This window comes from Streptomyces spororaveus, from assembly GCF_016755875.1.
Lineage (GTDB): Bacteria > Actinomycetota > Actinomycetes > Streptomycetales > Streptomycetaceae > Streptomyces > Streptomyces spororaveus.
In genome coordinates, this window is the sequence record NZ_BNED01000005.1 from 1,586,308 (window position 1) to 1,812,138 (window position 225,831).

A 225,831-nucleotide genomic window follows, 5' to 3' on the forward strand; every position below is an offset into this window, starting at 1 on the left:
CGAGCTGGTGGTGACCGTCGTGTACGCCGTGTACGCCTTCGGGGTGATCGGCGTACTGCTGCTGGCGGGCAACGCCTCGGACACGGTCGGCAGGCGGCCCGTGCTGCTGGCCGGTCTGGCCTTCTCGGCGGCCAGCGCCGTCTGCTTCCTGTGCGCCACCGGACTCGGCTGGCTGTACGCGGGCCGGCTGATGTCGGGGCTGTCCGCCGGCCTGTTCACCGGGGCCGCCACGGCCTACGTGATGGAGCTGGCGCCGGCCGACGGCGCCTCGCGGGCCACGTTCGTGGCGACGGCCGCCAACATGGGCGGGCTGGGCTGCGGCCCGCTGCTCGCCGGAGTGCTCGCGCAGTACGCGCCCTGGCCGCTGTACCTGCCGTTCGCCGTGCACCTCGCGCTGGTGGCCGTGTCGGCCGTCGTCCTCGCGCGGCTCCCCGAGACCGTGCGGGACCGGCGGCCGCTGAGCACCGTACGTCCTCAGCGGCCCGGCCTGCCCCCGCGGGTGCGGTCGGTGTTCGCGCCCGCGGCGACCGCCTCCTTCGTGGGCTTCGCGCTGTTCGGGGTGTTCACCTCGGTCAGCCCCGCCTTCCTCGCCGAGTCCCTGGACGTGCACAACCACGCGGTGAGCGGACTGATCGTCGCGCTGGCCTTCTTCGCCTCGACCGCCGGGCAACTGGCGGTCGGCCGGGTCGGGGTGGCCCGTTCGCTGCCGCTGGGCTGCGCGGGGCTGCTCGGCGGGCTGGCGCTGCTCGCGGGCGCTCTGTGGTGGGACCTGCTGGCGCTGGTGGTGGCGAGCGCCGTCGTCGGCGGAGCCGGGCAGGGGCTGGCGTTCCGGGGGGCACTGGCCACGGTGGCCGCCGCCTCGCCGCCGGACCGGCGCGCGGCGGTGATCTCGATGCTGTTCGTGGTGGCGTACACCGGCATCTCGCTGCCGGTGATCGGGGTGGGGCTGCTGGTGGGCCCGATCGGTCTGGAGGGGGCCGGGCTGGTGTTCATCGTCTGCATGGCCGTCCTGGTCACGGCAGCGGCGGGCTACCTGCTGCGCCGGCCCGCGCGGGCGAGCGCCTGAGCGCGGACGCGCGGACCCGGGGCCCCGTGCGGCGTCCGCCGCGCGTCACCCCGGCCGGCCCCGGCCGCTCAGCTCATCGCCGAGCGGGCTGCGGCGGTAGAGGACCTGCCGTCCGTCGCGCGCCCGGGAGACGAGCCCGGTGGCGTACAGGACACCCAGGTGCTGGGACACGGCGCTCGCGGTGACGCCGAGGCGGCGGGCCAGCTCGGCGGTGGACTGCGGCTCGTCGAGCAGGCCGAGCAGTCTCGCCTTGGGAGCCCCCAACAGGGACACCAGGGCTGCCGTGTCGGCGACGGGCTCGCGCGCCCAGAGCGTCGCCACGCCGCGGCTGGGGTAGGCCAGCGTCGGCGCCTCCTCCGGGCTGACCGGGGGTGCGGGCTTGTGCGCGAACACGGAGGGGACGAGGAGCAGCCCGCGGCCGGACGCCACGACCCGGTGCCGGCTGATCATCTGCCCGATGTGCAGCACCCCGTCGTGCCAGCGCAGGTTCGGGTGCATGTCGGCGAAGAGGAGGCGGGCCCCGCCCATGGCCAGCTGCCGTGCGCGGTAGGTCATGTCGGCCTCCAGCAGGAGGCGCATCCGCGGCCACATGGGCTGGACTGCGGCCTCCCAGTACCGGCGCAGCACCGCGCAGAGGGCGTCGCGCAGGGCGGCGACGGGCCCGTCGCCGGGGGCGAGCGCGTCGAGCAGCGGGGCGGGCAGCGGGTCCGGGGCGTGTGCCGCCAGCAGGTCACGGCGGACCAGGCCGGGGGGTGTCCGGGCGACGGCGGCGAGTTCCTCCTCGAAGGAGGGCGCGAAGCTCGCGGGCCGCGGGGTCAGGAAGTCGGGCAGGGTACGCCGGACCGCGACGACGGACATCAGCAGCCCGGTGTCGAGCCCGTCGAGTGCGTCCGCCGCGCCGAGTACGGACCTGCGCCACGGGAGGTGCAGCACGGAGAGGCCCGGCTCCCGCAGCACGCGCAGGCTGAGCACGGTCTCGTACAGGGGCGAGAGCGCGAACCGGGTGTCGGCGAGGTCCTCCACCCCGAGCTCGAAGCTGATCATTAAGGCATACGCTACATCGGTTGTCGCGGGCGGGGACGTGCCGTGAACTCCCCCCATGACAACTCCCCGTATGACGCAGGCCCTTCGCCAGGGGTCCGGGATGAGCCGCCGGTTGCTCCTGCTCCTCACCCTGACCTGCGCCGTCGGCGTGGGCACGGTCTACTTCCCGCAGGCGGTCAGCCCGCTGGTCGTCACCGCCCTGGACGAGTCGCCCGGCTCCGCCGCCCTCGTGGTGACCGCGATCCAGATCGGCTACACGGCCGGGATCTTTCTGCTGGTGCCGCTCGGCGACCGGCTCCCGCACCGCCCGTTCCTCGTCACCCTGGTGACCCTGACCGGCACCGGCCTGCTGGCGGCGGGCTGCGCGCCGGGGCTGGCCCCGCTCCTCGGCGCCGCGGCCGTCGTCGGTGTGACCACCGTGGCCGCGCAGGTCATCGGCCCGCTGGCGGCCGGGCTGGTGGCCGCCGACCGCCGGGGAGCCGTACTGGGCACCCTGCTGAGCGGTTCGACCGGCGGCATGCTGCTGGCCCGCACCTTCGGCGGGACGCTCGGCGAATGGCTGGGGTGGCGGGCCCCCTACCTGGTCGCCGGGGCCGTGGCCCTGCTGCTGGCGGCCGTCCTGGCCCGCACCCTGCCGGACACCATCCCGGCCTCGCGCCGACCGTACCCGGCGCTGCTGGCCGAGCCGCTGCGCCTGCTGCGCGCCGAACCGGAACTGCGCCGTTCCTGCCTCTACCAGGCGGCGGTCTTCGGTGCCTTCTCGGCGGTCTGGACGTGCCTGGCGCTGCTGCTCACCGGCCCGGCCTACGGGCTGGGCGCGCATGCGGTGGGGATGCTCGCCCTGGTGGGCGCGGTGACCATGCTGTGCACCCCGTACGCCGGGCGCCTGGTGGACCGCAGGGGAGCGGATCTCGTGAACCTCGGCTGCCTGCTCGGGGTCCTCGTCTCGGCCGGGATCCTCGCGGCGGGCGCCCGCGGCGGGGCGGCGGGGCTGGCCGCCCTGGCGGGCGGCACGCTGCTGCTCGACGTCGCGATGCAGTCCGGCACGGTCGCCAACCAGGCCCGGGTGTACGCGCTGCGCCCCGATGCCCGCAGCCGCCTCAACACCGCCTACATGACCTGCGCGTACCTGGGCGGCAGCGGCGGGTCCTGGCTGGGCGTACGGATCTACGGCCGGGCCGGCTGGCAGGGCGTGTGCGCGCTCGTGGCCGTCCTCGCCGCGCTCGCCCTGGCCCGCCACCTCGTGGCGCCGCGCGGCCGCAACGCACGACAGGCGGGGGGCGATGGGCGGGGCGCCCCGGTGCCGGTCGGCATCGGGGGCCCGCCCACCGCCGCCCCGCCTGTCGCAGCCGTCGGCCGAACGGTGTGACGGACGGTACGACGGATCAGACCGCCGGAACCGGGTAGGTCGGGTACTCGACGCCGGACACGTGCTGGACCACACGGATGACCTGGCAGGAGTAGCCGAACTCGTTGTCGTACCAGAGGTAGAGGATGGCGTTGTCGCCGTCCACCTTGGTGGCGCCCGCGTCGACGATCGAGGAGTGGCGCGAACCGACGAAGTCCATGGAGACGGCGTCGGGAGCCGTGGTGAAGTCGATCTGACGCTTGAGCGGCGAGTGCAGCGAGACGTCGCGGAGGTAGTCGAGGACCTCTTCGCGGGTGGTCTCACGGCCCAGGCGCAGGCTCAGGATGGCGATCGAGACGTCCGGGACGGGGACGCGGATCGAGCTGCCGGTGATCGGGGCCTTGAGGTCGGGCAGCGCCTTGGCGACGGCCGAGGCGGCGCCGGTCTCGGTGATGACCATGTTGAGCGGCGCGGAGCGGCCGCGACGGTCGGCCTTGTGGTAGTTGTCCAGCAGGTTCTGGTCGTTCGTGAACGAGTGGACGGTCTCCACGTGACCGCGCAGGACACCGTACTCGTCGTCCATGGCCTTGAGCGGCGGGACGATCGCGTTGGTGGTGCAGGAGGCGCAGGACAGGATCTGCTCGTCCGGCTTGATGGTGTCGTGGTTGACGCCGTGGACGATGTTCGGGACGTCGCCCTTGCCCGGAGCGGTCAGCACGACCTTGTCGATGCCGGGGCGCAGGTGCTTGGACAGACCCTCGCGGTCACGCCACTTGCCCGTGTTGTCGATGAGGATGGCGTCCTTGATGCCGTGCTCGGTGTAGTCCACCTCGGACGGGTCGTTCGCGTAGATCACCTTGATGGCGTTGCCGTTGGCGATGATCGTGCTGGTCGCCTCGTCGACGGTGATCGTGCCCTGGAACTGGCCGTGGATCGAGTCGCGGCGCAGCAGCGAGGCGCGCTTGACGATGTCCTGGTCGCCGCCCTGGCGGACCACGATGGCGCGCAGGCGCAGGCCGTTGCCGGAGCCGGCCTTCTCGATCAGCAGGCGGGCGACGAGGCGGCCGATACGGCCGAAGCCGTACAGGACGACGTCGCGGCCGTCGCCGCGCTCGATCTTGTTCGGGCCGGTGGCGCCGGCGACGGCGTCGGCGGTGAACTCGGCGACCGAGAGGCCGCGGTCGTCGCTCTTGTACTCCGCGGCGAGCATGCCGATGTCGATCTGGGACGGGCCGAGATCGAGCGTCGTCAGAACCTGCAGGAAGGGCAGCGTCTCGGTGACCGAGAGCTCCTCACCGGCGATCTGGCGGGCGAATCGGTGGGTCTTGAGGATGCTGACCACCGACTTGTTCACCAGGGAGCGGCTGTGGAGCAGGATCGTGACGTCCCGCTCCCGGTGCAGCTTCCCGATGATCGGGATCATCGACTCCGCGATCTCCTCGCGGTTCTTCCAGCTGGTGAACGAGTCCTCATTGACAGTCACAGGATTATCTTTCGAGCTAGGCGGTGCTCATATGCTAACCCGCCGCCATTTTGGTCACTTAAGCGGTACCCACCGTGTCGGGAACGGGCACTATGTGACATCAATTTGTACGTTTTAGCAATGGTTTGCCGCTACAAGGTGCCTCAGAACCTTCGGCGGAACCTCATCCCGAGCGGGCGGCCGTCGGGGTCCACCAGCACCCGGTTCAGCGGAATGGCGAGCATCCGCTGCGCCGTCCCGAGCTCCGGCGGGACGTACCGGCGCAGCCGGCCCGGCGGCCGCGGGCCCTGCCGGCCGCCCTCGTGCCAGGCGTCGAGCGCGGCGGCGCTCTCCGCGAAGAGATCGAAAGCGGACACAGGGTCGCACAGTGCGTCCGCCGCCCCGGCATCGGTGTGCTCGGCCATGAGTTCCAGGCGCAGTTCCCGGGCGAAGACCCGCGCCCCGTCGCCGAGACCGCCCGGGTCCACCGGGCTCCGCGGGTCGGTGCGCTCGTCGTACACGGCGCAGCTGAGCTCGGAATCGTGGGTCCAGGAACGGAGGTTGATGTTGTCCGAGCCGACGGAGGCCCATACGTCGTCGATCACGCACGCCTTGGCGTGGACGTAGACGGGGGTTCTGGCCCGGTTCTCCAGGCCGTACACCGCGACCCGGTCGCCGCCGGCCCTGCGCAGCTCGTCCAGAGCCTTGATCCGCCCGATCAGGTTCATCGGCAGTGTGAGCGGACCCGTCTGCTCCGGGACCGTGGGGACGACCCCGATCAGCCGCAGCCGCGGATGCCTGCGCAGGGCCCGGGCGAAGCAGTCCACCACGTGGGGCGACCACAGGTACTGGTCCTCCAGGTAGATCAGGGCCCGGGCCCGCCGCAGCGCCTTGGTGTACCCCCGCGCGATGCTGCGCTCCCCGTCGGGGGCGAAGGGGTAGCCGCGCAGCAGCCGGTTCGGGTAGGTCCGCAGCAGCTGCACCGTGTGCGTGCCGCACCGTGCCGGGTCGGGGGTCTGCCGCGGCAGCGGGTCCGCCCTGATGTCCTCACGGTGCAGATGCTCACGCAGCCGGGTGAGCGGGCTCCGGCTGAGCGGAGCCGGATCCTCCCACCGTTCACGGAAGACGGCCTCGACGTCGCCCACGACCGGGCCGCGCAGGGAGAGCTGGAGGTCGTGCCACGGCGGATGGGGCCCGTAGGCGGGGGCCAGGGGCAGTGACTGCCGGTCGCCGGCGTGCGTGGCGTCGTCGTTGCGGTTGCGACAGAGGTCGATGCCGCCGACGTAGGCGACGTCCAGCTCGGGGCGGCCGAGGTGGCGCAGCACCACGAGTTTCTGGTGGTGGGAGCCGCCCGGTCGCACCCTCATGTCCAGCAGGCACTCGGCTCCGGCCTCGGTGAGCTCCTTGCCGAAGCGGAGGTTCTCCTCTTGGCTGAAGTGAATACCGTCCAGGTGGGAGCGCCACAGCAGCCCCTTGACCACGACCCCGCGCTCGGCCGCCCGGCACAGGACGCTCCCGATCTCGCTACCGGGGCCGTCGAGCCGCTCGTCCGGGTCGCCGCGCCAGTCGGTGAACAGCAGGAGATCGCCCGGTCCCATCGCGCGGACGGCCGCCAGGAGCTCCGCGAAGTACGTGGCGCCGTGGACCAGCGGCCGCGCCCGGTTGCCCCGGGACCAGGCCTCACCGTCGGGGCGGCGCCGGTCCAGGCGCGTCGCGGGGTTGCCCCGTTCGGCGGGAGCCAGCAGCCAGTCGGCGCGTGTCACGGCGACCTCCGATCGCGCGGGGACACCGCGGTTTCAGGCTAGCCGCATCCGCCGACCGCGGCTCCCGGGCGCTCCGGCGCAGGTAGCGGCGGCGGCAGCGGTAGCGGTAGCGGTAGCCGAGGAAGGCGGCCAGTCCGAAGAACACCCGGGCCGGGACGAGGGTCGGCGCATGGCCGATGGCCGCGGCGACGATGTACAGCGTGGGGTGACCGGCGCGGTCCCGGTCCGCAGCGGCGTACGCCGGCGGGCCCGGCAGGTCCGCGCTGGTACGTGCACGGGCGACGAGAGGCCGTACCGGATTCCTCCGGTACGGCCCCCTCCCCCGGCCGGAGTGCCGACGGAGGGTGACCGTGCCACGCTGAATCGGGGGAACTCCGACCCCGGTCCGCCGGGTCGGCTCTGCCAGCGAGGAGATCGACATGGCCAGTGACGCCAGCAGACCCCGGACCGGTCCGTCGCAGCCGAGTGCCTGGCATGCGCCCACGTCGGGTACGACCATCACGGCAGGCGCCCTCATGGTCTTCGCGGGCGCCATGGGGATCTTCGAAGGGATCGCGGCCCTCGCCAGGGACGACCTGTTCGTCGTGACCCGGCACTACGTGTTCGAGTTCAGCCTGACGGGCTGGGGCTGGGTCCACCTGATCGTCGGCATCGCCCTCGTCGTCTCCGGCTGCGCCGTGTTCACCGGAGCCCTGTGGGCGCGCTTCCTCGGTGTGGCCATCGCCGGACTCGGCGCGATCGCCAACTTCCTGTGGCTGCCGTACTACCCGTGGTGGGCCGTGATCCTGATCGCCGTCAACCTGTTCGTGGTGTGGGCGCTGTGCGCGGGCATGCAACGGGAGGCCGACGCGAGCTCGCCCGTCTGACCTGCGGAGGCACACGCGGAACACGGTGCAGCGCCCCCGGGGCCGAAGCCCGGGGGCGCTGCGTATGCAATCCCTACTCGGTGGCGTCACCGCTACCGGTCGCGTCACCGCTGCTGTCCGAGGTCGAGGGCTTGTGACCCCACCCGCCGGGCTTGCTCTCCGTACCACCGTAGCCACTCGGCTCCGGCTTGGTTTCACCCGGCGTCTCCCACCCGCCGGGCTTCTCCGACCCACCGGGCTCCTCCCACCCACCAGGCTGCTCATGGCCGGGCTTCTCCCACCCACCGGGCTTCTCCCACCCACCCGGCTGCTCATGGCCGGGCTTCTCCCACCCACCGGGCTTCTCCCACCCACCCGGCTGCTCATGGCCGGGCTTCTCCCACCCACCGGGCTTCTCCCACCCGCCAGGCTGCTCATGGCCGGGCTTCTCCCACCCACCGGGCTTCTCCCAGTGACCGGGCTTCTGCGGCCACTGGTCGCCCTTGCCCCAGTGATCGCCCTTACCCCAGTGATCGCCCTTACCCCAGTGGTCCTTCTTACCCCAGTGATCCTTCTCGCCCCAGTGGTCGCCCTTGCCCCAGTGGTCGCCCTTACCCCAGTGATCCTTCTTACCCCAGTGATCGCCCTTACCCCAGTGGTCCTTCTTACCCCAGTGATCCTTCTTACCCCAGGGGTTCTTCTTGCCGGAGTAGTCGCCCTTATTGCCCTTACCGGTTCCGTCTCCCTTACCGTGGCCGCCCCCCGTGCCGCGGCCACCTCCCGTGCCGTGTTCCCAGCCCTGATCGCCGCTCCAGTCGGACGTCACCGTCAGGGCATCCGTGTGGACCGTCGGCGTGGCGGCGAATGCGCTGGTCGGGAGAAGTACGCCGCCCGCTCCCAGGGCGGTGGCGGTGGCGAGGACGGCGAGGCGCTTGGTGGTGAATTTACGTCGCATGGGAATCTCCTGCTTTCTGAATTCTGGGTGGAATATGAATCCCGCGGTCCGTGAGGACCTCTTACAGAACAGCAAGATGCGACATGTACGTCACGGCCCGGAGGTTCGGGGCTTGACAGGGCTGCTCGACGTATGCGCCCGGCCGGTGAGGCCACTCGGGCCCGGCAAGGAGGGCGGACGCATCACAGTCCCGAACCACGGAGCCGTCACCCCGTGAACTCAGGGAACACGAGAGACCCGGAAAAAGAGCGAGCGCCTTGCTCCACCGAAGTGGGTCAAGGCCCTCGAAGCGGTCCGCGGCGATCGCGTCGGTGGCGACGCAGCCGTCCTTCATGCCGTTCACCCGCACCTTGCCGGCCGGGCTGAGGTAGGAAGTCGAGCTTCAGCTCCGGGAAGGCGGCGTCCTGGCCGGCGGCGGCCATGAAGATCAGGCCGGAGCTGTAGGAGCCGTTGATGAAGTCGGCCACCTTCAGCAGGTCGGCCGGGACGCCGCCCGTCGCCGTGCCCTTGACCTGCAACTCCGGTGCGCACGAGCCCTGCAGCTCGGCCGACCGTGGTGTTGGCCGACAGCCCGGTCTCGGGAAGGCGGGTCGCGGCGCCGGCCGCGTCGAGCATCGCGTGGCCGGCGAAGGGCCGACGGCATACGCGATCAGGAAGCGCGGGCCGGTGCGGCACGATGCCGCCGGGGCGGGCGTTGGCCTGGCCGGCCTCCTCGCCCGTGCGGGCTGTGGTGGCCGGGACGGCGGCCGAGAAGGCAGCGACCGACCGGCAAGAAGGTCGCTGACCGCACAGCTCACCTTTCCTGGCCGGGGAGCGCCGTCGCCCGTGCGCGGGACGATCCATGCAAAACCGTCCCCCGCGCGGAGCGCAGCCGCTAAACTCCCCCTACTCAAAGCCGTTGACCAGGTGAAATGTTCGAAAGTCCGGCGGAGTGCTTGAACTGACGTCGTGGAAACGACTGGTGAGGGTGGTTCACTTATGCCGGCAGAGCTGATTCGTTACGACCAAGGCCGCGTCTCGATGCATCCCGCGGTGGGGAATATCGCCACCGCGCTGAGCCCGCTGGCCGCTGCCGCGAACATCGTTTCTCAAATCGGCGCATGCATCGTCGAGATCAACCGGTTCAGGCTGGAAGCCAGATACCTCGCCGGGCAGCGGGAGGTCTCCTTGGCGATCGTCAAGGACCGGCAGAGGGCCATCGTCCAGCTCTTCGACGCCGAGAAGCGGGCGTCGATGCAGACACACGTCGATCGCCGGGGCCTCATGGCCGGCTATCACCAAATGATCAGCAATTCCTGCGACATGCGGGTCTCCGAAGCGGAACGCACCCTGGCGATGACGATTATCCCGGTGCTGTCCGGCCAGATCGTCCAGGACCGGGCCACCGCCGGTGACAACCTGATCCGCTTGTGCGACTCCCTGGCGCTCGGCCAGGCGGAGATCGAGGTCGCGGCGTGGCGCGCGCTGGACCGCTGACGCGTTCGGACCGTCGGAAACAGGGGGTGGGCTCGGATGGAAGCGGCAGCTCAGTGGCTGGTCATCGCCGTCATCGTGCTGACGGCGATCGCGTACGCCATCAAAGGGCTCGGCTGGCTCGTCGAGAACGAGCCCGTGTACCTGGTGCTCGGAGTCCTCGCGGTCGGTGCGATCGCCTATTTCTGGTACAGGTCGGGCCGTCCGGCAACGTCGCGCGTTGACACCGGGGCCATGGTGACCCGGGCGCGCCGCTCCGAACAGTTGCTGGTCGAATCGCGGCGCGTGCTCGAACGCGAGGCAGATGCGCTCCAAAACCTGCGGTTCGAAGTGCGCGACGAGGTCAACTTCGAGGTCTACCGTCAAGCGCACCGCGAAAGCCGGCTCATTGCCGACCGCTGGTACGAGCACAAGCGGAGCGCCGTCGAAACCCGAAAGGAGATTTCGGCCGGCCTGAACAGACTGCGCGCGAACAAGCGCAGGCTGGACCGGATGTCCGGGGGTACAACGCGGCGCGGGAGATTCAACCAGGAGGCGCAGGCGGCGCAATCGGTGATCGACAGCCTGGACCAGGCGCTGTCATCCCTCAGCGCCGAGGTGAGCCGGGGTGCGCGGAGCCTGGACGCCCACAATCGGCAGACCGGCAGGCTGCGCGATCACATCCGGGACCACTGCGGCCCCCGGGGCAGGCGCTGGTTCGAGCAGCTGCAAGCGAGAAAGAAAAGAGTCACCGGCACCGGCTGAGGGGTGCGTCAGTTCTGTGCGGCATCGTCGGCCGCCTGCACGGCGCCCTCCGGTGCGCCTGCCGAGGCTGCGGTGCCGGACCGTTGTTCTGCCGTTCGGCGCGGGACAGCTGCTTGCGCTGGCCGCCGCCCTGGCCCACGGGGTTGTTGACGTTCTTGCTGTCGGCCCCGCCCCTCGTCGACGCCTTCGGTGTCATCGCCGTCAGCTCGGCACAGGCTGCCCCGATCTGGTCACCGACAGCGAGCACCGCACCTGGAGCCTCGCCGTCGACGTCCCCGCCCCGGCCCACTGCCGCACAACGGTGCGCCGGGGCGGATTCCCCGGCCAGGATGCGGCCGAGCAGGCCCTGCGGCGGTCCTCGGGGGCGAGGCCGGCGGTCCCCCGTCCTACGGCTACCGCCGGGCGCCGGGCGCCGGAACGACGGATCCGGACGGCGGAGGGGGCCGCCCGCTTTGTGCGACGTGGCTGCGACCACCATGGCTCCGGACACACGAAAGGCCGCCCTCTCACGGATGAGAGAACGGCCTCCGACCTGCGTTTCCGCATGGTCGGGACGACAGGATTTGAACCTGCGACCCCTTGACCCCCAGTCAAGTGCGCTACCAAGCTGCGCCACGTCCCGATGCGCGCTGACCTGGGGTTTCCCCTGGTTGAACGCGCAGGAGAACGATACCGCACTTCGTGGGGTGGTTGCGCGCACCTTCCCGTCTCCGGTTCCGCGCAGCCGTGCCGCCGCCTTCAGCCGGCCTCGCCGGTCAGCTCCGGATGGGCGGCGATCAGGCGCTTCGGGGCCACCTGCAGCCAGGAATCGGTCAGGATGGAGCGCAACTCGGCCTCGTTCCGTACGGCCGCCAGCCGGACCCGGATCCAGGCGTAGTGGTCGTCGTGGCCCGCCCGCAGGAAGAACTTCTCCGGCTCCGCCGCGATCAGCTCGGCCCGGTCCTCCTTGGGGCACTTCACCCCGATCGAGGCGTCGTCGTCGGCGAGCGAGACGAAGATCTTCCCGCCCACCCGGAAGGTCGGCATGCCCCAGGCGGGCTTCTCGCTGCTGTCCGGCAGCGACAGCGCGATCAGGCGGACGTCCTGCGCGGTCGTGGTCATCCCCGAGACTCCTCTCCAGTCACCGGTGAACCCTTCTCGGACGACCGTAGCCCCCGCCACCGGCCGTCCCGCTCACCCCCGCCGGTCCTCCCGCGCGTGCACCAGCGCCACCAGTTCCGCCGCGAGCGCCTTCACGGTGGCGAGTCCCTCCGTCCCCCACCGCCTGGGCACCACGTCCACCGCGCACACCGTGCCCAGGACGATCCCGCGGCGATCGGTCAGCGGCGCGCCCACGTAGGAGCGCACCCCGCTCTCGTCCACCACCGCATTGCCCGCAAAGCGCGCGAAGTCCCGTACGTCCTCCAGTACCAGCGCCCGCCGCCGCACCACCACGTGCGGGCAGTAGCCGTGGTCGCGGGCCAGGACCCGCGCCGGGTAGGCGCTCGCCGGGGCCTCGGCGGTGTGGTGCAGCCCGGCGAAGAACTGCCGTTCCTCTCCGATGAAGTTGACCCCGGCGTACGGTGCGCCGAGCGCGTCGGAGACACGCCTCGCGAAGGCGTCCAGTTCGGCGTCCGTACGCTCCCCCAGACCCAGCTCCCGCAGCCGGACGACGCGTGCGGGTGCCTCCCGGTCCACCGGCGTGAGCAGCAGGTGTCCGGTCGATTCGTAGTACGTCATAACGGTTCCCCCGACTCCGAAGACGAAGAACTGGCTGTGGACATGCACAACAGGTGGCGGACGAGGGCGGCCAGCGCCCCCGTCCCGGAGCTCGCGAGGCGCGCGTCGCACCGTACGACGGGCACCTCGGGCCCGAGCCCCACCGCCTCCCGGACCTCGTCGGGCCCGTAGCGGTGACCGCCGTCGAACTCGTTGACGGCGACGATGAAGGCGATCCCGCGCCGCTCGAAGAAGTCCACGGCAGGGAAGCAGTCGGCCAGTCGGCGGGTGTCGGCGAGCACCACCGCCCCCAGCGCTCCCGCACACAGCTCCTCCCAGAGGAACCAGAAGCGGTGCTGTCCCGGGGTGCCGAAGAGGTAGAGCACGTGTCGCTCGTCCAGGGTGATCCGGCCGAAGTCGAGGGCGACGGTCGTCGTGGTCTTCTCCTCGACGCCGTGCAGCGGGTCGGAACTCGCGCCCACTCCGCTGAGCAGTTCCTCCGTGCTCAGCGGTTCGATCTCGCTCACCGCGCCCACGAAGGTGGTCTTGCCCGCCCCGAACCCGCCCGCGACCAGGATCTTCAAGGTCGCGGGCGGAGCCCCGACAGCCTCCGGGGCGTGGGTGTCACAGTCGTTTACGCAGGCCATCGAGCACCGCCAGGAGCAGGGACCGGTCGTCGGCGGCGAACGAGCCGCCATCCGGGAACCGCGGCGCCTGCGCCATGACGGCCCCGTGTTCGATCAGATCGGACAGCAGCACCTTCACCACCACGGCGGGCAGCCGCAGCTGCCCGGCCACCTCGGCGACCGTGACGGTGGAGGCGCCCGCGCACATCCGCAGGACGAGCGTGTGCTCCGCCCCGAGCGGGACGTGCGGCCGCGCCCCGGTCGCGGTCACCAGCGAGAGCAGGTCGAGCGCGAAGCCCGGCCTGGTCCGCCCCCCGCTGGCGGTGTACGGGCGCATCACGCGGCCCGCCGACTCGTCGAGCCACGGTGTGTCCCTGCCCTTCGCGTACGCCCCCGTCCCGCGGGCCCTCATCGCTCCGCGTCGGCAACGGGCCTCCGCGGCGGGGCCGCGAGGTACGGACGTACGCTCTTGACCAGCATCGCCATCTCGTAGCCGAGCACCCCGGCGTCGGCCTCCCGGTCGGCGAGGACGGCCAGGCAGGTTCCGGATCCGGCCGCGGAGACGAAGACGAGCGCGCTGTCCAGTTCGACCACGACCTGCCGGACATCGGAGCCGTTCGCGAAGCGGGAGCCGGCGCTGCGGCCCAGGGAGTACAGCCCGGACGCGAGGGCGGCCATGTGGTCGGCGCTGTCGGGGTCCATCCCGTGCACGCAGGTCACGAGCCCGTCGGCGGTGAGGAGTACGGCGCTGCGCGTGTACGGCACGCGCTGCACCAGGCCGCTGAGCAGCCAGTCGAGGTCGGAGAGCCGGCCGCCGGTCTTCGTCGCCACTTCGCCGCCCATGGGGGTGCGCTCCTTGCTGATGGGGTGAGGGGTCGGGGTCATACCTGGTTCTCCGACTGGGCGAGGCCGAAGCCCCGTTGGAAGGCGGCCATCAGGCCGGGGTCGTGCACGGGCTGCTCGGGGTCCGCGGCCCGCCGGGGGGCGGGAGCCTCGCGCAGCTGGGGCGCGAGGTGCTCCTGGGCGCGGCGCCGGGGCAGCCGCGGCCGGTCACCCGCGGCGGGAGCGGTATCGGCCGCGGGCTGCGGTTCGGGCGCCGGGGCCGGCGCCGACCAGGCCACCGCCCCGTTCGGCGAACCCGGCGCGGGCCCGACCCGGGGATCGGCCACGGGCGCCGACCAGGCCACCGCCCCGGGCCCGTCCGCGGCCCCGGACCGGGGCGCGGGCAGGGACGCGGGACGGGGCTGCGGCCGGGGCTCCGGGCGGGGCCGGGGAACCGCGTGCGGCACGGGTTCCGGCGGGGTCGCCGCGCCGGGTTCCGGCCGGGGGCCCGCGCCGGCCAGGGGCACGGACGGGGCTGCGGGGACGGGCGCGGACGCGGACGGCGACGGCGCTGCGGGTTCGGGAGCACGAGCGGGTTCGGGGCCACGAGCGGGATCGGGACCACGAGCGGGTGCGGGTGTGGGGTACGGCTCGGGCTCGTGCGGGGCCCCGGTCCCCGGGCCCTCGAACGTCCGCCGGGGCTCCGGCGAGGGCGTCGGCAGGGGCGGCATCCGTACGGGCTCCAGCGGCGGCCCCGCCGACCCGAGCCCGGTCCCCCAGGAGGTGGCCCGCGAGCCCCCCGCCGCGTCCGCCGCGGTCGGCGCCTCGGCGCCCAGCAGCTCCTGCGGCAGCACCAGCACGGCGAGCACACCGCCGTAGATGTTCGACTTGAGCTCGACGGCGATCCCGTGCCGGCGGGCCAGCGCCGACACCACGAACAGGCCGATCCGGCCGTCCGCCAGCAGGTGCCGGACGCTGATCTGGTCGGGGTCGCCGAGCAGGGCGTTCATCCGGTGCTGCTCCTCGGCCGGCATGCCCAGTCCCCGGTCCTCCACCTCGACGGCGATCCCGGCGGTGACCCGCTCGGCACGCAGCACCACGTCGGTGTCGGGGGCGGAGAACACCGTGGCGTTCTCGACGAGTTCGGCCAGCAGGTGCACCACGTCCGCGACGGCGTGCCCGCGGACGCTGGCGCCGGCCGGGGGCACGACCTTGACCCGGGTGTACTGCTCGACCTCCGCGACCGAGGAGCGGAGCACCTCGCTGAGGTCGATGGGCCTGGTCCACTGGCGGCGGGACGACGCGCCGCCCAGCACGGCGAGGTTCTCGGCGTGCCGGCGGATGCGGGTGGCGAGGTGGTCGACGTGGAAGAGCTCCTTGAGCAGGTCCGGGTCCTCGACCGTGTCCTCCAGCTCGTCCAGCAGCGAGATCTCGCGGTGCACGAGGGACTGGAGGCGACGCGCGAGGTTGACGAAGACCTCGACCTTGCGCTCGCTGTCGGTCGGGGCGGCCGGTCCGGCCAGCCGCAGGAGGGTCGTGTGCGCCTGCTCGCGGGCGCCGCGGAGCTCCTGGGAGAGCAGCCAGAACTCGTCCATCCCGGCCGGGTCCGCGCCGGGGGGCGGTGAACTCGGGCCACCGCGTACCGGGCGGGGCGGGGTCTCGCCCCGTTCCAGCCGGTCGGCGGCCGTACGCAGCTCACCCCGGCCGCGCACGCTGGAGCGGCGCAGCGCCTCGCACCGGTCCCGTACGGCCTTGGCGGCGCGCTGGGCCCCGAGCACGGCCGCGGCGAGGGCGCCCACCACCAGGAGGGCGCAGCCGGTGAGCACCGGCCACAGCCGGGCGTCGCGGTCGCCGGCTCCCCCGCCGAGCTGAAGGGTGAAGATCACCGCGGCGGCGCCGCTGAGCCCCGCGGCGAGCGTGGGCAGTACGGCGGCGCGCACCAGCTGAGGACGTATCTGCCGGCCGGGACCGGTGACGGCGTGTCTCGACGGGGCGTGGCGGGCTGCGCGGAGTCCGGACATCTGCGTCCTCGGTACGTGGGGCCCGGCCCCCAGCGTTCCCGGGGCCCGGTGTTGATCACCGAATACCCACGCTAGACCCCACCACAGCACCCCGGACTGCCAGTTGGCGAACTTCGCGGGGGTGCTTCCCGCTCCCGGTGGAGCGCTCGCACAGCAGCCCGAATGCGCCGGTCGGACCCGGTGGACCGCCCCCTCGGTCCCGTTCGCGCCGACACCGGCGCTCGTCCGGTTCCTTGCCGGACGGCGCGCGGCGGGCCGCGGACGCCCCCGGACGGCGGCCGGCCGCCCCGGGACGCCGGGGCGGCCGGTTCCCGTCAGGGGCCGGTCGTCACGATCCGACGGACTCCTGCTTCTCCTGTCCGTCGACGGCCGTGGAGGCCACCCGGGCGGCTGTCGCCGCCGCTCCGCCCGCCGCGAGCGGCGGCACCGAGGCGGGGCCGTCGACACGACCGCCCACCGGCTTTCCGCCGACGAACGGCCGCCACCACGGTTCGGCGGGCGCGTCCGCCGAGCCCGGCTCGAAGGGCTGGCCCGGGATGGGGAGCGCGATGGCGGCGCCCGTGTTCCGCGACGCGGTCAGCGTGCCCTCGCCCGGCTCGTCCCACGGGTGCAGGGCCAGGTTGAAGGTGCCCCAGTGAATCGGCAGCATCGTGCCGCGGGGGGTACCGCCCTGCAGGTCGAGGTGGGCGCGCATGCCCTCCTCCGGCGTCATGTGGATGTCGGGCCAGTACTCCGAGTACGCGCCGATCTGGATCATGGTGGCGTCGAAGGGGCCGTGCGCGGCGCCGATCTCCTCGAAACCGGGGAAGTAGCCGGTGTCCCCGCTGTGGTAGATCCGGTGCTCGTCGCCCGCGACGACCCAGGACGCCCAGAGGGTGTGCTGCTGGTTGCGCAGGCCGCGGCCGCAGAAGTGGCGGGCGGGGGTCGCCGTGAGGGAGAGGCCGGCGATCTCGGTGCTCTCGTTCCAGTCCAGCTCGCGCAGCCGCTCGGCCGGTACGCCCCAGCGCTCCAGGTGCGCGCCGACGCCCAGCGGGACGGCGAAGACCGTGTCCGTACCGGCCAGCGCCTTGATCGTCGGCAGGTCGAGGTGGTCGTAGTGGTCGTGCGAGATGACCACGACGTCGACCGCGCCCAGCGAGGCCAGCGGGACCGGCACCGGGTGCAGCCGCTTGGGGCCGGCGAAGGGGAAGGGGGAGCACCGCTCGCCCCACACCGGGTCGAACAGCACCCGGCGCCCGTCGATCTCCGCGAGCACGCTGGAGTGCCCCATCCAGGTCAGCCGCAGGCCGCTCACGGGCGGCTTCGCCAGGTCCGCGAGGGTCGTCGGGTGGACCGGGATCGGCGCCGCGGGACTGCGCCGTACCCGCTGCTCCCGGTGGAAGTAGATCTTGGCGAACTCCGCCATCGAACCCGAGGGCCTGTTCCGGGCCCCGACCGGGTTCTGGAACACGCCGTCCGCGAAGTTCGGAGAGCGGCGGATCCGCTCCAGCCGGGCACCGGACGGGTCCGCACCGAAGGCTTCGGGCCGCAGGGCACGCAGCCGCGGACGCAAGGGACGGGAGCCGGTCAAAGCGCCTCCAGGGAGGATCGGGTCAGAATGGTCGTCTCTCTACGACCATGCAACGCACACCGGCCCCGAAGGATTCCGCTTCCGGCTCCCGCGCCCGCGCCCGCCGGGCCGGGCACCCCCTAGAGCGGCAGCAGGTCCGGCCGCTTCGCCTCCACGTGGTCCCCGGAGGACTCGCCGCGCAGCCGCCGGCCGATCCACGGCACGAGGTGGTCGCGCGCCCACTGGATGTTGTCCCGGGTCACGTCCACCGAGCCGCGCGGCCGCTGCGGGGGCCACGGCTGGTCGGGGTCGGCCGGCACGTCCAGTCCGAGCACCTGCGCCGCGCGCAGCGCGACCCGCGTGTGCCCCTCGGGTGAGAGGTGCAGCCGGTCCGCGTCCCAGGCCCGCCGGTCCTGTACGGATTTCAGCGACCAGAGGTCGAGCACCGGGCAGTCGTAGCGGTCGGCGATGGCGCGGACGTGCGCGCTGTACGTCGCCACCTTGCCGCGGAGGTGCTTGAGCACCGGCACGCCCCGGGTGTCGAAGCCCGTGGTGATCATGACGTGGCCCACGGCCCCGGTGAGGTCGGCCACGGCCGCCTCGAACCGCTCCGCCACGTCGTCCGGGTCGGTGCCGGGCCGGATGATGTCGTTGCCGCCCGCGCAGAAGGTCACCAGGTCCGGTGCGAGGGCCTTGGCTCTCGGAAGCTGGTCGGCCACGATCTGGTCGAGGAGCTTCCCCCGCACCGCCAGATTCGCGTACCGGAAGTCGTGCTCTTCGCGCTGATCGGCCAGGAGCACGGCGAGCCGGTCCGCCCAGCCGAGATAAGAATCCCCGGGTCCCGGGTCCCCCACGCCTTCGGTGAAGCTGTCCCCGATCGCCGCGTACGAGCCGATGGTCTTGAGTTTCGTCGTCGTCGCTGCCACGAGAACCCATACTTCACTCCCGCAAGCAACCTACGCCAACGTAATGAGGGGTTGACGGACCGTGATCTGTACCACGTGGGAGATAAGGAATAAGTACACGTGAGGCCGGGACCCCCCTCGGGTCCCGGCCTCACGCGGGTCGGCGGTCCGACGGCGGGTGCCGTCAGAGGCTCGCGCCCTTGGAGCGGAGGTAGGCGATCGGGTCCATGTCCGAGCCGTAGGACGGGGTCGTGCGGATCTCGAAGTGGAGGTGCGGGCCGGTCGAGTTGCCGGTGGAGCCGGAGAGGCCGATGGCCTGTCCGGCGGTGACGCTCTGGCCGGAGGAGACGGAGAGCTGCGACATGTGGGCGTACTGGGAGTACTTGCCGTCCGCGTGGCGGATGACGACCTCGTTGCCGTACGAGCCGCTCCATCCGGCGGAGACCACGGTGCCCGCGCCGACCGCCTTGACGGTGGTGCCCATGCTCGCGATGAAGTCGACGCCGGTGTGGTAACCGCTGGACCACATGCTGCCGGCGACCTTGTACTGGGTGGAGATGCCGCCGCTGACCGGGGCCACGAAGCCGCCGCCCGACTGCGGAGCGGCGGCGGGGGCCTCGGCCCGGGCCTCGGCGGGGGCCTGCTGCGCCGGGGCGGGCCGCTCGGCCTGCTTGCGGGCCGGCTTCGGCGCGGGCTGCGCGGCCGGCTCCGCGTCGGCCTCCGGGGCCGGGGCCGCCTCGGCCTCGGACTGCGCCGCCTCGCCCGGACCGCCGAGGTTCAGCTTCAGGCCGGGGTGGATCAGCGAGGGGTTGCTGCCGACGGCCTCGCGGTTGTCGGCGTACAGCTGCTCCCAGCCTCCGGACAGGTGGCGCTGCGCGGCGATCTTGGAGAGGTAGTCGCCCGGCACGACGGTGTAGACGGTCGGCGCGGCCTGCACGGCGGCGGGGGCCGCCTGGAGAGCGGCGGGGGCCTGCGGCGCGACCGCGGGGGTCACCGCGGTCGCGGTGGCCGGGGCGCCGGCCGCGTGCGCGCCCGCGGCACCGATGAGCGGCAGCGCGAGGGCCGCGCCACCGGTTCCGGCGACGGCGAAACCGCGGGAAAGGGAGAGGGACTTGGGACGGCGGTGCTTACCCTTTGCAGGCATGACGAATTCCTCTCCGGCGCCTGCGAGGTGAGCTGTCGGGTTCGGACTGGAGATGTCCGGCCGTACATGTACGAGCCATGAACGACTTCACCCCGAGCCGTCCCGGCGAAAAGATCTCCGGGCCGGCGGCTTACCTGGTTCCCCCGCTCCTGCCGCACGAATAGGTCGGATGCGGTTTCCGGGAGGCGGCAGGATTTGGCGGTCCACCCGGATCGATCGCGAAGGTAATCCCTTGCGGCCACAGGGAACAAGCCATGAATTCCCTGACGGAATACCAGGCATGAGGGACCGACGGAATTACCGTCACCCTCCGTCCATTCGGCAGCGCCAACAGCCGCTCCGACGGGGCCATTCGCCCTTAGCGATCAGGCACTCACGGTCACCGTATGATCTGGCTCACGGGGACGTGCCCGATCTCGCCTCCGGATATGGCAAGTTGGCGCCAAACAGTGTAATTCGGACAGAGGGCCCACGACGTGGCGGAGGAGTTGCTTTGACCCAGCAGATACAGGAGCCGGAGCTGTCCGGAGTGCGCAATTTCCGCGATGTGGGCGGATTGCCGACTTCTGACGGACGAACGGTCAGGGCGGGACGACTGTTCCGAAGCGGACATCTCGCACATGCCACCGAAAGCGACGTGGCTTTCCTGGCCTCGCTCGGCCTCCACACCGTCTTCGACTTCCGCAACGGTGCCGACCACGCGCTGGAGGGGCCGGACGTCGAGCTGCCCGGCGTCCGGAACGTCAACATCCCGCTCTCGGACCCGGCCGACGGGCGGGAGTTCTGGCGGCTGGTCCGCGACGGCGACCTCGTCCAGCTGCGCGAGATCCTGGGCGACGGCAAGGCGGCCGCCCGGATGTCGAACTCGTACCGCGGGATCATCCGGCAGCGCACCGCCGAGCACGGCCGGGTCCTGCACGCCCTCGCCGAGGACAGCGTCCCCGCACTCATGCACTGCGCGGCCGGCAAGGACCGGGCCGGCCTGTCGATCGCCGTCACCCTGCTCGCCCTGAGCGTCGAGCGCGAGGCGATCGTGGCGGACTACCTGGAGTCGAACGCCCCGCACCGCCGCTACCGCGTGCGCCGCACCGACGAGTCGGCGTCCGCCCGCTCCCCCGAGGTGATGGAGCTGCTCGCGCCGCTCTTCGACGCCCGCGCCGAGTACCTGGTGGCGGCCTTCGACACCATCGACGAGATCTGGGGCGGGGTGGACCGCTACCTGGCGGAGGGCCTCGGGCTGACGCCCGAGACCCTCGACAGGCTGCGGGACCGGCTCCTCGCCTGACCGGCCGGGGCCCGGTCCCCCGCGGGGTGGGCGGGCCGTCAGCGCGTGGCGACGGCCTGCTTCACCAGCGTCCTGCCGAAGTCCCAGATCAGCCCGGACCCTCCGTGCGCCTCGTCCATGACCTCGCGGAAGGCCCCGACGAACCGGTCCACGTCCCCCTCGTCCACGATCAGCGGCGGGATCAGTTTGATCACCTCCAGGTGGTCCCCCGAGACCTGGGTGAGGATCCGGTGCTTCTGCAGCAGCGGCACCACGACCATCTGCGCGAAGAGCCCCTTGCGGGCCGCCTGCAGCATGGTCCACCGGCTGCGCAGGCCCAGCGAGGACGGCCGGCCGAACTCGATGCCGATCATCAGCCCGCGCCCCCGCACCTCGTGCAGCAGCTCGTACTCGTCCACGAGCGCGGCGAGACGCCCGCGCAGCAGATCACCCATGGCCCGGGCGTTCGCCACGACCTCCTCGTCCTCCATGACGGACAGGACCGCGAGGCCCGCCGCCATCGCCTGGGCGTTGGAGCCGAAGCTCGCGGAGTGCACGAGCACCCGGTCCATGGACGAGTAGACCTTCTTGAAGATCCAGTCCTTGCCCAGGGTCGCGCCGACCGGGACGTATCCGCCCGACAGCGCCTTCGCCACGCACACCAGGTCCGGCTCCACGCCCGGCTCGTGCTGGTACGCGTAGAAGTCGCCGGTACGCCCGAGGCCGGTCTGCACCTCGTCCGCGATCAGCAGCGCCCCCCGCCGGTGCAGCATCTCCTGAGCGGCGAGCAGGAACCCGGGCGGGGCGGCCAGGACCCCCTTGCCCTGGATCGGCTCGACGACGAAGGCGGCCACGTCCCCGCGCTTCAGCTCCCGCTCCAGCGCCGCGAGGTCCCCGAGCGCGATCCTCGTATCGGGGAGCAGCGGTGCGAAGCCGTCGCGGAAGCCGCCCTCCCCGTTCACCGAGAGGGAGCCCGCGGTCAGCCCGTGGAAGGCGTGGTCGCAGTAGAGGACCCTGGGGCGCCCGGTGGCGTACCGGGCGAACTTCAGGGCCGTCTCCACCGCCTCGGTGCCGCTGTTGCCGAAGAAGACCCGGTCCAGGTGCGGGCTGTACGAGAGCAGCTTCTCGGCCAGCAGCCCGGGCAGCGGCTGGCAGTCGAAGCGGGTGAGGTCGGCGAGCTGGGCGTCCAGGACGTCGTGCAGGGCCCGGCGGACGACCGGGTGGTGCCGGCCCAGGCCCATGACGCCGAACCCGGCCAGCATGTCCAGGTAGTCGTTCCCCTCGGCGTCCCAGAAGTGGGCGCCCTCGGCCCGCTCGTAGACCTTGTCGAAGCCGATGGTGTGCAGCATCCGGGGCAGCTGGTGGTTGAGGTGCCGGGCGTGCAGCTCGTAGCGCTCCGCCCCGCGCTCGGCCAGCAGGGCGCCGAGGTCGAAGCCCGTGCCCCGGCCGCTCCCCTCCTCCCCTGACCGCCCGGTCATGCCGACTTGTCCCGACCGCCGCCGATCGTCTCCCGGGCCGCCCGCAGGGACTCCTTGAGGGAGCCCATGGTGGCCAGGACGGCCGTGGGCTCGTAGCCGCAGTGCGCCATGCAGTTCGCGCAGCGCGGGTCCTTTCCGCGGCCGTACTTGTCCCAGTCGGTGTCGTCGATGAGTTCGCGGTACGTCGGTACGTATCCGTCGCTCATCAGATAGCAGGGGCGCTGCCAGCCGAACAGGGAGTAATTCGGAATGGCCCAGGCCGTGCAGGAGAAATCGACCTTTCCTTCCAGGAAGTCGAGGAAGAGCGGGGAGTGGTTGAGCCGCCAGCGCCGCCGGTTGCCGCCGGCGAAGGCCTTCCTGAAGAGTTCCCGGGTCTGTTCGACGCCCAGGAAGTGCTCCTGGTCGGGGGCCTTTTCGTAGGCGTAGGCGGGCGAGATCATCATTTCGTCGACCTGGAGGTCGTCATTGAGGTAGTTGAGTACCTCGATGATCGTCTGCGGTGTGTCGGTGTTGAAGAAGGTGGAGTTGGTGGTCACCCGGAACCCGCGCTTCTTCGCCTCCTTGATGGCGGCGACCGCCTCGTCGAAGACGCCTTCCTTGGCCACCGACTCGTCGTGGCGCTCGCGCAGGCCGTCGATGTGCACGGCGAAGGCGAAATACGGGGAAGGGGTGAACTTCTCGATCTTCTTGCGCAGGAGCATCGCGTTGGTGCAGAGGAATACGTACTTCCGCCTCGCCACCAACTGCCGGACGATCTCGTCGATCTGCGGGTGCATCAAGGGCTCGCCGCCCGCGATGGACACCATGGGCGCACCGGACTCCAGCACGGCGCCGACCGCCTGGGCGACCGGCATGCGCTGCTTGAGCACCCCGGCCGGGTGCTGGATCTTCCCGCACCCCTCACAGGCCAGGTTGCAGGCGTAGAGCGGTTCCAGTTCGACGATCAGCGGGAACTTCTCGCGCTTGCGGAGCTTCTGTTCGAGAAGATACGTCCCGACCCTGATGGACTGGCGCAGCGGCATGGCCATCTGGCTCACCTCCTGGGGAGCAGCAACGAACGGTGCCATTCATAAAACGCGGGCAGTACGGCACGCAGGACACGGAAGGCCGATATTCCCCCGCGAACCGTGCCGATACGGACGAGCTCGTGCTCCGGAGCGTCCACGATCACCCGGACGGCCGCAACCGGGCGGTCGCCGCCCCGGGTGGCGGTCCACAGGGTGGCCGCGGACTCCATGTCGACCGCGACGGCGCCGGTGGCGCGCAGCTGTGCGCGCTCCTGGCCGCGGACGACGTGGTCGGATCCGGTCAGGGCGCCGCGGTGCACGGTCCGGCCCGGCGCGGCCCTGGTTAGTGCCTCGGCGAGCAGGGCGCTGCCGGTGCAGGTGACGGTCGCCCGCGGGTCCCTGGTCTCCTCGGCCACGACCAGGTCTCCGGGGTTCATGCCGGGGACCAGCCCGGCGCAGAATCCCGTCGCGAGGACGGCGGCCCGGTCCATGTCCGGCCGGTCCAGGGCCCGGCCGACGGCCCGCTCGGCCGCGCGCGGGCCCATCCCGGTGCGCAGCAGGACGTGGTCCCCGGCCGGGCCGCGGCCGGCGCTGCGCAGCGCCGCCTGCTCGATGCGCAGCGCGCAGGCCACCAGCAGCGGGTCGGGGCCGCGGGCCCGGTCCCCGCCCGCGGTGGGCATCACGCCTCCCCGGCCGCTGCCGGGTGTGCTCCGGCGGGGGCGAACGGTTCCCCGTACAGGTAGCGGCCGAGCGCGGTGACGGGAAACACCTGCCGGTACAGGTGGTAGTTGATGGAGAAGTCCCAGGGGAAGCCGGTGCCGGTGAAGTACGGCTCGTCCCAGGTGCCGTCCTCCTTCTGGGTCTCCACCAGGTGCGCGATGCCCCGCTCGACGGCCTTGCCCTCGCGCTCGCCGGCCGACAGCAGGGCCATCAGCGCCCAGGCCGTCTGCGAGGCGGTGGAGGCGCCTTTCCCGGCCCAGGACGGGTCCTTGTAGGAGCGCTGGTCCTCGCCCCAGCCGCCGTCCTCGTTCTGTACGGATTCCAGCCAGCGCACGGCCCGGCGGATCGCGGGATGCCCGGGGGCGATCCCGGCGGCGGTGAGGGCCGGGACCACCGAGCCGGTGCCGTAGACGTAGTTGGTGCCCCAGCGGCCGAACCAGGCGCCGCTCGCCTCCTGTTCGGCCAGCAGCCAGGCGATGCCGCGCCGGGTCCGGGCGTCTCCCGCCCGGCCCTCGAAGGCGAGCATCTCCACCACGTGGGCGGTGACGTCGGCCGAGGGCGGGTCGATGACCTCGCCGAAGTCGCAGAAGGGCAGCTTGTTCGGAAGGGGGCTGGTGTTGTCGGCGTCGAAGGCGCCCCACGCCCCGTTCCTCGACTGCATGCCGAGGGTCCAGGACACCCCGCGGGCGATGGCGGCCTCGACCCGGACCGGGTCCGGGTGGCTGATCCGGCGCAGGGCGAGAACCACCTCGGCCGTGTCGTCGATGTCGGGGTAGGTGTCGTTGTGGAACTCGAACGCCCAGCCGCCGGGGGCGAGCCCGGGCCGGCGCACCGCCCAGTCCCCCGTGCGGACGATCTCCTCGCCGAGCATCCAGTCGGCGGCCTTGACCAGCGCCGGGTGGTCGGGGCGCAGGCCCGCGTCGGCCAGGGCGATCGCGGCGAGGCAGGTGTCCCAGACCGGGGACTGGCAGGCCTCGATCATCCGGGCGCCGTCCGCGCGCCACACCGCGAACCGCTCCAGGGACTCCAGTCCGGCGCGCATCACCGGATGCCCGAGGTCGTAGCCGAGCAGGTGCAGCGCGATGACCGAGTAGACGGCGGGTGGCTGGATCCCGCCCCAGCAGCCGTCGTTCTCCTGGCGTTCGACGATCCAGCGGCCGGCGGAGGCCATCGCGGCCCTGCGCAGTCGGCGCGGGGCGAACCGGCGGTAGACGTGCAGGGCCTTGTCCATCCGCTGGAACGCGCCGTCCCAGCTGGTCAGCGGGGCGAGTCTGCGGACGGGGTCGGGGGTCCGCGCGTCGGCGTGCAGCTCGTCGAGCGCGAAGGGGGCCGGGCGGACCGGGCGCAGTGCCGAGACCACCGTGAGCGGGACGATGGTCTGGCGGGCCCAGCAGCCGAAGTCGTAGATGTTCAGGGGCACCCAGGGCGGCAGGAAGACCAGCTCGGGCGGGAGTTCGGGCAGGTGGTCCCAGTTCCACCAGCCGAAGAGGGCCAGCCAGATCCGGGTGAAGACGCGGGCGGCGGCGATCCCGCCGTGCGCCCGGATCCAGGCCGAGGCGCGGGTCATGTGCGGGCTGTCCGGGGCGTCCCCGGCGAGTCGCAGCGCGACGTAGGCCTCGATGGTGGCGGACAGTTCGGGCGGTCCGCCGTGGAAGGTGGCCCAGGTGCCGTCCTCCCGCTGTTCACCGCGGATGAAGAGGGCGGCGGCCTGGGTGGTGGCCTCGTCCCGGATCCCGAGGAACTGCCGCAGCAGCAGGTCCTCCGCGTCCATGGTGACGTTGGTCTCCAGGTCGCCCTTCCACCAGCCCTCGGGATCCTGGCGTTCCAGCAGGTTCCGGGTGGCGCGCGCGGCGGCCTCGTACACCCCCGGCCGGGTGCCGTCCGGGGGGCGGGGCAGATCCGCGGTGGTGCGCGGGGTGTCCCGGGCGGCTCCCGGGCGCGTGGGGCGGCCGAGCGGGCCGGGCACGCCCGGTGGGCCGTACTCGGCGCGCGCGCCGGGCCGGACGGGCCGGGCGGGCCGGGCCGGTTCTGCGGCCAGGCCCGCGGTGCGGCCCGCGGGTCCGGGCGGCGGAGCGCCCGGGGTGGATTCGCTGCCGGCGCCGGCGCTCTCGGCGCTGCCGTCGGTCGTCGCTGTCATGGCTTCCCCTTAGAACAGTGTCCTCTGCTGTGCTGGGGTCTGCCGTCGGCCGGTGCGCGACACGTTCAGGTGGCGGCGCCGGCCGGCGACTCGCGATTCATATCCGCTGTCGGGTGGCGATCACCTCTTGCGCACGACGACGAAGTCCGCGAGGGCCACGAGCTGGTCGCGCACGCGCTGCGGCATGTCGACGTCGTCCAGGGCCCGGATGGCCACGGCGTGCTGGCGGCGGGCCTCGTCGGCGGTCCACCGGCGGCCCCCGGCCGCCTCGATGAGGGCGGCGCGGTGGGCGAACTCGGCCTCGGAGAAGTTCTCGAAGTCACTGCTCTTGGCATCCTCGGCGAGGAGCCGCGCGAGCTCCTCGGAGGCCTCGCCGCCGGCCGCGAGGGCGGCGACCACCGGCAGGGACTTCTTGCGCTGGCGCAGGTCGCTCCAGGTCTGCTTGCCGGTCGACTCCGGGTCGCCCCAGATGCCGAGCAGGTCGTCGACGGCCTGGAAGGCGAGGCCCAGGTGGTAGCCGTACTCCTCCAGTTTGTCGGCGGTACGGTCGTCCGCGCCGCCGAGCACCGCGCCGATGGAGACGGCGCAGGCGAGCAGGGCGCCGGTCTTGTTGCCCTCCATCTCCAGGCACTCCTCGACGCTGACGCGCTCGCGGTGCTCGTAGGAGATGTCCTGCGCCTGGCCGTCGATGAGCTTGCGGCTGGCGGTGGTCAGCCGGCGGGTGGCGCGGCCCGCCTCCACGGTGCCGAGCTCCAGCAGCACCTCGTTGGCGAGGGCGAACAGGGCGTCGCCGACCAGGATCGCGAGGGCCGGTCCGTGGACCTTCCACACCGTGTCGCGGTGGCGGCGCTGCTCGTCGCCGTCCATCAGGTCGTCGTGCAGCAGCGAGAAGTTGTGCACGAGCTCGACCGCGACGGCGCCGGGGATGCCGACCTCGGCCGCGGCGCCCGCGGCCTCTGCGGAGAGCAGCGCGAGAGCGGGACGAACGGCCTTGCCTCCGTCGCCGTCCGCCACGTTGCCCTGGGCGTCGATCCAGCCGAAGTGGTAGGCGGCGACGGTGTCCATGGGCGCCGCGAGCCGGTCGACGGCGGCGCGGAGCGCGGGGGTCGACAGTGTGCGGCCGCGTTCCAGGAGCGCGATCGTGTCCGCCTTCTCCACGCCCCCTCCGGCTGTGCCCACACTGGCATCCGTGTTCTCGACAGCCGGATTCCCCGGGTTCACTGGCTCTCCTCTTGTTCCTGTACGTGCTGTGCTCGTGGTGCTGGTGGTGCCGGTGCTGCTGATGGTGCTCGTCATGCCGCCTCCTGCAGAGGGTGTTCGCGGTGGCGGCCGAGCGCGGCGAGTGCGGCGTGGGCCGCGCTCAGTCCGCTCCGGACGGCGCTCTCCATGGTCGCGGGCCAGCCCGTGGCAGTCCACGCACCGGCGAGGTAGAGCCCCGGCGTGTCGGTGCGCGCCCCGGGGCGCAGCCGGCCGACGCCGGGGGTGGGGGCGAAGGTGGCCGTCCGCTCCCGGGTGACGAAGAAGTCCCGTACCTTGGCGCCGCGCGCGGCGGGCAGCAGCCGTTCCAGCTCGGGCAGGTACTTGGCGCGCAGAACCGAGACGGGCTCGTCGATGTCGTCCTGGGCGACGGACTGGGACAGGGCCAGGTACTGGCCGCCGTCGGGGAGTCCGGAGGATTCGGTGCGGTCGAAGACCCACTGGACCGGGGAGCCGAGGGCGGCGAAGAACGGCTGCTTGAGCACCTTGCGGTCGTAGACCACGTGGACGTTGAGGATGGGCGCGGTGCCGATGTCCAGGAGCTTGTCGGGGTCGGGGAGGGCGCCGGCGGGCAGCAGTCCGTGGGCCTCGCGCTGCGGGACGGCGAGGACGACGGTGCCCGCCTCCAGGGACTCCTCCTCGGTGTCGATCCGCCACGCGCCCTCGGGCATGCGGGAGATGTCCGTGACGCGGCTGCGCAGTTCGGTCCGTACGCCGGCCGCGTCGAGCGCCTTGCGGGCGAGGGTGTCGTGCAGTTCGCCCAGGGGTACCCGGGCCCAGCCGATGTCGGCGGCGCCGTTCTCGGAGAGCAGGCCGGTCTTGAAGACCATGGCGGCCAGGCCCAGCGAGGACTGCTCGGCGGTGGCGTTCAGGGTGGCGACGCCGACCAGGTCCCACAGGGCCTCGATCGTGCGGGCGGACTGCCCGTAACGGCCGAGCCAGGTCGCGAAGTCGAGGCCGTCCAGCGCCGGGTCCGCGGGGTCCAGCCGGCGCAGCGCGAGGGCGGCGCGGCCGACGCTCAGGCGCTCGGCGAAGGAGAGGTGCCGGTAGCGGGCGAGCGATCCGGCCAGGTGCAGGGGCACGGGCAGGGCGCTGCGGCGCAGCCGGCCCAGGCGCGGGCCCCCGGGGTGGGCGACGTCCAGTACGGGTACGTCGAGCCGGTCCTGCAGGGGCGCGAGCGCGGCGCCGTCGACGCGGTCCAGGAACCACCGGTAGGCGGTGCAGCACCGCAGGTAGACGTGCTGGCCGTTGTCGACTTCGAGGTCGCCGCGCTTGAAGGAGAAGGCGAGCCCGCCGAGCCGGGGGCGGCCCTCCAGCAGGGTCACCCGGAGCCCGGCGTCGGCGAGTTCGAGGGCGGTGGTGACGCCGGCGAGGCCGCCGCCGACGACGACGGCGTGCTGTTCGAAGCCGGTCATGCGCCCTCCCCCGTGGTGCGGTGGCCCTCCGGGCCGGCGGCCCGGTCCGGGGCGGGCGAGGCCGTCCCGTGTGCGGCGGCCCGTCCGGCACGGCCGGATTCCGTCGGAAGAGACGCGCGTCCCGACGCGGCGGTTGCCCGCGTGCCGGGCCGGCCGGGACGGGCCGTCGCGGCCGGATGCGTGCGCGCCGGGGCGGCCGCCGCGCACGCCGGGCGCGCGCCCGTGCACGCGCGGTTCCCGGCCCGGCGCGCCGCGGCGACGGCTGCCGGACCGGCTGCCGCCTCCGGGAGCCGGGTGATCGTGGTCATCAGCCCCGCCTCCGGGTGGCCTGGCGGGAGACGGTCCGCGCGTCGAGGCCGGACAGCCCGCGCACGGCCACGTACGCCTTCTCGTGCGGCGGCAGCGACACGCGGCCCCGCAGCACCGCTTCCGGCTCCCGCTCGATGCGGTCCAGCAGGCGCCGGTAGATCCCGGCCATGGCGGCCACGCAGGCGCCGCTGCGCCGGTCGAGCATCGGCAGCAGCCGGTAGCCCTCGGCGAACAGGGCGCGGGCGCGCCGGACTTCGTGGTGGACGAGCCCGGCGAAGTCGGATCCGGCGGGCGCCCGGTCGCTGTGGAAACCCTCCGAGCAGCCGAACTTGGCGAGGTCCTCGGCGGGCAGGTAGGTGCGCCCGTTGCCGGCGTCCTCGCGCACGTCCCGCAGGATGTTGGTGAGTTGCAGGGCGAGGCCCAGGGTGTCGGCGTACTCCGCGGCGCGCGCGGCGTCGGCCGCGGCGAGGCCCGAGCCGTTCACCGTGCCGAACACGCCGAGCGAGAGCCGCCCGATGGCCCCGGCCACGCACCTGCAGTAGGTCCGGAGGTCGTCCCAGGTCTCGTAGGTCTCGCCGCGGACGTCCATCAGGACCCCGTCGATGAGCTCGTCGAGGCCGCCGAGCGGGATGGGGAAGCGGCGTGCGGCGTGCGCGAGGGCGACGGCGACCGGGTCGGTGTCGTCCTCGTCGACCTCCTCGGCGAGGATCCGCCCGAGCAGGGCGCGGGTCTCCTCCAGCCGGACGAACTTGGCCTCGGGCGCCAGCGTGCCGTCGCCGATGTCGTCGACCCGCCGGGAGAAGGCGTACAGCGCGGACATCGCCTGCCGCTTGTCGGTCGGCAGCAGGCGGATGCCGTAGGCGAAGTTGCGTGCCTGGGAACCGGTGACGGCCTCGCAGTAGCTGTAGGCGGCCTGGACCGGTGCGGACGCGTGTGTGGGGCCCTCCACGGTCGGGCTCACCCCTTTCTCGGCGCTGTGCGCAGGACGGCGGCCACCTCGCGGAGCAGGCCGCCCTTGGTGGGCTTGGGCGGGCCGGGGAGCACGTCGAATCCGGCGGCGGTGACGGCTCGCAGAGCCGCGCGCCCCCCTCCCACGAAGCCGGCGAGCAGCAGCCGGAGTCTGCCGTGCACGCTCCCCACGAGCGGGGTGCCCTCGTTCAGCAGCTCCCGGGCGCGCTCGGTCTCGAACGCGACCAGGGCGCGTACGGAGGCGCCGGCCGACGGGGCCGCGAGCTCCGTCCCGGTCACGTGGAAACGGCGCATGTCCTCGGCGGGCAGGTAGATCCGGTCGCGGCCGAGGTCCTCGGCGACGTCCTGGATGTGTTCGGCGATCTGCAGGGCGGTGCAGACGGCGTCGGAGCGGCGGATCCGTTCGGGGGTGCTGGTTCCGGTGAGGGAGAGCACGAGACGGCCGACCGGGTTCGCGGACAGCTCGCAGTAGCCGACGAGGTCGGCGTACGTCTCGTAGCGCGTGACCCGCTGGTCTTGGCGGTTGGCCTCGATCAGCCCGAGGAACGGCTCGGGGGTCAGGCCGTGGGCGCGGACGACGGGCTGGAGCGCCTGCAGCAGCGGGTGCCGCGGGGAGCCGTCCGTACCGCCGGAGCGGTTGAAGACCCGGTGCAGGTCCGCCTCGAAGGCGTCGAGCATGGCGAGCCGGTCGTCGACCGCGGCGGGGTCGAGACCGAGGAGTACGGCGTCGTGCCCGCCGGGGGCGAGATCGCCGTCGCCGATGTCGTCGACGAGGCGGGCGTACCCGTAGACGGCCATCAGCCCTTCGCGCCAGGCGCGGGGCAGGAAGACGGGGGCGACGGGGAAGTTCTCCGACGTCGCCTTGTCGAGGGTGGCGCTCACGTGGACCGTGTCGGCCGGGGGTCGGATGCCGAGCCCCGGGGTCACCGCCCGCCGCCCGGGGCGGGGACGGCCGTCGTGCCTGGGGGCCGGAGAATTCCCGTAGCCATTGCCGTCACATCTCCCGTTCTACACTGCCGACCCATTACATCCTATTTCGGACACGCCGCCGGGGGATTCCCCGGGCTGCCCCAAGGCCCTTCACCTGCGGGGAATCGTCCCCTCTTGCCGCGATTGAGGACCGCCTCAGCTTACGCTGTAGAACGTCGCGGAGCCCTCCCGGGTATTCGCTCCGCCACCGAATGTCGCCGAGAAATGCAAGAACACGATTGAGGCCCCCGCCGCGCTGAGCGGCGGGGGCCTTCGGGTGAAGCGGAAAAGCGCCGGAAGAGGGCGCCGCGCGACCCGGAGGTCAGCCGTTGGTGGCCTTCTCGTATGCCGAGACGACTTCCTCGGTGGGCCCGTCCATCAGGAGCTCACCCTTCTCCAGCCACAGCACCCGGTCACAGGTGTCACGGATGGACTTGTTGTTGTGGCTCACCAGGAAGACCGTGCCGGCCTTCTGCCGCAGTTCACGGATCCGGTCCTCCGAACGCACCTGGAAGCTGCGGTCACCGGTGGCCAGGGCCTCGTCGATCATCAGGACGTCGTGGTCCTTGGCCGCCGCGATGGAGAAGCGCAGTCGCGCCGCCATGCCGGAGGAATAGGTACGCATCGGCAGGGAGATGAAGTCGCCCTTCTCGTTGATGCCCGAGAAGTCGACGATGCTCTGGTAACGCTGCTTGATCTGCTCGCGGCTCATCCCCATGGCGAGACCGCCGAGAACGACGTTCCGCTCTCCGGTGAGATCGTTCATCAGCGCCGCGTTGACGCCGAGCAGCGAGGGCTGGCCGTCGGTGTAGACCTTGCCCTCCTCGCAGGGCAGCAGGCCCGCGATGGCGCGCAGCAGGGTGGACTTGCCGGAGCCGTTGGAGCCGATGAGGCCGATGGCCTCGCCGCGGTAGGCGGTGAAGGAGACGCCGCGCACGGCGTGGACCCGCCGGACGCCCGGGGCGTCGCCCTTCTTCCGGCGGACTATCTTGCTGAGCGCGGCGGTAGCCGCGCCCTTGCCGCTGCTGCCGGTGTTGACGCGGTAGACGATGTGGACGCCGTCCGCGATCACGGTGGGGACGCGCCCCTGGGTGTTGTCAGCCACGGCCGTAACGCTCCTCAGACTTCCAGAAGTACACGAAGCCACCGATGCCGATCACCGCGGCCCAGCCCACGGCGAAGGCCCACACGTGCGGAGGCAGGTTGCTCGCCGCGTAGTCGTCGATCAGCGCGAACCGGATGAGGTCCATGTAGATCGCGACCGGGTTCCACAGCAGCAGGTCGCTGATCCACTGCGGCTGGTCCTTGAGGTAGATCCCGATCGGGAACATCACGCCGGACGCGTACATCCAGGTACGCATCACGAACGGCATCAGCTGGGCGAGGTCGGGGGTCTTGGAACCCGCCCGCGCGAAGATCATGGCGAGGCCGGTGTTGAAGACGAACTGGAGCGCCAGGGTCGGGACCACCAGCAGCCAGGAGAGCTGCGGGTAGTTGCCGAAGCAGATGGCGATCACGAAGACGACGATCATCGAGTACAGCAGCTGCTGGAGCTGCTGCAGCGAGAAGGACACCGGCAGGGCGGCGCGCGGGAAGTGCAGCGCCCGCACCAGGCCGAGGTTCCCGGAGATCGCCCGGACGCCCGCCATCAGCGAGCTCTGGGTGAAGGTGAAGACGAAGATGCCCATCACCAGGAAGGGGATGTAGACGTCCTTCGGCATCTCGCGGCCGGCCTTGAGGATCAGACCGAAGATCAGCCAGTAGACGACCGCGTTCAGCAGCGGGGTCGCCACCTGCCAGACCTGGCCGAGCTTCGCCTGGCTGTACTGCGCGACCAGCTTGGCCCTGGAGAAGGCCATGATGAAGTGGCGCCGGCCCCAGAGCTGCCGCACGTACTCGCCGAGGCCCGGCCGGGCGCCGCTGACCGAGAGGCCGTACTTCCTGGCGAGCTCCGCGGGGCTCAGACCCGCGTCGTCGGACAGCGGCCTGCTCGTGGCGAGGGCGCCGTCGTGGGTTGTGTCACTCACAAGTTGAAACTTTCGTCTTCAAGATGCGGCCAGGTGGGCATCAGGCTGATGGCGCGAGGCCCGTGATCGCGTCATGGTCCCAGACGCGGGCTGGTCAGATGACAGGAGGTCGGCCCAGCCGGGTCAACCGCCAGACCGTCCGCCATCTCATCGGGCGGCGGGGTCCGCAGGGACTGGTCCATCCCTCCCGGAAACCGCCGAACCAGGCCTTGAGCGCCGGTGCGGACGGCCTGCGTACGAGCGTCAGCAGGAGCCAGACGCCCAGGTAGACCGGAACCAGCGGGGCGGGCAGGTTGCGGCGGGCGAGCCACACCCGGTTACGAGCCACCATACGGTGATAGACCGCGTGCCGGGAGGGGGCGGTGGTCGGGTGCAGCAGCACCATGTCGGACCGGTAGTCGATCAGCCACCCTGCGTCGAGCGCCCGCCAGGCCAGATCGGTCTCCTCGTGCGCGTAGAAGAACTCCCCCGGCAGCGCTCCGACCTGCTCGAACACCGCCGTGCGGACGGCGTTGGCGCCGCCCAGGAAGGTGGTCACCCGGGAGGAGCGCATCGGGTCGGAGGCCCTCAGCCGCGGAACGTGCCGGCGCTGGGTCACACCGGTCTCCGGATCGGCGATCCGGAAGCTGATGATCCCGAGCGCGGGGTCCTCGGCGAAGGCCTGCCGGCACAGCTCGGCGGTGTCGGTGCGCTCCAGCAGACCGTCGTCGTCCAGGAAGAGCAGTGCGTCCACGTCGCCGCCACCGGGGCCGAAGGCCTCGATGCCGACGTTGCGCCCGCCCGGGATGCCCAGGTTCTCGGGCAGGTCGATGCTGCGGACGCCCTCGGGCAGCCCGGTGACCTGCACGCCCTGGCCCACGACGACCACGTCGATCGGGGCTCCGTCCTGGCGGGCCACCGAGTCGAGGAGCGCCTTGAGCTCGTCGGGCCGGTTGCCCATGGTGATGATCACGGCGCCCAGCCGCAGCGGGGCACTCACTTGAGCCTGCTGGACGCGAGGATCGACACGAGGTGCAGGACGGTCTGGAGCATCGCGATGGCGGCCAGGACGGCGACGCCGACGCGGGACCAGTACAGGTCGCCCTGCACCTGGTCCACGACGGCCAGCACCAGGATGAGCAGCGAGGCCTCGATGCCGAGGACCAGGCGGTGGAACTTGAGCGCGGCGGCGGCGCGGCGGGCGAGCGCCACGCCCTTCGCGCGCGGCTCGGCGGCCGCGTCCTGGACCACGGGCTTGCCGGCCTGGTGACGGGCGACCCCGACCAGGTCCGTCTCGGCCTTGATCAGGATGGCGCCGAGCGCGGCCAGGGTGCCCAGGAAGGCCCACAGCCAGTCGGCGCCGCCGGGACCCCACAGGTCGGCGGCGCGCAGGCCGAAGCCGACCAGGACCGCGGCGTCGCACAGGTAGGCGCCGACCCGGTCCAGGTACACGCCGGAGAGCGAGTACTGCTTCTTCCAGCGGGCGACCTCGCCGTCGACGCAGTCGAGCAGCAGGTACATCTGGACGGCGACCACGCCGAGGACGGCGCCGAGGACGCCCGGCACCAGCAGCGCCGGGAGGGCGAGGACACCGGCGAGCGTCATCAGGTAGGTCAGCTGGTTGGGCGTGACCTTGGTGGTGACCAGGACCCGGGTGATGCGCAGGGAGATCTCGCGCATGTAGAGGCGCCCGCCCCAGTGCTCGCCGCTGACCCGGTCCTTCACACCCGCGGGGTGGACGACGGGCCTCAGTTCAGCTACGGATGGTCTTGGCATAGTCGGCGTATGCGTCCCTGATCTCGGCTGCGGACAGGTTGAGGTGCTCCAGGATCGTGAAGCGTCCCGGGCGGGTCTGGGGGGCGTACTCGACGGCCGCGACGAACTCGTCGACGCTGAAGCCGATCTCCTCGGGCCCGACCGGCAGGCCGTGCCGGCGCAGCACCTCGACGAAGAGGCCCGACTGCTCGGCGGCCCCGCGCAGGTGCATCGCGAAGGCGGCACCGATGCCGACCTGCTCGCCGTGGAGCGCGGAGCGTCCCGGGTGCAGCAGGTCGAAGGCGTGGCTGATCTCGTGGCAGGCGCCGGACGACGGGCGGGAGTCCCCGCTGATCGACATGGCGATGCCGGAGAGCACCAGCGCCTCGGAGAGCACGGTGAGGAACTCGTCGTCGCCGCATCCGCCGGGGTGGCGCAGCACGGACTCGCCGGCGGTACGGGCCATGGCGGCGGCCAGGCCGTCGACGGGCTCGCCGGTGATCTTGTGCGAGAGCTCCCAGTCGGCGATCGCCGAGATGTTGGAGATCGCGTCGCCGATGCCGGCGCGGATGAACCGGACCGGGGCTTCCTTGATCACGTCGAGGTCGATCACCATGGCGATCGGCGTCGGCACGCCGTAGGAGCCGCGGCCGTTGTCGTTGTCCAGGATGGACACCGGCGAGCAGATGCCGTCGTGCGAGAGGTTGGTGGCGACGGCCACCATGGGCAGGCCGACGCGCGCCGCGGCGTACTTGGCCACGTCGATGATCTTGCCGCCGCCCAGGCCCACGACGGCGTCGTAGCGGCGGCCCTTTATGTCGTCGGCCAGCTTGACCGCGGAGTCGATGGTGCCGTCGACGACGGCGTACCAGTCGGCGTGCGGCAGCACGGGCTCCAGCCTGGCGCGCAGCGCCACGCCGGAGCCTCCGCTGATCGCGATGGCCAGCTTGCCGGAGGCGGAGATCCGCTGGTCGGCCAGGAGGCCGGCCAGGTCGTCCATCGCCCCGCGACTGATGTCGACGACGACGGGCGAGGGGATGAGCCTCGTCAGTACTGGCATGCGATCGTCCGGCCCTTGGCGAGGTCGTCGTGGTTGTCGATCTCGACCCACTTGACGTCGCCGATGGGGGCCACGTCGATGGTGAAGCCGTCGTTGACGAGCTGCTGGTAGCCGTCCTCGTAGTAGAGGTCGGGGTCGCGCTCGAAGGTGGTCTTCAGGGCCTCGGCCAGCTGCTCGGCGGCCTCGGGCTCGATGAGGGTGACACCGATGTACTCGCCGGTGGCGTCGGCGGGGTCCATCAGCTTGGTGATCTTCTGCACACCCTTTCCGTCGGCGGTGACGACCTTCATCTCCTCGTCGGCCAGGTTCTTGACCGTGTCGAGGGCGAGGATGATCTTCTGGCCGTTGCCGCGGGCGGCGAGCAGGGTGCGCTCGACCGAGACCGGGTGGACGGTGTCGCCGTTGGCGAGGATCACGCCCTGCTTGAGGACGTCACGCGCGCACCACAGGGAGTAGGCGTTGTTCCACTCCTCGGCCTTGTCGTTGTCGATCAACGTGATCTTGACGCCGTACTTGGCCTCCAGGGCCTCCCGGCGGGCGTAGACGGCCTCCTTGCGGTAGCCGACGACGACGGCGACCTCGGTGAGGCCGACCTCGGCGAAGTTGCCCAGGGTCAGGTCGAGAACCGTCAGGCTCTCCTCGTCACCCTCGGGGCCGACCGGCACGAGCGCCTTGGGCAGGGTGTCGGTGTAGGGACGCAGACGGCGTCCGGCACCGGCAGCGAGTACAAGGCCGATCATGCTGGTTCTCCTTCGTCATGTACGGCGGGTGCTCCGGAGGAGACCCAGAATCGGATGCTCTCCACGAGCACCACGAGTGCCACGAACACGGCCGTGACCGTGAGCGCGACGGGGAAGTCCGCTTCGCGCGATACGAGGACGGCCGCCAGGACCGTGATCAGCAGGACCCGGCCTTCGTGGCCGCCGATCGTCCGCACCAGCCAGTGCGGGGGCGCGCCGGTGCCACCGCGGATGCGGTACACCGTGTCGTAGTGATGGTAGGCGACCGCCGCGATCAGGCCGAATGCCGCGGGGAGGGCCCCGGGGACGTCCGCCTTGACGGCGAGCGCGAGAACCGTCACGTATTCGGCCGCCCGGAACAGCGGCGGGATCAGCCAGTCAAGGGCGCCCTTGAGCGGCGCGGCGACGGCGAGGCCGGCCGCCATGACATAGATCACCGCGACGGCGATCAGCCTGGGGTCGCCGAACGGCAGGAAGACGGCGCCCGCGATCATCACCAGGGTGCCGAGGGCCGCCACGTACACGGAGCCGAAGGATCCGGCGCGGCCGCGCAGCAGCCGGGCCTGGAGCTCGGCGAGCGGGCCCGAGTCGGCCAGGTCGGCCAGCGCCTGGGCCGCCCGGTCGGTGCGGGTGGCCTTGCGCGTCAGGGAGCGCAGGACCCGCCCGGCGGTGGTGTAGAGCGCGCCGAAGGCGCAGCCGATCAGCAGGGCGTAGAAGACGATCCGGGGGGTGGTGAAGGCGGTCAGGACCGCGATCATCGCCCAGCGCTCACCGATCGGGAGGATGATCATCCGGCGGACCCACACGGTCCAGCCGACGCTGTCGAGCCGGCCGGACAGGGCGGCCGTGGGGCTGGTGTTGGCGGTGGCGTCGTGGTTGGCCTCGTTGAAGGAGAAGTCCACGACGTGCCGGCAGGTCATGAGGATCATGGAGCCGACGGCCAGGGCCCAGACGTCGTCGCCGTTGCGGGCCGCGCCGAGCGCGAGGCCCGCGTAGAAGGCGTACTCCTTCGCGCGGTCGAAGGTGGCGTCGAGCCAGGCGCCCATCGTCGAGTACTGGAGCGAGTAACGGGCGAGCTGCCCGTCGGTGCAGTCCAGTACGAAGGAGACGAGGAGCAGCACACCGGCCGCCACGTAACCCCAGCGCTCGCCCGTGGCGGCGCAGCCGGCCGCGATCAGCGCGGTGATCAGCGAGGCGGTGGTGACCTGGTTCGGGGTCAGGCCGCGGCGCGCGCACCAGCGGGCGATGTAGCGCGAGTACGGGCTGATGAAGAAGGTGGTGAAGAAGCCGTCGCGGGACTTCACGGCGGTGCGCAGGCGTACGGCCTCGTCGTCGACGGCGGCGACGGCGGCGGTCGCCGCGTCCCGGTCCGCCCCGGTGGTGGGGACGGCGGCGACGAGCGTGCCCAGTTCGGGGCGCTGGACGGTGGTCCCGGCGGCCTCGACCGCGGCCGCGAGCCGGTCCGCGTACGGGGCGGCCCCGTCGGTACCCGCGGAGGCGGCCTCGGCGGCGGCCTTGTCGAGGGCACCGCGGGCCCCGGCCTGGACGGCGAGGGCACCGGTGACGGCGCAGGCGTCGAAGCGCGGGTCGGTCAGCGCGAGGCGCAGCGCGTGCACGTGCCCGACGAAGGCGCTGTCCACGACGGCCACCCGCTGGTCGGCGGGTACGCCCGTGAGCGCGGCGGCGGCGTCCTGGGGTCCGGCGGCCGGGCGGACGTCGAAACCGAGGGAGCGCAGCTCGTCCGCGAGCGGTGATCCGGGGACCGGCAGGCCGGTGAGGATGACGGTCGGCAGACGAACTCACTCCTTGTAACGGATTCCGAACGCGCGCCCTTATGGGGCGGCAGCACGTCGGCAGAGGCTATCGGATGAATGGAAGCAGGGGTTCACCACCCGTTTACGCCCTGATAAGCCGAATATCCGGGCCCAGGGCCGGGTTCCGATCATCATTGACGATCACGGCGCCGTACCACAAACGGCCCGGATGTTACGGTGGACACGCCCCTGAACGTGCCGAGTGGAAAGAGGTGGGTCGATGACCGTCGTAGTGGTCGCTGCCATGCGCGGCGAACTCCGGTACATCTCCCCTTCCTTCCGGGCATCCGGCCGGGCCTGATCACACAGCTGGGCCTCGTCGGCCGGAGCCCCCGTTCCTAGGGTTCACGTTGACCGACAGCAATTCCTCCGGCGACACCGTCGACCTCGACGGCGCCGACGACTTCACGCACGCCTTCTTCGCCCTGCACCACGGCCTGCCCCGGCAGGCCCCGGGCTCCGACGCGAGCACCCGCCACCTGTTGTCCCTGTGCGGACCGCTGCCCGAGCGGCCGCGCGTCCTGGACCTGGGCTGCGGCCCGGGCCGCAGCGCCCTGCTGCTCGCCGCCGAGGCGGGCGCGGCCGGGACGGCCGGCGCCGAGGTGACCGCCGCAGACCTGCACGCCCCGTTCCTGGGCGAACTCCGTGCGGCCGCCGCGGCCCGCGGGCTCACCGACCGGATCCGCACGGTGCAGGCGGACATGGGCGCGCTCCCGCACGAGGGCTTCGAGGACGGCTCCTTCGACCTCGTCTGGGCCGAGGGCTCCGCCTACATCCTCGGCTTCGACACCGCGCTCGCACGGTGGAAGCGCCTGCTCGCCCCGGGCGGCACCCTCGTCCTCACCGAGTGCCAGTGGTCGGTCGCGCAGCCGTCCGCGGGGGCCCGCGCCTTCTGGGACCCGCACTGCGCGCTGCGCACCACGGCCGGCAACCTCGCGGCCGCCCAGGCCGCCGGGTACCAGGTGCTCGGCGTGCACGAGCTGCCCGACTCCGACTGGGCCGAGTACTACGGCCCGCTCGCCGAGCGGGTCCGTACCGTGTCCGGATCGGGCGGGCCGGCGATGGCGCGGGCCCTGGCCGCGACGCGCGAGGAGCTCGGCGTACGGGCCCGCCACGGGCACGAGTACGGATACACGGGCTACGTCCTGCGCCCGGTGAGCGCCGGGGACGGCGACGCCTGGCCCGCCCGCCCGGAGGCCGCGGACGACGTGGCCGCCGTCCGGGCGGTCGATCTGGCGGCGTTCGGGACTCCGCTGGAGGCCGACCTCGTGGACGCGCTCCGCGCCGACGACTCCTGGCTGCCGGGGCTTTCGTACGTGGCCGAGGCCCCGGACGGTTCGGTGGCGGCGCACGCCCTGCTGACCCGGTGCTACGTCGGCGGCGTCCCGGCGCTCGCGCTCGCCCCGGTGGCGGCCGATCCCAAGCTGCAGCGCTCGGGCGCGGGCAGCTCCGTCGTACGGGCGCTGCTGGCGGCGGCCCGGGAGCGGGGGGAGTCACTGGTCCTCGTCCTGGGGCACCCTGAGTACTACCCGCGCTTCGGCTTCGTACCGGCGTCGCGCTTCGGGATCCGGGCGCCCTTCGAGGTCCCGGACGAGGCCATGATGGCGCTGGTGCTCGATGCCTCCCGGCCGGTGCCGGCGGGAACGATCCGGTATCCGGCCCCGTTCGGCGTCTGACACGCCCACGAGGTCATGTGAGGTGACCCGCGAGGTGATCCGCCCCTCGTCGCCTAGCACGCGACGGGGGGCGGACATGCGTGGATCTCCGAAGTGGGGACAAGCCTCTTTTGTACGGCAGACTGAAGGCCGAAGTCCGAAGCGAAGGATGGGTATGCCGACCACACCAGCCACCGCCGCGAACAGCGCGTCCAACGGCACCGGTACTCAAGAACCGATCTTGCTCGAACTGGTCGACGAGGCCGGCAACACCATCGGCACGGCGGAGAAGCTCTCCGCCCATCAGGCACCCGGGCAGCTGCACCGGGCGTTCTCCGTGTTCCTCTTCGACGAGCAGGGCCGCCTGCTGATCCAGCAGCGGGCCCTCGGGAAGTACCACTCCCCCGGCGTCTGGTCGAACACCTGTTGCGGTCACCCCTATCCCGGGGAGTCGCCGTTCGCGGCGGCCGCCCGGCGGACCCATGAGGAACTGGGGCTGTCGCCCTCGCTCCTCGCGCAGGCGGGGACGGTGCGCTACAACCACCCGGACCCCGCATCGGGTCTGGTGGAGCAGGAGTTCAATCACCTGTTCGTGGGACTCGCGCAGACCGTCGTACGGCCGGATCCGGAGGAGGTGGAGGACACCGCCTTCGTCACCGCCGGGGAACTGGCGAAGCGGCACGCCGAAGTACCCTTCTCGGCCTGGTTCATGACCGTGCTGGACGCGGCGCGGCCCGCGATCCGCGAGCTGACCGGCGACGCCGCGGGCTGGTAGCCCGTACGCCGTCCCGCTCCGCCGCCGTACTCCGTCCCGCCGCCGTCCGCCGCTCCGCCCGCCGCCGCCGCTCAGCCTGCGGTCGGCGGGGCGGCGAGCGGCAGGGCCGCCCAGATCACCTTGCCGCCGGTCGAGGTGTGCTCGACGTCGCAGACCCCGCCGGCCTCCAGGGTGATCTCCCGGACCAGGAGCAGGCCGCGCCCGCCGGTCTGGCCGAAGTCGGCCTCCAGCGCCTTGGGGCGGTAGGGGTGGTTGTCCTCCACGGCCACCCGCACCCACTCCCGGCCGATCGCGACCTCGACCGCGACCTCCGGCGAGAGCAGGGCGGCGTGCCGGACCGAGTTCGTCACCAGCTCGGAGACGATCAGGAGCAGGGAGTACACGAGGTCCTGATGGGCCGGCACCCCCTGGCGCCCGAGGAGGTCCCGCACCGCGCGGCGGGCCTGCGGAACGGATTCTTCAACCGCGGGCGCGGTGAACCTCCACACTCCCTCGTACGCGAGGGGGTCGGCCGGAGCCTCCGCCTCACCCGCCTTGGCTGGCGGGACGCTCCCGCTGACATCCATCTTCCGTCCCCCGTCTTCACGCTCGATCGTCTCCACGCGACAAGAGTGGGGAACGGGCTGGTCCGGACCCGACTGCTGACCAGAAGTCAGCGCCTATCGGACACTTTCTGACCGCTGGCGTATGACAGAGTCAGTTGTTCGACTGTTCCTGATCTTCTGTGGGACGCTTCGCGGCCGCCTCGCCCGCCCCGCCCGCCGCCCCGCCCGCCGCCGCGGCCCCCGCCGGCGCCTCGTCGTCCCTGACCAAGCCCAGGATGCGCCGGGATCCCATCCCCATGGCCACCAGGCTCAGCCCGTCGAACAGCAGGGCGAGGGAGAAGAACGTTCCGATCACGTACAGACTGTTGCCCGGCCATCCGGCCAGGATCAGGAAGCCCAGCAGGACCCCGAAGGCGCCCTGCACGATCGCCAGCCCGAAGTGGGAACCACGCACCACCAGGGCCCCGACCAGCCGGAACACCCCGCCCACGAGGAAGAGCAGTGCGGCGAACATGGTCAGCGCCTCGGCACTGGCCTCGGGGCGGCGCAGGATCACGAAACCCGCGGCGAGATTGATCGCGGCAACGACCACGGCGAGCCAGAAGTAGTTGCTCCTGCGCGACTGCACGGCCAGCAGCAGGCCCACCACACCGCCGATCAGCAGCAGCCACCCGAAGAGGAACATCGAGGTGAGCGTGGCCAGGCCGGTGTAGACGAGGCCGACCAGGCCGGCCAGCACCAGGATCACCCCGAGCCCCGTCATCAGCGCGAAGCTGCGGCTGAGCTTCTTCTTCTCCCACTGCTGTTCCGGGCCGCCGATCTTTCCCCCGGTACGGTCCGCACGGTCTGTGCCCATGGACGTGCCACCTCCTCGCACCCCCGAGGGACTCCCTTGATCATAGGTATGACCGCCCGGGATAGCATCCGGCGCATGGACGCAGCCCACGACGCCACCCTCCTGCACACGGTCACCGACGGGGTGGCCACCGTCGTCATCTCCCACCCCGCCCGGCGCAACGCGATGACCGCCGCCATGTGGCGGGCCCTGCCGGAGCTGCTGGGCGGCCTCGCGGACGACCGGACGGTCCGGGTCCTCGTCCTGACCGGAGCCGGAGCGACCTTCTGCGCGGGCGCCGACATCTCCTCGCTGACCGGGGACGCCGCCGACGACGACCCCCGGGCCCTGGCCGTGGCGGCCGAGGAGGCCCTGGCGGCCTTCCCCAAGCCCACCCTCGCGGCGGTCCGCGGCTTCTGCGTGGGCGGCGGCAGCCAGCTGGCGGCAGCCTGCGACCTGCGCTTCGCCGAGGAGGGGGCCTCCTTCGGGGTGACCCCGGCCAAGCTGGGCATCGTCTACCCGGCGTCCTCCACCCGCAGGCTCGCGTCCCTGGTCGGCCCGGGCTGGGCCAAGTACCTCCTCTACTCCGCGGAGCTGGTCGGCGCGGAGACGGCGCTGCGTGCCGGGTTCCTGAACGAACTGCTCCCGGCGGGCCAACTGGACAAGCGGGTGGCCGAGTTCACCCGGATCCTGGCCTCGCGCTCGCAGCTGACGCAGGCGGCGGCCAAGGAGTTCGCGGACGGCCGGACCGACCGGGACGCCTACTGGGAGGAGCAGGCCGCCGGGAGCGAGGACACCGCGGAAGGCGTCACCGCCTTCCTGGAACGCCGCGCTCCGCGCTTCACCTGGACCCCGTGACGGCCGGGCCCGCTCCTCAGCCGGGCATGTTGTTCGCCCGCATCATCGCGACGAGGGCGGCCGGGGCCTTCTCGGGCGAGCCGGCGTCGTAGGGCGGCTGGGGGTCGTACTCGGTCATCAGCTGCACGGCCCGGGCGAAGTCGTCGCCCGCGATCCGGCCGAGCAGGGTCAGCCCCATGTCGATCCCGGAGGAGACCCCCGCGGCGGTGACGTACTTCCCGTCGAAGACCACCCGCTCGCCGGTGGGCTCGGCCCCGAGCTTCGGCAGCTGGTCCAGGTAGAGCCAGTGGCTGGTGGCCCGCCGGCCCTCCAGCAGCCCGGCGGCGCCCAGCAGCAGGGACCCGGTGCACACCGAGGTGGTCCAGGTGGTGGTGGCGTCGACCGTGCGCAGCCAGTCCATGACCACGGGATTGGCCATCTCCCGGTCGGGATGCGGGCCGCCCGGCACGACCACGATGTCGGGCCGGGTGACCTCGTCGAGCCCCTTGTCGGCAACGAGCGCGAGTGCCCCGTTGTCGGTCCGGACGGGCCCGGGCCGCTCGGACACGAAGACGACCTCGGCGCCGGTCAGCCGGCCGAGGGTGTCGAAGGGGCCGATGGCGTCGAGGGCGGTGAAGTGGTCGTAGAGCAGTACGGCGATCTGCATGGCTCCTCCGGAGCGATGGTCGGAACACGACGCCGCTCCCGGGTGGGGCGGCTCTCTCTTCTCCGGGCGCCCGGGCCGGCCCTCAGGAGCGCGACCGGCCGAACCGGCGCCGGTACTCGGCGGGCGGCTGGCCGAGGGTCCGCACGAAGGCCCGGCGCAGTGCCTCCGGGTTCCCGTATCCGCAGGCCCGGGCGATCTGTGCGATCCCTTCCCCGCTCTCCTCCAGCAGCCGCCGGGCGTGCTCCACGCGTACCCGTTCGACGTACCGGCCGGGCGTCACCCCGGTCTCGGCCTGGAAGGACCGTGCGAAGTGCCGCGGCGACATACGGGCACGGGCGGCGAGGTGCTCGACGCCCAGCCTCTCCCCGGGGTGCTCGGTGATCCACTGCTGCACGTCCCGCAGCGGGTCGCGCCGGGCCGTCTGGGCGGCCAGTTGTGCACTGAACTGCGCCTGGTTGCCGGGCCTGCGCAGGAACACCACCAGGTGCCGGGCGATCGTCAGGGCGACGTCCCGCCCGTGGTCCTCCTCCACCAGCGCCAGGGCGAGGTCGATCCCCGCCGTGACCCCGGCCGAGGTGGCCACCGGTCCGTCCCGTACGTAGATCGGGTCCGGCTCGACGGCGACGGCCGGGTAGTCCCGCGCCATCTGCTCGCAGACGTACCAGTGCGTCGTCGCCCGCCGCCCGTCCAGGAGGCCCGCCTCGGCCAGCAGCAGTCCTCCCGTGCACACGGAGACCAGCCGTTCCGCACCGTCCCCGTGGGTACGGAGCCAGTCCGTGAGCCTGGGCTCGAAGTCCCCCGTGAACCGTCCCCCGGGTACCAGCACCGTCGTCCCGGGCCCCGGCCGGGCGGACTCCAGCCGCCCGTCCGGCACCAGGGTCAGCCCGCTGCCGGTCCGCACGGGCGCTCCGCCGGGAGAAACCGTGCGGATCTCGTACCCGGCCCGCGCGGGAAAGCGGTCGAGCGCGGCGAACACCTCCACCGGCCCGGTCACGTCCAGGCTCTGGACCCCGTCGTAGAGGAGGACCAGGACGCTGCGCGGCGATGACGACATGGCTTCATGGTGTTCCGCTCCCGCGATGGCCGCAATGACGTGCTTCCCACCTATCCGGCCATGCCGGGTCCCTGTCCGCGCGCGGATAGGATCGGCACATCATGACTGCAACCCTCGTCGCCAAGAAGCTCACCGCCGCGCACGGTGAGCGCACGCTCTTCGCCGATCTCGACCTCGTCGTCGCCCCCGGTGACGTCATCGGCCTCGTCGGCGTGAACGGCGCCGGGAAGTCCACCCTGCTGCGGCTGCTCGCCGGGCTGGACACCCCCGAGACCGGGGAGCTGCGGCTCTCCCCGCCCGGCGCCGCCGTCGGCCACCTCCCGCAGGAGCCGGAGCGCCGGCCCGAGGAGTCGGTCCGGGAGTTCCTGGCCCGCCGTACGGGCGTGGCTGCCGCTCAGGCCGAGCTCGACGCGGCGACGCAGGGCCTGGTGGACGGAACGCCGGGCGCGGACGACGCGTACGCGACCGCGCTGGACCTGTGGCTGAACCTCGGCGGCGCCGACCTCGACGAGCGGGCGCAGGAGGTCGCCGACGAGCTCGGCCTCGCCGTCGGCCTCGACCTGCCCATGACGGCGCTCTCCGGCGGCCAGGCGGCCCGTGCGGGTCTCGCCTCACTGCTCCTGTCCCGCTACGACGTCTTCCTGCTCGACGAACCCACCAACGACCTGGACCTGGACGGCCTGGAGCGGCTGGAGCGGTTCGTCAAGGGGCTGCGGGCCGGCACGGTCGTGATCAGCCACGACCGCGAGTTCCTGACCCGGACGGTCACCAAGGTCCTCGAACTCGACCTCGCCCAGCAGCAGATCAATCTGTACGGCGGCGGGTACGACTCCTACCTGGAGGAGCGCGAGCGCGCCCGCGACCACGCCCGCGAGGAGTTCGAGGAGTACGCGGGCAAGAAGTCCGCCCTCGAGGGCCGGGCCCAGATGCAGCGCAACTGGATGGACAAGGGCGTGCGCAACGCCCGCCGCAAGGCTTCCGACAACGACAAGATCGGTAAGAACCTGCGCGGCGAGTCGAGCGAGAAGCAGGCCGCCAAGGCCCGCCAGACGGCGCGGGCGATCGAGCGGCTGGAGGTCGTCGAGGAGCCCCGCAAGGAGTGGGAGCTGCGCATGGAGATCGCGGCGGCCCCGCGCTCCGGCGCGGTGGTGGCCACCCTGCGCGAGGCGGCCGTCCGGCGCGGGGACTTCTCCTTCGGCCCGGCCAGTCTGCAGATCGACTGGGCGGACCGGGTGGCGATCACCGGGGCCAACGGCGCCGGGAAGTCCACCCTCCTGGCCGTCCTGCTGGGCCGGCTCACCCCGGACACCGGCTCCGCCACCCTCGGCTCCGGCGTCCTGGTCGGCGAGGTGGACCAGGCGCGCGGCCTGTTCCTCGGCGACGAACCGCTGCTGGAGGCCTTCTGCGCGGCGGTCCCCGACACCGAGCCGGCCGAAGTCCGCACCCTGCTGGCGAAGTTCGGCCTCAAGGCGGCCCACGTCCTGCGCCCGGCGGCCACGCTCTCCCCGGGCGAGCGCACCCGTGCGGCGCTGGCCCTGCTCCAGGGCCGCGGGGTGAACCTGCTGGTCCTGGACGAGCCGACCAACCACCTCGACCTCCCGGCGATCGAGCAGCTGGAGTCCGCCCTCGACGCGTACGAGGGCACCCTCCTGCTGGTCACGCACGACCGCCGGATGCTGGACGCGGTGCACGTGACCCGTCGCCTGGAGGTCGCGGACGGCAAGGTCACCGAGCTCTAGGCCGTGTCCGTGGCCCGGGCGCGGAACCCGTTCAGGCCGCCCGGTCCGCCGGGGCCCGGCGCTTGCGGGCCATCCGGGCGGCGACGAACGTCCGCGGGAGGTGGCGGGCGGCCAGCGCGTAGGCGCGGTAGCGGCGGCCGGTGATGCTGACCGGGCGGCGCAGGGCGAGGTCCTTCAGGGCCTGCGCGACCACGGCCTCCGGCTCCAGCCAGACCGCGTCGCGCAGCGCGCTGACGTCCATCCCCGCGCGCTCCTGGAACTCGGTGCGGGTGAAGCCGGGGACCACGGCCAGTACCCGGACCCCGTAGGGCGCCATGTCCACCCGGAGCGACTCGCTGAACGCGGTGATCCAGGCTTTGGCGGCCCCGTAGGTCCCGGTCGGCAGGAGTCCCGCCACCGAGGAGACGTTGAGGACCGCGCCGCGGCGGCGTGCGCGCAGGCCCGGCAGCAGGGCGTGGGTGAGCCGGAGCGGGACCTTGACCAGCAGGTCGAGCATCCGCTCCTCGTCCTCGACCGGGCTGTACGGGAAGGGCGCGGGCAGTCCGAAGCCCGCGTTGTTGACCAGGATGTCCACGGGGCGGGCCGGGGAGGCGAGCCGTTCGGCGACGGCCGCGCAGTCCGCCGGGTCCAGCAGGTCGGCGGGCAGCACCTCGGACGCGGTGCCGTACTCCCGGGCCAGTCCGGCGGCGACGGCGTCGAGCCGGTCCTTGTCGCGGGCGACGAGGACCAGGTCGCAGCCCTTGGCGGCGAAGCCCCGGGCGAAGGCCGCGCCCAGTCCGGCGCTGGCCCCGGTGATCAGTACGGTGGTCGTTGCGGTCGTCAAGACTGCTTCACTTCCTTGTGGTGGCGGGGGCGGCGTACGCCTGGGCGACGTCGACGAGGAACCGGGCTTCGTCCGCCAGGTCCCCGCCCTCCTGCGAGGTGTGGATCGCGGCGGGCAGTTCCAGCGCGGCCGCCTCGCCCGGCTGCCCGGGCGCTCCGTCGAGCTTGGCCTGCCGGGCCTCCTTCAGTACGCGGGCCAGCGCGGCGGCGGTGGCCCGCTGCTCGGGGACCCCGTGCCCGGTGACCTGGCCGCGGGCGTGCTCCAGCGCGCCGGGGGTGACGTATTCGCCCAGGATCAGGATCGCGTCGCGCGTCTCGATGACCTTGCGGTACACGAGCAGGTTGCGCGGGACCGGCGGCCACACCAGCTCCATCACCCGCCAGGCGCGCGGCTTGTTGAGGGCCACGTGCGGCACCGCTTCGACCAGGTCGCGCCACAGCGGCCACAGCCGCCAGGCGGTGGCGGTGTCGGCGCAGGTGCGGCGGAGGGTGAACAGCGTGGGCACGAGGATCGCGGCGGCGCGCAGCACACCGTGCAGGTTCATCAGCAGCGGAAGTGCGGGCATCGCCCAGGTGCTGCCGAACAGGGCCTTCAGCAGGTATGCCAGCCAGAACAGGCCGGCGAGCGCGGTGCCGAGGCCGAACAGCCGCAGCCCGGCGGCCAGACCACGGCTCTCGGTACGGCGGCTGTAGCGCGAGCACAGGGCCACGCAGACGATGTTGGCGGTCACGTGCGCGGAGATCAGCACGAGCCAGTACGCGAGGGAGGGCACCGGGTCGCCGACCGGCGGCATGGTGTGCGTGCCGTGGGCGGGTGCGGCCACGTCCAGGGCGATGAGGGTGGCGAGCCAGGCCACGGTGGCGACGCAGGCGGTGAGTTGGAGCTTGCGGCCGCGGGTGGTGGCGGCCACGAAGTAGAGGACGGCGCCGGCCGACAGCACCCCGATGAGGTTGCGGACGAGGCCGATCGTGTGGGCATAGCCCGGGCCGCGGGTCATCGCGTACGAGACGACGTCCGGGAGGTTGAGGGTCATCGCGGCGGCGGCGGTGGCGACGGCCAGCCACAGGCCGCGCTGCTGGGGGGAGCGCAGGGCTCCGGGGGCGCGGAGCAGGACGGCGAGCCACAGGCACACCACGCTGGGGACGGCCAGCCCGTTGCCGAAGGCGGTCAGGTCAGCTGCCATCGTTGCCCCGCTCGTACCCCATGGCGGACTCCAGCCGGGCCAGGGTGCCGCGCGCGCCGGTGGCCGGCCGCGGGCCCGCGTTCGCCGTGCGGATGCGGATCATGCTGGCGAGCATCTCCGCCTCCTGCTCCTGCCGGGTGGTGTAGTTGGTGCGCCCGAGGACCACGGGGGCGTTCCCGTCGGTCTCCTCCCCCTCCAGGGAGTGGTGGCCGAAGAGGATGTGGCCGAGCTCGTGGAGGACGATGTGCTCCCGGTGCAGCGGGGTGGTCTGCGCCTCGTAGAAGACGTAGTCGACGCTGGCCGTGCCCACCCACAGTCCGCAGACCCCGGACTCCGCCGCCTCCTTGGGGAGCGGGTGGAGGCTGATGGGGCGGCCGCGCCGCTCGGCTATCCGCCGGCACAGGTCGTCGAGGGAGAAGGGGTGGGTCAGATCCAGATGGCCGAGAATCTGCTCGCACCTTTTGCGAATGCTGAGTTGCCGGTGGGGCATGTGATCCCTCTTCGGACCCTTTCCGGGGCAACGGCGGTAGGCGTGTGGGGGCATGGGCATGTAGTCCTGTGCCTTCGAGGCGGCCTCGGGGAATGCGGTCCTGAGGGGAGAACGCGGAAGCCCGTCCGCCGAGTGACGAACGGGCGTTCCACCATGCCTACAGATCTTGTACGGGAGTTGGCAAGGCAAGTCCCCAGGTGGGGAAGCTATTCGGCCACTCCGTACGAGGAGCGACACGCCTGGGGTGGCTGCAAGACACCCTTGACGGCTCCTACCTCTTGCGGCGCTCCTCGGGGGAGGTGAGGCCCGCACGGCGCAGGGCGTCGGCCATCGCGCTGTTGGCGGGGGCGGGGGCGCCGCCACCCTGCCGGCGGCCCTGGCCGCCCTGGCCCCGCTCGCCCTGTCCCTGGCCCTGTCCCTGGCCCTGGTTCCGGCCGCCCTCGCGGGCACCGGACCCGCCGCGCTGCTGCGGCGGACGGCCACCGCCGCCACCGCCGCCCCGCCGGTCCTCGCGCTGGCGCGGGGCGCCCGCGCCGCGCTCCGCCCCGGCCTCGTCCTCCAGCCGCAGGGTCAGCGAGATCCGCTTGCGCGGGATGTCCACGTCCATGACCTTCACGCGGACGATGTCGCCCGGCTTGACCACGTCCCGGGGGTCCTTGACGAAGTTCTTCGACAGGGCCGAGACGTGGGCGAGGCCGTCCTGGTGGACGCCGATGTCGATGAAGGCGCCGAAGGCGGCCACGTTGGTGACCACGCCCTCCAGGATCATGCCCGGGGCCAGGTCTCCGATCTTCTCGACGCCCTCCTTGAAGGTGGCGGTCTTGAAGGCGGGGCGCGGGTCGCGGCCCGGCTTCTCCAGCTCGCGCAGGATGTCCGTGACGGTGGGCAGACCGAAGGCCTCGGTGACGAACTCCTCGGGCCGCAGCGAGCGCAGCACACCGGAGTTGCCGATCAGGGCCGCCACCTCGCTGCCCGCGGTCTTGGCCATGCCCCGGACCACCGGATAGGCCTCGGGGTGCACGCTGGAGAAGTCCAGCGGGTCGTCCCCGCCGCGGATCCGCAGGAAGCCCGCGCACTGCTCGTACGCCTTCGGGCCGAGCCGGGCCACGTCCTTGAGCCCCTTGCGGCTGCGGAAGGGGCCGTTGGCGTCGCGGTGGGCCACGATGTTCTCGGCGAGGCCGCCGCTGATGCCCGACACCCGTGAAAGCAGCGGCGCGGAGGCGGTGTTGACGTCCACTCCGACGCCGTTCACACAGTCCTCGACGACCGCGTCGAGCGAGCGCGAGAGCTTCACCTCGGACAGGTCGTGCTGGTACTGGCCGACGCCGATGGACTTCGGGTCGATCTTGACGAGCTCGGCGAGCGGGTCCTGCAGGCGGCGGGCGATGGAGACCGCGCCGCGCAGCGACACGTCCATGTCCGGCAGTTCCTGCGAGGCGAAGGCGGAGGCCGAGTACACGGAGGCGCCCGCCTCCGAGACCATCACCTTGGTGAGCTTCAGCTCGGGGTGGCGCGTGATGAGGTCCCCGGCCAGCTTGTCGGTCTCGCGGGAGGCGGTGCCGTTGCCGATGGCGACCAGCTCGACGGCGTGCTCCTTCGCCAGACGCGCGAGCTTGGCGAGGGACTCGTCCCACTTGTTGGCGGGCACGTGCGGGTAGATCACGTCCGTGGCGACGACCTTGCCGGTCGCGTCCACGACGGCGACCTTCACGCCGGTACGGAAGCCCGGGTCCAGGCCGAGCGTCGCCCGGGTGCCGGCGGGCGCGGCGAGCAGCAGGTCGCGCAGGTTCGACGCGAAGACGCGTACGGCCTCGTCCTCGGCGGCCTGGCGCAGCCGCATCCGCAGGTCGATGCCGAGGTGCACCTGGATCTTCGTACGCCAGGCCCAGCGGACGGTGTCGGCGAGCCATTTGTCGCCGGGGCGGCCGCGGTCGTTCACCCCGAAGCGACGGGCGATCATGCCCTCGTACGTGGACGGGCCGGGCACCTCGCCCGGCTCCTCCGGTTCCAGGGTGAGGTCGAGGACGTCCTCCTTCTCACCGCGCAGCATGGCGAGGACGCGGTGCGAGGGCAGCGCGGTGAACGGCTCGGCGAAGTCGAAGTAGTCGGCGAACTTGGCACCCGCCTCCTCCTTGCCCTCGCGGACCTTCGCCGCGAGCCGGCCGCGGCCCCACATGCGCTCGCGCAGCTCACCGATGAGGTCGGCGTCCTCGCCGAACCGCTCGGTGAGGATGGCCCGGGCGCCCTCCAGGGCGGCGGCCGGGTCGGCGACGCCCTTGTCGGCGTCCACGAACGCGGCCGCGGCGGCGGCCGGGTCCACGGACGGGTCGGCCAGCAGGCCCTCGGCGAGCGGCTCCAGGCCTGCCTCGCGGGCGATCTGCGCCTTGGTGCGCCGCTTGGGCTTGAAGGGCAGGTAGATGTCCTCCAGCCGTGCCTTGGTGTCGGCCGCGGCGATCCGCGCCGCCAGCTCGTCGGTGAGCTTGCCCTGCTCCCGTACGGAGTCCAGGACGGCCGCACGGCGGTCCTCCAGCTCCCGCAGATACCGCAGCCGCTCCTCTAGCGTGCGCAGCTGGGCGTCGTCGAGCATCTCGGTCGCTTCCTTGCGGTAGCGCGCGATGAACGGCACGGTGGAGCCGCCGTCGAGCAGCTCGACGGCGGCCTTGACCTGCCGCTCCCGTACGCCGAGCTCCTCGGCGATCCTGCCTTCGATGGACGTCGTCACGATCGGGTCCCGCCTGCCTTCGTTTGCACTGGAAGGCTGCCAATTGTGGCAGGTGGTCGTGACGGACCGCGGGAGCCCTGCCCGTCAGGCCCTGCCCGTGAGGTCCCTCGGGAAGGCTCCCGCGGTCACGGCCTTGACGACGAGGGCGCCGCCGAGCTCGGTGAGGCGGGCCAGTCCGTCCGCGCCGAGGTGCTCGTAGGGGGCTGCGTCGAGGCGGTCGGTGTCGCTCTCCAGCCGCTCGCGCAGGGCCGCGCCGTCCTCGGTCAGTTCACCGGCGGCGTCGAGCACGCCGCGCTCGCGCAGGCGGCCGGCCGCGGCGTCGAGGTCGTCCTGCGTCCAGCCGCGCATGCGCTTGAGCCATTTCGGCGTCATGCCCTTGCCGGTGGCGGTGTGGCTGACCAGGGCCTCGACCGGGTCCAGGCCCGCGAGGAGGAGGGCGGCGAGGTGGCCGTCCCCGCGGTGCTCGCGCAGCAGGGTGGTGGCGTGCCACAGCCGCAGGTGCGGTTCTTCGGGTACGGGGAGGTCGGCGTGGGCCGCGTACAGGGTGCGGGCGTGCCGGGTGCAGCCCTCGGTGGCGCGCATCGCCAGGTCGGCGGCCTCGGCCACCTCGGGGGACTTCACGGTGTCGGCGCCGAGCAGGCGGGTCAGGGCGGCGTCCGCGGCGCGCAGCCGGGCGGCGAGGGCCTGGCCGGGGGTGACGGTGTTCCAGACGGCGGGCAGGTGCCGGGCGACGAGTTCGTGGCGGTAGTTGTAGAAGGTGGCGGTGACCGCGCCGGCCCCGACGGCGCCCAACGCGGCGGAGCGGTGCGCCAGGTTGACCGCGACGGGGTCGGTTATCCCGAGGGCGGCGAACTCCTCGGCGATCTCCGGCGAGAAGTAGACGGTGGCGTGCAGCGGGTTGACGGCGGCGTGCCAGCAGCGTCGCGCGGCGAGCGGGTGAAGGGTCATGCGCGGCACGATACCGACTGTCCGGTACGCCAGGTAGACCGATATCGGCCCCGGCCCCGGGGCCCGTCACGGGCCTGCGGTGTGTCAGCGGCCGGGCAGTCGCCAGGACCGGCTCTGCGCGGCCCGTTCCACCGCCACCAACGGCTCCATCTTCTCCCACACCGCTGACCGGTCCCGCGTGCGTCGTGTCGATCCGGACGATCCGCCGGGCGGGGCCGGGGCGTTCGGCGGTGGCGCCGGATCCGTGCCGCAGGCGGCCGGACCGCAGGCCGGGGCCGGTGCGCCGGGCCGGCGGCGCCCGTGCGGGCGCCGCCGGCACCCCGCCACCCGCGGACGCGTGACGGCCGAATGGCGATCGTGTGACAGCAGGGGCCATGGACATGACCTGAGCGGCCAGGGGTGAATACGGTCGAGCGACAAGGCCTTGGACCACTCTGTGAACCGATCTGTCTCCCCTACCACTTGGAGCCATTCGTGCACCGCAAAGTCATCGCCCCGAGCGTGCTCGCCGCTTCCCTCCTGCTGGTGATCCCGGCGTCGGCGGCGAGCTCGGGTTCGGGTGCCCCGGGTATCGGCGACCCCTACTACCCGGCCAGCGGCAACGGGGGATACGACGTGTCGCACTACGACCTGCGCCTGCAGTACCAGCCGAAGACGGACCTGCTGGAGGGCACGGCCACCCTGCTGGCCACCGCCAAGCAGGACCTGTCGCGCTTCAACCTGGACTTCGGCCTCCAGGTCAGCGAGATCCGGGTCAACGGGGTGAAGGCGAAGTTCGCCACGTCCGGCTCGCACGAGCTGGAGGTCACCCCCGCGAAGCCGCTGGCGCGCGACACCCCGCTGTCCGTCGTCGTCAAGTACGCCGGCAAGCCCTCCGAGCTGAAGGTGGACGGCTGGACGGCCTGGCACCGCACGCCCGACGGCGGGGTCGCGGCGCAGGAGCCCGACTCGGCGGTCTGGTGGTTCCCGAGCAACGACCACCCGCTGGACAAGGCCACCTTCGACGTCTCGGTCAATGTGCCCGACGGCACGCAGGCGATCAGCAACGGCGTGCTCCAGTCCCAGACCTCGCGGCTCGGCTGGACCCGGTACAACTGGCGTTCCGACAAGCCGCAGGCGACCTACCTGGCCACCCTCGCCGTCGGCAAGTTCGACATCACCACCGACCGGACGGCGAGCGGGCTGCCGATCCTCAACGCGTACAGCAAGGACCTCGGCGGCAACGCGGGCGCGGCCCGTGCCAGCGTGGAGCGGACCGGCGAGGTCGCCGAGTGGCTGGAGGGGGTCTTCGGCCCGTACCCCTTCAACGCGCTGGGCGGTTACGTGCCGAACGTGACCGCCGGTTTCGCCCTGGAGACCCAGACGAGGCCGTTCTACGGCCCGGGGACCTTCCGCAGCGGCGCCAACGTCTCGGTGGTCGTGCACGAGCTGGCGCACCAGTGGTACGGCGACAGCGTCTCCGTCGAGGGCTGGAAGGACATCTGGATCAACGAGGGCTTCGCCCGCTACAGCCAGTGGCTGTGGTCGGAGAAGGAGGGCGAGGGCACGGCGCGGGAACTGGCCGACTGGGCTTACGCCCTGCGTCCGGCCGAGGACGCGTTCTGGCAGGTCAAGCCGGGTGACCCGGGTCCGGACAACCAGTTCCACGGGGCCGTCTACGACCGTGGCGCCATCGCCCTGCAGGCGCTGCGCAACGAGATCGGCGACGAGAGGTTCTTCGAGATCCTCAAGGGCTGGCCGACCGAGCGGGCCTACGGCAACGCCAGGGTCGGGGACTTCGTCCGGTACGCCGAGAAGGTCTCGAAGAAGCCTCTCGCGCAGCTCTTCGAGACCTGGCTCTACACCCCGGGCAAGCCGGATGCCTCGGCGCTGAACCCGGCGGCGGCCAAGCCGTCGGCCCGCTCACAGCAGTCCGCTCCGGCGAAGCCCGCCGCGGAGCCCAAGTCCTGGAAGAAGATCGCGGAGACGAACACGATCCACACGCACGACGAGCACTGAGCCGCGCGCCCGTCAGCGGGCGGCGGCGCGCCGACGGGCGCGCGCCGCCCGCGCGATGGGCAGGTACCGCAGCCGCTCCGGCAGCAGCGGTACGAGGAGCCGTACGGCCGTGCTGAACCGCCGGAGCCTGCGCTCCTGGGCCGGGCTCCACTCCAGGCCGATCGCGGCGCGGGCCTCCGGCGGCATGTAGCCGACGGTGACGAAGGCCCGCAGCCGCAGGAAGGCGGCCCGCAGCACCGGCCAGGTGAGCCGCAGCAGCAGGCGCGCGGCGGGCGAGGCGGCCTGCGGCCGAGGCAGCTTCACCTCGGTGGAGATCAGCTCGCGGGCGACCGCCGTGGGCTCGATCTCCTCGGCCAGCATCCGGGTCCAGTAGGGCCAGTACTCCTCGATGCTCTGCGGCATGTCCCGGTCGCGCAGGCCGAGGATCCGTCCCACCTGGAGCCACTCCTGGTAGAGCTGCCGCTCCTGGGCGGGGGTGAAGCGGCGCAGCAGGTAGCGGCCGGCGTAGAGGTAGACCGGGAAGCCGGTGGCGTGGACCCAGGCGTAGCAGGCGGGGTCCAGGGAGTGGTAGCGGCGGCCGCGGGTGTCGGTGCCCTGGATGTCCTTGTGCAGGCGGCGCACCCGGCGGCCCTCCTCGGCGGCCTCCTCCCCGCCGTACACCCACAGCTGGACCGAGCGCAGGGAGCGCTCGCCGCGGCCCCAGGGGTCGGTGCGGAAGACGGAGTACTCGTCGACGCCAGCCGCGATGGCGGGGTGGGCGACCTGCATGGTGAAGGCCGCGGGCAGCATCAGCAGGGCCCTGACGTCTCCGGCGATGGTCCACAGCACCCCGCCGGGCGGGGGCGGCTCGGGGTCGGTGCGGCGCGTGGCCGCAGGTCCGGCGGGGTGGGCGGAGTCCGTCTTCGTCATAGGACAAGTATGCGAGCACCGGACGGCCGTCTCGCGGACAGAAAGTCTCTGCACGGGTGTTACCCAGAGGTAACTGCTGCTGCTTGTATGACGGCGTCGATCTTCCCCCGCAGGAATGATGGAGACCTCCATGCTGCTTTCCTCGCCCCGCTCGCGCCGCGCCGCCGCCACGGCCGTCGCCGCGGTCGCCGCAGGCGCGCTGGCCGCCACCACCGCGCCCGCCGCCTCGGCCGCGGAGACCGCCGCCGCCCCGCGGCTCAGCGTCCTGTCGTACAACGTGTTCCTGATGAGCAAGAACCTGTACCCGAACTGGGGCCAGGACCACCGGGCCGCCGAGATCCCCAGGGCCTCCTTCTACCAGGGCCACGACGTGGTCGTGCTCCAGGAGGCCTTCGACAACAGCTCCTCGGACGCGCTGAAGGCGAACTCGGCCGCGCAGTACCCGTACCAGACCCCGGTCGTGGGCCGCAGCAAGAGCGGCTGGGACGCCACGGGCGGCGCGTACTCCTCCACCACCCCGGAGGACGGCGGCGTCACGATCCTCAGCAAGTGGCCGATCGTCCGCAAGGAGCAGGTCGTCTACAAGGACGCCTGCGGCGCCGACTGGTGGTCCAACAAGGGCTTCGCGTACGTGGTGCTGAACGTGAACGGCACCAAAGTGCACGTGGTCGGCACGCACGCGCAGTCCACCGACCCGGGCTGCGGCGCGGGCGAGGCCGCGGAGATGCGCGCCCGTCAGTTCCGAGCCGTCGACGCCTTCCTCGACGGGAAGAACATCCCGGCGAACGAGCAGGTCATCGTGGCGGGCGACCTCAACGTCGACTCGCGCACACCCGAGTACGCGAGCCTGCTGGCGAACGCCGACCTGGCCGGCTCCGACAGCCGCACCGGGCACCCGTACTCCTTCGACACCGCGCTGAACTCGATAGCGAACTACCGCTACCCGACCGACCCGCGCGAGGACCTGGACTACGTCCTGTACCGCAAGGGCAACGCCCGCCCCGCGGGCTGGGAGAACAACGTGGTCAAGGAGCAGTCGGCACCCTGGACCGTCTCCAGCTGGGGCACCTCCTACACCTACACCAACCTCTCCGACCACTACCCGCTGATCGGACGCTAGGTCCCGCTTCCGGATCAGGCCTCTCAGGCCTGGTCCGGAAGCACGTGCCGCACGAGGGAGCCCGAGGGAGCCGGCACCCCGGAGCACGGCCTCGCCGTCAGCGCGGGCCGTCGGGCGGTGAGGGCGCGGAGGACCGCTGGGCCGCGTCCGCCTCCGGACCGCCGGACGGCCCGATGCGGATCTCGAAAGCACCCCCGTACTCTTCGTCTCCCGCGGCCACGGCCACGGCCACGGCTTCCTCGCCCCGTTCGTCCTGGATGATGAGCGGGTCCCGGCGCAGGTCGCGCATGAGTGCCACGCACATACCGATCATGACCCGAAGAGCTGTCCCTCGGGGGTGCTCTCCCGGGGGAGGTCGCCGCGCTCCTGGAGTTTCATGGCCGTGCCGCCGAAGACGCAGAACCACAGCAGGCTGACCGTGCTCGGGACGAGGATGACACCGCCGATGAACTGCCGGACGGTGCGGCCGCGGCTAATCGGGCGATGAACATGCCGACGAACGGGGTCCAGGAGATCCACCAGGCCCAGTAGAAGACCGTCCAGCTGCCCAGCCATCGGGCGACCTCGCCGGCGCCGGTGGCCTCGGTACGGCCGATGAGCTGGGGGAGGTCGCCGAGGTAGGCGCCCAGGGACGTGGGCAGGAGGTCGAGCACGATGATGGTCGGTCCGGCGACGAACACGAACACGACGAGCACCAGGGCGAGCACCATGTTGATGTTGGACAGCCACTGGATGCCCCGTTCCACGCCGGAGACCGCGGAGGCGACGAAGGCGACGGTCAGGACGGCGATGACGGCTACGAGGAGCGCGGTGCCGACCGACTCCATCCACCCCAGCTGACTGATCCCGCTGCCGATCTGGAGGGCCCCCAGGCCGAGCGAGGCCGCGGAGCCGAAGAGGGTCGCGAGGATCGCCACGATGTCGATGACCCGGCCGGCCCAGCCGTGGGCGTGCCGGGCGCCGATCAGCGGCTCGAACACGGCACTGATCGTCTGGCGGCGGGAGCGGCGGAAGGTGCTGTAGGCGATGGCGAGCCCGACGACCGCGTAGATGGCCCAGGGATGGAGCGTCCAGTGGAACAGGGTGGTGGCCATCGCCGTCTGCATCCGCTCGGCGGAGCCGACCGGATGCGTGCCGGGCGGGGGCGTGCCGTAGTGCGCCAGGGGTTCGCTCACGCCGTAGAACATGAGCCCGATGCCCATGCCGGCGCTGAACATCATGGCGACCCAGGAGACGGTCCGGAATTCGGGGACCTCGTCCTCGTGGCCGAGGCGGATCCGGCCGTAGCGGCTGATCGCCAGCCAGAGGGCGAAGACGACGAAGCCGCTGGCGGCGAGCATGAAGGCCCAGCCGCCGTTGTGGATGAGCCCTCGGAGCAGGCTGCTCGACACGCTCTCCAGCGAATCCGTCGCCACGGCGCCCCACAGGACGAAGGCGAGGGTCAGTCCCGCGGTGACCCCGAAGACCACCCGGTCCGTGCGGGAAGGCTGATCGGCCGCCAACGAAGCCCCCTTCCCCGGAGGACCGGAGCCGCATATGGCGACAGAAAGCCATGGACTTCAGATTTAATCTCATATCGGCCCATGAAGGCCTCAGGGCGCCTGCCGGGCGATTCACCCGCACCCCGGTGCGGTGAGCGGAATCCCGCTCACCGCACCGGTGCTCCGCTAGGCGGACGCGTACGGCTCCTCGTACAGGCCGTCGATCAGCGCGCCGTACTTGTCGCGGACCACCCGGCGGCGGAGTTTGAGCGACGGGGTGAGCTCGCCCGTCTCGGGGCCCCACTCCTCGGTGAGCAGCCGGTACCGCTTGATCTGCTCCGTGCGGTTGAGCCGGGCGTTGGCCGCCTCCACCGCACGGGCGATCTCCTCGCGGACGGCCGGGTGCGCGGCCAGCTCCGGTGCCGAGGCGGCCTCGATGCCCCGGGCGGCGGCCCAGACCGGGGCCAGCTCAGGGTCCAGGACCAGCAGCGCGACGAGGTAGGAGCGGCCGTCGCCGTGCACCAGGGCCTGGCCGATCAGCGGGTGCTCCTTGACCGTGTTCTCCACCAGGGCCGGTGAGACGTTCTTGCCGTTCGAGGTGATGATCAGTTCCTTCTTGCGGTCGGTCAGCCAGAGGAACCCGTCCTCGTCGACCCGGCCGATGTCCCCCGTCGGGAACCAGCCCCCGGCGTCCGCGGCGCTCTCCACCGAGCCGTCCGGCCGCAGATAGCCGCCGAAGACGGTGTCCCCGCGGGTGAGGATCTCCCCGTCGTCGGCCAGTCTCAGCTCCAGCCCCTCGATCGGACGGCCCACCGAGCCGAGCCGGAAGCGGTCCGGGCTGTTGACCGTGCACACGCCCGAGGTCTCGGTGAGCCCCCAGGCGTCCATGATGGTGATGCCCCAGCCGGCCCAGAAGCGGACCACGTCGATCGGCATCGGCGCGGTGGCGCTGGCCGTCCACGCCAGCCGGTCCAGGCCCGCCAGGCGCAGCAGCGGGTCCAGCACCCGTTCCTTGGCAGCGGCGTACGAGGCTTCGAGCGCGGCCGGGACCTCCTCGCCGCGCTCCAGATGGACGGCCCGGGCGCGGGCCAGGTCGTTCGCGGCCTCGATGGCTCCGCGCTGTTCCTCGGGGAGCTGCGCGAGGACGGCGCGGACGGAGGCGGCGAGCTTCTCCCAGACCCGGGGCACGCCGAAGAACTGCACGGGGTGCAGCTCGCGGACCGCCCCCGACACGGCGGCCGGGTCGGCGCACAGCCGGACGTGGGAGGCCCGCAGCAGGGGCAGGTAGATGCCGAGGACCCGCTCGGCGATGTGCGCGAAGGGCAGGTAGCAGATGTGCTCGGCGTGCTCGGGCAGTTCCACGTGCCGGTCGAGGCGGATCGCCTGGAGCATGAGGTTGCGGTGGGTCAGCCGCACCCCCTTCGGGTCCCCGGTGGTCCCGGAGGTGTAGACGACCGTCAGCGGGTCCTCGGGGCGGGTCTCCCGCCAGGCCTTCTCGAAGGCGTCGGCGCGGTGCAGCCGGGCCCCGCCGGCGTACACGGACCCGTAGGCGCTGTGCCCGCCGGCCTCGGCGGCCTCGGCCACGACGAGCCGCTCCAGGGGCACGTCGGAATCGGCCAGCAGCGGTTCCCAGCGCAGGAGTTCGCGGGCCCCCTCGACGACGGCGACCCGGGCCCGGCTGTGGCGGGCTATGTGGGCGATCTGCTCGGGCGCGGAGGTTCCGTACACGGTGACGGGCACGGCGCCGAGGTGGACGAGGGCGAGGTCGCTGAGCCAGTGCTCGGGGCGGTTGCCCATCATCATCAGCACGTGCTCGCCGCGCCCGACGCCGAGGGCGGCGTATCCGGAGGCGAGGACGGCGACCTTGCGGCGCACCTCGCCCCAGCTGAGGGTCGTCCATCCGCCGGCGTCGGGGCCGGCCCGCCAGGAGAGGGCGGGAAGGTCCCCGTACTCGGCGGCGTTGCGGGCCAGCAGGGCCGGCAGGGTGATCTCTTCGGGTCGTCCGGGCAGTCGCAGGTTCGTGGTCATGGGCAGCTCCTGGCCGTTTCACATCGTTGGTGCGACAGCAATACTGTTGAACCCAAGCTGTGGAGCAGAGAGCGAGGCGCAGACGATGGCCGACCAGGCACCCGAGCCGATGCTCACCGTCGACGAGCTGGCGGCCCGGGCGGGCGTCACCGTGCGCACCGTTCGTTTCTACAGCACCCGCGGGCTTTTGCCCCCTCCCGTGATCGGCCCTCGTCGGGTGGGGCACTACGGCCCGGAACACCTCTCCCGGCTGGCGCTGATCGAGGAGCTGCAGCACCAGGGCATGACCCTGTCCGCCATCGAGCGCTATCTGGAAGCGCTGCCCGACGACCTGAGCGCCCACGACCTGGCCATCCACCGTGCGATGGTGGCGAGTTGGGCCCCGGACGCGGCCCGGGAGGTCTCGCGGGAGGAGCTGGAGAAGCGGGCGGGGCGGAGTCTGTCGGACACCGATGTCCGGCGGCTGACGGCGATGAACGTGCTCGCCGCCGCCGGGGACGGGTTCCGGGTGGACGTGGGCCTGCTGAGGCTCGGGGTCGCGCTGCTGGACGTACCGATCGCCCACGAGACGATCCTGGCGGCGCGCAGGGTGCTGATGGAGCACACGAGGTCGGCGGCGCACGAGCTGACCGCGCTGTTCCGGGACGAGGTGTGGGGTCCGTTCACGGAGGGCGAGAGCGATCCGGAGCGGGTGGAGTCGATGAAGGCGCTGTCGGCGCACATGCAGCCGATGGTGGTCCAGGCGCTGGTGACGGCTTTTCAGCGGTCGCTACGGGAGGAACTGCGGGCGGCGTTCGCCTCGGAACCGGAGGCGGACGGCGGGCCGGACGGGCCGGACGGGCCGCCGGCACCCCTGCCGCGGGGGTAGTTTGTCGATCATGGCAGTCATTCACCGCACCACCATGTCGCCCGGCAAGCTCGAACTCCTCGCCGGCTGGCTGCCCCTGCGCCCCTGGTACCGGGGTGGCACGGGTGGCCCGCAGCTCTCCAAGGCCGGTGGCTTCCGGCTCGACGACCCCGAGGGTGAGGTGGGCATCGAGTTCATGGTGGTCACCGACAGCCGCGGGGACGAGCCGGTGACCTACCTGGTCCCGCTGACCTACCGCGGGGAACCGCTGGCGGAGGCCGGGGAGGGCCTGATCGGCACCTCCGAGCACGGGGTGCTGGGCCGCCGCTGGATCTACGACGGCGCGCACGACCCGGTCCTGGTCGAGCAGTTGCTGGCGCTGCTGGCGGGCCGTACGACGGCGCAGGACCAGAACGCGAGCGACGCCCCCGACCCGACGGTCGAGGTCCGCACGGAGGGGGCCGGGGTGCCGGCGGGCCTGACCGGAGCCGGGACCGTGACGGACACCGCCGACGCGAGCCTCGTCGCCGTGGGCCCGGTGACGCGGGAAGGGCCGGCGTCGGCCCTGACCGTCCACCGGGTGCTCCGTCCCGGTCCCGCTGCCGCCGGAGACGGCGTACCGGGGCGGGTCCTGGCCGGCTGGACCGACCCGGACGGCACGCCGCTGCACGGACTGTTCGCGCACCTGACCGGGGCCTGAGACCTCACCCCGGGCCCGCCCGCGCGCGGGCGGGCCCGGGGCTGTCGCGGTCAGTCCGCGTACGTCTCGCCGCGCTCGGCCTTCGCGATCAGCGAGGCCGGCGGGGTGAAGCGCTCGCCGTAGGCGTCGGCGAGCTCGCGGGCACGGGCCACGAAGCCGGGCAGGCCGCCCTCGTAGCCGTTGATGTACTGGATCACGCCGCCCGTCCAGGCCGGGAAGCCGATGCCCATGATGGAGCCGATGTTGGCGTCGGCGATCGAGGTGAGCACGCCCTCGTCGAGGCAGCGGACGGTGTCCAGGGCCTCGGAGAAGAGCATCCGCTCCTTCATGTCCTCGAACGGGATCTCGTAGCCCGGCTTGGCGAAGTGCTCGCGCAGGCCCGGCCAGATACGGGCGCGCTTGCCCGCCTCGTCGTACTCGTAGAAGCCCGCCCCGCCGCTGCGCCCGGGGCGCCCGAACTCGTCCACCATGCGGTCGATGACCGCGTCGGCGGGGTGCTCGGCCCAGGCCTTGCCCTGGGCCTCGAAGGCCTTGCGGGTCTCGTTGCGGATCTTGCGCGGCAGGGTGAGGGTGAGCTCGTCCATCAGGGAGAGCACCTTGGCCGGGTAGCCGGCCTGGGCGGCGGCCTGCTCGATCGAGGCGGGCTCGACGCCCTCGCCGATCATCGCGACGCCCTCGTTGATGAATTGGCCGATGACGCGCGAGGTGAAGAAGCCGCGCGAGTCGTTGACCACGATCGGGGTCTTGTTGATCTGCCGGACCAGGTCGAAGGCGCGCGCGATGGCCTCGTCACCGGTCCGCTCCCCCTTGATGATCTCCACCAGCGGCATCTTGTCGACGGGCGAGAAGAAGTGCAGTCCGATGAAGTCGACCGGCCGCGACACCCCTTCGGCGAGGCCCGTGATGGGCAGCGTGGAGGTGTTGGAGCACAGCAGCGCGTCCGGCTCGATGACGTCCTGGATCTCCTGGAACACCTTGTGCTTGAGGGAGGTGTCCTCGAAGACGGCCTCGATGACGGCGTCGCAGCCCGCGAGGTCGGCCGCGTCGGCGGTCGGGGTGATCCGGGCGAGCAGCTCGGCGCGCTTGGCCTCGGTGGTCCGGCCGCGCGAGAGCGCCTTGTCGAGCAGCTTCTCGGAGTACGCCTTGCCCTTGGCGGCGGCCTCGGCGGTGACGTCCTTCAGCACCACCTCGATGCCCGCGCGGGCACAGGAGTAGGCGATGCCCGCGCCCATCATGCCGGCGCCGAGGACGGCGACCTTGCGGACCTGCCGCGGCTCGATGCCTTGCGGGCGGCTGCGGCCCGCGTTGACGGCCTGGAGGTCGAAGAAGAACGCCTGGATCATGTTCTTGGCGGTCTGGCCGGTGACCAGCTCGGTGAAGTAGCGGGCCTCGATGGTCAGCGCGGTCTCGAAGTCCACCTGGGAGCCCTCGACGGCGCAGGCCAGGATGTTGCGCGGGGCCGGGTACGGGGCCCCGTTCAGCTGCTTCTTCAGGTTGGCCGGGAAGGCCGGGAGGTTGGCGGCGAACCGCGGGTTGGACGGCGTACCGCCCGGGATCTTGTAGCCGGGTACGTCCCAGGGCTGCTTCGACTCGGGGTTCGCGTCGATGAAGGCGCGGGCCTTGGCCAGCATCTCCTCGGGAGTGGCGGCCAGTTCGTGCACCAGGCCGTTGTCCAGGGCGCGCTGCGGGGTGTACTGGGTGCCCTGGAGCAGCACCTTGAGCAGCGCGTCGGCGATGCCCATCAGGCGCACGGTACGGGTGACACCGCCGCCGGCCGGGAGCAGGCCGAGGGTGACCTCGGGCAGGCCGATCTTGGAGCCGGGCGCGTCGAGGGCGATGCGGTGGTGGCAGGCGAGGGCGATCTCGTAACCGCCGCCGAGGGCGGCTCCGTTGACGGCGGCGACGACGGGCTTGCCGAGGGTCTCGATCCGGCGCAGGGAGCGCTTGATCTCGGTGCCGGTGTCGAAGGCGATCTGCGCGTGCTCCGGACGGAGCCGGATCATGTCCTTGAGGTCGCCGCCCGCGAAGAAGGTCTTCTTGGCGGAGGTGAAGACGATGCCCCGGATGGAGTCCTTCTCGGCCTCGGCGCGGTCGGCGATCGCCGCGATGGAGTCCTTGAAGGCCTGGTTCATCGTGTTGGCGGACTGGTTGGGGTCGTCGAGGATCAGGGTGACGACGCCGGTCTCGTCCTGTTCCCAGCGGATCGTGGTGGACTCGCTCATGGTCACTGCTTTCGTTTCGGAAGGTCCGGTGGGCAGGGGGAACAGGACGGATCAGAGGCGTTCGACGATGGTGGCGACGCCCATGCCGCCGCCGACGCAGAGGGTGACGAGCCCGTAGCGCTTGTCCTGGCGCTCCAGCTCGTCGACGATCGTGCCGAGGATCATCGCGCCGGTCGCGCCGAGCGGGTGGCCGAGCGCGATGGCGCCGCCGTTGACGTTGACCTTGTCGAGGGACAGGCCCATGTCCTTGACGAAGCGCAGGACGACGCCCGCGAAGGCCTCGTTGATCTCGACGAGGTCGATGTCGTCGATGGTCAGACCGGCCTTGGCGAGGGCCTTGCGGGTGGCGGGTGCGGGACCGGTGAGCATGATGGTGGGCTCAGAGCCGGAGACGGCCGCCGAGACGATCCGGGCGCGCGGGGTCAGGCCGTTGCGCTCGCCGGCCTCGCGGGAGCCGATGGCGACGAGCGAGGCGCCGTCGACGATGCCGGAGGAGTTGCCCGCGTGGTGGACGTGGTCGATCTTCTCGACCCAGTGGTACTTCTGCAGCGCGACCGCGTCGAAGCCGCCGAGCTCGCCGATGTCCGCGAAGGAGGGCTTCAGCTTGGCGAGGGTGTCGGCGGTGGTGCCGGGGCGGACGAACTCGTCGTGGTCCAGGACGATCAGGCCGTTGCGGTCGGTGACCGGGACCACGGACTTCGCGAAGCGGTCGTCCTTGATGGCCGCGGCGGCCCGCTCCTGCGACAGGGCCGCGTACTCGTCGACGTCGCGCCGGGAGAAGCCCTCGATGGTGGCGATCAGGTCGGCGCCGATGCCCTGCGGGACGAAGCCGGTGTCCCAGTTGGTCATCGGGTCGGCGAACCAGGCACCGCCGTCGGAGGCCATCGGGACGCGCGACATGGACTCCACGCCGCCCGCGAGGACCAGGTCCTCCCAGCCGGAGCGGACCTTCGCGGCGGCCAGGTTGACGGCCTCCAGACCCGAGGCGCAGAAGCGGTTCTCCTGTACACCGGCCACGGTGTCCGGGAGCCCGGCGGCGATGGCCGCGATACGGGCGATGTCCGAGCCCTGGTCGCCGACCGGGCCGACGACGCCGAGCACGATGTCGTCGATGGTGGCGGGGTCCAGACCGGGGTTGCGCTCGCGCAGGGCGTCGATGAGCCCGACGACCAGGTCGATCGGCTTGGTGCCGTGCAGGGCGCCGTTGGCCTTGCCCCGGCCGCGCGGGGTGCGGATCGCGTCGTATACGTAAGCTTCGGTGCTCACTGGTCAAGCCTTTCGGAGGTGTCCAAGGGGAGGTGTCCAGAGGGGGGAGGAAGGGGAGTTCAGCCGAGCAGCGAACGGCCGATGATCTCCTTCATGATCTCGGTCGTACCGCCGTAGATGGTCTGGATGCGGCCGTCGGTGAAGGCCCGGGCGACCCGGTATTCGGTCATGTAGCCGTAGCCTCTGTGGAGTTGCAGGCAGCGGTCGGCGACGCGCTTCTGCAGCTCGGTGGCCCACCACTTGGCCATGGAGGCGTGTACGTGGTCCAGTTCGCCGTTCGAGTGGTCCGTGATGCAGCGGTCGAGGAAGGTCCGGGTGACGGCCACCTCGGTGGCCATCTCCGCGATCTCGAACCGGATGTGCTGCAGCTTGGCCAGCGGCCGGCCGAAGGCCTCGCGCTCCTTCACGTACTGGGTGGTGATCTCCAGCAGGTGCTCGGCGGCGGCTATGCCGGCCATGGCGATGCCCATCCGCTCCTGCGCGAGGTTGGTCATCAGGTGGACGAAGGCGCCGTTCAGCTCGCCGAGCAGGTTCTCCTTCGGGACGCGTACGTCGTTGAAGAACAGCTCGGCGGTGTCCTGGGACTTCTGGCCGATCTTGTCGAGGTTGCGGCCGCGTTCGAAGCCCTCCGTACCGCGCTCGACCACCAGCAGGGACAGGCCGTGCGCCCCGCCCTCGGGGGTGGTCTTCGCGACCACGATCACCAGGTCGGCGAGGATGCCGTTGGAGATGAAGGTCTTGGAGCCGTTCAGCACCCAGTGGTCGCCCCGGTCCTCGGCGGTGGTCCGGATCCCCTGGAGGTCGGAGCCCGCGCCCGGCTCGGTCATCGCGATGGCGGTGATGGTCTCGCCGGAGCAGAAGCCGGGCAGCCAGCGGCGCTTCTGCTCCTCGGTGGCGAGCGAGGTGAGGTAGGGCCCGATGATGTCGTTGTGCAGGCCGATGGCCAGGCCGGGGGCGCCCGCGCGGGTGAACTCCTCGGCGATCACGGCGGCGTAGCGGAAGTCGGTGTTCCCGCCGCCGCCGTACTCCTCCGGGACGGCGAGGCCCAGCAGCCCCTGCCGGCCCGCGGCCCGCCAGGCCTCGCGGCTGACGATGCCGTCCTGCTCCCACTGCTCGTAGTGCGGCAGCACCTCCTTGCTGAGGAAGGTGCGTACGGTCTCTCGGAACGCCTCGTGGTCGGCGTCGAAGATGCGGCGTTGCATCGGGCCCCCTAGAGCCAGCTCTTGACGGTTTCGATCAGCTTGGCCGGGTCGGGGCCGACCGGGGTGACGTTGAGCATGGTGACGCCCGCCTCGCGGAAGGCCTCGACGCGCTCGCGTACGTAGCCCTCGGGCCCGCACAGCGTCATCAGCTCGCAGAACTCGTCCGGGACGGCTGCGGCGGCGTCGCGCTTGCGCCCGGCGAGGTACAGCTCCTGGATCCGTCGGGCCTCTTCCTCATACCCGTAGGCGACGGCCAGGTCGTTGTAGAAGTTCTTGCCGACCGCGCCCATACCGCCGACGTACAGCGCGATCTGCGGGCGCGCGAGGTCCCGTACGGCGGCCGCGTCCGGGCCGATGGCGAGCAGGCCGCCCGCGACGGTCTGCAGCGGCCCGAGTTCCGGCGGCCGCTTGGCGGTCCCCTCGGCGAGCGGGCCGCCCCACACCGCGGCGGCCTTCTCCGGGATGAAGAGCGTGGGCAGCCAGCCGTCCGCGATCTCGGCGGTCATCCGGACGTTGGCGGGGCCGAGCGAGGCGATGTAGACGGGGATCGCGGGGCGGACCGGGCGGGTGAGGATCTTCAGCGGCTTGCCGAGCCCGGTGCCGCGCTCCGGCGGCAGCGGCATGTCGGTGATGCCGTGGTGGTCGATCGTCTCGCGGCGCCAGATGCACCGGCACAGCTCGACCGTCTCGCGGGTCCGGCCGAGCGGTCTGTCGTACGGCATCCCGTGCCAGCCCTCGACGACCTGCGGGCCGGAGGCGCCGAGTCCGAGCAGCGCCCGGCCGCCCGAGAGCGCGTCCAGGCCGGCGGCGGTCTGGGCGATGAGGCCGGGGGTGCGCGAGTAGACGTTCAGGATGGCCGAGCCGATCTTCAGCCGCTCGGTGCGGGCGGCGAGATAGCCCATGATCGTCGGCGAGTCGAATCCCCAGGCCTCGGCCACCCATACGGCGTCGAGCCCGGCCGACTCCAGCGCGGCGGCCTGGTCGGCGGCCCGGCGCGGGTCACCGGCGTAGTCGAGCATCATGGACAGTTCCATCAGTTCTCCTTCTCCGTCCCGAGCAGGGCCGGTACGTCCCAGTCGGCCGCGACCGATCCGGCGTGCGCACCCGGCTGCGCCGGACCGGCGGTGAGGGCGCCCGGCGTCGCCGAGAAGCGCGGTGCGGGCGCGGGCTGGACGATGCCGCCGAAGTCGGTGAAGGTCCCGCGGGCGGCGAGGTGGGGGTGGTCCGGGGCCTCGCGCAGCGAGAGCACCGGCGCGACGCAGGCGTCGCTGCCCTCGAAGACGGCCGTCCACTCCTCCCGCGTACGGGTCCTGAAGCGCGCGGCGACCGCCTCCCGCAGTTCGCCCCAGCGGGCCGGGTCCTTGCGGGCGGGGGCCCGGTCCTCGATGCCGAGGAGCTGCACGAAGGTGTCGTAGAACTGCTGCTCCAGCGCGCCGACCGCCATGTACAGGCCGTCGGAGGTCTCGTAGGTGCCGTAGAAGGGGCAGCCGCCGTCGAGGAGGTTGGCCCCGCGGCGGTCCTGCCAGCCGCCCGCCGCCATCATGCCGTGGATCATGGCGGTGAGGTGGGCGGTGCCGTCGACGATGGCCGCGTCGACGACCTGGCCGGTGCCGGTGGCGCGGGCGTGGTGCAGGGCGGCGAGGACCCCGATGACCAGGTAGAGCGAGCCGCCCGCGTAGTCCCCGACCAGGTTGGCGGGCACGGCCGGCGGCTCTCCCGGCTTCCCGATCATGCCGAGGGCACCGGTGACGGCAATGTACGCGATGTCGTGCCCGGCGGTCTCGGCGAGCGGGCCGTCCTGGCCCCAGCCGGTCATCCGGCCGTAGACGAGCTTCGGATTGCGGGCGTGGCACGCGGCGGGTCCGACGCCGAGGCGCTCGGCGACCCCGGGGCGGAACCCCTCGACGAGTACGTCGGCCCGCTCGACCAGGTCCAGGACGCGGGCGGGCCCGTCGGCGGACTTGAGGTCGAGCAGGACGGAGCGTTTGCCGCGGTTGGTGATGTCGTAGGCCGGATCGACCGCGAGCCCGCCACCGCCGGGCCGGTCCACCCGTACGACGTCGGCTCCCAGGTCGGCGAGGAGCATGGCGGCGAACGGTCCGGGACCGATGCCCGCCAGTTCGACGACGCGCACCCCGGCGAGCGGGCCGGGCCCGCTCGCGTCCCGGTTCCCGTTCCCTGTCACTGCCATCGGGCCCCCAGCGGCTCTGGTGTGCATGGTGTGCGTGGTGTGCGTGCTGTGCGGCTATGTGACACAACTGATGTAACACCAGTGATGCTAGGAACGTGTTCCATCGAGCACAAGCCCCCCGCGCCGGTGCCGGGGCGCTGTTCCGCCGGCCCGGCGCGCCGTACCCGCTCGCACCGACGGCCGGGCATCACGCTAGCCTCGGCCACCGAAACCCCCTGGGAGGAGCCGTTCATGAACGCAACTGTCCCGCACGACCGGCCGGAACGCGCCTATGACGTCGTACTGTTCGGCGCCACCGGGTTCGTGGGCGCGCTCACCGCCGAGTACCTCGCCGCGCACGCACCCGCCGGCTGCCGGTGGGCCCTCGCCGGCCGGGACACGGCGAAGCTGGAGCGGCTGCGCGAACGGCTGGCCGCGATCGATCCGGCGTGTGCGCGGCTGCCGCTGCTGCGGGCCGACGCCCAGGACCCCGCGGCCGTGCGCGAGCTGGCCGCGTCCACCCGGGTGCTGGCGACGACGGTGGGCCCGTACGTCTGGTACGGGGCGGAGCTGGTGGCCGCCTGCGCCGAGGCGGGCACCGACTACGTGGACCTCACCGGCGAGCCGGAATTCGTGGACCGCATGTACGTCGAGCACGACGCCCGGGCCCGGGAGACCGGGGCGCGCATCGTGCACGCCTGCGGCTTCGACTCGATCCCGGCCGACCTCGGGGCGTACTTCACGGTCCGGCAGCTGCCGCACGGGGTCCCGCTGACGGTCGACGGGTTCATGCGGTCCAACGCCTTCTTCTCCGGCGGCACCCTGGCCTCCGCCCTGACCGCGCTGAGCCGCGGCCCCCAGACCCTGGCGGCCGCGCACGCCCGCAGGCTGCACGAACCCCGCCTGCTGGGGAGGCGGGCGCGCGGGCCGGTGGGAGCGCCGCGGTTCAGCCGGGAGACCGGGACCTGGGCGCTGCCGCTGCCCTCGCTGGACCCGCGGATCGTGGCCCGGTCGGCGGCCGCGCTGGAGCGCTACGGCCCGGACTTCCGCTACCGGCACTACGCCTCCGTCAAGCACCTGCCCGTCGCGGTGGGCGGTACGGCGGCGCTCGGCGCGACGGTGGCCCTGGCCCAGGTGCCGCCGGCCCGGCGGTGGCTGATGAACCGCTGGGAGCCGGGCCGGGGGCCGGACGCGGAACGCCGCGCGCGCAGCTGGTTCACCGTGCGGTTCGTGGGCGAGGGAGGCGGCCGGCGGGTGCTCACCGAGGTGGCGGGCGGCGACCCCGGCTACGGGGAGACGGCGAAGATGCTGGCCGAGTCGGCGCTCTGCCTGGCCCACGACGCCCTGCCGGAGGTATCCGGGCAGCTGACGACGGCCGTGGCGATGGGCGACGCCCTGATCGCCCGCCTCCAGAAGGCGGGGATCGGCTTCCGGGTGGCGGACGTCCGCTGACGGGCGGGCCCGCCGACCGGGTGCGGCCCGCCGACCGGGTGCGTCAGGAGGCCTCGCGCAGCGCCCTGCGGCACAGGGAGTCGGCGTGGCGGGTGGTCTCGGGGATCCGGAAGCGGGGGCTCAGGGCCAGGGCGTGCGCGCAGGCGTTGTCCAGCGAGACCCGGTGCCCGACGGAGACGTAGACCGGCTTGATCCCGTCCTGTGTGCGCAGCGCCCGCCCGACCTCGGCCCCGTCGGCAGCGAGCAGCGCGGCGGCGTCGCCCCGCCGGGTGCCCGGTTCCTCGTAGGTGAAGGTGAACGGGTTCTTCGCGACGCCGATGGCCGGGAGCCCGGTGACCACCCCGAGGTGGCAGGCGAGGCCGAAGCCGCGCGGGTGCGCGAGGCCGTAGCCGTCGCAGACGACGAGTCCGGGCCGGGCCTTGAGGGAGTCGAGGGCGGCCAGTACGGTCGGCAGCTCGCGGAAGGCGAGCAGCCCGGGCACGTAGGGGAAGCTGACGTGCCCGACGGCGGTGGCCTCCTCGACGACCTCCAGGGTGGCGGCGTCGAGCACCACGGCCGCGGCGGCGACCAGGTCGCGCGCGTCGTCGTAGGCGACGTCCACTCCCGCGACGAGGCCGCGGCCGGGTGGCGGGCCGGGCTCGGTGAGCACGACCTGATGGCGTAGTTCGTCCTGTATCGCCCGGGCTTCGGCCTCGTCGGCGGGGGTCTTCGCACTCGTCATGATGGAGCGAGAGTAGCCTGACGATCATGTTCGTCATGGAGCTCACCTACACCGCCCCCGTCGAGTCCGTCGAAGAGCAGATGGACGCTCACATCGCCTGGCTGGACGGTTACTACGCCGCCGGTGTCTTCCTCGCGTCGGGGCGCAAGGTCCCGCGCGACGGGGGCGTGATCCTGGCCGGCGGGGTGTCCCGGGCCGAGATCGAGCGGATCGCGTCCGAGGACCCCTTCTCGGTGGCGGGTGTCTGCGACTACACCATCACGGAGTTCATCGCCACGAAGACGTCGGCGGACCTGTCGACGGTGCGGGAGAACCCGGCCGCGTAGCCGCTGCGGGTCCGGCGCCGCGCGTCGGCCGGCCGGCCCTCGGCCCGACCGGGCCGACCTGGTCGGCCTGTTCTGCCCGGTCGTCCGTCCGACCCGCTTGCCTGTTCGTCCGCTCGTCCCGTCGTCCCGTCGTCCGTTCAGCCGTTCAGCCGTTCAGCCGTTCAGCCGTTCAGCCGTTCAGCCGCGCCTGCCCGCCGGAGTGATCATGCAGCCCCGCACCGCCGTTCCCGCCGATGTTCCCGAGCTCATACGTCTGCGCGCCGTGGCGCTCGACGCACTCGGGGTCGACCCCGGGCCCGCCGACGCCGCCTGGCGGCAGGTCGCCCACGCCTGGTTCCTCGAACGCGTCGGCGAACGCCCCGACGTGCGGTGCCTGGTCGTCGGCGGAGCCCCCGGCGAACCGCTGCTCGCCACCGGCATGGCCTGGGTCACCCACCACCTGCCCAGCCCGCGGTGGACGGACGGCCGGCGCGGCTACCTCGACGGGATCGTCACCGACGCGCCCGCCCGCGGCCGGGGCCACGGCCGCCGGATCGTCGACGCGCTGGTCGGCTGGCTCGACGGCATCGGCATCCACTACGTCCAGCTGCACGCCAGCCCCGACGGCGAACCCGTCTACCGTGCCGCGGGCTTCACCGCCGGGCGCTACCCGGGCATGGACCTCTTCACCACCCCCGCACCGCCGACGGCCCCGGTGGCCCCGCCCGCTCCCGCGAGCTGATCAGCGCCGCCGTTCCAGGCGCGCCACCCGGCCCTTCTCCCCCGCCGCCCAGCAGCCCGTGTCGGCCGCGCAGTCGACCGTGTCGAAGGATCCCGTCTCCAGGGACCGCCAGCCGCGGCCGCCGTCCGTGGTCACATCGGTGCCGGTGGGCCCCACCGCGAGGGCCGTCCCCCCGCTGTACGGGAACCAGGCCGCGCCCGAGCGGTAGGCCTGCGGCGGTGTCACGGCCTGGCGCCAGCTGCGTCCCCCGTCGGCGGACACGGCCGCGGCCCGCGGGGAGGCCTCCCCGGTGCGGTAGTCACCGCCGACCGCGAGTCCCCTCGTACAGTCGCGGAAGGCGAGGGCGAAGACCCCGCGCGCCGGATCGCCCGCCGGGACGGTGGATTCGGCGACCCGCCAGGTCAGACCGCGGTCCGCGGAGTGCAGTACCCGGGCCTGCGCCCCGCCGCCGGTGGCCAGCCAGACGTCGCGTGGTCCGGAGCTCACCAGGCACTGGCCGCTCGCGGCGAAGGCCGCCTCGCCCGGCAGCGCCCCGGGCATGCCCTCGCCCGGCAGGACCCGCCAGTTCCGTCCGCCGTCGTCGGTGGCCAGGATGCGGAACTTCCCGTCCACCGGATCGCTCATCGCCAGGCCGTGCCGGGCGTCGAAGAAGGTGAGGCAGTCGTAGAAGGCGCGCGGGTCGGGGTTGCGGAAGGTCTCGGTCCAGGTGGCTCCGCCGTCCTCGGTGCGCAGCACCCTGGAGGCCTCGCCCTCCCCGATGGACAGGGCCACCGCGCGCCGCGCGTCGAAGGCCTCGATGTCACGGAACTCCAGGCCCTCGGCGACCGCGCCGGGCGGCGAAACGTCACGCCAGCTGCGGCCGCCGTCCACGGTGCGCAGCACGGTCCCCTTGGAGCCGGCCACCCAGGCCGTGCTCCGGCCGACCGCCGCGAGCCCCCGGAAGCGCACGTCCTTCCCGGTGTCCTTCAGCGCCCAGCCCGCGCCGCGCACGTCCTGTGCCACCGGGGCCGGGTCGGGGGCCGGGGCCGCCTCGGCCCGGGCGGGGGCGGCCAGTACCCCTACGACCAGGGCTGCCGCGCACAGGCCGGTTCCGAGTTCCAGAAGTCTCATGGCGCCGGAAGCTAACGCACCCCGGATGCGCCGTCCAGAGCGCCTTCCGGCCCCGGCCGCCGGACCGGCCACCGCCCTCGCCCGCCGGTCACAGGCTCGGGTCGCGGTGGGTCACCCCGCCGTCGACGACGGTGAGGAGCACGGGCAGGTCCGGCAGTCCGGTGGCGTCGACGGTGAGCGGATCGTCGGCGAGGACCGTCAGGTCCGCGCGGTGGCCGAGGGCGATCCGGCCCGCCAGGTGCTCCTCGCCCGCCGCACGGGCGGCGTTGACGGTCATGCCCTGGAGGGCCTGCAGAGCGGTGAGTGCCTGCTCGGGGCCGTGCGGGGCCTGGGTGAGATCGCGGCTGGGGCGGCGGTGGCGGGCACCGCCCATGACGCCGAGCGGCGGGTACGGGGCGATCAGCCAGTCCGACCCGAGCACCACGGTGGCTCCGGAGTCCCACAGGTCGCGGCAGCGCCAGGCGCGCGCGGCGCGTTCGCCGCGACCGCCGTCGACATGGGCGACCCCCAGACGGCGCTGCGCGAGATCCTGCCCGGGTGGTTCTACCCCGTCTTCCTGCTCGCCCTGATCCTCGGCACCGTCTCCGTCAACGCCCTGACCGCCTACAGCGCCGGACTCGCCCTGCAGGCCGTCGGGATCCGCATCCGACGCTCCGTCAGCGTCCTGTTCGACGGGGCCGTCGCGGTCGCCCTGACTTACGGCCTGCTGGTCTCCAACCTCCTGGACACCGTCAGCAACTCCCTCCAGCTGATCGTCGTCCTGATCGGCCCCGTCATGGCGGTCTACGCCACCGACATCCTGCTGCGCCGGTTCCGCTACGACGGCCGGGCGCTCTCGGACGAGAGCGACACCAGCCCCTTCTGGTACACCGGCGGCGTCAACCTCGCGGGCGGCCTCGCGCTGGTGGCCGGGGTGGGCGCGGCCGCCCTGTGCGTCGACACGCTCTACACCGGGCCGATCGCCTCGGCCATCGGCGGCGTCGATCTCTCCCTGCCCGTCGGCATGGCCGTCTCCGCCGCCCTCTACGCGGCCTCGATGCGGACCCTTACGCCTGTGGAGTGATCGGTAACCAGCCCTTCTCCGGGGCGCCCCGGACGCACCCCGACGCGGGCCCGCCTTCGCGCGTATCCACCGTCCGGTCACTCTGTGCGATCGCACGGATTGGTTCAAGCCAATCGGTGACACAGCTCACGCAACGGCCCATGCACGGATTTGCCGATTCCGGCGTCTATCGGGTTGCCGGGCCCCACCCCACGGGTCCGGCAGCAGATCCGCCGCAAGGGAGTGAGCCTTGATCACTGTCATCGAGCAGGCCGCACAGGCCCGTCTGGTCGCCACCGCGCCGAAGGTCGAGACCGTGCCCGTCACCCTCTGCTACGACCGCGCGGATCCGTTCGCCGTGCGCATGGCCTTCCCCGCGCCGGCCACGCTGGAGGGCGTCGAGGTCTCGTGGACCTTCTCGCGCGAGCTGCTGGAGTCCGGGCTGGACCGCCCGTCGGGCTGTGGCGACGTACGCGTACGCCCGTACGACGGCGACCGGACCACCATCGAGTTCCACGCGACGGAGGGCGTCGCGATCGTGCTGATGCTGACGGCCGAACTGCACCGTTTCCTGGAACGGGCGGCGACCGTGGTGCCGCCCGGCCTCGAACACCTCTACCTGGACATGGACCACAGCCTGGCCGAGCTGATGCGCGGCACCTGCTGAGGTAATTCGTTTGCGGGCGGCTGCGGCCGCCCGTAGCTTCGAAGACGGCCCATCCCCGTCGAAACGGAGCAGGACATTGCTCGTCTGAGGTTCGAGACACCGACCACCCCGCCCTGCGGCTGAACCGTCGGCTGTCTCCCCGCGTTGCACGCACCACTCACGCAACCTGGAGGCCTCCATGAGTAACGCCCCTGTTTTCATCACCTGCTCCGCCCTGTCCTTCGACTGGCCCGACGGCTCGCCCGTGTTCGACGGGTTCCAGCTCACCGTGGGTCCCGGCCGCACCGGCCTGATCGGTCTCAACGGCAGTGGGAAGTCCACCCTGCTGAAGCTGATCGCCGGCGAACTGACCCCGACCGGGGGCCAGTCCTCCGTCGCCGGCTCGGTCGGCTACCTCCCGCAGAACGTCACCCTCGACACCGCGCTGCGCGTGGACGAGGCGCTCGGCATCCACACCACGCGCGCCGCGCTCCACGCCATCGAGGCGGGCGAGGCCACCGAGGCGAACTTCACCGCCGTCGGCGACGACTGGGACGTGGAGGAGCGGGCCCTGGCCACACTCGACCAGCTCGGTCTCGCCCGGATCGGCCTGGACCGCACCGTCGGCGAGCTCTCGGGCGGCGAGTCCGTACTGCTGCGGCTGGCCGCCCTGCTGCTCGCCCGCCCCGACGTCCTGCTGCTGGACGAACCCACCAACAACCTGGACCTGCGGGCCCGCGCCCGCCTGTACGCGGCGGTCGAGTCCTGGTCCGGGGTGATGCTCCTGGTCAGCCACGACCGGGAACTGCTGGAGCGGGTCGACCAGATCGCCGATCTGCGCGACGGCGAAGTCCGCTGGTACGGAGGCAACTTCACGGACTACGAGGACATGCTCGCCGCCGAGCAGGAGTCGGCCGAGCGGATGGTCCGGGTGGCGGAGGCCGACGTACAGCGACAGAAGCGCGAATTGGCCGACGCCCAGGTCAAACTGGCCCGGCGCAAGCGGTACGGGCAGAAGATGCACGACAACAAGCGCGAGCCGAAGATCGTGATGGGCGCACGCAAGCGCGCGGCCCAGGAATCGGCGGGCAAGCACCGGATCATGCACACCGAGAAGCTGGCGCAGGCGAAGGAACGCCTGGACCAGGCGGTGGAGGCGGTGCGCGACGACGACGAGATCCGGATCCAGCTGCCCGCCACCCAGGTCCCGCCGGGGCGGCAGGTCCTGACCCTGAGCGATCTGCGCCTGGCCCACGGGGCCGCCGTACCGGGCGAGTGGGAACTGCGGGGGCCGGAGCGGATCGCCCTGGTGGGCCGCAACGGCTCGGGCAAGACCACGCTGCTGCGCACGGTCGCGGGGCAGCTCCCGCCGGTGTCCGGGGAGGTGGTGGCGCATGTGATGACCCGGTTCCTGCCGCAGCGGCTCGACGTGCTGGACGAGAGCCGCTCGGTCGTGGAGAACGTGGCGCGGTTCGCCCCGCAGGCCACCAACAACCTGATCCGGGCCCGGCTCGCGCACTTCCTCTTCCGCGGCGCCCGGGCCGACCGCCCGGCCGGCACGCTGTCGGGCGGCGAGCGCTTCCGGGCGGCGCTGGCGGCCCTGCTGCTGGCGGAGCCGGCTCCGCAGCTGCTCATGCTGGACGAGCCGACGAACAACCTGGACCTGTCGAGCGTGCGGCAGCTGACCGACGCGCTGGAGTCGTACGAGGGCGCACTCGTGGTGGCGAGCCACGACGTGCCGTTCCTGGAGTCGATCGGCATCACGCGATGGCTCCTGCTGGACGGCGAGCTGCGGCCGACCACGGCCGAGGAGGTCCGGGAGACCCTGTGGTCGGCTGAGTGACCTCGCGCCTCGCGTCCCGCGCACGCTCGCGCGCGCCGCGTCCGGTGAAAGCGGAACCGATTTTTTTCGTCAAAACGGGGCGCGGCAAACCACCTGTCGGCGTGATTTCGGGCCACTGGAACCCGGTCAGGCCGGTCATAAACTGCATAGATAACCGGACGTAACCAGACATACACCTACCGGGGGCTTGGCTGGCCTTGATGTCACGCTTAACCTACGACTCCGTAGGCTACGGAACCGTAGGTAGTTCGCTTTACACCCAGGAGTACCCGTGACGATCACCTCTCCCCACCTCGGCAGCTCGGAGGCGTGGACGGACGCCAAGCTGCTGTTCGCGCTGGAAGAGGTGGTCGAGAAGGAGCTCAACCGCCACCTGAAGGTCACCAAGGACTGGATGCCCCACGAGTACGTCCCGTGGAGCGAGGGCCGGAACTTCCCGGGCTTCTTCGAGGACGGCGAGGCCTGGGACCCCCAGCAGTCCAAGGTGACCGACATCGGCAAGATCGCGCTGGTCGTGAACCTGCTGACCGAGGACAACCTCCCCAGCTACCACCACGAGATCGCGTCGCTCTTCGGCCGCAACGGCGCCTGGGGCACGTGGGTCCACCGCTGGACCGCCGAGGAGGGCCGCCACGGCATCGTGATGCGCGACTACCTGCTGGCCTCGCGCGCCGTGGACCCGGACAAGCTGGAAGCGTTCCGCATGCAGCACATGTCGGAGGGGTTCGAGTCCGACAACCGCCACTCCATGCTGCACTCGGTGGCGTACGTGGCCTTCCAGGAGCTCGCGACCCGCATCTCGCACCGCAACACCGGCCACCAGTCCGGTGACCCGGTCTGCGACCGGATGCTGGCCCGCATCGCGCAGGACGAGAACCTGCACATGGTCTTCTACCGCAACCTGCTGGGCGCGGCCTTCGAGCTCGCCCCGGACCTCACCATGCAGGCCGTGCGCGACGTCGTCGTCAACTTCCGGATGCCCGGACACGGCATGCCCGGCTTCGAGCGGATGGCCGCCCAGATGGCCATCGGCGGGGTCTACAACCTGCGGATCCACCACGACGACGTGCTCAGCCCCGTGATCCGCTTCCTCAAGATCATGGACATCGACGGCCTCGGCCCCGAGGGCCAGAAGGCCCAGGAGGAGCTCGGACTGTTCATGAACGGCCTGGACTCCGAGGCCCGGAAGTTCGACGAGAAGCTGGCCGCCCGCGCGGCCCGCCTCGCCGCCCGCAAGGGCTGACCGATTTCCGCTCGCTCGGGCGAGTGATACCGATTGCCCTGGCAGAGCCGTGCTCTGCCAGGGTTTCGCGTCATGACCTCGCTCCAGGTGGACATCGACCAGCTGACCCGTCTGACACGCGCCCTGGACTCCTCGCTGGTCTCCCTGCGGGAGGCCCGGCGCGCACTGGACCACGTACGGCCCGACCAGCTGGGCACCGCGGACCTCGACGCGGCGTGTGACGGCTTCCAGGAACGCTGGGCCTACGGCACGCAGGAGCTGACCAAACGCGTCAAGGACGTCCGGGAGGGCGTGGACCGCAGCGCCGCGGAGTACGCGGAGCTGGACCAGGCCGTCCGTGCCGCCTTCCTCCGGGCGGCGGCCGCACGTGACTGACCACGCGATGCTGGGCTTCGACCCGGCCCCGGGAAACCCCGCCACGGTGCTGGCCCTGGCCAAGAAGCTCAGCTCCTCGGCCGCCTCGCTCGGGGAGGCCTCCCGGGTGGTGAAGGACCTGGTCTCCCACAGCTCGGCCTGGCAGGGCGAGGCCGCCACCGCCTTCCGCGCCTCCCTCTCGCAGGACCTCCCCCGCTACCTCGGCGCGGCCCACACCTCCCTCGGCGAGGCCGCCCGCCGGCTCACGGGGTGGCACGACACCCTGGTCTCCCACCGCGCGCTGGCCGCCCGGTACGAGGCCCAGGCCGCGGCGGCGAAGACGGAGCAGGCCCTCTCCGACGCCCGCCGCCTGGCCCACGAGCTCGCCACGGAGCACGGCGCGGCCGCCCGCCGGGTGGCACAGACCCTGAACGCGGCGACGGACCGCCTGGCCCCGAAGGAACCGGGCCTGCTGGCCTCGATCTGGAACAAGATCGTCGACGACCCGGCGGACGCGATGTCGAACGCGTCGGCGATTTTGGGCGCGATCGGGGCGGGCGTGGCCCTGGTCTTCCCGCCGGCAGGCCTGGCGATCATGCTCGTCGGCAGCGGCCTGTCCCTGGCCGCGCTGGCGATGCACACCTCGGACCCGAAATTCCGCAAGTCCCTGACGGACGGCTTCACGAAGGGCCAGTTCGACGCGGACTTCTGGAAGAGCAGCGTGACCCTCCTCGGCGACACCGCCGGCGCGGTCCCGGGCGTGGCCGCGGTAGCCTCCGGCGCCAAGGCCGGCACGGCAGCCGCCCGAGCGGCCATGGCCGCGGCGCCGGAGGGCAGCGCGGTGGTGGGACTCGCGCCCGGGGCCAGCGCATTCCGGCAGACGGCCTGGAGCACCTCGGACGAGCTGCGTCAGCTGGACAGCCCTCTGACCGGATGGGCCATGCGATCGTCTTCTCAGAGCGCGAGGGATCGAGTGGGTGTGGCGGTCGCGGCAACGGGCGCAGTGACCGCTGCAGGAGACTACGCATCGGACAGCGAGACGCTTGATCAGGGCTCGACCGCGGTGGACGGCACCAGGGGTGTCCTGGACGACGCTCCCTCGGCCATCAGGAAATCGGGCCATGTCATGTCGGTGTTGCGGCCATGACGCGACAGAGCAGCCTTCCGCCCGTCTGGTTCCGTCTGCCTCCGGGCTTCTACGACATCGGCCCCGAGGACCGGGCGACGCTGGACGCGTTCACCGAGGCCCTGGGTGGCCCCGGAGCACAGCAGCAGTTGTCCCCGCTCATGGACGGACTCGAAGGGCTGGCACAGCACGAGGTCGTGCACACCGCGTTCGGATTTCACCCCGAGGAGCCGACCGGCGTCGCCACGTCACTGTTCTCCTTGACCGTGCGGCGAATCGAACAGCCCAACCCCCGGCTCGCCGCGGCGCGTGCCGCCCTGGCCATTGCCCGCTCACCGCTGTGGACCAGCACGGACCGCAGGTTCATCGACTTGCCGTCCGCACGTCCCTGCTGTCTGGTCGCCGGGACGATTTCCCTGCCCGACGCGGACCAATGTCCCTTTCAGGCCAGGGTCGTGACCGTGCATCCGGACGGGCTCCATCTACTCGTCCTTGACCTGACCAGTGCGTCCACCCAGCACGCCGATGCCTACACGGACATCCTCGAAGCAGTAGCGCACACCCTCGGCTTCTCCGACCCCTCTGCACATCAGCCGACGGTCTCGGGGACCTCACGCATCCTGGAGGTACTCCTGTGAGCGTCACCCTGACCAAGGTGGCCTGGGACCACCCTCCGACGGTGGTGGGCTACAAGCGGCTGGTCATGCGTCGGCTCATCTGGGTGCTCTGTCTCGGCGTTCCTCCACTGATCGCCCTGTCCTGCTCCGGTGTCAGCCGCCGTGCGGCGTGGGCCTTCATCATCATGATGATTCTTGGGACGCCGTACTTGCCTTGGGTGGTCGTCATGTACTTCCGACGACACCGGGTCGCCGCCGTGCTCCAGGCCTACCCCTGGCAGGAGTGGCCGTGCCACCATCCGCGCAGGCCGCCCGGAAGCCCCGCGACCATCGCCATTCCGTTCCGGGAGGACTTCACGGCCATGTTCCGTGTCATCCCGTTTCCGGTCCCGGTCCCGGTCATGGAAGGTGACCACGTGGACAGGATCTGGTTCGCCGGGGACCCCCGCTTCGGGGGGGTCGTGTCGCCCGTTGGGGGGCATTACCCGGTGCGGGTCGTGCCCCATACGCCGCGGCGGGAGGAGTGTGGGGGCGACGGGTTCGATCTGGCGCGGCGTGTGGGGCTGGTGCGGGCGAGCGGGAAGGCGACGCGCACCTGATCAGCGGCTGCGGGGGCGCAGGGCAAGACGCTCGGACTCCGAGAGGCCGCCCCAGACTCCGAAGCGCTCGTCATTGGCCAGGGCGTACTCCAGGCACGCCGTCCGCCCCTCGCAGGCCCCGCACAGCCGCTTCGCGTCGCGCAGCGAGGAGCCGGGCTCCGGGAAGAAGAAGCCGGGGCCCGTCTGGGCGCACAGGGCAAGCTCGTACCAAGCGGTGTCAGTGGCTGCGGCAGTGGTGTTAATCGACATGCCGGAGATACTGGCCGCCGCGGATGGACGTCCGATCAACGACTGATCAACACCTCGTCATGAGCCGGCCGGCGTCCTCCCTCCGCACCGGGGTGAGACGCACCTTGCCGCCCTTCGCGCTCGGCCTCACCGAGCATCGCACCCGCCACTGACAGCGGCCCTCTTCTTCCACCGAGTGAACGCCGAGCGTTCGGAACGCGTACTCGTGTGGCGCGTGGCTTCCCGTCAGTCCTCGTGCTTCGCGCGGCTGGGCTGGACGCGTTTGGGTTCGCCCGGCATCTTCGGGTAGTCCGGGGGGTAGGGCATGTCCCCGAGCCCGTGGTCGTGTTCGTCGCGGTCCGCGAGTTCCAGTACGGCGTCCAGGGTGAAGGCGTACTCGTCCATGTCCGCGTGCAGGTCGCCGAGTTCGGCGAAGCGCGCCGGCATCGTCACGATGTCGAAGTCGCGGGGCTCCGCGTCGTCCACCTCGTCCCAGCGCAGCGGCGCCGACACCGGGGCGTGCGGGCGGGGGCGGACGGAGTAGGCGGAGGCGATCGTGCGGTCGCGTGCCGTCTGGTTGTAGTCGACGAAGATCCGCTCGCCGCGCTCCTCCTTCCACCAGGCCGTCGTGACCTTGCCCGGCATTCGGCGTTCCAGTTCCCGGCCGAGGGCGATGGCGCACCGGCGGACGTCGGTGAAGGTCCAGCGCGGCTCGATCGGCACGAAGACGTGCAGCCCACGGCCGCCCGAGGTCTTGGGCCAGCCGCGCAGGCCCAACTCCTCCAGCAGTGCGCGCAGTTCATGGGCGGCCGCCACCGCGTGGTGGTAGTCGGTGCCGGGCTGCGGGTCCAGGTCGATCCGGAGCTCGTCCGGGCGGTCGGTGTCCTCCCGGCGCACCGGCCAGGGGTGGAAGGTGAGGCACCCCAGATTGGCCGCCCACAGGACGGCGGCCGGCTCGGTCGGGCAGATCTCGTCTGCCGTGCGGCCGCTCGGGAAGGCGATGTGGGCGGTGGGGATCCAGTCGGGAAGGTTCTTCGGGGCCCGCTTCTGGAAGAAGGACTCCCCCTCCACCCCGTCCGGGAAGCGCTCCAGGGTCGTCGGCCGGTTGCGCAGGGCGCGCGTGATGCCAGGGGCGACCGCCAGGTAGTACTCGGCCACGTTCCGCTTGGTGAGGCCGCGCTCCGGGAAGTACACCTTGTCCGGGCTGGACAGCCGTACCGTCCGCCCGCCCGCGTCCAGCTCGATCGCATTACCGGCAGCACCCATGTGCGCCACGGTAGGCGGGCGCGGTCATGGGCGCATACCGGGCGGGTCCGGACGTACCACCGCAGAATCAAAGGCATGGATCTGCCAGTGATGCCGCCCGTGAAGCCGATGCTCGCCAAGTCCGTGGCGAAGATCCCGCCCGGGATGCAGTACGAGGCCAAATGGGACGGCTTCCGGGCCCTCGTGTATCGCGACGGCGACGAGATCGAGCTCGGCAGTCGCACAGGCAAGTCCCTGACCAGGTATTTCCCCGAGCTGGTGGAGGCCCTGAAGAGCAATCTGCCGAGCCGTTGCGTCATGGACGGCGAGATCGTCATCGTTCATGGCGGGCGCCTCGATTTCGACCGGCTGACCGAGCGGATCCATCCCGCACAGTCCCGCGTCGCCCTGCTGGCCGAGACGACCCCCGCCAGCTTCGTCGCCTTCGACCTGCTCGCCCTCGGCGACGACACCCTGCTCGACACCCCGCTCGCCGACCGCCGTGCCGCCCTCGTCCGCTCACTGTCCACTGCTCGGCCCCCCGTGCATCTCGCGCCCGCGACCACCGATCCCGCGCTCGCGCAGGAGTGGTTCGAGCGGTTCGAGGGCGCCGGGCTCGACGGGGTGATCGCCAAACCCCTCGATCTCCTCTACCGGCCCGACGCCCGCCTCATGTTCAAGGTCAAACACGAACGTACCGCCGATGTCGTCGTCGCCGGATTCCGTTTCCACAAGAGCGGTCCGATTGTCGGATCGCTGCTGCTCGGCCTCTACGACGCCCACGGAGCCCTCCAGCACGTGGGCGTGTGCGCGGCCTTCCCCATGAAGCGCCGCGCCGAGCTGGTGGAGGAACTCGAACCCCTGCGGATGCCCGATCCGACCGGCCACCCGTGGGCCGCCTGGGCCGAGGAGTCCGCCCACGAGAGCGCTCGGCTGCCCGGTGCGCAGAGCCGCTGGACCGGCAAGAAGGACCTGTCCTGGGTGCCGCTGCGACCCGAGCGGGTCGTCGAGGTGAGGTACGACCACATGGAGGGCGACCGCTTCCGCCACACCGCCCAGTTCCACCGCTGGCGGGCCGACCGGACGCCCGAGAGCTGTACGTACGCCCAGTTGGAGGAGGTCGTCGGCTACGACCTCGCCGAGGTGCTCGGTCCCACCACCGGCACCACCGGCACCACCGGCACCGGTGCCGACGGTGGCGCCGGCTGAACGGCCGCCGCCTCGCCTCAGCCCGCCGTCAGTTTCTCCCACTCCTCCCGGTCCGGCCCCGACACGTTCGGCACGTAGTCGGGCCGGTCCGCCAGCCAGCGCGCCACCCGCGCGCGGATCTCCGGATCCGCGTACGCCCGCTCCGGCCGCTCCGCCAGGTGCCGCACCCTCGCCCGCGCCCGCATGACCACGGGATCCTCCAGCGCACAGTCGAACAGCGCGGACACCTCCCGCGCCGTCCCGCCGCGCCCCGCCCGGGTCGCGAAGCGCTCCCCGATGGCCGCGTCCGCGACGACCTGGAAGTCGAACCACGGCTTCAGGGTGCGCTCCGCCCATGCGTGGTGATCGGTGGCGTACCGCCCCGATCCCGGGTCCAGGTGCGCCGTACGGGCCACCCTGCGCGCGGCCCACAGCGCGAGCGAGGTGCCCTGCCCCAGGGTCGGGTTGGTGTGCGTGATCGAGTCCCCGACCGGCACCAGTCCGGTCACCACCGGGCCCTCCTCGTCGACCAGCGCGCTCCACCGGTTGTCCAGGCTCGCCGTGGCCAGGACGCCCGACAGCGGCTCGGCGCCCAGTCCCAGCCAGGCCGCGCCGGGCGGGAAGGCGCGCGCCGCCGCCTCGAAGACGGCGGGGTCGCGCAGCGCCGAGCGCGTGGTGTCTGCGGTGTGCACGAACAGCGTCACGGCGAACGCCCGGTTGTCGGCCGGGAAGACCGCGCACCCGGCGAAGGGCCCGCCGGTCACCGCCCACGGCCGGCGCGGCCCCTCGTCCATGCCCTCGGGCAGCCGGTACCAGCGGCAGAAGTACGCGAGCCCGGTGCGGTGCCGTTCCACGACGGGCGGCCGGCAGCCCGCCTCGGCCAGCCTGCGCTCGGTGCCGCCGCGCCGCCCGCCGGCATCCACCACGAGGTCTCCCGGGTAACTCCCGGTCTCGGTGGTCACTCCCGTCACGTGGATTCCGGCGCCCTCGGACACCCCCGGGGCCGTGATCAGCCCGGTGACCGGCTCCCCGTACCGGACGACGACCCCCGGTTCCGCGCGCAGCGCCGTGGCCAGCGCGCTCTCCAGCACGATGCGCCGGGCCTGCAGCATCACGAGGTCCTCGTCGCCGGGCCAGGCGGGCGGGCGTACGTCGAACCAGTCCAGCTCGTGCCGTTCGCGGGCGCCGAGCCGGAGCATCTCCGCGTGGACGTCGGGCAGATCGGCGCGCAGGACGTTGCGTGCCGCCCCGAGCAGCACGTGGGGCTGGGCCGCCTGCGGTACGGTCGGCCGCCGCCACCCGAAGAAGTCACGGTCGAGCGCCGTGCCCGGGGCCCGCGTATCGCGCTCGAAGACCTCCGCCGTGTGTCCGCGCCGCGCCGCGAGCAGGGCGGTGGCGGGCCCCGCGACGCCTCCGCCGATGACCAGGACATGTGCCATGAAGCGTCCCCCCGAGCCGTTGGTCCGTACGACGATCACACCGCCCGTAGCCTGCGCGAACGGGAGCCGACCGAAACCCGCACAGTTGTCCGAGAATCGCTCCGGCGGCCCGGATCCGGCTCACACGCCGGCGCCGGCGGCCGCGCGGTGGGCCTCCAGGGCCCGCCGGCCCTCCGTCTCGACCAGGTCGGTGTTGATGGCCATCGCCGCGCTCACTCCCTGGGCGGCCGCGCCCGGCACCTTCTCCAGCGGCGAGGTCACGTTGCCCGCGACCCAGACCCCGGGCAGGGCGGTGGCCCCGGTCGCCGGATCCGACGCGACGCAGGTACCGATCGCGCGGCCGTCCCGCTCCACCACCACGGTCGGCAGACCGAGACCGGTCAGCACACCCGACCGTGCGGTGAACCGCGGAGCGACCACCAGAGCCCGGCACTCCACCACGGCTCCGCCCGCCAGGGTCACGCCGGTCAGCCGGCCACCCTGGACCGCGAGGCCGGTCACCTCGCCCTCGACGACCCGGACACCGAGGGCGGCCAGCAGCTCCCGGTCCTCGGCGGTGAGCCGCCAGGTGTGCGCGAGCAGGGTGGTCCGCTCGCTCCAGTTCCGCCAGAGCTGGGCCTGGTGCACGGCGAGGGGCCCGTCGGCCAGCACCGCGATCGGCTGGTCCCGGACCTCCCACCCGTGGCAGTACGGGCAGTGCAGCACGTCCCGCCCCCAGCGCGCCCCGAGACCCGGCACGGCGGGAAGCTCGTCCACCAGGCCGGTGGCGACCAGCAGTCGGCGTGCCCGGACGACGCTGCCGTCCCCGCAGCGGACCAGGAAACTCCCGTCGGGCAGCCGGTCCGCGGCGACGGCCGTGCCCGCCCGGATCCGGCCGCCGTAGCCGGTCACCTCCCCGCGCCCCCTGGCCAGCAGCGCGGCGGGGCTCTCCCCGTCCTGCCCGAGGTACCCGTGCATGTGCGCGGCCGGGGCGTTGCGCGGGCTGCCGGAGTCGATGACCAGGACCGAGCGGCGGGCCCGGACCAGGGTCAGTGCCCCGGCCAGCCCGGCGGCCCCACCGCCGACGACGACGACGTCGAAGGAGTCGTCCCGTGCGTCGGAGCCGTGGCCTGCCTCGGAGCCGTGGCCTGCCTCGGAGCCGTGGCCTGCCTCGGAGCCGTGGCCTGCCTCGGAGCCGTGGCCTGCCTCGGAGCCGTGGCCTGCCTCGGAGCCGTGGCCTGCCTCGGAATCGTGGCTTGCGTCCCTCGTGTCCCCTGCGTTCTCCATACCTGTGAGGGTCCGCCCACGGCGTCCGCTTGACAAATGTTGTTGCCGAAGCGGCAAATGGATCCATGGCCACCGAGGAACAGGACGAGGAGCTCGCCGGCGTACTCACCGCCGTGGGGCCGCGGCTGCGCTCCCTGCGCCGGCAGCGCGGCACCACGCTGGCCCAGCTCAGCGAGACCACCGGCATCTCGCTCTCGACCCTCTCCCGGCTGGAGTCCGGACAGCGCCGGCCGACGCTGGAGCTGCTGCTTCCGCTGGCCAGGGCGCACCGGGTGGCGCTCGACGAGCTGGTCGGCGCCCCGGAGACCGGGGACCCCAGGATCCGCCCGCGCCCCTTCGTCCGGCACGGCAGCACCTACGTACCGCTGACCCGGAAATTCAGCGGGGTGCACGCCTTCAAGCAGATCCTCCCGCCCCTCGAAGGCCCGCCGCCCGAACCGGAACTGCAGGTCCACGAGGGCTACGAGTGGCTGTACGTGCTCGCCGGGCGTATCCGGCTGCTGCTCGGCGGGCACGACCTCGTCCTCGGTCCCGGCGAGGCCGCCGAGTTCGACACGCGCACCCCGCACGCCTTCTTCAACGCGGGTCCGGAGCCGGCGGAGTTCCTCAGTCTCTTCGGCCCCCAGGGCGAGCGGATCCATGTCCGGGCCCGGCCCACCGCCCCGCCATCGGAAGGACGTCCATGACCACCACCCACGAACGCCCCGAACGAGCCGTGCCGCGGCCCCACGCCGTCGTCGGCGTCGGACTGGTCGTCCTCGCCCAGGACGGCCGCGTACTGCTCGGCCAGGCGCACGACGGGCGCTGGGAGCTGCCCGGCGGCAAGGTCGACCCAGGGGAGGGCTTCGAGCAGGCGGCGGCCCGGGAGCTCGCCGAGGAGACGGATCTGCGGGCGGCCCCCGAGGCGATCCGGATCCTGTCGGTGCAGATCGACGCGAAGGCGGGGCTGACCCGGCTGACTGCGGCAGCGGTCACCACCTCGGCGGAGGGCGTCCCGGCCGTCACCGAGCCACACAAGATCACCCGCTGGCAGTGGTTCGCCCCGGCCGAGATCCCCTCGGCCCTCTACGCCCCGTCGGCGGCCGTACTGCGCGCCTGGCGCCCGGACCTCACCGCGCTGCCGCACGTCCCGTCGTACGACTACCCGGTCTCGGGCGGGCAGCCGAGCGCCTGATCGGCGAGACACCCCCTATGTGGTGGCCGTCAGGACCGTCACCGCCGTCACCGTCACCATCGCGGCATGCATGTCGAGGATCGCCGCCCGCACGCTCTCGGCCGCCCACTGGCCGGCGGCTATCTCCGCCGTCCGCTCGGTCAGCTCGTCGGGCTGCCGGCCGGGGAAGGCGAGCCGGTGCAGCCTGGCCGAGTGGATCAGGGCGATGAGGCCTGCCGTGCGTTCGTCGGGCTCGGCGCCGGCGAGGACGACTTCGCGGAGCCGCTCGCGCAGGGCGCGCTCGACCGTGCCGTCGGCCTCCGGGTAGCGGCGCTGCGGGAACACCCCGAACACCTTGTGCACCTGTGCCACCACCAGCCCGCGCTCACCCAGCCTGGCCAGGACGGCGCCGACCGCCTTGGGCTGGTCCTTCGTCAGCCAGTCCGTCACCCGGCGCTTGGTACGCCCTCGCAGCCAGGTCTCCAGCAGCCCGATCCGGCCGTCGAGCAGCTCTTCCCCCGTGGGCTCGGTGCTGCTGAGCTCCAGGTATTTGCCCGACACCGACACCCGCTCCGCCATGACGAGTTCGAGGAGGATCGCACCCGCCACGGCCCAGCCCGCCGACTGGCGCTGGCGCGCCACCCCGGACTCGTCGTCCAGGGACAGCAGCATGATCTCCTCGGCCAGTGTGATCCTCACGAGCATCCCCCATCGTCATCCGCCGTCGTACGTCGTCGTGCCGCCGTCGTGCGTCGTCGTGCCCTCGTCGCGCTTCGCCTTGCGTCGCCTTGCCGTCGTTGTGCGTCGTCCGTCTGCCGGTCCGGCCGTCCTACCGCTTCGAAGGGGAGGACGGCCCGCTCCCCCACGAGGTTCCGTCGGGGACCCCGTTCTACCGCCGCACCACCACCTTTGGCGCGAAGTTGCCCTCCCCCAGGTCCTCCGCGAGCAGCCGCTTGGCGATCGCGTCCGCCGCGACCCGCAGTTCGGCGCTCCGCGGCCGCCCCCGGTCCTTCTCCAGCTGGTCCCCCAGCCACTGGGCCCACGCCTTCGAGATGACGTCGGCCTCCCGCTGCCCGGCCGCCGTGAGGGTGAAGAAGCTGCCCTCTCGGCTGAGGAAGCCCTCGTCCGCCATCCGCTCGTAGACCGGGACCAGCACCTCCGGCGGCAGGGACCGGCGCCCGGCGATCAGCCCGAGGCTGGCGTAGCCGAGGGTCCGGGTCAGCACTTCCACCTGCATCACCGCCCAGGCCCCCGCGATGTCCAGCCGGGTGTCGGAGGCTTCGACGATCCCCCGCGCCGTGTCCGCGCCCATGTTCCGTACGAGTTTGCCGACGGCCAGCTCCAGCAGCTTGGCCGAGTTCCCCGAGGCCGTGGCCGGTGAGCCGAACCCGTCGCCCATGTCCGTGGAGCCGGCCCGGGCGCTGTCGCGCAGCCGCACCTGCTTGAGGAAGAGCGCCACGACGAAACCGAACACGGCGACCGGAACGGTGTACAGGAACACGGTCTGCAGGGCCTGTGCGTACGCGTCGATCACCGGGGCCGCGACCTCCGGGGCGAGCCGGTGCACCCCTTCCGGCGTGGACGCCGCCTTGGCCAGTTCCTGCGGATCCTGCCCGGCGAGCCGCGCCGCCTCCACGTACGCCGCCTCCAGCGCGGGCCCGAGGTGGTTCGCGTAGATCGTGCCGAAGACCGCCGTGCCGAAGGCGCTGCCGAGCGTACGGAAGAAGGTGACGCCCGAGGTCGCGGTGCCGAGGTCGGCGTAGTCGACGGTGTTCTGCACGGCGATGGTCAGCACCTGCATGGACAGGCCGATGCCCGTGCCGAGCACGAACATGTACAGCGATTCCAGCAGGGTGCCGGTCCCCGGCTCCATCTGCGACAGCAGGTACAGGCCCACGCCCATGACGGCGTTCCCGACGATCGGGAAGATCCGGTACTGGCCGGTCTTGCTGGTCACGTTGCCGCTGAACACGGAGGCGATCAGCAGGCCGATGACCATGGGCAGGGTCCGGACGCCCGAGATCGTGGCGGAGTCCCCGTCGACGTACTGGAGGTAGGTCGGCAGGAAGGTCAGCGCGCCGAGCATCGCGAATCCGACGACGAAGCTCAGTACGGAGCACACGGAGAAGACCGGATTGCGGAAGAGCCGCATCGGCAGCATCGGTTCGACGGCGCGCGTCTCGGCCAGGCAGAACAGCACCAGCGCGACCGCGCCACCCGCGAACAGGCCGATGATGACCGGCGAGGTCCAGGCGTACTCGTTGCCGCCCCAACTGGTGGCCAGGATCAGCGCGCTCGAGCCGATGGCGACCAGCGTGATGCCCAGGTAGTCGATGACCGGCCTGCCCGAGGCCCGGACCGCCGGAATCGTTCTGGCGGCTGCGACGACGACGAGGATCGCGATCGGGACGTTGACGTAGAAGCACCACCTCCAGGTCAGCTGGTCGGTGAAGAACCCGCCGAGCAGCGGTCCGATCACGGTGGCGACCCCGAAGACGGCGCCGATCATGCCCTGGTACTTGCCGCGTTCGCGCAGCGGCACCACGTCGGCGATCAGCGCCATGGCGGTGACCATCAGGCCGCCGGCTCCGACGCCCTGGACGCCGCGCCACACGATCAGGAAGGTCATGTTGCTGGACAGGCCGCACAGGAAGGAACCGCTGATGAAGACGACGGCGGAGATCTGGAAGATCAGTTTCCGGCCGAAGAGGTCACCGAACTTTCCGACCAGGACCGTCGCCACCGTCTCGGCGAGCAGGTACGAGGTCACCACCCACGACATGTGGTCGCCGCCGCCCAGGTCCCCCACGATCGTGGGCAGCGCGGTCCCGACGATCGTCTGGTCGAGTGCGGCGAGCAGCACACCGAGCATGATCGTGCCGAAGATGACGTTGCGCCGCCGCCGGTCGATCACGGGGGGCGCGGCGCCTTCGGCGGGGGCAGTGGTCACCCTCGCACTGTCACAGCGCGCCCGCCGGGGCGCATGCGGCGCTGAGCCGTACGGGGTACGCACGCCACGGTGGCCCGACGGGGCACTCGCCGGAATCAGCCCAGGGGTCAGCGCCAGGGGTCAGTGAGGAATCAGCGTAGGTAGGCGAGGCCCGGGTGCTCCGCCGCGTATCCGTCGAGCAGCCGCCGGGCCACCCCCACCGAGTCGACCAGCGGATGGAGCGCGAAGGCCTTGACCGCGTGCGCCCGCGAACCGCTCGCCGCCGCCGCCAGGATCTCCCGTTCGACCGCCTTGACCGCCGTCACCAGCCCCACCGCGTGCAGGGGCAGCTGCTCGACGCCCACCGGGTGGGCGCCGTTCGCGTCGACCAGGCAGGGCACCTCGATGACGGCCTCGGCGTCCAGGACGGACAGCGTGGAGCGGTTCCGGACGTTCAGGATCAGGGTGGCCCGCTCGTCGCGGGCGATGGCCCGCATCAGCGCGAGCGCGACCTTCTCGTAGCCCCCGGATTCGAGGTCGCTCTCCTCGCGCTCCGGTGCACCCGCCGCCTCACGGTTCTCGGCCATGTACGTGGCCTCGCGCTCGGCCCGGGTACGGTCCCAGGCGGCCAGCGCCGCCCCGGCCGGCGCCCCGGCCCGGCCGGCCTCGGCGTAGAAGCCGCGCTGCTGGTCGCGCAGGAAGGCCCCGCGGGTCTGCTTGGCCTCCTGGTACGCCCGTACGGTGTCACGGTTGAAGTAGTAGTAGTGCAGGTACTCGTTGGGGACCGCGCCGAGCGAGCGCAGCCATTCGGCCCCGAAGAGCCGGCCCTCCTCGAAGGACTCCAGGGCCTCGGTGTCGGCCAGCAGCCGGGGCAGCTCGTCACAGCCGCCGATGCGCAGCCCGCGCACCCAGCCCAGGTGGTTGAGGCCGACGTAGTCGATCCAGGCGTCCTGCGGCCGGGCGCCCAGCAACCGGGCGATGCGCCGGCCGAGGCCCACGGGGGAATCGCAGATGCCGATCACCCGCTCGCCGAGCTCCTCGGCCATGGCCTCGGTGACGAGCCCGGCCGGGTTGGTGAAGTTGATGACCCACGCCTCGGGGGCGGTACGGGCGATCCTGCGGGCGATCTCGCGCGCCACGGGCACGGTCCGCAGGCCGTACGCGATCCCGCCCGCGCCCACCGTCTCCTGCCCGAGGACTCCCTCGGCCAGGGCGATCCGCTCGTCCGCGGCGCGCCCTTCCAGGCCGCCGACGCGGATGGCGGAGAAGATGAAATCGGCCCCGCGCAGGGCCTCGTCGAGGTCCCCGGTGACCGTGACGGCCGGGGCGTCCACGCCCGGATCGGCCGCCGAGGCCGCCGAGACCGCCGACGCCTCCGCGGCCTGGTCGCGGAGTACACGGGCCATGGCGGTGAGTCGCGCCGGGTCCTCGTCGTAGAGCGTCACATGGGACACCCTGCCCTCGGCGCGGTCGCCGAGCAGTGCTCCGTAGACGAGCGGTACCCGGAAGCCGCCCCCGCCGAGGATCGTCAGCCGCACGCCCCTACCGCCTTTCGCCAGTGCAGATCCGGTGGCCGACGCCTCCGCCGCGACGGCCGGCGCCACGATCGGTGACACGACCGGTGACACGATCGTCGGCACGCGGGCCACGGCACACGTCCGCCGGCACCAGTCTGCCCCGGTCGGTCACTCCACCGGCGACGGCACGGCGCGCAGCCGGGCCCCGGTCTGCTGCGTGAAGCCGGCGCCGCTGCGGACGGGGCCCCGCGGCGCGCCCGTGGGCGTCGAGAGGATCAGGGTGATCCGAGTCAGACCCATCTCCCCCAGCATCCGGCTGTTCTCGGCCACCATCCGGCACCGCACCAGCCCCCACCGCGGGTCGGGGTGGCGCACGGTGCGCACCGCCCCGTCGAGCTCGGCGGCCTCGGTCCCGTGCGTGCTCAGCCAGTGCGGCACCCCGTACCGGTAGGCCGCCTCCATGAACGGGTCACGGGCGACCTCCTGGCGGATGCTGCGCAGCCCCTCGTCGTCGGGAGCCTCGGCCAGCGCGGTCGCGAACTGGGCCAGCAGCGGTACGCACCAGGCCGGTTCGTGGTCCTCCAGTACGGCGGCCGCGTCCGGGTGGAACAGCACGAAACGCAGGAAGTTGTCGTCGGGCAGGGCCGTCGGGTGCGGTCTCACGGACCGGAAGAGCTGGTCGAAGGCCGAGTTGGTCAGAGCCACGTCCCAGCGGTGGTCCACCAGGAAGCTCGGGTACGGCACGGACTCCATGAGGGCCGCGTAGTCGCACAGGTAGTCGCGCTGGGCCGGGTCCTCGGGCAGCCGGTTCTCTTCTGCGGCGCGCCACGTGGGCGGCGGGTCACGGTCGACCATGACACGGAACAGCCAGAAGCACTGTCGCTCGCTCATCTCCAAGGCCTCGGCCAGGGCGAGGAGTTTGCGGTCCGTCCACTCCTTGACGAGGCCTCTTTCCCAGTTCCCGTACGCGCGCACGCTGATGCGCAGCCGGGCGGCGAGGTCTTCCTGGCTCAGGCCCAGCTCCTCGCGGCGCTGGCGCAAAATCTCCTTGCGTCGCTCCGACCGCACGGCGCCGCGGGCGGGTTCCTCGCCCGCCAGGCGCTCTTCAACGGCACGGGCGAGTCCATCGGACGGGCCCACCGCTGCGAGATGTGGCACTGAGAGCTCCCCCTCCTCCGGTCTGGATCTTCATTTCCGTGTGGCGATCCTGCTACCGACTTCATTCGAGTGTCAACTATTGTGGCAATTCCAGCCTCTTGACAGCTCATTCCCGCCACAGCTGTGGCACGTTCTAGCCCTTCTGGGCGAGAGCGGCTAGATTCCAGAAGCCGACCATGTGCCCATACCGACTTCGCGCGATCTAGGAGAACCACTGGTGACAGACGGCTTCCCGGCTCCCGTCGCGGTGGCCGACGCACCCCTGGCCGCGACCATCACGCGTGTCGCCGAACTCGCGGGCAAAATGGGCCGCGAGCTGAACCAGGTCTTCGACCTGCGGCGGCTCTCCGAGGCCTCCGGCGTACCCACGGACGTGGTCAGGACCCTGCTCGACGGCAGGCCGGCCGGCGAACCCGATCTGCAGCCCGCTTCCTCCAGCGCCTCGACCTGCTCCGGCGGACCCGCGTCAAACCGAACGGCCGCCGCTACACGCAGCAGGAGATCGCGGACGGCGCCGGCATGTCGCGGCAGCAGGCCGGAGCACTGATCAACGGCGACCGGCGCCCCACCATGGAACACTGCGACGCGATCCAGCGGTTCTTCGGAGTGCACGCCGGGTTCCTCACCGCGCACGACTCCGACGCCCTCACCGACGCGCTCCAGCGGACCGAGCAACAGCTGCTCCAGGACTTCGCGGGGCGGGCCCGGGAAACCGTACCGGCGTCGGCCGCATCGGCGGGCGATCCCCTGGCAAGACTCCTCCAGAACCACGGTGTACGGGGCATCGCCTGGCGGGCCGCCCAACTGCCCAGCGACAAGCATCGGGACAAGGTGACCGAATGGCTGGACATGCTCCTCGAAAGCGTCAAACCGAACGAATCCTGACCCAGTCGAAAGTCTGGGTCTGATCCTTGAGTCCTGATCCGGATCCGCGCCGACGGGGAGAACGGTGAGCATAGGCAGAGAGCAGCGGCGGTTGTGCGGGGAGCTGGTGGCCGGCATCCGGCTGACCGCCCCCGTGGAACCCGTGGACCTCTACGCTGCCCTCTGCGAGGGCATGAGCAGACACCGTGGCCGCCGGGTGGACTTCCGGATGGCTTCGTTCCCGCCCCGGACGGCCAGCGGCCTGTGGCTCGACATGGCGGACCGTGATCTCGTGGTCATCGAGGAACGCACCGCCCCGGACCACCAACTGGTGATCCTGGGCCACGAGCTGTGGCACATGAAGGCCGGCCACTGCAGTCACCACGTCGACGGCGCCGCCGTCGCCGCGCGGCTGCTGACCGACGAGGCCGACATCGGCGAGACCGTGCGCCGCGTGGCCGCGCGCACCCGCGCCGACGTCCAGGAGGAGACCGAGGCCGAGACCTTCGGCTTACTGCTGGGTAGTCGGTGTCGGAACTGGCTGGCCGGATCGGCGAGCCACCGCGCTCCGGTCCAGCGCGATCAATTGGCGGGCCGGATCGAGGCTTCGCTGGGCTACCGGGGGCACAGGAACGAGCGTTGAACGGCAAGGACTACTACATACCGGCGGCCGCGATGGCGATCGCACTGGCCTTCAAGCTGCCGGCCCTGAGGCACAACTGGCGCGACCCGCTCCTGCGATCGGTCGTCGCCCTGCTGACCCTCGCGGGAGCGGTGTTCACCTTCGCAGCCCCGCCCACCATCGCGGCGGTCAACCGCTGGACCGGGGTCGTCAACTTCTCGGCCCCCCTGGTCTACTGTCTGATCACCGCTTTCAGCGCCTCCTGCCTGATCCTGATGGTCAACTGGCGGGGCGGACCGCCCGAGCAGACCCAACGCGTCTCGCGCCGCTGGATCCTGGGCTACAGCGTGGTCGTCGTCGCGCTGATCGCGCTCTTCGCCCTCGGTGAGACCCCGGTCGAGCGGCTGCGCGACTTCGACACCTACTACGCGAACACGTCCTACATCGGGCACATGATCGCCCTCTACCTGCTGGCCCACCTCGTGGCCGCGGTGGTGATGGTGGTCCTGTGCTGGCGATGGTCGCTCCAGGTCCGCGGCTGGCTGCGGGTCGGGCTGGTGATCATCGTCATCGGCTACATCTTCAACCTCGCCTACGACGCCACCAAGATGACCGCGGTCGGCGCCCGCTGGTCCGGTCACGACCTGGACGGCCTCAGCACCTTCGCCGCTCCGCCGCTGGCCTCCCTCGGGGCACTGATCAGCGCGATGGGCTTCGTGGTCCCGCTCGTCTGCCAGCGGCTGTCGGACCACTGGCAGATCTGGGCGACGTACCGCCGGCTCGGCCCGCTCTGGCACGAGGTCCAGATCTCCGCGCCCAGCGGCACGCCCTCCGTGCAGATGGCCTGGTGGTCCGCGGCGGAACTACGGGTGATCCAGCGCGAGTCGGACATCCACGACGGCTTCCTGCACCTCGGGCCGTACTTCGACAAGGGCCTGCGCGACGGCGCCTACGAGAGCGCCGTCGCCGGGGGCGCCGACGAGGAGACGGCCCGCGCCGTCGCCGAGGCCGCCATGGTCGCGGCCGCCGTACGGGCCCGCTCCGCCGACCCCGACGGACGGATCATCGGGGAGGACGAGGAGAGCGTCCCCGACACCGCCGACGGTCCGCGCGACCTGCTGCGGATCTCCCACGCGCTGCGGCACTCGCCGGTGGTGCAGGCGGTCCGGCGCGAGGTGACCGCGTAACGGCGACGAGGCCCCGGCTCCGGTACCTCAGCGGGCGGCGACGTCCGCCGTCGCCGAGACCGGGAACAGGTCCTGGAACGGTGCGGCCGAGTCGATCCCCTCCCGCCCGTACGGCGCGTCGAAGCTCCACACCATGAAGAGCAGGAACACGATCAGCGCGCTGAACAGTCCGGCGAGCAGCAACTCCCGTCCGGAGCGGCGGATCTGCAGGGTGAAGATCAGCCCGACCGTGACCAGCCCGCCGACCAGCAGCCCGAACCACACCACGCCCGGCAGTGTGGATTCGGAGCTCTGCGTCCGCGAGTGCCGCGCGTCGTCGGCGGCCGCGATGTGGTCCAGCAGCGGCTGGTAGGCCTGCGCCTGGAGCTCGTTGGCCGGCGTCTGGTGCGTGACGTCGGTGCGCAGCTTGCCGAGCAGCGCGGCGCCCTCGGCCGAGGCGCTGTCGCCGGAGGTCAGCAGCGGCCAGTCCACGGCGACGGTGTGGGAGACGTACGCGTCCACCTCGCCCCGGATCCGGTCGCGGACGGCCGCCGGGTAGACGTCGGCGCGCTGGGTGACCTCGTACAGGGCCTGGGCCTCACGGCGCACGCTGTCCTCGGCGGCGCCGCGCGCCTCCCAGACGCCCGCGATGGCCAGGCCCAGCACGATCGCGTAGACCACGCCCACCATCATCGTCATGTACTCGATGACGTCGGGGGTCTCGCTGGTGTCCTCGTCGTCGGCGGCCCGGCGGTGCCGGATCGCGGTGATGGCGAGGACGAGGGCGCAGACGAGCGCCATGGCGATGGCCAGGACCAGCCATTCGGACACGTGGATTCTCCCGGTGTGGATCGGTGGATCTGCGGATCGGTGGATCGGTGGACGGGGTGCGCAGGGGCGGCGGCGGTCAGCTGCGGCTCTTGGACCGGGGGCGCAGGGCGGCGGCGGCGAGTACGGCCGGGGTGGTGACGACGACCATGAGCGTCACGGTCGACATCCCGCCCGGGCCGCGCCGCTCCAGGGCCACCGAGCGGTACGGACGCACATGGAAGGCGCTCACCCGTGCGAGGGCCGCCTTGGCCGCGGGCGGGGCGGGTGCTTCGGCCGACGCCGCCTCAGCCCGTCCCCCGGGACCCGGCGCGGGTTCCGGCGGCTCCGGCTCCCCGGCCCCGGCCTCCGCCCCCGCGGAAGGCACCGCCACCGCACCCGGCGGACGCTCCGGCGCGGGCTCCGCCGGCCGCACCGGCCGTCCCGCGGGACGGGCGGACGGCGCGGGCCGCCCCGGGTGACGCACCGTCGGCCGGTCGGCGCCGGGCACGGTCACCCGCACCGAGGGCTGCCCGGACGGCGGCCGGAAGACCGGCCGCTCCGGCTGCCCCGCGGGCACGCACAGGTCGACGCGGGCTCCGTAGCCGTCGCCGTCGCCCGCGACCGCCACATGGCCGTGCAGCGGGCAGAGCGCCGCCACCAGGCCCGCCCCGGCGAAGTACTGCCAAGCGGTCACCGCACGCCTCCCGAAATCGCAGCAGAAGTAGGGGCTACCGCTGAAGAAACGATCAAGGGGCGGCTTCGACACGCCGCGAACGGGTGCTGATCCGCGATGCGGCATGATGTCGCCATGGGGACCGAGGGGGCGAACGCCCGTGTGATCGCAGGGCGCTACCGGCTGGACGCCAAGCTCGGACGCGGTGGCATGGGCATCGTGTGGCGCGCCACCGACCAGTTGCTCGGCCGCCGCGTCGCCCTCAAGGAGGTCGCGCTCGACCCCGCGCTGTCCGAGGACGAGGCCCGGCACCAGCGTGAGCGCACGCTCCGCGAGGCACGGGCGGCCGCGCAGCTCAAGCACCCCCACATCATCGTGGTGCACGACATCGTCGAGGACGGCGGACTCCCTTACATCGTCATGGAACTGGTCGAGGGCGGATCCCTCGCCGACCGGATCTCCCGGACCGGCCCGGTGGACGTCGCCGAGGCGGCCAGGATCGGGATCGCGCTGGTCGGCGCCCTGCGCACGGCGCACGCGGCCGGAGTGCTGCACCGGGACATCAAGCCGGCGAACGTGCTGCTGGAGGCTCCGGGCGGGCGTCCCGTGCTCACCGACTTCGGCATCGCGCAGGTGTCGGGCGCCACGACGCTGACCACCACCGGATCCTTCGTCGGATCCCCCGAGTACACCGCGCCCGAGCGGATGTCGGGGCAGACGCCGGCCGGGCCCGAGGCCGATCTGTGGTCGCTGGGCGCCCTGCTGTGCGCGGCCCTCAGCGGCGCCTCGCCCTTCCGGCGGGACTCGCTCGGGGGGATCCTGCACGCGGTGGTCTTCGACGAGATCCGGCCGCCCGACGCGTGCGGCCCGCTGCTGCCCGTGGTGCGGGGGCTGCTGGAGCGCGATCCGGCGGAGCGGCTCGGAGCGGAACGGGCCGGGCAGATGCTGCGGGCCTGCGCGGAGGCTGCGGCGCACTACACCCCGACGCAGTCCGGCCCGACTGCCTCGGGCCCGAGGCAGTCGGGCCCGACCCCGCAGGACCCGGCCCGGCAGACCCCGGCTCCGCAGGACCCCGCCCCGCCCGCGTCCGGCCCCGTCCCGCACGACCCGACGCCGCACGACCCGACGCGGACCGGCGCGGCCCCGGCGGCCCCGGCGTCCGCGCCGACGCCCGTATCGGCCCCCGTGCCCGCACCCGGCCCCGTACGCGCACCCGGGAAGCGGCGGCCCGGGGCGGCGCTGATCGCCGGTCTGCTGGTGGCGGCGATCGCCGGGGCCGGCGTGTCCGCCGCGCTGCTCATGAACAACGGCGACCACGGCGGGCGGACGTCGACGAGCGGGGCGGCCGGACGGCCGGACGCGCCCGCCTCCGCCACCTCCGCCGCCACCGGCGAGCGGGTCGACGCGGTCTCCCCCTCCTCCGACGGCAAGCCCGCGCCCGCCGGCTACCGCGTCGTCACCGATCCGGAGGGCTTCTCGCTCGCCGTGCCGCTCGGCTTCACCCGCAAGGTGGAAGGTCCGCGGATCTTCTACATGTCACCCGGTGAGACCTTCCGCATCGGCATCAAGGTGGCGGAGCCCGAGTCGGGCGGCCCGCTCGCCGTCCATCAGCGCGCCCACGCCAAGGGGCCGGGCACCAACCCCGGTTACCGTGACGCCGAGGTCGTGACCACGTCCCGGAACGGCCTGCAGGCCGCCCTCTGGCTGTTCACCTGGGACGGCTTCTCGGCGGCCGAGGGCCCCCGGCACACCCGTGACCTGTGCTGGGAGGAGGACGGCCGCCTGTACGACGTGTGGGTCTCCTCGCCCGTCCGCCAGGGTGACGAGGCCCGGGGCTACTTCGACACCGCGGTGCGGACCTTCGTACGCACCGGAGGCTGACCCCCTCCGCCGCGCCCCGGTTCACCCGGCAGGCGCAGCCCACCACAGCACCCGCCGCCGCCCCGCTCCATGATCGGGGGAGCGGACCGGCGGACCCCTTCAGGGATGGTGGCGGATGGAACCGGACAGCCGAGGCACCCGTTGAGCACCGCGCCCCCGGCCCCTGCCGGTCCGGCTCCGGCCCCGGCCCCGCCCCCGGAGGAGCCCGCGGGCAAGGGGTTCGGCTTCCCGAGCGCCCTGACCGTGCTGGCCGTGGTCACGGTGGCGGTCTGGCTGCTGGCCTTCCTCGTCCCCGCGGGCCGGTACGACCGCAACGACAGCGGTGCCCCCGTCTCCGGCACCTACCACGAGGTGCCGGACACCCGGAGCTTCACCGACCGGCTGAACGACCTCTTCCTCGCCCCCGTGAACGGCCTCTACGGCATCCGGGACGAGAAGACGGGCGAGGTCGGACCCGCCTTCAGCGGCGAGCTGTACGGCAGCGCGGGCGTCTTCCTCTTCGTCCTCGCCATCGGCGCGTTCATCACCGTCGTCTTCGCCACCGGCGCCCTCGACCGCGGCATCGCCCGCCTCGCCCACCGGCTGCGCGATCGCGGCACCCTGCTGATCGCCGCCGTGATGCTGGTCTTCTCCGTCCTCGGCACCGTGGAGGGTTTCGCGGAGGAGACCCTCGGCTTCTACGGTCTGCTGGTGCCCATGATGCTGGCCCTCGGCTACGACCGGATGGTCGCCGTCGGCTCGGCCATCCTGGGCGCGGGGATCGGTGTCCTGTGCTCCACCGTGAACCCCTTCGCGACCGGCGTGGCCTCGGCGGCCGCGGACATCTCGCTGGGCGACGGCATCGCGCTGCGCTTCGTGATGTGGGTGGTCCTGACGGCCGTGACCATCCTCTACGTCGTCCGGTACGCGAAGCGCGTCGAGAAGGACCCGGCCCGGTCCGTGTGCGGCTTCCTCCCGGGCGACCGGGAGCAGAAGGCCACGGGGGCCGAGGAGACGGCTCCCGAACTCACCCGGCTGCACAAGCTGGTGCTGGTCCTGGTGACGCTGGTGTTCGGCTTCATGATCTTCTCGGTGGTCCCCTGGGCCGGTGCGCTCACCGGGGAGGCGGAGGCGACCCCGTACGCCTGGGAGCTGGGCTGGTCCTTCCCGGAGCTCTCGGCGCTGTTCCTGTGCGCCGCGGTGCTGGTGGGGCTGGTGGCACGGATGGGCGAAGCGAAGATCAGCGCCACGATCATCCAGGGTGCCGCCGACTTCATCTCCCCGGCCCTCGTCATCATGCTGGCGCGCGGGGTCACCGTCATCATGAACAACTCGAGGATCACCGACACCGTCCTGCACTCCATCGAGGACGTGGTGACGGGCACCTCCTCCGCGCTCTTCGCGGTGATCGTCTTCCTGGTCAACCTCCCGCTGGCCTTCCTGATCCCCTCCACCTCCGGCCACGCCACCCTCGTCATGCCCATCCTGGCCCCGCTGGCCGACTTCGCGGGCGTCTCCCGCGCGCTGGCGGTGACGGCCTGGCAGTCGGCCAGCGGCTGGATGAACCTCTGGGTCCCCACCTCGGCCGTGACCATCGGCGGTGTCGCCCTGGCCAAGGTCGGCTACGACAAGTACCTGCGCTTCGTCTGGCCCCTGCTGGCCATCCTCCTCGTGCTGATCTGCGGCTTCCTGGCGCTGGGCGCGGCGATGTGACGGACCGCCACCGCACCCCCTGACCGGCGGAACGCGTGCGGACACCCCTTAGTCTGGGGAGACATGTCCCGATCCGCGCCCCTCCCCGAACCGGCCGACTCCGAACCGGCCGGCCCCGCGCCCGTCACCGTCCTCGCCGCGATACGCCGGCCGCTGCGGTTCCTGGGCTCGTGGTGGCCCTGGCGGTGCTGGGCGTACCTGGGCAGCGGGTTCCTCATCGGCTATCCCGTACTGGTCGTCCTCGCCCTGCTCGTCGGGCTCGGGGTGGTGCTGGCGCTCGTCGGGATCGGACTGCTGCTCCTGCTGGGCGCCGTCGTCGCCGGGGTACCGCTGGGGGCGCTGGAGCGGTGGCGGCTGCGGTGCGTGGAGCCCGAGCCCGTACCGGACCCGCACACCTCGCTGGCCGGAGCGGGGCCCGCGGCCTGGCTGCGAACGCGGCTGCGGGAACGGGCCACCTGGCGGGAGTTCGCGTACGCCGCCCTGCTCGGGCCGGCCTTCGGGGCGGCCGGGTTCGCCGTGATGACGCTGCTGGCCTTCTCCCTGATCCTCGTAGCGACCCCGGGGATCGTCTGGGCCATCGCCCCGGACCACGTGATGCTGATCCCCGGCCGGCCGGTCTCCGGGCCGCTGGAGGCCCTGGGCGGCACGGCCGTCGGACTGGCCGGGACGGTGCTGGCGGCGTACGCGGGCGCCCTGCTCGCCGGGGCCCAGGTGAAGACGGCCCGCCTGTTGCTCGGACCGCGGACGGAGACCGACCGGATCCTGGAGCTCACCCGCTCCCGGGTCCGCCTGGTCGATGCCTTCGAAGCCGAACGGCGGCGCATCGAACGGGACCTGCACGACGGCGCGCAGCAGCAGCTGGTCGCCCTCAGCATGACCCTGGGCCTCGCCGAGCTGGAACTGCGCGGGATCCCGCAGGCGACCGGAGCCGCCGACCTGGTGGCGCGCGGCCGCGGCGAGGCCAGGGTCGCGCTGGAGCAACTGCGTGACCTGGTGCGGGGTATCCACCCGCAGGTCCTCACCGACCACGGGCTCGCGGCGGCCGTGGCCGAGGTGGCCCTGCGCCATCCCGTACCGGTGACGGTGGACCTCGACGTGCCGCGGCTGGCCGAACCGGTCGAGGTCACCGCGTACTTCACGGTCACCGAAGCCCTCGCCAACGCGGCCAAGCACAGCGGTGCCTCGCGTGTCGCCGTCGTCGGTAAGGTCGAGGGTGACCGGCTCACTCTCACCGTCACCGACGACGGCCGCGGCGGCGCCGACCCGGGCGCGGGAGCGGGCCTGGCAGGACTCGCGGACAGGGTGGCGATGTTGAAGGGCAGGCTGGTGGTCTCCAGTCCGGTGGGCGGACCGACCCGGCTCCGGGTGGAGGTCCCGTGCTCCGGCTGATCCTCGCCGAGGACTCGGTACTGCTGCGCGCGGGGCTGACGGAACTCCTCACCCGCGGCGGTCACCAGGTCCTCGCCGCCGTCGGGAGCGCGGAGGAGCTGGTGCGGGCGGTGGAGGCGCAGCGGCCGGACGCCGTCGTGACCGACGTGCGGATGCCGCCGGGCTTCCGCGACGAGGGCCTGCGGGCCGCGCTCGAACTCCGCGCCCAGGACCCCTCGTTGCCCGTGCTCGTGCTCTCGCAGTACGTGGCCACGGCCTACGCGACGCAGCTGCTCACGGGCGCCTCGGCGGGCGGGCTGGGCTATCTCCTGAAGGACCGGGTCGGCGAGGTGGCCGAGTTCCTCGACGCCCTCCGGCAGGTCGCCGAGGGGCGTACGGTCATCGACCCGGAGGTGGTACGGGTCCTGCTCAGCCGGCAGTCCGAGGACCGGCCGCTGGCCCGGCTGACCCCGCGCGAGCGGGAGGTGCTGACCCTGATGGCCTCGGGCCTCAACAACCAGGCCCTGGCGGCACGGCTGTTCATCACCGAGGCCGCCGTCGTCAAGCACGCGTCCAGCATCTTCATGAAGCTCGACCTGGACGCCACCGAGGGCAACCGCCGGGTGCTGGCGGTCCTGGCCCATCTTTCGGGCCAGGAGGCCGAGGCGTAGGCCGGCACACGGTCACGGTCACGGGTTCACGGACTCACGCCTCAGGAGCAGGAGCGCACCGCGTCGTCCCAGGCGCCGGGGCTGCGGTAGTGGTTCGTGTGTCCCGCGGCGAGCACCTGGCGCAGCTCGGCGCGGTGCCGGGTGTCCGCCGGAAGGTCCAACCGGTCGAGGAGGGCCAGTGCGGCGGCCGGTTCCAGATCGCCGTACACATCGTGGAAACCCGCCCGGAGACCGCGGAAGAGGGCCGGGTGCAAGGCGGGCAGCCGTAGGGCGGTGCGGTACGTCGGCTCCTTCACGGACCAGGGCACCGGGCCCGAGCACTCCAGGACGCGACGGGCTCGCCGGAGCAGGGCTTGCGAAGGTTCGGCCACCACGTGCTCGATGTCGTTGCCGAGTACCTCGGCGAAGGCCGTCGCGGAGGTGGTGCGGTCCTCGAACCAGTCCACCCACAGTGAGTAGGTCACGGCCTCGACCTCCTTGTCCGCCTCCAGGCGTCGGCGGTAGCCGTCCCACAGGACGTCGGCGGGGAGGGGGCCCTCGGAGCTGTCGTCCGCGAACCGGATCTCGCAGGTGACCCAGTACTCGCCGAGGAGGTCCAGCAACCCGAAGGCCAGCCGCAGCTGGTCGGCGGTGTCCAGGTCCTCGGCGAACACGTCACCGGCCCAGGTGTGCGCCACGTCGTTGGCCGTGAGCAGCACGTCCGGCTTCTCGTGGCTCACCCACCCGTCGCGCACCTGGCCGACGCCCTGTTCAGCCAGCCAACGCCGCGCCGCCTCCACCGCTCCACCGTCCATCCGGAAAGTATGACAAGCGGCGCGACATCAGAACGGGACGGCCTGGTTCGAGTCCCCCCGCCCGGCCCCGGACCGGATCAGGAGGGCGGCCGGGAGGGCGAGGAGCAGGAGGGCGCCGACCCCGCACCAGAGGGTGGTGGTGTAGGAGCCCATCAGCCGGGCGAACACGTCCGTGTCTTCCGAGACCTGCTCCATGCGGCTCACCAGGACGGTGCCGAGCACCGCCCCGCCGACCGACTGCCCCAGGTGGTGGGCCGCGCCGAGGGCCGCCGAGGCCGCGCCGGCGTGTTGCGGAGCCACCCCGGTGGTCGCGGTGGCGTAGAGCGGGACGAGGGCCAGGCCCAGGCCGACGCCGGTGAGGAGCATGCCGGGCAGCACCCCGGTCGCGTAGGTGGCCGCACCCCCCAGACTCGCCAGCAGGGCCAGCCCGAGAGCCGTGATCACCAGGCCCGGCAGGACGAGGGCACGCGGCGCGAGGCGGGGCAGCAGTCGGGCGGAGACCTGGGTCGCGGCCACGAGGGCCGCGGCGGCCAGCGGCAGGTGGGACGCCCCGGAGGCGGCCGGACCCTCGCCGCGGACCTGCTGGGCGAAGAAGCCCAGGACGGGGAAGAGGGCGACGACGGCGGCGCCGGTGACGAGGAGGGCCAGGAGGGAGGCGAGGCGGCTCCGGTCGGCCAGGACGTACGCCGGGAGCAGCGGGCGGGACGTTCTCGTCTGCCGCCACAGGAAGGCGGCGAGCAGCACGACGCCGCCCACGAGCGGCAGCAGGTTCCACGTGGCGGCCCAGCCTCCCGTCTGGACCTCGGCGAGGCCGTAGGACAGGGCGGCGGATCCCGCTGTGCCGAGGAGCACGCCGGGTCCGTCGAAGCGGGCGCCGGTGCGGCCGGGACGGTCGGGCAGCAGGGTGAGCGCGCCGATCAGGGCGAGTACGGCGAGCGGTACGACGGACCACAGGGCCCAGCGCCACGCCAGGGTCTCGGCGAGCCATCCGCCCGTGAACACGCCCAGCGCGCTGCCGCCCGCGGCGACGGCCGCGTAGATCCCGAAGGCCCGGCCGCGTTCGCGGGGGTCGGTGAACGCGGTGGACACCAGGGACAGTGCGGCCGGGACGAGCAGGGCGGCGAAGGCGCCCTCCAGGGCGCGCGCGGCGATCAGCAGCCCGGAGGCGTCGGCCGCGCCGCCGAACACGGCGGCCGCCGCGAACCCGATCAGACCGGTCACCAGCATGCGCCGGGCCCCGAGCAGGTCGGCGAGGTGCCCGCCGAGCAGCAGCAGTCCGCCGAGGGCGACCGGGTAGGCGCTGAAGACCGGGCCCATGCCGCCGGCGCCGACGGCGAGGTCGGCATGGATCTGCGGCCCCAGCAGGCTGAAGTGCGCCGCTTCGGCCAGCACCAGCAGTTGCGTCAGGGCAAGGACGGCGAGGCCCCACCACCGCCTGGGGTGCGGGGGTGCGGGAACGGACGGGTCGCCGGGGACCGGACCCGGGGGCGGGCCGAAGCCGTGCCCGGGGCCGAAGGGACCGGGGGTCGCGGGGGCGTACGCGGGTGGCGGAGGCGGAGTCCGGTACGGGGAGGCGTCCTGCCGGGACTGCGCCGGTACGAGGCGGGGATCCTGCTGCACGGCGGGTACTCCCCCGGCGGGTGCCCCGCCCCCGGCCGCCGCCCCGCCACCGGCGCCGTCGCCGGCCCCGCCCGCGGCCCCGCCGCCCGCTCCTACGGGCGACGCCGGGGCGTAGTCCAGCAACCGCGCCGCATGGCGGCCGAGTTCGGCCAGTACCGCGCCCGGCAGCCATTCCCCGGCGGCGTCCGCCGCCGTACGCGCTGCCACTTCCTCCGGGGTGGGCCGCTGGGCCGGGTCCTTGTGCAGGCACGCGCCGACGAGGTCGACCAGCGACTCCGGTACCCCGGTCAGGTCCGCCTCCTCCTCGGCGATCCGGAAGAGGTGGGCGTTCAGACCGGTGTCCCGGGCGCCGAAGAGCATGCGTCCCGTGGCCGCGTACACCAGGACCGCGCCGAGGCAGAAGACGTCGCTGGCGGGGCTCAGTTCGAGACCGCGGACCTGCTCCGGGGACATGAACCCCGGCGAACCGATCAGCATGCCGGTGCGGGTGTGCAGGCTGTCCCCGGTCAGGCTGTCCATCGCCCGAGCGATGCCGAAGTCGATGACGCGAGGCCCGTCGACGGTGACGAGCACGTTGGACGGCTTCAGGTCTCGGTGGATCAGGCCCGCCTCGTGCACGGCACGCAGGGCGAGGGCGAGCCGGTTGGCGAGGGTCCGTACCGAGTCCTCGGGCAGCGGACCGAACTGCCGGACGACCACGGTCTGCAGGTCGGGCCCCGGGATGTACTGGGTCGCCACCCAGGGCACGTCGGCCTCGGTGTCGGCGTCGAGCACCGCCGCCGTCCAGCTGCCGCCCACCCGCCGCGCGGCGGCCACCTCGCGGGCGAACCTCCGGCGGAATTCGGGGTTCCCGGCGAACTCCGCCTGGACCACCTTCACGGCTACGGTACGACCGCCCTCGGAACGGCCCAGGTAGACCAGGCCCATGCCGCCCGCGCCCAGCCGGGCGATCAGGCGGTACGGTCCGATACGGTTCGGGTCTTCGGCGAGCAGCTGATCCACGACCGGAACGATAGGGCAACTATCCGAAAGGCGGGGGCCGTCAGGCGAAATGCCCTCCCGACCGCTCGTTCCGCCGCTCGTTCCGCCGCTCGTTCCGCGCCGTCCCCGGCCCGTCCGACGGCTGGATCCGGAACGAGCCGGTCACCACGCGCGAGACACCGGGCACGGTCACCGAGCGGGCCCAGACCGACAGCAGGACCGGCAGCGCCAGGTAGCCGAAGCGGCCCGCCGGGGCCAGGAGGAAGGCCAGCGTGAGGCCGAGGGCGAGGCGGTCGGCCGCGGCCACCACCGTACGCGGCGGCCGCGCGAGCAGGGAGAGGGCCACCACGAGGCCTCCCGCCAGCAGCAGCCCTACGGTCAGGCACCAGCCCCAGGAGCCCAGTTCGGCCAGCAGACGACCGGGCAGCGGGCTGCTCGCCGGGGTCGGCACCTGCGCCCGTCCCGTGGGGAAGGCGAACACCTGCCGCCAGAGCTCGGCCGGCTGGAGCAGCGCCGCCGGCAGCACCAGCAGCGCCGTGCCGCCGGCCGCCACCAGAGCGCAGCGCACCGCGGGCCGGCCGCCCCGGCAGGCCGCGAGCAGGGCGACGGCCACCGCGACCGCGGGCAGCGCCGTCCACTTCAGGGCGCAGGCCCCGGCGAGGGCCGCCCCGGCCAGGACGGGCCGCCCGGTGGCGGCGGCCGCCAGCGCGAGGCAGCAGAGCCCGGACAGCGGCAGGTCCACCCCGCTCACCACCAGGGGCAGGGCCACCACCGGCGAGGCGACCAGGAGGGGCAGCAGGCCGCCCGGCCCACCGTGCCGCCCACCGCTCGGCCCCCCGCCCAGCAGCCTCCGGGCCGACCACAGGCACCCGAACAGTGCGGCGGCGCACCAGATCCGGGCGTCCCCCAGCAGCCGCACCACCCAGCCGTCACCACCGGCGTCACCTCCGAGCAGCGCCCGCGGTACGCCGAGCAGGGCCATGCCCGGCAGGTAGGGGGTGTACTCCCCGACCACCGCGGGCTCGTCGACGTAGAGCCGGCCGGACTCCAGCAGGAGCCGTCCGGACCGTTCCACGACCGTCACCTCGGACTGCCCCTGGCCGGTCAGGACCAGCCACAGCAGCGGTACGGCCACGGCGCCCACCAGGGCGGCGGCGAGCGCCACGCGACGGCGGCCGAGAGCGGTGGCCACCGCGGCCCCGAGGTATCCGGCGGCGGCGCAGCATCCCCACAACCGGTGCGGCGCCAGGGAGGAGAGCATCGGGAAGGACAGCGCCCACGCGGCGGCGCACAGCCAGCCGGTGGTCCACCGGGCGGTACGGGAAAAGGTCATGGCCCCATTCCAGCCGCGCGGCCCGGCCCGGTCTGCACAGCCAGGTGGACGGTTCGCGGTGGGGTTTCCCCTACCGGGGCAGCCCGGCCGGCGGGCATGCGGAAGGGGCACGACCCCACCGGGTCGTGCCCCTCACTCGCTTGTCACTCGGCCCGCGGGGGCCTCGGGGCTCAGGCCTCCGGGCTGCCGCCGAACCGCTCGCGGTAGGACTCCAGGTCCTCCTCGGTGACCCGCGCGAACAGCACCGGCGGCACGGTGAACGGGGTGCCGGCCGCGACGGCGTCCAGGGACCGGGCCTGCTCCGGGGTGATCCACGTGGCGGTGTCGTCGGCGAGCGCGAACGAGGAGCGCATGGCGCGCGCCGAGGCCGGGATGAACGGCTCGGAGACCACCGAGTAGAGGTGGATGAGGTTCATCGCGGTGCGCAGGGTGAGCGCAGCGCCCTCCAGGTCGGTCTTGACCTCCAGCCAGGGGGCCTTCTCGTCCAGGTACGCGTTTCCGGCCGACCACAGGGCACGCAGGGCGGCCGCGGCCTTGCGGTACTGGAGGGCGTCCATGTGTCCCTCGTACTCGGCCAGCAGCGCGGCGATCTGCTCGCCGAGCTTGGCCTCGGCCTCGCCGGCGGGGGAGCCCGCGGGGACCTCGTCGCCGAACTTCTTGCGGGAGAAGGTCAGTACGCGGTTGACGAAGTTGCCGAGGGTGCCGCCGAGGTCCTTGTTGACCGTGGTGGTGAAGTGCTCCCACGTGAAGGACGAGTCGTCGGACTCCGGCGCGTTGGCGATGAGGAAGTAGCGCCAGAAGTCGGCCGGGAGGATCTCCAGCGCGTGGTCGGTGAAGACGCCGCGCTTCTGCGAGGTGGAGAACTTGCCGCCGTAGTACGTCAGCCAGTTGAAGGCCTTGACGTAGTCGACCTTCTTCCACGGCTCGCGGGTGGCCAGCTCGGTGGCGGGGAACATCACCGTGTGGAACGGGACGTTGTCCTTGGCCATGAACTGGGTGTAGCGGACGTCCTCGGCCTCGTACCACCACGACTTGTAGTCGCGGTTCGCCGGGTCCAGGTCGGCCCACTCCTTGGTCGAACCGATGTACTCGATCGGGGCGTCGAACCAGACGTAGAAGACCTTGCCCTCGGCGGCGAGCTCGGGCCAGGTGTCGGCCGGGACCGGGACACCCCAGTCGAGGTCACGGGTGATGGCGCGGTCGTGCAGGCCCTCGGTCAGCCACTTGCGGGCGATGGAGGAGGCGAGCTGCGGCCACTCCTCCTCGTGCTCGGCGACCCAGGCCTCCACCTCGTGCTGGAGCTTGGACTGCAGGAGGAAGAGGTGCTTGGTCTCGCGGACCTCCAGCTCGGTGGAGCCGGAGATGGCCGAGCGGGGCTCGATCAGGTCCGTGGGGTCCAGGACGCGGGTGCAGTTCTCGCACTGGTCGCCGCGGGCCTTGTCGTAGCCGCAGTGCGGGCAGGTGCCCTCGACGTAGCGGTCCGGCAGGAAGCGGCCGTCGACGGGCGAGTACACCTGCCGGATCGCGCGCTCCTCGATGAAGCCGTTCTCCTGGAGCTTGCGCGCGAAGTGCTGGGTGATCTCGCGGTTCTGAGCGGAGGAGCTGCGGCCGAAGTAGTCGAAGGACAGCTCGAAGCCGTCGTAGACCGCCTTCTGGGCGTCGTGGGCCTGCGCGCAGAACTCGGCGACCGAGATACCGGCCTCCTTGGCGGCGAGTTCGGCGGGGGTGCCGTGCTCGTCGGTGGCGCAGATGTAGAGGACGTCGTGGCCGCGCTGGCGGAGGTACCGGGAGTACACATCCGCCGGAAGCATCGACCCGACCATGTTGCCCAGGTGCTTGATCCCGTTGATGTACGGAAGCGCGCTGGTGATCAGGTGTCGAGCCATCCTCGGATGCTCCATTTCCTCTGTGCGGTGCAACGTGACGTGACGGATTGTGAATGCGGTTCATCGTATCGAACCGCCGAAAGACCACGCGCCGCATTTGTTCGTGGGTGGACGTAACGCAAAAGCGAGGGCAGTGACCTCTCCGTCACGGCCCTCGCGATCAGGCCCATGTTACAGCCGGACCGCGGCGCACCCGACCGGCGTCCACTGCGGCACCGGCAGCGGGCATATGCATACGTGCTGGCTGGAGCCGCGGGTGATCGAGATCGATCACGAGCCGATCATCCACGACGTATTGCTTCCAGGTTTCTTCTCTGCGCCCTCCGAGTGCGCCCGCGCTGCTTTCCTGTTCAGCGCACAGGGGAGGAGGTGGAGCGGTGAACGATGGCGGACCGGAGGAGTCCGGTGGGGCCGTGGGGCTGCCGAGCCGGCGTCGGCAGCCGACTCCCATGAGCCAGTGGGATCCGACGGCGCGCCTTTCGTACTGGGCCTTCCACACCAACCGGCGGCCGGCGTACATGCGCTTCGCGTATCTGCAGCTGGGCTCCGACGCGGCGGCGGAGGCGGCGGTGGACGCCGCCTTCGACTCGATCATGGGCGAGTGGCTGCGGATGCTGCACATGGACCGGCTCGACGCCTACGCCTGGACCGTCCTCAAACACTGCCTGGCCGACCGGCAGCGCAGGCGCCATCCGTGGCAGCAGCGGCCCGAGCCGATGGACATCAGCGCCTTCGAGGCCGCCCTCAAGGAGGCCCACGCCGACCAGTACGAGGTCCTGACCGACACCATCCGCTTCTACTCCGCCGTCTCCCGGCTCGCGGAGCGGCAACGCGACGCCGTACTCCTGCGGTACGGGCTCCAGTGCACCCCCGGCGAGGCCGCCGCCGTGATGGGCGTGGACGAGGCCACGGTCCGCTCCTACCTCGGACAGGCCCACCGGCGGCTCGCCCGCCTGCTCGCCGCGTCCGCCGGGTCACCGGAACCGGCGGAGCCACCGGAAGCACAAGAAGCACAAAAAGCACCGGATTCTCCTGAATCAGCCGAATCATGAGGCGCTACGAACGGCAGGAGCGACAGGACGGCGACCCGATCCCCCGCCCCCTGGCCGAGCTCCTCGCCCGGGCGGGCGTCCGCGACCGCTACCGGCACTACGACCTCGGCGCCGCCGAGGCCCGTCTGCTGCGCGCCACACCGCACCCTCCCGCCTCCGGACACCGCGCCCGGCGGCGGTCGGTGCACGGCTGGAGCGACCCCGCCCGGGACTGCCCGCTCGACGCCGAACGGGCCCGGCGCGATCTCAAGGCCGTCTGCCTCGCCTCCGCGTGCGCGCCCAAGGCCGGGGCGCACCTCGACTCCTTCCTCGCCGACGGACACACCGACCTGGCCGGTGCCGTCGTCTTCGGCTGCCTGCTGCACCTGGCCGGGCTGCGCGAAGGAGCCCGCTTCTGGTGGCAGTTCGCCGCCGGGTCCGGGAGCCCGCGGACCTCCGCGGCCGCGTACTGCCTCTTCCTCGACCACTCACGGCGCGGCGAGCACCACGACGCCCGGCACTGGGCGCGCGAGCTGGGCCGGCGCGGCTTCCGGCCGGGCGGCCGACGCGATCTGCGGGAGGTCCGGCTGTGCACGCAGGCGGCCGTGCTGCGCCACGTCGACCAGCTGGAGGATCCCGACCTGGGCCCGGTGCCCCTGCCGAGGCCCGGGCTGTCCGGGGTGCTGGCGGCGTTCCTGCCGCAGCCCGTCACCGTGTCCGTCTCGGCGCCGCGGCAGGTGGCCACGCTCCGCCCGGCCGCCGGACCGCTGCGCCATCCCGCGCTGACGGCGGCGCACCGCGGGACCGCCACCCGGGCCGGAACGAGCCGGGCCCTGACGGAGGCGCACCGCGCGCTGGCGGTCGTACGCGTCCTGGAACGGCACCCGTTGGGAGTCCGGGCGGCCCAGCTCGCCCGGGAGTCCGGCCTCGCCGAGGGGGAACTGCGGCCCCTGCTGGCCATGCTGTGCGAGGAGGAGTACGCGCTGCGCCCGGCCCTCGGGGTGTACGGGCGCGGCCCCGCCCTGGACCGGCTCGCCGCCCCCGGCGGTCACGGCCTGGCCGGGCAGCTCCAGCGCACGCTGGCCCTGGCCCGGGACAGCGCGGGCGCCGCGGTGTACCTCAGCCGGTACGCCGAGGGCGAGGTCCGGATCACGCAGATGGCGGACGGGCCCGCGACCCCGCCCGTGCGGGAGTGGGTGGACTTCCGGGCCGCCGCGCACGCCAGCGCGGTCGGCAAGTGCCTGCTGACCCAGCTCGACCACGACCGCCGCGCCGACCACGTGGCCCGGCACCGGCCCGCGCGGCTCACCCCGCGGACGATCACCGACAGCCGGGTCCTGTTCAGCGCCCTGGACGCGGTGGCTCCGGGGGCGCCCGTGTTCGACCTGCGCGAGTACGCCCCGGGGGTCGTCTGCTCGGCGGTCCCGATCTCCGCCGGGGACGCCGCCGGGAGCCTCGCGCTCTCACTGCCCGCGTCGCACGCCCACCGGCTGGGCGCGGCGACCGAGACCTTGCGTCGCAAGGCCGTTCCCGTGCTCCTGGCGCTGCTCCTGACGGGCGCGATCCCGCCGGACGCCCCGGACGCGGAGCCGTCGCCGCAGGCGCCGCCCGACCCGGCGCAGGCGCCGGTCACCCCGGAGACCCTGCGCCACCTGCGCCGCCTCTTCCGGACCCCGCTGACCGGCACGACGGCCACCCCGGGCGGCCCGCACCTGGTCAGCGACACGGGAAGTGCCGCCGCCTACCTCTTCGAACCGGCGGTGGACGGCGAACACCCCCGCCTGGCCCTCCCCCACACCTTCACCCCGCTCGCTCCGGGCACTCTCGCGACCCCGACGGGGCTCACCCCGCCGCCGGGCCTGACCGTCCTGGGCATGTGACCGGTGCGGACGCACCGGACCGGGAACGCAGAAGAACCCCACACGATGTGTGGGGCTCTTGCTTGTGTCCGAGGGGGGACTTGAACCCCCACGCCCGATAAAGGGCACTAGCACCTCAAGCTAGCGCGTCTGCCATTCCGCCACCCGGACTAGGTGGTCGGCCCCGGTTTCCCGCGGCGACATGGACAACAATAGCAAAGGATCGGCGGGGTTCCGACCACTTATCGGGGCGGTGATCCTCCGCCACGCCGGGCTGACCTGCACGCATGCGCCGACGGCCGTAGCGAGACGTCGCGTCTCGCTACTGTCGGGGGCGCCGGGGCGCTTCCGGATCCTGATACGGGGTGGACAGCGGGAGAGCCGGGCTGTCGGATGGCTGCGCACACATCCGGGGGGAGCCGCGCATGGAATCCGAGCACCGCGTCAGCACGCTGGAGCTGTTCTTCGACCTCGTCTTCGTCTTCACCATCACGCAGTTGACGGTGCTTCTGGCGGACGACCTGAGCCCGCGGGGCGCGGGGCAGGTGGTACTGATCTTCACCGTCCTGTTCTGGATGTACGGGGGTTACGCACACCTGACCAACCAGGTGCCGCCGGACCGGACGGTCCGGCGGGTGCTCCTCATGCTGGCCATGGGGGCGTTCCTGGTGTGTGCGCTGGCCGTGCCGACCGCGTTCGGCGCCGGCGGGATCGCCTTCGGCCTGGGGTACGTGTTCGTGGTCCTCGTGCACAGCGCCCTCTACACGCAGGCGCACGGGTTCGGAGTGCTCTGGTTCGCGCTCCCCAACATGCTGTGCGCGCTGTCGGTGCTGGCCGCCGGGTTCTTCGACGGGCCGCCCGCCTGGGGGCTGTGGATGCTCGCCCTGCTGATCCAGTTCGCCGTGCCGCAGCTGGTGCAGCGGGTGGCGGCGAGCGGGCCGGAGCCCGCCGAGGCCGTGACCGCGGTGACGACCGTCAGCGACCAGCTCGGCGGCATGAGCTCCGGGCACCTCGTGGAGCGGCACGGGCTCCTGCTGATCATCGTCTTCGGCGAGTCCGTCATCGCCATCGGCATCGGGACCGGCTCACTGCCGCTGTCCCCGGGGATCGCCGGGGGCGCCTTCCTCGCGCTCGCCGTCGCGTCGGCGCTCTGGTGGATGTACTTCGTGCGCGACGAGGGCCGGGCCGAGGAGGTCTTCGCCGAGACGCCGCCCGAGAACCGCTTCAAGCTGGCGATGCTCGCCTACTACTACGCGTTCCTGCCCATGCTGCTCGGGATCGCCGCCTTCGCGGCCGGCGTCAAGAAGACCATCGGGCACCTGGGCGAGCACCTGCACACCGGCCCGGCACTCGCCCTCGCGGGCGGGGTCGCCGTCTACCTCGCCGGTGACCTGGCCTTCCGGGCCGTCCTCGGGATCGGCCCGGCCCGGTTCCGGGCAGCGGCGCTGGTGCTCGTCCTGGCGACGGTCCCGGTCGGCACGGGCGCCTCCGGGCTCTGGCAGCTGGTGGCGCTCGTCGTCGTGCTGCTGGGGACGCTGGGAGCCGAGGTCCGCTGGACCCCGGGCTGCACCGCGACGCCTACGGGCAGCTGATGACCTGGCCGGCGTAGGAGAGGTTGCCACCGAAGCCGAAGAGCAGCACCGGTGCGCCGGAGGGGATCTCGCCGCGCTGGACCAGCTTCGACAGGGCCATCGGGATGCTGGCGGCCGAGGTGTTGCCGGACTCGACGACATCGCGGGCGACGACGGCGTTGACGGCCCCGATCTTCGCGGCGAGGGGCTCGATGATCCGCAGGTTCGCCTGGTGGAGGACGACCGCGGCCAGGTCCTCCGGGGTGATCCCGGCCTTCTCGCACACCTTGCGGGCGAGCGGAGGGAGCTGGCTGGTGGTCCAGCGGTAGACGGACTGGCCCTCCTGGGCGAAGACAGGCGGCGAGCCCTCGATCCGGACCGCGTTGCCCATCTCCGGGACCGAACCCCACAGCACCGGGCCGATGCCCGGCTCCTCGCAGGCCTCGACGACGGCCGCGCCCGCTCCGTCGCCGGTGAGCACGCAGGTGGTGCGGTCGCTCCAGTCGGTGATCTCGGTCATCTTGTCGGCACCGATGACCAGGGCGCGGGTGGCGGAGCCGGCCCGGATGGCGTGGTCGGCGGTGGCCAGGGCATGGGTGAAGCCCGAGCAGACGACGTTGATGTCCATCACGGCCGGGCCGCCGCCCATGCCCAGCTTGGCGGCGACGCGCGCGGCCATGTTGGGCGAACGGTCGATCGCGGTCGACGTGGCGACCAGCACCAGGTCGATGTCGTCCGGGGTCAGGCCGGCGCCGGCCAGCGCCTTGCCCGCGGCCTGGTAGGCCAGCTCGTCCACCGGTTCGTCCGGACCCGCCATGTGGCGCGTGCGGATGCCGACGCGGGACCGGATCCACTCGTCGGTGGTGTCGACCATGGCCGCGAGGTCCTCGTTGGTGAGCACTTTCGCGGGCTGGTAGTGCCCTAGCGCCACCACGCGTGAACCTGTCATGGGCGGGGTCCCCCCTTGTACGGAAGTCAGGATCACCCAGCTTTGCCTGCTACTGGTGGGTACGTGTGCGTGTGACCCGACAGGATTCCGGCCCCGGATTTTGGAGCTTCCCGAGGATCCACCTGCCGGGGGCGTCGCGGGAAGCGGAACCGGGACAATGAGCTTGTCGGACACCGGCGGGAACAGAAGCGAGAACAGAAGGGGTGGGCTGATCACCATGGGACGGGTCACCGAACGCCGTCGCGTCGTCCGGATCCGGAACGGCGGGGCGGGCGTCCGGCCGGACACGCTGGTGGCGGAGGAGCCGCTGGAGATACGTCTGAACGGCAAACCGCTGGCCATCACGATGCGCACGCCGGGCGACGACTTCGCCCTGGCGGTGGGCTTCCTGGTCAGCGAAGGGGTGCTGGGCGCCGCCTCGGACGTACAGGCCGTCACCTACTGCGAGGGGGCGACCGAGGACGGGTCGAACACCTACAACGTGGTGAACGTACAGCTGGCCGCCGGGGTCCCGGTGCCGGACATCACGCTGGAGCGGAACGTCTACACCACCTCCTCCTGCGGCCTGTGCGGCAAGGCCAGCCTGGACGCCGTCCGTACGGCGACCCGCTTCCCGGGGATCGCCGCCGATCCGGTACGGGTACCCGCGGAGGTCCTGTGCGCGATGCCGGACCGGCTGCGCGCGGCCCAGAAGGTCTTCGACCGGACGGGCGGCCTGCACGCGGCCGGGCTGTTCACGGCGCAGGGCGAGCTGCTCGACCTGCGGGAGGACGTGGGCCGGCACAACGCGGTGGACAAGATCGTGGGCCGGGCGTACCAGGCCGGGCGGCTCCCGCTGACGGGTGCGGTCCTGCTGGTGTCGGGCCGGGCCTCCTTCGAGCTGGTGCAGAAGGCCGTGATGGCGGGCATCCCGGTGCTGGCGGCGGTCTCGGCGCCGTCCTCGCTGGCGGTGGACCTGGCACTGGACGCGGGGATGACGCTGGTCGGCTTCCTGCGGGGGCCGGACATGAACATCTACGCGGGCGAGGAGCGGATCACCCTCTGAGGTCCGGCGGTCGGCCGGGCTCCTGGGCCTCGTCGTCCAGGCCGGCGACGGCGTCCAGCATCCGGCTCTGCGCGGTCCTCGCCCCTTCCACCTCGGACAGCGCCGCGCGCAGCGGCTCCATGGTCCACCGGGCGTCCTCGAAGCCCTGACCGCGCAGGTGGGCGAGGCGTTTCGGGGAGAGGTCGACCAGGGCCGTCGCCCCGCCGGCCGGGCCGGGCGGGCGGATCCGGTGACGGGGGCGGATCTCGATGACGCGCAGCGTCGGATGGTCGTGGGCGTCCCACAGCGCCCCGTCGCTGAGGTGGACGACGATCACGATGTCGCACCCCGCGTACCGGGCGAGGGCCCCGGCCGGGGTGTTGTCGGCCATCCCGCCGTCCCGGTAGAGGCGGGGGCCGACGCGGCGGGGAGGCAGGACGACGGGGAGCGCGGCGCTGGCGAGCACGGCGCGGTGCCGCTCCTGCCGCGGCAGGTCGTTGACGTGGAGCCACTCGGCGCGCGCCCCCAGGCCGGAGCGCACCACGTCCAGGGTCCAGCTCCAGCCGCGCAGGGAGTCGATCTCCTCCAGCGCCGGGAACGCGGAGACCCAGAGCGGGATCCCGGAGCCGAGGCGGTCCGGGTCGATGTGGTCGGCGACGAGCTGTTCCAGGGCCGCCGGGTGGAGGGCGGGTGCGGCGAGCCGCGGCAGGAGCCGGGCGAGCTGCTCCCATGTCGTCTCCTCCGGAGGGGGTCCGTCCGCCCCGTCGGCCGGCCGGGCGGATCCGGCCTGCCACGCCACTTCCTCCCACACGGCGGCGAGTGCGGCGGCTCCTTCGGCGGGAGAGCCGGCGGCGGCGAGGATCGCGCCGTTCAGGGCGCCGATGCTGGCACCGGCGATGGCGTGGACGCGGGTGCCGACCGAGGCCAGGTACTCCACCACCCCGACGTGGTAGGCGCCCTTGGCTCCGCCGCCCGACAGCACCAGGCCGATCCTGGGGGCCCGCCCGGCCGCCCGGTCCCGGGCGGGGGCCCGGCCGGGCGTCGTCGCCTTCTCCGGCCTGCCGTCGGCGCTCCGGTCGGTGTCCGGCCCGGAGGCCGCCGCCCGCCGTGCCGCGGCCGCGAGGTCCGTGAGGCCGGTCATGCCCGTGCCGCCGGTGTCGTGCCCGGGCCGCGGCTGCCGCCCGGCCCGGGTGCGTACGCGGCCGGCACCGGCCCGGTGCCCGCGCGGGCCGCCCGTTCGCGCAGGGTGCGGGCGGCGGCGGCCTGCTCGGTCACGACCCGTTCGACGAAGTGTCTGGCCGTGCCGGTGCGCGGGGTCCACCACCCGTGCCGCCGCCGGACCAGGGCGGCGGCGGTCTCGGTCGGGCGCGGTGGGCGGGCGCCGCCCGGCAGGGCCCACAGTTCGACGGCGGTCGCGGCGACGGCGCTGAGCGGGCCTGCCGGTGGGGCGAGGGAGGGCGCCAGGCCGCTGCCCAGGATCTCGGCGGCCAGCCGTAGCCGGTCCGGCGCCGTCGTGGCGCAGCCCTCGTCGAGGAGGTCGGTGAGGGTGAAGCGGCCTTGGGGGGTGTCGGGCCGGGCGACGTTCAGGACGGCGTGGACCAGCCGCTCGACGTAGGCGTCGCGGCCCGTGCGGAAGCTGTGGGCGCCGGCGGGCCCGGCGGCGACCTCCGCCGACAGCAGCACCACCTGTACCGGCCACGGGAGCCCGTTGTACGACTGACCGGCCGTCCAGCGCCCCACCGAGATGGCGAGGGCGTGCTCTGCCTCAAGCCCCAGCTCCGTGGCCGCCTGGTGCTCCTCCAGGGCCGCGAGGCGGCTCTCCGCCTCCGTGAACCTGATCTCGCACGCCTCGGCGATCCGGGCCACCACGTCGGCGAGTTCGGACAGCCGGGCCGCCGACTGCCCGCTGGCCTCCTCGACCCGGCGCCGGGTCTCGCCCAGGCATTCGGCGACCCGCGCCAGTGCGAGGTCCGATATCCGGCTCTGGCCGGAGAGTTCGGTGGCCCAGTGGACCAGGGAGCGCTGCCCGTCGACCAGTGCGCGGGTCGTCAGCAGCTCGCGCTGCCGTTCCCGGCCGACGATCCGGGCGAGGAGGGTGCCGGAGAAGGACTGTTCACGCCGGTACGTCGTGAGGTCCTCGGCCACCACCATGCTGTTGGCCAGTTCGAGCAGCACCCGGTCGGTCAGCAGCGGTACGTCCAGGGCGAGACTGCGCAGGTCGTCCGGCACGCTGTCACCTCCATTCGATCGCCAGGCCGGCGAAGTGGCTTCGGGCGGCGTCCGCCACGCGTTGGCGGCGGTCGGCCAGGACCGCGAGGTCGTCCAGGGGTGTCCGGGGGGCGGCGGCCCGCCGCAGCGGCGGGGGCGGACCCGTGAGCGGGGCGAGCCGGGCCAGCAGCCGGGCCAGCGCCCATCCGCCCGGGGCACGGCCCCGGTCGTGGACGAACGAGGTCATCACCGAGGGCATGCCGGAGCGGTCCCAGGCCCGTTGGGCGACCGCGTGGGCGTGGCGGGCGAGCATGGTGTCCACCCGGTCCTCCCAGTCGAGGGGGAAGAGGCCCCGCAGGAGCTCGATGACCGCGGCCTGCTGCGCGTTCTCGCCGTGCCCGCTGTCCGCCCGCGGCCACAGCACGGATGCCGCGGCGAGCGCCTGACGGGCGGCGGTCCGGCCGGTACGGCCGGGCGCGCCGTCGGCGGCGGCGGGCGCGGGGCCGGACACCTGTGCGACCTGCTCGGCGGGTATCAGGTCCGCCCTGTTCAGCACGGTGAAGGCGGGTACCGCTCCGGTGCCGGGGGCCGCTTCGGCGAGGAGCCGGTCGACGCACGCCTCGGCCGTGCTGCCGCGGCGCGTCGCGTCACGGACCACGAGGACCTCGTGGGCGTGGCGGACCTCGCGCGCCACGAAGTGGTTGAGGACGCCGGGCAGCAGCTCCTCGTCGGGGCCGGGGGTGTCGACGAGGACCAGCCGGCCGCCCTCGGGGGCCGAGGCCAGCCACGGCACGGGAACGACGGCCTCGGGGGCGTGCAGGGCGAGCACTTCGCGCAGCGCGACCTCCTCGGGGAGTGCCAGGAGCGCGAGCCGCAGCAGGTCGTTCAGGCCGGCGAGGGCCCGGCGGACGGTGGCGGTTCCCTCGTGCCCCCGATCGCCGGTGCCCGGCGGGCCGGGCCGGGCCAGGGCGGCGGAGACGAGCTGGGGATGGCGGTTCACCGCCGCGGCCACCGCCGCGCGCCGCCCGGGGGCGCGGAGCCGGTCGGCGAGGCCGTCGAGGCGGGCGGCGGTTTCGGGCGCGAGGGTGAGGACCGGCCCGGGCACGGCGTGGTGGGCGACGGGGACGACACGTGTGGGCAGGACCGTCATCGCAGGGCCGCGCGAGGGCAGCAGTTCCTGGCAGACGATCGCGTTGAGCAGGGTGGACTTGCCTGCTTTCATCGGGGCGATGAGGGGGACCCGGTAGTCGAGGCGCCCGGAAGGCGCCTCGGACAGTTCGGGCAGCAGGGCCGCCAGTCCTCCCGCGGTCGGTTCGGGCAGCGCCGGCCGTCGGCGGTCCTGGGTGCCGAGGGCGCGTACGGCGGCGGCGCTGAGCCCGCTGAGCATCCGGCACAGCGACTGCGGCAGGGGGGCCGGTGTGGGACGGGTCCTGCTCGGGGTCCTGCTAGACGGCACGGACGTGCTCCACCTCGGCCCGGAGGTCCCGGACCGTGGTCAGGAAGACGTTGAGGTTCTCCCGCAGCTCGTTCTGCATCAGCTCTTCGAGCTCGTTGTCCTCGGCGGACTGCTGGAGGATCCCCCGGTACCGCTGGAGGAAGGCCTCGACCCCGTCGTAGTAGTGGTCGACCTGCACGGTGACCATGTCCCGGACGTGGCCGCTCAGGGCCTCCTCGATCTCGTGGACGCAGGTGTGGAAGGACTTCTGGAGGCTGTCGGCGAGGGCGTCCACCGCGACGACGTACGCGTGCTCCTCGGTCACCTCGTCGACGGTCTTGAGGTAGGTCGTGCGCCACATCCACAAGGTCCGCCAGGACCGGCCGTAGATCTCGCGTTCCACCTCGACGGTGGTGTGCCGCGTTTCCGCCTCCGGGGCTATGGGGGTCTCCGCCACCACGGAACCCTGCAGGTCCAGTTCGGGCACCGTGAAGGTGAGGTCGAACTCGTCCTTGACCCGGGCCGCGGCCCGCTCCACGACGGGCCGTACGAGCTCGCTCTCCCGCTGCACCAGACGCTGTGCGGAGGCTCCGACGGACAACTCGATGTGCTTGCGGCTGCGCTCCAGGATGGTGTCCAGGCGTGCCTTCGGCTCCACGGTCCGGACGCGGATGTAGTCCCCGGCGTCCTCGGCGCTGGTGAACTCCAGGGCGTCCTCGTCCTTGCGGAAGACGGTTTTCAGGGCCCGGTCGATCAGTCCCGTGCTTTCGGAGCGAGCGGCCGCCCTCAGGTCGCTGCGGAACTTCTTGACGACCTTGTCCCCTTGCTCCCGGGCGCTGTGCAGCTGCTTGCGCATGTCGGCGGCGAGGCGCTCGGCCAGTTTCGCGGGTTCGGTGACCTGGCCGCGGAATCCGGCGATCTCGGCGATCTCGTCGGAGATCTGCCCCACCGCCCGCGCGAGGTCCTGGGACCTGCGGCCGATCAGGTCCCGGCGCGACGTGGTGGCGATCTCCAGATCGGCGAGTTCGGAGACGGCCTTGGTGAGGGCTGCCTCGATGGCGAGGCGCAGGGCGCTGCGGCGCAGGTGGGCGACGGCGGAGGCGAGGAACGCGTCGATCTGGCTGAACTCCCAGGCCCGCTGGGCCACCCGGGTCAGCCTTCCGGTCCCGATGTCCTCCAGTTCCTCCTGCCAGTCCATCGGGTACACGAGCTTGAGCAGCCGGGCGGAGGACTCGTCGGAGGCGGGGAGGAAGCCGTGCTGCGCGGCCTTGAGGGAGGTCAGGGTCCGGACGGAGGCGAGCGCCCATTCGGCCGATGTGGTGTAGATGCGTTCCCCGGCGGCGGCATCGGACAGTCCGAGGTTGGCGGTGACCGACCGCACGATGCCTTCGTTGCCGAGGTCCGTCTCGTGGCGCTTCTGGTCGATCTTGTTGACCACCGCGAAGAGCTTGTCGGGGCCGATGACGTCGAGCAGGGGCTCCATCAGCTGGCGGATCCGGGCGTCGGACTGTCCGCCCATCTTCGTGTAGTCGAGGACGACCAGCACGATGTGGCTCTCGCTGAGCTGCTTGCTGACGATGTTCCCGAGCATCTCCGACAGGTCGTGCTCGTCCGGGCCGGGCGTGTCCACGACGACCAGGCGCCCCGGACCGTCTTCGTCGCCCGCGGCGGGCGCCCAGTAGGGCGTGTGCACGACGGGGACGTCCGAGAGGGCGACCCGCCACCCCGCGGGCAGGACCCGGCCGGCCAGCCGCATCAGGTCGTTGAGCAGTGTCAGCGCATCCTGGACCTCGACGCGCCCCTCGTAGCGGGACCGCGTCGGGGGTAACCGCTCGGCGAGGATGTCCTCGATGAGGGGGGCGAGGTGCGGGTACCGGGCCTGTTCCTGCTCGGCCTGGGACGGGGCCACGTGGTTGCGGATCGCCTTCACGAGCATGTCGAACCGCACCGCGTCCTGCTCGCGCAGGTCGAGCACGGGCCGGAACGCGTCGGCGCCCTGCTCGGCGAGTTCCGTCTCGGTCAGGCGGCGGTCGAGCACGATCCGCGTGGGGAGCGTGGTCATCGCCGCCGCGCGGGCGGGCAGGAGTTCGTAGCCGACGATGGCGTTGACCAGCGTGGACTTCCCGGCCTTCATGGGGGCGACCACCGACATGCGGAGCTCCCCGCCGCGCACGGCCTCCCACTCCTGGCGCATGGCGGCCACGGCTCCCGCTTCGCCGTCCACGTGCCCGCTCCAGGAAAGCTCCAGTTCCTGGGCCTGTGAAAGCACCTGCACGACCTGGTCGATCAGTTCGACGGCGTCCATCGCCCGGGCCGCCTCCGTGCCCCCGTCCCTGCTCCCCGCAGTGTCCGCCGCTGATCCGTTGACGTCCGGCATTCGTACCCCCACGCACGCACCCCGAGAGACGCCGAGCAGGCGCGAGCGAGTCGGCCCGTCGGCAACAACTGGTCGTGACGTTACCGGTCCGGCCCGGCCGGCGTGGCCGGTTCGCGCGACTCCCGCGAACCGCCCGGGATCAGGCTCCGCGGCCCCGGCGGGCGGCGGACTTGGCCGGCTTCGGAGCCGGGGGGTCGATGCGGTGGAGGTCCAGGGTGGGCGGGACCGGGGTGGTGCCCGGGCCGCCGGATTCGGCCCAGGCGATGATCTCGTCGGTCGCGGTGTCGTCCAGGGCCCAGCCGAACCAGGTGGCGCGGGCGCCGCGGCGGCGGGCCTCGGTGGTGGGCTGGACCACGATGACGTTGGCCTGGGCGCACGGGCCGAGGCACTCGCTCGTACGGACCGCCAGGCGGCCGCCGGACGCGGCGGCGGCCTCGCGCAGCCGGGCGAGCTGGCCGGCGTGGTCGGAGCCGGGGTTCTTGCGGGGGTCACCGCAGCAGCAGCCGCGGCAGACCACCAGGGTGCAGGGGCGTTCGGCGTGGGCGCCGAGCGGGCGTATCCAGGTCACCACCGAACGTTAGCGGGCATGGGGCGCGGGCCGCCCAGGCGCGGGCGAGACGTCCGCCACACGGTCGGCGGCGAGTTCGGGCAGCGGGTCCCGGGCGCGGCGCCGGGCGATGACGGCGCAGACCATCAGCTGCATCTGGTGAAAGAGCATCAGCGGGAGCACGGCGAGGGCGGCGTGGGCCCCGAACAGCACGCTGGCCATGGGGAGTCCGGCGGCGAGGCTCTTCTTGGACCCGGCGAACTGGATGGCGATGCGGTCGGCGCGGCCGAAGCCGAGGCGGGCCGCGCCGTGCCAGGTGAGGAGGAGCATGGCGGCGAGGAGTACGGCTTCCACGAGGAGCAGGGCGGCGAGCCGCGGGAGGCTCACCTGGTGCCAGATGCCCGCGACCACGCCCGCGCTGAAGGCGGCGTAGACGACGAGCAGGATCGAGCCGCGGTCGACGTAGCCGAGGACCTGCTTGTGGCGGACGAGGAAGCCGCCGGCCCAGGGGCGCAGGGCCTGTCCGAGGAGGAAGGGCAGCAGGAGCTGGAGGGTGATCTTCAGGAGGGAGTCGGGGGAGAAGCCGCCCGCGTCGCCGCCGAGCAGTGCGGCGGCGAGGAGCGGGGTGACGACGATGCCGGCCAGGCTGGAGAAGGAGCCGGCGCAGATCGCGGCGGGGACGTTGCCGCGGGCGATCGAGGTGAAGGCGATGGAGGACTGCACGGTCGAGGGGACCAGGCAGAGGAAGAGCAGGCCGCCGTAGAGCGGGGCGGTGAGCACGCCGGGGACGAGGCCGCGGGCGGCGAGGCCGAGGAGCGGGAAGAGGACGAAGGTGGCGGCGAGCACGGTGAGGTGGAGCCGCCAGTGGCGCAGACCGTCGAGGGCCTCGCGGGTGGACAGCCGGGCGCCGTAGAGGAAGAAGAGCAGGGCCACGGCCGCGGTGGAGGCGCTGTCGGCGGCGGTGGCGGCCGGGCCGCGGGCGGGAAGGAGGGCGGCGAGGCCCACGGTGCCGAGCAGGGCCAGGATGTACGGGTCCAGGGGCAGCCGGGCGGGGAGGTGCGGGCGGCGCATGCGGGGGTGCTCACTTGCTGTCGGGGCGGGGTGCTCCCTCCCATGGTCGGCGGTGGCTGTTCATCGGGAAACCCGCACACCGCACTCACTGCCATCGCGTTCCGTGATGAGCAGCGCTAGCGTGGGCGGTATGTACGACCCTGTCCAGCTGCGCACCTTCCTCACGGTGGCCCAGACGCTGAGCTTCACGCAGGCCGCGGGGCGGCTCGGGGTGGGGCAGTCCACGGTCAGCCAGCACGTGCGGCGGCTGGAGGAGGCGACGGGGCGGCCGCTGTTCGTCCGGGACACGCACAGCGTGGGGCTGACTGAGGACGGCGAGGCACTGCTCGGCTTCGCGCGGACGATCCTGGAGGCGAACGAGCGGGCGGCGGCCTTCTTCGCGGGGACGCGGCTGCGCGGGCGGTTGCGGTTCGGGGCCTCCGAGGACTTCGTGCTCACGCGGCTGCCGGAGATCCTCGAAGGGTTCCGGCACGAGCACCCCGAGGTGGAGCTGGAGCTGTCGGTGGAGCTCTCCGGGACGCTGCACGAGCGGCTGGACGCGGGGCGGCTGGACCTGGTGCTGGCGAAGCGGCGGGGGCCCGGGGACGAGCGGGGCCGTCTCGTCCGGCGGGACCGGATGGTGTGGATCGGCGCGGAGGGGCTGCGGGTGGACCCGGAGCGTCCTGTTCCGCTGATCGTCTTCCCGCCGCCGGGCATCACCCGGGCCCGGGCGCTGGAGGTGCTGGAGCGGGAGGGGCGGGCGTGGCGGATCGCGTGTACGAGCGGCAGCCTGAGCGGTCTGGTCGCGGCGGCCCGGGCGGGGCTCGGCGTGATGGCGCACGCACGGGGGCTGATCCCGCCGGGGCTGGTGCGGGTCGGCGGGCTGCCGGAACTCGGGCCGGTGGAGTTCGCTCTGCTCCGCGGGCCGCGCCCGTCGGCCGCGGTCGAGGCGCTGGCCGCGGCCGTGCTCTCCGGCGCGGACCGGCTCAGTCGCACGTCAACGGCGTGAACACCGTGATCACTGGGGAGGTCTTGTGGAGGTATCCCGAGGCCTGTCACCCCCTGATCACCATGAGGTACGTTCACCGCGGCGCGCGGAGAGGAGCGGGGCCTTGCGCGAGATCACCGTCCCACCCGTCGTCACGGGCTCACCCGTCGGCGGCCTGGCCGACATCGTCTTCCAGCACGCCCGCGACGAGCCGGACCGGGTGGTGCTCGGCCGGAAAGCCGACGGGGTCTGGCAGGACGTGACGTCCCGGGAGCTGGCCGACGAGGTGCTCGCGCTCGCCCGGGGGCTGCTGGCCCAGGGGGTGCGCTTCGGGGACCGGGTCGCCGTCATGTCCCGTACCCGGTACGAGTGGACCCTGTTCGACTTCGCCCTGTGGGCGATCGGCGCCCAGCCCGTCCCGGTGTATCCGACGTCCTCGGCCGATCAGGTGCACTGGATCCTCTTCGACACCGACTGCACGGCCTGCGTGGTCGAGGACGAGGACCAGGCCATGACCGTGGGGTCGGTCATCGACCGGCTCCCGCACCTGCGCCGGCTGTGGCAGCTCGACGCCGGGGCGGTGGACGAGCTCGTCGCCGACGGGCGCGGGGTCGCCGAGGACGTGGTACACCGCCACCGGGGTGCGGTGACGCCCGACGCGACCGCCACCGTCATCTACACCTCCGGCACCACGGGCCGGCCGAAGGGGTGCGTGCTCACGCACGCGAACTTCATGTACGAGAGCGACACCCTGGTCAGCCGCTGGGAGTCGGTCTTCCAGGCCCGGCAGGGCGAGCAGCCGTCCACGCTGCTCTTCCTGCCACTGGCGCACGTGTTCGGGCGGATGGTGGAGGTGGCCGCCGTCCGGGCGCGGGTCAAGCTGGGCCACCAACCCGTGCTGGCGGCGGCCGAGTTGCTGCCGGATCTCGCCGCGTTCCGGCCGACCTTCGTGCTGGGCGTACCGTACGTCTTCGAGAAGATCTTCGCGGGCGCCCGCCGCAAGGCGGAGGCGGAGGGGCGTACGGGTCCCTTCGACCGGGCGGTGGAGACGGCCGTGCGGTACGCGGAGGCGCGCGAGCGCAGGGCCTTCGGCACCGGGCCGGGGCCGTCGGCCGCGCTGCGCGTGGAGCACCAGTTCTTCGACCGGCTCGTCTACGGGAAGGTCCGGGAGGCGATGGGCGGCCGGGTGCGGCACGCCATGTCGGGCGGGTCGGCGATGTCGCGCCGCCTGGGGCTGTTCCTCGACGGGGCCGGCATCACGGTGTTCGAGGGGTACGGGCTGACCGAGTCGTGCGCGGCGGCCACCGCGAACCCGCCGGGGGCGACCAAGTACGGCACGGTGGGGCGGCCGATCCCGGGCAGTACGGTGCACATCGCGGACGACGGGGAGGTCTGGCTGCACGGCCGTCACATCTTCTCCGGCTATCTGAACGACCCCCGCGCCACGGAGGCGGTCCTGCGGGACGGCTGGCTGGCCACCGGGGATCTGGGGCGGCTGGACGCGGACGGGTACCTGACCATCACCGGGCGCAAGAAGGACATCCTGGTGACCTCCAACGGCAAGAGCGTGGCGCCCGCCGCGCTGGAGGAGCGGGTGCGTTCGCATCCGCTGGTGTCGCAGTGCGTGCTGGTGGGCAACGACCGGCCGTACATCGCGGCGCTGCTCACCCTGGACATGGACGGGATAGCGCACTGGCTGTCGATGCGCGGCCGGCCGCAGTTGCCGGCGGCGGAGCTGGTGGGCGACCCGGAGCTGACGGCGGAGGTCCGCCGGGCGGTGGTGGCCGCGAACACCCTGGTCTCACAGGCGGAGGCGATCCGCACCTTCCGGGTGCTGGGCGAGCAGTTCACGGAGGAGCGGGGGCTCCTGACGCCCTCGCTGAAGCTCAAGCGCCGGGCGATCGAGAAGGCGTACGCGAAGGAGGTCGCGGCGCTGTACTCCTCCTGAGCCGGGTCCGGCCGCGGGGCGTCCCGGCAGGTCCGGGTGGTTCACCGGCAAGCGCGGCACACATCTGACGGTTCGTCATTTTGAGTCGTCGGCAATATTGACGATCCGTCAGGTCCAGCCCAGAATGCGGGGATTCCGACCGGAGGGGATCCCCGACATGTTGCGCCCGATCCGCACCCTGGCCGCCGCGGCGGCGGCCCTCGCGCTCGTCTCCGCCTGCAACTCCGCCTCCACCAACGGCACCTCCCCCGGAAAACCCGGCGACGCGCCGGGCAACGCCCGCGGCGTGAGCGACGACTCGATCAAGGTCGGCGGGATCGTGTCGATGACCAGCGCCAGCGGCTACAGCAAGAAGGACACCGACCTCGGCGCCAAGGCCCGCTACCTGCGGGCCAACGCCGAGGGCGGGGTCAACGGACGCAAGATCGACTACCTCGGCGCGGAGGATGACGGCCAGGACCCCGCCAAGAACCTGGCGGCCGCCCGCAAACTCGTCCAGCAGGACAAGGTCTTCGCCGTCTCCCCCATGAGCTCGGTGACCTTCTCCGGCGCCGACTTCCTGGAGCAGGAGAAGGTCCCCACCTTCGGCTGGGGCACCCTGCCCTCCTTCTGCGGACCCCGGCACATCTACGGCTTCAACGGCTGCCTGGTCCCCACCCCAGGCGGCACCCTCAACCAGACCTGGCCCGAGGGCATCGGCCAGATCCTCGGCGGGGCCCGGGGCAAGTCGGTCGCGATCATCGCCAACGACAGCGACGCCGGCAAGTTCGGCATCCGGACCTTTCAGCAGGGCTTCGCCGGCGCCGGGTTCACGGTCTCCTACGCCAAGGCCTCCGTGCCCGCCACCGCCGTCCCGAGCGACTGGTCCGCGTACGTGAAGGAGATCCTCTCCGGCAGCGACGGCAAGGCCCCGGACGCCGTCGTCTCCGTCATGCAGACCCCGAACAACATCGGGCTGTTCACCGCGCTCAAGCGCAGCGGCTACCAGGGGCTGCTCTCCGACCCGACCGACTACGACCCCGGACTGCTCGCCAAGGAGGCCACCAAGCAGGCCCTCGACGGGGTGCACGTGCTGCTGCAGTTCCAGCCCTTCGAGTCGGCCGATCCGAAGATGGCGCAGTTCAAGGCCGACATCAAGGCGGCCTCGGGCGGCCAGGACGTGCCGCTCAGCATGCACATGCTCACCGGGTACATGTCGGCCGACCTCTTCCTCTCCATCGCGCGGAAGGCCGGCAAGGACCTGACCGTCGAGTCCTTCCAGGCCGCCGCGCAGGGCTTCTCCGACACCGGCACGCTCGTCGGCGACCGCGCGGAGCCCAAGGGGCAGAAGGACAGCTTCGGCTGCGGAGCGCTCGTCCAGCTGAGGAACGGCGCGTACGAGGTCTCCGTACCGTTCAAGTGCTACGAACCCGTCCCCTTCAAGTAGGGCGGCGGCATGGGGGATCTGCTCGTCTTCGTACTGAGCGGTCTGGTCTCCGGCGCCCTGTACGCACTGCTCGCCACCGGGCTCGTGCTCTCGTACTCGGCTTCCGGACTGTTCAACTTCGCGCACGGGGCCACCGCCTACCTGTGCGCGCTCACCTTCTACGAGCTGCACTCCGGGCTGGGCTGGCCCGCCGTCCCGGCCGCCCTGCTGGTGGTGTGCGTCCTCGCCCCCGGTCTCGGCTGGGGGCTGGACCGGCTGATGTTCCGGCGGCTCGCCCGGGTCGGCGAGACCGCGCAGATCGTGGCCACCATCGGGCTGCTGGTGGCCCTGCCGGCCGCCGGACTGTGGGCGGTGGACCTGCTGGCGGACGCGGGCGCGCCGGTGAGGCCGGCGGAGAACCAGTTCGGGCTGCCGGGCGTGGGACCCAGTCCCTCGAGGTCCTGGCAGCTCACCGAGGGCGTCGGCATCGACTCCGACCAGCTGATCACCTGGGTGGTCACCGCGCTGGTGGCGGTGGCCCTGTGGGTCCTGCTGCGGCACACCCGGCTGGGGCTGCACCTGCGGGCCGCCGTCGACAACCGTTCGCTGACCGAGCTGCGCGGCATCAGTGCCGACCGGCTGTCGTCGGCGGCCTGGATGATCGCGTCGGGGCTCGCCGGGCTGGCGGGAGTGCTGGCGACACCGCTGCTGGGGCTGTCGGCGCACGACTTCACCCTGTTCCTGTTCGTGTCGGCCACGGCGGCGGTCATCGGACGGTTCGCGTCCGTGCCGCTCGCCTTCGCGGGCGGGCTCGGGCTCGGCGTGCTGCAGAACCTGGTGGCCGGGTACGCGTCCTTCGCCGAGTCCGTCACCGGCTTCCGGACGGCCGTACCCTTCCTGATCCTGTTCGGCGGGCTGCTGGTGCTGACCCGCACGGCGCGGACGGCGGGGGTCGCGGCCGTGGACGCGCCGCCGGTCGACCATCTGGCCGGGGCGTCGTGGGGGCGGCGGTGGGGGGTGTGGGCCGCGGGCGCGGCGGCGCTGTGCGTGGCGCTCTACACCGTCACCACCCCCTTCTGGAGCGGGCTGCTGGCACAGGGGCTGGCCATCGCGCTCGTGTTCATGTCCTTCACGGTCGTGACGGGGCTCGGGGCGATGGTGTCGCTGGCACAGGGCACCTTCGTGACCGGCGCCGCGCTCGTGGCGGGGCTGCTCATGAGCCGGGGCTGGCCCTTCGTGGCCGCGCTGGCGGTGGGCACGTGCGCGGCGGCGCTGCTGGGGGCGCTCGTCGCGCTCCCGGCGCTGCGGCTGGGGGGCAGGTCCCTGGCCCTTGCCACGCTGGCGCTGGCCTTCCTCGCCGATCAGGTGCTCTTCCAGCTTCGGTGGCTGCGCAACGGCGACGCCGGGTGGCCGGTCCCCCGTCCGGTGATCGGGCCGGTGGACCTCTCCGACGACCGGGCGCTGGGGGTGGCCCTGGTGGTCCTGGTCGCGCTGGTGGCGGCCGCGCTGACCGCGCTGCGGAACTCCCCGTCGGGGCGCGCGATGCTGGCGGTCCGGTCGGCCCCGGCCGCGGCGGTCGCCTCGGGGGTCTCCGTACTGCGCACGAAACTGCTGCTGTTCACGCTGTCGGCGGGCCTGGCCGGGTTCGGGGGCGTGCTGTACGCCTCGTACAACACCCGGATCACGGCGACGGACTTCACGGCGATGACCGGGCTGGTGTGGCTGGCGGTGGTCGTGGCGGCGGGGGTGCGCAGGCCGCAGTACGCGGTGGTGGCGGGGCTGGTGTTCGCCGTCGCCCCGCGGGTGCTGGCGGACTACGTGACGGAGTCGGCGCATCTGCCGGTGATCCTGTTCGGCCTGGCGGGGCTGGCCCTGGCCAACGACCCCGACGGGTACTGCGCGGCCGTCCCGGTACGGCTGGCGCTCAAGCGGGCCGCCGCTTCCCGGGGCTGCGCCCCGGACCCCTCGGGGGCTCCGCCCCCGGACCCCCGCGGCTCGAACGCCGGCGAGGCTGGTATCTCCCTGGAGCTGCGCGGGGTCACCGCCGGGTACGACGGAGGGCTCGTGCTGCACGGGGTGGATCTGGCCGTCCGCGCGGGCGAGATCCTCGCGGTGCTCGGGCCCAACGGGGCCGGGAAGAGCACCACGTGCAAGGTCGCGGCCGGGCTGCTGCCCGTCACCGGCGGGGAGGTGCGCATCCACGGACGGGACGCCACCGGTGACGGGCCCGTCCGCCGGTCGCGGGCCGGGGTGCTGCTCGCTCCCGAAGGGCGCGGGATCTTCCCCGCGCTGACCATCGAGGAAAACCTGGCCCTGTACCTCAAGGACGCCGACGCCCGGGCGGCCGTCTACGCGCGCTTCCCGCGGCTGGCCGAGCGGCGCGGGATCCCCGCCGGGGCGCTCTCGGGCGGGGAGCAGCAGATGCTGGCCCTGGCTCCGCTGCTCCAGCGGCCGCCCGCGGTGCTGATCGCCGACGAACCCTCGCTCGGGCTCGCCCCGCGCGTGGCGGAGGAGGTGTACGCCCTGCTCACCGAACTGCGCGACGCCGGGACGGCGCTGCTCCTGGTGGAGGAGAAGGCGGCCGGGATCCTCGGGATCGCCGACACCGTGGCCTACCTCTCCCAGGGCCGGGTCTCCTGGTGCGGCCCCCGGGCCGAGGTGGAGGCGGACCGGCTCACCGAGGCCTACCTGGGGATGGGGACATGAGCGAGGGCGGGTACGTACTGGAGGCCCGCGGGGTCGGTGTGCGCTTCGGCGGCGTCCGGGCGCTGACCGGGGTGGATCTCGGGGTCCGCGCGGGCGAGGTGTGCGGGCTGATCGGGCCGAACGGCGCCGGCAAGACCACGCTGTTCGACGTGCTGTCCGGGATCCGCCGCCCCGACCGGGGGCGGCTGCTGCTGGACGGGGCGGACGTCACCCGCCGCTCCCCCGTCTGGCGGGCCCGGCACGGGATACGCCGGACCTTCCAGCGGCAGCAGCTGTTCGGTCAGCTCAGCGTGGCCGACAACGTGCTGGTGGCGCAGGAGTGGCGGGGCGGCGGGGGCGGCCCGGCGGCCGATCTCCTGGCCCTGCCGGCCCGGCGGGCCCGGGAGCGCGAGCGCCGGGCCCGCGGCGAGCGGGTGCTGGCCGGCTGCGGGATCGGCGCGCTCGGGGCCTCGTACGCCGGCGGGCTGCCCGTCGGGCAGGCCCGGATGGTGGAACTGGCCCGGGCGGTGGCCGATCCGCCGCGGGTGCTGCTGCTGGACGAACCCGCGTCGGGCATGTCCGCGCCCGAGCGGGACCGGCTCGCGGAGGTCGTGCGGCGGCTGGCGGAGCGGGAGGGCTGCGCGGTGCTGCTGGTCGAGCACAACGTGGCCTTCGTGATGGAGCTGTGCGCGCGGGTCGTCGTGCTGGACCTCGGGACGGTGCTGGCCGAGGGCACCGCGGCCGAGGTGCGGGCGAACCCGTTGGTGCGGGAGGCGTACCTGGGGACCGCGTGAGGGCGCACATGCGGCCGATGGCGGGAATACGCCGCGTGAGTGGCCGGTTGTGGCCCCTCGTACGACGCTCCACCACCACCGCACCGACGTGAGGGAACGACCAGACGTGAACCAGGTCCCCGCCATCAAGCTCAACAACGGCACGCTCATGCCCCAGCTCGGCTACGGCGTCTGGCAGGTGCCGGACGCGGAGGCGGAGCGCGCCGTCGGGACCGCCCTGGAGGCCGGTTACCGCAGCATCGACACGGCCGCCATCTACGGCAACGAGCGGGGTACGGGCAAGGCCGTCGCCGCCTCCGGACTGCCGCGCGAGGAGCTGTTCGTCACCACCAAGCTGTGGAACGGCCCGAAGCAGACCTGGGGCCGGGACCAGGTGCTGCGCGCCTTCGACGACTCCCTCGCCAAGCTGCGCCTGGACCACGTCGACCTGTACCTGATCCACTGGCCGCGTCCGATGCGCGACGACTTCGTCGCCATCTGGAAGACCTTCGAGGAGATCGCGGCGAGCGGCCGCGCCAAGGCGGTCGGCGTGTCGAACTTCCGCCCGGCGGACCTGGACCGGATCGCCGCCGAGAGCGCCCTGGTGCCGGCCGTCAACCAGGTCGAGCTGCACCCGCTGCACCCGCAGGCCGCACTGCGCGCCGAGCACGCCGCGCGCGGGATCGTCACCGAGGCCTGGTCGCCGCTGGGCCAGGGCAAGGAACTCCTCACGCTGCCGGCCGTCACCTCGATCGCCGCCACGCACGGCCGCAGCGCCGCCCAGGTGGTGCTGCGCTGGCACCTCCAGCACGGGAACGTCGTGATCCCGAAGTCGGTGACCCCCGCCCGCATCCGGGAGAACCTGGACGTCTTCGGCTTCGAGCTGGACGCCGCCGAGACGGCCGCGCTGGACGCCCTCGGCGCGGGCGCGGCGGGCCGCCGGATCGGGCCGGACCCGGCCGAGTTCGACGTCTGAGCGGACCGCGGGGAGCCGGCTCCGCCGCCGGGCGGCCCTTCCCGCGCGTCAGACGCGTACGAAGCTCCGTATGCGGTACGTCGGCTCCGCGCGCGGGACGTCCTGGTCCGGCAGCAGCTCCAGCCGGGCCGCCAGTTCCCGCGCGGTGATGCCGCGCGGGACGATGCGGGAGGCGTAGCGGCCCGCGAGCAGGGACTGGGCCGAGCCGCGCGGGGTGCGCCCCTGGCCGTGGCCGGTGAAGCGGGCCTCGCCGACCGCGAGCAGGCCGGCCCGGGCCGCATAGGCCTCGACCTCCCCGGAGGCGTCCGAGGGGGTCGGGGTCAGGTGCGCGGCGAAGACGGCGTCGATGTCGCTGCCGACGTCGTGGGCCGAGTCCTTGTCCACGGTGGCGAGGAAGACCCCGCCGGGCCGCAGCACCCGGGCGGCCTCGGCGATCACCGCGGGCACCAGGCCCGGCTCGCGCAGCAGGTGCAGCAGCCACACCGCGCTCACCGCGTCCAGGGACGCCGACCGGACCGGCAGCCGGGCCGCGTCGGCGAGGGTCACCGGGATGCCGCGCCGCGCCGCGATCGCGGCCATGCCGTGGGAGGCGTCCGCGCCCAGGACCCGCAGGGCGGGGCGCCTCATCCGGCTGGTGACGATGCCGGTGCCGCAGCCGAGGTCGAGGAGGGTCTGCGCGTGGTCGGGGAGCAGCCCGAGGACGGCGGCGGCCGCCGCCTCTGCGCGCGGGACACCGCCGCGGGTGGCGTCGTAGGCCTCGGCCTCCGCGTCGTAGTCGAGCAGGGATCTCACGGACGGTATGTGCGTGGTCATCAGCTCGCGCCGTGGGCGGGGGCGAGGGCTTCGACGCGTTCGGCGAGGGCGAAGTCGTTCTCCGTCACCACACCGCCGGCGTCGTGGCTGTTCACGGAGAGCCGGACCGTGTTGTAGCCCAGGGTCAGGTCGGAGTGGTGGTTCAACTCCTCCTGGACGCTGGCGATATGGGCGACGAGGGCGCTGGCGGCGAAGTGGCCGCCCAGCCGGTAGGTGCGGAAGATCCGGTCGTCCTCGAAGGCCCAGCCGGGGAGCTCCCGCAACCGGTCCTCGATCTCCTTCTGTGACAGCGGCTCACTCGGCATGCACCGGCTCCTTTTCCCCGTGACGTGTAGTCAAGGTTCCCACAGTGCACGGTGGAACAATCCTTTCGCGCCATAGTGCGCTCGGGTGCTTCTACGCCTTCCAGGTCCGTCGCGCCCCCCATATGCTCCTGCGCCGAACAGGCTGTTACCAGCGGTAACGAGAGGGCATTCGCCATGGCGGGCACAGGAAGTTCACGGCGTACGTTCATCGCGGGCGCGGGCGCGGCGGCCGCCGCAGGGGTGGCTCTGACCGGAGCCGGGGCCGCGCCCGCGGCGGCCGCCGGGGCCGGATCCGCGCCCGGCGCACGGCGCGTCGCGGTGCTCGGCGGCGGGGTGGCGGGCCTGACGGCGGCGCACGAACTGGCCGAGCGCGGCTACGCCGTGACCGTGTACGAGCGCCGGGCCCTCGGCGGCAAGGCGCGCAGCATGGATGTGCCCGGCAGCGCCCGCGGCGGACGCAGGCCGCTGCCCGCCGAGCACGGCTTCCGCTTCATCCCGGGCATCTATCACAACCTGCCCGACACCATGCGGCGCATCCCCTTCCCCGGGAACGCGGCCGGGGTGTGGGACAACCTCGTCGCCCCGCGCGAGATGATGTTCGCCCGGGCGGCCGGGCGCGAGGACCTGCGCGGGCCCATCCCCTGGCCCGGGCACTCCCCCGCCGGGCTGACGCCCGAGGAGATCCGGCGCGCCCTCGCCGGCATCCTGCAGACACTGCTCCGGCTCCCTCCGCACGAGACGGCGTACTTCGTCGACCGCGTGCTGGTGTTCCTCACCAGCTGCGACGAGCGGCGCGAGGAGGTCTGGGAGCGGACGCCGTGGTGGGACTTCGTGCGCGCGGAGCGGATGTCGAACGAGTACCGGCGCATCCTCGCCGTCGGCATCACCCGCAACATCGTGGCGACCAAGGCCGAGGAGGCCTCCACCCGTACGGTCGGCACCCTCGGCGAGGCCTTCGTCTTCAACGTGCTGGGGCGCGGGGCGGACGGCCCGCCCGACCGGATCCTCGACCTGCCGACGAACGAGGCCTGGATCGACCCCTGGGAGGCCCATCTGCGCTCCCTGGGCGTGGAGTTCAGGATCGGCTGGACCGTACGGGAGGTGCGGTACGCGGACGGCCGGGTGAGCGGTGTCGGCGTCGAGGGGCCGGACGGCGCCCGGCAGACCGTCACCGCCGACCACTACATCAGCGCGCTGCCCGTCGAGCACGCCCGCCGCACCTGGAGCGCGGCGCTGCGGGCCGCCGATCCGATGCTGGGACGCTGCGACCGGCTGGAGACGGACTGGATGACCGGCATCCAGTTCTATCTCACCGAACGGGCCGAGCTGGTGCACGGCCACCTCAACTGCATCGACTCTCCATGGTCGTTGACGGCGATCCAGCAGGCCGAGCACTGGCCGTCCCGGGACTTCCCGGCCGACTACGGCGACGGAGCGGCGGTCGACTGCCTGTCGGTGGACATCTCGGAATGGGACAAGCCGGGGATCCTGTACGGGAAGACGGCCAAGCAGTGCACGCGCGAGGAGGTGGCGCGCGAGGTCTGGGCGCAGCTGAAGGCGTCCCTCAACGACACCGGGAGGGCCCTGCTGACCGACTCCACGCTGCACTCGTGGTTCCTGGACCCGGGCGTGGACGGGCTCGGCACCCCGCACCCCACCAACCAGGACGAGCTGCTGATCCACCCGGTCGGCACGCTGTACAACCGGCCGACCGCGGGCACCCGCGTCCCGAACTTCTTCCTCAGCGGGGACTACGTGGCCGTCGACATCGACCTCGCCACGATGGAGGGGGCCAACGCGTCGGCGCGAGCGGCCGTCAACTCCCTTCTGGACCGGGACGGGTCCGATGCCGCGCGGTGCACGGTCCACCCGATGTACCGGGCGCCGGAGCTGGAGGCCGCCAAGCGGCACGACCGGTGGCGCTACCGTCTCGGCCTGCGGAACGTCTTCGACCTGGGCTGACCCGCCTCGGCTAACGTCGTGCACATGACGACGACGAGTGTGGGCACCCTGTTGCGCGCCTGGCGGGAGCGGCGCGGCATCAGCCAGCTGGAGCTGGCGGGCCGCGCCGACTCCTCGTCCCGGCACATCAGCTTCATCGAAACGGGCCGGTCGCGGCCGAGCGAGGAGATGGTACTGCGGCTCGCCGACCATCTCGACGTACCGATGCGCGAGCGCAACTCCCTGCTGCTCGCGGCGGGTTACGCCCCGCGGTACGCGCACACCGCACTGGACGACCCGGCGATGGAGACGCTGCGCGAGGGCATCGCCCGCCTGCTGGCCGGGTACGAGCCCTACCCGGCCCTGGTCGTGAACGCCGTGTACGACGTCGTCGCCGCCAACCAGGGCATCGCCATGCTGCTGGACGGGCTACCGGAGCACCTGCTGACTCCGCCGCTGAACGCCATGCGGATCACCTTGCACCCCGAGGGCCTGGCCCCGCGGATCCACAACCTCAAGGAGTGGCGCGGGCACCTGCTGGCGCAGATGGAGCGGCAGATCGCGCTGGCCCGCTCCGAGCCGCTGCGCGCCCTGTACGAGGAGGTGGCGGCCTATCCGGTCGCCGAGCGCCCGGGCGGCGACGGCGTCCCGGAGGAGCCCACCGCGCCCATCGCGCTGCCGCTGGTCATCGAGCACGACGGGCACCTGCTGTCCTTCGTCTCGTCCATCGCCACCTTCAACACGCCGATGGACGTGACCGTCGCCGAGCTGGCCATCGAGACGATGCTCCCGGCCGACCCGGCGACGGTGAAGTACCTGCGCTCACTGGGCGGCTGAGCCCGCGCGCAGGGCGAACTGCTGGAGCACGGCGAAGCCGGCCACGGTGAGGGCCTGCACCGGGATCCACAGCAGACCGGCGGTGGTGGGCTCGAACCAGAGCGCGAGCGAGGCCAGACTCAGCACGGCCCAGGCGTAGTTCGTCTCGATGACGAGCTTCACGGGAAGAACGGGCGGCTGCCGCCGCGAGGCGAGCCATCCGACGCCGGCCCCGTAGACGGCGAGCAGGATCCCGAGTCCCAGCACCAGTCCCTGCCCGACCCCGAGCAGCCGGCCGAGCGGGGCGGAGAAGGCGGCGTACGCGAGCCCGTTGGCGGTGGTGACGACGGAGTCGAGGGCGAGGAAGCGGCGCAGCGCGGTCTGCGGGGCGCGATTGCGGGCGAAGCCGGCGAGCGGGGTCGCGGACATGGGAATCAGCCTCCATCGAGGTCGAACGGCCGGGCAGGACACGGATCCCGGGACCGAGTGCGCGGCCCCGGAACCCGATGCGTCCACCGTGCCGGAGTCCGCGGAACGGGTCGATTACCTCCCAGGTAACGGGCACCCGCGCCGTCAGGGGTGGTCCTGCAGCGCCGCGCGGGCCCGTTCGGTCTCGCCCAGGTACGGGTCCCGGGTGGAAGCGGACCGGTCCGGACCTGACGCGGGCTCTTCCTCGGCGGCGGGCGCGGTGGCTCTCGGCGGCCGCGGGGATCTACGCGGCATCCGCCTGGTGTGAGGTCATGGGCCGATGCCGGCGGCCAAGACCTGCTGTCCGCGCGGAGCTTGTCGTCCGCTCCGGCAGCCGGTGGATCCCAACCCTTTTTGAGGTGTACGGCAGGAAACGTTGGGGTTCCCCTGGTTCGGCCAGGGGCGGGAGGCTAGGCTTCATCGAGCCCGAATCACTCGAACGCCTTGTCGACATATGGAGAATCCGCCGGTGCGAGCCGCCGCCCGACCCGATCTCGCCGCGATCTGGCGTCGTACCTGGGCGCTGGCGCAGGAGCACGGGCAGGATCCGGCCGAGGTGCTGGCGGTGGAGCGGCTGAGCCATCTGTCCGGGGTCGAACCCGGGCGCATACCGCAGGTGGTGGCGGGCACCGCCGTGGAGGCGCCGCTGGAGCGACGGGTGCACCAGCGGTTCCTGCGGCTGCGCGCGACCCGGCCCGACAAGCACGGCCGGGAGTGGCCGCTGGCCGCCATCGCCGACGACTTCGACGCCCCGGGAGCCTCTCTCGGGCCGCTCAACGCCGGTACCGGGCTGCCCCGGATGGGTCACGCGGCGGGCGTGCAGCGGTTCTTCGGCGTCCACGCCGGTTTCCTCCTGGCCGACAGCAAGAGCGCGGTGGAACGGGCCCTCGCCCTGTCCGCCACCACCGTCCCGGACGGCCGGAACGATCTGGAGCACCTGTCGTACCTCACCGGCATGACCCCGCAGGCCATCCGGCTCACCCTGGACGGCCGCCCGCCGCGGCTCCCGCTCAAGGAGCAGGTGCACCTGCGGTTCGAGCACCTGCGCCGCACCCGCCTACGGGAGGACGGCCAGCCCCACTCGCTGGCGGCCATCGCGAAGTCCTTCGACGCGTCGGGGCAGTCGCTGACCCGTCTCGCCCAGGGCGAGGGCCTGCCGAACCTCGCCGCGGCCGCCGGGATCCAGCGTTTCTACGGCGTCGAGGGCGGCTTCCTGCTGGCCGACGACTCCGAGGCGCTCTCCAGCGCCCTCGCCCTGGTCGAGGGCGAGTTGGAGTCCGCGGTGCGGGACCGGGAGAACCCGATGCTGGCGGTGCTGCGGGCGCACGACGTACGCAGCATCGTCACGCGGGCCGGGCGGCTGTCGCCCCAGGGCTGGAAGTCGCTGGCCGACCACTTGGACGACCTCCTCGCGCGCGAGGGGCAGCTCGGGGTTCCGGGCACGCAGGGCGGGACGCCGGCCGAGGGCGCCGGCACCGAGGGAGAAACACCATGAGGACCACACGGGCCATGCGCGAGCTGGCCGCCGAACTGCTGGCGGGCGCGCGCCTGACGCCGCCGGCCGATGCCGGGGAGATCATCGGGGCACTGTGCGCCGCATACGCCGACCGGCGGGGCGGGGAGCGGAAGGTTGACGTCCACTTCACCTCCTTTCCTCCCGACACCGCCAGCGGGCTGTGGCTGGAACTCGACGACGTCGACCTGATCGTCGTCGAGCAGCACACCCGGCCCGAACACCAGCTCGTCATCGCGTGCCACGAGCTGTGGCACCTGGACGAGGGGACCTCCGACAGCGTCGGTCCGGGCATGCTGGCGGCCGCCCGGCTGGCGGGACACCCCGGCCGCCTCGCCGAACTGCTGTCCTCCGGCTCCGGGCTGGAGGCGGTGGTCCGGCAGGCCGCCGCGCGCGCCGACCAGGGGGATCCGGCGGAGATCCGGGCCGAGACCTTCGGCCTGCACCTCGGCAACACCCTGCGCCCGTACCTGCCGTCGCCCCGGGAGCAGCAGCTCCCCGAAGCCATCGAGCGCATCAAGTCCTCACTCGGTTGGGGAAGCCCCGTGCCACGCCGTGACCCGGAGCAGCCGGCCGCCGCATCCCTCACGCCGATGCCCTCAGCACGGCCCTGACAGAGAGCACGCCACGATGAACCAGTCCACCCCGCCCCGCCACGCCGTCGTCATAGGCGGCAGTCTGGCCGGCCTCCTCGCGGCCGCCGTCCTCGCCGAGCACGCCACGGTCACCGTCATCGACGCCGACCCGCTGCCCGAGGGTCCGGCCCCGCGCCGTGGACTCCCGCAGGCCCGGCACACCCACCTCCTGTGGTCGGGCGGTGCCCGGGCCATCGAGCGGATCCTGCCCGGCATCACCGACGACTGGACGAAGGCGGGGGCCATCCGCCGCAGCCTGCCCACCGACCTGGTCACCATGACCGCCCAGGGATGGATCCCGCGCTGCGGGGAGAAGCAGTTCAACATCTCCTGCAGCCGGGACCTCCTCGACTCGGTCGTCCGCGCCCGGGTGACCGCCCTGAAGGGCGTCACCACGCTCCAGCGCAGCCGGGTACGCGCCCTGGAGGGCACGGCCTCCCGGGTCACCGGCGTCCTGGTCGACACCCCGGACGAAGAGGGCCGGCTGCTGGCCGCCGACCTCGTGGTCGACGCGAGCGGCCGCGGCTCGCGCGCCCGGATCTGGCTCCAGGCCCTCGGCGTCACCGGGATCCGGCAGGCCGAGGTCGACTCGGGCCTCGTCTACGCGACGAGGATCTTCGAAGCCCCGGCCGGGGCCCACGAGATGGGCTTCCCCATCGTCAACGTCCAGTCGGACCCCCGGGTGCCCGTCCCGGGCCAGACGGCCACGATCGTGCCCATCGAGAACGGCCAGTGGCAGGCCACCCTCTCCGGGACCCGCGGCGGCCGGCCGACCGACGACCCCGACGCGTTCATCCCGTTCGCCAAGGCCGTCCGCGACCCGATCGTCGGTGAGCTCCTGGAGGGCCGCAAGCCCCTGACGGACGTCGCCGTCACGAAGGGCACCGCCAACCGCCGGATCTACTTCGAGAAGGCCGAGCTGCCCGACGGCTTCTTCGCCGTCGGTGACTCCGTCGCCACCTTCAACCCGCTCTACGGCCAGGGCATGACCGTCGCGGCCCAGGGCCTGCTGGCCGTACGCACCCTGCTGCGGGCGAAGGGCCTGGAGCACCCGGGGATCGGCCGTGAGGCGCAGCGCGTCATCGCGCCCCAGGTCAGCACCGCCTGGGAGCTCGCCACGTCGCAGGACATCCTGTACCCGGGGGCCACCGGGATGAAGCCGCGCGCCGGCGCCGGCCTGCTCAACGGGTACGTCAGCAGGCTGATGACGGGAGCCACCACCGACGAGGCGCTCACCGCCGCCCTGTTCAAGGTCCTCACCATGAGCACGGCACCCACCCACTGGCTCCACCCGTCGGTGGTCTGGCACGTCCTGCGCGCCTCGGACCAGGGCGCGCTGAAGGCGCCGCCGCTCACCTCCGCCGAGCGGGCCGTCGCCGGGCTCGACCGGGCGCCCGGCAGGACGCCCGACACGACGCCCGGTACGACGCCCAACGCGACGCCCGGCACCGGCACCCCCGCGGGCGCGCCCGCCTCCACCGGCCCGTCGGCGGACCCGGTCGGTCCCGCCGACGCCGTCGGACAGGCCCGATGAGCGGCAGGCTCCTGCCGCTCCTGCCCGCGTCCCTGATGGTCCTGGCGCTGCTGATCAAGCTGCCGAAGCTGCGCGGGGACCGGGACCGGCCGCTGAACCGGACGGCGTGCGCGCTCCTCGCCGTCGGGGCACCCATCAACTTCCTCGCATCGCCTTCGACCATCGCCGCCGTCAACCGCCACACCGGCGTGGTCAACTTCTCCGCGCCCCTGGTGTTCGGCCTGTGCACGGTGTTCTCCGGGCTGTGCGTCGTCCTGGTCCTGCAGTGGCGCGGCGGGCCGCCCGCGGCCGTGCGCCGGGCCACCCGGCTGACCACGGCCCTGTTCGGCGCGGCGACCGCGGCCATCGTCGTCCTGTTCGTGGTCGGCGACGCGCCGGTGGAACGGCTCCAGGACCTGGACACGTACTACGCGACGACGCCCTGGATCCGCGAGATGATCGTCTGCTTCCTCCTGGCGCACACCCTGGGCACCTCGGCGCTGACCTGGCTGTGCGGCAAGTGGCTGACGTGTGCGGACCGGGCCATGCGCCCGCTGCGCACGGGACTGGCTCTGATCGTCGTCGCCGGGCTGATGGACCTGGCCTACCTGGCCGCCAAGTGGGCCTCGGTCGTGGCCCGCTGGACCGGCCACGACCTGGTGTACCTGTCCACGGACGTGGCGCCGCCCCTGGCCGGGGCCGCCGGGCTGCTGCTCGGTGCCGGATTCGTCGTGCCGCTGGTCGGCGGGTCGGCGACGTGGCTGGCCCTGAGCCAGTACCGCCGGCTGCGCCCGCTGTGGAAGGCGCTGCGCGGGTTCGCCGCGACGCAGGGCCGGACCGTCCCCCTGGCCTGGTGGTCACCGGTGGGGATCCGGCTGATCCACCGCGAGTCGGTCATCGACGACGGCATCCTGGCGCTGGCCGGCTGGTTCGACCCCCGGGTGCACGGCGCCGCGTACGAGGCCGCCCTGGGCCGGGGCATGAGCGAGGCGCATGCCGCCACGGTCGCGGACGCGGCCGTCCTGGCGGCCGCGAGCCGCCTCAAGGCCGCCGCCGCCCGCGGATCCGGGCCGGGGCCGGCCGCGATACCGCAGCCGTACCGCCTGGGCCGCCGGCCCCTGACCGCCCTGGCCCACGCCCTCCGTACCTCCGACATCGTCGCGGCGGCCCGTGAGGCGGCCACCGCCGGCATCCCGGACCCGCAGCCGGCCCCGCAGCCCGGCCCGGTCGGCGCCTGAGCCGCACGCGGCCCGCCCGGGCGTCCGGACCGGCCCCCGGAACGCGCGACGCCCCGGACCGGGACGGTCCGGGGCGTGCGGGCGCGTGCGCGTACGTCGTACGCGGGATCCGCGCGCGGTGGGATCAGAGCTCCGCGAGGTCCAGCCCGGCCTGCGCGGCGGCCGCCTGCACGGTCTGCTCCAGCAGGACGGCGATGGTCATCGGGCCGACACCGCCCGGCACCGGGGTGATCAGCGAGGCGCGGGCGGCCGCCGACTCGAAGTGCACGTCGCCGACGTTGCCCTCGTTGTACCCGGCGTCCAGGACGACCGCGCCCGGCTTGATGTCCTCGCCCCGGATGAACTCGGCCTTGCCGACGGCGGCGACCAGCACGTCCGCCTGGCGCACGATCGAGGGAAGGTCCTGGGTCCGCGAGTGACAGTAGGTGACGGTGGCGTTCTGCTCCAGCAGCAGCATCCCGGCCGGCTTGCCGAGGATCGCGCTGCGGCCGACGACGACGGCGTGCTTGCCGGTCAGGTCCACGTCGTAGGCGGCGAGCAGGCGCATGATGCCGCCGGGGGTGCAGGAGACGAAGCCCGGCAGCCCGAAGCCCATGGCGGCGAAGGAGTGCATGGTGACCCCGTCGACGTCCTTGCCCGGGGCGATGGCCTCGAAGGCGGCGCGCTCGTCGATGTGGTGCGGGACGGGGTGCTGGAGCAGGATGCCGCTGATCTGCGGGTCCTCGGAGAGCGCGGTGAGGGTGGCCACCAGCTCCTCGGTGGTGGTCCCGGCCGGCAGCTCGACGTGGCGGGAGGTGATCCCAGCCTTGGCACAGCGGTTCTGCTTCATGCGGACGTAGGTCACGGAGGCCGGGTCCTCGCCGACCAGCACGGTCGCGAGGCACGGCGCGGTACCGGTGCGCTCGGTGATCTTCGCCGCGTAGGCGGCGGTCTGCTCCGAGATGCGGCGGGCGAGGGCCGTGCCGTCCATCAGCCGGGCGGAGCCCGCGGCGGGGGCAGGGGCAGTCTGGGCAGTCGTCACGGGGTCTCCTGAACGTCGCTGCGGATCGCGGTTCGCCCAGGCGCGCGGCAGCGGGCGTACCAAAGGTCCACAGGTACGCCGGGCCGCTCCCCGGTGGTGATCCACCCGAACGCCAGTCACGGCCCGCCGACCACTGTAGTCGACATATCCGGTGGTTGTCGGGCGTCCGACCTGGGACGATCAATGCATGACGCGTACTTTCGACCATCTTGTCGCCGAAGCCGAGTCCGTCTCCGTGGACGGCTGGGACTTCTCCTGGCTCGACGGCCGGGCCACCGAGCAGCGCCCCTCCTGGGGCTACCAGCGGCTGATGGGCGAGCGCCTGGCCACGGTCCGGTCCGCGCTGGACATCCAGACCGGCGGCGGAGAGGTCCTGGCCGGGTGCGCCCCGCTGCCGCCGCTGACGGCGGCCACCGAGTCCTGGCCGCCCAACGTCGAGAAGGCGACGCGGCTGCTGCACCCGCTGGGCGCGGTGGTCGTCGCCGACGCCGACGAGCCGCCGCTGCCCTTCGGCGACGCGGCCTTCGAGCTGGTGACCAGCCGGCACCCGGTGACCATCTGGTGGGAGGAGATCGCACGGGTGCTGACGCCGGGCGGCAGCTACCTCTCGCAGCAGGTCGGTCCGGCGAGCGTCTTCGAGCTCGTCGAGTACTTCCTCGGCCCGCAGCCGGAGGAGGTCCGGCGCGGCCGGCACCCCGACGACGCGGTCGCCGACGCCACCGCGGCCGGCCTCGAAGTCCTCGATCTGCGCTCCGAACGACTGCGCACGGAGTTCCACGACATCGGAGCCGTGATCTACTTTCTACGGAAGGTGATCTGGATGGTGCCCGGCTTCACGGTCGGGCAGTACCGGGACCGGCTGCGTGAGCTCCACGAACAGATCGAACGCGAAGGTCCGTTCGTCGCTCACACCGCCCGCTTCCTCATCGAAGCCCGTAAAACGGGCTGACCTGAAGGGCGGACGGATCTGCGCCGGATCGGGTTGCGCGGCCACAGCGTGGCGCAGGTCACTCAATTCAGCGCGTAACGAATCGACTCGGGCATGCGATGAACCGACAGGTGTCCTCGCGCGGCCCGGAATACAGACCCCCCTCGGGTCTGTTTCCCGAGTTCGCGCGATGATGTCCCGCCCACCCTTATCTGTTCGCAACGAGAGGCTCCTTGTGTCGCTCAGCCCGTCCCGTACGTTCCCTCCGGAGATCGCCGAATCCGAGGCCCTTGTCGCGCTCGTCGAGCGCGGCCGCGAGCAGGGTCACATCAACGGTGACGACGTGCGCCAGGCCTTCGAGGCCGGCCGCATCCCGGTGGACCAGTGGAAGCGGGTCCTGCGCAGCCTGAACCAGGTCCTGGACGAGGAGGGTGTCGCCCTTCACGTCAGCGCGGCCCCCGCCACCAAGGCCGCCGCCAAGAAGCCCCGCAAGGCTGCCGCCGCACCGGCCCGCACCGTGGCCAAGAAGGCCACCGCCGCGCCGCGCCCCATCGGCGCCCGCAAGACCGCGGCGACCACCGCGGCCACGGCCACCGCCACGGCGATATCCGCTTCGTCGGCCGCCGCCACCGAGGACGAGGCGTCGGCCGAGGCCGCCGCCGAGCCGAAGAAGCGCACGGTCAAGAAGACCGCCGCCAAGAAGACCGCCGTGAAGAAGACCGCGGCGAAGAAGACCAGCGCCAAGGACGCCGACGAGGGCGAGACCCCCGTCGTCGAGGGCGAGGACTGGGCTGCCGAGGACCTCGCCGACGAGGCCGAGGAGGAGGCTCCCAAGGCCGGCGGCACCCAGGGCTTCGTCCTGTCCGACGACGACGAGGACGACGCCCCGGCGCAGACGGTCATGGTGGCCGGTGCCACCGCCGACCCCGTCAAGGACTACCTCAAGCTCATCGGCAAGGTGCCGCTCCTCAACGCCGAGCAGGAGGTGGAGCTCGCCAAGCGCATCGAGGCGGGTCTGTTCTCCGAGTACAAGCTCGAAGAGGAGGAGGACCACAAGCCCGCCTTCAAGCGCGAGCTGGAGATCCTGGTCGAGGACGGCCGCCGCGCGAAGAACCACCTGCTGGAGGCCAACCTCCGCCTCGTGGTCTCCCTCGCCAAGCGCTACACCGGCCGCGGCATGCTCTTCCTGGACCTGATCCAGGAGGGCAACGTCGGCCTGATCCGCGCCGTGGAGAAGTTCGACTACACCAAGGGCTTCAAGTTCTCCACGTATGCGACCTGGTGGATCCGGCAGGCGATCACGCGTGCCATGGCCGACCAGTCGCGCACCATCCGCATCCCCGTGCACATGGTCGAGATCATCAACAAGCTCGCCCGCGTGCAGCGCCAGATGCTCCAGGACCTGGGCCGTGAGCCCACCCCGGAGGAGCTGGGCAAGGAACTCGACATGACCCCCGAGAAGGTCATCGAGGTGCAGAAGTACGGCCGCGAGCCGATCTCCCTGCACACCCCCCTGGGTGAGGAGGGCGACAGCGAGTTCGGTGACCTCATCGAGGACTCCGAGGCGGTCGTCCCGGCGGACGCGGTCTCCTTCACCTTCCTCCAGGAGCAGCTCCAGTCCATCCTGGGCACGCTCTCGGAGCGCGAGGCGGGCGTGGTCTCCATGCGTTACGGCCTCAACGACGGCCAGCCGAAGACCCTGGACGAGATCGGCCGCGTGTACGGGGTCACCCGTGAGCGCATCCGCCAGATCGAGTCCAAGACCATGTCGAAGCTGCGCCACCCGTCGCGTTCGCAGGTGCTGCGCGACTACCTCGACTGAGTCGGTCTCCACCAGGACGCCCCCGACCCGCGCATCCGCGGGTCGGGGGCGTCCTGCGTCCCGTCGAGGCCGGGCCCGGTCAGGTCAGGTCAGGTCAGGTCAGGTCAGGTCAACCGGAAGACCGGCTCCCTGGGGGTGAACGGCAGGGAGGCGCCCCGGGGGATCAGGCAGGCGTGTTCGCGCCGGATGCGCAGGGTGTCGCACCCGCCGTCCGTGATCACCAGCACCGGGGCCCCGGGCGGGAAGTCCTCCGCCCGCTGATGTCCCCGCGGGCCTTCAGGTTTCGAGGAGGTGCTTGAGCTTCGCCTCGCCGCGGGGCATCTCCTTGCGGACCATGGGCCTGACCACGAGGGGTACGAGGGCCCGGCCCACCCCGTGGCCCTCGAAGTCGACGTCCAGGGTGAGGCGGGAGCGGGCGCCGCCGTCGAGTGGTTCGACGGTGCCCCGCACATCGGGTCGTACCGGCCCGTCCACGCCGTGCACGTGCCAGCTCCTCGGCGGGTCGAGCTCCACGAACTCCAGGGTCGTGGGGACCCGCCGGCGGCCGATCTGCCGGGTGACGAGGATCAGCGAACCGACGTGCACGGGGAGAGCGCCGATCGGGACGGCGGACACGGCGCTGTCCTGCCACTCCGGCAGGTGCGTGGGATCCGTCAGGTACGCGTAGACGTCCTCGGGCCTGCGGTCGATGTCGATGCTCTTCCTCATCGCGGACATGGTGACCCCTTGAAGCCCCCTGGGCGGCCCCTCCGTCCACGCTACTCCGCGGGTGACGCTGCGGCGCGGTGCTTCTTCGCGGACATGGCGGCGTAGACGAGGACGCCCGCGAAGAGGAAGAGCACGCCCTGGTAGACGGCCGCGTAGCCGGAGCCGGCGACCAGCCACATGGAGAAGCCGAAGGCGAGGGCGGCGAGGACGCCGTCGCGGGCCAGCCGGCCGGGGTGGACCCGCTCGCGCTGCCCGGAGAGCAGGAAGTAGATCTGCGCGGCGGTGGCCAGCAGGTAGGGGACGGTCGCCGTGAAGGTGGTGATCAGGACCAGGCTCTCGAAGACGCCCTGGGTGCCGGCCGTGTAGTTGTAAACGGTGAGGGCGGAGGCCAGGGCGACGGTGACGATCACGCCGACGACGGGGACGCCGCGCTTCTTCGTCTCGAAGGCCTTCGGGAAGAGCCCGTCCTTGGCGGCGGCGTACGGGGTCTGCGCGCTGAGCAGGGTCCAGCCGTTGAGGGCGCCGAGCATCGAGATCACGGCGGCGCAGGCGACCACGGTGCCGCCCCAGGTGCCGCCGAACATGGCGTTGACGGCGTCGGTGAAGGGGGCGTCGGAGGAGACCAGCCGGTCGTGGGCGACCAGGCCGAAGACGGCGACGGTGCCGAGCAGGTACACGGTGGCCGCGCCCACGGTGCCGAGGACGGTGGCCCGGCCGACGTTGCGGGCCGGGTCACGGACCTCGCCCGCGCTGACGGTGGCCGACTCGACGCCGAGGTAGCTGAACAGCAGGATCGCGGCGGAGGCGGAGACGGCGCCGGCCGCGCTCTGGTCGGTGGCCCGGAAGGGGCCGAGGTTGGCCGGGTCGAAGAAGAACAGCCCGCCCACGGCCACCAGGAGCAGCGGGGCGAACTTCAGTACGGTGGCGACGACTTGCACCGCGCCGACGTAGCGGGTGCCCGCCAGGTTGGACAGGGCCGGGAGCCACTGGACGGCGAGGGCGGCCAGGCACATGGACCACTTGTGTTCGCCCGCGGCGGGGAACAGCACCGTGAGGTAGCCGACGGCCGCGACGGCCAGGGCCGCGTTCGAGACCCAGGCGGTGATCCAGTAGCTCCAGGCGGCGAGGAAGCCGGCGAAGTCCCCGAAGGCGGCGCGGGCGTAGACGTAGGGGCCGCCGGTCTGCGGGTGGCGCTCGGCGAGTCGGCCGAAGACGAGCGCGAGGGCGATCGCGCCGGCGGTGAGGACGCCGAAGGCGACGAGGCTGATGGTGCCGAAGGGAGCCACCGAGGCCGGGAGGAGGAAGATCCCGCCGCCGATGATGTTGCCCATGACCAGGCAGGTCGCGACGGGCAGGCCGAAGCGGCGTGTGTGGGGGTCGCGGTCCTGCTCGGGGGGTGCGGCGGCCTCAACGGCCCGGGTTGCGGTGCTGGTCATCGGTGGTGCGCCTCTGGATGTCTCACATGCTGGGCAGGTCAACACATGGTTGACCACCGTGAAAGCGGCACAAAATCAGCGGATTTCGTCCCGCGCGGGCGCCCCTGTGGAAGGAAAGCTTCCGTTATTTGCGTCCCCGGGCGCGGTTTCCTCCACCGGCTCCCCCACCGGCTCCCCCAGTGGCTCGTCCACCGGCACCTGCGGTCCGTCCGGCTCCCGCAGCCAGCGCCGCAGCACGGCGTGCACCGCTTCCGCCCCGGCCAGCTCCTCCCCGGGGTCCGACAGGTCCGTGGGCCACATCAGGAAAGGGTGCCCCTGCTCCCCGCCCAGCCCGCCGTGCGAACCGATCTGCTCCTCGAAGGCGTGCACGGTGCCCGTCCGCGGGTCGTACGCCGAGTTCACCATGACGTCCGCCACGTGCGGGAAGGCATCGGTCCGGCGGACGGCCTCGGCGGCGCCCGGGCCGAAGGGGGCCAGCAGCTCCTCCGCCTCCCCCGGGACGTCCAGCCGGGCCACCCTTCCGTCCCGGCCCATCACCACCCCGTCCACCAGCAGGAACCCCACGCCCGGGTGGTTCGCCAGGGTGGCCAGCAGGGCGGGGTGCGCGCGCTCGACGCGGGCCCGCGAAGCCCGGCCCGGAATGTCGGGGAAGGAGATCAGGCCGAGGTTGCCCGAGGGCAGCACCACCGGATCGGAGCCCGGCCCCGGGTGCGCCTCCTCGCCCTCCTCCACCGGCCGGTGGAGCGCCGCGAGCACGGCCGCCCGGGCCTCGGCGCCGCTGCGGGTGCGGCCGGCCCGGCGCGGGACCGGCAGCCCGCAGCCCGCCCGGACCAGGTCCTTGAGGCTCAGCCCGTACCGGCCGAGGAAGGTCTCCCCCGGGCTCTGACCGTGATCGGAGAGCAGCACGATCCGGTACCGGCGCGGCGCGTGCTCGGCGACCCGGGCGATCAGCGCGAGGCTCCGGTCCAGGCGCCGCAGCACCCGGTCGGTGTCCCGGCCGCGCGGGCCCGAGTGGTGCGCGACCTCGTCGTAGGCCACCAGGTCGGCGTAGACGGCGGTGCGCCCGGCGAGCATGTCGCCGATCACCGCCGCGACGACCACGTCCCGTTCCACCACGGTCGCGAAGGCCCGGATCAGCGGGTACAGCCCGCCGCGCGAGACCCGCGGCCGGTCCCCGCGGATCCGCGCCCGCACCGACTGGCCGATCTCCCGGGCCGCCTCGGAGACGAAGGACACGGCCGTACGGACGGCGTTCGCCGGGTCGGAGAAGTACGCGAAGTAGCCCGCGCGGGACCGGTTGGCCCGCCCCCGCCGGGCCGAGACCGACAGCACCAGCGCCAGCTGGTCGGCGCCGCCGCTGAACAGGTTGCCCCGGCTCGCCCCGTCCAGCGTGAGCAGTCCGCCGTCCCCGGTGCGCCCGATGGCCCGCCGCTGGAGCTCGGCGGCGCTGGTCGGCCGGTTGCAGACCATCACCTCGCCGGTGTCCTTCTCGTACCAGCGGAAGGCCGGCACGTCGAAGTTGGAGCCGTGCAGGATCCCGAGCTGGCTGGCGCCGGTCTGGCTCGACCAGTCCGTACGCCAGGACCGGGCGCGGTGGCTGCCGTCCAGCAGGGCGGCGACGGTGGGCATCAGCCCGCTGCCGCACGCGCGGCGCAGCTCCTCGTACCCCAGCCCGTCCAGCTGGAGCATGAGCAGACCCGGCGGGGCCTCGGCGCCGCGGGCCGGGTCCGCCCGGCCCTGCCTGCGGCGACGCCGGTCGGCGAGCCGGTAGAGCCGCCGCCGGTAGGCATCGTCGTCGCGCACGGCGAGTGCGGTGGAGGTCGCCGACGCCACCGCGGACATCACGGCGGCGACGACCACCGCGGTCTCCGGCGCCACCTCGCCGCGGCCGTCCGGGATCAGGCTGAGCGCTATCAGCAGGAGCGAGCCGTTGAGGAAGAAGACGAGCAGCCCGAGCACCAGGGCGGGCACCAGCAGCAGGGCCCGGACGAGCACCGGCCAGACCAGCGCGCTCAGCATGCCGAAGGCCCCGGCGGCCCAGGCGGCGGTCAGCCCGATCTGCGTGATGCTGTCGCCGTCGTCCGACTGGAGCCGGAAGTCCGGCAGGATCCCGGCCAGGGCGAGCATCGTGAGGGTGGACGCCGCCCAGACGAGGAGCACCCGCACCAGGGCGCTGCCCGCGGTCCGCCACCGCCCTCGCACCACGCCGCCACCTCCCGCGAGCCCGTCCCGCCTCCAGGCTCGCACAGCCCGCCGCACCCGGTCGGGCGATGCGGACGGCGCACGGGCGCGCGGAACGGGCGGGCCGGTGCTGAGCCGGTGAGGTGAGGTCAGATCGGCAGGCCGGGTCGGGTCAGGTGCCGTCGTAGCCGGCGGTCGGCATGGACAGCCTGCGGTGCACCTCGGCCTTCATCGCGGAGGTGTACCGGGGCTCCTCGCCCCCGGCGGTCTCCAGCCGCACACCGCGCCGCTCGCACTCGGCGGTGAACTCCTGGACGGAACGCAGTGCGCGGGCCAGCACCCGGTGGTTGGCGGCGACGAAGAGATCGACCTGCCCGGTGTCGACGTCGGACCAGAGCCCGCAGTGGTCGGCACGCAGCCCGTAGACCAGCAACTGCCTCGTCACGACATAGCCCCGGTCGGCGGCCCAGCGCGCGCACACGGCGTGCTGGCCGCGGGTGTCCACGGCGAACGGGTCGGTGTCGAGGTCTTCGAGCGGGGCCAGGCTGGCGATCGCGGCCACGCGCAACTCTTCCATGCCGCCGGACCCTACTCCGATCCGCCGCCGGAGAGGAGGGGACGGCCGAGATCCGATTCCGGGCGGCCGCGCGGGGCAGACACCCCTAGGCTCGTGAACGAGGCGCGAGGGAGGGAGGGCCGGGTGCCGGTGGACATCACCTGGTGGGGTCATGCCACGTGCACCGTCGAGGACTCCGGGGTCCGGCTGCTCACGGACCCGCTGTTCGCCCGGCGGCTCGCGCACCTGCGGCGGCGGCGCGGGGCGCTGCCCCCGCCCGAGGCGGCGGCGGCCGACGTGGTGCTGGTCTCCCACCTGCACGCCGACCACCTGCATCTGCCGTCGCTGGCGCGGCTCGCGCCCGGCACCCGGCTGCTCGTGCCGCGGGGGGCGCGCCGGGCCGTACCGGGGCTTGCGCGGGTCGCCGGGCTGCACGGGCTGGCCGTGACGGAGGTGGTGCGGGGCGAGGAGGTCCCCGTACGGGACGGCGTACGGGTCCGGGCGGTCGGCGCGCGGCACGACGGACGGCGGCTGCCGTTCGGGCCGCACCTGTGCCCGGCGCTGGGGTACGTGGTGCTGGGGGCGGCGCGGACCTACTTCGCCGGGGACACCGGGCTGTTCGACACCATGGCCGAGGAGACCGGACCGGTGGACGTGGCCCTGCTGCCGGTGGGCGGCTGGGGGCCGTACCTCGGCCCCGGGCACCTGGACGCGGGGCGGGCGGCGCGGGCGCTGGCCCGGCTGGCGCCCGCGGCGGCGGTCCCGGTGCACTACGGGACGTACTGGCCCGTCGGGATGGACGCGGTACGGCCGCACGAATTCCACGCGCCCGGCGAGGAGTTCGCGCGGCTGGCGCGGCAGCTGGCGCCGAAGGTGACCGTACGGGTGCCGCGGCACGGCGAGCGGGTGCGGCTGCCGTGACGTGGCGCGAGCTCGCGGCCGCGGCCGGCCAGGTTCCGCCGGAGAGCACCCAGCAGGCGGTGGGGTACCCGGCGCTGTTCCTGCTGGTCGCACTGGGCGCACTGGTACCCGTCATCCCCACGGGTGCGGTGGTGAGTTCGGCGGCGGTGGTGGCCTTCCACCACCAGTCGTCGCCCTACGGGGTGCTGCTGGTGTTCGCGGTGTCGGCGCTGGCGGCGTTCACCGGGGACATCACGCTGTACTGGCTCGGGCAGCGCGGGGTGCGCTCACGGGGCGGGTCGCGCTGGCTGGAGGCGCTGCGCGGCCGGGCCACGCCGGAGCGGCTGGAGCGGGCGCGGGCGGGGCTGGACGAGCACGGGGTACTGGTCCTGGTGCTGTCGCGGCTGGTCCCGGCGGGCCGGATCCCGGTGATGCTGGCCTGCCTCCTGGCCCAGATGCCGTTGCGCCGCTTCGCCCGGGGCGACGCCCCGGCCTGCCTGGCCTGGGCGGCGACGTACGGCCTGATCGGCATCCTGGGCGGCACCCTCTTCGCGGAGCCCTGGAAGGGTGTGGCCCTCGCGGTCGGCCTGGCCCTGGCGATCAGCGCGGGGCCCTCGCTGTGGCGCCGCCTGCGGCCACGGCCCTGAGCGGGCCCCGGCCGGGCCTCACCGTCCCTCCCCTTCCCGGCCGGGTACCGGGCGGGCGGAGGCCGGCGGGAACGCGAGACCCGTCGGCGTGTTGAGGCCGGTGAAGGCGAGCGTGACCTGTCCGCCGCCCGTCTCGCGGACCCGCACCACGCGGTTGTTGAATCCGTCGGCCACGTAGAGGCCGCCGGAGCCGTCGAGCGCGAGGCCCAGCGGGGAACTGAGGCCGGTGACGGGCACCGTGCTCTGCGCACCGCCGCCCGCGGCCAGTTTCACCACACGGTTGTTGCCGCTGTCGGAGACGTACAGGTCGCCCGCGGCGTTCGGGACCAGCCCGGTCGGCTGGGAGAGGCCGGTGGTGGGCACGGTGCTCTGGCCGCCGCCGTCCACGGCCACCCTGACGACGCGGTCGTTGACGAAGTCGGAGACGTACAGGCCCCCGCCGGGCGCCCAGGCCAGCCCCCAGGGGTGCAGCAGCCCGGTGGTGGGGACGGTCGTCTGTCCCCCGCCGCCGGCCGGCACCTTCACGATCCGGTCGTTGAAGCTGTCGGCGATGTAGAGGTTCCCGGCCGGGTCGAAGGCGAGCCCCAGCGGGCGCGACAGGCCGACGGCGGGAACGACGGTCTGCTCCCCGCCGTCCGGGGGCAGCACGAGGACGCGGTTGTTGCCGGTGTCGGACACGTAGAGGCGGCCCGCGGCGTCCCAGGCCATGCCGGTCGGCCGTACCAGGCCGTCGAAGGGGACGGTGCTCTGGTCGCCGCCGTCCGCGGGCAGGGCCACCACCCGGTTGTTGCCGTAGTCGGACACGTACAGGGGCGGACCGGCGGGCGACCGCACGTCACCGGGCGGCGTGGCGCCCGCCGCTCCCGTGGGGAGCGCGCAGAGCAGCAGCAGCGCCACGGCGGCGGCCAGCCGCCGGGTCCACCGCCGGGCAGCGGGGGGTGCCTCGGTTCGTGCCTCGCCCGTCATGCGTTCCACGACTCACCCACCTGATCCGGACGGCCGGCCGGCCGGGTGCCCGGTGCCGTACCCCCGCCGACCCTAGGAAGCGGGGAGCGCCGGCGCGGGAGCCACGCCATCGCGACGGTCGCCGGCCACTCCAATGCCCGGTGGGGCGGGACCCGGGCCGTGGGGAGGCCGAGGCCGGTGTGGATCACCGGGGTCGGGTGGTCAGGCCAGCCCGGCCAGGACCGACCCGAGGAGTTCCAGGGAGTCGCGTACGTGCGGCAGTGCGAGCGGATCGCGGGCGGTGAGCGCGGCCAGCCGCTCCTGCGGGGTGGCGCCGAGCAGGGGCCCGGTGGACAACCGCACGCGCAGCGAGCCCAGTTCGTCGGCGAACCGCTGCCCGCCGGGAGTGGGTGCGCCGAGCCGGCCGCCGAGCCAGTCCTCCAGTTCCATGGCGTCGCCGACCCCGTGCCGGGCGAGTCCGGCGCGCAGCGGGGTGAGGTCGGCGTACAGGTGCCGGCCGGCCCGCGGGGGCCGGGCCAGCGCCCCTGCCGCGAGCAGCCGCCGGTGCGCGGCGGCGGCCACCACCCCGTGCAGGGTGGCGGCGGCGTAGGCGCGGCCCGCGACGGCGTCGGGTTCGTCGAGGGCGTGCGCGGCGGCACCCGCGACGGGTCCCGCGACCATCGCCCCGGTGGCGGTGAGGACGTCGAGGGTACGGGCGCGCAGCCAGGTCCCGCGCGGGGTGCCGGGGAAGCGGACGACGGCGGCGGGCCAGCCGGCCGGCAGCAGCGCCCCGGACAGGTCGACGAGGACGGCCGCCTGTTCGGGGAGCATCTCGGCGGGGCTCAGGACCAGGGTGTCGTGGGGCCGGTGGACGGTGTCGCGCCAGCTCTCGTCGCTGACGACGAACAGTCCGGCGGATTCGGCGGCCTCGCAGGCCTCGCGCAGCAGCTCGGGCGGGGGCACGGTCGCGGTGGGGTCGTCGGCGACCGACAGCAGGAGCACGCGCGGGTCGCCGCCCTCGGCGCGCACCCGCCGTACGGTCTCCAGCAGCGCGTAGGGGTCGGGTACTCCGCCGCACTCGGCCGGGGTCGGCACGTGGTAGGCCCGACGTCCCAGCAGCCGGACCTGAGGGGTCCACCAGGCGGGACAGGGCCGGGGCAGCATCACGTCTCCCCCGTATGCGCCGAGCAGGGCCAGGAGCAGGGCGGGGGCTCCGGGACCCGCGGCCACGTTCTCGGGCGAGGTGGCGAGCCCCCGCCGCTCCCAGTGCCGGCAGGCGGCCTCCCGTACGGCCTCGCCGCCGCCCGGGGGCTCGGGGGCGGCGCGTCCGGCGGCCGCGGCGAGGACGGAGAGCAGCTCGGGGAGCACGGGCAGGCCGGGCTGCGGGGCGGGTGGGCCGTACCGGACCGGGCCGCGGCCCTCCGCGGCCGTGCGCTGCATCGCCGCCACCGCTTCCCGCCTTCCGCGCTCGCCCTGCCACGCCCGGCCCGCCCGCGACTGCCTCACGGCGCGTCGGTAGACCTGACCTTTATACGATGATTCAGGGCCCTATGCCTGTTGTGCGGGATGCCCGCCCCCGCGCGTCAGCCCGCGCGTCAGCTCGCTCGTCAGCCCGCGCGCCCCACCATCGCGAGGAGCCTGGTCTGCGCGTCCGCGCCCGCCGGGACCTCCACCGGCTCGGCGTACTCACCGCTGGCCGAGAGCGCGTCGGCGTACGGCATGATCTCCTTGATCGAGAACTCGACCAGGGTGTCGGGCAGCCGGTCCCCCGCGCCGATGCCCCGGGCCAGGTCCCAGACATGCACGACGCAGTCGGCGGTCAGCTCCGAGCAGTACGCCGATCCGAGCGCGGGCCCGTACGAGAGGCGCACGGTCCGGTCCAGCGCGCCGGACGCGGCGAAGGCCGCGTGCGCGGCGGCCGAGGCCCGGTCCCAGGCCGCGACCGGGTCGTCACCCAGTACGTCACCGGAGAACCGGCCCGCCAGCTCCTCGACGGTCCGGCCCTCGGTGACCAGCGGCGGGATCCAGAGCTGCTCCGCGGTGACGTGGTTGACCAGCTCCCGCACGTTCCATTCCGTGCACGGGGTCGGCTCTCCCCACTGGTCGCCGCGGACGTCACGCACCCGCTCACCGAAGAGCCTCAGCGCCTCGGCATGCCGTTCGAGCAGCGTGTCCGTCATGACGCTCACCGCCGTCCGCCCTGGGGATGTGTCCCCCTGCAGCCACTCTCCTCGCACCCGCATCGGCCTGCCACCTCCCCACCCGGTCCCCTTGGCACACAAGGCTGTTGTCCACATGTCAAAACACCTATCTCAGATGGCGAACTGATCGTCTACGGTGGGGGCAACGCTTCGAAGAGGAAACGAGGAGGGGTCCGGTCATGAACGCAGCCAGGGAGTCCGCCGGGGATTCGGCAGCCGGGGAGACCGCCGTCTACACGCACGGCCACCACGAGTCGGTCCTGCGCTCGCACCGCTGGCGCACCGCCGGGAACTCCGCCGCCTACCTGATCGGCGAGCTGCGCCCCGGCATGCGGGTGCTGGACGTCGGCTGCGGCCCGGGCACGATCACCGCGGACCTGGCGGAGCTGGTCGCGCCGGGCGGCCACGTCACCGCCGTCGACGCCGCGGCGGACGTCCTGGAGCAGGCCCGCGCCCACGCCGAAGAGCGCGGTCTGGGCGACGCCGTGTCCTTCGCCGTCGCGGACGTCCACGCGCTGGACTTTCCGGACGACTCCTTCGACGTGGTCCACGCCCACCAGGTGCTGCAGCACGTCGGCGACCCGGTGCGGGCGCTGCGCGAGATGCGGCGGGTGTGCCGGCCGGGCGGGGTCGTGGCCGCGCGCGACGCCGACTACGCGGCGATGACCTGGTACCCGGCCACGCCGGGCCTGGACGACTGGCTGAGCCTGTATCGGCGGGTGGCCCGCGCCAACGGCGGCGAACCGGACGCCGGACGCCACCTGCGGGCCTGGGCCCGGCAGGCCGGTTTCACGGACGTGACCTCCTCGGCGACGGCCTGGTGCTTCGCCGACCCGGAGGAGACCGCCTGGTGGTCGGCCCTGTGGGCGGACCGGACGCAGGCCTCCGCGTACGCGACCGTCGCCACCCGCGGCGGTCACGCGACGGCCGCGGACCTGGCGGCCGTCGGCGCGGCCTGGCACGCCTGGGGCGCGGACCCCGACGCGTGGTTCTCGGTCCTGAACGCCGAGATCCTGTGCCGGGTCTGACGCGGGGGACCTCGGCTGCGGGAATGTCACTGGCTTGATATAGCGTGCGCACGTCAATACGTAGTCACGCACCCCGGGGGACAGACCCATGACGCAGCCGCCGCAGCCAGGCACGAACCCTTACGCCCAGTCCGGCCCCAACGGCCAGCCCGGCCCCTACGGCCAGCAGCCGCCGCAGGGACAGCAGCCCCAGCAGTGGGCCGCCGCGCCGCCGGCGCCGCCGACCCGGCGCGGGGGCATGGGCGTCCTGAAGATCCTCAAGATCATCGGTGCCGTGGCCGTCCTCATCGCCGTCGGCGTGGGCTACTTCCTGAGCCAGGACGACGCCGACCACGCCAAGGCCGGCGACTGCCTGAAGAACAACGGGACCCAGATCTCGCCCGACCTGCAGGTGGTCGAGTGCGGCGGCGCCACCGCCGAGTACAAGGTGGTCCAGGTGCACCAGGACACGCTGGACACCGCCAAGTGCGAGAACGTCTCCGACATCGGCTACCAGGAGCAGACCAGCGGCGGCCGGCGCTCTTCGGGCAAGAAGTTCGTGCTCTGCATCGACAAGATCAAGAAGTAGGCGGCCGCATCCGGAAGTCGTAGCGCGCCGGCAGCGGGCAGTCGGTGAGGGTGGCCCAGACCTCGGCGAGGGTCTCCTCACCCTCCCGCAGGTCCGGGAGTTCGAACCCGTCCTCGAAGACCCGGCGCGCCGCCCGCACATGGCCCTCCGCCGCGAGCAGCCGGGCCGCGAGCAACCGGAAGCGGCCCTGTTCCCGCAGGGCGGGCCGCAGCCGGTCCCAGACCGCGCGGGCCTGCGGCAGCCGGCCCGCCGCGAGGAGGGCGGCCATCGCCTCCTGGCCCAGCGCCGACTCCGCGGCCGTCCACGGCTCGCCGCCGCGGCTCTCCCCGGCCAGGTCCTCGAAGGCCGCCTCGAATCCGTCGGCCGCCCGCGCCGAGTCCCCGGCCAGGGCGTCCGCCACCGCAAGGCAGCGCAGCAACGGCCACCGCGAGGGGGCCAGCGCCAGCCCCCGCTCCCAGCTGCGCACCGCCTGGGCCGTGTCCCCGGCGTGCCACTGGGCCACGCCCAGGTGGTACTCCGTCAGCGGGTCCGCAGGGGCCGTCTCCAGCATGTCCCGCCAGTGCGCGGCGACCAGGCTCGGCCCCGGCGGGACCACCCGTCGCGGGGCGGGCAGGACGCCCGTGCGCCAGAGCTGCAGCCACGGTTCCTGCTCCTCCCCGAGCGTGTCCTCCCCGAAGGGGGTGCCCGGCAGCTCGAAGCCCCCGCACAGCACCTCCAGCGCGCCCCAGCCCGAGCCCCGCGCCAGCCGCTCCCCCGGCGCGGTGTCGGCGTGGCCGCGCCACGCCTCGTACGCCGCGTCCACCCGCTCCCGCGGCAGTGCGGCCTCCAGCGCGGCTCCGGCCGCACCGCGGGCCGCCGCCCAGTCCGCGCCGTGCACCTGCTCCGGCTCCGCCGACAGCGGGCCGTACGCCTCCAGCCAGCTGAACTCGGCCCCTCCCTCCAGCCGTACGTGCTCCAGCTGGGTCCGGGCCAGCCCGGCCTGGATCTCCGCGTAGCCGCCCGTGCCCGGCTCGGTCAGCCACTCCTGCCAGCGCCGGCCGCCACCGCCCGCGCCCCACACGAACAGCTTGCGTCCGCGCAGCCGCGCGGTGGAGGTCTGCACGAGCCCGTGCCCGGCGGCGTCCAGGGAGGCGATCCAGGGCCGGGTCCCGTACCGGACCTCGTAGAAGAAGTCGGCCGGGTACGTGCCGCGCAGCGGGTACGTGCGGTCCGCGCCCTCCCACTCCGGTACGGGGACCCGGCGCAGCGCGCGCTCGTAGCCGAAGTGCCAGGCCTCGTCGGCCGGAGCGAGCACCCGGGTGCCTGCGTCCTCCGGGACGGCGATGTTGGACCACCAGTACACGGGGGCGGGCCGCTCGTGCGGGTTGCGCACGCGGACGCCGACGTAGAGGAACTCCGAGTCCTCCGGCAGCCACAGGTCCACCTGGAAGGGCAGGTCGCGCAGGCGCTCCCACTCCCACAGCCGGACCATCGTGCCCCCGTCCGGCGCCGGGACGAGGGCCGCGTGCAGCGGGGCGCAGGACAGGGCGGTGTGCCCGGTCGCGCCGGTGTTCCACTCGATGCCGCCGGAGAACCAGGCGCCGTTGAGCGCGAAGTTGGCGGGCTGGAACACCGGGTTGCGGTAGAGGAGTTCACGCCCGGACGGCAGGTGCACGAGGGAGTGGACCCGCCCGCCCAGGCCCGGCAGGACGGTGACCCGCAGGTGGTCGTTCTCGATGACGATCGACTCGAACTCCCGCTCCGCGCGCTCCCGTCCGTACCCGTCCCGGATCCGTACGGGCAGGAGGGAGCGCAGGGGTTCGTAGCCGATCTGCCGTGCCATGTCGCGCGGCATCCCCTCGCGCGCACGCTCGTCCAGGGTGTGCGCGTCATCGGGCGCGCGCAGGGCGGGCAGCGGGTTGTCCGAGCCCAGCGGGGCTGCGGGGAGGGTCAGTACGGCGCGTCGGACGGTGGTGGCCATGAAGGAAATGGAACACGCCACGGCGGCCGGTGCACAGGGGTTCCGCGGATCACCACCGGTCAGGATTACGCAAAGGCGCCCGCGACCAGGTCGGCGAGGAGGGCGCCCGCACGCCCGTCCGGGTCCAGGTCCGGGTCGTAGACCGTGACGTTGAGCCCGGCGCAGCGCGGCGAGCCCACCAGCACGGCGAGCAGCTCGGCGAGTTCGTCGGGGAGCAGACCTCCGGGGTCGGGGCTGTCCACGGCCGGCATGACGGCCGGGTCCAGCACGTCGGCGTCCACGTGCACCCAGAACCCGGCGGTGTCCGGCGGGTGCAGCCCGTCCAGGGCGGCCCGGGCCACCGGTCCGGCGCCACGCCGTCGGATCTCCCCGACGGTGGCGACGGAGATCCCGGCCGCGTGCAGCTCGGCGAGGTCCGGGTCGCCGTCGCGCAGCCCGAAGAGCCGTACGTCCTCGTCGCGCAGGTAGGGGCCGCGCCCCTCCAGGTCGGCGAGATCCGCCTGGCCGCGGCCGGTCGACAGAGCCAGCTCCTCGCCGCCGGCGGCGCCGACGGGGCCGTTCACGCCCTCGTTGCCGGGGTGGCGGAAGTCGGCGGAGCCGTCGATCGCGGCCAGGCCGTAGCGTCCCAGGCGGCGCATGGCAAGGGCCGCGCCGAGCTGGATGGAGCAGTCACCGCCGAGCACGACGGGGAACTCCCCGGCCCGCAGGTGCCGTTCGATGCGGTCGGCGAGGGTGACCGTGTACGCGGCGAGGGCCTCGGCGTGGAACACGCCGTCGCCCTCGCGCCAGTCACCGCGGTCGTAGCGCGGCGGCACCACCACCCCGCCCTCGACGGCCCCGAGCCGGGCCAGCAGACCCTGCTCGCGCAGGGCGCCGGCGAGCTTGTAGACCCCCGGCACGGTGCCCGGCGCGGGCGGTCGCAGCCCGAGGTTGGAGGGGGCGTCGAGCAGCACGAGAGTACGCATGCCCTCATCCTTGCGCACACCCCGCCCGTCCCGCCGCGTCACCGGTCCCGTGGTGCGACGGCATCGTGATCGCGCCATCGGATCGACACGGCCCCCGGGCGGTGAGACCATCACCGGCGTGATCATGGAAGAGACGGCGCGCGTGGCGCTGGTGCGCCGGGCCGCGCTGAACAACGCGGTGTGGTGCGACGCCGTCTGCCGGGCGCACGGGGTGACCGCGCGGTACGAGGGGGCCGGCCTCTGGTGCAGTCCGCGGCGGACTCCGCCGATGTATCCCGATGCCGTGACCCTGGAACCGGCCGTGCCGGCGGGGAGTGTGGTCCGGGGCGTCGAAACCGCCTCGCCCGGCTGCTCGGTGAAGGACAGCTTCGGGGATCTGGACCTGGCGGGGAACGGCTTCGACGTCTTGTTCGAGGCGCAGTGGATCCACCGGCCCGCCGGGGCTCCGCTCCCCGTGGCGGAGGCGGCCGGGATGGAGTGGTCCGAGGTCTCGGACGCCCGGGAACTGGCGGCCTGGGAGGCCGCCTTCGACGGCGGCGGGGGCGACCGGCTGTTCCGGCCGGCCCTGCTCCGCGAGGGGATCGTGTTCCTGGCCGGTCGGGCCGACGGCCGGATCGCCGCCGGGGCCGTCGCGAGCACCGGCGGCGGCGTGGTCGGCGTGTCCAACCTGTTCGGGGCCGCCTGGGCGGGTGTTCTGGGCGCGGTCTCCCTCCGGTGGCCGGATCTCGACGTGGTCGGCTACGAGCACGGGGAGGACCTGGAGGCGGCGGTCCGGGCCGGGTTCACGGCGATCGGACCGCTGCGCGTGTGGCTGCGCACGACGGGCGGCGGGGACCACGGTGTGGCGTCATGATCAAGTTCGGGTGAGACTGGCGCGGTGACTTCGCATCAGACCAGCGGGCTCGTCGGCGCCGTGTTCGGGCTCGTCTTCGTCCTGGTGAACGCCGGAAACCTGCCCGCGGCCGTCGCCGTCGTGGTGCGCGTCCTCGCGATCGGCTCGTTCATCTGGCTGTTCATCGCGCTGCGGCGGGCCGGGGCGCCCCGGGCCGAAGGCCAAGTGGCGACGGCGCCCCGGCTGTTCGGGCGGCGCTACCTCCTCGTGGTCGCCGCCGAGGTGGCCGCCGCGCTGGCCGGGATCCTCGTCATCAACCTCGTACTGCACACCCCGCACGCCACGGTGGCCTGGATCAGCCTGGTCGTCGGCCTGCACTTCTTCGGTCTCGCGGCCGTCTGGCGCGCGCCGTCGCTGCGGCTGCTCGCGGCCGCGATGGCCGCCTGCGGCGCCGCCGGGCTCGTCCTGGCCGCCTGCGCGGTCCCCCTCGCCGTCATCGCGACCGTCGCGGGGATCCTCCCCGGCGTCCTGCTGCTCGGCTCCGTCTGGTGGGGCGTACGCTCCGCTCCGGCCGCCACCGCCGCGATCTCCTAGTCCAGTTCCAGCCGCGGGACGTCTGCGCGTTCGATGCCGAAGACCTGCGCGTACAGCGACAGTTCGGCCTCCAGCGCGCGGACCATGGTGTCCGCCCGGCGAAACCCGTGGCCCTCGCCCTCGAAGGTCACGTACGCGTGCGGCACCGGTACCGGCCGGCCCCGCAGGGCGTCCAGCAGCCGTTCGGCCTGGGCCGGCGGGCAGATCGGGTCCTCCAGTCCCTGGAGCAGCACGAACGGCGCCGTGATCCCGTCGGCCCGTGACACGGGGGAGCGTTCGCGGCTGAGTACCGCCAGGGTCTGCGGCGGCCCGGCCAGGCTCTCGACGTAGCGGGACTCCAGGTCGTGGGTCTCCTCGGCGAAGCCCAGCAGGTCCAGCACCGGGTAGATGATCGCGGCGCACGCGTACAGGTCGGTGGCGGCCAGCGAGGCCGCCGCGGTCCAGCCGCCCGCGCTGCCTCCGCGGATGGCGAGCCGGGCGGGGTCGGCGGTGCCCTCCGCGGCCAGCGCCCGGGCGACCGCCGCGCAGTCCTCCACGTCGACGACGCCCCACTGCTCGCGCAGCCGCTCCCGGTAGGCACGGCCGTAGCCGGTGGACCCGCCGTAGTTCACCTCCGCCACGCCGATGCCGCGCGAGGTGAAGTAGGCGATGTGCAGGTCGAGTACGGGCGGCACGTGGTCGGTGGGTCCGCCGTGCGCCCAGATCACGTACGGGGGCAGCTCGTCGGCGGGGGCCAGGCAGGCCGGGTGGTGCGGCGGGTAGACGTGCGCGTGGATCTGGCGGTTGTCGGGGCCGAGGAAGGTGCGGCTCTGCGGCTCCGGGTAGTAGGCGGGGTCCACCGGGTCCGGGCGCTGCGCGCCGACCGCCCGGGCGTGCCCGGTGGCGGTGTCGAGCTCGACCACCTCGTAGGCGCTGCGCGGGCTGGCGGCGACCCCGTAGACCCGGGTGCCGTGCACGGCCAGGGTCGGCTGCCAGGCGGTCCACGGCCCGGCGGCGTCCACCAGGTCGCCGCTCTCCGGGTCGAGGATACCGAGCACCGGGGAGCCCTGCCCGTGCAGGACCGCGACGAGCCCGGCGCCCGGGCCCGCCGGGTGCGGGGTGTCCCCGGGGAGCGGTGCGAGCCAGCGCAGCCCCGGCTTCCACAGCGGGCCGCCGAACTCCTCTTCCCGCGGGCAGAGATTGATCGCCCAGCCGGTCCGCGGGTCCACGCTGTACGGGTTCCACCAGCCGCCGCGGTCGCTGACCGCGAGGAGGGTCCCCTCGGCCGTCCACTCGACCTGGGCGACGGCCTCGTCGGGGCCGCCGAGCACGGTCCGGGCGTCGGCGAGCTCCCCGCCCTCGGTGACTTCGGCGACCCGCAGCTCGGTACCGTCCCACGGCATCCGGGGGTGGTCCCACACCAGCCAGGCGGCGCGGCGGCCGTCCGGGGAGAGCCGGGGACCGGTGGTGAACCGGTACCGGTCGTGGGTCAGTTCCCGCACCGCGCCGCGGTCGCCGGCCGCCGAGCCGTCCAGCGGTACGGCGGCCAGAACCCGGCGCACATCGGTCGGCGCCGGGCCCGTGAACTCCTCCAGCACGCACCACACCTCGCCGCCGCGCAGCACCGGGTCGGCCCAGCGCAGGCCGCCGCCGGTGCCGGAGAGCGGGGTGAGGGGCCGCGGCTCGGGACCGCCGGGCGCGTCGGGCTCGTACGCGTACAGCCGCTGGTCGGCGAAGTGGACGAAGACCAGCAGGGGGCCGCCGTCGGGGCGCTGCGCTCCCGCCCAGGGCAGGCCGCCGTACTCGGTGACGCGGCTGCGCACGTTCCACGGGGCCGGCAGTTCGGTGATCTCGGGTCCGGGGCCGGCGAGGCGGCGGCGCACCAGGGTGCGGCGGCCGGCCTCCTCGGGCCGGGGTTCGGTCCACCACACCTCGGGGCCGACCGTGCCGAGGTACTCGGGCCGCCCGTCGAGGGAGGCGGCGAGGCCCGCGTCGATGGGTGAGGGCCAGCTGCCGTAGGGCCGGGTCGTCGCCGTCATGACCGGGCCCCGTTCACAGGGTCCGCAGCGCGTGGTCGAGGACGCGGACGCCGAAGTGCAGGGCGTCGACGGGGACCCGCTCGTCCACGCCGTGGAAGAGGGCCCAGTAGTCGAAGCCGGGCGGCAGCTTGAGCGGGGAGAAGCCGTAGCCGGTGATGCCGAGGCGGGAGAACTGCTTGGCGTCGGTGCCGCCCGCCATGCAGAAGGGGACCACGTGGCCGGCCGGGTCGAACCGTTCGACCGCCTCGCGCAGGATCCCGTACGTCCGCCCGTCCACGGGGGCCTGGAGGGCGACCTCCCGGTGGTGGAACTCCCACGTCACGTCGGGGCCGGTGAGCGCGTCGAGGGTGGCGGCGAACTCGGCCTCGCCACCGGGCACGGTCCGGCCGTCGACGTAGGCGGTGGCGCGCTCGGGGATCACGTTGAGCTTGTAGCCGGCGCTGAGCATGGTCGGGTTGGCGCTGTTGCGCACGGTGGCGCGGACCAGGGTGCCGGCCGGGCCGAGTGCGTCGAGGAGCTCGTCGAGGTCGAGGCCGGGCTGCCGCGGGTCCACCGACAGGTCCTGCAGGGCGGCGAGTTCGGTGATGCACGCGGTGACGGTGTCGGTGAGCCGCACCGGCCATTCGTGCTCGCCGATCCGGGCGACGGCCGCGGCGAGCCGACTGACGGCGTTGGCCCGGTTGGGTTTGGAGCCGTGGCCGGCGGTGCCGTGCGCGGTCAGTTTGAGCCAGGCGGTGCCCCGTTCGCCCGCCGCGATCGGATAGAGGGCGCGGCCGCCGGGGCCGCTGTGCACGGTGAAGGCCCCGGACTCGCTGATGCCCTCGGTACAGCCCTCGAAGAGGTGCGGGTGGTCGTCGGCGAGGAAGCCGGAGCCGTCGAACGCACTGTCCTCCTCGTCGGCGGTGTAGGCGATGACGATGTCCCGGCGCGGTTTCACTCCGGCGCGCGCCCAGGCCCGTACGACGGCGAGCACCATCGCGTCCATGTTCTTCATGTCGACGGCTCCGCGGCCCCAGACCACGCCGTCCCGCACCTCGCCGGAGAAGGGGTCCACGCTCCAGTCGGCGGCCTCGGCGGGGACCACGTCGAGGTGGCCGTGGACGAGGAGGGCTGCGGCGCCGGGGTCGGTGCCCTCGATCCGGGCGACCACGTTGGTGCGGCCGGGAGTGCGCTCCAGCAGGAGCGGCTCCAGGCCGGCGGCGGCGAGCCGCTCGGCGACGTACTCGGCGGCGGGGCGCTCGCGGCAGTCGCCGCCGCCCCGGTTGGTGGTGTCGATCCGGATGAGGCCGGAGGTGAACTCGACGGCCTCGTCGAGGGCCACCGCGTCCACCACGTCCGCGCCGTACCCCACGCCCACCGCGTCCACCGGATCCGCCGCGTCCACGGCTCCGGCGGGGACCTCGGCGTTGATTGCGCACATGTCAGCCATACTGCTCCTCCACGGCCGCCGAGACGACCGTCGTGACCGCTTTGAAGGCCCGGATCCCCTCGTACATGGTCTCGCTGGTGTACGCGACCTTGCGCTCGCCGGACCGCTCCACGCCGGGGACCACCGTCGCGGACATCGCCAGGTGCGCGGCGTCGAACTCCAGCTCCACGGTGAAGGGGCCGCCGCGGACCGGCTCGTGCCGGACCGCCAGGGCGGTGGCCTCCTTGGCGGCGGCCCTGATGTCGGCGGCGGTGCGGGCCGGGGTGCGGCACACGGCGGCGTAGCGCGAGACGTGGTCCTTGACGGCGACGGTCACGGCCGCGGGGGCGTATCCGGCGGCGTCCACGCAGGTGAGGTCGTCTCCGGTGACCAGGACGACGGGGACCCCGTACTCGGCGACGACGTGGGCGTTGAGCAGCCCCTCGCTGGCGCGCGTCCCGTTGACCCAGACTCCGGTGATCGAGTTGGCGAGGTAGGTGTGGGCGAGGACCCCCTCGGAGCCGGCTCCGGTGTGGTAGCCGACGAAGGCGATGCCGTCGACGTCGCCGTGCTGGACGCCCTCGACCATGGAGAGGGTCTTGTGGCGGCCGGTGAGCATCTCGGCGCGCGCGTCGAGCTTCTCCAGGAGCAGGTTGCGCATGGTCCAGTGCGCCTCGTTGATGACGACCTGGTCGGCCCCGCCGTCGTAGAAGCCGAGTACGGCGGCATTGACGTCGGAGGTGAACATCGCGCGGCAGCGTTCCCACTGCGGGGTTCCGGGCAGCACGTCCGCGGGCCAGGTGACGCCGGTGGCGCCTTCCATGTCGGCGGAGATGAGGATCTTCATCGGGCCCCCGGGCGGTCGGTTGCGCTCAGGGTGCCACCCTAGCCGCCGGGGCCCCCGGTGGCCGTGGGGCTCACGCACCGGCGCGGCGCGCGGGCGTGCCGGGTTCACCCGATCCGGTGAGGCCGCTGCCCCGGCCCCACCGTCAACGCCGTTGCTCAGCGCTCCACTTCGGTGGCCAGGTTCTCCAGCACGGTGTCGTAGATCCGGCCGAGGCCCTTGGGCGCGAAGGTGCGCTCGAAGAAGCCGCCGATGCCGCCGGCGCCGTTCCAGACGGTGGTGACCACGGCCTTGGACTTGCCCTCACCGGCCGGGGTGACCCGCCAGGTGGTGACCATGGAGGAGTTGCGGTCCTTCTCCACCAGCTCGCCGTCGGTCGGCTCGCTGACCTCCAGCAGGCAGTCGCGCACGCGCTTGCTGGTGGCCTGGAGCTTCCAGTGCACCAGGGTGCCCTCGCCGTCGCCGCCCTCGCGCACCTCGTACTCGCTGAAGTGCTCGGGCAGCAGCTTCCCTCGGGTCCCGGTGTAGTCCGCCAGCGCGTCGAACACGGTCTCCGCGTCAGCCGCGATGATCCGCTCCGTGGTGGCCTCGACCTGCGCCATAGCTGTTCCTCCAGCAGTTGTGTCCGCTCGTCACGGCGAAGCCAACCACCTTCGGGGCGGTGGCCCAAATCCGCGCCGGACGGGGCGGCGGAGGTGGACCGGGAGGGCGGCCACGCCCGCCTCGATGCGATCGAAGGGATTCCGACCCGCACGATCATGGGAACGTTTGTTCTATTCTCGGCGCCGGAGCTACCGAGGGAGGCGCCTCATGCGCTGGGAGAACCTGACCGAGGGATCCGCGGGGCCGGCCGCGCTGTTCGGGGCCGGGGCCGTCGTGACCCGCACCATCGACACCCCCGAGTTCCGGGGGATCACCTTCCACGAGGTACGCGCCCGGTCGATCGTCAACCGGGTGCCCGGCGCCTCGCGCATGCCGTTCGAATGGACCGTGAACCCGTACCGGGGATGCAGTCACGCCTGCGTGTACTGCTTCGCCCGCAAGACGCACAGCTATCTCGACCTCGACACCGGCATCGGCTTCGACTCGCAGATCGTCGTCAAGACCAACGCCCCCGAACTGCTGCGCCGCGAACTCGGCTCGCCCCGCTGGACCGGCGCGCACATCGCCATGGGCACCAACGTCGACTGCTACCAGCGCGCGGAGGGCCGCTACCGCCTGATGCCCGGGATCATCGAGGCGCTGCGCGACCGCGCCAACCCCTTCTCGATCCTCACCAAGGGCACGCTCATCCTGCGCGACCTCCCCCTCCTGCGAGAGGCCGCCGAGGTCACCGAGGTCGGGATCTCCGTCTCGGTCGGCTTCACCGACCCCGGGCTCTGGCGGACCGTCGAGCCGGGCACCCCCTCCCCCGCCGCCCGGCTCGGCGCCGTACGGACCCTCACCGACGCCGGGATCGAGTGCGGGGTGCTGATGGCCCCGGTGATCCCCTTCCTCGGGGACTCCCCGGAGCAGCTGCGGGCGACCGTACGGGCCGTGGCCGAGGCCGGCGCGACCTCCGTGACACCTTTGGTACTCCATCTGCGACCCGGGGCGCGCGAGTGGTTCACGGCCTGGCTGGGAGCCCACCACCCCCACCTGGTCCCCCGGTACGAGCGGATGTACGCGGGCGGGTCGTACGCCCCCACCTGGTACCAGCGCCGGATCACCCGCCAAGTCCACGAACTGGCGGCCGAATTCGGCATCGGCCCGGCACGCCGGGGCGAGGCCCGCAGAATCGTCGCTCCGGAGCGTCCCGACGGGTCCGGGCCGGCCGGGGCCACGCAGCTCAGTCTCCTGTGACCGCCGACGCGGCCTGAACGGTCATCACATCGGGCCAATCGGCGGCGCAATCCCGCTTTCCAGGCGCGGTTTCCGGAACGATTCCGCCCAGAACCCTCGGCTGGGAGGCCCCATGCTCCACCCCTTGAAGAAGCGCGCCGCTGTCCTGCTGTCGATCTCCACCGTCGCCGCCGCCCTCGCGAGCCCGGTCACGGCCGCACCCGCGGCACCGGCCGATCCGGCCGCGCCCGCACGGGCCGCGCTGAGCTGGACCGGCTGCGCGACCCCGCGCTACCCGACGTTGCAGTGCGCGTCCCTCAAGGTGCCCCTCGACCACGGACGGCCGGGCGGCCGGCAGATCACCCTCGCCCTGACCCGGGTCCCGCACACCGGCACCACCTCCCAGGGCCCGCTGCTGGTCAACCCCGGCGGCCCGGGCGGCAGCGGGCGCAGCCTGGCCGGTTACATCGCCTCCGCCCTGCCCAAGGAGGTGGCCGCCCAGTACGACGTGATCGGCTTCGACCCCCGGGGCGTCGGCAAGAGCGAGCCCGCACTGGACTGCGCGGCGGGACACTTCAAGCCCGCCCGGCCGGACTCCGTCCCCATGGACGAGGCCACCGAGCAGGCCAACCTGGACCGGGTGCGCTCCTTCGCCGAGTCCTGCGGGACCAAGCACGCGGACGTGCTCCCGTACATCGACACCGTCTCGGCCGCCCGGGACATCGAGGTGCTGCGCGGCGCTCTCGGCGCGGAGCGGATCAGCTACTTCGGCTACTCGTACGGGACCTACCTCGGCGCGGTGTACGCCAAGCTCCACCCGGGCCGCGTGCACCGGCTCGTCCTGGACTCCGTGGTCGACCCGGGCGGGGTCTGGTACGAGGACAACCTCGCCCAGGACCGCGCCTTCGACGCCCGCCACAAGGCCTTCCTGGCCTGGGTGGCCCGGTACGACGCCACGTACAAGCTCGGCACCGACCCGGCCGCGGTCGAGGAGCGCTGGTACGCGATGCGCGACGCGCTGCGGGAGAGCCCGGCGGGCGGCAAGGTGGGCCCTGCCGAGCTGGAGGACACCTTCATGCCCGGCGGCTACTACAACGGCTACTGGCCGAGCCTGGCCGAGGCCTTCGCCGCGTACACGGTGGCCAAGGACCCGAAGCCGCTGGTGGCCGCCTACGAGCGGTTCGGCGCGGTGGAGCCCTCCGCGGGCAACGGCTACAGCGTCTACACGGCGGTCCAGTGCCGGGACTCGGCCTGGCCGAAGGACTGGAACCAGTGGCGCGCGGACATGTGGCGCACCCACGCCGAGGCGCCGTTCATGACCTGGAACAACGCCTGGTACAACGCGCCCTGCGCGTTCTGGCCGACGGAGCCGCTGGAGGCTCCGGACGTGACCAACGCGGATCTGCCGCCGGCCCTCCTGCTCCAGGCGACGGAGGACGCGGCGACCCCGTTCGCGGGGGCGCTCAGCATGCGGGAGAAGCTGAAGGGCTCGGCCCTGCTGGTGGAGGAGGGCGGCGGCAACCACGGCATCGCCCTGAGCGGCAACAAGTGCCTGGACGAGAAGGTCGCGGCCTATCTGGCGACGGGCCGGGCCTCGGACGCCACCTGCCCCGCCCAGGCGGCCCCGAAGCCGACCACGGCCACGCGCGCGATGCCGGCGTCCGCGGGCGGCGCGGCCCTCCACGGCCTCCTCGGCTTCCGCGGCTGACGCCCCGCCGGCCGGACGGGAGGACGAGCGGGCAAGATCGTGTCCATGACCACGACACCGTCGCACAGCAGCCCTCTCACCCGTATCGCCGCGCCGGAAGGAGTCGCCCCGAGCCCCCACTACAGCCACGTCGTCCTCGGCACGGGGCGCTTCGTCGCCGTGTCAGGACAGTGCGCGCTCGACGAGCGGGGCGAGGTCGTGGGCGAGGGGGACCCGGCCGCCCAGGCCCGGCAGGTGTTCGAGAACCTGCGCCGGTGCCTGGCGGCGGCCGGGGCCGCCTTCGACGACGTCGTGAAGCTCACCTACTTCGTCACGGACGTCGCCCACCTCCCGGCGGTACGGGAGGCCCGTGACGCGGTGATCCCGGCCGACCGCCTCCCGGCCTCCTCGGCGGTGCAGGTCTCGGCACTGTTCCGGCCCGAACTGCTGGTCGAGATCGAGGCCTTCGCCGTCGTCCCGCAGTAGCCGGCCGGCCCCTCCCCCTAGGCCGGGAGCCCGCGCAGCGCGGCCGTCGCCGCCACCGCCAGCCGGGGGTGGGACTGGGCGCGGGTGAGCAGCTCGCGGGCGCGGGGGTCGGCGAGGGCGCCGAGCCCCTCGACGCAGGCCAGGGCCACCCGCCAGTACGGGTCGTGCGGGGACAGCAGCCGCGACAGGGTGGCCATCAGGGCCGGTACGGACTCGGGGGCGCGCAGGGCGGTGAGCAGCCGTACGGGCTGCATGGCGTAGGCCGTGCGCAGGCTGTTGGTGGCCAGGGCCGCCGCCGCGCGGGCGGTGCGCGGGTCGTCCAGGACGGCCAGCGCCTCGGCGGCGGCCGCGCAGCGGGCCGGGTCCCGGTGGTTGAGGAGCAGGACGAGGGATTCGAAGGCGCGGCGGTCCCCCGCGAGTCCCAGCCGGTAGGCGGCCAGTTCGCGGGCCCACAGCGGCAGCCCGGCCGAGGTCAGGGAGGCCGCGAGGCCGTCGGGGGCGGCGGTGAGCAGCACCTCGTACTCGGGTGAGGGTCCCGCCTCCGCGCGCAGGCGCTCCAGCACGTCGTTCACCCGGCCACCCTAGGGGGACACAGCGGTCGCCGTGCCGGGTTTCGGGACATCGGAGACAGCCGGTTGATCGATGATCGATGATCGGTACATTTGGGCGGTACAGGTCACATCTCCGCGCTCTGGCGGACCAGTTACCGGCGGGTTACTGTCGTTTCAACACGTACGAGGGCGGCCTGGTGACGCAGCCGCCTCGTGCCGGTCGGTTCGTTTTCTCCACGGTGTGACCCCGGGACAGGGTTCCGCCGTTTCCGCCCCGGGGACCCGCTCCCCGAGGGCTCCGCTCCTCGGACCCCCTCACCCCGGGTCCTTCACCGCACGGCTCTTCCGTACGGCATCCGCGCGCGCTGTGCGCCGCGCGCCCCTCAGTCGTCACCCTCTTCCACTGGAGTCCCTCGATGGACCGTCAGTCCAGTCAGCCCACCCTCCAGACCATCGCCGTCGTCGGCCTCGGCACGATGGGCACCGGCATCGCCGAGGTCCTCGCCCGGTCCGGTCGCGAGGTCATCGGCATCGACATCAGCGAGGCCGCCGCCCACCGGGCCGCGACCTCCCTCGCCGCGGCCACCGCGCGCTCCGTCGCCCGGGAGCGGCTCACCGAGCAGGAGCGGGCCGACGTGCTCGCCCGCTTCCGCACCTTCACCGACCTGGGCGCCGCCGCCGAGGCCGACCTGGTCATCGAGGTCGTGCCCGAGTCGTACGAGATCAAGCAGCAGGTCTTCCGTGAGCTCGACGCGATCGTGCGGCCCGACACCATCCTGGCCACCGGCACCAACGCCCTGTCGGTGACGCGCATGGCCGCCGAGTCGCTGCGCCCCGAGCGCGTGCTGGGCCTGCACTTCTTCAACCCGGCCCCGACGATGAAGCTGGTCGAGATCGTCTCCTGCGTCCTGACCGCCCCGCCGGCCGTCGAGGCGGTCACCGAGCTGGCGCGCGACCTCGGCAAGGAGCCCGTCCCGGTCGGCGACCGGCCCGGCTTCGTCGCCGACGGCCTGCTCTTCGGCTACCTCAACCAGGCCGCTGCCATGTACGAGGCGCGGTATGCCTCCCGCGAGGACATCGACGCGGCGATGCGGCTCGGCTGCGGGCTGCCGATGGGCCCGCTCGCGCTGCTCGACCTGATCGGCGTGGACACCGCCCGGACCGTGCTGGAGGCCATGTACGCCTCCTCCGGCGACCGGCTGCACGCCCCGGCCCCGATCCTGGGGCAGCTGGCCGAGGCCGGCCTGACCGGCCAGAAGTCCGGCCGCGGCTTCTACACGTACGAGGCTCCGGGCAGCTCGGTGATCGTCCGCGACCTGCAGACCCCGCTCGACGGGTCCCTGGTCGGCGGCGGCCGTCCCGTCGGCTCGGTCGGCGTGGCCGGCTCGGGGACCATGGCGAGCGGGATCGCCCAGGTCTTCGCGCAGGCCGGCTACAGCGTGGTGCTCGCCGCCCGCAGCCAGGAGAAGGCCGAGGCCGCCAAGGCCGCGATCGGGAAGTCCTTGGGCCGTGCGGTGTCCAAGGGCCGCCTGACCGAGGAGGGCGCGGCCCAGACCCTGGACCGGATCACCCCGGCCGGATCGCTGGACGCCTTCTCCGAGGTGGACCTGGCCGTGGAGGCCGTCGCCGAGGACCTGGCGGTCAAGCAGGAGCTGTTCTCGACGCTGGACAAGGTCTGCAAGCCGGGCGCGGTGCTGGCCACCACGACCTCCTCGCTGCCGGTGATCGCGATCGCCCGTGTGACCTCGCGTCCGCAGGACGTGATCGGCATGCACTTCTTCAACCCCGCCCCGGCGATGAAGCTGGTCGAGGTGGTCCGGACCGTCCTGACGGCCGACGACGTGCACGCCACGGTCCGCGAGATCTGCCTCAAGGTGCGCAAGCACCCGGTGGACTGCGGTGACCGGGCCGGTTTCATCGTGAACGCCCTGCTGTTCCCGTACCTCAACAACGCGATCAAGATGGTCGAGCAGCACTACGCCGACATCGACCAGATCGACGCGGCGATGAAGCTGGGCGGCGGCTACCCGATGGGCCCGTTCGAGCTCCTCGACGTGGTCGGCCTGGATGTCTCGCTGGCCATCGAGAAGGTCCTGCACAAGGAGTTCCGCGACCCGGGCCTGGCTCCGTCCCCGCTGCTGGAGCACCTGGTGGCGGCGGGCTGCCTGGGCCGGAAGACCGGCCGCGGATTCCGTGAGTACGCCGCCCGCCGGTAATCCGTCGGGCCACGAGCCGGATGCGTGGGGAGGGCTGCTCGGGCCCGCCGGACCCTCACGGCGGGCCAACCCTCACGAGCCCAGTGCGGGCTCTCCCCCGCATCCACCCCTCTCCCACCCCCCGCAGGCGCGCTCCCCTGCACGAATGAAGTACTTTCGCTCTATGTCCCAGCCCGCCAAGACCTCGCCCCGCGCCGCCACGGCCTCCGAGACCCCGGACAGCCCGGCCGGCACCAAGGCGGCCGCTCAGCGGCTCAAGATGCGCCGCGAGCTCGCCGCCGCGGCCATGGAGCTCTTCGCGACCAAGGGGTACGAGGCGACGACGGTCGACGAGATCGCCGCGACCGCCGGGGTGGCGCGGCGGACCTTCTTCCGGCACTTCCGGTCCAAGGAAGAGGCGATCTTCCCGGACCACGACGACACCCTGACCCGCGCCGAGGCCGTGCTGGACGTGGCCCCGGCGCACGAGCACCCGCTCGACACGGTGTGCCGCGGGATCAAGGAAGTCATGAAGATGTACGCCGCCTCGCCCGCGGTGTCGGTGGAGCGCTACCGGCTGACCCGTGAGGTACCGGCGCTGCGGGAGCGGGAGATCGCCTCGGTGGCCCGGTACGAGCGGCTGTTCACCCGGTACCTGCTGGCCCACTTCGACGAGCAGGACCACCACGCCGGCAACGACGACCCGCTGCTGGCCGAGGTGGCCGCCTCGGCGGTGGTCACGGCCCACAACCACGTGCTGCGGCGCTGGCTGCGCGCGGGGGGCCAGGGGGACGTGGAGGCGCAGCTGGACCACGCCTTCTCGATCGTCCGGAAGACCTTCGGTTCGGGCATCGGGGCGGGCCGTACGCCGGGCTCGGCGCCGGCGGCTCCGGCGGCCGTCCGCACGGAGGGCGAGGTGCTGGTGGCGGTGGCCCGCACCGACGCCCCGCTGGACGAGGTCATGCGGACCATCGAAGAGGCACTGCGCGCCAAGTAGCAGTCACACCGAGTCGCACTCCCGGCAGCCGCCGGGAGTGCCCCTGGTCACAGCGGCCGCTCCCGATCCGGGGGCGGCCGTTTTCGTATGTCCGGCTTGCCCCTACTCGCGGGTAACTCTGATCGATCATCGCTCATCGGTGCAGGTCAATCGGCAAATGAGAGAAAGTTTTGGCACGCGGTGCCTTGCCGGGTGACACGGGGTGCCATACGTTGAAGACGTCCGGATGTCCCCGCGACCCCCGCCCACACGGCGGGGAACGCGCCCCGGATTGCCTGCGTCACCAGGCACCGCACGCCTCACCACGGGCGTCGCCCAGCACCACAGCACAGCCGGACCGACGGCACACCGCACCCCGCTCGACGCTCCACGCACCCGTATACCTCAGCGCACCCTCATCAGCGCTAGCCGGAGGCTCACCGTGAAGGACATCCTGGACGCGATTCAGTCGCAGTCCGCCACCGCCGCAGACTTCGCGGCCCTGCCGCTGCCCGACTCGTACCGCGCGATCACCGTGCACAAGGACGAGGCGGAGATGTTCGCGGGGCTGACGACACGCGAGAAGGACCCGCGCAAGTCCCTTCACCTGGACAACGTCCCGGTGCCGGAGCTGGGCCCGGGCGAGGCCCTGGTCGCCGTCATGGCCTCCTCGGTCAACTACAACTCCGTGTGGACCTCGATCTTCGAGCCGGTGTCCACCTTCAGCTTCCTGGAGCGCTACGGGCGCCTGTCGGAGCTCACCAAGCGCCACGACCTCCCGTACCACGTCATCGGCTCCGACCTCGCGGGCGTCGTCCTGCGCACCGGCCCCGGCGTCAACGCCTGGAACCCGGGCGACGAGGTCGTCGCGCACTGCCTCTCCGTCGAGCTGGAGTCCTCGGACGGCCACAACGACACGATGCTCGACCCCGAGCAGCGCATCTGGGGCTTCGAGACCAACTTCGGCGGCCTGGCGGAGATCGCGCTCGTCAAGTCGAACCAGCTGATGCCCAAGCCCGACCACCTCAGCTGGGAGGAGGCCGCCTCCCCCGGCCTGGTCAACTCCACCGCCTACCGCCAGCTGGTCTCCCGCAACGGCGCCGCCATGAAGCAGGGCGACAACGTCCTGATCTGGGGCGCCAGCGGCGGCCTCGGCAGCTACGCCACCCAGTTCGCCCTGGCCGGCGGCGCCAACCCGATCTGTGTCGTCTCCTCCCCCGAGAAGGCCGACATCTGCCGGGCCATGGGCGCCACGGCGGTCATCGACCGCAACGCCGAGGGTTACAAGTTCTGGAAGGACGAGCACACCCAGGACCCGCGCGAGTGGAAGCGCTTCGGCTCGAAGATCCGCGAGCTGACCGGCGGCGAGGACATCGACATCGTCTTCGAGCACCCGGGCCGCGAGACCTTCGGCGCGAGCGTCTACGTCACCCGCAAGGGCGGCACCATCACCACCTGCGCCTCGACCTCCGGCTACATGCACCAGTACGACAACCGCTACCTGTGGATGTCCCTCAAGAAGATCGTCGGCTCCCACTTCGCGAACTACCGCGAGGCGTGGGAGGCCAACCGCCTGATCGCCAAGGGCAAGATCCACCCCACCCTGTCGAAGGTCTACTCCCTGGAGGACACCGGGCAGGCCGCCTACGACGTCCACCGCAACCTCCACCAGGGCAAGGTCGGCGTCCTCGCGCTGGCCCCCGAGGAGGGCCTGGGCGTCCGCGACCACGAGCTGCGCGCGACGCACCTCGACGCGATCAACCGCTTCCGTAACGTCTGAGACCGTTCAAAGGCCTAAGGGACAGCCTGAGATGACAGAGCGCCAGAAGGACCGTCCGTGGCTCATGCGGACGTACGCCGGCCACTCCACGGCCGAGGCGTCCAACGAGCTGTACCGCCGCAACCTCGCCAAGGGCCAGACGGGTCTGTCGGTCGCCTTCGACCTGCCGACCCAGACCGGATACGACCCCGACCACATCCTCGCCCGCGGCGAGGTCGGCCGGGTCGGGGTCCCGGTCTCCCATCTGGGCGACATGCGGCGGCTGTTCCAGGACATCCCCCTGGAACAGATGAACACCTCGATGACGATCAACGCCACGGCCATGTGGCTGCTGGCGCTCTACCAGGTGGCCGCCGAGGAGCAGGGCGCGGACATCGCCCAGCTCCAGGGCACCACCCAGAACGACATCGTCAAGGAGTACCTCTCGCGCGGGACGCACGTCTTCCCGCCGGGGCCGTCCCTGCGGCTGACGACGGACATGATCGCGTACACGGTCAACCACATCCCCAAGTGGAACCCGATCAACATCTGCTCGTACCACCTCCAGGAGGCCGGGGCCACCCCGGTCCAGGAGATCTCGTACGCGATGTCCACGGCGATCGCGGTCCTCGACTCGGTGCGCGACTCGGGCCAGGTGCCCGAGGAGCGCTTCGGCGAGGTCGTCGCCCGGATCTCCTTCTTCGTGAACGCGGGCGTCCGCTTCATCGAGGAGATGTGCAAGATGCGCGCCTTCGGCCGCATCTGGGACAAGGTCACCAAGGAGCGCTACGGCATCGAGAACGCGAAGCAGCGCCGCTTCCGTTACGGCGTCCAGGTCAACTCCCTGGGGCTGACCGAGGCGCAGCCGGAGAACAACGTCCAGCGCATCGTGCTGGAGATGCTCGCGGTCACCCTCTCCAAGGACGCCCGCGCCCGCGCCGTGCAGCTGCCCGCCTGGAACGAGGCGCTGGGCCTGCCCCGGCCCTGGGACCAGCAGTGGTCGCTGCGCATCCAGCAGGTGCTGGCGCACGAGAGCGACCTGCTGGAGTACGAGGACATCTTCGCCGGGTCCCACGTCATCGAGGCCAAAGTCGACTCCCTGGTCGCCGACTGCCTGGCCGAGATCGACCGGATCCAGGAGATGGGCGGCGCCATGGCGGCCGTCGAGTCCGGGTACCTGAAGGGCGAGCTGGTCTCCTCGCACGCCGAGCGGCGGGCGCGGATCGAGGCCGGCGAGGACAAGATCGTCGGTGTCAACTGCTTCCAGCAGACCGAGGAGAACCCGCTCACGGCCGACCTGGACGGCGCCATCATGACGGTCGACCCGGCGACGGAGGCCTTCACCGTCGAGCGCATCGGCCGCTGGCGGTCCGAGCGCCAGGAGTCCTCGGACCGCCAGGGGAACGGCGACCCGTTCGTCTTCCCCACCACCCGGCAGGCGCTGGAGCGCCTCAAGGAGGCCGCGGCGGGCACCGAGAACCTCATGGAGGCCACGCTGGAGTGCGCCCGCGCCGGTGTCACCACCGGCGAGTGGGCCGGCGCCCTGCGCGAGGTGTTCGGCGAGTTCCGCGCCCCCACCGGGGTCTCCTCGGCCCCGGTGGCGGTCACCGCCGAGCCCGGCACGCCGATGCACGAGGTCCGCGAGAAGGTCTCCCGCACGGCCGACGAGCTCGGCTCGGGACGGCTGCGCCTGCTGGTCGGCAAGCCCGGCCTGGACGGGCACTCCAACGGCGCCGAGCAGATCGCCGTCCGGGCCCGCGACGCCGGCTTCGAGGTGGTCTACCAGGGCATCAGGCTGACGCCGGAGGAGATCTCCTCCGCGGCGCTGGCCGAGGACGTGCACTGCGTGGGACTGTCCATCCTGTCCGGCTCGCACAGCGCCCTGGTGCCGGACGTCCTGGAACGGCTGCGACTGGCGGGGGCGGGTGACATCCCCGTCATCGTCGGAGGCATCATTCCCAACGCCGACGCCGTGACGCTCAAGGCAGCGGGTGTCGCCGCCGTCTTCACGCCGAAGGACTTCGGCATCACGGAGATCATCGGCCGTATCGTCGACGAGATCCGCAAGGCCAACAAGCTCGCCCCCCTCGACACAGACAACGCACTCGTTGCAAGCACGGAGGTCCCCGCATGACCACGCCCGTCCACCCGGTGAACCGTCTTCGCCCGCGTCGCTCCTGCCTCGCGGTGCCCGGCTCGAACCCGCGGTTCCTGGAGAAGGCCCAGGGCCTGCCGGCCGACCAGGTCTTCCTGGACCTGGAGGACGCCTGCGCGCCGCTCGCCAAGGAAGGCGCCCGCCACACCATCGTGGACGCGCTGAACAACGGTGACTGGACCGGCAAGACCCGCGTCGTGCGCGTCAACGACTGGACCACGCACTGGACCTACCGCGACGTCGTCACGGTGGTCGAGGGCGCCGGCCAGAACCTCGACTGCATCATGCTGCCGAAGGTCCAGGACGCCCAGCAGGTCGTGGCGCTGGACCTGCTGCTGACCCAGATCGAGAAGACCATGGGCTTCGAGGTCGGCAAGATCGGCATCGAGGCGCAGATCGAGAACGCCAAGGGCCTGGTGAACGTCGACGAGATCGCCGCCGCCTCGCCCCGGCTGGAGACCATCATCTTCGGCCCGGCCGACTTCATGGCCTCGATCAACATGAAGTCCCTGGTCGTGGGCATGCAGCCGCCCGGCTACCCGGCCGACGCCTACCACTACATCCTGATGCGGATCCTGATGGCGGCCCGCATGCACAACCTGCAGGCGATCGACGGCCCCTTCCTCCAGATCCGTGACGTGGACGCCTACCGCGAGGTGGCCGGCCGGGCCGCCGCACTGGGCTTCGACGGCAAGTGGGTGCTGCACCCGGGCCAGGTCGACGCGGCCAACGAGGTCTTCTCCCCCTCCCAGGAGGACTACGACCACGCCGAGCTGATCCTCGACGCGTACGACTGGTGCACCTCGGAGGCCGGCGGCAAGAAGGGCTCCGCGATGCTCGGCGACGAGATGATCGACGAGGCCAGCCGCAAGATGGCCCTGGTCATCGCGGGCAAGGGCCGTGCCGCCGGCATGGAGCGCACCACCAAGTTCGAGATCCCGGAGGCCTGACCGCCATGCAGTTCGGACGCACGTACGAAGAATTCGAGGTCGGGGCGGTCTACAAGCACTGGCCCGGAAAGACGGTCACCGAGTACGACGACCATCTCTTCTGTCTGCTGACCATGAATCACCACCCGCTCCACATGGACAGCAATTACGCGGAGAACACGACCGACTTCGGCAAGAACGTCGTCGTGGGCAACTACATCTACTCGCTGCTGCTCGGCATGTCCGTCCCGGACGTCTCCGGGAAGGCCATCGCCAACCTGGAGATCGAGTCCCTGCGGCACGTGGCGCCGACCTTCCACGGCGACACGATCTACGGCGAGACCACGGTCCTCGACAAGACCCCGTCGAAGTCGAAGAACGACCGCGGCATCGTCTACGTGGAGACCAAGGGCTACAAGCAGGACGGCACCCTCGTCTGCGTCTTCCGGCGCAAGGTGATGGTCCCGACCGAGACGTACATCAAGGAGCGCGGCGGCGAGCAGCCCGGCCGCCCCACGCTGAAGGAACAGGGGAAGTAGCCATGGCCCGACTCGCCCAGACCGCCGGGCTGAACGACGTCCAGCGGGAGATCCTCAAGACCGTCCGGGAGTTCGTCGACAAGGAGATCATCCCGGTCGCGACCGAGCTCGAACACCGCGACGAGTACCCGCAGCAGATCGTCGACGGCCTCAAGGAGCTCGGCCTCTTCGGCCTGATGATCCCGGAGGAGTACGGCGGCCTGGGTGAGTCGCTCCTCACCTACGCCCTGTGCGTCGAGGAGATCGCCCGCGGCTGGATGTCCGTCTCGGGCATCATCAACACCCACTTCATCGTGGCGTACATGCTCAAGCAGCACGGCACGCAGGAGCAGAAGGACTACTTCCTCCCGCGCATGGCCCTGGGCGAGGTGCGCGGCGCGTTCTCGATGTCCGAGCCGGCGCTGGGCTCCGACGTGTCGGCCATCACGTCCAAGGCGGTGAAGGACGGCGACGAGTACGTCCTCAACGGCCAGAAGATGTGGCTGACGAACGGTGGCAGCTCCACCCTGGTGGCCGTTCTCGTCCGGAGTGACGAAGGACACCCCGAGGGCACCGCGCCCCACAAGTCGATGACGACCTTCCTCGTCGAGAAGGAGCCCGGCTTCGGTGAGGTCCGTCCCGGCCTGACCATCCCCGGCAAGATCGACAAGATGGGCTACAAGGGCGTCGACACGACCGAGCTCATCATGGACGGACTGCGCATTCCGGCCAATCGGGTACTCGGCGGTCAGACGGGCCGAGGGTTTTACCAAATGATGGACGGCGTCGAGGTCGGCCGCGTCAACGTGGCGGCGCGTGGCTGCGGTGTCGCTCAGCGTGCTTTCGAACTGGGTGTCTCCTATGCCCAGCAACGTCACACTTTCGGCAAGCCGATCGCGGAACACCAGGCGATTCAGTTCAAGCTGGCCGAGATGGCTACCAAGGTCGAAGCCGCTCATGCGATGATGGTCAATGCAGCACGCAAAAAGGACTCCGGGGAACGAAACGACCTCGAAGCAGGGATGGCGAAGTACCTCGCCTCCGAGTACTGCAAGGAGGTCGTCGAGGACGCCTTCCGTATCCACGGTGGATACGGGTTCTCGAAGGAGTACGAGATCGAGCGTCTCTACCGGGAGGCCCCGATGCTGCTGATCGGTGAAGGTACCGCCGAGATCCAGAAAATGATCATCGGGCGACGCCTGCTCGAGGAGTACCGGCTTCAGGGCTGAAAGTCCCTTTTGCAGCGAATCATCCATGGGTTCGTTGCGAAAGGATCACTGGCAGTGACTGGCTGACGGCCATCGACTCGGCTTCTGGCTTGCCCAGTTGTTGCGCGCAACCGATAGCATTCCAGTAAAGCCGCCGTCCCGTCCCCCCGTTTGCGGCGCGGCAATCACCCGCTACGAAGGTCATCCATGCCCCACAGCCAAACCTCTGCACCTCGCGACAGCCTCCTTGGCGTACGCCTCGCGCGCGGAGCATCGCCGTGGCTTCTGCCGACCGTCGCCACCGCGGCGCTCAGCCTCACCCGGGCCCGCAAGTCCGGACGCTGGGCCGCGGCGGCCGTGCCCGCCACCGCGCTCGCCGCGGGCATGCTGTGGTTCTTCCGCGACCCCGAGCGTGAGATCGCTCAGGGCCGTGTCATCTCCCCCGCCGACGGTGTGGTGCAGAGCATCATGCCGTGGAAGGACGGACGGACCCGGGTCGCGATCTTCATGAGCCCGCTGAACGTCCACGTCAACCGTGCGCCCCTCGCGGGCACGGTGACGTCCGTGGAGCACATCCCCGGCGGATTCGTCCCGGCGTTCAACAAGGAGAGCGAGAACAACGAGCGCGTCGTCTGGCACTTCGACACCGAACTCGGTGACATCGAGATGGTGCAGATCGCCGGCGCCGTCGCCCGTCGCATCGTCCCGTACCTGCCGGCCGGCACCAAGGTGGAGCAGGGCGAACGCATCGGTCTGATCCGCTTCGGCTCCCGCGTCGACATCTACCTCCCCGAGGGCGTCGAAGTCGCGGTCGAGGTCGGTCAGGCCACCACCGCGGGGGTGACACGAATTGACCGTGACTGACCCTGAGACTCCGGCCACAGGCTGGGTTCCGGAACCTGCCGAGGAGGAGTCCGCCGAGGACGACATGCCGCTCTCGCTGCGGCTGTCGATAGCGGACACCCTCACTCTCGGTAACGCGACGTGCGGATTCATGGCGGTGTACTTCACCACCACCGGAATCCTCATCCCGCACCTCACCGGCAGTGGCGAGTCGGGCATGGCGCGCAACAGCGCCGCGACGGCAGTGATACTGATGCTGCTCGCCGCGGTCTTCGACCTCTTCGACGGCATCGTGGCCCGCAAGCTGCGCAGCTCGCCGATGGGTGCCGAGCTGGACAACCTGTCCGACCTGATCAGCTTCGGCCTCGCTCCGGCCTACTTCGTGCTCGTCTACGGCATGGTCGCCGTCGACGCGCACCAGAAGATGTCGGCGCTGGCCGCGATCGTGGTGCTGCTCGCCGTGGTGCTCAGACTCGCGAGATTCAGCTGTGTGACGATGAAGGACGGCATGTTCCAGGGCATGCCGAGCCCCTTCGGCGCGCTGACGGTCGTCTCGATCGTGCTGCTGGAGCTGCCGTTCGTCCCGACCCTGCTGGCGATCATCGGGGTGGCCTGGCTGATGGTGAGCCGGGTCGAGTACCCCAAGCCGCGGGGCGTTCTCGCGGTGGCGATGCTCTGCTGGATCATCAGCGCGATGGGGCTGCTGGCGGCCTGGGCGTTCGACGCCCCGGGCGGTCAGCTGCTGCTCCAGACCGGCTGTGCCCTGCAGATCGCGATGGCGGCGACCATCCCGCTCTTCGCGACGACGCGGAAGGCCAACACCTTCCGGCACAACCGCCGCGAGGCCCGCGCCACGACGCTGCGCTAGCTGTACCGGAGAAGGCCCCGGATGCCCTTGGCATCCGGGGCCTTCTGCCGTTCCCTCCCGGCGGGTCCTGGGCCGGGGTCGGGAGTGGGGCCGGAGCCTGAGGGCGGGGTCGGGGCCGGTGGTGGGGCGGGGGTTGTCCGGGGTGTAAAACGTGATGTGTTGGCCCGGACCTCCGGGCACTCTTCCATCCGGCCGTGGGGCCATAAATCATGCCTACCCCGGACGGCCCCCGCCCCACCGCCGGACCCGGCCCCGCCCCGCCCGGCCCTCCGAGCCCCCGCGTAACCTTGATGTCGGAAAACCGCCAGCCGGCGGTTCCGCGACACCGGATCCTAGAGCCATGCACACCGACACCGAGCGCTGCGTAAGGGCCGTGCAGTCGAAGGACGCCCGCTTCGACGGCTGGTTCTTCACCGCCGTCCTGACCACCCGGATCTACTGCCGGCCCAGCTGCCCCGCGGTGCCGCCGAAGGTCGAGAACATGACCTTCCTGCCCAGCGCGGCCGCCTGCCAGCAGGCCGGGTTCCGGGCCTGCAAGCGGTGCCGGCCCGATACGAGCCCCGGTTCGCCCGAGTGGAACGCACGGGCCGACGCCGTCGCGCGCGCGATGCGGCTGATCCAGGACGGCGTCGTGGACCGGGAAGGGGTGCCGGGCCTGGCCACCCGGCTGGGCTACTCCACCCGCCAGGTCGAGCGCCAGCTGAACGCCGAGCTCGGGGCCGGTCCGCTCGCCCTGGCGCGGGCCCAGCGCGCCCAGACCGCCCGGCTGCTCGTCGAGACCTCCGAGCTCCCCATGGGGGACGTGGCCTTCGCCGCCGGGTTCTCCTCCATCCGGACCTTCAACGACACGGTCCGCGAGGTCTTCGCCCTGTCCCCGAGCGAGCTGCGGGAGCGGGCCGTCAAGGCCGGCCGCGGCAGGAACGCCCCGCCCCGGATCCCGGGGACGATCAGCCTGCGGCTGCCGTTCCGGGCTCCGCTCAATCCGGACAACCTCTTCGGGCACCTCGCCGCGACCGCCGTCCCCGGGGTCGAGGAGTGGCGCGAGGGCGCCTACCGCCGGACCCTGCGTCTGCCCTACGGCACCGGGGTCGTCGCCCTGACCCCGCAGCCCGACCACATCGGCTGCCGGCTCGCCCTGACCGACCTGCGCGACCTCACCATCGCCATCAGCCGCTGCCGCTGGATGCTCGACCTGGACGCCGACCCGGAAGCGGTCGACGAACAGCTGCGCCGCGATCAGCTGCTGGCCCCGCTCGTGGACAAGGCCCCCGGGCGCCGGGTGCCGCGTACCGTCGACGCGCCGGAGTTCGCCGTACGGGCGGTGCTGGGCCAGCAGGTGTCCACCGCGGCGGCGCGCACGCACGCGGCCCGGCTGGTCACCGCGTACGGGGAGCCGGTCGAGGACCCGCTCGGCGGGCTGACCCACCTCTTCCCCTCCCCGCAGGCCCTCGCCGGGCTGGACCCGGAGGCGCTCGCCCTGCCGCGCAGCCGGCGCGCCACACTGACCACCCTGGTCTCGGCGCTGGCCGACGGCTCGCTGGTGCTCGGCCTCGACAGCGACTGGGAGGCGGCGCGGGCGCAGCTCTCGGCGCTGCCCGGCTTCGGTCCGTGGACCACCGAGGTGATCGCGATGCGGGCCCTCGGCGACCCGGATGCCTTCCTGCCGTCCGATCTGGGCGTCCGGCGGGCGGCGCAGGGGCTCGGGCTGCCGTCCACCCCGTCGGCGCTGACCGCGCGGGCGGCCGCCTGGCGGCCCTGGCGTGCGTACGCCGTCCAGTACCTGTGGGCCACCGACGCCCACCCCATCAACCACCTGCCCGTCTGAGGAGCACCAGCGATGCGATCCACCACGAACAGCGCCAGGACGCACACCGTCGTCGACAGCCCCTACGGCCCGCTGACCCTGGTCGCCACGGACGGGGTGCTCAGCGGCCTCTACATGACCGGGCAGCGCCACCGGCCGGCCGAGGAGTGCTTCGGGGAGCGAGTGGCCGTGACCGAGGAGCCCTTCCCCGAGGTGGCGCGCCAGCTGAGCGCGTACTTCGCAGGGGAGCTCACCGCGTTCGACCTGCCGCTGCACCTGGAGGGCACGGAGTTCCAGCGCAGCGTCTGGGACCAGCTCGTGCGGATCCCGTACGGCGAGACGTGGTCCTACGGCGAGCTCGCGGGGCGGCTGGGCAAGCCCAACGCCTCGCGCGCGGTGGGCCTGGCGAACGGGAAGAACCCGGTCGGCATCATCGTGCCCTGCCACCGGGTGATCGGCGCGTCGGGCGGGATGACCGGTTACGGCGGCGGTCTCGACCGCAAGGTGCGGCTGCTGGCCTTCGAGTCCGGCGTACAGGTCCGGGTTCTGTCCTGAACAGCGGCCCGGGTCCTGCCCCATTCCGAAATGCGGACTTTTTGCAGCGGTTGTATGAATGGAATACCGCTACATGATCGGAGTCGGGCATGGACGACTATCCGCTTCTCAACATCTTCTGGACGATGCTGTACCTGTTCCTGTGGATCATGTGGTTCTTCCTGCTCTTCAAGATCATCACGGATATCTTCCGTGACCACAGCCTCGGTGGCTGGGGGAAGGCGGGATGGCTGATCTTCGTGCTCCTGCTGCCCTTCCTCGGCGTGTTCGTCTACCTCATCGCCCGGGGCAGGAGCATGGGCGAGCGGGACCTGAAGCAGGTCCAGGAGAACGAGGCCGCCTTCCGGGACTACGTCCAGAAGACGGCGGGCTCCGGCGGCAGCGCGGACGAGCTGCACAAGCTCTCCGCCCTCAAGGACAAGGGCGACATCACCCAGGCGGAGTTCGACCGCGCCAAGGCCAAGCTCCTGGCCTGACCCGCCGGGGTCAGACGACGAGGAGCGGGACGAGGAGCGCGAAGGCGGCTCCGGCCTCCACCGCGTAGTTGTACAGCGAGGGGTGCTGGACCGGGGCGGCGAGCAGGACCACGCTCTGCTGGGCGGCCGCGGCCGCCACCCAGTCGGGGTCGGCGCCGAGATTGCCCTGGTACCAGCCCTCGCAGGAGCCGGGTCCGGTGACGGCGAGGAGGTCGTCCTCGCGGCGGTAGAAGGCCTGCCAGCCGGCGGCCGGGGCGGACCAGCCCTCGAAGTCGGTGAACAGGGCCCAGCCGCCCTCGCGTATCGCGGTGTCGAACAGCCAGACCGGGGTCCCCTCCGGAGTGACTTCACCACCGGCCTGCTGGTCGGTGGTGAAGTGCACCAGGGGAAGGGCGTCGGGCCCGTCGGCGGTGCTGGGCCAGGCGTACATCGTGATCATCTGCTGATTCTGTCCTGGTCGAGGTAAGTCCGGTGTTACGGGGCCCCTGCTCACGGGGCCGCCGGGCGCCGGCCGTTCTCCAGTTCCGCGGTCCCCTCGCCCGACTGCGCGATCCGGTAGGCCTCCTGGGTGCGCAGTCCGAGCGATTCGGGCAGGTACGCGGTGAGTTCGGAGGGGTCGACCAGCCGCCAGGAGTCCAGCTCCTCCTCCTGGAGCGTGACGGAGGCGAGCTGTGCCTCGTCGAGGACGCCGCCGTCGTAGAGGTAGGCGACCACCGGCGGGCGGCCGGGGCCCAGCACCCAGTCGACGACGAGGAGGCGGCCCAGGGGCAGGTCGAGGCCGATCTCCTCGGCGCTCTCGCGGCGGGCCGCGGTGCGCGGCGACTCTCCCTGGTCGGACTCGATGGTGCCGCCCGGCAGGACCCAGCCCTCACGGTAGTTGGGCTCCACGAGCAGGACCCGGCCGCCGGCGTCCCGGTAGAGGACGGCGGCGCCGGCCAGCACCCGGGGCAGGCTCGCGATGTACGTGGCGTAGTCATCGGTGGTGGTCACCCGGCCACCCTACCGAGATCAGGGCCGTGTACCGCCCGTCCCGTCCTCGCGTTCCCGGCCCCTGGACTCCGCGACGCGCCGCGGCCGCGGGTGCCGCTCCGTCCCCTGTTCGGTGACGGCGTCCCCGACCATGGCCCGGACCGCGTCCCGCATCCCGTGCAGCGGGTGGTGGCGGGCGGGTCCGGCGCCGGGGTCCGTGCGGAGCTCCTTCACCAGGGCCCAGCAGAGCAGCATCATGACGATGACGAAGGGCAGCGCGACCAGGATGGTGGCGGTCTGCAGGGACTTCAGGCCGCCCGCGACGAGGAGCACGGCGGCGACGGCGGCCATGAGCACGCCCCAGGTGACGACGAGCCAGGTGGGCGGGTCGAGGGAGCCGCGGCTGGTGAGCGAACCCATCACCAGGGAGGCGGAGTCGGCGCTGGTGACGAAGTAGGTCATGACCAGGACCATGGCGACCCATGAGGTGACCGTGGAGAGCGGCAGGGCGTCCAGCATGGCGAACAGCGAGGCCTCCGTACCGTCCTTGATCTTGACGGCGAAGTCGACGGCCCCGGTGGAGTCGAGGCGGATGGCGGTGCCGCCCATGACGCAGAACCAGATCACGGTGGCCCCGCTGGGGACGAGCAGCACGCCGATGAGGAACTCGCGGATGGTGCGGCCGCGCGAGATGCGGGCGATGAACGTACCGACGAAGGGGGCCCAGGACAGCCACCAGGCCCAGTAGAAGATCGTCCACGCGCCGAGCCACTTGGAGTCGGTGAAGGCGCCGGTGCGGCTGGCCATGGGCACCAGCTCGCTCAGGTATCCGCCGACGCTGGAGGGGATCACGTCGAGGATGTAGACGGTCGGACCGAGCACGAAGACGAAGAGCATCAGGGTCGCGGCGAGCACGATGTTGGCGGTGCTGAGCCACTTCACGCCCTTGTGCAGGCCGGAGAAGGCGGAGAGGACGAAGGCCGCCGACAGCGAACCGATGATGATCAGTTCGACGGTGGTGGAGTCCTCGACGCCGGTCGTGAGGCTGAGCCCCTTGGAGACCTGGAGCGCGCCCAGGCCGAGGCTGGTGGCGGTGCCGAAGACGGTGGCGAACACGGCCAGCAGGTCGATGGCCTTGCCGGCCCGTCCGTCGGCCCGCTCCTGTCCCATCAGGGGGACGAAGGCCGAGCTGAGGCGGTTGCCGCGGCCCTTGCGGAAGGTCGCGTAGGCCAGGGCGAGGCCGGCGATGCCGTAGATCGCCCAGGGGGTGAGGGTCCAGTGGAAGAAGGAGTACTCCATGGCCGCGAGCGCGGCGGCGCCGGTACGGGGGGCCGCGCCGGAGGCCGGGGGCGGGGCCAGGTAGTGGGTGAGCGGCTCCCCCACCCCGTAGAACATCAGGCCGATGCCCATGCCGGCGCTGAACATCATCGCGATCCACGCGAGGTTGGTGAACTCGGGCTCGGAGTCGTCGGCGCCCAGGCGGATCCGGCCGAAGCGGCTGATCGCGAGGACGACGCACATGACGAGGAAGACATCGGCGGCGATCACGAACAGCCAGGCGAAGTTGCCCAGCACCCAGGAGAGCGCGGTGCCGGACGCCGTGTCGAAGGAGTCCCCGGCGAGGGCCGCCCAGGCGACGACGGCCAGCACGGCGATCACACCCACGGTGACGACGGCGTGGTCGGGCGCGCCGTCCGCGGGGCCGCCGGATCCCCCTCCCGGGGTGCCCGGACGTGGCTGTTCCAGTGATTCCGCGCTCATGCGGCCACACTATGCAGGCGTATATCCCTATTTAGGGGCATGGCGCGCCGGGTGTGGCCCAGGCCACTCATGGGCATAGGAGGATCCTCCGGATAAGCTCATGGCGGCGCGACTGCACTGTTCGATAGCAAGGGAATAGCAAGGTGACGGACGGAGCAGTAACTGAGGCCGCGCGCGTGCTCATCGCCGCGGACAAATTCAAGGGCTCGCTCACAGCCGTTCAGGTCGCGGAGCGGGTGACGGCCGGTCTTCGCAGGGCCGTACCGGACGTGGAGATCGAGACCCTCCCCGTGGCGGACGGCGGCGACGGAACGGTCGCGGCAGCCGTGGCAGCCGGCTTCGAGCGCCGGGAGGTACGGGTCACCGGACCCCTCGGCGACCAGGTCACGGCCGCCTTCGCGCTGCGCGAGGGCACCGCGGTGGTCGAGATGGCGGAGGCCTCCGGGCTGCAGCTGCTGCCGGCGGGCACCTTCGCCGCGCTGACGGCGACCACGTACGGCTCGGGCGAGCTGCTCAAGGCCGCGCTGGACGCGGGCGCGCGCTCGATCGTCTTCGGCGTGGGCGGCAGCGCCACCACCGACGGCGGCGCCGGCATGCTGGCCGCGCTGGGCGCCGTGTTCCTGGATGCGAACGGCGAACCGGTCGGTCCGGGCGGCGGCGCGCTCGCCGAGCTGGCCTCGGCCGACCTGTCCGGCGTCGACCCGCGCTTCGCGGAGGTGGAGTTCGTCCTCGCGAGCGACGTGGACAACCCGCTGACCGGCCCGAAGGGCTGCGCCGCGGTCTACGGCCCGCAGAAGGGGGCCTCGCCCGAGGACGTCGCGACGCTCGACGCGGCGCTGGCGCACTTCGCGGTGGTACTGGAGAAGTCGATCGGTGCGAAGGCCGCCGAGTGCGCAGTGCTCCCGGGTGCGGGCGGCGCGGGCGGCATCGGCTACGGAGCCCTGCTGCTCGGCGCGACGTTCCGTCCCGGCATCGAGCTGATGCTGGAGGTCCTGGGCTTCGCCCCGGCGCTGGAGCGGGCCACGCTGGTCATCACCGGCGAGGGCTCCCTGGACGAGCAGACCCTGCACGGCAAGGCCCCGGCGGGTGTCGCGGCCGCGGCGCGTGCGGCGGGCAAGCCCGTGGTGGCCGTCTGCGGCCGGCTGCTGCTGAGCCAGGAGGCCCTGGAGGGGGCCGGCATCCGCAAGGCGTACCCGCTGACGGACCTGGAGCCCGACCCGGCCAGGTCCATCCCGAACGCGGGCCCCCTGCTGGAGCAGGTCGCCGCGAACATCGCCGCCGACGTCCTCTGACGCCGCCACCTCCGAGGGCCCCGCTCCCTGATCCCTGGGGCGGGGCCCTCACCCATCCAGCCTCGCCGGCGTTTGAGGCGCGGGGCCTGGGGCGGAGCCCCGGGAAACCCGGCTCCGCCGGGCACCGGGCTCCGCCCGGCCCCGCGCCTCAAACGCCGGCGAGGCTGGAAACGGCTACGCCCGCAGGAGGTCGGCCGTGGTGACCACGCGGGCGAAACCGCCGCCCTCCAGGTTCACAGCGGTGGCGGTGGCGAGCTCGTCCGCCGTCAGCGCGCGGCCCGCCGGCCCGGCGAGGTCGAAGGTGTGAGTGGCGTCGAGCGGGACGATCACGTCGTAGCCCAGGTTCCCCGCCATCCGGGCCGTGGTCTCGACGCACATGTTGGTCTGGATGCCGACCAGCACCAGCTGGCCGATGCCCCGGGCCGTGAGCCATTCGGCCAGGTCCGGGGTGCCGTAGAAGGCCGAGTTCACGGTCTTGGTGATCACCAGGGCCCCCTGGCTCCGCTCCTCGACCAGGTCCTTGAAGGCGTGGCCGGGGTGGTCGGCGGCCAGGACGGAACCGGGCTGCACGGAGGCGTGCCGGACGAGGACCACCGGGCGGCCGGCCGCCTGCCAGTCGTCCATCAGGGCCGCGATGTTCTTCTCGGCGGCCGGGTTGTTGCGCGGCCCCCAGAAAGACTCCTCGTCGAAGCCCTTCTGCACGTCGATGACCAGCAGGGCACTGTCGGGGGCGATCTCGATCGCGGTCGTTGTCATGACTCCATGCTGTCGGCCGGGCCGCGGCCCCGACAGCGCCCCCGAGGTCCCGAACCGATGGGATCCTGCCAGGCTGGCAGTTGCGGCGCCCTGGCACACTGGCCGGATGCGCCGTGTCGCGATCGTCGTCCAGCCCGGTATCCGCAGCTTCGACCTCGCCGTCATCACCGAGGTCTGGGGCCCCGACCGCAGCCGCGACGGGGTACCGGGCTTCGAGCTGCGCCGGTGCGCCCTGGAGCCCGGTCCGATCCCGCTGCCCGGCGGCCTGACCCTGGCTCCCGACCGGGGGCTGGACTGGCTGGCCACGGCCGACCTGGTCGTCGTACCGGCGCTGGCCGAGCCGGCCGACCCGACGCCCGGGCCGGTCCTCGCCGCCCTGCGCGAGGCGCATGCGCGGGGCGTGCCGGTCGCGGCCCTGTGCGCCGGGGCGTTCGTCCTGGCGGAGGCCGGTCTGCTGGAGGGCCGCCGGGCGGTGACCCACTGGTGGCTGGCCCCGCAGCTCGCCGCCCACTACCCCGGGATCGTGGTCGAGGACGCCCCTCTCTACGTCGAGGACGGCGGGCTGTGGACCTCCGCCGGGGTGGCCTCCGGGATCGACCTGTGCCTGCACCTCGTCCGGGAGGCGCACGGTGCCGAGGCCGCCGCCGCCATCGCCCGTTCCATGGTGACGGGCCCCTTCCGGACCGGGGACCACGCCCAGTACCTGGACCGGCCCGTCCCGGCCGCGGACCGGACGGCGGAGGCGCTGGCCGCCGTACGGGCTCGCGCCCTGCGCTCGCTGCGGGAGCCGCTGTCCGTGGCGACCATGGCCGGCTGGGCCGGGATGTCCCCGCGTTCCTTCGCCCGGCACTTCGCCGCCGCGACCGGCACCACCCCGCACCGATGGCTGCTGGAACACCGGCTGGACGCGGCCCGCAAGCTGCTGGAGCGCACCGACCATCCGGTGCCGGAGGTGGCCCGGCGGGCCGGTTTCGCCAGTGAGGTCACCTTCCGCCAGCACTTCACCGCGCATGTCGGGCTCGGTCCCCGCGCGTACCGTGCGGCCTCTTGCGCACCGGCAGTCGCACCAAACCCTCCGGACAGTGTTAGAAAGGGCTCATGACCGGACGTTTTGGTCGCCAGCCGACCGGATGGGGCTCGCGGCTGTCCGCGCGCCTGTCCCGGTGGGGGCACAGCGTCGCCGGTCAGGTCTTCGCGCTCCAGGCGATGATCGTGCTCCTGCTGATCGCCGCCGCCGCGGCGGCCCTGGTGCTCCAGGCCCGGTACGACAGCGAGCGCGACGCCCGTCACCGCTCCCTGGCGGCGGCGGAGTCCTTCGCGCACTCCCCCGGTGTCGCGTCGGCACTGGTCTCGGCGGATCCGACCGCCCTGCTCCAGCCGCTGGCCGAGGCCGCCCGCCAGGGCTCGGGGGTCGACTTCATCGCCGTCATGAACACCGCCGGGATCCGCTACACCGACCCCCGGCCCGAGCTGATCGGCCGGCGGGCCACCGGTGACCTCAGCCGTGCGGTCGCCGGGCACGCCTTCACCGAGACCTTCCGCGGCGAGCCGACCGACGCCGTCCGGGCCGTCGTCCCGATACGGAACGCCGACGGCGTCGTCATCGGCCTGGTCGGCACCGGCATAGACATCGAGAACGTCTCCCAGGTGGTCGAGGGCCAGCTGCCGCTGCTGCTCGGTGCGGCCGCGGGCGCCCTGCTGCTCGGGACCGGCGGCGCCGCCCTGGTCAGCGGCCGGCTGCGGCGTCAGACCCGGGGACTGGGCGCCGCCGAGATGAGCCGGATCAACGAGCACCACGAGGCCGTCCTGCACGCCGTGCGCGAGGGCGTGGTCATCGTCGACGCCGACCAGCGGCTGGTCCTGGCCAACGACGAGGCCCGCCGGCTCCTCGGCCTGCCGCCCGAGCCCGAGAACCGGCACGTCACCGACCTCGGCCTCGACCCGCGCACCGCGGAGCTGCTCGCCTCGGGCCTGGTCGTGACGGACCACGTGCACCTGGCGGGCGACCGGCTGCTCGCGGTCAACGTGCGGCCCACCAAGGAGTACCGGGGCATGTCCACGGGCAGCGTCGTGACCCTGCGCGACTCCACCGAACTCGCCGCGCTCTCCGGCCGGGCCGCGGTCGCCCGCAGCCGGCTGCAGCTGCTGTACGACGCCGGCGTGCGGATCGGTACGACCCTGGACGTGGTGCGAACCGCCGAGGAGCTGTCGGAGGTGGCCGTTCCCCGGTTCGCGGACTTCGTCACGGTGGAGCTGCTGGACCCGGTGCTGCACGGTGACGAGCCTTCGCCGGCCGCCGGTGTCCACACCCAGATGCGCCGGGCCGCCATCACCGGCGTCCGTACCGACTCGCCGCTCCAGCCGGTCGGCGACATCATCCGGTTCGTCGTCCCGACGGCCCCGATGGCGGCGGCCCTGGACGCCGGGCACGCGGTTCTGGCGGCCGACCTGAACGCGGCCATGGGCTGGCGGGCCCAGGACGCCCAGGGGACCCGGGCAGCCCTCGACTACGGGCTGCACTCGCTGATCTCCGTACCGCTCCAGGCCCGGGGGGTGGTCCTGGGCATGGCCAACTTCTGGCGGGCCGCCGACACCCCGGAGTCCTTCGACGAGGAGGACCGTTCCTTCGCGGCGGAGCTGGGCGCGCGCGCCGCCGTGTCCATCGACAACGCCCGCCGCTTCACCCGCGAGCACGCGATGGCCGTGACGCTCCAGCGCAGCCTCCTGCCCCGGGTGCTGCCCGCCCAGAACGCCGTGGACGTCGCCTACCGCTACCTGCCCGCGAAGGCGGGGGTCGGCGGGGACTGGTTCGACGTGATCCCGCTGCCGGGCGGCCGGGTGGCGCTGGTGGTCGGCGATGTCGTCGGGCACGGGGTGCACGCCGCGGCCACCATGGGCCGGCTGCGGACGGCGGTGCACAATTTCTCCACCCTGGACCTGCCGCCCGACGAGCTGCTCGGCCACCTGGACGAGCTGATCAACCGGATCGACCAGAACCTGACCGGGACGGTACCCGCGGGCGGGAACGGCGGCGGGGAGGCGGCCGCGGACGGGATCGCCCCGGACGCGATGGCCGGGGCGATCCCGGACGGAACGGCCGAGGCGGCCACGGTCACGGGTGCCACCTGCCTCTACGCGGTCTACGACCCGGTGTCCGGGCGCTGTCTGATGGCCAGCGCCGGTCATCCCGGGCCCGCGCTGATCCGTTCCGAAGGGGAGGTCGAGTTCCCCCCGCTGCCGGCCGGCCTGCCCCTGGGCGTCGGCGGCATGCCCTTCGAGGCCGCCGAGTTCGCGCTTCCCGAGGGCAGCCGGCTGGTGCTCTTCACCGACGGCCTGGTGGAGGACCGCGACCGGGACTTCGACGCCGGTCTGCACCTGCTGGGCGAGACGCTGGCGCGGCCCGGCCGCAGCCCCGACCAGGCCTGTTCGGACGTGCTCGCCGCGATGCTGTTCCCAGTGCCGAGCGACGACATCGCCCTGCTGGTCGCCGACACCCGGCGGCTGGAGGCCGACCGGATCGCCGAGTGGGAGGTGCCGGGCGAGGCCTCGGCCGTCTCGCGGGTGCGCAACGCGGGCGCGGCGCAGCTCGCCGCATGGGGGCTGGACGAGATCTCCTTCGCGACGGAGCTGATCCTCAGCGAGCTGATCACCAACGCCATCCGGTACGGGAGCGCGCCCGTGCGGGTGCGGCTGCTGCGCGACCGGACCCTCATCTGCGAGGTCTCCGACGGCAGCAGCACCTCACCGCACCTGCGGTACGCGGCGACCACGGACGAGGGCGGGCGCGGGCTGTTCCTCGTCGCCCAGTACGCCGACCGGTGGGGCACCCGTTACACCGAACGCGGCAAGGTCATCTGGGCCGAGCTGCCGCTGACCGGGGGCGCGGAGCCGGAGGCGGCCGCCCCGCCGGACCTGGACGCGCTGGAGGACCTGGCCTGGTGAGCCGGGTGGTCCGGAATACGGGATCCGGGCCGGTGTTCCGGGGGCGGCTTACACCGGCCGGGTGCGGGCCAGCAGCACGGCGACGTCGTCCTGCTGGGCGCATGGCAGCAGCCGCCGCAGGATCCCGTCGCACAGTTCCTCCAGGGGCTGGTCCACCCGCTGTAAGGCCCCCGCCAGCTGGGCCATGCCCTGGTCGAGGTCCCGGTCCCGGGCCTCGATGAGGCCGTCGGTGTAGAGCACGAGCAGGCTGCCCGGGGGCAGCCGCAGCTCCTCAGTCCGGAAGTCCTGGCCGCCCGTGCCCAGCGGGGTCCCGGGCGGGCCGTCGAGGAAGGTGATGTTCCCGTCGGGGGTGACGACGGCGGGCGGCGGGTGGCCGGCCCGGGCGATCATGCAGGCGCCGGTGGCCGCGTCGTGGACGGCGTACACGCAGGTGGCCATCTCGTCCTCGCCCAGGTCGGCCACGACGGCGTCGAGCGAGCGGAGCAGCTCCGCCGGGGGTACGTCGTGGCGGGCGAGGGTCCGTACGGCCGTCCGCAGCTGGCCCATGACGGCGGCGGCGTGGATGCCGTGGCCCATGACGTCCCCGATGACCAGCCCGGTCCGGCCGCCGGGCAGCGGGATGACGTCGTACCAGTCCCCGCCGACGTCGTGATCGCTGGCGGGCAGGTAGCGCCCGGTGAGTTCGAGGCCGGGGACCTCGGGCAGCGCGCTGTTGGTGAGGCTGCGCTGGAGGGTCAGGGCGGCCTGGCGCTGGAGGGTGTACATCCGGGCGTTGTCGATGTTGAGGGCGGCGCGGGCGACCAGCTCGTCGACGAGGACGCGGTCCTGCTCGTCGAAGGGTTCCCGCTCGCGCGTGCGCGTCAAGGCGACGGCGCCGAGCACCGTGCCGCGGGCGACGAGCGGGACCAGGCGGGCCGAGCCCAGGGTGGCGAGGTAGGTGCGCAGCGCTTCGGCGCGCGGGGAGGTGATCAGTGCCGGGATGTCGGCGAGGTGGAGGTTCATGGGCCGTCCCTCGGAGATCACCTGCTCGTAGGTGGTGCCCATGGGGATCTGGAAGGTCTGGCCGGGGGCGAGCGTCGCGGTGGGGGCGGTCGGGTCGGGGAAGTGGGCGGCCAGGCGGCGCAGGACACCGCGGGTGGAGGCCGTGGGGACGGGGCCCTCGTCGGGGCCCAGTACCGCTTCGAGCAGTTGTACGTCGGCCGAGTCGGCGAGCTGGGGCACCAGCACGTCCACGATCTCCTGGGCGGTCTGGTGGAGGTCCAGGGTGGTGCCGATGCGGGCGCCGGCCTCGGCGAGCAGGGCGAACCGGTGGCGGGCCCGTTCGGCGTCGGCCTGGGCGCGCTGGCCCTCGGTGATGTCGATGAGGGAGGCGATGACGCCGAGGGCGCGGCCGGTGCCGTCCAGCAGCGGGGCGTAGGAGCAGGACCAGGTCCGGTCGTTGTCCGGGTCGGCAGGGGTCCGTCCGGTGCGGCGGACGTCCACGACGGCGGTGCCCTGGTCGAGGACCTGCCGCATGGTGGCCTCCAGGGCGGCGGCGTTGACCCCGGGGACCACCTCGGTGAGCCGTTTGCCGAGGTGGTCGGCGGCGGAGACGCCGTTCATCCGGGCCAGTGCGTCGTTGACACGGAGGAACCGCAGGTCGGTGCCGAGGGTGGCGAGGCCTATGGGCGACTGGGTGAACAGGCTCTGGAGGGCTGCGAGGGAGTCCCTCATGTGGAGGACCTCGGAGGTCTCCACGGCGATGAGCATGGCCCCGGTCCGGCCCTGCGGGTCTACGGCGGGGACGATCCACATCTCCATCGGGACGCGGTGGCCGTCGCGGTGGCGCACGGGCAGGGTGCCGACGACGGTCTCGCCGGACTGGACGCGCCGGGTCAGCTGCTCGGCGAGCTCGCGGTTGGCCTCGGGGACGAGCACGGCGCTGCCGGGGAGGCCGATGATGTCCTCGGGGCGGTGTCCGAGGAGGTCCCGGGCGGCCAGCGACCACTCCACGACCCGCCCGTCGGCGTCCTCGCGCCACAGGGCGATCGGCAGCAGCTCGCGCAGTACGCCCGCGTACCCGACCGCCGCGGCCGGCGGGTCCGGCACCTCGCTCGTCGCCTGGGAAGTGTCCAACGCACCGACCTCACCCCGGGGGGCCCGATTCCTACCGATTCACCCTATCCGAGGCGTGGGCGCGGGGCTCTGTGTCGGCCGATCCCGGCCCGGGCGCCGGCGGGGCGGGCCCGCCCGTGCTCATACGACCACGACGTCGACGCAGGCCACGGGGTTGCAGCCGTAGCCGCGGGCGTTCCACGGGGGCTGCGGGGGCTGGGTGGCGCCGTGGGCGTCCGTGGCGCGGGAGACCAGGCGGTACGGTCCGGGCCGCTGCGGTGTCCACCGGTACGACCAGCCGCTCCAGCCGTAGGGGCCGGCGGGTGGTTCGAGGAGGGCCTCCTGCCAGCCGCGCTCCCGGTGGCGGTCGTCGTCCTCGTACTCGGCGCGCACCTGGACGCTCCGCAGCGGCACCCCGGCGCCCGACCAGGCGCGGCCGCGGACGAGGGTCTCGTGGCCGCGGCGGACGGCCGTGTCCGGTTCGGGCTCGGTGATCAGGGACTTGACCCGCACGCTCGTCACCGGGCCGTCGGGGGTGCCGCGGGAGGCGACGTAGAGGTATTCCTCGCTCTGGAAGACCCCGGCGAACGGGCGGGTCACGGCCCGGGCCCCGACCAGCCACTTCACGTCGGCGACCGCGTAGCGGCCGGGGACCACCAGGCGGACCGGTGCCCCGTGCTCGGGGGCGAGCGGCTCGCCGTTCATCCGGGTGACGAGGAGGGTGTCCGGGTGGAGGGCCGCAGCGAGCGGGAGGCTGCGCTCGAAGGCGGCCCGGCGGCCGTGTACGGGGCCGGAGTCGGCGCCGGTGAAGACGACCTCCACGGTGGACGGCCCGATCAGGGCCCGTTCGGCGAGGAGGCGGAAGGGCACGCCGGCGAAATGCGCGCAGCCCACCGCCTGCTGCCCCCACGGCAGGCCGGGCGGGCGGGGGGACATCAGGCCGCGGCCGTTGCCCGCGCACTCGACCACGACGTCGAGTTCCCGGTGTTCCATCGCGAGCAGCTCTTCGTAGCCGATGGCGAAGGGGGCGGCCGCGGCGCCGCCGACGCGCAGCCGCCAGCTGCCGGGCGGGGTCCGCGGCATGCCGAAGTGGTCGCGTACGAAGAAGGCCCCGACGGGGGTGACCGGCTCGGCCAGTGCGGCCGAGGGGGTCTGGGCGTTGTACGGGTCTGCGGTGACCGTTTCGGGTGCCCAGACCGTGGCGCCGGGCCCCCGGGCAGCTCGTGGAACCGGCGATGTGGCCCATGTGGTCATGGCAGCACCTTCCGTCGGGGTGGTGCCGGGCGCGACGCGGATGTCTCCGACGCGGATTTCTTTACAGAGTACGTCCGGACAAGGCCTTGACTGGGGGCGAATTGGGAGGAAACTCATCAATACACCGGATAACCGGAAAGAGCCGCACCTCCCTCTGGAGACGTCCTCAGGCCCGCGTGACCCTTGTCCAGGCTCTGGCCAGGCCCCCGGCAGCACCTGTCGACCAGGGGAGCCATCGGCGACGGCGGATGGCTCATGGAATCGGCGGACTGCCGGGGACTGTCATGCCCTCGGCGCCTGCACTCCCCTTCGCGACCACCCTACGCACCCACGCGCGCGGCGGCGGCCGATCCGGACTCCTGCCGCGGGAACGCCGGGAGCGCGCGGGGGGCTTCGGCCGTGTCGAGGACGCCCGCGATGCCCCGGGCGAGGCAGGGGATCCGGTGCGCCGGGATGCCCGCGATGTTGATCCGCCCCGAGGTCGTGCCGTAGACGGCGTACTCCCTGCGCAGTCGGAGCATCTGCTGCGCGGACAGCGGCAGCATCGAGAACATCCCCTTCTGCCGGGCGAGCGAGCCCGCCTGTTCGGCGCAGCCGAGCGCGCTCAGGTGGGCGACCAGATCGGCCCGGTTGTCCATGATCCGGCCCCGCATGACCTCCAGCTCCGACCGCCAGGCGGCCCGCAGCCCCTCGTCCTCCAGGATCGTGGTGACGACGGCCGCGCCGTGCTCGGGCGGCATCGAGTAGAGCGTCCGGGCGGCGTTCTGCAGGGCGGTCTCGGCGTGCCGGACGGCCCGGTCCGAGGCGCCGAGCACGATGGCGCAGCCGACGCGGTCGCTGTAGAGGCCGAAGTTCTTCGAGCAGCTGACCGCGATCAGCATTTCCGGCACGCGTGCGGCGAGCATCCGCGTGGGCAGCAGGTCGGCCTCCAGGCCGTCGCCGAGCCCGTGGTAGGCGAGGTCGACGAAGGGCACCCAGCCGACGCGGGCGGCCGACTCGGCGAGCTCCTCCCAGTCGTCCAGCAGCGGGTCCACGCCCGTCGGGTTGTGGCAGCAGCCCTGGAGCAGGACCACGTCGTCCCGCTGCGCGCCGTCGAGCTCCCGCAGCACGCCGGCCGTGTCGAAGCCGCCGTCGGCGTCGCGCCAGCCGTACGGACGCACGCGCAGCCCGGCGGCCTCCAGGATGGGGCGGTGGTTGACGTAGGCCGGATCGCTGATCCACACCGTGGCGCCCGGGCGGGTCCGGCAGATCAGGTCGGCCAGCAGCCGCAGAGCTCCGGAGCCCGCGACGGTCTGGACGGCCGCTGCCCGGTCGGCCGGGCCGGCCGGGCCGAGGACGAGCTCCAGCAGGGAACGGTTGAAGGCGGCGTTGCCGGAGAGCCCGCGGTATTCCTTGGAGTCGGAGCGCTCGGCCAGCCGGATCTCGGCCTCACGGACGGCGGTCATGACGGGCGTGGTGCCCGACTGGTCCCGGTAGACGCCGAGGACGAGGTTCAGGCGTTCGGGCCGCTCGTCGCTGCCGAACTCGTAGGTCAGATCCCACAGCGGGTCGGTGGGCGGCGTGGGGAGGAGCTCAAGCATCTGCGGGAACCTCGGGTCGGGGGCGGCGGTTGGCGAGGACGACGCCGGCGGTGATCAGGGGGACGCCGACGAGGACGGCGAGGGTGGGCGTCTCGCCGAGCAGCGGGACGGCGAGCAGGACGACGGCGACGGGGCTGAGGCTGCCGAAGACGGCGCTGCGCTCGGCGCCGAGGCGGCGGATGGCGAAGGCGTACAGCAGGCCCGCGCACAGACCGACCCCGAGCCCCTGCACGACGAGGAACAGGGCGATGTCGCCGCCCGCGGCGTGCGCGATGCCGGTGGGGAGCACCCCGGTCAGCACCATGATTCCGATCACCGCGAAGGAGGGCAGGCAGAGCAGTCCGATCGACCCGACGGGGTCGAGGTCGACCTCGCGCAGCCCCACGGTGTAGAGGGCCCACAGGCCGCTGGCCACCAGGAGCGTGCCGGCGCCAGCGAGTACGTCCGTGTCGACGGGCACGACGTAGCGCCAGACGAGGGCGGCCACCCCGGCCGCGATCAGCGCGAGCCCGGCGGCCTGGGTGCCGCGAGGGGCGCCGTGACCGCGGCGGATCATGATCACGGAGACGAACAGCGGGACCATGCCGGGGACGATGGAGCCGACGAAGGCGGCGGACGTCAGGGCTCCGCCGTGCATCGCGGCGAGGAAGAACGGCACCCCGGCACCGCAGATGATCTTCACGGCGGGGCCGGGCCGCACCGCGGCGATGGCACGTCGGCGCCGCCACAGGGCGGGGAACAGGACGACGAGGGGCACGCCGAAGCGCAGCAGGGCCGCGTCGGCGGGCAGCAGGGAGGAACCGCTCAGGGCCCGGGCGCTGAGCGCGAAGGCCGCCCAGATCGACACGGTGACCAGCAGCGCCAGCATGCCCTCGGTCTGTGGGGAGAGCCCGCGCCGGCCGGGGTGTCCGGCCCGCGGGCCCGCCGCATCGGGAGGCAGGGTCGCCCGGGAGGTGTTCGTCGCGACCAAGGAAGTGCTCCAGCCTCTGAGACCCGGACCGATCCGGTCCGTGCCGGGGCAACGCTAGTGCGTGGGCCGGGGCAGCCGATTGCCAGTTCTGCCGCTCGGACATACGTTTGGGGCAGAATCTGCCAAGGAGTGACCATGGACGCAGTCGATCTGCAGATCATCAGGGAATTGCAGGCCGACGGGCGCCTGTCCAACCAGGACCTCGCCGACCGTGTGCGGCTGTCCCCGTCGCCGTGCCTGCGCCGGGTACGGCGGCTGGAGGAGGCGGGCCTGATCCGCGGCTACACAGCCATGGTCGACCAGGTCGCCTTCGGGCTCCCGGTCACCGTGTTCGTCCGGATCCGCCTGGAGCGCCACACGGCGGAGGCGGTGCGGCTGTTCGAGGAGCACGTCGCGGTCATCGAGCACATCCAGGACTGCTATCTGATGGCGGGCAGCAGCGACTACCTGCTCCGGGTCGTGATCGAGGACCTGGAGGCCTACGAATCCCTGGTGCGCCACCGGATCCACGCCATCCCCGGGATCGCCTCGATCGAATCGAGCTTCGCCTTCGGCAGCGTCAAGCAGTCCCGGACCTACCCGCGGCCCGCCCCGGGCGCGGCCGGGCGGACGCCGCGCTGACGGATCCGCGGACGGCCCGGCGGCTCGGGCGCGGCTCAGGGGCCGGCCGTCAGCGCCGCCTCGAAGGCCTCGTACGCGGGCGCGTCGAAGAGCACGAACCGCACTTCCCGGACCTCGGTACGGGCACCTCGCACCGTCTCCACCGCGATGCGCGCCCCGTCGTCCATCGGCCAGCCGTAGATGCCGGTGGAGATCGCCGGGAACGCGACCGTCCGGGCCCCCAGCTCGTCGGCGATCCGCAGTGACTCGCTGTAGCAGGAGGCCAGCAGCGCCGACCGGTCCTCCTCGCGCGACCAGACCGGGCCCACCGTGTGGATGACGTGCCCGGCGGCGAGCCGCCCGGCCGTGGTGGCGACGGCCCGGCCCGTGGCCAGCCCCTTGCCGTAGTGCGAACGCCGCAGGTCCTCACAGGCCGCGAGGATCTCCGGCCCGCCGCGCCGGTGGATGGCTCCGTCGACCCCGCCGCCTCCGAGCAGCGAGGAGTTCGCCGCGTTGACGATGGCGTCGGCCTTCTCCGCGGTGATGTCGCCGAGGACCAGGGTGATACGGACCATCAGGAGCCCTTTCGCAGGTGGCGCCAGACCGCCTTGGCCGCGTTATGCCCGGACATGCCGTGCACGCCCGGGCCGGGCGGGGTGGCCGAGGAGCACAGGAAGACCGCCGGGTGGGCCGTCGTGTACGGGGTGAGGGAGAGCTTGGGGCGCAGCAGGAGCTGGAGGCCCGAGGCGGCCCCGCAGGCGATGTCGCCGCCGACGTAGTTGGGGTTGCGGGCGGCGAGCTGGGGCGGGCCGGCCGTGGCGCGGGCGAGGACCAGGTCGCGGAAGCCCGGGGCGAAGCGCTCCAGTTGGGATTCGACGGCCTCGGTGAGATCGCCGTCCCAGCCCGCGGGGACGTGCCCGTACGCCCAGAACACGTGCTTGCCCTCGGGCGCCCGGCCGGGGTCGACCAGGCTGGGCTGCGCGGTGATGAGGAAGGGCGCGCGCGGGGCCCGGCCGCCGGAGGCGAGCTGCAGGGCGGCGTCGATGTCGCGGGCGCGCGGGCCGATCTGGACGGTGCCGGCCCGGCGCGGCGCCTCGGCCGTCCACGGGACCGGGCCGTCCAGCGCGTAGTCGAGCTTGAACACGGAGGCGCCGTACCGGTAGCCGTCGTAGGCGCGCCCCAGGCGGGCGATGCGGGCCAGGGCGGTCGGCGAGGTGTCGAAGACGTAGGTGCGGGCGGGCGGGAGGTCGTCGAGCCGCTTGACCTCGAAGCCGGTGTGGATGGTCCCGCCGAGGTCGCGCAGGTATGCGGCGAGGGCGTCGGAGACGGACTGGGAGCCGCCGCGCGGCATCGGCCAGCCGTTCGCGTGCGCGGCCAGCGCGAAGACCAGGCCCACGGCGCTGGTGGCGATCCCGTCGAGCGGGGCGATGACGTGGGCCACGAGGCCCGCGAACAGCGCGCGGGCCCGTTCGTCGCGGAAGCGGCTCAGCAGCCAGGTGGAGGGCGGCAGTCCGGCGAGCCCGAAGCGGGCGAGCGTGAGTGGGTCCCGGGGCAGCGCGGTGCTCGGCAGGGACATGAAGTCCCGGGCCAGGGTGTCCCATTTGCCGAGGAACGGCCCGACCAGACGCCGGTAGGCGCCCGCGTCGCGCGGCCCGAAGGACGCCGCCGTCTCCGCGACCGAGCGGGACAGGACCGCGGCCGTGCCGTCGTCGAAGGGGTGCGCCATGGGCAGCGGGGCGTGCAGCCACTCCAGCCCGTACCGCTTGAGCGGCATCGTGGCGAAGACCGGCGAGCCGGCGCCGAGCGGGTGCACCGCGGAGCAGGGGTCGTGCCGGAAGCCGGGGAGGGTGAGCTCCTCGGTCCGGGCACCGCCGCCGACGGTGTCGGCGGCTTCGAAGACGGCCACCGAGAAGCCGCGCCGGGCCAGTTCGACGGCGGCCGTCAGCCCGTTCGGCCCCGCCCCCACCACGACCACATCGAGAATCGACGGCACTTGCGACTCCTTCGTCTCCGGCGGCGCCTGCGCCCCCAGGATATTCCGCCACCCGGACCGCGCTGACCGGACCGGACCCGACCGGACCGTCCCGGAGCCGGTCAGGCGCCCCGGAGCAGCTCCCGGATGCGTACGGTGGTGGCCTCGTCACGCCCGACCGCGAACGGCAGCGCATTGTCGCGGTCCACCCGGAAGGGGACCCCGTCGACCGTGCTCTGCGTGCCGCCGGCCTCGGCGACCAGCAGCAGGCCGGCCGCGTGGTCCCAGGCCGAGGGCCAGGTGAAGGCCAGGCCGTCCATCTCGCCGCGGGCCACCTTCAGGTACTCCAGGCCCGCCGAGCCGCAGGGGCGGGCCGCGACCCCGGGGACGTCCAGCCGGGCCAGCGTCCGCTTGTTCTCGTCACTCGTGTAGAGCGGATGGGCGATGGCGACCCGCAGCGCGGCGCCCGGAACGGGCGAACCGCTCTGGATGCGCTCGCCGTTGACGTATGCGCCCTGCCCGCGCACGGCGGTCGCCAGCTCCTCGAGGGCCGGGGCGAAGGTCCAGGAGGCGAGGATCTCCCCGCGCACGGCCAGGGCGACCAGGGTGCAGAAAGCGGGGTCGCCGTTCACGAACTGGCGGGTGCCGTCGACGGGGTCGACGATCCACACCGGGGCGTCCGCGCGCAGCGCCGCGTACACCCCGGGGTCGGCGTGCACGGCCTCCTCGCCGACCACCGCGGAGCCGGGCAGCAGCCGCTTCAGGGCGGCCGTGAGGTGTTCCTCGGCCTTGCGGTCGGCCACGGTCACCAGGTCGTGGGGGCCGTTCTTCTCGTCGACCTCGTGCTCGGCGAGCTGCCTGAATCTCGGCATGATCTCGATCGCCGCCGCCTTGCGGACGGCCTCTTCCACATCGGACAGGCCATGGGCCAGGAACTCATCGATCATGCCTCCAGCAAAGCACGCCCGACCGACAAACCCCACCGCCAATCCCGTACCGGCGTCCGGACACCCGGTGACCACCGGGTGAACCGGCCCCGGGGGCCGCAGGGGCCGCAGGGGCCGCGGTCGCCGGGGGCCGCGGTCGCCGGGGGCGCGGTCGCCCGGGGCCGCGGTCGCCCGGGACTCAGCCGGCCACCGGGAACATCGATCCGCGCCGGCCCTCCGGCGAGGTCAGCCACTCCAGCTTCTCGGCCGTGCCGGTGCCCGGCAGCGGCGTGTGGAGCACGATCGCCAGATCGGGGCGGGCCGGCACGCGCAGCTGCGTGGCCTCCACGTACAGCGTTCCGGTGAGCGGGTGCTCGATCTCCTTCTCCAGCTGTCCCCCGGGCAGTACGTCCCCGCGCTCCCACAGTCCGGTGAACTCCGGGCTGAGTTCCCGCAGCTCCTCGATCACGGCCCGGAAGCCCTCGTCGTGCGGGCTCTCCGAGCAGGCCGCCCGGAACTGGGCCACCACCAGGCGGGCGATCTGCGCCCATTGCGGGGAACGGGAGCGGTAGATGGGGTCGGTGAAGAAGGCGATCAGGCAGTTCTGCACGATCTCGGGGCGCATCCCGAAGACCAGCGAGGCCGCGTCGTTGTACATCACGGTGTTCCAGTACCGGTCCATGATGTGCGCGGGGAAGGGCATCCAGGCCTCGATGAGCCGCCTCAGGCCGTCGCAGTTGCCCCGTTCGCCCGGGGCCACCTCGAGGGCGGGCGGGTTCAGCCCGGCGAGCACGTACAGGTGCCGGCGCTCGGCGCTGGTCAGCTTCAGCACCCGGCCCACGGCGTCCAGGACCTGCCCGGACACCGTGATGGCGCGGCCCTGTTCCAGCCACTGGTACCAGGAGACCCCCACCCCGGCGAGCACGGCCACCTCCTCGCGGCGCAGTCCCGGGGTGCGCCGGCGGGCGCCGCCGTCCGGCAGGCCGGCCTCGGCCGGGGTGATCCTGGCCCGTCTGCTCATCAGGAACTCGCGCAGTTCGGGCCGCCTGTGTTCCGCGGTCGGTGTGGCCACTGAGTCCCCCTGTCCGGCTGCCTGGTGGTGCCGCCAACAGGATAAGTTCCCACTCTGCACGGACATTCCCGGGCCACGAGGGTGGTGGCCATGGCGATCGACACACAGACAACGACCACCGGGCCGCACACGGCGGCCCCCTCGATGGAGAACGACCGGCTCTCCGGCCGGGCCCGACTGGTTCTCTTCGTGCTCTGCGCCGCCCAGTTCATGGTGGCGCTCGACTTCTCCGTACTGAACGTGGCCCTGCCGGTGCTCGGCGAGGACCTGGGCCTCGGCCGGTCCGCCCTCCAGTGGGCCATCACCGCCTTCGCCCTGCCGTCCGGCGGCTTCCTGCTCCTCTTCGGCCGGATCGCCGACCTGTACGGCCGCAAGAAGCTCTTCCTCACCGGTCTCGCGCTCTTCGGCGCGGCCTCCCTGCTCGCGACCCTCGCCTGGGATCCGGCCTCCTTCCTGACCGGGCGCGCCCTGCAGGGCCTGGGCGCGGCGGTCATCGTGCCCACCGGTATGTCCCTGCTGACGACGACCTTCCCCGAGGGCCCGCTGCGTGACAGGGCGCTCGGCATCTCCGGCACCCTGCTGTCGCTCGGCTTCACGGTCGGCATGGTGCTCGGCGGTGTCATGACCGACACCCTGGGCTGGCGGTCCACGATGGGGCTGCTCGCGGTGGCTTCGGTGATCGTGCTGGTCATGGCGCCGGGGCTGCTGCCGGAGTCGCGCACCGCGCAGCGCCCGCGGCTGGACGTGCCCGGGGCCGTCACGGTCACCGTCGGTCTGCTCGCGCTGATCTACGCCCTGTCGACGGCGGCCGGGCGCGGCTTCGGCGACGCGGACGTCCGGGGCACGCTGGTGCTCGGGCTGGTGCTGCTCGCCGCGTTCGTCGTGGTGGAGTCGAAGTCCCCGGCCCCGCTGGTCTCGCTGCCGATGCTGAAGCGGCGCACGGTCGCCTGGGGCAACGTCGGCGGTCTGGTGACGTTCTCGATGATGTCGACGGTCGTGTTCGTGCTGACGCTCTACCTCCAGGAGACGCTGGAGCTGTCGTCCTTCCTGACGGGCCTGGTCTTCGGCGTCCAGGGCCTCGCCTCCGTCGTCGCCGGGTCGTACGCCCCGAAGGTCATCGGCCGCTTCGGCGCCCGCCGCACGCTGGTCGGCTCACTGCTCGGCCAGGGCCTGCTGGGCCTCGCGCTGCTCGGCGTGGGCGCGCAGTCGGGTGCCCTGCTCGCGACGGTGGCCGTCTCGCTGGCCAGCATGTGCCACCTCGGCGCGATCATCTCGTACGGGGTCGTGGTGACGAGCGGTGTGCCCGACGAGCAGCAGGGTCTGGCGACCGGCCTGGTCACGACCACCCAGCAGGTCGGCATCACGATCGGCATCCCGCTGCTCGGTGTGCTGGCCACCACCCGGGCCTCGCTCTTCGACGGGGTGCGGACGGTGCTGACGGTCGACGCGGTGATCGTCCTCGCGGCGGCGGCCCTGGTGGGCTTCGGCCTGGGCTTCCGCAGGAAGGCCTGAGGTCCTCGCCCCGCGACGGCTCCGGCCGCCTCCCCGGTCGGGGAGGCGGCCGGAGCCGTCGCGGGGGCACGGACGGCCTGCCACGTCAGTAGGTCGGAAAAGCCTCGGTATGGCACAGGAGATAACCGAGGTGGGTGCGGTTCTTCGCCCCGAGGTGCTCCTTGATGTGGGCGATGTGCGCCTGGAGCGAGCGCTCGCTGATGCCCAGGCGACGCGCGATCACCTTGTCCGAGTGCCCCTCCGCGAGCAGTTGCCGGATGGTCGCCCGGATCGGCGTCATCACTTCGGACGCCGCCTGTGCGGCGTAGTTGGGGACGAAGGGGAAGGGCGCCGCACGATCCCAGGAGCGCTCGAAGACGTCGATGAGGAAGCGCAGCACGGAGGGTTCCGTGATCGCGGCGGCGACCGTGCGCTCGGCGTTGGCCGCGATGAAGGCCGTGGAACCGTCGATGATGATCAGCCGGTCGAAGAACTCGGTCAGGGTCCGGACCTTGACTCCGTATCCCATGACGGCACGGACGTAGGACTTGGTCGCCTCGTCGAAGCGGGCCGAGTGCTGATAGATCGTCCGCATGCTGATGCCGTTGCCGACCTGGCAACGGACCGACTCCAGGGCCGCGTCCAGGACCTGCTTCGGGCGGGGCCCGTCCGGCTGCGCCGTCAGGATCTCGGATCGGGCGCCGGCCAGGCTGGCGCCTATGGCCGCGTTGATCGCAGGCAACCCGTGCAAGTGCACTACGCCCGGGCCGGCCTCGGGCCGTGGGTGTAAGTCGTATACGACCCGGTCGTCTCGGTCGTCGCGGTTGGCCTGATTCTGGACCCGGCGCGACAGTTCGGCGAGCGTCTCCGCGATGCCTCGCAGGCTGTCCCGTTCCGTCGACCCTTCGTCCGCGGCGTGCGTGGTCCCGCCCCGGGACACACTCGCCTCAACACCGGTACCAACACTCTCTGACCTGCTCGTCATCAACGGTCATCCCCCCCAGGGTCCGTACAACGCAAGGGCAGCTCATCGCCGCCTGAAGTGTGCCAAGCGAGATGCCTCCAATTCTAGCAATGCGGCTACCTGAACCATCGTGGATCTTTCCCCCGGCCTGTGACGTGCTGGACACTCGCTAACAGATGGAGCCAAGACGGCGACGCACTGGCCGGATACATCTGTGGGGAAAGTTCTGATGGATTTTTTGGATCGTGGCTTGAAATGGGTGATCTGACCAAATGACCCATATGACGCCATGTGATGTCGTTCTCTGTGGCCACGCCAGCCACGCCTGTCCGTCTTAGCCCTGCGCGAGGTTCGAGGCCCCGTGCGCAGACGGTCCTTACGACGCGGGTCGGCAGCAGCCTCGGGGCCGGAAGGCTCCGCAGGCCGACGACGCCGCGGCACCGGAGAGGAGCCCGGCACGGCCCTCCGTGAAGACGACCGCTGCCCAGGAGACCGATCGGGCCGCGGCGCCGCCCCCCAACGGGAGCGGGCGCCGCTGAAACGCGCCACATGCATCCATGTCGCACCACCAAGGACGTTCATAACCTCACGGTCCCGGCCCCGTCGGCCGACCCTTTACGAAGGCAGGATTGTCATGAGCCGCTACAGTTCCGGATCCCGCCGCGGTGGCACCGCTGCCCGGCCACTTTTCGCCCTGCTGGCGGCAACCTTCGCCGCGACGGCGGTGGCTGCCGGCACGACCGCCGCGCACGCATCGGCCGCTCCTGCTCCGGGTGTCCACCAGCCGGCCAACGATGTCGGCTGGAACAGCGTCGGCTCGGACTCCGGCCGCATCCACTAGCAGGCCCCTCCAGCACGGCTGGAGCTAATACCGTTAACGGCTGGGAGGGGGAAGGATGAGTGTGTCCGCACCACGGGCTGCACTGGTTCTGGAGAATGGCAAATTATTCTGGGGCAGGGAATTCGGGGCCCTTGGACGTTCGCTCGGGGAAGTCGTCTTCCAGACTGGAATGACGGGATATCAGGAAACGCTGACCGATCCTTCTTATCACGGTCAGATCGTGGTACAGACCTCCCCGCAGATCGGGAACACGGGGTGGAACGACGAGGACAGTGAATCGGGCCGGATCCAGGTGGCCGGCTATGTGGTGCGCGATCCCTCCCGGACCGCCTCCAACTGGCGGTCGCGGCGGGAGCTCTCGGACGAGCTGGTGCAGCAGGGTGTCGTCGGGATCGCCGAGGTCGACACCAGGTCCCTGACCCGTCACATCCGCGAGAGCGGAGTGATGCGCGCCGGGGTGTTCTCGGGAGACGCGCTGACCGACCCGGATGCCATGACGGAGCAGGTGCTGACCGCTCCGCCGATGGCCGGCGCCAATCTGGCGGCCCGGGTCAGTACCGCACAGCCCTACGTCCGTCCGGCCGTCGGGACCCGCCGGTTCCGCGTGGCGGCGCTGGACCTCGGGGTGAAGGCGAACACCCTGCGCATGCTGGCCGACCGCGGGATCGAGACGCACGTCCTGCCCGCGTCCAGCTCGCTGGACCAGATCCTGGAGACCGAGCCGGACGGTGTGTTCCTGTCCAACGGCCCGGGTGATCCGTCCGCGATGACGGAGGCGGTCGCCCTGACCCGCGCGGTGCTGGAGCGGCGTATCCCGCTCTTCGGCATCTGCTTCGGGAACCAGATCCTCGGACGGGCTCTGGGCCGGGAGACGTACAAGCTGCGGTACGGGCACCGAGGCATCAACATCCCGGTGATCGACTCGGTCGACGGCCGGGTGTCGATCACCTCGCAGAACCACGGGTTCGCCGTGGAGGGGGAAGCCGGGGAGCGCTTCGACACGCCCTTCGGCCGGGCGCTGGTGTCCCACCACTGCCCCAACGACGGTGCCGTGGAAGGTCTGCGCTGCCTGGACGTCCCCGCCTTCTCGGTCCAGTACCACCCGGAGGCCGCGGCCGGTCCGCACGACGCCGCCGCCCTCTTCGACGAGTTCACCACCCTGATGAGCGGGGACCGCTGATGCCGAGGCGTACGGACCTCAAACACGTGCTGGTGATCGGCTCCGGGCCGATCGTGATCGGCCAGGCATGCGAGTTCGACTACTCGGGTACCCAGGCATGCCGGGTACTGCGCGAAGAGGGAATCAGGGTCAGCCTGGTGAACTCCAACCCGGCGACGATCATGACCGACCCGGAATTCGCGGATGCCACCTACATCGAGCCGATCACACCGGAATTCGTAGAGAAGATCATCGCGCAGGAGCGCCCGGACGCGATCCTCGCGACTCTGGGCGGGCAGACCGCGCTCAACTGCGTCGTCGAGCTGCACGACCGGAACGTACTGGACAAGTACGGCGTCGAGCTGATCGGTGCCGACATCGAGGCGATCGGCCGCGGTGAGGACCGGCAGCGGTTCAAGGACATCGTCGCCTCGGTCGGGGCCGAGACCCCGCGCAGCGCCGTCTGCCGGACGATGGACGAAGTACGGGCCACGGTCGAGGACCTGGGTCTGCCCGTGGTGATCCGGCCCTCCTACACCATGGGCGGGCTGGGCTCCGGAATGGCGCACACCCTGCAGGAGCTGGAGTCCCTGGCCGGGGCCGGACTGGATCAGAGCCCGCTGGGCGAGGTGCTGGTCGAGGAGAGCGTGCTCGGCTGGAAGGAGTACGAGCTCGAACTCATGCGGGACCGCAACGACAACGTCGTGGTGGTCTGCTCGATCGAGAACATCGACCCGATGGGCGTGCACACCGGCGACTCGGTCACGGTGGCACCGGCGATGACCCTCACCGACCGCGAGTACCAGCACATGCGCAACGTGGGCATCGACGTGCTGCGGGCGGTCGGCGTCGACACCGGCGGCTGCAACATCCAGTTCGCCGTGCATCCCGGGACCGGCCGGCTCGTGGTCATCGAGATGAACCCGCGGGTGTCGAGATCCTCCGCGCTGGCCTCGAAGGCGACCGGCTTCCCGATCGCCAAGATCGCCGCGAAGCTGGCGATCGGCTACACGCTGGACGAGATCACCAACGACATCACCGGTGAGACTCCGGCCAGTTTCGAGCCGACCCTGGACTACGTGGTCGTCAAGATCCCGCGGTTCGCGTTCGAGAAGTTCCCCGTCGCCGACGCGACGCTCACCACCACGATGAAGTCCGTCGGCGAGGGAATGGCGATCGGCCGCAACTTCGCCGAGGCCCTGGGCAAGGCGCTCCGGTCGATGGAGTCCAGCGCGGCCGGCTTCTGGACCACGCCGGATGCCGCGGGCGACGGGAGTGCCGATCCGGCCGAGGCGGCCGCCGCCGCCCTTGAGGCGCTGCGGACCCCGCACGACGGACGGCTGTACACCGTCGAGCGGGCGCTGCGCCTCGGTGCCACGGTCGCGCAGGTGCACGACGCCTCGGGGATCGACCCGTGGTTCGTCGACCAGGTCCTTGCCCTGGTCGAGCTGCGCGAGGAGCTGCTGAACGCAGGGACGGTGGACGCGGCCCTGCTGCGCCGGTTCAAGCGGATGGGGTTCTCCGACGTCCAGATCGCCGCGCTCCGGCCCGAGCTGGGCGGCGAGGACGGCGTTCGCGCGCTGCGTCACCGATGGGGCGTGCGGCCGGTCTACAAGACCGTCGACACCTGCGCCGCCGAGTTCGCCGCGACCACCCCGTACCACTACTCCGCCTACGAGTCCGACCCGGCGGCGGAGTCGGAGGTGCTCCCGCGTGGTGAGCGGCTCCCGAAGGTGCTCATCATCGGCTCGGGTCCGAACCGGATCGGGCAGGGCATCGAGTTCGACTACTCGTGCGTCCACGCGGCGCTGAGCCTGCGGTCGGTGGGCTACGAGACGATCATGGTCAACTGCAACCCGGAGACCGTCTCCACCGACTACGACACCTCCGACCGGCTGTACTTCGAGCCGCTGACCTTCGAGGACATCCTCGAGGTCTACCTGGCCGAGTGCGAGACCGGAGAGGTGGCCGGGGTCATCGTGCAGCTGGGCGGCCAGACGCCGCTCAAGCTCGCCCGGAGGCTGGCGGAAGCGGGGCTGCCGATCGCGGGCACCTCGCCCGAGGCGATCCACCTGGCCGAGGACCGCGGTGCCTTCTCCGAGGTGCTGGACGCCGCCGGGCTGGCCGCGCCGCGCAACGGCGTCGCCGTCTCCTTCGACGAGGCCAGGAGCGTCGCGGACCGGATCGGATATCCGGTGATGGTGCGTCCCTCGTACGTGCTCGGCGGGCGCGGGATGGAGATCGTCCACGACGAGGAGTCGCTGGCCTCCTACATCAGGAACGCCACCGAGGTGTCGGCCGAACGGCCGGTGCTGATCGACGAGTTCCTGGTGGACGCGATCGAGATCGACGTGGACGCCCTGTTCGACGGGCACGAGGTCTTCCTCGGCGGCGTGATGGAGCACATAGAGGAGGCCGGTGTCCACTCCGGCGACTCGGCCTGTGCGCTGCCGCCCCTCACCCTGGGGCGGGCCGACATCGCGACGGTACGCGCCCACACCGAGGCGATCGCGGCCGGGCTGGGCGTACGGGGTCTGCTGAACATCCAGTTCGCGCTGAAGGACGGGACCTTCTACGTCCTGGAGGCCAACCCCAGAGCCAGCCGCACGGTGCCGTTCGTCTCCAAGGCGACCGGGGTCTCGCTGGCCAAGGCCGGTGCGCGGATCATGCTCGGCGCCACCGTCGCCGAACTCCGCGGGGAGGGAATCCTGCCGGCCTCCGGCGACGGGGGGAGCCAGCGGGCCGGCTCGCACGTCGCGGTCAAGGACGTCGTCCTGCCCTTCCACCGCTTCCGTACGCACGGCGGCGAGGGCATGGACTGCCTGCTGGGACCGGAGATGAAGTCCACCGGTGAGGTCATGGGCATCGGCTCGGGCTTCGACGTGGCCTTCGCGAAGGCACAGCTGGCAGCGGGCTTCGCACCGCCGATCTCGGGCCGGGTGTACGTCTCCTGCGCCACCGGACACCTGTCGCGGGTCATCCCCTCCCTGCGGACGCTGCGGGGCTACGGCTTCGAGATCGTCGCGGAGGCCGAGACCGCGGAGCTGCTGAAGGGCACCGGGTTCGTGCCCGACGAGGTGGTCGGGGACGAGTCCGTGCACCTGGCCGTCGGATGGATGCGCGAGCACGAGACCCACCTCGTCATCAGCCTCGCGGCGCACGGCGCGGACCGCCGCATCGACCGGGAGATCCGCACGGCGGCGGCTCAGTACTCCGTGCCCTACGTGACGACCGGCTCCGGACTCCTGGCCATGGTCAGAGCCATCCGGGCCAGAAACCGGGTCGAATTCGAGGTGAGCTCACTGCAGGAGCTACAGGCGCGCGGCCGCGGGCACCGCTGAGGCACCATCCCTACTCGCTTCGGGAATGAAGTTGATTGCTGAGCATGTCCATGACCTTATTCTGGATGACGTATATCTCCGGGTCTCTGGGCTCGGAGACCTGAACCGGCTCTACTTGAAGGTCGAGGGATTCAACCCGGGCGGTTCGGTCAAGATGAAGACCGCCCGGGGGCTCATCCACTCCGCGGAGAACTCGGGCGCGGATCTGGCGGGCCTCCGGCTCATCGAGTCCACCTCCGGAAATCTGGGAATCTCCCTCGCCGTCATCTGTGCGGCGAAGAACTACCGGCTCACCCTGGTGACCGACCCGAATTCCAACGCGACGGCCGTGGCCATCATGCGTGCCCTCGGGGCGGAGGTCGTGGTCATCACCGAGCGCGACGACAACGGTGGTTATCTGGGCTCCAGGATTTCCTACATCCAGCAGCTGCAGGCCGAGGACCCGAATGTCTACTGGCTGAACCAGTACGAGAATCCGACCAACCCCACGGCACACGAACAGGCCACCGCGCCCTCGGTGCTCAGGGAGTTCGGGGAGGTCGACTACCTCTTCCTGGGGGTGGGCACCGGCGGCACGCTGATGGGCTGCATCGACTACTTCCGCCGACGCAGCCCGCAGACCCGGATCATCGCGGTCGACACCGCCGGCTCGGTCAATTTCCAGCCCACCTCGGGCCCCCGGCACATCCCGGGGCTCGGCACCAGCCAGCGTCCGCCGATCCTCGACAGCCAGGCGCCCGACGAGGTCCTGCTGATCCCCGAGTGGGAGACGGTGCGCGAATGCCGCTGGCTGGCCAGGAGCTCCGGGCTGCTCACGGGCGGCTCGACCGGGACGGTCCTGGCGGGCATCCGCCGCCTGGCACCCGGGATCCCGCCGGACGCGACCGTGGTCGCGATCTCCCCGGACCTGGGTGAGCGCTACCTGAACTCCGTATACGACGACACGTGGGTGGCCGAGCGGGGCCTGGACAAGGCTCCCCTCACCGATGAGCGGCTACCCGAGGAGGAACTCGATGTTCTCGTTTGATGTGGTGCCCGGCAAGGTCGTCAAGGACATCCTCGACACCTCCGCGGCCCAGGTCGTCGACCTGGTCGAGGACGCCTATCTGCGTCACGACGCGGGCCAGACGGTCAACCCCGACAGTTATTTCCTGCGCTTTCCCGAGAAACCGGACGCGCGGATCATCGCCCTGCCCGCCTCGATCGAACTGGCCGAGGACCACGCCGTCGGGATCAAGTGGATCTCCAGCTTCCCCGGGAACGTCGCCGACGGCATCCCGCGCGCCTCGGCGGCCCTGATCCTGAACGACTACGCCACCGGCTACCCGAAGGCGCTTCTCGAAGCAGCCACCGTCAGTGCGGTCCGGACCGCGGCCTCCGCCGCGGTGGCGGCCCGGGCGTTCTCCCGGTGGGTGACCCCGGACGGCCGGGTCTCCTTCATCGGCGCCGGCGTCATCGCCCGAACGATCCTCCGCTACCTGGTGGCCACCAACTATCCGCTGGAGTCCCTCGAGGTCTTCGACCTGCACGCGGAATCGGCGCAGAACCTGGCCCGTTTCGCGTCCGAGGAGCTCGGGCTCAAGGCGAAGGCCATCGGCGGACTGAGCGAGGCGCTGACCGCCCAGACGGTGATCACCACGACGACCGCCGGCACCCCGTACATCGGGCAGCTGCTCCGCCCGGGCCAGGTGGCGCTCAACATCTCCCTGCGCGACTTCCAGCCCGAGGTGATCCTCGCCGCGTCGAACTACTTCGACGACGTCGAGCACTGCATGAAGGCCAACACCTCCCCGCACCTGGCCGAACAGGCCTCCGGCGGACGGGACTTCGTGAGCGGCACGCTCGCGGACGTACTCCGTGGCCGGAACCAGCCGCAGGCCAACCGCGGCCTGGTCTTCTCCCCGTTCGGCCTCGGTGTCCTGGACCTCGCGGTCGGTCAGTACGTGCTCGACGCGGCCCGCGAGAAGGGTCTGACGGTGGAGATCCCGGACTTCTTCGGAGAGACGAGCCGCTGGTGAGCCCGGTACGGATAGCGGTGATCGGCGTCGGCCCGCGCGGGCTCTCGGCGCTGGAGCGGGTCATCAGCCACACCGCGCTCGACGGCTCCCCCGTCGAACTGCTGCTGATCGAACCCGGTGAGCTGGGTGTCGGGATACACGAGGCCAAGCAGCCGGACTACCTGCTGCTCAACACGATCGCCTCGCAGCTGACCATCTTCTCGGACGCGCGGATGACCCCGGGCGCTCCGGTGACCACCGGGCCCGACTTCTTCGAGTGGTGCGGGCAGCGGCACGGCGCCGTCGAGTTCGACGACTTCCTGCCGCGCCGGCTGCTCGGCGAGTACCTCCAGTGGGCCGCGGGCGAGTTGCTCGACCGGGCCTCGGGCTCGGACCGGCTGACCGTACGCCATCTGCGGGCCGTCGCGTCCTCCGTCCGGCAGGACTCCGACGGCGCCACGGTGACGCTCGCGGACGGGGCGGAGCACCGCGTCGACCTGGCCGTCGTCACGACGGGACACGGGATCGCGGCGGGCCCGCCGGTCACGGCGGACGGCTTCATCGCCATGCCGTACCCGCTGCCCGACCAGGTGGACGCGATCGCGGACGACGCCACCGTCGCCCTGCTCGGCACCGGACTGACCGCCATGGACGTGATCGCGGCGCTGACCGTGGGGCGCGGCGGGGAGTTCACCGAGGACGGATACCAGCCCTCGGGCCGCGAGCCGCGTATCGTCCTGGCGAACCGGACGGGCTGGCTGCCCTGTGGCCGGCCGGCCACCACGAGGGAACGTCGCGCCGCTCCGGCCGCGTTCCTCACCCAGGCCGCCGTCGCGGAACTCCGCGAGGGCACCGAGGACGGCCGGCTGGACTTCCGGCGGGACATCGAGCCGCTGATCCTGCGTGAAGCCCTCGGGCGGATGGATTCGGCCACTCCCGAGGAGACCGCCACCGTCGAGCGGATCCTCCGGCCGACCCGGGAAACCTCGCCGAGCTACGAGCAGTACGTGGCCGAGCTGGTGGAGCGGGCGTCGGCAGACCTGCGGGAGGCGGAACGCGGACTCGGCACGAGCGCGGTGAAGGAGGGCCTGGAGATCCTCCGCGACCACCGCGACGGGCTGCGGGCGGCCGTGGACCCGCCGGGTCTGACGGAGGAGTCGCACCGCTACTTCATGAGCGAATACGTCCCGCTGGTCAACCGCACGGTGATCGGCCCGCAGAAGGAGCGCATCGACGAGCTGCTCCGGCTCATGGCCGCGGGCGTGGTCGTGCCCGGCCCCGGGCCGAGGGCGGAGCTGTCCCGGGACGGGGACGGCTGGGTGCTCACCTCGACGGCGCTGGACGAGCCGCACCGCATCGCGGCCGACCTGGTGATCAAGGCCAACATGGACTGGCCGGTCATCGACCCCGAACTGGACCCGATCGCCTGCTCGCTGCGCGACTGGGCCGCCCCCGGCCCCGACGGCGCGCTGCGTCTGGACCGGGACGGCTTCGTCGTCCAGGCCGAGGGTCCTGACGGCCCCCGGGCGGTCGCCGTCTTCGGGCCCCCCGCCGAGGGGGCCAGCTACTACAACCACTACGTGCCGTCACCAGGCGTCTGGTCCCGTGCTCTGACCGACCTCGACCGTGTCCTCGGGCCCGTGCTCGGCACCGGACGTTCCAACGGCTCTCCCGGCAGCGACCTGCCTGCCAGTAACTCGCAATCCCTTTAAGGAAAGGTTCTACCGCACATGTTGATCCTGGGTTTCAAAGAGGGCCATGACGGCGGAGTCGTCGCCATCGAGGACGGCAAGCTTCTCTTCGCGCTGGAGGCGGAGAAGGACAGCTTCCCGCGATACGACCGTCTGACCGCCGAGGTGATCACCCGGGCCGCCGGGATGCTGGACCGCCAGCCCGATGTGATCTCGCTGAGCGGCTGGGTCAAGGGCAAGCACTCGGTCGAGCCGAAGCTGCGGGCCGGTTACTTCGGTGTCGGCGAGGGTTCCGTCACGGACGAGGCCGGCAAGTGGTTCGGCAAGGACGTCCGGATATTCTCCTCGACCCACGAGCGCTCGCACATCATGACCGCCTACGGCATGGCCCCGGCCGCCCACGGCAAGGCGCACTACTCCCTGGTGTGGGAAGGCAGCATCGGCGACTTCTACCGCATCGACGAGTCGGGTGAGGTCACCCACCTCAAGCACGTGATGACCGACCCCGGCAACAAGTACGCCTACCTGTTCTCGCTGGCGGACCCCAACCACCCGGCGGGCAAGGGCTTCTTCAACTACAGCCACGCGGGCAAGCAGATGGCGCTGACGGCCTTCGCCGAAGACACGCCGATGACCAAGGCCGAGCAGGAGACGATCGACTTCATCCTGAAGCAGGACGGCATCGTGCTCGGTGTCTCCAAGGACGAGATGACCTGGTCGCACCTCTACAACGCGGGTGTCGAGTCGCAGGAGTACCGGAACGCCGCGGCGAAGCACTCGAACGCGATCTTCGACCGGTTCTACAGCTACGCCGCCAAGCACATGACCGAGGGGCTGCCGCTGCAGATCTCCGGCGGCTGCGCCCTCAACTGCAACTGGAACGCCCAGTTCCGCCAGAGCGGCCTGTTCGAGTCGGTCTTCGTGCCGCCGTGCCCGAACGACAGCGGCGCCGCGCTCGGCACCGCCATCGACGCCCAGCGGTTCTACACCGGCCAGGCCACCATCGACTGGGACGTCTACGCCGGCGAGGAGTTCCTGGAGGACATCCAGCCCGACCCCGCGAAGTACGAGACGCGCCCGCTGGTCGCCTCCGAGGTCGCCCGCTTCCTCGAGCAGGGCAACATCATCGGCTGGGCCCGCGGCCGCTACGAGATGGGCCCGCGCGCCCTCGGCAACCGCTCCATCCTGGCCGCGCCGTTCACGGAGGAGACCACCGTGCGGCTGAACGCGATCAAGGGGCGTGAGGGCTACCGCCCGATCGCGCCGATCGCGCTGGAGTCGGACGCGGACAAGTGGTTCGTCGGCTCGGTCCACGACCCGTACATGCTGTTCTTCAACCGGGTGACCACCGAGGAGCTGAAGGCCGTCACGCACTTCGACGGCTCGGCCCGTACCCAGACGGTCACCCACGAGCGGAACCCCGGCATCGCCACGCTGCTGGAGGCCTTCCGCGACATCACCGGGTTCAGCGTCCTGTGCAACACCTCGCTGAACTTCAACGGCCGCGGATTCATCAACGCCACCAGCGACCTCCTGCAGTACGGCGAGGAGCACGGCCTCGACGGCTACGTCATCAACGACACCTTCGTCACCCGCCGGAAGAGCTGACGCTCTCCCCGTTCACGACGAGCACTTGCGGTGCCGTGCCCCGAAACGGGGGCACGGCCTCCGCAAGTGCTGCCGTCGTTTGTTATCCCATCGAACAGAGAGTCACACTCATGACCACGTCCATCGAAGCCCGCCGCCGGGCGCCGCTCTCCTTCGGCCAGGAGCAGCTCTGGTTCCTCGACCAGCTGACTCCCGGTGTGACGGCCTACAACATCCTTCTCGCCTCCCGCCTGCGCGGCCCGCTGCGGATCGACCTGCTCCGCCGCAGCCTCACGCTGGTGGTGGCTCGGCACGAGGCCATGCGCGTGACGATCCACGCCGACGAGGGCGGCACCCCCTACCAGGTGGCGGCCGATCCTTCCGAGGTGGAGCTGCCCGTCATCGACCGGACCGGACTGGACCAGCAGGCCCAGGACGTCGCCATCGAGGAAGCCCTGCGCGAGCTCTCCGGCCAGTCCTTCGACCTCCAGCAGGGCCCCCTCTACCGGTACAGCCTGCTGAAGCTGGGCGAGGACGACCACGTCTTCGTCCAGAACCTGCACCACATCGCGACGGACGGCTGGTCCTCCGGCGTGGTCAACGCCGAACTCACGACCGCGTACGACGCCCTGCTGGCCGGCCGCGAGCCCGAGTTCGAGGGCCCCGGCTCCAAGTACCTGGACGTCGCCAGCGAGCAGCGCGCCTACATGCAGGGCCAGACGCTGAAGGAAGAGCTCGAGTTCTGGGCCGAGAAGCTGGCCGACCTGCCCACCCTGGAGTTCCCGACCGACCGGCCCCGGCCCGCGACGGCCAGCCGCGGCGGCGGCATCGTGGTCGGGCAGTACCCGACGGAACTGCTGCAGCAGGCCCGGGTGCTCGCCACCGAGCACGGCGTCTCGCTGTACATGGTCCTGGCGGCGGCCCTCAACGTGGTGCTGAGCCGCTACACGGGCCAGGAGGACATCCCGGTCGGCGTGCCGATGCTCAGCCGCACGGAGGTCGAGCTGGAGGAGGTCGTCGGCCTCTTCGTCAACATGGTGGTGCTGCGTTCCGACGTGTCGGGCGACCCCACCTTCGCCGACCTGCTGGCACGGACCCTCGATGCGAACCTGGACCTCTACGAGCACCAGGAGGTCCCGTTCCACCTGATCGTCGAGAGGGTGCAGCCCGAGCGGGTGGCCGGCCGCAACCCGCTGTTCCAGGTGTCCATGCAGCTGCTCGGCGCCGCCAACTCCGGCGGCAGCGTCGCCTTCGAAGGCGTCACGAGCGAGGCCATCAGCCCGCCCGGCGCCGCCTCCCGCTTCGACATGGCGATCGACTTCGTCGAGTCCGGTGACACCCTCAAGGCGGTCGTCGAGTACTCCAAGGACCTCTTCGACGAGTGGCGCGTCCGGGCCCTGCTCGACCACGTCGAGACGGTGCTGACGGCCGCGGTGAAGGACTCCTCGCTGCGGGTCTCCCAGCTGCCGCTGCTGACGGACGCCGAGCGGGACGAGGTCTTCGCGCTCGGCAAGGGCGAGCCTGCCGAGTATGCGGAGGACGCGCTGCACGTCGGCTTCGCGAAGATCGCGCAGTCCACCCCGGACGCGGTGGCCGTGGTCTGCCGCGGTGTCGAGATCACCTACGGTGAACTCGACCGGCGGGCCGACCGGCTGGCCCGCCACCTGCGCGGCCTGGGCCTGAAGCACGGCGAGGTCGTCGCCACGGTGATCGACCGTGACGTGGACGCGTACGTGGCGATGGTGGGCATCCTGAAGGCGGGTGGCGCCTTCGCGATGATGGACCCGAAGCTGCCCGCCGCGCGCCTGGACTACATGATCCGCGACACCGCCGCGCCGGTGGTGCTGACCCGGTCCACGCTGGCCGACCGGCTGCCGGAGTCCTCGGGCTGGGCGCGGGTGCTGATCGACACGGACTGGGCCGCGATCGAGGCCCTCCCCGCGGACGAGCCGCTGGAGGAGTGGGCGACCCGTGAGTCCCTCGCCTACGTCCTCTACACCTCCGGTTCCACCGGCACGCCCAAGGGCGTGATGATCGCGCACCGGGCGGTCTCGTTCTTCTGCGAGGCGTACCGCCGCACCTTCGACTTCGGCCCCCAGGACCGGCTGCTCCAGCTGCCCGCCCTGAACTTCGACATGTCGCAGGGCGAGATCTGGACGGCTTTCCTGGTCGGCGCGCGGGTGGTGGCGGTGTCGCCGGAGGACGCCCAGTCCCCGGAGGCGCTGACGGCGCTGCTGCGCGACCAGAAGGTGACCTACGCGGGCCTGCCGCCCGCGATGCAGTCGGTGATGGACCCCGAGCCCTACCCGGACCTGAAGTACGTCATGGGCGGCGCCGAGGTGCTCCCTCCCGAGCTGGTCAACAAGTGGAACCTGCCCGGCCGTAAGTACCTCAACCTGTACGGCCCGACGGAGTGCGCCATCGGGCAGACCGAGTACCACGTCGAGCAGATCGAGTGGACGACGCCGCCGCCGATCGGCCGTCCCCAGCTGAACCGGCAGGTCTACGTTGTCGACCCGCAGAACAACCTGGTGCCCAAGGGCGTCTACGGCGAGCTCCTGATCGGCGGCCAGGAGGGCGGGCTGGCCCGCGGCTACCTGAACCAGCCGGAGATGACCGCGGCCAAGTTCATCGAGGACCCCTTCGACCCGAGCAGCAAGGTCTACCGCAGCGGTGACCTCGTGCGCTGGACCGAGGCCGGCCAGATCGAGTTCCTCGGCCGCATGGACAACCAGGTCAAGCTGCGCGGCCTGCGCGTGGAACTGGGCGAGATCGAGACCGCGCTGCAGTCGCACCCCGCGATCCTGCGCGCCGTGGTCCTGATGCGTCCGGACCGGCGCGGTGAGAACCGGCTCGTGGGCTACTTCACCTCGGTGGAGCAGGCGCCGGAGATCGACGAGCTGCGCAAGCACCTGGCCGAGTCGCTGCCGGACTACATGGTGCCGACGGCGTGGGTGCCGCTCGACAAGTTCCCCATGAACAACGACGGCTGGAAGATCAACCGGAACGCGCTTCCGGAGCCGGTGGACGAGGACGGCGACCGCGAGTTCACCGCTCCCCGGACCCCGACCGAGATCGCGGTCGCCAGTGCCTTCGCCGACGTGCTGGCGCTGTCGCAGGTCGGTGCGGACGACAGCTTCTTCGACATCGGCGGCAACTCGCTCCAGGCCCTGCGGGTGGTGAGCCGGATCAACAAGAGCCTCAAGATCCGCGTCAGCGTGCGCCTGCTCTACGGCAACGCCACGGTCAGCGCGATCTCCGCCGTCGTCGACGAGCTGATCGAGGCGAAGGCCCGTGCCTGATCTCGACCGCATCGTCCCCCTGCGGACCGAGGGCGACCGAACGCCCCTGTTCTGCGTGCACGCCGTCTCGGGCTCCGCGTACTCGTACGCGGGCCTGTCCCGGCTGCTCGACGAGGGCCGGCCGGTGTACGGGTTCGAGGCGCCCGGGTTCGACAACGACCGCACCCCGGTGCGGTCGTTGCCGGCCCTGGCCGACGAGTACACCGAGATCCTGCGCGCGTTCCGGCCCAGCGGCGAGTACCGGCTGATGGGCTGGTCGCTGGGCGGTCTGCTGGCCCACGAGATGGCGAAGCGCCTGACGGCGGCCGGCGAGAAGGTCGCCAACCTGATCATGGTGGACTCCGGTCTGCCCGTGGTGATGCCGCTCCCGCCGGAGCGGGACATCCTGATCAGGTTCATCCGGGACATGATGGGCCTCGAAGAGGCGCCGTCCGAACTCCGGAAGCTCTTCGCCGACTGGCCCGCGGACGTGGCGCCCGACGTCGTCTTCGAGGCTGTCGAGGAGTCCGGCCTGCTGCCGGAGGAGTTCGACGCCTACCTGCTGGGAGGCCAGTACGACGTGTTCCGGGCCCACCTGGAGGGCTTCTACTCCATCGACGTCACCGGGGGCTACGACGGGCCCGCGGTACACGTCATGGCCGATCAGTCGGTCGCGGAGGACATGCGGTGGAAGCGGCTGATGCCCGGACTTCGCGAGCACACGATCCCCGGGACGCACCACTCCATCTGGAACGCCGAGAGCCTGCCGACCCTGACCCGGATCATCCAGGACGCCCTCGACTCCGAGAACGACGGTTAGGAGCATCGATGTCGGTCACATCCGAAACCGGGGGCGACACCGACGGACCCGTCCAAAGTCTCTGGCACAACCAGGACTTCCTGAAGTTCTGGGTCGGCGAGACCGTGTCGCTGCTCGGCACCCAGGTCACCAACCTGGCACTGCCGCTGACGGCGATCTACGCCTTCGACGCCAGTGACGAGCAGGTCGGTTTCCTGCGGTTCCTGCAACTCGTTCCCTACATCGGGTTCGCCCTGCTCTTCGGGGTCTGGGTGGACCGGGTCCGCCGGCGCAACGTCATGCTCGCGACCAACCTGTTCCGGGCGGCACTGATCGCGCTGATCCCCGTGCTGCACTGGCTGGACGTCCTGAACATGCCGGTGCTGCTGGTGATCGCCTGCGCGCTGGGCACCGCCTCGTGTCTGTTCGACGTGAGCTGGATGCCCTTCGTGCCCACCCTGGTCAAGGACACCAGGCACTACGTCGAGGCCAGCCAGAAGATGGGGGTCAGCCAGTCGGTCTCGGACGTCGCCGGGCCCGGCATGGCCGGCGTGCTGGTGTCCGCCCTGTCGGCTCCGGTGGCACTGATCGTCAACGCGGGTTCCTACCTGTTCTCGACGGTCATGCTGCTGCTGGTGCGCACCCGGGAGCCGGTCCCGGAGCCGCCCGCGAAGCGGCACGTGCTGTCGGAACTGCGGGACGGCCTGGAGTGGGTCTTCCGCAAGCCGATCCTGCGCTGGCTGGCGATCGTCGGGTTCTGCTGCAACTTCTCGATGATCACCGTGTGGACCATGTTCCTGCTGTACGGCACCCACGACCTCCAGCTCAGCTCCTCGACGCTGGGCACGGTCTTCGGTACCGCCTCGGTGGGCGGCCTGATCGGCGCGATGGTCTCCCGCAAGGTGGTGGCGCGCTTCCCGATCGGGCGGGTCTACTTCGTGGCCCAGACGGCGCTGCTGCTGGGCCCGCTGCTGATCGTCCTGGCCGCCGGGCCGAAGCTGGTGGTGATCGGCATGGTCACCCTGTCCTTCTTCACCACCTACCTCGGCCTCGGCATCGCCAACGTGATCATCGTCAGCGTGCGGCAGACCACCACGCCGCAGTCGATGATGAGCCGGATGACCGCCTGTTTCCGCACGCTGCTCTTCGGCGGCGGCGCGCTCGGCGGCCTGACGGCCGGTCTGCTCTCCGGCGGGATCGGCAACCACAACGCCCTCATCGTCGCGGCGGCCTTCTCGGCCGTCGTGGTGCTGGCTCTGATCAAGTCGCCGGTCAGCCGGCTGCGGGAGCTGCCGCCCGCGGCGGTGGAGCCGACGGCGAAGACCACGACGACGACGGCGTGACCCGCCCCGGTCCCCGCTCCGCCCGGCCACGGGCGGGCGGGGACCGGGACCGGGCCGGAGCCACCCGTACCGACACCACGTCCCCAGTGGGACGGACCGGAGGACCCATGCGTGACCAACTGGCCGAGCGCATCGCGCATCTGATGCCGCGGGCGCAGAGCGACCTGGCGGACCTGGTCGCCATCCCCTCGATCGCCGACCCGCGCAGCTACCCTCCCGAGGACTGCCGCCGGGCCGCCGAGTGGGTCAGGGACGCCTTCGCCGAGGTGGGCTTCCGCGACCTGCGGCTCGCCGAGACCAGCGACGGCAGCCTCGCCGTGCTCGGCGAACGCCCCGGCCCGGCCGGGGCGCCCACCGTACTGCTGTACTCGCACTACGACGTCCAGCCGCCGATGGACGAGGCGGCCTGGGACTCTCCCCCGTTCACCCTGACCGAACGCGAGGGCCGCTGGTACGGTCGCGGCGCGGCCGACTGCAAGGGCAACATCCTCACCCAGCTGACCGCGCTCCGGGCATGGGGCGAGGACGTCCCGGTCCATCTGAAGCTGGTCTGCGAGGGGTCCGAGGAGCAGGGCACCGGCGGTCTGGAGGACTACCTCCACGACCACCCCGAGGAGCTGCGCGCCGACGTCGTACTGGTCTGCGACACCGGCAACGCGACGGCGGGGGTTCCGTCCGTCACGGTCGGCCTCCGCGGGGTGACCGAGGTGGTCGTGAGGGTGAACACCCTCGCCTCCGCAGCCCACTCGGGGATGTTCGGCGGGGCCGCCCCGGACGCGCTGGCCGCGCTGATCCACATGCTGGCCACCCTGCGCGACGACAAGGGCCAGACCGCCGTCCGGGGGCTGGACCAGGAGGGGTCCTGGCCGGGACGTGACTATCCGGTCGAGCAGTTCCGCCGTGACGCCCGGGTGCTGGAGGGCGTCGGCCTGTTCGGCGCCGGGGACGCCGGTGTCGCCGACCTGCTGTGGGCGCGTCCCGCGCTCACGGTTCTCGGTATCGACTGCCCGCCGGTGGTCGGGTCCGCCGCGGCCGTCCAGCCCGCGGCCGCGGCCCGGCTGAGCCTGCGGGTGCCGCCCGGGACGGATCCCGTCCGGGCGCAGGACGCGCTGGTCGGGCACCTTGAGCAGGTCGCTCCCTGGGGCGTGCGGCTGGAGATCGAGCGGGGGCCGGCGAACTCTCCCTTCCTGGCCGCGACCGGCGGACCGGCCTACACCGCGCTGGCGGACGCCATGCAGGAGGCCTTCGGACACGAACTCGCCCTGCTCGGCGGCGGCGGTTCCATCCCGCTGTGCAACGCCCTGGCCGAGCAGTTCCCCAAGGCCGAGATCATGCTGCTCGGCGTGGAGGAACCGGCCAGCCTGATCCACGCGCCCAACGAGAGTGTGGACCCCGGCGAGATCTCCCGGATGGCTCTGGCCATCGCCCTGTTCCTCGGGCGCCTCGGCCGTCCCTGACCTCCGGCGGCCCACGACGAAGCTCCTGGCGGGTACGGGTGGTCTCGGTGGAGAACCCGTCCGCCAGGAGCTTCGCCGTCGTGCGGAAAGGGCCCGGTGTCCTCGGGCTACGCGTTGATCGCGGGGATGATCTCGGAGCCGTACGCGTCGATGGTGGCCTCCCGCGCGTCGTGCATGTCGTAGACGGCGAACTGGTCGACGCCCAGGTCGCGCAGGGCCCGCAGCTTCTCGATGTGCGCCTCGGCCGGGCCCAGCAGGCAGAAGCGGTCGACGATCTCGTCGGGGACGAAGTCGGTGGACGGGTTCCCGGCCCGGCCGTGGTGGCTGTAGTCGTAGCCCTGGCGGGCCTTGATGTACTCGGTGAGTTCCTCGGGGACCATCGAGGAGTGCTCGCCGTAGCGGCCGACGAGGTCCGCGACGTGGTTGCCGACCATCCCGCCGAACCAGCGGCACTGGTCGCGGGCGTGCGCCAGGGCCTCGGCCGAGTCGTCGGCCGTGACGTAGGCGGGGGCCGCCACGCAGATGGTGAGGGACGCCGGGTCGCGGCCCGCCTCGGTCGCGGCCTGCCGTACGGCCTTGACCATCCACTCGGTGAGGTAGAGGTCGGCGAGCTGGAGGATGAACCCGTCGGCCTTCTGCCCGGTGAGGGCGAGCGCCTTCGGCCCGTACGCGGCCATCCAGACGGGCAGCTTCCCGTCCTCGATCCACGGGATCCGGAGCGGCTTGCCGTCGACCTCGGCCTCACGGCCCTCGGCCAGGTCGCGGATCACCTCGATGGCCTCGCCGAGCCGGGCCAGGGTGTTGGGGGCGCGACCGGCGACCCGCATCGCGGAGTCGCCGCGGCCGATGCCGCAGACGGTGCGGTTGCCGTACATGTCGTTGAGGGTGGCGAAGGTGGAGGCGGTGACCTCCCAGGTACGGGTCCCCGGGTTGGTCACCATCGGGCCGACGTGCAGCTTCTGCGTGTTGGCGAGGATCTGGCTGTAGATGACGAACGGCTCCTGCCACAGCACGGCGGAGTCGAAGGTCCAGCCGTAGCGGAAGCCGTTGCGCTCGGCGCGCTTCATGAGGCTGATGACCTGGGAGGCGGGCGGGTCGGTCTGCAGGACGAGGCCGAAGTCCATGGGGCGGCTCCTTGACGCTTTACAGGTACTGGCAGGTGGAGCGGGGGACGAAGGCCCCGTGGCCGGCCCGGCCGGTGTATTCGCGCTGGTCGATGACGAGTTCGCCGCGCGAGAGCACGGTGTCGACGCGTCCGGTGATCCGCCTGCCCTCGTACGCCGAGTAGTCCACGTTCATGTGGTGCGTCTCGGCGGAGATGACCTGCTCGGCGTGCGGATCGTAGAGGACGATGTCGGCGTCGGAGCCCGGCGCGATGGTGCCCTTCTGCGGGTACAGGCCGAACATCCGGGCCGGGGTCGCACACGCGATCTCGATCCAGCGCCGGCGGCTGATGTGCCCGTCCAGGACAGCCTGGTGGAGGAGGTCCATCCGGTTCTCCACGCCCGGCAGCCCGTTGGGGATCTTCGAGAAGTCCCCGCGGCCCAGCTCCTTCTGGCCCCGGAAGCAGAACGGGCAGTGGTCGGTGGAGACCACCTGGAGGTCGTTGGTCCGCAGCCCCCGCCACAGCGCCGCCTGGTGCTCGCGCGGCCTCAGCGGGGTGGAGCAGACGTACTTGGCGCCCTGGAAGTCGGGCTCCTCCAGGTTGTCGGTGGACAGGAACAGGTACTGCGGACAGGTCTCCCCGAAGACCGGCAGGCCCTTGTCGCGCGCGGCGGCGAGCTCCGCCACGGCCTCCTCCGCCGAGACGTGGACCACGTACAGCGGGGCGCCCGCGACCCGCGCCAGCTGGATCGCGCGGTGGGTGGCCTCGGCCTCCAGAAGCACCTTGCGGACCTCGCCGTGGTGGCGCGGGTCGGTCTCCCCGCGGGCCAGGGCCTGCTCGACGAGGACGTCGATCGCGATGCCGTTCTCGGCGTGCATCATGATCAGCCCGCCGTTGGCGGCGCCGCGCTGCATGGCGCGCAGGATCTGCCCGTCGTCGCTGTAGAAGACGCCGGGGTAGGCCATGAACAGTTTGAAGGAGGTGACCCCCTCGCCGACGAGGTGGTCCATCTCCTTGAGGGTTCTCTCGTTGACGTCCGAGAGGATCATGTGGAAGGCGTAGTCGACGGCGCAGTTGCCGTCGGCCTTGGCGTACCAGGTGTCGAGGCCCTCGCGCAGGGAGCGGCCCACGCTCTGCACGGCGAAGTCGACGATGGTGGTGGTGCCGCCCCAGGCGGCCGCTCTGGTGCCGGTCTCGAAGGTGTCGGAGGCCGAGGTGCCTCCGAAGGGAAGTTCCATGTGGGTGTGCGCGTCGACCCCGCCGGGGATGACGTACTTCCCGGTCGCGTCGATCGTGCGGTCGGCCGTCCAGGCGCCGGCCGCCGCCGAGCCGTGTGCGGCCAGCGCCGCCACCCGGCCGTCCTCGACCAGGACGTCCGCGTGCAGTTCGTCGGAGGCGGTGACGACGAGGCCGCCAGAGATCAGGGTGCGGGTGCTCATGTGATCCCCCTACTGGATGCTGCGCAATGCCTGTTCGAGGATCTCGGCGCCCTCTTCCGCCTCGGCGACGGTGAGGGAGAGCGGCGGCGCGATGCGCAGCACGCTGGTGTTGTACCCGCCGCCCTTGCCGAGCAGCAGGCCGCCTTCGCGGGCCGCCTCCAGGACGGCGGCGGCCGCGTCCGGGTCGGCCTCGTCGGTGCCCGGCTTCGCGAGTTCGAGGCCGGCCATCAGGCCCCGGCCGCGGATCTCCCGTACGGCGGGCACGGTGGCGGCGATGCCGCGCAGCCGCTCCAGCAGCAGGCCGCCGACGCGGCGGGCGTTGCCCTGGAGGTCGTGCTCCAGCAGGTACGCGAGGTTGGCGACGCCGGCCGCCATGGTGACCGGTGAGCCGCCGAAGGTGGAGATGGAGTTGGAGTCCAGGCAGTTCATCACCTCGGCCCGGGCCACGACCCCGCCGATGGACATGCCGTTGCCGATGCCCTTGGCGAAGGTGAGGATGTCCGGCGGGCCGTTCTGGGCGTGTGCCTGCCAGCCCCAGAAGTTGTCTCCGGTGCGGCCCCAGCCGGTCTGCACCTCGTCGCTGATCCACAGGATGCCGTGGCGGTCGAGGACCTCGCGGAAGGCTCCGTAGAGCCCGTCGGGCGGCGAGGTGAACCCGCCGACGCCCTGGATCGGTTCGGCGATGAGGGCGGCCACTCCCCCGCGGGCCTGGCCGAGTACGTCCTCCAGGTCCTCGACGGCGGCGGCGGTGAAGGCGGCGTCGTCCAGGTGGGCGAGCGGGCCGCGGGTGCGCACCGCGCCCTGGACGTAGTACGTCTGCAG

195 protein-coding genes, 2 tRNA genes, 5 pseudogenes and 2 riboswitches (2 of these 204 cut by a window edge) are annotated in these 225,831 nt (G+C 72.5%); of the genes and pseudogenes, 91 read left to right on the plus strand and 111 right to left on the minus strand.

Annotated features, from left to right (window positions below; all coding sequences use genetic code 11):
* A protein-coding gene (locus Sspor_RS09945) for an MFS transporter (RefSeq protein WP_202198718.1) crosses the window boundary here: on the plus strand, positions 1 to 1,066 show its 3' portion. 125 nt of this gene lie to the left of the window's left edge; the window shows 1,066 of its 1,191 coding nt (coding positions 126-1,191); its start codon lies beyond the left edge, outside the window; the stop codon is at positions 1,064 to 1,066.
* Between the two features lie 45 nt (positions 1,067 to 1,111).
* On the opposite strand, the gene Sspor_RS09950 is transcribed toward Sspor_RS09945, so the two are convergent.
* Positions 1,112 to 2,110 (minus strand): helix-turn-helix domain-containing protein, encoded by a 999-nt coding sequence (locus Sspor_RS09950; protein WP_202198719.1) that lies wholly within the window; start codon positions 2,108 to 2,110, stop codon positions 1,112 to 1,114.
* Between the two features lie 100 nt (positions 2,111 to 2,210).
* Between Sspor_RS09950 and Sspor_RS09955 the strand changes: the two genes are divergently transcribed.
* Positions 2,211 to 3,479, plus strand: coding sequence for an MFS transporter (locus Sspor_RS09955; protein ID WP_202203583.1), 1,269 nt, complete (start codon positions 2,211 to 2,213; stop codon positions 3,477 to 3,479).
* A 16-nt stretch (positions 3,480 to 3,495) separates the two neighbouring features.
* Here Sspor_RS09955 and Sspor_RS09960 read toward each other — a convergent pair whose 3' ends face one another.
* Positions 3,496 to 4,941 (minus strand): glyceraldehyde-3-phosphate dehydrogenase, encoded by a 1,446-nt coding sequence (locus Sspor_RS09960; RefSeq protein WP_202198720.1) that lies wholly within the window; start codon positions 4,939 to 4,941, stop codon positions 3,496 to 3,498.
* A gap of 143 nt (positions 4,942 to 5,084) precedes the next feature.
* On the minus strand, positions 5,085 to 6,683 hold the full coding sequence (locus Sspor_RS09965; protein WP_202198721.1) for a phospholipase D family protein: 1,599 nt from the start codon (positions 6,681 to 6,683) through the stop codon (positions 5,085 to 5,087).
* 419 nt (positions 6,684 to 7,102) lie between these two features.
* On the opposite strand from Sspor_RS09965, the gene Sspor_RS09970 reads away from it, so the two are divergent.
* A complete protein-coding gene (locus tag Sspor_RS09970; RefSeq protein WP_202198722.1) occupies positions 7,103 to 7,549 on the plus strand; it encodes a DUF7144 family membrane protein in 447 nt (148 codons plus the stop codon).
* Between the two features lie 73 nt (positions 7,550 to 7,622).
* Here Sspor_RS09970 and Sspor_RS09975 read toward each other — a convergent pair whose 3' ends face one another.
* Both Sspor_RS09975 and Sspor_RS40485 read right to left on the minus strand, forming a co-directional pair.
* Positions 7,623 to 8,558 (minus strand): hypothetical protein, encoded by a 936-nt coding sequence (locus Sspor_RS09975; protein WP_202198723.1) that lies wholly within the window; start codon positions 8,556 to 8,558, stop codon positions 7,623 to 7,625.
* A gap of 200 nt (positions 8,559 to 8,758) precedes the next feature.
* Entirely contained in the window at positions 8,759 to 9,280 is a 522-nt protein-coding gene (locus tag Sspor_RS40485) for a lipase family protein (protein ID WP_237403789.1), read from the minus strand.
* 181 nt (positions 9,281 to 9,461) lie between these two features.
* Between Sspor_RS40485 and Sspor_RS09985 the strand changes: the two genes are divergently transcribed.
* Both Sspor_RS09985 and Sspor_RS09990 read left to right on the plus strand, forming a co-directional pair.
* On the plus strand, positions 9,462 to 9,959 hold the full coding sequence (locus Sspor_RS09985; protein WP_202198724.1) for a hypothetical protein: 498 nt from the start codon (positions 9,462 to 9,464) through the stop codon (positions 9,957 to 9,959).
* A gap of 36 nt (positions 9,960 to 9,995) precedes the next feature.
* The gene (locus Sspor_RS09990; protein WP_202198725.1) at positions 9,996 to 10,700 is read left to right on the plus strand and encodes a hypothetical protein; all 705 of its coding nucleotides are present in this window, start codon (positions 9,996 to 9,998) and stop codon (positions 10,698 to 10,700) included.
* On the opposite strand, the gene Sspor_RS41540 is transcribed toward Sspor_RS09990, so the two are convergent.
* From Sspor_RS41540 to Sspor_RS10040, 11 genes are all read right to left on the minus strand, one after another.
* Positions 10,684 to 11,178: a DUF6243 family protein gene (locus Sspor_RS41540; protein WP_373318766.1), complete on the minus strand. Its 495-nt coding sequence runs from the start codon at positions 11,176 to 11,178 to the stop codon at positions 10,684 to 10,686. The genes Sspor_RS09990 and Sspor_RS41540 overlap by 17 nt on opposite strands.
* 67 nt (positions 11,179 to 11,245) lie before the next feature.
* Positions 11,246 to 11,322 (minus strand) — tRNA-Pro (locus tag Sspor_RS09995).
* A 116-nt stretch (positions 11,323 to 11,438) separates the two neighbouring features.
* Positions 11,439 to 11,801, minus strand: a complete 363-nt coding sequence (locus Sspor_RS10000) for an MmcQ/YjbR family DNA-binding protein (protein WP_202198726.1) — start codon at positions 11,799 to 11,801, stop codon at positions 11,439 to 11,441.
* Positions 11,802 to 11,873: 72 nt separating this feature from the next.
* Positions 11,874 to 12,419 (minus strand): GAF domain-containing protein, encoded by a 546-nt coding sequence (locus Sspor_RS10005; RefSeq protein ID WP_202198727.1) that lies wholly within the window; start codon positions 12,417 to 12,419, stop codon positions 11,874 to 11,876.
* The gene (locus tag Sspor_RS10010) at positions 12,416 to 13,045 is read right to left on the minus strand and encodes a GTP-binding protein (RefSeq protein ID WP_202198728.1); all 630 of its coding nucleotides are present in this window, start codon (positions 13,043 to 13,045) and stop codon (positions 12,416 to 12,418) included. Before Sspor_RS10010 ends, Sspor_RS10005 begins: the two co-directional genes overlap by 4 nt.
* The gene (locus tag Sspor_RS10015) at positions 13,023 to 13,436 is read right to left on the minus strand and encodes a DUF742 domain-containing protein (protein ID WP_202198729.1); all 414 of its coding nucleotides are present in this window, start codon (positions 13,434 to 13,436) and stop codon (positions 13,023 to 13,025) included. The genes Sspor_RS10010 and Sspor_RS10015 overlap by 23 nt, the downstream gene beginning before the upstream one ends.
* On the minus strand, positions 13,433 to 13,867 hold the full coding sequence (locus tag Sspor_RS10020) for a roadblock/LC7 domain-containing protein (RefSeq protein ID WP_202203584.1): 435 nt from the start codon (positions 13,865 to 13,867) through the stop codon (positions 13,433 to 13,435). Before Sspor_RS10020 ends, Sspor_RS10015 begins: the two co-directional genes overlap by 4 nt.
* 38 nt (positions 13,868 to 13,905) lie before the next feature.
* Complete coding sequence (locus Sspor_RS10025; protein WP_202198730.1) at positions 13,906 to 15,867, minus strand: sensor histidine kinase; 1,962 nt, start codon at positions 15,865 to 15,867, stop codon at positions 13,906 to 13,908.
* A gap of 328 nt (positions 15,868 to 16,195) precedes the next feature.
* Positions 16,196 to 17,437 (minus strand): MBL fold metallo-hydrolase, encoded by a 1,242-nt coding sequence (locus Sspor_RS10030; RefSeq protein WP_202198731.1) that lies wholly within the window; start codon positions 17,435 to 17,437, stop codon positions 16,196 to 16,198.
* A gap of 119 nt (positions 17,438 to 17,556) precedes the next feature.
* Complete coding sequence (locus Sspor_RS10035) at positions 17,557 to 18,342, minus strand: SGNH/GDSL hydrolase family protein (RefSeq protein ID WP_202198732.1); 786 nt, start codon at positions 18,340 to 18,342, stop codon at positions 17,557 to 17,559.
* Between the two features lie 163 nt (positions 18,343 to 18,505).
* The gene (locus Sspor_RS10040) at positions 18,506 to 19,465 is read right to left on the minus strand and encodes a LysM peptidoglycan-binding domain-containing M23 family metallopeptidase (RefSeq protein WP_202198733.1); all 960 of its coding nucleotides are present in this window, start codon (positions 19,463 to 19,465) and stop codon (positions 18,506 to 18,508) included.
* A gap of 2 nt (positions 19,466 to 19,467) precedes the next feature.
* A riboswitch (cyclic di-AMP (ydaO/yuaA leader) is annotated at positions 19,468 to 19,643 on the minus strand.
* Between the two features lie 315 nt (positions 19,644 to 19,958).
* Here Sspor_RS10040 and Sspor_RS10045 point away from each other — a divergent pair.
* Positions 19,959 to 20,750 carry a tyrosine-protein phosphatase gene (locus tag Sspor_RS10045; RefSeq protein ID WP_202198734.1) on the plus strand — a complete coding sequence of 264 codons (792 nt, stop codon included), beginning with the start codon at positions 19,959 to 19,961 and terminating at the stop codon, positions 20,748 to 20,750.
* Positions 20,751 to 20,788: 38 nt separating this feature from the next.
* On the opposite strand, the gene Sspor_RS10050 is transcribed toward Sspor_RS10045, so the two are convergent.
* From Sspor_RS10050 to Sspor_RS10125, 16 genes are all read right to left on the minus strand, one after another.
* The gene (locus tag Sspor_RS10050) at positions 20,789 to 22,207 is read right to left on the minus strand and encodes an aspartate aminotransferase family protein (protein WP_202198735.1); all 1,419 of its coding nucleotides are present in this window, start codon (positions 22,205 to 22,207) and stop codon (positions 20,789 to 20,791) included.
* On the minus strand, positions 22,204 to 23,235 hold the full coding sequence (gene hpnH / locus Sspor_RS10055) for an adenosyl-hopene transferase HpnH (RefSeq protein WP_202198736.1): 1,032 nt from the start codon (positions 23,233 to 23,235) through the stop codon (positions 22,204 to 22,206). Before hpnH ends, Sspor_RS10050 begins: the two co-directional genes overlap by 4 nt.
* A gap of 5 nt (positions 23,236 to 23,240) precedes the next feature.
* Positions 23,241 to 23,894, minus strand: coding sequence for a phosphorylase family protein (locus Sspor_RS10060; protein WP_202198737.1), 654 nt, complete (start codon positions 23,892 to 23,894; stop codon positions 23,241 to 23,243).
* Positions 23,894 to 26,071, minus strand: coding sequence for a squalene--hopene cyclase (gene shc / locus Sspor_RS10065; protein WP_237403790.1), 2,178 nt, complete (start codon positions 26,069 to 26,071; stop codon positions 23,894 to 23,896). Before shc ends, Sspor_RS10060 begins: the two co-directional genes overlap by 1 nt.
* Before the next feature lie 120 nt (positions 26,072 to 26,191).
* Entirely contained in the window at positions 26,192 to 27,367 is a 1,176-nt protein-coding gene (locus tag Sspor_RS10070; RefSeq protein WP_202198738.1) for a polyprenyl synthetase family protein, read from the minus strand.
* The gene (gene hpnE / locus Sspor_RS10075) at positions 27,364 to 28,743 is read right to left on the minus strand and encodes a hydroxysqualene dehydroxylase HpnE (protein WP_202198739.1); all 1,380 of its coding nucleotides are present in this window, start codon (positions 28,741 to 28,743) and stop codon (positions 27,364 to 27,366) included. The genes Sspor_RS10070 and hpnE overlap by 4 nt, the downstream gene beginning before the upstream one ends.
* Positions 28,740 to 29,051, minus strand: a complete 312-nt coding sequence (locus Sspor_RS10080; RefSeq protein WP_202198740.1) for a hypothetical protein — start codon at positions 29,049 to 29,051, stop codon at positions 28,740 to 28,742. Before Sspor_RS10080 ends, hpnE begins: the two co-directional genes overlap by 4 nt.
* The gene (gene hpnD / locus Sspor_RS10085; protein ID WP_372499774.1) at positions 29,051 to 30,013 is read right to left on the minus strand and encodes a presqualene diphosphate synthase HpnD; all 963 of its coding nucleotides are present in this window, start codon (positions 30,011 to 30,013) and stop codon (positions 29,051 to 29,053) included. Before hpnD ends, Sspor_RS10080 begins: the two co-directional genes overlap by 1 nt.
* Positions 30,010 to 30,903: a squalene synthase HpnC gene (gene hpnC / locus Sspor_RS10090; protein WP_237403791.1), complete on the minus strand. Its 894-nt coding sequence runs from the start codon at positions 30,901 to 30,903 to the stop codon at positions 30,010 to 30,012. The genes hpnD and hpnC overlap by 4 nt, the downstream gene beginning before the upstream one ends.
* Positions 30,904 to 31,312: 409 nt before the next feature.
* Positions 31,313 to 32,095 carry an ABC transporter ATP-binding protein gene (locus Sspor_RS10095; protein ID WP_030010274.1) on the minus strand — a complete coding sequence of 261 codons (783 nt, stop codon included), beginning with the start codon at positions 32,093 to 32,095 and terminating at the stop codon, positions 31,313 to 31,315.
* Positions 32,088 to 33,017, minus strand: a complete 930-nt coding sequence (locus tag Sspor_RS10100; protein ID WP_202198743.1) for an ABC transporter permease — start codon at positions 33,015 to 33,017, stop codon at positions 32,088 to 32,090. The genes Sspor_RS10095 and Sspor_RS10100 overlap by 8 nt, the downstream gene beginning before the upstream one ends.
* A gap of 94 nt (positions 33,018 to 33,111) precedes the next feature.
* Complete coding sequence (locus tag Sspor_RS10105) at positions 33,112 to 33,957, minus strand: glycosyltransferase family 2 protein (RefSeq protein ID WP_373318899.1); 846 nt, start codon at positions 33,955 to 33,957, stop codon at positions 33,112 to 33,114.
* A gap of 35 nt (positions 33,958 to 33,992) precedes the next feature.
* Positions 33,993 to 34,772, minus strand: a complete 780-nt coding sequence (locus Sspor_RS10110) for a CDP-alcohol phosphatidyltransferase family protein (protein ID WP_202198745.1) — start codon at positions 34,770 to 34,772, stop codon at positions 33,993 to 33,995.
* Positions 34,750 to 35,811 carry an iron-containing alcohol dehydrogenase family protein gene (locus Sspor_RS10115; protein ID WP_202198746.1) on the minus strand — a complete coding sequence of 354 codons (1,062 nt, stop codon included), beginning with the start codon at positions 35,809 to 35,811 and terminating at the stop codon, positions 34,750 to 34,752. Before Sspor_RS10115 ends, Sspor_RS10110 begins: the two co-directional genes overlap by 23 nt.
* Entirely contained in the window at positions 35,799 to 36,551 is a 753-nt protein-coding gene (locus Sspor_RS10120) for a phosphocholine cytidylyltransferase family protein (protein ID WP_030011995.1), read from the minus strand. The genes Sspor_RS10115 and Sspor_RS10120 overlap by 13 nt, the downstream gene beginning before the upstream one ends.
* Complete coding sequence (locus Sspor_RS10125) at positions 36,548 to 38,191, minus strand: DUF5941 domain-containing protein (protein WP_237403792.1); 1,644 nt, start codon at positions 38,189 to 38,191, stop codon at positions 36,548 to 36,550. Before Sspor_RS10125 ends, Sspor_RS10120 begins: the two co-directional genes overlap by 4 nt.
* Between Sspor_RS10125 and Sspor_RS40490 the strand changes: the two genes are divergently transcribed.
* From Sspor_RS40490 to idi, 3 genes are all read left to right on the plus strand, one after another.
* Positions 38,168 to 38,305: a hypothetical protein gene (locus Sspor_RS40490; RefSeq protein ID WP_237403793.1), complete on the plus strand. Its 138-nt coding sequence runs from the start codon at positions 38,168 to 38,170 to the stop codon at positions 38,303 to 38,305. The genes Sspor_RS10125 and Sspor_RS40490 overlap by 24 nt on opposite strands.
* 410 nt (positions 38,306 to 38,715) lie before the next feature.
* The gene (locus tag Sspor_RS10130; protein ID WP_202198747.1) at positions 38,716 to 40,041 is read left to right on the plus strand and encodes a bifunctional class I SAM-dependent methyltransferase/N-acetyltransferase; all 1,326 of its coding nucleotides are present in this window, start codon (positions 38,716 to 38,718) and stop codon (positions 40,039 to 40,041) included.
* Positions 40,042 to 40,195: 154 nt separating this feature from the next.
* Entirely contained in the window at positions 40,196 to 40,795 is a 600-nt protein-coding gene (idi, locus tag Sspor_RS10135; RefSeq protein WP_202198748.1) for an isopentenyl-diphosphate Delta-isomerase, read from the plus strand.
* A 71-nt stretch (positions 40,796 to 40,866) separates the two neighbouring features.
* Here idi and Sspor_RS10140 read toward each other — a convergent pair whose 3' ends face one another.
* Both Sspor_RS10140 and Sspor_RS10145 read right to left on the minus strand, forming a co-directional pair.
* Positions 40,867 to 41,361 carry an ATP-binding protein gene (locus tag Sspor_RS10140; RefSeq protein WP_237404285.1) on the minus strand — a complete coding sequence of 165 codons (495 nt, stop codon included), beginning with the start codon at positions 41,359 to 41,361 and terminating at the stop codon, positions 40,867 to 40,869.
* A 130-nt stretch (positions 41,362 to 41,491) separates the two neighbouring features.
* Positions 41,492 to 42,196 carry an HdeD family acid-resistance protein gene (locus Sspor_RS10145; RefSeq protein ID WP_202198750.1) on the minus strand — a complete coding sequence of 235 codons (705 nt, stop codon included), beginning with the start codon at positions 42,194 to 42,196 and terminating at the stop codon, positions 41,492 to 41,494.
* A 75-nt stretch (positions 42,197 to 42,271) separates the two neighbouring features.
* On the opposite strand from Sspor_RS10145, the gene Sspor_RS10150 reads away from it, so the two are divergent.
* A complete protein-coding gene (locus tag Sspor_RS10150; protein ID WP_202198751.1) occupies positions 42,272 to 43,033 on the plus strand; it encodes an enoyl-CoA hydratase/isomerase family protein in 762 nt (253 codons plus the stop codon).
* A 16-nt stretch (positions 43,034 to 43,049) separates the two neighbouring features.
* Here the strand turns inward: Sspor_RS10150 and Sspor_RS10155 are convergent, their stop codons facing one another.
* On the minus strand, positions 43,050 to 43,679 hold the full coding sequence (locus Sspor_RS10155) for a DJ-1/PfpI family protein (protein WP_202198752.1): 630 nt from the start codon (positions 43,677 to 43,679) through the stop codon (positions 43,050 to 43,052).
* A gap of 82 nt (positions 43,680 to 43,761) precedes the next feature.
* A complete protein-coding gene (locus Sspor_RS10160; RefSeq protein ID WP_202198753.1) occupies positions 43,762 to 44,733 on the minus strand; it encodes a GlxA family transcriptional regulator in 972 nt (323 codons plus the stop codon).
* Between the two features lie 101 nt (positions 44,734 to 44,834).
* Here Sspor_RS10160 and Sspor_RS10165 point away from each other — a divergent pair, with 101 nt between their 5' ends.
* Positions 44,835 to 46,472 (plus strand): ABC-F family ATP-binding cassette domain-containing protein, encoded by a 1,638-nt coding sequence (locus tag Sspor_RS10165; protein WP_202198754.1) that lies wholly within the window; start codon positions 44,835 to 44,837, stop codon positions 46,470 to 46,472.
* A 31-nt stretch (positions 46,473 to 46,503) separates the two neighbouring features.
* On the opposite strand, the gene Sspor_RS10170 is transcribed toward Sspor_RS10165, so the two are convergent.
* The 5 genes from Sspor_RS10170 to Sspor_RS10190 all read right to left on the minus strand — a co-directional run bounded on the left by Sspor_RS10170 (position 46,504) and on the right by Sspor_RS10190 (position 52,638).
* Positions 46,504 to 47,295, minus strand: coding sequence for an SDR family NAD(P)-dependent oxidoreductase (locus tag Sspor_RS10170; protein ID WP_202198755.1), 792 nt, complete (start codon positions 47,293 to 47,295; stop codon positions 46,504 to 46,506).
* Positions 47,296 to 47,302: 7 nt separating this feature from the next.
* A complete protein-coding gene (locus tag Sspor_RS10175; protein ID WP_202198756.1) occupies positions 47,303 to 48,478 on the minus strand; it encodes an MAB_1171c family putative transporter in 1,176 nt (391 codons plus the stop codon).
* On the minus strand, positions 48,468 to 48,968 hold the full coding sequence (locus Sspor_RS10180) for an ImmA/IrrE family metallo-endopeptidase (protein ID WP_202198757.1): 501 nt from the start codon (positions 48,966 to 48,968) through the stop codon (positions 48,468 to 48,470). The genes Sspor_RS10175 and Sspor_RS10180 overlap by 11 nt, the downstream gene beginning before the upstream one ends.
* Before the next feature lie 271 nt (positions 48,969 to 49,239).
* On the minus strand, positions 49,240 to 51,690 hold the full coding sequence (locus Sspor_RS10185) for a Tex family protein (protein ID WP_202198758.1): 2,451 nt from the start codon (positions 51,688 to 51,690) through the stop codon (positions 49,240 to 49,242).
* 84 nt (positions 51,691 to 51,774) lie between these two features.
* A complete protein-coding gene (locus tag Sspor_RS10190; RefSeq protein WP_202198759.1) occupies positions 51,775 to 52,638 on the minus strand; it encodes an SCO6745 family protein in 864 nt (287 codons plus the stop codon).
* Positions 52,639 to 53,112: 474 nt separating this feature from the next.
* Here Sspor_RS10190 and Sspor_RS10195 point away from each other — a divergent pair, with 474 nt between their 5' ends.
* Positions 53,113 to 54,636, plus strand: coding sequence for a M1 family metallopeptidase (locus Sspor_RS10195; RefSeq protein WP_202198760.1), 1,524 nt, complete (start codon positions 53,113 to 53,115; stop codon positions 54,634 to 54,636).
* Positions 54,637 to 54,648: 12 nt separating this feature from the next.
* Here Sspor_RS10195 and Sspor_RS10200 read toward each other — a convergent pair whose 3' ends face one another.
* Complete coding sequence (locus Sspor_RS10200; protein WP_202198761.1) at positions 54,649 to 55,545, minus strand: oxygenase MpaB family protein; 897 nt, start codon at positions 55,543 to 55,545, stop codon at positions 54,649 to 54,651.
* A gap of 130 nt (positions 55,546 to 55,675) precedes the next feature.
* Here Sspor_RS10200 and sph point away from each other — a divergent pair, with 130 nt between their 5' ends.
* On the plus strand, positions 55,676 to 56,665 hold the full coding sequence (gene sph, locus Sspor_RS10205) for a sphingomyelin phosphodiesterase (RefSeq protein WP_202198762.1): 990 nt from the start codon (positions 55,676 to 55,678) through the stop codon (positions 56,663 to 56,665).
* A 97-nt stretch (positions 56,666 to 56,762) separates the two neighbouring features.
* Here sph and Sspor_RS41725 read toward each other — a convergent pair whose 3' ends face one another.
* From Sspor_RS41725 to Sspor_RS10215, 3 genes and pseudogenes are all read right to left on the minus strand, one after another.
* The gene (locus tag Sspor_RS41725) at positions 56,763 to 56,963 is read right to left on the minus strand and encodes a hypothetical protein (RefSeq protein ID WP_398427068.1); all 201 of its coding nucleotides are present in this window, start codon (positions 56,961 to 56,963) and stop codon (positions 56,763 to 56,765) included.
* Positions 56,964 to 56,980: 17 nt separating this feature from the next.
* Positions 56,981 to 58,203 (minus strand): annotated as a pseudogene (locus tag Sspor_RS10210) (BCCT family transporter); the annotation flags it as partial.
* A gap of 129 nt (positions 58,204 to 58,332) precedes the next feature.
* Positions 58,333 to 60,174 carry an AMP-dependent synthetase/ligase gene (locus Sspor_RS10215; RefSeq protein ID WP_202198763.1) on the minus strand — a complete coding sequence of 614 codons (1,842 nt, stop codon included), beginning with the start codon at positions 60,172 to 60,174 and terminating at the stop codon, positions 58,333 to 58,335.
* 85 nt (positions 60,175 to 60,259) lie between these two features.
* Between Sspor_RS10215 and Sspor_RS10220 the strand changes: the two genes are divergently transcribed.
* The gene (locus Sspor_RS10220; protein ID WP_202198764.1) at positions 60,260 to 61,042 is read left to right on the plus strand and encodes a MerR family transcriptional regulator; all 783 of its coding nucleotides are present in this window, start codon (positions 60,260 to 60,262) and stop codon (positions 61,040 to 61,042) included.
* A 10-nt stretch (positions 61,043 to 61,052) separates the two neighbouring features.
* Complete coding sequence (locus Sspor_RS10225; RefSeq protein ID WP_202198765.1) at positions 61,053 to 61,721, plus strand: maltokinase N-terminal cap-like domain-containing protein; 669 nt, start codon at positions 61,053 to 61,055, stop codon at positions 61,719 to 61,721.
* A gap of 50 nt (positions 61,722 to 61,771) precedes the next feature.
* Here Sspor_RS10225 and Sspor_RS10230 read toward each other — a convergent pair whose 3' ends face one another.
* From Sspor_RS10230 to Sspor_RS10250, 5 genes are read right to left on the minus strand one after another with little or no spacing between them, the layout of a single operon-like run.
* A complete protein-coding gene (locus Sspor_RS10230) occupies positions 61,772 to 63,943 on the minus strand; it encodes a 3-hydroxyacyl-CoA dehydrogenase NAD-binding domain-containing protein (protein WP_202198766.1) in 2,172 nt (723 codons plus the stop codon).
* Positions 63,944 to 63,994: 51 nt separating this feature from the next.
* Positions 63,995 to 65,209 (minus strand): acetyl-CoA C-acetyltransferase, encoded by a 1,215-nt coding sequence (locus Sspor_RS10235; RefSeq protein WP_202198767.1) that lies wholly within the window; start codon positions 65,207 to 65,209, stop codon positions 63,995 to 63,997.
* A gap of 59 nt (positions 65,210 to 65,268) precedes the next feature.
* Positions 65,269 to 66,411: an acyl-CoA dehydrogenase family protein gene (locus tag Sspor_RS10240; RefSeq protein ID WP_202198768.1), complete on the minus strand. Its 1,143-nt coding sequence runs from the start codon at positions 66,409 to 66,411 to the stop codon at positions 65,269 to 65,271.
* 8 nt (positions 66,412 to 66,419) lie between these two features.
* Positions 66,420 to 67,445, minus strand: coding sequence for an LLM class F420-dependent oxidoreductase (locus Sspor_RS10245; protein ID WP_202198769.1), 1,026 nt, complete (start codon positions 67,443 to 67,445; stop codon positions 66,420 to 66,422).
* On the minus strand, positions 67,445 to 68,602 hold the full coding sequence (locus Sspor_RS10250; RefSeq protein ID WP_202198770.1) for a CaiB/BaiF CoA transferase family protein: 1,158 nt from the start codon (positions 68,600 to 68,602) through the stop codon (positions 67,445 to 67,447). Before Sspor_RS10250 ends, Sspor_RS10245 begins: the two co-directional genes overlap by 1 nt.
* Positions 68,603 to 68,833: 231 nt before the next feature.
* On the opposite strand from Sspor_RS10250, the gene Sspor_RS10255 reads away from it, so the two are divergent.
* Positions 68,834 to 70,033: a saccharopine dehydrogenase family protein gene (locus tag Sspor_RS10255; protein ID WP_202198771.1), complete on the plus strand. Its 1,200-nt coding sequence runs from the start codon at positions 68,834 to 68,836 to the stop codon at positions 70,031 to 70,033.
* 43 nt (positions 70,034 to 70,076) lie between these two features.
* On the opposite strand, the gene Sspor_RS10260 is transcribed toward Sspor_RS10255, so the two are convergent.
* Positions 70,077 to 70,754 carry an endonuclease V gene (locus tag Sspor_RS10260; RefSeq protein WP_202198772.1) on the minus strand — a complete coding sequence of 226 codons (678 nt, stop codon included), beginning with the start codon at positions 70,752 to 70,754 and terminating at the stop codon, positions 70,077 to 70,079.
* A gap of 26 nt (positions 70,755 to 70,780) precedes the next feature.
* Between Sspor_RS10260 and Sspor_RS10265 the strand changes: the two genes are divergently transcribed.
* Together Sspor_RS10265 and Sspor_RS10270 are read left to right on the plus strand one after the other, a co-directional pair.
* Entirely contained in the window at positions 70,781 to 71,080 is a 300-nt protein-coding gene (locus Sspor_RS10265; protein ID WP_202198773.1) for a YciI family protein, read from the plus strand.
* A 205-nt stretch (positions 71,081 to 71,285) separates the two neighbouring features.
* Complete coding sequence (locus Sspor_RS10270) at positions 71,286 to 71,801, plus strand: GNAT family N-acetyltransferase (RefSeq protein ID WP_202198774.1); 516 nt, start codon at positions 71,286 to 71,288, stop codon at positions 71,799 to 71,801.
* Here the strand turns inward: Sspor_RS10270 and Sspor_RS10275 are convergent, their stop codons facing one another.
* Entirely contained in the window at positions 71,802 to 72,911 is a 1,110-nt protein-coding gene (locus Sspor_RS10275) for a WD40/YVTN/BNR-like repeat-containing protein (protein ID WP_202198775.1), read from the minus strand.
* Between the two features lie 88 nt (positions 72,912 to 72,999).
* Positions 73,000 to 73,389 (minus strand): annotated as a pseudogene (locus Sspor_RS40495) (amidohydrolase family protein); the annotation flags it as partial.
* Between Sspor_RS40495 and Sspor_RS40500 the strand changes: the two are divergent.
* From Sspor_RS40500 to Sspor_RS10315, 8 genes and pseudogenes are all read left to right on the plus strand, one after another.
* Positions 73,375 to 73,974: pseudogene (locus Sspor_RS40500) on the plus strand (cytosine permease); the annotation flags it as partial. The pseudogenes Sspor_RS40495 and Sspor_RS40500 sit on opposite strands and share 15 nt — an antisense overlap.
* A gap of 229 nt (positions 73,975 to 74,203) precedes the next feature.
* Positions 74,204 to 74,620 carry a spore wall synthesis regulator SsgD gene (gene ssgD / locus Sspor_RS10285; RefSeq protein ID WP_202198776.1) on the plus strand — a complete coding sequence of 139 codons (417 nt, stop codon included), beginning with the start codon at positions 74,204 to 74,206 and terminating at the stop codon, positions 74,618 to 74,620.
* Between the two features lie 178 nt (positions 74,621 to 74,798).
* Entirely contained in the window at positions 74,799 to 76,442 is a 1,644-nt protein-coding gene (locus Sspor_RS10290) for an ABC-F family ATP-binding cassette domain-containing protein (protein WP_202198777.1), read from the plus strand.
* 271 nt (positions 76,443 to 76,713) lie between these two features.
* Entirely contained in the window at positions 76,714 to 77,685 is a 972-nt protein-coding gene (locus tag Sspor_RS10295) for an acyl-ACP desaturase (protein ID WP_030728836.1), read from the plus strand.
* A gap of 72 nt (positions 77,686 to 77,757) precedes the next feature.
* Positions 77,758 to 78,060 carry a DUF6317 family protein gene (locus Sspor_RS10300; protein ID WP_189741076.1) on the plus strand — a complete coding sequence of 101 codons (303 nt, stop codon included), beginning with the start codon at positions 77,758 to 77,760 and terminating at the stop codon, positions 78,058 to 78,060.
* The gene (locus tag Sspor_RS10305; protein ID WP_202198778.1) at positions 78,053 to 79,186 is read left to right on the plus strand and encodes a hypothetical protein; all 1,134 of its coding nucleotides are present in this window, start codon (positions 78,053 to 78,055) and stop codon (positions 79,184 to 79,186) included. Before Sspor_RS10300 ends, Sspor_RS10305 begins: the two co-directional genes overlap by 8 nt.
* Positions 79,183 to 79,803, plus strand: coding sequence for a hypothetical protein (locus Sspor_RS10310; protein ID WP_202198779.1), 621 nt, complete (start codon positions 79,183 to 79,185; stop codon positions 79,801 to 79,803). Before Sspor_RS10305 ends, Sspor_RS10310 begins: the two co-directional genes overlap by 4 nt.
* Entirely contained in the window at positions 79,800 to 80,381 is a 582-nt protein-coding gene (locus tag Sspor_RS10315; RefSeq protein WP_202198780.1) for a hypothetical protein, read from the plus strand. Before Sspor_RS10310 ends, Sspor_RS10315 begins: the two co-directional genes overlap by 4 nt.
* Here Sspor_RS10315 and Sspor_RS10320 read toward each other — a convergent pair whose 3' ends face one another.
* Positions 80,382 to 80,630, minus strand: a complete 249-nt coding sequence (locus Sspor_RS10320) for a WhiB family transcriptional regulator (RefSeq protein ID WP_237403794.1) — start codon at positions 80,628 to 80,630, stop codon at positions 80,382 to 80,384.
* A gap of 225 nt (positions 80,631 to 80,855) precedes the next feature.
* A complete protein-coding gene (gene ligD / locus Sspor_RS10325) occupies positions 80,856 to 81,875 on the minus strand; it encodes a non-homologous end-joining DNA ligase (protein ID WP_202198781.1) in 1,020 nt (339 codons plus the stop codon).
* Positions 81,876 to 81,950: 75 nt separating this feature from the next.
* On the opposite strand from ligD, the gene Sspor_RS10330 reads away from it, so the two are divergent.
* On the plus strand, positions 81,951 to 83,063 hold the full coding sequence (locus tag Sspor_RS10330; protein WP_202198782.1) for an ATP-dependent DNA ligase: 1,113 nt from the start codon (positions 81,951 to 81,953) through the stop codon (positions 83,061 to 83,063).
* A gap of 17 nt (positions 83,064 to 83,080) precedes the next feature.
* On the opposite strand, the gene Sspor_RS10335 is transcribed toward Sspor_RS10330, so the two are convergent.
* Complete coding sequence (locus Sspor_RS10335; RefSeq protein WP_202198783.1) at positions 83,081 to 84,481, minus strand: FAD-dependent oxidoreductase; 1,401 nt, start codon at positions 84,479 to 84,481, stop codon at positions 83,081 to 83,083.
* Positions 84,482 to 84,601: 120 nt separating this feature from the next.
* Positions 84,602 to 85,747, minus strand: a complete 1,146-nt coding sequence (locus tag Sspor_RS10340; RefSeq protein ID WP_202198784.1) for an FAD-dependent oxidoreductase — start codon at positions 85,745 to 85,747, stop codon at positions 84,602 to 84,604.
* Between the two features lie 65 nt (positions 85,748 to 85,812).
* Between Sspor_RS10340 and Sspor_RS10345 the strand changes: the two genes are divergently transcribed.
* Together Sspor_RS10345 and Sspor_RS10350 are read left to right on the plus strand one after the other, a co-directional pair.
* Positions 85,813 to 86,433 carry a helix-turn-helix domain-containing protein gene (locus tag Sspor_RS10345; RefSeq protein WP_202198785.1) on the plus strand — a complete coding sequence of 207 codons (621 nt, stop codon included), beginning with the start codon at positions 85,813 to 85,815 and terminating at the stop codon, positions 86,431 to 86,433.
* Positions 86,430 to 86,921 (plus strand): nucleotide triphosphate diphosphatase NUDT15, encoded by a 492-nt coding sequence (locus Sspor_RS10350; RefSeq protein WP_202198786.1) that lies wholly within the window; start codon positions 86,430 to 86,432, stop codon positions 86,919 to 86,921. The genes Sspor_RS10345 and Sspor_RS10350 overlap by 4 nt, the downstream gene beginning before the upstream one ends.
* A gap of 15 nt (positions 86,922 to 86,936) precedes the next feature.
* On the opposite strand, the gene Sspor_RS10355 is transcribed toward Sspor_RS10350, so the two are convergent.
* From Sspor_RS10355 to Sspor_RS10370, 4 genes are all read right to left on the minus strand, one after another.
* Entirely contained in the window at positions 86,937 to 87,605 is a 669-nt protein-coding gene (locus Sspor_RS10355) for a GOLPH3/VPS74 family protein (RefSeq protein ID WP_254722753.1), read from the minus strand.
* A gap of 184 nt (positions 87,606 to 87,789) precedes the next feature.
* Complete coding sequence (locus tag Sspor_RS10360) at positions 87,790 to 89,850, minus strand: MDR family MFS transporter (RefSeq protein ID WP_443744681.1); 2,061 nt, start codon at positions 89,848 to 89,850, stop codon at positions 87,790 to 87,792.
* Positions 89,851 to 89,981: 131 nt separating this feature from the next.
* A complete protein-coding gene (locus Sspor_RS10365) occupies positions 89,982 to 91,367 on the minus strand; it encodes a 6-phospho-beta-glucosidase (protein WP_202198788.1) in 1,386 nt (461 codons plus the stop codon).
* Between the two features lie 147 nt (positions 91,368 to 91,514).
* Entirely contained in the window at positions 91,515 to 92,504 is a 990-nt protein-coding gene (locus Sspor_RS10370; RefSeq protein WP_237403795.1) for a helix-turn-helix domain-containing protein, read from the minus strand.
* A 217-nt stretch (positions 92,505 to 92,721) separates the two neighbouring features.
* Between Sspor_RS10370 and Sspor_RS10375 the strand changes: the two are divergent.
* The 3 genes and pseudogenes from Sspor_RS10375 (at position 92,722) to Sspor_RS10385 (ending at position 95,177) form a co-directional block, all read left to right on the plus strand.
* Positions 92,722 to 93,389 (plus strand): annotated as a pseudogene (locus tag Sspor_RS10375) (helix-turn-helix domain-containing protein).
* A 64-nt stretch (positions 93,390 to 93,453) separates the two neighbouring features.
* Entirely contained in the window at positions 93,454 to 94,011 is a 558-nt protein-coding gene (locus tag Sspor_RS10380; protein ID WP_030728780.1) for a hypothetical protein, read from the plus strand.
* Positions 94,008 to 95,177 (plus strand): MAB_1171c family putative transporter, encoded by a 1,170-nt coding sequence (locus tag Sspor_RS10385; RefSeq protein WP_202198789.1) that lies wholly within the window; start codon positions 94,008 to 94,010, stop codon positions 95,175 to 95,177. Before Sspor_RS10380 ends, Sspor_RS10385 begins: the two co-directional genes overlap by 4 nt.
* 27 nt (positions 95,178 to 95,204) lie before the next feature.
* Here Sspor_RS10385 and Sspor_RS10390 read toward each other — a convergent pair whose 3' ends face one another.
* On the minus strand, positions 95,205 to 95,987 hold the full coding sequence (locus Sspor_RS10390; protein ID WP_202198790.1) for a bestrophin-like domain: 783 nt from the start codon (positions 95,985 to 95,987) through the stop codon (positions 95,205 to 95,207).
* A gap of 76 nt (positions 95,988 to 96,063) precedes the next feature.
* Positions 96,064 to 96,660 carry a hypothetical protein gene (locus Sspor_RS10395; RefSeq protein ID WP_202198791.1) on the minus strand — a complete coding sequence of 199 codons (597 nt, stop codon included), beginning with the start codon at positions 96,658 to 96,660 and terminating at the stop codon, positions 96,064 to 96,066.
* Between the two features lie 114 nt (positions 96,661 to 96,774).
* On the opposite strand from Sspor_RS10395, the gene Sspor_RS10400 reads away from it, so the two are divergent.
* The 4 genes from Sspor_RS10400 (at position 96,775) to Sspor_RS10415 (ending at position 102,251) form a co-directional block, all read left to right on the plus strand.
* The gene (locus tag Sspor_RS10400) at positions 96,775 to 98,520 is read left to right on the plus strand and encodes a serine/threonine-protein kinase (RefSeq protein ID WP_202198792.1); all 1,746 of its coding nucleotides are present in this window, start codon (positions 96,775 to 96,777) and stop codon (positions 98,518 to 98,520) included.
* A gap of 105 nt (positions 98,521 to 98,625) precedes the next feature.
* Positions 98,626 to 100,212: a YfcC family protein gene (locus Sspor_RS10405; protein WP_202198793.1), complete on the plus strand. Its 1,587-nt coding sequence runs from the start codon at positions 98,626 to 98,628 to the stop codon at positions 100,210 to 100,212.
* Between the two features lie 63 nt (positions 100,213 to 100,275).
* Positions 100,276 to 101,601 carry a sensor histidine kinase gene (locus Sspor_RS10410; RefSeq protein WP_202198794.1) on the plus strand — a complete coding sequence of 442 codons (1,326 nt, stop codon included), beginning with the start codon at positions 100,276 to 100,278 and terminating at the stop codon, positions 101,599 to 101,601.
* A complete protein-coding gene (locus Sspor_RS10415; protein ID WP_202198795.1) occupies positions 101,589 to 102,251 on the plus strand; it encodes a response regulator transcription factor in 663 nt (220 codons plus the stop codon). Before Sspor_RS10410 ends, Sspor_RS10415 begins: the two co-directional genes overlap by 13 nt.
* 41 nt (positions 102,252 to 102,292) lie before the next feature.
* Here the strand turns inward: Sspor_RS10415 and Sspor_RS10420 are convergent, their stop codons facing one another.
* From Sspor_RS10420 to metG, 4 genes are all read right to left on the minus strand, one after another.
* Positions 102,293 to 103,045, minus strand: coding sequence for a hypothetical protein (locus Sspor_RS10420; protein ID WP_202198796.1), 753 nt, complete (start codon positions 103,043 to 103,045; stop codon positions 102,293 to 102,295).
* Between the two features lie 27 nt (positions 103,046 to 103,072).
* Positions 103,073 to 105,667, minus strand: a complete 2,595-nt coding sequence (locus tag Sspor_RS10425) for a bifunctional serine/threonine protein kinase/MFS transporter (protein ID WP_202198797.1) — start codon at positions 105,665 to 105,667, stop codon at positions 103,073 to 103,075.
* Between the two features lie 40 nt (positions 105,668 to 105,707).
* Positions 105,708 to 106,979, minus strand: coding sequence for a glycosyltransferase 87 family protein (locus Sspor_RS10430; protein ID WP_202198798.1), 1,272 nt, complete (start codon positions 106,977 to 106,979; stop codon positions 105,708 to 105,710).
* A 170-nt stretch (positions 106,980 to 107,149) separates the two neighbouring features.
* A complete protein-coding gene (gene metG / locus Sspor_RS10435; protein ID WP_202198799.1) occupies positions 107,150 to 108,865 on the minus strand; it encodes a methionine--tRNA ligase in 1,716 nt (571 codons plus the stop codon).
* Positions 108,866 to 109,314: 449 nt separating this feature from the next.
* Between metG and Sspor_RS10440 the strand changes: the two genes are divergently transcribed.
* Positions 109,315 to 109,917 (plus strand): RNA polymerase sigma factor, encoded by a 603-nt coding sequence (locus tag Sspor_RS10440; RefSeq protein ID WP_237403796.1) that lies wholly within the window; start codon positions 109,315 to 109,317, stop codon positions 109,915 to 109,917.
* Between the two features lie 812 nt (positions 109,918 to 110,729).
* Positions 110,730 to 111,449: pseudogene (locus tag Sspor_RS40505) on the plus strand (IclR family transcriptional regulator domain-containing protein); the annotation flags it as partial.
* 392 nt (positions 111,450 to 111,841) lie between these two features.
* On the opposite strand, the gene Sspor_RS10450 reads toward Sspor_RS40505, so the two are convergent.
* Positions 111,842 to 111,926, minus strand: a tRNA-Leu gene (locus Sspor_RS10450).
* A gap of 254 nt (positions 111,927 to 112,180) precedes the next feature.
* On the opposite strand from Sspor_RS10450, the gene Sspor_RS10455 reads away from it, so the two are divergent.
* Complete coding sequence (locus tag Sspor_RS10455) at positions 112,181 to 113,347, plus strand: low temperature requirement protein A (RefSeq protein WP_202198801.1); 1,167 nt, start codon at positions 112,181 to 112,183, stop codon at positions 113,345 to 113,347.
* Here Sspor_RS10455 and Sspor_RS10460 read toward each other — a convergent pair.
* Positions 113,334 to 114,275, minus strand: a complete 942-nt coding sequence (locus tag Sspor_RS10460) for a beta-ketoacyl-ACP synthase III (RefSeq protein ID WP_202198802.1) — start codon at positions 114,273 to 114,275, stop codon at positions 113,334 to 113,336. The two genes, Sspor_RS10455 and Sspor_RS10460, sit on opposite strands and share 14 nt — an antisense overlap.
* A gap of 217 nt (positions 114,276 to 114,492) precedes the next feature.
* On the opposite strand from Sspor_RS10460, the gene fdhD reads away from it, so the two are divergent.
* Positions 114,493 to 115,320, plus strand: coding sequence for a formate dehydrogenase accessory sulfurtransferase FdhD (fdhD, locus tag Sspor_RS10465; RefSeq protein ID WP_202198803.1), 828 nt, complete (start codon positions 114,493 to 114,495; stop codon positions 115,318 to 115,320).
* Here the strand turns inward: fdhD and Sspor_RS10470 are convergent.
* From Sspor_RS10470 to Sspor_RS10495, 6 genes are all read right to left on the minus strand, one after another.
* Positions 115,310 to 116,440, minus strand: coding sequence for a patatin-like phospholipase family protein (locus Sspor_RS10470; protein WP_202198804.1), 1,131 nt, complete (start codon positions 116,438 to 116,440; stop codon positions 115,310 to 115,312). The two genes, fdhD and Sspor_RS10470, sit on opposite strands and share 11 nt — an antisense overlap.
* Positions 116,437 to 117,528, minus strand: coding sequence for a diguanylate cyclase regulator RdcB family protein (locus tag Sspor_RS10475; RefSeq protein ID WP_202198805.1), 1,092 nt, complete (start codon positions 117,526 to 117,528; stop codon positions 116,437 to 116,439). Before Sspor_RS10475 ends, Sspor_RS10470 begins: the two co-directional genes overlap by 4 nt.
* Positions 117,529 to 117,532: 4 nt before the next feature.
* Positions 117,533 to 118,963 (minus strand): P-loop NTPase family protein, encoded by a 1,431-nt coding sequence (locus Sspor_RS10480; protein WP_202198806.1) that lies wholly within the window; start codon positions 118,961 to 118,963, stop codon positions 117,533 to 117,535.
* Positions 118,953 to 121,247, minus strand: a complete 2,295-nt coding sequence (locus Sspor_RS10485) for a dynamin family protein (protein WP_202198807.1) — start codon at positions 121,245 to 121,247, stop codon at positions 118,953 to 118,955. The genes Sspor_RS10480 and Sspor_RS10485 overlap by 11 nt, the downstream gene beginning before the upstream one ends.
* Before the next feature lie 211 nt (positions 121,248 to 121,458).
* Positions 121,459 to 121,887, minus strand: a complete 429-nt coding sequence (locus tag Sspor_RS10490) for a (2Fe-2S) ferredoxin domain-containing protein (protein WP_202198808.1) — start codon at positions 121,885 to 121,887, stop codon at positions 121,459 to 121,461.
* 9 nt (positions 121,888 to 121,896) lie between these two features.
* Complete coding sequence (locus tag Sspor_RS10495) at positions 121,897 to 122,937, minus strand: bile acid:sodium symporter family protein (RefSeq protein ID WP_202198809.1); 1,041 nt, start codon at positions 122,935 to 122,937, stop codon at positions 121,897 to 121,899.
* Between the two features lie 130 nt (positions 122,938 to 123,067).
* On the opposite strand from Sspor_RS10495, the gene Sspor_RS10500 reads away from it, so the two are divergent.
* From Sspor_RS10500 to Sspor_RS10525, 6 genes are all read left to right on the plus strand, one after another.
* On the plus strand, positions 123,068 to 123,925 hold the full coding sequence (locus tag Sspor_RS10500; RefSeq protein WP_202198810.1) for a LysR substrate-binding domain-containing protein: 858 nt from the start codon (positions 123,068 to 123,070) through the stop codon (positions 123,923 to 123,925).
* A gap of 103 nt (positions 123,926 to 124,028) precedes the next feature.
* Positions 124,029 to 125,852, plus strand: coding sequence for an AMP-dependent synthetase/ligase (locus tag Sspor_RS10505; RefSeq protein ID WP_202198811.1), 1,824 nt, complete (start codon positions 124,029 to 124,031; stop codon positions 125,850 to 125,852).
* Positions 125,853 to 126,009: 157 nt separating this feature from the next.
* Positions 126,010 to 127,278, plus strand: a complete 1,269-nt coding sequence (locus Sspor_RS10510; protein ID WP_202198812.1) for an ABC transporter substrate-binding protein — start codon at positions 126,010 to 126,012, stop codon at positions 127,276 to 127,278.
* A gap of 9 nt (positions 127,279 to 127,287) precedes the next feature.
* A complete protein-coding gene (locus tag Sspor_RS10515; protein WP_202198813.1) occupies positions 127,288 to 129,963 on the plus strand; it encodes an ABC transporter permease subunit in 2,676 nt (891 codons plus the stop codon).
* Positions 129,960 to 130,736 (plus strand): ABC transporter ATP-binding protein, encoded by a 777-nt coding sequence (locus Sspor_RS10520; protein ID WP_202198814.1) that lies wholly within the window; start codon positions 129,960 to 129,962, stop codon positions 130,734 to 130,736. Before Sspor_RS10515 ends, Sspor_RS10520 begins: the two co-directional genes overlap by 4 nt.
* Before the next feature lie 106 nt (positions 130,737 to 130,842).
* On the plus strand, positions 130,843 to 131,691 hold the full coding sequence (locus Sspor_RS10525) for an aldo/keto reductase (protein ID WP_202198815.1): 849 nt from the start codon (positions 130,843 to 130,845) through the stop codon (positions 131,689 to 131,691).
* A 48-nt stretch (positions 131,692 to 131,739) separates the two neighbouring features.
* Here Sspor_RS10525 and Sspor_RS10530 read toward each other — a convergent pair whose 3' ends face one another.
* Together Sspor_RS10530 and Sspor_RS10535 are read right to left on the minus strand one after the other, a co-directional pair.
* Positions 131,740 to 132,504 (minus strand): class I SAM-dependent methyltransferase, encoded by a 765-nt coding sequence (locus Sspor_RS10530; protein WP_237403797.1) that lies wholly within the window; start codon positions 132,502 to 132,504, stop codon positions 131,740 to 131,742.
* Positions 132,504 to 132,809, minus strand: coding sequence for a 4a-hydroxytetrahydrobiopterin dehydratase (locus Sspor_RS10535; RefSeq protein ID WP_202198816.1), 306 nt, complete (start codon positions 132,807 to 132,809; stop codon positions 132,504 to 132,506). Before Sspor_RS10535 ends, Sspor_RS10530 begins: the two co-directional genes overlap by 1 nt.
* Positions 132,810 to 132,983: 174 nt before the next feature.
* Here Sspor_RS10535 and Sspor_RS10540 point away from each other — a divergent pair, with 174 nt between their 5' ends.
* The gene (locus tag Sspor_RS10540) at positions 132,984 to 134,771 is read left to right on the plus strand and encodes a hydroxysqualene dehydroxylase (protein ID WP_202198817.1); all 1,788 of its coding nucleotides are present in this window, start codon (positions 132,984 to 132,986) and stop codon (positions 134,769 to 134,771) included.
* 24 nt (positions 134,772 to 134,795) lie between these two features.
* On the plus strand, positions 134,796 to 135,587 hold the full coding sequence (locus tag Sspor_RS10545; protein ID WP_202198818.1) for a helix-turn-helix domain-containing protein: 792 nt from the start codon (positions 134,796 to 134,798) through the stop codon (positions 135,585 to 135,587).
* Here Sspor_RS10545 and Sspor_RS10550 read toward each other — a convergent pair.
* Together Sspor_RS10550 and Sspor_RS10555 are read right to left on the minus strand one after the other, a co-directional pair.
* Entirely contained in the window at positions 135,573 to 135,995 is a 423-nt protein-coding gene (locus Sspor_RS10550; RefSeq protein WP_202198819.1) for a hypothetical protein, read from the minus strand. The genes Sspor_RS10545 and Sspor_RS10550 overlap by 15 nt on opposite strands.
* 144 nt (positions 135,996 to 136,139) lie before the next feature.
* Positions 136,140 to 136,289 (minus strand): hypothetical protein, encoded by a 150-nt coding sequence (locus Sspor_RS10555; RefSeq protein WP_202198820.1) that lies wholly within the window; start codon positions 136,287 to 136,289, stop codon positions 136,140 to 136,142.
* 214 nt (positions 136,290 to 136,503) lie between these two features.
* On the opposite strand from Sspor_RS10555, the gene Sspor_RS10560 reads away from it, so the two are divergent.
* Genes Sspor_RS10560 through Sspor_RS10575 form a run of 4 tightly spaced genes read left to right on the plus strand, consistent with a single transcriptional unit; the run spans position 136,504 to position 140,933 of the window.
* Positions 136,504 to 137,529 carry a hypothetical protein gene (locus Sspor_RS10560; RefSeq protein WP_202198821.1) on the plus strand — a complete coding sequence of 342 codons (1,026 nt, stop codon included), beginning with the start codon at positions 136,504 to 136,506 and terminating at the stop codon, positions 137,527 to 137,529.
* On the plus strand, positions 137,526 to 138,161 hold the full coding sequence (locus Sspor_RS10565) for a toxin-antitoxin system, toxin component (RefSeq protein ID WP_202198822.1): 636 nt from the start codon (positions 137,526 to 137,528) through the stop codon (positions 138,159 to 138,161). Before Sspor_RS10560 ends, Sspor_RS10565 begins: the two co-directional genes overlap by 4 nt.
* A gap of 16 nt (positions 138,162 to 138,177) precedes the next feature.
* Positions 138,178 to 139,716, plus strand: a complete 1,539-nt coding sequence (locus Sspor_RS10570; RefSeq protein ID WP_202198823.1) for an NAD(P)/FAD-dependent oxidoreductase — start codon at positions 138,178 to 138,180, stop codon at positions 139,714 to 139,716.
* Positions 139,713 to 140,933, plus strand: coding sequence for an MAB_1171c family putative transporter (locus tag Sspor_RS10575; RefSeq protein ID WP_202198824.1), 1,221 nt, complete (start codon positions 139,713 to 139,715; stop codon positions 140,931 to 140,933). The genes Sspor_RS10570 and Sspor_RS10575 overlap by 4 nt, the downstream gene beginning before the upstream one ends.
* A gap of 124 nt (positions 140,934 to 141,057) precedes the next feature.
* Here Sspor_RS10575 and Sspor_RS10580 read toward each other — a convergent pair whose 3' ends face one another.
* Positions 141,058 to 141,903 (minus strand): bifunctional 5,10-methylenetetrahydrofolate dehydrogenase/5,10-methenyltetrahydrofolate cyclohydrolase, encoded by an 846-nt coding sequence (locus Sspor_RS10580; RefSeq protein ID WP_202203591.1) that lies wholly within the window; start codon positions 141,901 to 141,903, stop codon positions 141,058 to 141,060.
* Positions 141,904 to 141,981: 78 nt separating this feature from the next.
* A riboswitch (ZMP/ZTP riboswitch) is annotated at positions 141,982 to 142,084 on the minus strand.
* Positions 142,085 to 142,141: 57 nt separating this feature from the next.
* Between Sspor_RS10580 and Sspor_RS10585 the strand changes: the two genes are divergently transcribed.
* Complete coding sequence (locus Sspor_RS10585; RefSeq protein ID WP_202198825.1) at positions 142,142 to 142,903, plus strand: class I SAM-dependent methyltransferase; 762 nt, start codon at positions 142,142 to 142,144, stop codon at positions 142,901 to 142,903.
* Between the two features lie 214 nt (positions 142,904 to 143,117).
* Complete coding sequence (locus Sspor_RS10590; protein WP_202198826.1) at positions 143,118 to 144,704, plus strand: RNA polymerase sigma factor; 1,587 nt, start codon at positions 143,118 to 143,120, stop codon at positions 144,702 to 144,704.
* 104 nt (positions 144,705 to 144,808) lie between these two features.
* On the opposite strand, the gene Sspor_RS41070 is transcribed toward Sspor_RS10590, so the two are convergent.
* The 5 genes from Sspor_RS41070 to Sspor_RS10610 form a co-directional block, all read right to left on the minus strand.
* Positions 144,809 to 144,931, minus strand: coding sequence for a hypothetical protein (locus Sspor_RS41070; RefSeq protein ID WP_266819070.1), 123 nt, complete (start codon positions 144,929 to 144,931; stop codon positions 144,809 to 144,811).
* A gap of 49 nt (positions 144,932 to 144,980) precedes the next feature.
* Entirely contained in the window at positions 144,981 to 145,421 is a 441-nt protein-coding gene (locus Sspor_RS10595; RefSeq protein ID WP_202198827.1) for an SRPBCC family protein, read from the minus strand.
* A gap of 41 nt (positions 145,422 to 145,462) precedes the next feature.
* On the minus strand, positions 145,463 to 146,848 hold the full coding sequence (locus Sspor_RS10600) for an amino acid permease (protein WP_202198828.1): 1,386 nt from the start codon (positions 146,846 to 146,848) through the stop codon (positions 145,463 to 145,465).
* 75 nt (positions 146,849 to 146,923) lie between these two features.
* Positions 146,924 to 149,053, minus strand: coding sequence for a phage holin family protein (locus Sspor_RS10605; protein WP_202198829.1), 2,130 nt, complete (start codon positions 149,051 to 149,053; stop codon positions 146,924 to 146,926).
* 148 nt (positions 149,054 to 149,201) lie between these two features.
* Complete coding sequence (locus tag Sspor_RS10610; protein WP_202198830.1) at positions 149,202 to 149,606, minus strand: hypothetical protein; 405 nt, start codon at positions 149,604 to 149,606, stop codon at positions 149,202 to 149,204.
* A 123-nt stretch (positions 149,607 to 149,729) separates the two neighbouring features.
* Between Sspor_RS10610 and Sspor_RS10615 the strand changes: the two genes are divergently transcribed.
* A complete protein-coding gene (locus Sspor_RS10615) occupies positions 149,730 to 150,506 on the plus strand; it encodes an MBL fold metallo-hydrolase (RefSeq protein WP_202198831.1) in 777 nt (258 codons plus the stop codon).
* On the plus strand, positions 150,503 to 151,132 hold the full coding sequence (locus tag Sspor_RS10620) for a DedA family protein (RefSeq protein ID WP_237403798.1): 630 nt from the start codon (positions 150,503 to 150,505) through the stop codon (positions 151,130 to 151,132). Before Sspor_RS10615 ends, Sspor_RS10620 begins: the two co-directional genes overlap by 4 nt.
* A gap of 18 nt (positions 151,133 to 151,150) precedes the next feature.
* Here the strand turns inward: Sspor_RS10620 and Sspor_RS10625 are convergent, their stop codons facing one another.
* The 3 genes from Sspor_RS10625 to Sspor_RS10635 form a co-directional block, all read right to left on the minus strand.
* Entirely contained in the window at positions 151,151 to 152,098 is a 948-nt protein-coding gene (locus Sspor_RS10625) for an SMP-30/gluconolactonase/LRE family protein (protein WP_202203593.1), read from the minus strand.
* Positions 152,099 to 152,299: 201 nt separating this feature from the next.
* Entirely contained in the window at positions 152,300 to 153,517 is a 1,218-nt protein-coding gene (locus Sspor_RS10630; protein ID WP_202203594.1) for an aminotransferase class I/II-fold pyridoxal phosphate-dependent enzyme, read from the minus strand.
* 167 nt (positions 153,518 to 153,684) lie between these two features.
* On the minus strand, positions 153,685 to 154,257 hold the full coding sequence (locus tag Sspor_RS10635) for a TIGR03086 family metal-binding protein (protein WP_202198832.1): 573 nt from the start codon (positions 154,255 to 154,257) through the stop codon (positions 153,685 to 153,687).
* Between the two features lie 200 nt (positions 154,258 to 154,457).
* Between Sspor_RS10635 and Sspor_RS10640 the strand changes: the two genes are divergently transcribed.
* On the plus strand, positions 154,458 to 155,306 hold the full coding sequence (locus Sspor_RS10640) for a methyltransferase domain-containing protein (protein ID WP_202198833.1): 849 nt from the start codon (positions 154,458 to 154,460) through the stop codon (positions 155,304 to 155,306).
* An 88-nt stretch (positions 155,307 to 155,394) separates the two neighbouring features.
* Entirely contained in the window at positions 155,395 to 155,874 is a 480-nt protein-coding gene (locus Sspor_RS10645; RefSeq protein WP_202198834.1) for an LppU/SCO3897 family protein, read from the plus strand.
* Here the strand turns inward: Sspor_RS10645 and Sspor_RS10650 are convergent.
* Positions 155,864 to 157,834, minus strand: a complete 1,971-nt coding sequence (locus Sspor_RS10650) for a DUF5107 domain-containing protein (protein ID WP_202198835.1) — start codon at positions 157,832 to 157,834, stop codon at positions 155,864 to 155,866. The genes Sspor_RS10645 and Sspor_RS10650 overlap by 11 nt on opposite strands.
* A 65-nt stretch (positions 157,835 to 157,899) precedes the next feature.
* On the minus strand, positions 157,900 to 158,799 hold the full coding sequence (locus tag Sspor_RS10655) for an arginase family protein (protein WP_202198836.1): 900 nt from the start codon (positions 158,797 to 158,799) through the stop codon (positions 157,900 to 157,902).
* A gap of 124 nt (positions 158,800 to 158,923) precedes the next feature.
* On the opposite strand from Sspor_RS10655, the gene Sspor_RS10660 reads away from it, so the two are divergent.
* Both Sspor_RS10660 and Sspor_RS10665 read left to right on the plus strand, forming a co-directional pair.
* On the plus strand, positions 158,924 to 159,652 hold the full coding sequence (locus Sspor_RS10660; RefSeq protein WP_202203595.1) for a hypothetical protein: 729 nt from the start codon (positions 158,924 to 158,926) through the stop codon (positions 159,650 to 159,652).
* A gap of 24 nt (positions 159,653 to 159,676) precedes the next feature.
* Positions 159,677 to 160,225, plus strand: coding sequence for a hypothetical protein (locus tag Sspor_RS10665; RefSeq protein ID WP_202198837.1), 549 nt, complete (start codon positions 159,677 to 159,679; stop codon positions 160,223 to 160,225).
* Here the strand turns inward: Sspor_RS10665 and Sspor_RS10670 are convergent.
* The 4 genes from Sspor_RS10670 to Sspor_RS10685 form a co-directional block, all read right to left on the minus strand.
* Positions 160,222 to 162,243, minus strand: a complete 2,022-nt coding sequence (locus Sspor_RS10670; RefSeq protein ID WP_202198838.1) for a prolyl oligopeptidase family serine peptidase — start codon at positions 162,241 to 162,243, stop codon at positions 160,222 to 160,224. The two genes, Sspor_RS10665 and Sspor_RS10670, sit on opposite strands and share 4 nt — an antisense overlap.
* 13 nt (positions 162,244 to 162,256) lie before the next feature.
* A complete protein-coding gene (locus Sspor_RS10675; protein WP_202198839.1) occupies positions 162,257 to 163,663 on the minus strand; it encodes a M20/M25/M40 family metallo-hydrolase in 1,407 nt (468 codons plus the stop codon).
* A 1-nt stretch (position 163,664) separates the two neighbouring features.
* A complete protein-coding gene (locus tag Sspor_RS10680) occupies positions 163,665 to 164,498 on the minus strand; it encodes a M55 family metallopeptidase (protein WP_202198840.1) in 834 nt (277 codons plus the stop codon).
* 155 nt (positions 164,499 to 164,653) lie between these two features.
* Complete coding sequence (locus tag Sspor_RS10685) at positions 164,654 to 165,097, minus strand: SRPBCC family protein (protein ID WP_030012423.1); 444 nt, start codon at positions 165,095 to 165,097, stop codon at positions 164,654 to 164,656.
* Between the two features lie 208 nt (positions 165,098 to 165,305).
* Here Sspor_RS10685 and Sspor_RS10690 point away from each other — a divergent pair, with 208 nt between their 5' ends.
* The 3 genes from Sspor_RS10690 (at position 165,306) to Sspor_RS10700 (ending at position 168,489) form a co-directional block, all read left to right on the plus strand.
* On the plus strand, positions 165,306 to 166,337 hold the full coding sequence (locus Sspor_RS10690; protein WP_202198841.1) for an Rv2578c family radical SAM protein: 1,032 nt from the start codon (positions 165,306 to 165,308) through the stop codon (positions 166,335 to 166,337).
* A 112-nt stretch (positions 166,338 to 166,449) separates the two neighbouring features.
* Positions 166,450 to 168,024: an alpha/beta hydrolase gene (locus tag Sspor_RS10695; protein ID WP_202198842.1), complete on the plus strand. Its 1,575-nt coding sequence runs from the start codon at positions 166,450 to 166,452 to the stop codon at positions 168,022 to 168,024.
* A gap of 45 nt (positions 168,025 to 168,069) precedes the next feature.
* Positions 168,070 to 168,489 carry a RidA family protein gene (locus Sspor_RS10700; protein ID WP_202198843.1) on the plus strand — a complete coding sequence of 140 codons (420 nt, stop codon included), beginning with the start codon at positions 168,070 to 168,072 and terminating at the stop codon, positions 168,487 to 168,489.
* A 17-nt stretch (positions 168,490 to 168,506) separates the two neighbouring features.
* Here the strand turns inward: Sspor_RS10700 and Sspor_RS10705 are convergent, their stop codons facing one another.
* Positions 168,507 to 169,061, minus strand: a complete 555-nt coding sequence (locus Sspor_RS10705; protein WP_202198844.1) for a HEAT repeat domain-containing protein — start codon at positions 169,059 to 169,061, stop codon at positions 168,507 to 168,509.
* A 395-nt stretch (positions 169,062 to 169,456) separates the two neighbouring features.
* Here Sspor_RS10705 and Sspor_RS10710 point away from each other — a divergent pair, with 395 nt between their 5' ends.
* The 12 genes from Sspor_RS10710 (at position 169,457) to Sspor_RS10765 (ending at position 183,326) form a co-directional block, all read left to right on the plus strand.
* A complete protein-coding gene (locus Sspor_RS10710) occupies positions 169,457 to 171,256 on the plus strand; it encodes a 3-hydroxyacyl-CoA dehydrogenase family protein (RefSeq protein ID WP_202198845.1) in 1,800 nt (599 codons plus the stop codon).
* Positions 171,257 to 171,419: 163 nt separating this feature from the next.
* Positions 171,420 to 172,232: a TetR family transcriptional regulator gene (locus Sspor_RS10715; RefSeq protein ID WP_202198846.1), complete on the plus strand. Its 813-nt coding sequence runs from the start codon at positions 171,420 to 171,422 to the stop codon at positions 172,230 to 172,232.
* A 421-nt stretch (positions 172,233 to 172,653) separates the two neighbouring features.
* On the plus strand, positions 172,654 to 173,991 hold the full coding sequence (gene ccrA, locus Sspor_RS10720) for a crotonyl-CoA carboxylase/reductase (RefSeq protein ID WP_202198847.1): 1,338 nt from the start codon (positions 172,654 to 172,656) through the stop codon (positions 173,989 to 173,991).
* A gap of 31 nt (positions 173,992 to 174,022) precedes the next feature.
* Positions 174,023 to 176,104 (plus strand): ethylmalonyl-CoA mutase, encoded by a 2,082-nt coding sequence (locus Sspor_RS10725; RefSeq protein ID WP_202198848.1) that lies wholly within the window; start codon positions 174,023 to 174,025, stop codon positions 176,102 to 176,104.
* The gene (locus Sspor_RS10730; protein WP_030010164.1) at positions 176,101 to 177,075 is read left to right on the plus strand and encodes an HpcH/HpaI aldolase/citrate lyase family protein; all 975 of its coding nucleotides are present in this window, start codon (positions 176,101 to 176,103) and stop codon (positions 177,073 to 177,075) included. Before Sspor_RS10725 ends, Sspor_RS10730 begins: the two co-directional genes overlap by 4 nt.
* Positions 177,076 to 177,080: 5 nt before the next feature.
* Entirely contained in the window at positions 177,081 to 177,593 is a 513-nt protein-coding gene (locus Sspor_RS10735) for a MaoC family dehydratase (RefSeq protein WP_030010163.1), read from the plus strand.
* 2 nt (positions 177,594 to 177,595) lie between these two features.
* Positions 177,596 to 178,801 carry an acyl-CoA dehydrogenase family protein gene (locus tag Sspor_RS10740; RefSeq protein WP_202198849.1) on the plus strand — a complete coding sequence of 402 codons (1,206 nt, stop codon included), beginning with the start codon at positions 177,596 to 177,598 and terminating at the stop codon, positions 178,799 to 178,801.
* A 186-nt stretch (positions 178,802 to 178,987) separates the two neighbouring features.
* Entirely contained in the window at positions 178,988 to 179,644 is a 657-nt protein-coding gene (locus Sspor_RS10745; protein ID WP_030010161.1) for a phosphatidylserine decarboxylase, read from the plus strand.
* Positions 179,631 to 180,491, plus strand: coding sequence for a CDP-diacylglycerol--serine O-phosphatidyltransferase (gene pssA, locus Sspor_RS10750; RefSeq protein WP_202198850.1), 861 nt, complete (start codon positions 179,631 to 179,633; stop codon positions 180,489 to 180,491). The genes Sspor_RS10745 and pssA overlap by 14 nt, the downstream gene beginning before the upstream one ends.
* A gap of 340 nt (positions 180,492 to 180,831) precedes the next feature.
* Positions 180,832 to 182,316, plus strand: a complete 1,485-nt coding sequence (locus tag Sspor_RS10755; protein WP_202198851.1) for an AlkA N-terminal domain-containing protein — start codon at positions 180,832 to 180,834, stop codon at positions 182,314 to 182,316.
* 12 nt (positions 182,317 to 182,328) lie between these two features.
* On the plus strand, positions 182,329 to 182,850 hold the full coding sequence (locus Sspor_RS10760) for a methylated-DNA--[protein]-cysteine S-methyltransferase (protein WP_202198852.1): 522 nt from the start codon (positions 182,329 to 182,331) through the stop codon (positions 182,848 to 182,850).
* A gap of 89 nt (positions 182,851 to 182,939) precedes the next feature.
* On the plus strand, positions 182,940 to 183,326 hold the full coding sequence (locus tag Sspor_RS10765; RefSeq protein WP_202198853.1) for an SHOCT domain-containing protein: 387 nt from the start codon (positions 182,940 to 182,942) through the stop codon (positions 183,324 to 183,326).
* 10 nt (positions 183,327 to 183,336) lie between these two features.
* On the opposite strand, the gene Sspor_RS10770 is transcribed toward Sspor_RS10765, so the two are convergent.
* From Sspor_RS10770 to Sspor_RS10780, 3 genes are read right to left on the minus strand one after another with little or no spacing between them, the layout of a single operon-like run.
* On the minus strand, positions 183,337 to 183,765 hold the full coding sequence (locus Sspor_RS10770) for a hypothetical protein (RefSeq protein ID WP_202198854.1): 429 nt from the start codon (positions 183,763 to 183,765) through the stop codon (positions 183,337 to 183,339).
* Positions 183,766 to 183,815: 50 nt separating this feature from the next.
* Complete coding sequence (locus Sspor_RS10775; protein WP_202198855.1) at positions 183,816 to 184,316, minus strand: NUDIX domain-containing protein; 501 nt, start codon at positions 184,314 to 184,316, stop codon at positions 183,816 to 183,818.
* An 18-nt stretch (positions 184,317 to 184,334) separates the two neighbouring features.
* Positions 184,335 to 186,056, minus strand: a complete 1,722-nt coding sequence (locus Sspor_RS10780; protein WP_202198856.1) for a BCCT family transporter — start codon at positions 186,054 to 186,056, stop codon at positions 184,335 to 184,337.
* A 143-nt stretch (positions 186,057 to 186,199) separates the two neighbouring features.
* On the opposite strand from Sspor_RS10780, the gene Sspor_RS10785 reads away from it, so the two are divergent.
* A complete protein-coding gene (locus tag Sspor_RS10785; protein WP_202198857.1) occupies positions 186,200 to 187,348 on the plus strand; it encodes a glycerate kinase in 1,149 nt (382 codons plus the stop codon).
* Between the two features lie 174 nt (positions 187,349 to 187,522).
* On the opposite strand, the gene Sspor_RS10790 is transcribed toward Sspor_RS10785, so the two are convergent.
* Positions 187,523 to 188,104 carry a cysteine hydrolase family protein gene (locus Sspor_RS10790; RefSeq protein WP_202198858.1) on the minus strand — a complete coding sequence of 194 codons (582 nt, stop codon included), beginning with the start codon at positions 188,102 to 188,104 and terminating at the stop codon, positions 187,523 to 187,525.
* Between the two features lie 106 nt (positions 188,105 to 188,210).
* On the opposite strand from Sspor_RS10790, the gene Sspor_RS10795 reads away from it, so the two are divergent.
* A complete protein-coding gene (locus Sspor_RS10795; protein ID WP_202198859.1) occupies positions 188,211 to 189,206 on the plus strand; it encodes a GlxA family transcriptional regulator in 996 nt (331 codons plus the stop codon).
* On the plus strand, positions 189,203 to 192,046 hold the full coding sequence (locus Sspor_RS10800; RefSeq protein WP_202198860.1) for a SpoIIE family protein phosphatase: 2,844 nt from the start codon (positions 189,203 to 189,205) through the stop codon (positions 192,044 to 192,046). The genes Sspor_RS10795 and Sspor_RS10800 overlap by 4 nt, the downstream gene beginning before the upstream one ends.
* A 48-nt stretch (positions 192,047 to 192,094) precedes the next feature.
* Here Sspor_RS10800 and Sspor_RS10805 read toward each other — a convergent pair whose 3' ends face one another.
* The 4 genes from Sspor_RS10805 to Sspor_RS10820 form a co-directional block, all read right to left on the minus strand.
* Entirely contained in the window at positions 192,095 to 194,161 is a 2,067-nt protein-coding gene (locus Sspor_RS10805) for a SpoIIE family protein phosphatase (RefSeq protein ID WP_202198861.1), read from the minus strand.
* Positions 194,162 to 194,281: 120 nt separating this feature from the next.
* Complete coding sequence (locus Sspor_RS10810) at positions 194,282 to 195,394, minus strand: molybdopterin-dependent oxidoreductase (protein ID WP_202198862.1); 1,113 nt, start codon at positions 195,392 to 195,394, stop codon at positions 194,282 to 194,284.
* 320 nt (positions 195,395 to 195,714) lie between these two features.
* Entirely contained in the window at positions 195,715 to 196,974 is a 1,260-nt protein-coding gene (locus Sspor_RS10815) for an amino acid aminotransferase (RefSeq protein WP_202198863.1), read from the minus strand.
* Positions 196,967 to 197,944 carry a DMT family transporter gene (locus tag Sspor_RS10820; RefSeq protein WP_237403799.1) on the minus strand — a complete coding sequence of 326 codons (978 nt, stop codon included), beginning with the start codon at positions 197,942 to 197,944 and terminating at the stop codon, positions 196,967 to 196,969. The genes Sspor_RS10815 and Sspor_RS10820 overlap by 8 nt, the downstream gene beginning before the upstream one ends.
* A 135-nt stretch (positions 197,945 to 198,079) precedes the next feature.
* Here Sspor_RS10820 and Sspor_RS10825 point away from each other — a divergent pair, with 135 nt between their 5' ends.
* A complete protein-coding gene (locus tag Sspor_RS10825; RefSeq protein ID WP_202198864.1) occupies positions 198,080 to 198,565 on the plus strand; it encodes an Lrp/AsnC family transcriptional regulator in 486 nt (161 codons plus the stop codon).
* Between the two features lie 35 nt (positions 198,566 to 198,600).
* On the opposite strand, the gene Sspor_RS10830 is transcribed toward Sspor_RS10825, so the two are convergent.
* The 4 genes from Sspor_RS10830 to Sspor_RS10845 all read right to left on the minus strand — a co-directional run bounded on the left by Sspor_RS10830 (position 198,601) and on the right by Sspor_RS10845 (position 202,463).
* Entirely contained in the window at positions 198,601 to 199,119 is a 519-nt protein-coding gene (locus Sspor_RS10830) for an O-acetyl-ADP-ribose deacetylase (protein WP_202198865.1), read from the minus strand.
* Positions 199,119 to 200,537 carry a phytoene desaturase family protein gene (locus tag Sspor_RS10835; protein WP_202198866.1) on the minus strand — a complete coding sequence of 473 codons (1,419 nt, stop codon included), beginning with the start codon at positions 200,535 to 200,537 and terminating at the stop codon, positions 199,119 to 199,121. Before Sspor_RS10835 ends, Sspor_RS10830 begins: the two co-directional genes overlap by 1 nt.
* 101 nt (positions 200,538 to 200,638) lie before the next feature.
* Positions 200,639 to 201,463 carry an inositol monophosphatase family protein gene (locus tag Sspor_RS10840; protein WP_202198867.1) on the minus strand — a complete coding sequence of 275 codons (825 nt, stop codon included), beginning with the start codon at positions 201,461 to 201,463 and terminating at the stop codon, positions 200,639 to 200,641.
* A 178-nt stretch (positions 201,464 to 201,641) separates the two neighbouring features.
* Positions 201,642 to 202,463: a helix-turn-helix transcriptional regulator gene (locus tag Sspor_RS10845; RefSeq protein ID WP_237404290.1), complete on the minus strand. Its 822-nt coding sequence runs from the start codon at positions 202,461 to 202,463 to the stop codon at positions 201,642 to 201,644.
* A gap of 141 nt (positions 202,464 to 202,604) precedes the next feature.
* Here Sspor_RS10845 and Sspor_RS10850 point away from each other — a divergent pair, with 141 nt between their 5' ends.
* A complete protein-coding gene (locus Sspor_RS10850; protein WP_202198869.1) occupies positions 202,605 to 204,026 on the plus strand; it encodes an MFS transporter in 1,422 nt (473 codons plus the stop codon).
* 85 nt (positions 204,027 to 204,111) lie between these two features.
* Here Sspor_RS10850 and Sspor_RS10855 read toward each other — a convergent pair whose 3' ends face one another.
* The gene (locus tag Sspor_RS10855) at positions 204,112 to 204,747 is read right to left on the minus strand and encodes a helix-turn-helix transcriptional regulator (RefSeq protein ID WP_202198870.1); all 636 of its coding nucleotides are present in this window, start codon (positions 204,745 to 204,747) and stop codon (positions 204,112 to 204,114) included.
* 856 nt (positions 204,748 to 205,603) lie between these two features.
* Between Sspor_RS10855 and Sspor_RS10860 the strand changes: the two genes are divergently transcribed.
* From Sspor_RS10860 to Sspor_RS10910, 11 genes are all read left to right on the plus strand, one after another.
* Positions 205,604 to 205,810 (plus strand): hypothetical protein, encoded by a 207-nt coding sequence (locus Sspor_RS10860; protein WP_202198871.1) that lies wholly within the window; start codon positions 205,604 to 205,606, stop codon positions 205,808 to 205,810.
* Between the two features lie 55 nt (positions 205,811 to 205,865).
* Positions 205,866 to 206,990, plus strand: coding sequence for a glutamine-hydrolyzing carbamoyl-phosphate synthase small subunit (gene carA, locus Sspor_RS10865; RefSeq protein WP_202198872.1), 1,125 nt, complete (start codon positions 205,866 to 205,868; stop codon positions 206,988 to 206,990).
* Entirely contained in the window at positions 206,990 to 210,310 is a 3,321-nt protein-coding gene (gene carB, locus Sspor_RS10870) for a carbamoyl-phosphate synthase large subunit (protein ID WP_202198873.1), read from the plus strand. The genes carA and carB overlap by 1 nt, the downstream gene beginning before the upstream one ends.
* A gap of 25 nt (positions 210,311 to 210,335) precedes the next feature.
* On the plus strand, positions 210,336 to 211,337 hold the full coding sequence (sbnA, locus tag Sspor_RS10875) for a 2,3-diaminopropionate biosynthesis protein SbnA (RefSeq protein ID WP_202198874.1): 1,002 nt from the start codon (positions 210,336 to 210,338) through the stop codon (positions 211,335 to 211,337).
* Entirely contained in the window at positions 211,324 to 212,328 is a 1,005-nt protein-coding gene (gene sbnB / locus Sspor_RS10880) for a 2,3-diaminopropionate biosynthesis protein SbnB (protein ID WP_202198875.1), read from the plus strand. Before sbnA ends, sbnB begins: the two co-directional genes overlap by 14 nt.
* Positions 212,325 to 214,019 (plus strand): FAD/NAD(P)-binding protein, encoded by a 1,695-nt coding sequence (locus tag Sspor_RS10885; RefSeq protein ID WP_202198876.1) that lies wholly within the window; start codon positions 212,325 to 212,327, stop codon positions 214,017 to 214,019. Before sbnB ends, Sspor_RS10885 begins: the two co-directional genes overlap by 4 nt.
* Before the next feature lie 18 nt (positions 214,020 to 214,037).
* Positions 214,038 to 215,606, plus strand: a complete 1,569-nt coding sequence (locus tag Sspor_RS10890; RefSeq protein ID WP_202198877.1) for a carbamoyltransferase C-terminal domain-containing protein — start codon at positions 214,038 to 214,040, stop codon at positions 215,604 to 215,606.
* 110 nt (positions 215,607 to 215,716) lie between these two features.
* Complete coding sequence (locus tag Sspor_RS10895) at positions 215,717 to 218,887, plus strand: non-ribosomal peptide synthetase (protein WP_202198878.1); 3,171 nt, start codon at positions 215,717 to 215,719, stop codon at positions 218,885 to 218,887.
* On the plus strand, positions 218,880 to 219,686 hold the full coding sequence (locus Sspor_RS10900) for a thioesterase domain-containing protein (RefSeq protein WP_202198879.1): 807 nt from the start codon (positions 218,880 to 218,882) through the stop codon (positions 219,684 to 219,686). The genes Sspor_RS10895 and Sspor_RS10900 overlap by 8 nt, the downstream gene beginning before the upstream one ends.
* A gap of 8 nt (positions 219,687 to 219,694) precedes the next feature.
* Positions 219,695 to 221,008 carry an MFS transporter gene (locus tag Sspor_RS10905; protein WP_202198880.1) on the plus strand — a complete coding sequence of 438 codons (1,314 nt, stop codon included), beginning with the start codon at positions 219,695 to 219,697 and terminating at the stop codon, positions 221,006 to 221,008.
* 107 nt (positions 221,009 to 221,115) lie between these two features.
* Positions 221,116 to 222,465, plus strand: coding sequence for a dipeptidase (locus tag Sspor_RS10910; RefSeq protein WP_202198881.1), 1,350 nt, complete (start codon positions 221,116 to 221,118; stop codon positions 222,463 to 222,465).
* Positions 222,466 to 222,572: 107 nt separating this feature from the next.
* Here the strand turns inward: Sspor_RS10910 and Sspor_RS10915 are convergent, their stop codons facing one another.
* The 3 genes in view from Sspor_RS10915 to Sspor_RS10925 are tightly spaced (at most 19 nt apart) and all read right to left on the minus strand, a layout consistent with a single transcriptional unit that may run on beyond the window.
* Positions 222,573 to 223,589 (minus strand): TIGR03842 family LLM class F420-dependent oxidoreductase, encoded by a 1,017-nt coding sequence (locus Sspor_RS10915; protein WP_202198882.1) that lies wholly within the window; start codon positions 223,587 to 223,589, stop codon positions 222,573 to 222,575.
* Between the two features lie 19 nt (positions 223,590 to 223,608).
* A complete protein-coding gene (gene hydA / locus Sspor_RS10920; protein ID WP_202198883.1) occupies positions 223,609 to 225,009 on the minus strand; it encodes a dihydropyrimidinase in 1,401 nt (466 codons plus the stop codon).
* A 9-nt stretch (positions 225,010 to 225,018) separates the two neighbouring features.
* A protein-coding gene (locus Sspor_RS10925; RefSeq protein WP_202198884.1) for an aspartate aminotransferase family protein crosses the window boundary here: on the minus strand, positions 225,019 to 225,831 show its 3' portion. The gene runs 483 nt beyond the window's last position; only the last 813 of its 1,296 coding nucleotides appear in the window; its start codon lies beyond the right edge, outside the window; it ends in the stop codon at positions 225,019 to 225,021.

What these genes read in the sequence shown, in the direction of transcription:
- Sspor_RS10320 (WP_237403794.1), bottom strand. Translation starts at nt 80,630, where the DNA reads ATGTCGATTAACACCACTGCCGCAGCCACTGACACCGCTTGGTACGAG.
- Sspor_RS10160 (WP_202198753.1), bottom strand. Translation starts at nt 44,733, where the DNA reads ATGTCGTCATCGCCGCGCAGCGTCCTGGTCCTCCTCTACGACGGGGTC.
- Sspor_RS10240 (WP_202198768.1), bottom strand. Translation starts at nt 66,411, where the DNA reads ATGCAACGCCGCATCTTCGACGCCGACCACGAGGCGTTCCGAGAGACC.
- Sspor_RS10670 (WP_202198838.1), bottom strand. Translation starts at nt 162,243, where the DNA reads ATGACGGCGACGACCCGGCCCTACGGCAGCTGGCCCTCACCCATCGAC.
- Sspor_RS10730 (WP_030010164.1), top strand. Translation starts at nt 176,101, where the DNA reads ATGACCACGCCCGTCCACCCGGTGAACCGTCTTCGCCCGCGTCGCTCC.
- Sspor_RS10340 (WP_202198784.1), bottom strand. Translation starts at nt 85,747, where the DNA reads ATGGAGAACGCAGGGGACACGAGGGACGCAAGCCACGATTCCGAGGCA.
- Sspor_RS10455 (WP_202198801.1), top strand. Translation starts at nt 112,181, where the DNA reads ATGGAATCCGAGCACCGCGTCAGCACGCTGGAGCTGTTCTTCGACCTC.
- Sspor_RS10795 (WP_202198859.1), top strand. Translation starts at nt 188,211, where the DNA reads ATGCGCCGTGTCGCGATCGTCGTCCAGCCCGGTATCCGCAGCTTCGAC.
- Sspor_RS10275 (WP_202198775.1), bottom strand. Translation starts at nt 72,911, where the DNA reads ATGAGACTTCTGGAACTCGGAACCGGCCTGTGCGCGGCAGCCCTGGTC.
- Sspor_RS10890 (WP_202198877.1), top strand. Translation starts at nt 214,038, where the DNA reads ATGTTGATCCTGGGTTTCAAAGAGGGCCATGACGGCGGAGTCGTCGCC.
- Sspor_RS10070 (WP_202198738.1), bottom strand. Translation starts at nt 27,367, where the DNA reads ATGACGAGCACCATCAGCAGCACCGGCACCACCAGCACCACGAGCACA.
- Sspor_RS10200 (WP_202198761.1), bottom strand. Translation starts at nt 55,545, where the DNA reads ATGACGAAGACGGACTCCGCCCACCCCGCCGGACCTGCGGCCACGCGC.
- Sspor_RS10255 (WP_202198771.1), top strand. Translation starts at nt 68,834, where the DNA reads ATGAACGCAACTGTCCCGCACGACCGGCCGGAACGCGCCTATGACGTC.
- Sspor_RS10040 (WP_202198733.1), bottom strand. Translation starts at nt 19,465, where the DNA reads ATGCCTGCAAAGGGTAAGCACCGCCGTCCCAAGTCCCTCTCCCTTTCC.
- Sspor_RS09990 (WP_202198725.1), top strand. Translation starts at nt 9,996, where the DNA reads ATGGAAGCGGCAGCTCAGTGGCTGGTCATCGCCGTCATCGTGCTGACG.
- Sspor_RS10675 (WP_202198839.1), bottom strand. Translation starts at nt 163,663, where the DNA reads ATGTGCGCAATCAACGCCGAGGTCCCCGCCGGAGCCGTGGACGCGGCG.
- Sspor_RS10745 (WP_030010161.1), top strand. Translation starts at nt 178,988, where the DNA reads ATGCCCCACAGCCAAACCTCTGCACCTCGCGACAGCCTCCTTGGCGTA.
- fdhD (WP_202198803.1), top strand. Translation starts at nt 114,493, where the DNA reads ATGGGACGGGTCACCGAACGCCGTCGCGTCGTCCGGATCCGGAACGGC.
- Sspor_RS10755 (WP_202198851.1), top strand. Translation starts at nt 180,832, where the DNA reads ATGCACACCGACACCGAGCGCTGCGTAAGGGCCGTGCAGTCGAAGGAC.
- hpnH (WP_202198736.1), bottom strand. Translation starts at nt 23,235, where the DNA reads ATGGCCATGCCGCTGCGCCAGTCCATCAGGGTCGGGACGTATCTTCTC.
- Sspor_RS10520 (WP_202198814.1), top strand. Translation starts at nt 129,960, where the DNA reads ATGAGCGAGGGCGGGTACGTACTGGAGGCCCGCGGGGTCGGTGTGCGC.
- Sspor_RS10595 (WP_202198827.1), bottom strand. Translation starts at nt 145,421, where the DNA reads ATGTCCGCGATGAGGAAGAGCATCGACATCGACCGCAGGCCCGAGGAC.
- Sspor_RS10120 (WP_030011995.1), bottom strand. Translation starts at nt 36,551, where the DNA reads ATGATCGGCCTTGTACTCGCTGCCGGTGCCGGACGCCGTCTGCGTCCC.
- Sspor_RS10025 (WP_202198730.1), bottom strand. Translation starts at nt 15,867, where the DNA reads ATGTCCGGACTCCGCGCAGCCCGCCACGCCCCGTCGAGACACGCCGTC.
- Sspor_RS10535 (WP_202198816.1), bottom strand. Translation starts at nt 132,809, where the DNA reads ATGCCGAGTGAGCCGCTGTCACAGAAGGAGATCGAGGACCGGTTGCGG.
- sph (WP_202198762.1), top strand. Translation starts at nt 55,676, where the DNA reads ATGCTGCTTTCCTCGCCCCGCTCGCGCCGCGCCGCCGCCACGGCCGTC.
- Sspor_RS10570 (WP_202198823.1), top strand. Translation starts at nt 138,178, where the DNA reads ATGAACCAGTCCACCCCGCCCCGCCACGCCGTCGTCATAGGCGGCAGT.
- Sspor_RS10860 (WP_202198871.1), top strand. Translation starts at nt 205,604, where the DNA reads ATGAGCCGCTACAGTTCCGGATCCCGCCGCGGTGGCACCGCTGCCCGG.
- Sspor_RS10540 (WP_202198817.1), top strand. Translation starts at nt 132,984, where the DNA reads ATGGCGGGCACAGGAAGTTCACGGCGTACGTTCATCGCGGGCGCGGGC.
- Sspor_RS10405 (WP_202198793.1), top strand. Translation starts at nt 98,626, where the DNA reads ATGGTGGCGGATGGAACCGGACAGCCGAGGCACCCGTTGAGCACCGCG.
- hpnE (WP_202198739.1), bottom strand. Translation starts at nt 28,743, where the DNA reads ATGACCGGCTTCGAACAGCACGCCGTCGTCGTCGGCGGCGGCCTCGCC.
- Sspor_RS10800 (WP_202198860.1), top strand. Translation starts at nt 189,203, where the DNA reads ATGACCGGACGTTTTGGTCGCCAGCCGACCGGATGGGGCTCGCGGCTG.
- Sspor_RS10230 (WP_202198766.1), bottom strand. Translation starts at nt 63,943, where the DNA reads ATGAGCGAGTCCACCACGATCCGCTGGGAACAGGACGAGACCGGCGTC.
- Sspor_RS09985 (WP_202198724.1), top strand. Translation starts at nt 9,462, where the DNA reads ATGCCGGCAGAGCTGATTCGTTACGACCAAGGCCGCGTCTCGATGCAT.
- Sspor_RS10345 (WP_202198785.1), top strand. Translation starts at nt 85,813, where the DNA reads ATGGCCACCGAGGAACAGGACGAGGAGCTCGCCGGCGTACTCACCGCC.
- Sspor_RS10700 (WP_202198843.1), top strand. Translation starts at nt 168,070, where the DNA reads ATGACCACGACACCGTCGCACAGCAGCCCTCTCACCCGTATCGCCGCG.
- sbnA (WP_202198874.1), top strand. Translation starts at nt 210,336, where the DNA reads ATGAAGTTGATTGCTGAGCATGTCCATGACCTTATTCTGGATGACGTA.
- Sspor_RS10765 (WP_202198853.1), top strand. Translation starts at nt 182,940, where the DNA reads ATGGACGACTATCCGCTTCTCAACATCTTCTGGACGATGCTGTACCTG.
- Sspor_RS10830 (WP_202198865.1), bottom strand. Translation starts at nt 199,119, where the DNA reads ATGGTCCGTATCACCCTGGTCCTCGGCGACATCACCGCGGAGAAGGCC.
- Sspor_RS10015 (WP_202198729.1), bottom strand. Translation starts at nt 13,436, where the DNA reads ATGAGGGCCCGCGGGACGGGGGCGTACGCGAAGGGCAGGGACACACCG.
- Sspor_RS10460 (WP_202198802.1), bottom strand. Translation starts at nt 114,275, where the DNA reads ATGACAGGTTCACGCGTGGTGGCGCTAGGGCACTACCAGCCCGCGAAA.
- Sspor_RS41540 (WP_373318766.1), bottom strand. Translation starts at nt 11,178, where the DNA reads ATGGTGGTCGCAGCCACGTCGCACAAAGCGGGCGGCCCCCTCCGCCGT.
- Sspor_RS10850 (WP_202198869.1), top strand. Translation starts at nt 202,605, where the DNA reads ATGGCGATCGACACACAGACAACGACCACCGGGCCGCACACGGCGGCC.
- Sspor_RS10715 (WP_202198846.1), top strand. Translation starts at nt 171,420, where the DNA reads ATGTCCCAGCCCGCCAAGACCTCGCCCCGCGCCGCCACGGCCTCCGAG.
- Sspor_RS10000 (WP_202198726.1), bottom strand. Translation starts at nt 11,801, where the DNA reads ATGACCACGACCGCGCAGGACGTCCGCCTGATCGCGCTGTCGCTGCCG.
- Sspor_RS10175 (WP_202198756.1), bottom strand. Translation starts at nt 48,478, where the DNA reads ATGGCAGCTGACCTGACCGCCTTCGGCAACGGGCTGGCCGTCCCCAGC.
- Sspor_RS10155 (WP_202198752.1), bottom strand. Translation starts at nt 43,679, where the DNA reads ATGCAGATCGCCGTACTGCTCTACGACCACTTCACCGCCCTCGACGCC.
- Sspor_RS10725 (WP_202198848.1), top strand. Translation starts at nt 174,023, where the DNA reads ATGACAGAGCGCCAGAAGGACCGTCCGTGGCTCATGCGGACGTACGCC.
- Sspor_RS10735 (WP_030010163.1), top strand. Translation starts at nt 177,081, where the DNA reads ATGCAGTTCGGACGCACGTACGAAGAATTCGAGGTCGGGGCGGTCTAC.
- Sspor_RS10810 (WP_202198862.1), bottom strand. Translation starts at nt 195,394, where the DNA reads ATGACCACATGGGCCACATCGCCGGTTCCACGAGCTGCCCGGGGGCCC.
- Sspor_RS10430 (WP_202198798.1), bottom strand. Translation starts at nt 106,979, where the DNA reads ATGACCTTTTCCCGTACCGCCCGGTGGACCACCGGCTGGCTGTGCGCC.
- Sspor_RS10710 (WP_202198845.1), top strand. Translation starts at nt 169,457, where the DNA reads ATGGACCGTCAGTCCAGTCAGCCCACCCTCCAGACCATCGCCGTCGTC.
- Sspor_RS10530 (WP_237403797.1), bottom strand. Translation starts at nt 132,504, where the DNA reads ATGACCACGCACATACCGTCCGTGAGATCCCTGCTCGACTACGACGCG.
- Sspor_RS10630 (WP_202203594.1), bottom strand. Translation starts at nt 153,517, where the DNA reads ATGCAGCGCACGGCCGCGGAGGGCCGCGGCCCGGTCCGGTACGGCCCA.
- Sspor_RS10565 (WP_202198822.1), top strand. Translation starts at nt 137,526, where the DNA reads ATGAGGACCACACGGGCCATGCGCGAGCTGGCCGCCGAACTGCTGGCG.
- Sspor_RS10915 (WP_202198882.1), bottom strand. Translation starts at nt 223,589, where the DNA reads ATGGACTTCGGCCTCGTCCTGCAGACCGACCCGCCCGCCTCCCAGGTC.
- Sspor_RS10270 (WP_202198774.1), top strand. Translation starts at nt 71,286, where the DNA reads ATGCAGCCCCGCACCGCCGTTCCCGCCGATGTTCCCGAGCTCATACGT.
- Sspor_RS10895 (WP_202198878.1), top strand. Translation starts at nt 215,717, where the DNA reads ATGACCACGTCCATCGAAGCCCGCCGCCGGGCGCCGCTCTCCTTCGGC.
- Sspor_RS10515 (WP_202198813.1), top strand. Translation starts at nt 127,288, where the DNA reads ATGGGGGATCTGCTCGTCTTCGTACTGAGCGGTCTGGTCTCCGGCGCC.
- ligD (WP_202198781.1), bottom strand. Translation starts at nt 81,875, where the DNA reads ATGGGTGCTGCCGGTAATGCGATCGAGCTGGACGCGGGCGGGCGGACG.
- Sspor_RS10350 (WP_202198786.1), top strand. Translation starts at nt 86,430, where the DNA reads ATGACCACCACCCACGAACGCCCCGAACGAGCCGTGCCGCGGCCCCAC.
- Sspor_RS10145 (WP_202198750.1), bottom strand. Translation starts at nt 42,196, where the DNA reads ATGGGCACAGACCGTGCGGACCGTACCGGGGGAAAGATCGGCGGCCCG.
- Sspor_RS10650 (WP_202198835.1), bottom strand. Translation starts at nt 157,834, where the DNA reads ATGGCCACCACCGTCCGACGCGCCGTACTGACCCTCCCCGCAGCCCCG.
- Sspor_RS10290 (WP_202198777.1), top strand. Translation starts at nt 74,799, where the DNA reads ATGAGTAACGCCCCTGTTTTCATCACCTGCTCCGCCCTGTCCTTCGAC.
- Sspor_RS10020 (WP_202203584.1), bottom strand. Translation starts at nt 13,867, where the DNA reads ATGGGCGGCGAAGTGGCGACGAAGACCGGCGGCCGGCTCTCCGACCTC.
- carA (WP_202198872.1), top strand. Translation starts at nt 205,866, where the DNA reads ATGAGTGTGTCCGCACCACGGGCTGCACTGGTTCTGGAGAATGGCAAA.
- Sspor_RS10550 (WP_202198819.1), bottom strand. Translation starts at nt 135,995, where the DNA reads ATGTCCGCGACCCCGCTCGCCGGCTTCGCCCGCAATCGCGCCCCGCAG.
- Sspor_RS10690 (WP_202198841.1), top strand. Translation starts at nt 165,306, where the DNA reads ATGCGCTGGGAGAACCTGACCGAGGGATCCGCGGGGCCGGCCGCGCTG.
- Sspor_RS10610 (WP_202198830.1), bottom strand. Translation starts at nt 149,606, where the DNA reads ATGGAAGAGTTGCGCGTGGCCGCGATCGCCAGCCTGGCCCCGCTCGAA.
- Sspor_RS10790 (WP_202198858.1), bottom strand. Translation starts at nt 188,104, where the DNA reads ATGACAACGACCGCGATCGAGATCGCCCCCGACAGTGCCCTGCTGGTC.
- Sspor_RS10825 (WP_202198864.1), top strand. Translation starts at nt 198,080, where the DNA reads ATGGACGCAGTCGATCTGCAGATCATCAGGGAATTGCAGGCCGACGGG.
- Sspor_RS10215 (WP_202198763.1), bottom strand. Translation starts at nt 60,174, where the DNA reads ATGACCACGAACCTGCGACTGCCCGGACGACCCGAAGAGATCACCCTG.
- Sspor_RS10335 (WP_202198783.1), bottom strand. Translation starts at nt 84,481, where the DNA reads ATGGCACATGTCCTGGTCATCGGCGGAGGCGTCGCGGGGCCCGCCACC.
- Sspor_RS10625 (WP_202203593.1), bottom strand. Translation starts at nt 152,098, where the DNA reads ATGACGGGCGAGGCACGAACCGAGGCACCCCCCGCTGCCCGGCGGTGG.
- Sspor_RS10300 (WP_189741076.1), top strand. Translation starts at nt 77,758, where the DNA reads ATGACCTCGCTCCAGGTGGACATCGACCAGCTGACCCGTCTGACACGC.
- Sspor_RS10250 (WP_202198770.1), bottom strand. Translation starts at nt 68,602, where the DNA reads ATGGCAGTGACAGGGAACGGGAACCGGGACGCGAGCGGGCCCGGCCCG.
- Sspor_RS10585 (WP_202198825.1), top strand. Translation starts at nt 142,142, where the DNA reads ATGACGCGTACTTTCGACCATCTTGTCGCCGAAGCCGAGTCCGTCTCC.
- Sspor_RS10225 (WP_202198765.1), top strand. Translation starts at nt 61,053, where the DNA reads ATGGCAGTCATTCACCGCACCACCATGTCGCCCGGCAAGCTCGAACTC.
- Sspor_RS10400 (WP_202198792.1), top strand. Translation starts at nt 96,775, where the DNA reads ATGGGGACCGAGGGGGCGAACGCCCGTGTGATCGCAGGGCGCTACCGG.
- Sspor_RS10640 (WP_202198833.1), top strand. Translation starts at nt 154,458, where the DNA reads ATGAACGCAGCCAGGGAGTCCGCCGGGGATTCGGCAGCCGGGGAGACC.
- Sspor_RS10080 (WP_202198740.1), bottom strand. Translation starts at nt 29,051, where the DNA reads ATGACCACGATCACCCGGCTCCCGGAGGCGGCAGCCGGTCCGGCAGCC.
- Sspor_RS10815 (WP_202198863.1), bottom strand. Translation starts at nt 196,974, where the DNA reads ATGCTTGAGCTCCTCCCCACGCCGCCCACCGACCCGCTGTGGGATCTG.
- Sspor_RS10105 (WP_373318899.1), bottom strand. Translation starts at nt 33,957, where the DNA reads ATGGGCAACCGGCCCGACGAGCTCAAGGCGCTCCTCGACTCGGTGGCC.
- Sspor_RS10150 (WP_202198751.1), top strand. Translation starts at nt 42,272, where the DNA reads ATGGACGCAGCCCACGACGCCACCCTCCTGCACACGGTCACCGACGGG.
- Sspor_RS10190 (WP_202198759.1), bottom strand. Translation starts at nt 52,638, where the DNA reads ATGACCCTTCACCCGCTCGCCGCGCGACGCTGCTGGCACGCCGCCGTC.
- Sspor_RS10770 (WP_202198854.1), bottom strand. Translation starts at nt 183,765, where the DNA reads ATGATCACGATGTACGCCTGGCCCAGCACCGCCGACGGGCCCGACGCC.
- Sspor_RS10060 (WP_202198737.1), bottom strand. Translation starts at nt 23,894, where the DNA reads ATGCCCACCGCGGGCGGGGACCGGGCCCGCGGCCCCGACCCGCTGCTG.
- Sspor_RS10005 (WP_202198727.1), bottom strand. Translation starts at nt 12,419, where the DNA reads ATGACGTACTACGAATCGACCGGACACCTGCTGCTCACGCCGGTGGAC.
- Sspor_RS10140 (WP_237404285.1), bottom strand. Translation starts at nt 41,361, where the DNA reads ATGGATGTCAGCGGGAGCGTCCCGCCAGCCAAGGCGGGTGAGGCGGAG.
- Sspor_RS10440 (WP_237403796.1), top strand. Translation starts at nt 109,315, where the DNA reads ATGAGCCAGTGGGATCCGACGGCGCGCCTTTCGTACTGGGCCTTCCAC.
- Sspor_RS10420 (WP_202198796.1), bottom strand. Translation starts at nt 103,045, where the DNA reads ATGGACGGTGGAGCGGTGGAGGCGGCGCGGCGTTGGCTGGCTGAACAG.
- Sspor_RS10685 (WP_030012423.1), bottom strand. Translation starts at nt 165,097, where the DNA reads ATGGCGCAGGTCGAGGCCACCACGGAGCGGATCATCGCGGCTGACGCG.
- Sspor_RS10180 (WP_202198757.1), bottom strand. Translation starts at nt 48,968, where the DNA reads ATGCCCCACCGGCAACTCAGCATTCGCAAAAGGTGCGAGCAGATTCTC.
- Sspor_RS10050 (WP_202198735.1), bottom strand. Translation starts at nt 22,207, where the DNA reads ATGACCGGGCGGTCAGGGGAGGAGGGGAGCGGCCGGGGCACGGGCTTC.
- Sspor_RS10680 (WP_202198840.1), bottom strand. Translation starts at nt 164,498, where the DNA reads ATGAAGATCCTCATCTCCGCCGACATGGAAGGCGCCACCGGCGTCACC.
- Sspor_RS10330 (WP_202198782.1), top strand. Translation starts at nt 81,951, where the DNA reads ATGGATCTGCCAGTGATGCCGCCCGTGAAGCCGATGCTCGCCAAGTCC.
- Sspor_RS10310 (WP_202198779.1), top strand. Translation starts at nt 79,183, where the DNA reads ATGACGCGACAGAGCAGCCTTCCGCCCGTCTGGTTCCGTCTGCCTCCG.
- Sspor_RS10660 (WP_202203595.1), top strand. Translation starts at nt 158,924, where the DNA reads ATGGAAGAGACGGCGCGCGTGGCGCTGGTGCGCCGGGCCGCGCTGAAC.
- Sspor_RS10635 (WP_202198832.1), bottom strand. Translation starts at nt 154,257, where the DNA reads ATGACGGACACGCTGCTCGAACGGCATGCCGAGGCGCTGAGGCTCTTC.
- Sspor_RS10265 (WP_202198773.1), top strand. Translation starts at nt 70,781, where the DNA reads ATGTTCGTCATGGAGCTCACCTACACCGCCCCCGTCGAGTCCGTCGAA.
- Sspor_RS10495 (WP_202198809.1), bottom strand. Translation starts at nt 122,937, where the DNA reads ATGCGCCGCCCGCACCTCCCCGCCCGGCTGCCCCTGGACCCGTACATC.
- hydA (WP_202198883.1), bottom strand. Translation starts at nt 225,009, where the DNA reads ATGAGCACCCGCACCCTGATCTCTGGCGGCCTCGTCGTCACCGCCTCC.
- Sspor_RS09955 (WP_202203583.1), top strand. Translation starts at nt 2,211, where the DNA reads ATGAGCCGCCGGTTGCTCCTGCTCCTCACCCTGACCTGCGCCGTCGGC.
- Sspor_RS10905 (WP_202198880.1), top strand. Translation starts at nt 219,695, where the DNA reads ATGTCGGTCACATCCGAAACCGGGGGCGACACCGACGGACCCGTCCAA.
- Sspor_RS10220 (WP_202198764.1), top strand. Translation starts at nt 60,260, where the DNA reads ATGGCCGACCAGGCACCCGAGCCGATGCTCACCGTCGACGAGCTGGCG.
- Sspor_RS10410 (WP_202198794.1), top strand. Translation starts at nt 100,276, where the DNA reads ATGTCCCGATCCGCGCCCCTCCCCGAACCGGCCGACTCCGAACCGGCC.
- idi (WP_202198748.1), top strand. Translation starts at nt 40,196, where the DNA reads ATGCCGACCACACCAGCCACCGCCGCGAACAGCGCGTCCAACGGCACC.
- Sspor_RS10910 (WP_202198881.1), top strand. Translation starts at nt 221,116, where the DNA reads ATGCGTGACCAACTGGCCGAGCGCATCGCGCATCTGATGCCGCGGGCG.
- Sspor_RS10845 (WP_237404290.1), bottom strand. Translation starts at nt 202,463, where the DNA reads ATGAGCAGACGGGCCAGGATCACCCCGGCCGAGGCCGGCCTGCCGGAC.
- Sspor_RS10500 (WP_202198810.1), top strand. Translation starts at nt 123,068, where the DNA reads ATGTACGACCCTGTCCAGCTGCGCACCTTCCTCACGGTGGCCCAGACG.
- Sspor_RS10245 (WP_202198769.1), bottom strand. Translation starts at nt 67,445, where the DNA reads ATGGAACTGTCCATGATGCTCGACTACGCCGGTGACCCGCGCCGGGCC.
- shc (WP_237403790.1), bottom strand. Translation starts at nt 26,071, where the DNA reads ATGACAGCGACGACCGACGGCAGCGCCGAGAGCGCCGGCGCCGGCAGC.
- Sspor_RS10840 (WP_202198867.1), bottom strand. Translation starts at nt 201,463, where the DNA reads ATGATCGATGAGTTCCTGGCCCATGGCCTGTCCGATGTGGAAGAGGCC.
- Sspor_RS09970 (WP_202198722.1), top strand. Translation starts at nt 7,103, where the DNA reads ATGGCCAGTGACGCCAGCAGACCCCGGACCGGTCCGTCGCAGCCGAGT.
- Sspor_RS10555 (WP_202198820.1), bottom strand. Translation starts at nt 136,289, where the DNA reads ATGCCGCGTAGATCCCCGCGGCCGCCGAGAGCCACCGCGCCCGCCGCC.
- Sspor_RS10695 (WP_202198842.1), top strand. Translation starts at nt 166,450, where the DNA reads ATGCTCCACCCCTTGAAGAAGCGCGCCGCTGTCCTGCTGTCGATCTCC.
- Sspor_RS10760 (WP_202198852.1), top strand. Translation starts at nt 182,329, where the DNA reads ATGCGATCCACCACGAACAGCGCCAGGACGCACACCGTCGTCGACAGC.
- Sspor_RS10645 (WP_202198834.1), top strand. Translation starts at nt 155,395, where the DNA reads ATGACGCAGCCGCCGCAGCCAGGCACGAACCCTTACGCCCAGTCCGGC.
- Sspor_RS10165 (WP_202198754.1), top strand. Translation starts at nt 44,835, where the DNA reads ATGACTGCAACCCTCGTCGCCAAGAAGCTCACCGCCGCGCACGGTGAG.
- metG (WP_202198799.1), bottom strand. Translation starts at nt 108,865, where the DNA reads ATGGCTCGACACCTGATCACCAGCGCGCTTCCGTACATCAACGGGATC.
- Sspor_RS10575 (WP_202198824.1), top strand. Translation starts at nt 139,713, where the DNA reads ATGAGCGGCAGGCTCCTGCCGCTCCTGCCCGCGTCCCTGATGGTCCTG.
- sbnB (WP_202198875.1), top strand. Translation starts at nt 211,324, where the DNA reads ATGTTCTCGTTTGATGTGGTGCCCGGCAAGGTCGTCAAGGACATCCTC.
- Sspor_RS10580 (WP_202203591.1), bottom strand. Translation starts at nt 141,903, where the DNA reads ATGGACGGCACGGCCCTCGCCCGCCGCATCTCGGAGCAGACCGCCGCC.
- Sspor_RS09950 (WP_202198719.1), bottom strand. Translation starts at nt 2,110, where the DNA reads ATGATCAGCTTCGAGCTCGGGGTGGAGGACCTCGCCGACACCCGGTTC.
- Sspor_RS10115 (WP_202198746.1), bottom strand. Translation starts at nt 35,811, where the DNA reads ATGCCAGTACTGACGAGGCTCATCCCCTCGCCCGTCGTCGTCGACATC.
- Sspor_RS10260 (WP_202198772.1), bottom strand. Translation starts at nt 70,754, where the DNA reads ATGACGAGTGCGAAGACCCCCGCCGACGAGGCCGAAGCCCGGGCGATA.
- Sspor_RS10600 (WP_202198828.1), bottom strand. Translation starts at nt 146,848, where the DNA reads ATGACCAGCACCGCAACCCGGGCCGTTGAGGCCGCCGCACCCCCCGAG.
- Sspor_RS10740 (WP_202198849.1), top strand. Translation starts at nt 177,596, where the DNA reads ATGGCCCGACTCGCCCAGACCGCCGGGCTGAACGACGTCCAGCGGGAG.
- Sspor_RS10780 (WP_202198856.1), bottom strand. Translation starts at nt 186,056, where the DNA reads ATGAGCGCGGAATCACTGGAACAGCCACGTCCGGGCACCCCGGGAGGG.
- carB (WP_202198873.1), top strand. Translation starts at nt 206,990, where the DNA reads ATGCCGAGGCGTACGGACCTCAAACACGTGCTGGTGATCGGCTCCGGG.
- Sspor_RS10355 (WP_254722753.1), bottom strand. Translation starts at nt 87,605, where the DNA reads ATGCTCGTGAGGATCACACTGGCCGAGGAGATCATGCTGCTGTCCCTG.
- Sspor_RS10510 (WP_202198812.1), top strand. Translation starts at nt 126,010, where the DNA reads ATGTTGCGCCCGATCCGCACCCTGGCCGCCGCGGCGGCGGCCCTCGCG.
- Sspor_RS10010 (WP_202198728.1), bottom strand. Translation starts at nt 13,045, where the DNA reads ATGGCCTGCGTAAACGACTGTGACACCCACGCCCCGGAGGCTGTCGGG.
- Sspor_RS10470 (WP_202198804.1), bottom strand. Translation starts at nt 116,440, where the DNA reads ATGACCGGCCTCACGGACCTCGCGGCCGCGGCACGGCGGGCGGCGGCC.
- Sspor_RS10485 (WP_202198807.1), bottom strand. Translation starts at nt 121,247, where the DNA reads ATGGACGCCGTCGAACTGATCGACCAGGTCGTGCAGGTGCTTTCACAG.
- Sspor_RS10110 (WP_202198745.1), bottom strand. Translation starts at nt 34,772, where the DNA reads ATGCCAAGACCATCCGTAGCTGAACTGAGGCCCGTCGTCCACCCCGCG.
- Sspor_RS10655 (WP_202198836.1), bottom strand. Translation starts at nt 158,799, where the DNA reads ATGCGTACTCTCGTGCTGCTCGACGCCCCCTCCAACCTCGGGCTGCGA.
- Sspor_RS10545 (WP_202198818.1), top strand. Translation starts at nt 134,796, where the DNA reads ATGACGACGACGAGTGTGGGCACCCTGTTGCGCGCCTGGCGGGAGCGG.